Here is a 228,279-nt window from a genome sequence, read left to right as displayed (position 1 = left end):
GGCGAATGAGTCCGCGCACTCGATGGCCGTCGCGCACGAGGCCCGCTGCAATCGAACCGCCGATGAAACCGCTCGCGCCGGTGATGAAGATATTCATGTGCTTCGCTCCAGGAGATGAATCAGTGCGCACAGTATCGTCCGCTTCGACTTTCGCAAAAAGAGTGGTAGTCTCAAATAAACCTTGACTGAGAATCAATAATCCCGTGCGCCCCCATGAAAACGAATACCGATGAACTGCTCGTTTTCGTCACCGTGATCGACAGCGGTTCGATGACGGCCGCCGCCGAAACGCTGCAACAGACGGTTTCCGGCGTCAGCCGCACGCTGACACGCCTCGAGAAGAAGCTCGGTGCAACGCTCGTCCGGCGCACCACGCGCCGCCTGCAACTGACGGAGGAAGGCGAATTGTTCCTCGCCCGCGCCCGCGCGATTCTCGCCGCGATGGACGACGCCGAGGAAGCCATCTCGCGACGGCGCGAGCGGCCTGCCGGGCGGCTGCGCGTGGATGCAGCGTCGCCCTTCATGCTTCATTGCGTGGTCCCGCATGTGAGGGCGTTCGCATCGCTTTATCCGGAGATATCGCTGGAACTGACGAGCAACGAGCGTATCGTCGATTTGCTGGAGCAGCGGGTGGATATCGCGATACGAATCGGCGCGCTGCAGGATTCCACACTGCACGCGCGCGCACTCGGCAGCAGCAGGCTGCGCGTGCTTGCCAGTCCCGCCTATCTCGCGGAGCACGGCGAACCGCGCGATGTCGAAGAGCTGATGCGCGCGCGGCTCATCGGCTTTACCGCGCCGGAAAGCCTCAACGACTGGCCGCTGCGCGATGGCCGCGCGGCGTTCGTCACGATCCGGCCCGCGGTGTCGGCGTCGAGCGGCGAGACCATCCGGCAACTCGCGATCGACGGCGGCGGCGTTGCCTGTCTAGCCGATTTCATGACCGCCGCCGACGTCGAAGCCGGCCGCCTCCGCACGATCCTCGACGACGCGCTCGAAGACGTCCGGCAACCCGTCAGCGCGGTCTATTACCAGAGCGAATCGATGGCGGCCCGCGCCCGCGCATTCCTCGATTTCCTGGCGGGCAGGCTCGCGCTCTGATCCACGAACTCTCGACTGCCAACGAAGATGACACCGATAGAAACCATCAACGCCCCCGGCCTGCCGATTCCCGCCGGCCACTACAGCCACGCGACGCGCGCCGGCAACCTCGTGTGCGTCTCCGGCCAGTTGCCGATGCGCGCCGACGGCACGCATACCGGCGACCGTCCGTTCGATGAGCAGGCCGAACAGGCCTTGCGCAACCTGCGAACCGTGCTCGAAGCCGCGGGCGGCGGCCTGAAGGACTGCATGGAGGTCACGGTATATCTCGTCGGCGTCGAGCACTGGAAGACGTTCAACGAGATATACGAGCGGCACTTCGGCGCGTGGAAACCGGCGCGCGCCGTCGTGCCCGTCGGCGCGCTGCATTACGGCTCTGCTGGAGATATCGGCGCGCGCGTGGATCGAGCGCGGCTAGGCGAGGTCGAGTGAAGCGGTGAGATCGCCGAGCGGCGCTTCGCCGTTCGCCGCGAAAGCCCGGTCACGCGCGACGACGCCATCGAGCGGTGCGAGGTCGTGCACGCGCGAGATGAAGCGCAGGATCGAATTCGTGTCGTAAACGGTGTGATCGACGTAGCCTTTTTTTGCGAGCGGCGACACGACGATTGCCGGAATGCGCGAACCCGGTCCCCAGCGATCGCCCTTCGGCGGCGCAACGTGGTCCCACCAGCCGCCGTTTTCGTCGACCGTCACGATCACGACCGTGTTTTCCCACTGCGGCCCGCGCCGGATGCGTTCGATCACGTTCGAAATATGCCGGTCGCCCGATGCGACATCCGCGTAGCCCGCGTGCATGTTCAGGTTGCCTTGCGGCTTGTAGAACGTGACGGGCGGCAGGCGGCCCGCGTCGATATCGGCGAGCAGCTTGTTCGTGGAAGGATCGTCGCCGAGGCCGGCGTCGCGCAGATGCCGTTCGCGCGCTGCCGTTCCCGGCGCGAAGTTGCGGAAGTAGTTGAACGGCTGATGGTGATACTGAAAATCGGGCACCGCGCCGGTGTCCCGATGCTCGATTGCGTATTGCCACGCGCCGCTGTACCACGCCCAGTCGATGCCCTTCCCGGACAGGCGGTCGCCGATGGTCGCGTACGTCTGCGGCGGCAGCACGTTCGCGTTCGACGTATCGGCGAAGCGCGGGTCGCCGTCCGGCGCGGGCTTGACCATGCTCGGCTGGAACGGCGCGGCCATCGTGTTGACCGCGTAGCCATCGGCGGTGAGCGAGCTGTCGCGCACGAACTTCGGCGGTCCTTCGAGCGCAGACTTCGGCGAATCGGGCGCGAGCTTCAGGCGCGAGCCGGTCGGATCGTCGCCTTCGACCACGGATATCAGTTTGGACGCGGGGCTGTTGCGCGCATCGGGATAGAACGGCGCCTGCGCGGAAATCAGGAAGATGTGATTCAGCCAGGAACCGCCGAACGCCGACATGAAGAAGTTGTCGCAGAGCGTGTATTGCTGCGCGAGTCCCCAGAGCTTCAGAGTATCCGGCGAGTTCCGGTAGTGGCCCATGACGAGACCGCCCGAGTCGCTCCACGCGGCGAACTGATTGTTGCGCCCGGCGTTGATTTGCATCTGGTTCTGATAGAAGCGATGCACGAGGTCGCGTGTGATGACGCCGGTCGGCAGAGGGTCGCCTTGCGCGTCCGCAAGCCGGAACGGGCCGTTGCGCAGCGCGGCGATCTGATTCTCCGCGATGGCGTAGCGCTTGCCGTCGAATTCCTGCGACTGCGGCACGAGACCGCCCCAGATTCTGGGCAGCGTGGGCAGCGGCGTGATGCCGTCCCGGTCGAACTGCGTGTACTGCGACGCCGACACGGCCGACAGCGGATACTGCACGCCCGGAAAGTCGCCGTAAAGGTTGGTGAAGCTGCGGTTTTCCGCGTAGATCACGACGATCTGCCGCACCTTCGCGGCGAGCGTGCGGTCCAGCGAAAGGTCGGCGGCGGTCTTGGGCGCCGACGGCTTGTGCTCGAAGAGGTTGCATCCGCCGAGCGACAGGCCGGCAAGCCCGACGCCGGCCGCGATCAGACGCCGGCGCGCGGGATCGGCGGGCGCGTCGTTGTCGGCGGGGAGGTCCTGATGCAGATGCTCGTTCTCTTTCATTGCCTGACTCCTCGTGAACCCGCAGGCCGCCGGCTTGCGCTCGCAATATCGACGGCAAGGAACGGCGCGCGTATCGCGATGTCTGTGCACCACGCCGCGCCGCCGGAATGGCTGCGCGTGTTTGAAGCGGCGCGTCAGCCGATTGACAGCGCATGATGCCGCATCGGCCGGCCGCGTGATACTCGGTCAAACGGCTAGGCCAGCGGCGGAGCTGCGATTTCGCCTATGCCATCCGGCCGACTGTGCATCGCCGGGCGCGGTGACTAGGATCAGCTCAACACGAGTTTTGCGCCGACGAGCACGAGCGTTGCGGCAAGGACGTGGCGCAGCAGCGCTTCGGGCGCTTTCGACGACAGCGCGCTGCCGATGGCGATGCCCGGAATCGACCCGACGAGCAGCGAAAGGAGCAGCGCCCAGTCGACGGAGCCGACCATCCAGTGTCCGGCGCCCGCAATCAGCGTGAGCGGGACGGCGTGCGCCACGTCGGAACCGACGATGCGCGCGGTCGCGAGACGGGGATACAGCAGCAGCAGCACGGTCACGCCGATCGCGCCCGCGCCGACCGAAGTGATGGACACCAGCACGCCGAGGATCGCGCCGGTGAGAATCGTCCACGCGGCGGTGCGCGCCGGGTTCTCGGGGCGGCTGCGTCCCTTCTGATAGGCGAGACGTGCGAGTTGCGTGCGGAAGACGAGCGAAACGGCGGTGATGAGGAGCGCGGTGCCGAGGATCAACTGGATGAGCCGCGCCGTATCGGGGGAAGTCATGCCGTGCCGGTGAAGGAAGTAGAGCGTCACGGCCGCAGCCGGCACGCTGCCCGCGGCGAGCCGCCCGGTGATGCGCCAGTCGACCGAGCCTTTCAGGCCATGCACGAGCGTGCCGGCGGTCTTGGTTGCGGCGGCGTAGAGCAGGTCGGTGCCGACGGCCGTCGCTGGATGAATGCCGAACAGGAGGACGAGCAGCGGCGTCATCAGGGAGCCGCCGCCCACGCCAGTCAGGCCGACGAGGAATCCGACCGCGAGCCCGGAGGCGGAATAGAGTAAATCGATATGCGGGAATGACATCGAGCGGAAGAGGACTCGTCAGGCGAGGGTGGAGTCGAAGAACCGTTGATGATAGCGGGTAAGACGCTCGGGTGCTGTGCGGGGGGAATAGAGACCTCCGCTGCCAGTTCTTTTCGGGGCCTTGTCAGTGGTTGCTTCCCGCGTGCATCACAACTGTTACAGACTCACGCGAAATTTAGGACGTTTCTGACGATTGGACGTTAGCAAACATCACATACTGTGTTGCACCGTCATGGTGGCTCGTCAGCCTGACGAAATGCGGCTTGGTTTCATCGGCGGTGAAGTCGCATACCTCGATCCACGAAGTACGCACAGTAGTAGTCCCCTGCGCACGCAACACAGACAACAGCAGCGGATTCCGCAGGCGGTGCCAATCTCAACTTTCCCTCGAGCGTCGAACCGCACATCTGATGGACCCCCGCCTGCTTCCGCTCTACGACCGCGAACGCCTCTACATGCAGGCGTTGGGCGGTGAGTTCGCCCTTGGGCATCCCAAGATCGCAAGACGCCTTCTGATGCTCGGCTCCGAGACGGGCGATTCTTTCGTCAATCGCCTGATCCAGTCGTCGTCGTTCGTGAACGCACGCATGCAGATGCGTTTCGACGACGAGTTCCCGCTGCTCACGCAGGCTTTGCTGTCGTCGGTCTATCCGGGTTACCTGTCGCCTACGCCGTCCATCGCAGTGGCGCGTTTCTACGCGGGTGGAAAGGCCGCAGGTTTCGTCTCGGGCCACACGGTTGAGCGTGGTGCGGAGCTCACGTCGCTGCGGTTGCCCGATGGCGAGAAGACGGCCTGCACCTTTAGCACGACCCAGGACGTTGCGCTGTTCCCGATCCAATTGGTTGATGGCCGGCTGACCCACGTTCCGCCCGATGTTCAGGGGCAAGATCGCTATGTACCGCCGCACCGGCGGGTGCGCGGCGCCTTGCGTCTGCGTTTGCGCACGCTCGAGGGCATACCGTTCTCCTCGCTACAAGGACTGGACCGCCTGCAGATATACCTCGCTGGGGATGAACGCGTCGCGTCACACCTCCATGAATTGATCCATACCGGCGCTGTCGTCTCGCTTGTGGGCGAGCCGGGACGATTCAGCGAGGCGGGCTATGTGCCGCATGTGGTTGCATCCGATCCTGTCGTCCACGACGGCCTCACCGCCGACGAAGCGGTGCTGCCGCTCGCCGCGCCGAAGTTCATCGGCCACAACCTCGTGAACGAGTATTTCTCCTGTCCGAGCCGATTCTATTTCTTCACGCTGACGGGATTGCAGGCGGGGCTTTCGCGCATCAACGGCAGCGAGGCGGAGATCATCGTGCTGCTGGACCGCTCGACGAGCGAGCTGGCCGAGCGCGTGAACGCCGACATGTTCGCGCTCTTTTGCGTGCCGGTCGTCAACCTCTTCAAGGCGCGCACGGCGGCTGTGCGGACGCAGGACCTGGGGCCCGTGATTCACCTCACGCCGTTCGGCAAGGCGGCGCTCGATCACGAGGTGCATTCCGTCGACAAGGCGATCGGCCAGGCCAGCGAAGAAGAGGACTCGGAGGAATTGCCCTTCCATTCGCTCCACGATGCGCTGCTGCATGATGAAGAAGGCCACGGACGTTATTTCACGGTGCGTCGCGAGCAGCGCCTGGCCAAGGCCAAGGGGCGCTCGTATGGCACACGTGCGCCCTACATCAACACCGAATCGTTTCTCTCGCTGGTCGGGCGAGATGGCCTGCCGTACACGCCGGGCGAGCATGACGCGCCGATCAACTACCTGTCGTTCGATGTGTGGCTCACCAACCGCGACCTGCCGGGCCTGCTCGACTGCAACGGCGTGAGCGACGTGAAGCTGCCCGGGTCCGCGCCGCTCGCCAGCGTGGGCCTCGTGCGCGCGCCGAGCCGATCGAGGCCGCCGCTAGGCGTGGGCATCAAAGCGTGGCAATTGCTCGCGCAACTGGCGATCGAACACGCGGATTTCGATGACCGCTACGACGAGCCGAATCCCGGCGAGGGCTTGCGCAGCCTCCTGCGGCTTTATCTCTCGGCGGATATGCCCGCGTTGCGGCGGCAGGTAGAGAGCCTGTCCTCGGCGACGCTCACGCCGGTCAACTGCGTCGTTCCTCATGCGATTCCGCCGATGGTGCGTGCGCTGGAATGCGCCGTGACGGTCGATGAAGAGGGCTTCGAAGGCGTGAGTCCCTATGCGTTGGGGCTGGTCCTGGAACGGTATCTCGCACGACACGCCTCCGCGCATTCGTACACCCAGGCATTGCTCGTATCGGAGCAGCGCGGGCGCATTGCGGAGTGGCCGCCTCGGCCGGGCACCCGCAGCGTGGCGTGAGGCCCGCAAAGCGGAGCAGATAAAGAGTCGAATCGAATTCCTGCACGGCAAGCACCGTGACCTAATCAAAATAATCAGGGAGCAGTATCAGATGTTCAATCCGCTGCAAAGCCGCACGCTGAAGATCGAGTGCCAGGCGCTGCCCACCTGGGGCGGCGCCGGCATCCTCATCCCTCAGCGCGTCAAGGGTGTCGAGGCGCTCGGGGAGCTCTTCGAATACGAGGTCGATTTCGCCTCGGTCGACAGCCCGACGTTCCGCATCTGGAATGCGCGCGACCTCGTCAAACCCGATGAACTGATCGGCAAACCGATCGAAATACAAGTCGAATTCGAGGGCAAGGGAACCTTCGTTCCGGGCCTGCCCGGCAATCTGGGTGCAGGCAACGTCGGCGCAGGCGTGCGCAGGATCAACGGCCTCATCACTGAAGTGCAGCAGACCGGCAGTGATGAGCGGCGCGTCTATTACCGGTTCACAGTCAGACCTTGGCTCTGGCTGGCATCGCAGAATCGAGATAATCGGGTGTTCCAGGACGTGAGCGTCCTGGACGTCACGGAGGCGGTGCTGAAGGGCTACACGTTCCCATGGGACAAGCGCCTGGCCGCCGTCGCGCTGAACAACAACGTCTTTCCGAAGCGCGACTTCATCAGACAGTTCTGGCAAAGCGACTACGAATTTCTAAAGCAACTGTGGACCGAGTGGGGGCTGTATTACTACTTCGATGGCATGAAACTCATGCTGTGCGATTCGCCCGGCTCGCACAAGAAGCACGGCAATGCGTATGACTCGGTACTGTATCACTCGCCCGAGGGCAAGCGCATTGACGAGGAGCACATCCATAGTCTGAAGGTGCTGCGTGTCAACGCCGACTGAAACCTGACCCACATTTCTGGGTTTCGCCGAAGTAAATGTGACCCACCCGGGTCGTTGATCACGCGGCTACTTTCGTGCTGGCCCGCGTGCCTGTTTGTCCCGCCTTTCTTTTGTCCTTTAGTCGATAGCTCTCGCCGCTGATTTGCACGATATGAGCGTGATGCAGGAGCCGGTCGAGCATTGCAGCCGTCAGCGTCTGGTCATCGGCGAATGCTGTCGCCCACTGTGTGAACGGCAGGTTGCTGGTCAATACGATTGAGCCGCGCTCGTAGCGTTTCGCCACGACATTGAAGAATAGGTTCGCCTCCTCCCGTCCAAATGGCAGATAGCCGATTTCGTCGATAACCAGCAGCCGGGGTCCAATGACCGCGCGATTGAAGAACTCCCGCAGGCGGTTCTGCTGCCGGGCAGCGGCCAGTTGCATCATCAGGTCAGCGGCGGTGATGAACCGCGTCTTGATGCCGGCCTGCGCAGCGCGGTAAGCAAGCGAGGTCGCGATATGCGTCTTACCCACCCCGGATGGTCCGAGCAGCACGATGTTCTCGGCCCGTTCGACGAACGCCAGACTTGCCAGTTCCTGAATCTGCGCACGTGGCGCGCCGCTGGCGAAGCTGAAGTCGTATTGCTCAAGCGTCTTGATGCCAGGCAACGCTGCCAGCTTCGTGAGCACCTGACGCTTGCGCTGCTCGCGCGCGCCAAGTTCCGCTTGCAGAAGTTGTTCAAGGAAGTCGGCCATACTCGAATCGGTCGTTGCATTGCGTTGTGCAAGCGGCGCCCAATCGGTCGCGACGCAGTCCAGCTTCAGTTGTGCGCATAGCGCGCCAATCCGTTCATGTTGCAGATTCATGCTGCGACCTCCAGCAATGCGTCGTAGACCGCTAGCGGATGCTGCAGGCTCTCGCGTGGCAGCACCCGTCGGTTGTCTGGCGCTGCGAGCGCTGGCGCCTGGGTTGGTAACGGCAGGAGCGCCGCCTGCTCCGAACAAAGCAGGACCGCCGGACGCTCACCTGTCGTCGCGTGGCGGCGTACATTGGCAACTTCTGATAGCCAACGGCCAATTTGCGCATTGGCGGCCTCAACATCAAGCTTCAACCCCGAGGACCTGAGCGTCGCGGCAAGCGGCACAACGAAGCTCTCCTTGAGATAGCGGTTGAAGCGTTCCACCTTACCCTTGGTCTTCGCGCGATACGGACGACACACCTTCGGCGTGAAGCCGTAGGTCTCAGCCAGCGCAAGCAGCTGTGGGTTCCAGCGATGCTCGCCTTCGCCGAATGCATCGCGTTCGATGACCACCGACTTCGCGTTGTCGAACAGCACATGTTCTGGCGTGCCACCGAAATAGACGAGTGCTTCACGTAGGCATTCGCATAGCGTCGCGGCGTCCTCACGCGAGGTGAAACGCACGAAACTCGCACGGCTGTAACCCATCGTCGCGACCAGCGCGAGCAATGGCTCGCGCCCTCGTCGAATAACGGTGAAATCGGCCTGCAACTGCTTGCCCGGCGCGGTTTCGAAGCGCACCACCGGTTCAGCTTCGGGACGCTTGTAGGGCATCAGAAATGCCTTGAGTTGACTGATGCCGCCTTCGTACCCAGCTTCCTGCAGTTCGCGAAGCAGGACCGTTGCCGGAATCCAGTGCGGCCGCGCGGCGGCGACGCGCTCCAGCAGATAGTCCTTAAACGGGTCGAGCTTCGTGGCTCGCGGCTCACGCTGGCTGTAACGGCTCGCCTGCTCATCCCTCAAATATCGGCGCACAGTGTTGCGTGATAAACCCGTTTGCCTTGCTATCTCACGTACCGCCGTCCCGCGCCGGGCCAATACCTTGATTTCCAATGTTTGCTCCTGAGTCAGCATCGGCGGCAAAAGCCGCCATCGTCTCCCAGGTGGGTCATGTTTACTTCGGCGCCAGGGTCATTTTTACATCGGCGCTAACAGCTGCGGCAGATCGACGTCCATCGACATCCAGAATCCGGATGAACTCACCGCCACGCCCGGTAGCGATGCACAGTATCACTGCGTGACAGAGATGGTGCTCCAGCCGGCCGATGTGTTCTTCAAGCTGATGCCGATGGAGAAGCCGCGCGCGCACCCGGAGACGGCGGTGGTCGTCGGGCCGGAGAAGCAGCCGCTGTGGCTCGATGGCTACGCGCGCGTGCGTATCCAGTTCAAGTGGGACCGGCTCGGTCAGATGGACCAGAATTCGAGTTGCTGGGTGCGCGTGTCGCTGCCCTGGCATGGCGGGCCGCATAATCACCACGCTGCAGGACGAATCACGGGTGTTGTTGCGATTTGCCGATCCGCAGGTTTTCATGCATCTGCTCTGGATTCTGCCGCTCAAGGCGCTGGCATCGATTTGCGAAGCCACGACCCGGTGGTCGGTTCCGTTCCTAGGCGGATGGTATGAAATTCAGTTCAATCAAAGGCCCGAAGCAGAATGGCAGCCGCTTGATGAACCGCGTTCAGTGGCGCTATTCAATGTCCCTCTGATCAACCGAGTTCTGACCGCTGGCCCCTTCGATGGGCCGGACGCGTACTGGCGCGATGCCACGGAAGCCAACGAATGGCTACGTGTCGCACAGGACCGGTTCGCGTTGACGAATGGCGACGATTGCGTGTCATTCGCTCAACACGCGATGAAATTCGGTGGCAAGTTCGCGACGCACGGAACCATTGCGTCGTATCTGACAGAAGCTCGGTCGCAGCCCGGAGCCTACGCATCCAGGACTAACGCCATGTCGACGCGTGAGTGGAATAGCCTGGTGGCTAATACTTAACCTACAAGTAGGAAAAACATCTTGACCAGTTCAGAAAATAATTCCGGCAGCCTTGCGAAGACCAATGCACAGACTTTGCATCTGCAGTCTCTGCCGGACCCTCTGCCGCCATTTGAACCTTCACCGGCGAACCCCTTGGACAAGGCGCGCCAAGCCGCAACGGGTACCTGCGAGTTCTGCGATAAGCATGGCTTGGCGATTTTTCCTGTTCGTCCCGGAGTCATGCATTTGGACTCCGGGGCGCCAGAGCTGCCCGCAGGTTTTCGGCCGACAGCGAACGACGGGGCGACGTTGCCCGTCGGCGGGCCTTCGCAATACACCGCGAGAACGCTTCGCGGTGGTTATTTGTACGTCTATGACGAACGCGGTTTCTGGGAATGGTACTGGGTGACGAAATTGGGGTATCTGATGAAGCTGCCCCGACCCGGCGTGCCGATGAATCCAGCCTACGCGGTAGGGCGCGAGCCGTGCGACAAGATGGGGCACAAGGAGATCGCGTCCTGTATCACTGTGAAGGACCCGTCCAATGCGAAGCGCATTTGGGTAGCATTTTCGGATGCGGAATGGACGCCTCGTGTGCTCGGGCTGCATCAGGACGAGGCGTATCGAAAGCGTCATATGCGGGAGTTCGATGTGAAGGCGTGGCTGTCCCTACAGCGCGCCGCGCACGCTAAGCCGATCACTGTGGTGAACACGCTGGTCGCTGAGTACTGTGGCAAGACGAAAGTCCAGATGTTCGCCTTCTCCCCTTTCGGGTTCAAGTCGCGCGCATCCACTTACGATGCACTGCTCGGAGCAGTGAAGTCCTGTGGTTCCGCTCCGGGCGCGGTGCTGATGCTCAACGATCCCGTTGCAGTCGCCTCGGAAGTTGCATCTCGCCTGACCGAGTTGCGCCATGAGTTCATGAGCCAAAATGATCGTGAACGCAAGCTCAGCGCGTCGACGGCTATTCTCGGTTTGCAAGCGGCGACGTCGGACAAGTCAGAGTACGACTCCCTGGATGGAAGAGATTGGTTCGACGAGGACAACCACTGGACCGTCGATGGAACAGGTCGGCCGAGGTACAACATGAAGGCGGCGACGCTGCCGGAAGTGAGTAAAGAAGAGTTGAAGACGGCAGCAAAAAATTCTTGGACTAAATATCTGGGCGACTACGACGAACAGGCGCGCGCCGCGTGGCATAAACAGTTTAAGGCGGACTATGACGCTTACCTTAGCAAAACCTTGCTGCCGCTGGCCACAGCACATGCGGCGTGGATGAAAAGCAGCCAGATGGCGCATTCTCGAGACGGTAGATCGATGGTTTGTGGAACGTGGAAACTTAAACTTCGGCTGTTTGCTTTGCATTACTGCAATGCTCGCTTTTCTCGTCATGATGTTGGTTCTAGTCATCACTCTTGGGTTCAATCGCGTTTTTTCAACAAATGACTGGTTGGTGGAAGGACTAGCGATTTCGGCTTATGTAACTTTATGGACTGTCCTGATCTGGGGCCTGACAAGAGAATCTTTCCGTTGGACACATTTTCCCATCCGCTTCAACTACCGCAATCGCATGGTGTATGTTTTCTGCCTCGATGGTGTCGTCCGGTCTGCGAAGTGGGACGACTTGTTCTTTACACTTGGCAGAGGTCAAAGGATGCCGTCCGGCCGGTACGTATGGGACATTCGAGGCCATGCTCTTAAAGCGGATCGCGAGACGGTCGAGTGGACATTCGCCTTACGGGGCGATAGCCTGGATCCGCAACAACTCAAGCATGTGTGGGAATTTGTACGGCGCTACATGGAGGAGGGGCCTGCCTCAGTCTATCGAGACGTTTTATGGTGCCACGATATCGCGACGAAGAAAGAGACCTTCCGTGCTGGCCTCAATGTACTGTTTCTGATGTTCAACGGATTGCCGATTCTCCAATGGATCTCCGCGCCGATGCTTTGGCTTACTGCAGTGGGCCGGTGGTTTGCGATGAAAACTAGCAAGATACCTCGATGGCCCGCTGACGTAGAGGCAAAGTGTTCAGTCGATGCGTTTGATCCATATAGACGCACGGCTGCTCAGAACCCGGCGAAGATCCCGACGGAGCCGGGCAGCGTTGCATGGAAGCGGATCGGTTCGTGATCGTTTTTTAGCGTTCGAGCTATGGCCAGAAGGAGGCGAGATGTGCGAACGAAGAGTTCGATCGGTATCCGGTGCATCTGCGCAGAGGCCAGATAGGATTTCTATAGATCGGTTCATGCTGCATGAAACCGGGCGGGCTCCTGATCTCGTGCTGAACAGCGCGGCTAAGAAGAGAAAGCAGAAAATGCTGAGAGATGCGAACAAGAACATATTTCCGTACATGGGTGCAATCGTTGCTCCTTCTGGGTCTCATTTATATAATGAGCCGACGAATGCACAAGTGTCGGGTGCAAAAGTCGAGTCTCTTGCGTCATTCGATCAAGGGTCGCCCCTTGCTATGGCGCCGGGGTTAGAGAGTCCTCGCGGGAACAGTATCGAACGGGCTTTGCGGAAAGTAGCGCTGCTCGACTGCGAACGCCGTACTGACCTGGTCTCCACTTGTACGGCTGAAATTTGGATGAAACTAGATGTATCAATGCCAGTGCCGAGATCTAGCCCGCCCAATATGTCGAGGGTGACTCTGGACCACGTCTATCGTGATGGCGCGTGGCATGTAGCGGATGAGGAGCGCGATTGGGCCGGGGGATTGATTGTGGACAAGTTAATGCGTGGTGAACTGTATGCCGATTAGCGGTTTGCTGCTAAGTCATATCTTCGAACATGAGCGCTTTGGTCAGAAACTATGAGTCTTCCAGTTATCTGCGTCGGTGACCGAACGGACCACGGCGGCAAGGTGATCACCGGTTCATCGACGCATAAGATTAGCGGGCGTAGTGTTGCGCGCTTGAATGATCTTGTCGACTGTCCGCAAACGTATCCCGACGGGCGTCCACATGGCATCAACAAGATCATCGAGGCGCATCCGACCTTTATAGTCGGCGGGCAGCGAGTTGCCTTGCACGGACACCATAGCGAATGCGGGTGTACGCTGATCGGTAGCACGAGCGCAACCATTGGCGATTAGTTTTTATGCAAGCGCATTCAACGACTGCACTGATGCCGGGTTAGCAGCGATGGCCGGTGGACCCAGTTTTCTGGCATCGTGAGGTTTGGTTGATGGATCGGATATTGCCCCAAATGCTGCTGCCGCAAGAGTGGCCCTCGGCACTGCAAATCGTATACTTGCAACTAGAGGCCTGGCGTTACGGCTTTTCGCCGCTTCTGCGCCGTGTAGCCGCAACTGGCAAGCGCGGCTGATGTCCGGATCGGGCCGGGCAGTAGATACTGCCCGTTCGAATGCGCGAGCGGTCATCGCTGAGACGCGCAGGAAGAAAAATCGCCGAGGGCGTACGGTGTGCGCGCCACGACGAAATGGGCTGCGCAAGTCAGTAAGAGATGCTGTGCACCAAACGGCTGGTTCGGGTGCACGAGGCGGTATACCGTCACGACGCTGAACGTCTGGGAAGCGAGTTCACGAATTCCAAGACAGACAACAGTTCCGCTCCAAGCGAAAGTGGCTTCTCAAGTATCTGGCGCAACCTACCCGCAACCACTGCCCCCGCCGGGCAGCACCGCCGCCAGCGGAGCCACCGGCCTCCCCATCAAACCGCCACGCTCCCCACATAGTTCTCCGCCAGCGCCGTAGCCGCCGCGCGCGACGTCGTCACATGCTCCAGCTCCGCCACCTGCAATCGCTGTTCGAACGGCGAGGTGTCATCGAGCTTATGCAGCATGCGCGTCATCCACCACGAGAAATGCTCCGCGCGCCAGATGCGCTTGAGCGCCGTCTCGGTGTATCGCGCGAGCTTGTCGGCGCTGCCATCCTGATAGAAACCGACAAGCCCCGCAGTCAGCACGCGCACGTCCGACACCGCCAGATTCAGCCCCTTCGCCCCCGTCGGCGGCACGATATGCGCGGCGTCGCCGGCGAGGAAGAGCTTGCCCGACTGCATCGGCGTGGAAACGAAGCTGCGCATCCCGACGATGTTCTTCTGAAAAATCCTGCCCTCGGTGATCTGCCAGCCGTCCGCGGTATCGACGCGTGCGTGCAGTTCCGCCCAGATGCGGTCGTCGGACCAGGCATCGACGGAATCCTTCGGGTCGCACTGGAAGTACATGCGCTGCACGCCCGGCGAACGCGTGCTGATCAGCGCAAAGCCGCGATCGTGCCGCGCGTAGATCAGCTCGTCCGACGAAGGCGGCGCCTCCACCAGAATGCCGAACCAGCCGAACGGGTACACGCGCTGATAATCCTGCCGAATCGCTTCCGGAATCGATTGGCGCGACACCCCCTGGGAACCGTCGCAACCGATGATGAAATCGCACTCCAGCTCTTCGTCCCGTCCTTCGTGGCGATACTTGATGCGCGGGCTCCGATCGCTGTTCTCCGCGAAATCGTGAAGCGAGACATTCGACACGTTGAACTTCAGCGCGCCGTTCGCCGCCACGCGCGCCGCGACGAGATCCTTGATGACTTCGTGCTGCGCATAGACCGTGATCGAGTGACCGGTCAGTTCGGTCAGCGCGATGCGCCGGCGCTGCCCTTCGAACGCCAGCTCGAAGCCATGATGCAGCGCGCCTTCCGCCTGCATGCGCGCGCCGAGACCGGCTTCGTTGAGCAGGTCCATCGTGCCTTGTTCGAGCACGCCCGCGCGAATGGTCGATTCGATGTCCTGCCGGCTGCGCGCTTCCAGCACGACCGATTCGATACCGCGCTGATGCAGGAGATGAGAGAGCAGGAGCCCGGCCGGGCCCGCGCCGACAATGCCGACTTGAGTACGCATGAATGTCTCCGTTGCGTCGTGATGTTGTGCGTACAGTGTCGGCAACGCGGCCTTATGCCGCAACGCGATACGGTGGATAGCGCCTATCGGCAATCAGGATAAAGGCCGGAAAAGCGCTTGAAATCGGGTCCGGTGCTTGCTGAATGAGGGTTTATCCCGACTCTTCATCAGCGAGGACACCCATGAACACCAATGCTTATCCCACGCCGCCTTTCGCGGAGCAGCAGCAGGACCGCACGCCCGGTCTCACCGCACCGATGGACCCGAAGCCCGATCACGGCGAGCAAAGCTACAAGGGCAGCGGCAGGCTGGCAGGAAAAGCGGCGCTCATCACCGGCGCGGACAGCGGCATCGGGCGCGCAGTGGCGATCGCTTATGCGCGGGAAGGCGCGGACGTCGCCATCGCCTATCTGGACGAACACGACGACGCAAAGGAAACCGCGCGCTGGGTCGAGGAAGCAGGGCGCAAGGCCTTGCTGCTGCCGGGCGATATCACCGACCGCGAGTTCTGCAAGGAACTGGTCGCGAAGACCGTCGACGCCTTCGGACGTATCGACGTGCTCGTGAACAATGCGGCCTATCAGATGACCTACGACAGCCTCGAGGAAATCAGCGACGACGAATGGGACAAGACCTATTCGACGAACATCGGCGCGATGTTCCGCATCACGAAGGCGGCGCTCGCGCACATGAAGGAGGGCGGGGCGATCGTCAATACGACGTCCGTCAACGCCGACAATCCGAATCCCGGGCTGATCGCCTACGCGAGCACGAAGGGCGCGATCCAGAACTTCACCGGCGGCCTCGCGCAATTGCTGGCCGAGCGCGGCATCCGCGTGAACTGCGTGGCGCCGGGGCCGATCTGGACACCGCTGATTCCATCGACGATGCCGCCCGAGAAGGTCAAGAACTTCGGCTCGCAGGTGCCGATGAAGCGCGCCGGCCAGCCTGCCGAACTCGCCGCCGCGTACGTGATGCTCGCATCCGACGAGGCCAGCTACGTCTCCGGCGCGACCATTGCGGTAACGGGCGGCAAGCCGATTATCTGACCGGCCTGCCTCGAGCGACGAAACTTACTCGCCCGCCGCTTCCTTCAACTGGTTGCGGCGGTATTCGCCTTGCCGCGTGAGCATCCAGCCTGGGTACTCGGACGGCAACTGGCTGACTTCGTCGAGGGCGGCGAGTTCGTCGCTGTCGAGCTTCACGCTCGTCGCCGCGATGTTGTCATCGAGCTGTTCCACGCGCTTCGCGCCCACGATCACGCTCGTCACCACCTGCTGATGCAGCAGCCACGCGAGCGCGATCTGCGCGACCGACACCCCCTTGCTCTCCGCGATACGCCGCATCACGTCGATGCAGTCGTACGCACGTTCGACGTTCACCGGCGGGAAATCGAACTTCGTGCGGCGGCTGCCTTCTTCCTTGCCGCCTTCGCGCGTGTACTTGCCCGACAGCAAGCCGCCCGCGAGCGGACTCCACACCATCAGGCCGACGTTCTCGCTTTGCAGGAGCGGCACGAGCTCGCGTTCGAGATCGCGGCCGGCGACCGTGTAATACGCCTGCAGTGACTCGAAGCGCGCAAGCCCGAGCCGCTCGGAGATGCCGAGCGCCTTCATGATCTGCCAGGCCGCCCAGTTCGACACGCCGATGTAGCGCACGTGACCGTGCTGCACGAGCGTATCGAGGGCGCGCAGCGTTTCCTCGATCGGCGTCGCGGGATCGAATCCGTGAATCTGGTACAGGTCGACGTGATCGAGTTGCAGACGCCTGAGGCTTTCCTTCACGCCATCGATGATGTGAAACCGCGACGCGCCGCGCGAGTTCACGCCCTTGGTGCCCGCTTCGCCGAGAATTTTCGTCGCGACGACGACGTTCTCGCGCGGCACTTTCAGGTTCTTCAACGCCTGACCGGTGATGATTTCCGAGCGGCCATCGGCGTAGACGTCGGCGGTATCGATGAAATTGATGCCCGCATCGAGCGAACGGCCGACGAGCTTGTCGGCATCGGCTTGCTGAAGCTGGCCGATGTTGTCCCAGATGCCGCCGGTGCCGCCGCCGAAGGTCATCGTGCCGAGGCACAGCTCCGAGACGAACAGGCCGGTGTTGCCGAATTTCTTGTAGCGCATGATGGGCTCCTGTGTGAAAGGTGGGCGAAACCGTCGAAAGGCGCCTTCGCGAAAATTGACGAGCGTTCGCCAGCCCGTGCAGTATCGTCCGTCAACGCGGGCCGTTCATAGCCTGATCCTGTCGGATCATTGCCTTTTCCTGCAAACGCGGGGCCGCCGCGCGCGCACGATCGCGCCCGCGCGAGTAAGCTATCGACACTCTTCCACGCTTCTCTCCCCGCGGACACCATGGCGCTGAACGACATGCCCGGCCTCGCCGGTAAAGATGCTCACGATTCACCTCCCGACACCCGCCGCAACGGGCCGCTCGACGCCGCGCTCGATCAGGCGCGCGTCGACCTGGTCTCGCTGCTCGACCGCTTCACGGCCGGATGCGAGGGCTCGCTGGAAACGCCGGTGCCGGGCGTGTTCCTGCATCGCATCACGAATCCCGGCGGGCCGAAGCCCGGCATGCAGACGCCCGCGCTGGCGCTGATCGCGCAAGGCAGCAAGCGCGTGATGGTCGGCGACGATGTCTACGTCTACGACCCGATGCACTATCTCGTCTCGTCGGTCGATCTGCCGGTGATCGGGCAGGTCACGGCCGCGAGCGAAACCGAGCCGTATCTCGGCATGAGGCTCGATCTCGACGTCGAGGAAATCACCTCGCTCATTCAGGATCAGAACCTTCCGCCCGCGACCCAGGCCGATGCCTCGCGCGGCCTTTACGTGAACCGTCTCGGCACTTCGATGCTCGATGCCGTGCTGCGGCTGCTGCGGCTCATCGATACCCCCGAGGACGTGCCGATCGTCGCGCCGCTCGTGAAGCGCGAGATTCTGTATCGCTTGCTGATGAACGGCTCGGGCGCGCGCCTGCGCCAGATCGCGCTGCAGGACAGCCAGACGCAGCGAATCGCGAAGGCCATTTCGCTGCTGCGCCGGCACTTCGACCAGCCATTGCGCGTGGAGGACATCGCAAAGGATGTGCATATGAGCGTGTCGTCGCTGCATCATCACTTCAAGGCGGTGACCGCGATGAGCCCGCTGCAGTATCAGAAGCAGTTGCGCCTGCAGGAAGCCCGCCGGCTGATGCTGCTCGATATCGCCGATGCCGCGACGGCGGCGCATCGCGTGGGATACGAAAGCGCATCGCAGTTCAGCCGCGAGTACAGCCGGCTTTTCGGCGCGCCGCCGCTGCGCGACACGCGGCGCTGGCGCGACGCCGCAGCCGGCGCGTGACGGCATGAGCGGGCGCGGATTTATTTCATCGCTTGTGGAATAGACCGGCCGCGCCGGACGTTCCACGAACACTCCACCGTAGCGCGACGTAAAGGAAGATGAGATGAACAGGCAAATCGGGTTGGCGCTGGCCGCTGTCGCGGCCGTCGGCTGCATCGCGTCGGAAGCGTTCGCGGCGGCGCCGAAGGAATCCAACGGCGTCTTCGTCGACGAAAACGGCATGACGCTCTATACCTTCGACAAGGACACCAAGGGCAGCCCGAGCGCATGCACCGGCGGTTGCGCGCAGGCGTGGCCGGCGGCGATGGCGGCCGGCTCGGATCAGCCGAGCGGCAAATGGACGCTCGAGTCCGCCGACGGCGGCAAGCAGTGGGCGTATGACGGCAAGCGCGTGTACCGCTTCGCGAAGGACACGAAGCCCGGCGACAAGAACGGCGACAACTTCCGCGACGTGTGGCACGCGGTCAAGCCCTGAGCGTCGCGACGCCCGCGCGGGACGGCTCGGCATCGCCGCGATGAGCTTCGAGAGCGATCTCCTCGCGCACCTTCCGCAGTTGCGCCGTTATGCCCGCGCGCTGACGGGCGATCGCGCGTGGGCCGACGACCTCGTTCAGGACGCGACGGAACGCGCATTGAATCGCGCGAGCGCTTTTCGCTCGGGCACGAACCTGCGCGCGTGGCTGTTCACCATCATGCGCAATCTCTATATCGATCAATTGCGCGGACGCCGCGACATCGCTGTCGACGATGAAACCGCGCCCTGGCGGCAGATGGCCGCGCCGCGCGGCGAGGTCGACGGACTCGTGCTGCGCGACGTGCAGCGCGCGCTCTATTGCCTGCCCGTCGAGCAGCGCGAAGTCATGTTGCTCGTATGCGTCGAAGAGATGAGTTATCAGGAGGCTTCGCAGGTGTTGAACGTGCCAGCGGGCACGATCATGTCGCGTCTTTCGCGGGCACGCGAGCACATGCGCGTGCTGCTCGGGGAAGAAGCGGGACGCAAGGCGTCGTCGCTCAAGGTAGTGAGCCGGTCATGACGAATCACGAGCACGCATCTCACGGCAACGAGCGCGACCTTCAGGCGCTGTCCGCGTATATCGACGGCGAACTGAGCCACGAGGAACGGGCCGCCGTCACCGATCGCATCGCGAGCGATCCCGCCAGCGCAGCGACGGTCGGCGCCTATCGCGCGCAGGACGACGCATTGCGCGCGCTCTTCGCCGCCGATGAGCCGCAACCGCAAGTCATCGTGATGCGCCCGCGTGCACGCGGGCGTTATCTGCTCGCGGCGAGCTTTCTCGTCGTCGGGATCGCATGCGGGTATCTCGCTCATCTGCTGCTGCCGAATCTCGGCGACGCGCGCCCGCGGTTCGCCGAACGCGCGGATATCGCTTATGCGGTGTATGCGCCCGAGCAGCGTCATGCGGTGGAAGTGGCGGCGTCGCAGCGGGACCATCTCGTGACATGGCTATCGAAGCGCCTGAACCGTTCGCTCACGATACCGTCGCTCGCCGAATACGGCTTTCAACTCGTCGGAGGGCGCCTGTTGCCGGGCGAGAACGGACCGGCCGCGCAGATCATGTATCAGAACGCGGCGGGCGAACGCCTCACGCTCTATACCACGTCGGTCGCGCGCAAGGACGCGAAGATCCGCTCGTTGCGCGACGGCCCCCGCACCACTTACTACTGGACATACGACAGCGTGGGCTATGCGCTTTCAGGGCAGATCGGTGAGACGAAGCTGCAGGCGATCGCCTACGACACGTGCAAGGAACTCGGCGGCGATCCTGCGAATTGGTAACGCAGTATCGAAAAAAACCGCAGCGGACGCTGCCCGCTGCGGCTTGAGCATCAACGATGCGCCGGTTCCATGTGACGCGGATGATGACGTTCCCACTCGGTACGCGCCCAATAGCGGTGACCGTCCCAGTAACGCTCGCCGTGCCAGCCGACCTTGACTGCATGATGCGGTTCGTGATGCACCGCCGCCGATGCGGCGTGCACGAGGCCGAGTCCGAGCGACGCGGCAACCGATGCGATCAGCAGGCTCTTCTTCGTCTTGTCGAACATCATCGTTCTCCTTTTGAGTTCATGGCTACGTTCGATCCGCGTCTTAGCGGTAGTAGTCGCGATGGTGGTGATAACCGCCGCCATCACCCGGCAGAATGATGCAGCCCGACAACGTGCTTCCCAGCACAACGCTCAGTACTGCAAGGATCGCCAGCTTCTTCATGGGTTTCTCCGTGTGAATCCATGAAGCGAAATTTAGCCGCTCGCCAAATGACAAGCCGTGATCGTTTGTAAGCAAACGTGTAACGTGAAATATTTACGAAGGCGGCTGCGACCGGCGAGGCGCACATGTGGACACCGCCCACATGTGAAGCGGGCGGAGCAGGACGCGCTATCGAGCGATCGGCTCGTTAGCGGACGATCTTCGGCTTGAGATTCGGCGTGAGCGCCACACCGACGACATGACCATCGCGCACGCCGCACCGGCTGTCGACGCGCGTCCATTGCGCCTTGCCGCGTGCTTTCGCGAACGCGCGCATCACGATGACCTGATCGACGGGAATCGGATTGCCGGCATCGAAGATCGGCGTCCGGCTGTCGATCTTCGCGGACAGCACGCGCCGGTCGGGGACGATCAGCTTGTCGTACTTGGGTGCGTCCTCGACCCAGCGGTCGAACGCCGCGACGCATTGCACGACGGTATCCGGAACATGCAGCCGGGCGAGATACGAATAGTCTTCCGATGCGTCGGGCGTCTCTTGCGCCTGAACGAGCTGGAACGCGGAAGCCGAAAGCAAAAGCGCGGCGAGCGCCGAAGCGAAAGAGAGTTTCATGCGATGACGATGAGAATGGCGGCAGACAGCGCGACGGCGCGAGGCGCATCGCGGCGCAAGAGCGATGGCGATGGCTGGCCCACGAAGCCATGCGCTTTTTCGAGATGATGCAAAGTATACCGTGCGATGTTTTTATGCGTCGAGCGAATCGTGCATTCTGAATGCAAACCGTAAGCTCGCTCGCCGCAGCTTCGGAGTGCACGTTGTATGCTTTCCTGCCGATGACGCAAACCGAGGTCTTCCATGAAAGCGGTGCGATGGTCGCAGCAGGACGGGGCAGGGCTGGAGCATCTGCTGTTCGATGCGCGGCCCGATGGCGTCGTCGCGGAGAGTGCGGTCGTGGGCGAAGACGAGGGGCAGACTTTCGGGCTGATGTATCGCATCGAATGCAACATGCAATGGCAGGTCACGCGTCTCGCGGCGCGTCTTGCGGGCGGTCCCACGCTCGACCTGCGGCGTCAGGTGGACGATACCGGCGTCCTTCAGGCATGGACCGACGCGGCGGGCGCGCCGCAACGGATGCTCGGCGACTGCATCGACGTGGACATCACGGCGACGCCCTTCACCAACACGCTGCCCATACGCCGCCTGCAGTTGCAGCCCGGCAAGCGGCGTGTGATTCGCGTCGTGTATGTGCGTGTTCCGTCGATGACCGTGAGCGTTGTCGAGCATGCCTATACGTGTCTCGAAGCGGATCGGCGGTATCGCTTCGAAGGGCTCGACACGGGCTTCGTAGCGGATATCGCGACCGACGGCGATGGGCTCGTCATCGACTATCCCGGCCTTTTCAGGCGCGTCCGGTAAAAGACGCCCGAAGCCGCGAGCGGCGATAATGCATGCACTGAACGAACTTTCCGCAAGACATACACGATGACCATCACGCACGAAACCACGAACGCCCCGCGACTCACGAGCCTTTCGCATGGCGGCGGCTGCGGCTGCAAGATCGCCCCCGGCGTGCTTGCGGAACTGCTCAAGCGCACGACGCCGATGGCCGCGTTCCCCGATCTTCTCGTCGGCAACGACACCGCCGACGACGCCGCCGTCTACCGGCTCAACGACGAGCAGGCCATCGTCGCGACGACGGACTTCTTCATGCCGATCGTCGACGATCCTTTCGACTTCGGCCGCATCGCGGCGACCAACGCGCTCTCCGATGTGTACGCGATGGGCGGCAAGCCGATTCTTGCGCTCGCGCTGGTCGGCATGCCGATCAACGTGCTGCCGCATGAGGTGATCGCGCAAGTGCTGAAGGGCGGCGAGGCCGTTTGCGCAGAGGCGGGCATTCCGGTCGCGGGCGGTCATTCGATCGATTCCGTCGAGCCGATATACGGGCTGGCCGCGCTTGGCATCGTGCATCCGTCGCGCGTGAAGCGTAATGCAGCGGCGCGCGCGGGCGATGTGCTCGTCCTCGGCAAGCCGCTCGGCGTCGGCGTGCTGTCGGCGGCGCTGAAGAAAGACCGGCTCGATGCGGCCGGCTATGCCGCGATGATCGCCGCGACGACGAAGCTGAATCGTCCGGGCGCGGACCTCGCGCAACTCGATGGCGTTCATGCGCTGACCGATGTAACCGGCTTCGGCCTGCTCGGTCATACGCTGGAACTGGCGCGCGGCGCGGGCCTCACGGCGCGCATCCGTTATGCCGACTTGCCGTGGCTGCCGCAGGTGCGGGACTTCGTGAGCGAGGGCATTTTCACGGGCGCGTCGGGGCGCAACTGGACGGCGTACGGCGCGGAGGTATCGCTTGCCGAGTCGATCGATGGTTCGCTGGAAGCGGCCCGCGCCTTGCTTACGGATCCGCAAACATCCGGCGGGCTGCTCGTCTCGTGCGCGCCCGAATCCGTCGACGACGTGCTCGCGATTTTCCGTGCCGATGGCTTCGACCAAGCAGCGGTAATCGGCGAGATGAGTGACGGAGCGGGCCGTGTCGAGGTGCGCTGAGCCGCCAATACCGACGACAAGGTGGACATGAAGGAAGAATCGCCGAAAGCCATTTTCTACGCGCTCGCCGCGAATCTGGGCATTGCCGTTTGCAAGTATGGCGCGGCTGCGTTCACGGGTTCCGGCTCGATGTTCGCCGAAGCCATCCATTCCACCGCCGATTGCGGCAATCAGTTGCTGCTGCTTCTGGGCCTGAAGCGTTCGCAGGCGCCGGCTAATGCGTTGCATCCGCTCGGCTCCGGGCGCGAGGTCTATTTTTACTCGCTGATCGTTGCGCTGCTGCTGTTCTTTGTCGGCGGGGCGTTTTCGGTGTATGAGGGCGCGCATCGCCTGCTGCATCACGAGCCTTTGTCGAATCCGATCGTCGCGTTGGTGATATTGGGCGTATCGGTCGTGCTGGAGGCGTTTTCTCTCGCGGGCGCATTGCGTGAGATTCGCAAGGGCGCGCCGAACAAGACTTTATGGCGATGGTTCCGCGAGACGCGCGAGTCGGAATTGCTGGTCGTAGCGGGTGAAGACGTGGCGGCGCTTGCGGGTCTGGCGATAGCGTTCGCGGCGGTTTTGATGACGATGCTGACGGGCAATGCGGCTTACGATGCGGCGGGTTCGATCGGCGTGGGCGTCTTGCTGATGGTGATTGCATTCTTGGTGGCGCGTGAAGTGAAGTCGATGATCGTGGGGGAATCGGCGAGCCCGGAGGTGCGCAAGGCGATTGATGCACATTTGAGAGACCGGCCGGAGGTGACGCGCATCATTAGCTTGATTACGTTGCAGTGGGGCAAGCACATAGTGGTGGCGGTGCAGGCGGAGATGATCGATTTCGCGAGTGGCCGCGCGATGATTGATGCGATCAACGTCATCGAGGAGGACTTGCAGAATGCGTTTCCGCAGGTACGTTGGGTATTTTTCGAGCCGGATGTAGGACGTGAAGCGAGCGAGCGCGCGGCAGCATGACTCCTAACCACCCGTTGGTGTGAACGAGCCAAAGGGCTCGGAGGACGTGAGTAGTCAGTGGGCGTGGAAGGTGATTCAGGGCTGTGTCAAACTGAGTGCCACCGATGTTCTACGAAGTGGACACACGGTTTGCGTTGCGGGCCGAAAAGCTGCTCTCTTTGGTTGCCTTCTTTGCATGGGACCAGAGTAAGGCGCTGAAGCGCCAACTCTGGTCGACAGCCAAGAAAGGGGTGCACTAATAGACCGCCGCGAAATCAAGCTTCATAGAAGACAAGAGAAGAGAGAGAAAAGCGCCCAGGTTCACAACGTGCTACATCCCCAACAGCACGAATTCGAAGTAACGCCACGGCAGACCGAAAAGACCCCGCGTTAGCCCATAACGCAAAAAGCACCCCGCATCGAGTCCCCGAACTTTCCGAGATCTTCATCGACCCATGCGTAGATTATTTCTAGCTTTCTATCTGATCGTAGCGACGATCATCGTAAATAACGCCGAAGCGGCGACATCGCAACCGGCGTCGGCCCCAGCGGTAGCACTGACCCCGCAACAAGCCCGCGATGCGCTATCGGTCCTTAACGATCCTCAACGCCGGGCGCAAGTCGCCGACACGCTAAGAGCCGTAGCCGCAGCCGGCGCATTGGCCGCCCCTGCAAGCGCGACGCAAGCCGCATCGGCAGCAGCGCCGGCATCGGAAGCATCCGGCGTGCTTGCCAATTCACTGACCGCGAACGGCCTCGCATCGCAACTATCGCGACAGGCGGGTAACTGGCTGGTCCAGTTCGGCACAGGCTTGCGGCACTCCGCGGCCGCGTTGCTCAACATACGCTCCGTGGTGTACTGGTGGCGCGACCGCATCAACACCGAGCAGGAACGCACGCTTTTGCTGCACGTCGTGGGAACGGTCCTGCTCTCGCTACTGCCGGCGTTGCTGATCGAATACTTCGCATCGAAACTCCTGCGCAGACCGCGCGAGAAGGTCGCGGCACGCGGCATCGCGGATACGGAAGCGAACGAGCCGCAACTGGTGCAAGAGCAACGCGCCGCCGAGCGTGCCGAAGACACGGCGCAGCGCACCGGCGATGAAGTCGCGATGCATGTCGCCGAGCGCAAGGCCGATGCCGCGCGCGGAAAGCGCCACGCCGCGCATCACTGGACCTTGCTGCAACGACTGCCGAACGCACTGCTTTACCTGCTGTACAACCTGATCCCGCTCGGCGTCTTCATGGGCGCGGTGACGATCCTGATGTCCATCTTCATCGATGACAACACGACGGAAGCCCACGTCGCGGGCGCGCTCATCGACGTCTATCTCGTCTGTCGCGCCGTGATGATTCTCTGCGCATTCTTCGTCGCACCGCGCGCCAGGGGACTGCGCCTGATCCAGATGCGCGACCAGTACGCGATCTACACGACGCGCTGGCTGCGGCGCATCGTGATCGTCGGCGGGGCGGGCATCGCGCTCGCGAACGGCTGCGAGCCGCTCGGGCTGTCCGAACCGGCGCATATCGCGATCCTCAAGGTCGTCACGCTCGTCGTGCATCTGATGATCGCGTGGGTGATCTTCGAATCGCGCAATGTCGTGGGCGAGCGCATCCGTCAGCGCATGACGGCGCATCGCTCGGTCGCGCTCGTCGGCAGCTGGGTGGCCGACGTCTGGGCGGGCGTCGCCATCTTCTTCGTCATGGCGATGTGGTTCGTCTGGGCGCTCGGCGTGCAGAACGGCTACGCGACGCTCTTCCATCTCGGCGGCGTATCGCTGCTGGTCCTGGTCGGATCGCGCGTCGCGGCGATCGTCGCGTTCGGCGCGCTCGGCCGCGTCTTCCGCGATAACGACGAGGAGGACTTCGCGAGCAAGTCGATCGCGCATCGGCACGCTTACCGCTATTACCCGGCGCTGCGCCGCATCGTGCAGACGGTGATCGGCGTGGCGACCGTGATCGCGCTGCTCGAAGTGTGGGGCGTGCACATCCTGCGGTTCTTCACGTCGGGCGGCGTCGGCAACCGGCTCGCGTCTGCACTGCTGACTATCGCGGTCGCCGCCGTGTTCGCGGTCATCGTGTGGGAATCGGCGAATGTGTTCGTCGAACGACGCCTCGAGCAATGGAACGCGACCGGCGATCGCGTGCGCGCGGCGCGCTTGCGCACGCTCCTGCCGATGATGCGTACCGGCCTCTTCATCGTCATCGCGATGGTCGTCGTGCTGACCGGTCTTTCGGAGATCGGCGTGAACACGGCGCCGCTGCTCGCGAGCGCGAGTATCTTCGGCGTCGCGCTCGGTTTCGGCTCGCAAAAGCTCGTGCAGGACTTCATCACGGGCATCTTCCTGTTGATGGAAAACGCGATGCAGGTCGGCGACTGGGTGACGGTGTCGGGCGTTTCGGGAACGGTGGAGTATCTGTCGATTCGCACCGTGCGCCTGCGCGGCGGTGACGGCTCGCTCTATACGGTGCCGTTCAGTTCGGTGACGACGGTGAACAACACGAATCGCGGCATCGGCAATGCGGCCGTGCGCGTGTCGATTGCGCTGGGCCAGGACGTCGATCTGGCGATCTCGACGCTCAAGGAAATCGGCGCGGCCCTGCGCAACGACGAGGCGTTCCGCGACGGCATCCTGTCCGACTTCAGCTTCTGGGGCGTCGATGCCGTCGACGGTTCGACCGTCACGCTCGCCGGCCAGATCCAGTGCCGTGACAGTTCCCGCTGGCCGGTGCAACGCGAATTCAATCGCCGCATCCTGAACGAGTTCACCGCGCGCGGCATCGAGATCGCGAATCCGCAGCGCAACTTCGTCATCGTCAACGGCAGCGCGCAGGATTCCTCGCAAGACATGCAGGACGATAGTGACAAGGCCGGCGCGGATCAGCGCGCGGAGCCGTCGAGGGCGGCGCAGCATCCGACCAACGAAGCGGCCGCCGGCAACGATGCGGCATCGAGCGCGCCGCCGCCGCGCGGAGCGCAAAGCGGAACGTAAGCCGATGAACGCGCCGTTCGACGAAACGGCGCGCTTTCACGCAGCATTCGAAGCCGTCGCGGCGTTGTGCAGGCCCTCTACACGCTCACGCGCTTGCCGGTATCGCGGCCGGGTCGATGCTGAATGCTGCGCGTCGATCCGGCAGCGGACGTTTCGGGCGATGCACGTCCCGCCGAGGTACTGATCGTCACCCGGTTCGAGGCGAGGGCGCACGCCTGGACCGTGGCGGAGGGGCGGCCTACAGGGACTGCCGGCGACTATCCCGACGTGCATTGCAATGTCGACGACATCCGCGTTGCGACAAACGGAATGGGTCTGCTCGACTGCGCCGCGCAAGAGGACTTGCGCCTGCCACCGAGCATGTGTAACTAGCGGGCGGTCCGCTCGTTCGCGAAATCGTCTCACACTCGGATGGGCGGAGAATCCGCGTGAGAACGCGTCGAAACTGGCGAAGCAATCGGCTTCAGCGGCGCGTAACTCGCGAAGCGCAAAAATTACTCCATCACGCTTGATTCGGTAAAACCGGTTTTGCCGACTTCTTTACCGCATTACACCGTCTTCGTCCCTCTCAAAAATACCCTTCAAAGCTGTCAACCGACGCCCGCAAGTCCCCGTTCTTGCTGGCGTCGCGCGATTATTACTACCAAAACCCACCCCGCGACCTGGCAACCGATTCAGCGGTCGATCGGACAAAACGACACGGTCACTTTTGCTTACCCCAAACTTACCGGCGCAAAGTGTTGTTTGAAACAAAATATTATTGAGATGGTCTTGCGTTCGGGTAAGGGCGTACTTAGAATCCGTTTCACAGAGTTGTTACGAGTTGTAACGGCCTGTATCAAAGTACGTAGCCGGTCGAAACCGGCACGGCGAGGGAATAAAAAAGATAGCGGCAGCAAGCCGGCGGGAAATTCGGGGATTTACTGGAAGCAGCAACCATGAACGGTCGCGAAACGCTGGAATCGATCCGGGAAATCAACTTGTCTTACATCATGCTCGCTCAGCGTCTGCTGCGCGAGGACCGGGCCATCGGGATGTTCCGGCTCGGGCTGTCGAAGGAACTGGCTGACTTGCTGTCCGGGCTCACGCTCGCACAGGTCGTCAAGCTCGCGCAATCCGACAATCTGCTGTGCGCTTTCCGCTTCAACGATCACACGATGCTGTCGGCACTGACGCAACCGGCGAAGAACGCCGACATCGCGCCGACGCACGCGGCAATCCTGCTGGCTGGCCAGCCGGCTGAACAGTTCGCTTAAGTGAAGACGGAGCGAGCCATGCTGAAGAAGAGCCTCACGGAAGACGCCCAGGAAGTGTTTCGCGCCATCGCGCTGATCGAGCTTGGCGCGCGCATGCAAGTGCTGGAGAGCGAACTGACGCTTTCGCGCGACCGCATGATCCGTCTGTATCGCGAAGTGAAGGGTGTATCGCCGCCCAAGGGCATGTTGCCGTTTTCGGCGGACTGGTACATGACGTGGCTCGCCAACATTCATGCATCGCTGTTTTACAACACCTATACGTTCCTCAAGAACGAAGCCGGTTGTTCGCATCTCGATGCGTTGACCAAAGGGTATCGGCTGTATCTCGAGCACTGCAAGCATAGCGGCGCCGAGGCGGTACTCGATCTTACGCGGGCCTGGACTCTTGTGCGCTTCTTCGACGCGGGCATGCTGCAGATGACGCCCTGCTGCCGCTGTACCGGGAAGTTCGTCGCACACAAACATGATTTGCAGAACAACGTGGTGTGCGGGGCCTGCCAGCCGCCGTCACGCGCGGGGAAGACCAAGAAAGCGGCGGCGGCCCGACAGGCCGTACAAGAAGCCGCTCTGGAGGTAGTGTCCGTCAATCACGAAGTGCCGCAAGCGCCGGGTCATCCGGAGCGGATTGCACTCGAGAACGTTGCGGCGATGCAGTCGCAGCGTGCAAGCCTGGTCGCACAGGCTGCTTAGGCGGTAGCGGCGCCGGTCGCCCAGCGAGGGCCATCCGCTGGATGGTGGACGACCGGCATGCCGCTGCCGTGTTTTACTTTTCTCGGCGCCGTCCGTGCGTCGCGCAGCGTCCATCAGGCCCCAAGTAAAATGCTTCGACAGCACGCGCTATCGAAGGATTCGCCTTGGTTCAGGCATCGCAGACATCAAAGCAAGGCTTCTTGCTGACGCGTCATTGGCGCGATACGGCAACCGGCACGGAGGTCGAGTTCTGGCTCGCCACCGATGACGGCCCGCGCAAGATCCGCATTGCTCCGCAAACCCCCGTCGCATTCATTCGCGCCGAAGACCGCGTTCGAGCCGAGCCGTTCGTTCGTGCTGTGCGCGATGCACGATTGCGTGAATTGCCGCTCCGGGACTTTCGCCAAAAGCCTGTGCTCGGGCTTTATTGCCCGCAGTATCGGCAGTTGCTCGGGCTCGAAAAAACGCTCAGGAATGCAGGCGTCGATGTCTTCGAAGCCGATATCCGCCCGACCGAGCGCTATCTGATGGAGCGCTTCATCACCGCGCCTGTTTCGTTCGATGGCGAGACGAGCGGCGATGTAACTCATAGCGAACTGAAGCCGGCAGCAGACTATCGTCCGTCGTTGAAGCTCGTCTCGCTGGACATTGAAACCAGCGCGAAGGGCGCGCTCTATTCGATTGCGCTCGAAGGCTGCGGCGCGCGCCAGGTCTTCATGCTCGGCCCGCCAAACGGCGACGCAACAGCCCCGCTGGACTTCGATCTCGACTATTGCGCGAGCCGCGCCGAGATGCTGCAGCGTTTCAATGCATGGATCGCACAACATGACCCGGACGCGATCATCGGCTGGAACGTCGTGCAGTTCGATCTGCGCGTGCTGCAGAAACATGCCGACGACTATGGCGTGCCGCTTGCACTGGGGCGCGATGGCAGCGCGGTCGAATGGCGCGAGCACGGCATGAAGCGCAATCATTTCTTCGTGTCGATTGCGGGACGTCTCGTGATCGACGGCATCGAGGCCCTGCGTTCCGCGACGTGGAACTTTCCGTCGTTCAGCCTCGAATACGTGTCGCAATCCTTGCTCGGCGAAGGCAAGGCGATTGATAGCCCCTATGCCCGCATGGATGAAATCGAGCGGCGCTTTCAGGAGGACAAGCCCGCGCTCGCGCACTACAACCTGACCGACTGCGAACTCGTGACAAAGGTCTTCGAAAAGACCGAACTGCTGCCGTTCTTGCTGGAGCGCGCGACCGTTACGGGACTGGCCGTCGATCGCAGCGGGGGATCGGTGGCGGCGTTCACGCATCTGTACATGCCGCGTATGCATCGGCTGGGCTATGTCGCGCCGAATCTCGGCGACGTGCCGGAAGAAGCGAGCCCCGGCGGCTTCGTCATGGACTCGCGGCCCGGCCTCTATGACTCGGTGCTCGTGCTCGACTACAAGAGCCTTTATCCGTCGATCATCCGCACGTTCCTGATCGATCCCGTTGGCCTCGCGCAAGGCATGAGCGAAACGGACGCGACGCGCACCGTGCCCGGCTTTCGCGGCGCGTTGTTCTCGCGCGACAAGCATTGTCTGCCGGCAATCGTCGAGCAGGTCTGGCAAGGCCGCGAGGCCGCGAAGCGTCAGCGCAACAAGCCGCTTTCGCAGGCGCTCAAGATCATCATGAACTCGTTCTATGGCGTGTTGGGATCGAGCGGATGCCGCTTCTTCGATCCACGTCTCGCATCGTCGATCACGATGCGCGGCCACGAGATCATGCATCGCACGCGCGAACTGATCGAAGCGCGCGGTTACAGCGTCATCTACGGCGATACCGACTCGACCTTCGTCTGGCTGCGCCGTGCACGCGATGACGACGACGCCGCGCGCATCGGCCGCGCGCTCGTCGATTACGTGAACGAATACTGGCGCGAGCATCTGCATGAAGCGTTCGGACTCGAAAGCGCGCTCGAACTGCAGTTCGAAACGCACTTCAGGCGCTTTCTCATGCCGACGATCCGTGGCGCCGAAGAAGGCAGCAAGAAGCGTTACGCCGGACTCACGCAACGTGCGGACGGCAGCGAAGAAATCATCTATAAAGGGCTTGAGACGGTACGCACCGACTGGACCCCGCTCGCACAGCGTTTTCAGCAAGAGCTTTACATGCGCATCTTCAAGGGCAAGCCGTATGCGGACTACGTGCGCGATTACGTCGAACGCACGCGGCGCGGCGAACTGGATGCGTTGCTGATCTATCGCAAGCGCCTGCGCCGCAGCCTCGATGAGTATCAGCGCAACGTGCCGCCGCATGTCCGCGCCGCGCGCACCGCCGACGAATTCAACGCGCGGCAGGGACGTCCGTTGCAATATCAGAACGGCGGATGGATCAGCTATGTCATGACGCTCGGCGGACCGGAGCCGGTCGAGGCGCGGTCCGCACCGATCGACTACGAGCACTACGTGAGCAGGCAGCTTCAGCCCGTGGCGGATGGCATCCTGCCTTTCATGCGCGACGATTTCGCCGCGCTGATGTCCGGGCAGCAAGCGTTGTTCTGAGCGTTGCCGTGGCGGGTTGCGATGCGCGGGCGCGGCATTTGCTGCCGCATCCCACGTTGTCCGCATCGGGAAATCGACAATGGAAGCATGCACATGATGACTGCGTCCACGGAAATCAGCCGCTCGCAACTGCGCAACCGCATCGTGAGCGATCTTGCGCAGGCGATCTGGAAGTTTCGCCTGCAAACGCTCGCCGCGGTCACGCTGATGATCGCGTCGCGTCTTGCGGTCGTGTCCGTGCCGCTGATGCTGAAGCATGTGATCGACGAATTCAGCCGGCCGACGGCCAACGCCGTCTTCCCGGTGTTCGTCATCCTGACCTACGTGCTGATGCGCTATCTCGGCGATGTGCTCAACGAAGCGCGCGACATCATCTTCAGCATCGTGACGCAGCGCACGGTTGCATCGTTCACCGAACGTACGTTCTCGCATCTGCACGGCATGGGGGCGCGTTTTCATGCGCAGCGCGAAACGGGAGGCGTCGTGCGCGACGTGCAGAAGGGCGCGGACGGCATCGGCTTCCTGCTGGGCGTCGCGATCTTCACCATCGTGCCGACGTTGATCGAGATCGGCACTGTCGTCGCGATCATGATGAGCCAGTACGCGCGCACATTCACCATTGCAATCGGCGTGACCTTCGTGTGCTATGCGGTCTATACGCTGATTTTCACGCGCTATCGCATGCGCTTTCAGCGCGCCGTGAACCGGCTCGAAGCGCAGTCGGACAGCCGGCTCGTCGACAGTCTGCTCAACTACGAAACGGTCAAGCTCTTCGCGAGCGAGGACGTCGAGCGCAAGCGCCTTTCGACCGTGCTGGACAAATGGGTGACGGCGCGCACCGCCAACCAGCGCGCATTGACCATCCTTCATGTGGGGCAAAGCACGGTCATTGCGATCGGCATTGCAGCGGTGATGCTCCTCGCCGCGCAGAACGTGGTGGCCGGCACGATGAGCGTCGGCGACCTCGTGCTGGTGAATGCATACATCGTGCAGGTCTGCGCGCCGCTCAATACGCTTGGGTTCGTGTTTCGCGAGACCAACGATGCCATTGTCAACGTCGAACGCATGTTCGAAATACTGCTTGCGCGCGGGCGTCGCGGTGAAGACGTCGACGAAATCGACGCCAAGCCGCTCGACGTGACCGCGGGCGAGATCGAATTCCAGCACGTCGATTTCGGCTATGATCCCGCGCGTCAGATCTTGCGCGATATCGATTTTCGCGCGCATCCCGGCAAGAAACTCGCGGTCGTCGGCGGCAGCGGCTCGGGCAAGTCCACACTGATGAAGCTGCTCTTCAGGCTCTATCAGCCGACGGCCGGCGTCGTCACCATAGACGGCCAGGACATTCGGCACGTCACCCAACAGAGCCTCCGCGAAGCCATCGGCATCGTGCCGCAGGACACCGTGCTCTTCAACGATACGATCGCCTACAACATCGCGTACGGGCGTCCGTCGGCCACGCGCGCCGATGTGGTCCGCGCGGCGCGTGCGGCGCAACTGGATACGTTCATCGAACGCCTGCCTGATCACTACGACACGCGCGTCGGCGAGCGCGGCGTGCGGCTTTCGGGCGGCGAACGGCAACGCATCGCGATTGCGCGCGCCATTCTCAAGGACCCGCGCATCATCGTGTTCGACGAAGCCACTTCCGCGCTCGATACACGCTCCGAACGCGCGATTCAGAGCGAGCTCGACAGGCTGGCACAGGGGCGCACATCGATTGTGATCGCGCATCGGCTATCGACTGTCGTCAATGCGGACTGGATTCTCGTGATGGAGCACGGGCGTATCGTCGAGCAGGGGCAGCATGCGGAACTGATCGAACGCGGCGGTGTTTATGCGCGAATGTGGTCGCTGCAGTCGCAACAGGGCGAGCTCGCGCAAGTGCAGCGCAAGGTATCGGCGCAACCGGTTCATCTGGGCGCGCTGATCGCGGGCGTGGTCGATGGCTTGCATGAGGAAATCGTCGAACATGGCGTGCAGCTTTACACGATGTTGCCCGAGGACGATCTGCGCGTGACGGGCGACCCCGGCGTGCTGCAGCTCGTGATCGCGGACCTGTGCCGCACCGAGATCGATGCTGCGGATCGCGGCGAACGCGTGGAATTGCGCGTGGAGCGCGAAGCGAATCAGGTGCGCGTCTGCGTGCTCGGCCGTCGCGCGCAGCCGGCGCCGCTATCGCAAGAGCAGGGCCGCAGGCTCGAAGAAGCGCTGAGCGAAACAGGCGGCACGTTCACCGTGAGTTATGTGGACGGCCACCTCGCCTATGTGGCGATGATGCCGCTGCGCCCCGTCGTCGATGCCGACGGCCAGGCGAGCCCGCAAGCCGATGTCACCGGCAATCTCGAGGGTCTCTGCGTGATGGTGCTGGACGATCAGGAAGCCGCACGCGAAGCATTGGGCGCGGTGCTTGAAACGACCGGCGCAGGCGTGCGCCTCGCGGCATCGGGCAAGGAAGCACTCGAATGGCTCGCACACACGCCGACCGAACAATGGCCGGATGCGTTGCTATGCGACATCGTGCTCGGCGAGGAGAATGGTTATCAGGTGCTGCGTCGCGTGCGCGAACTGGAGGCGAGCCGGCGCGTGTCGCTCGATCGACGCATGCCTGCAATCGCGCTGACGGGGCACACGCAGACGGAAGACCGCTTGCGTGCGCAGATGGCGGGCTTCCAGATGCACATGATGAAGCCCGTGCCCGCCGAGCGGCTCATCGCGGCGATCCGACAAGTCGCCGTGCGTACGGAAGCGTGAGGGAGCATCGCATGGACGAGCAGGCATTCGCACGCATCGATGAACTGAGGCCGACGCAAGGTGCACTCGGCATGGAGCATGTACGCGAGAAGATGCGCCTCACGAGCGAGCAGGCCGACGGCGAGCGTGCGGCTTTCATGCAGGAACATGCGCTGTGCCTCGTGCGCGGGCCGGGCGGCACGCTGCACGTGATCGACCATCATCACTGGGCGCGCGCGTGGCATGAACTCGGCGTCGAAGTCGTGCCGGTGAAGATCGCACGCGACTTCAGCGACCGCGATCACGACGCGTTCCTTGCGGCCATGCGCGAAGAAGGCTGGCTTCATCCGTTCGATGCTCAGGGTAACGAAACATCGGTGGAGGCGTTGCCGCCGACATTAGGCGCCATGCCCGACGACCCTTATCTGAGCCTCGCCGCCTTCGCGCGCATGGCGGGTGTCTTCGAGGATTCGCCGGAGTTCAACGCCAAATTCGCCTGGGCCGATTACTTCCGCGAGCGCATAGACGGCGATTTCACGACGACTTCGGGTTTCGCCAAGGCGCTCGCGCAGGCAGTCGCCGCTTCGCGCGAAGACGAAGCGCGCGAACTGCCGGGCTTCAAAGCGTAGCCATCGCCGCGCGCGTTTCCTGCGCTTCGATGATCTGACGGAAGTAGGCCGCCGTGCGCCGCAGGCCTTCGTCGAGCACGGTGACGGGCTGCCAGTCCAGCAGCGCGCGCGCCTGCGTGATATCCGGCTGACGATGCCACGGATCGTCCATCGGCAACGGACGGAACACGATCTCCGACTTCGATCCCGTCAGCGCAACGATACGCTGTGCAATCTCCAGCATCGACAGTTCGTGCGGATTGCCGAGATTCACCGGCCCCGTGACTTCATCCGGCGTGTTCATCAGGCGGATGAAAGCATCCACCATGTCGTCGACATAGCAGAACGAACGCGTCTGCGTGCCTTCGCCATACACGGTGATCGGCTCGCCGGCGAGCGCCTGCATCATGAAGTTCGACACCACGCGGCCATCGCTCGGATGCATGCGCGGACCATATGTGTTGAAGATGCGCGCGATCTTGATGTTGAGCCCATGCTGACGGCGATAGTCCATGAAAAGCGTCTCCGCGCAGCGCTTGCCTTCGTCGTAGCACGAACGCGGACCGATCGGATTCACGTTGCCCCAATACGCTTCCTGCTGCGGATGCACGCGCGCATCGCCATAGACTTCGCTCGTCAACGCCTGGAAAATCTTGGCTTTTACGCGCTTGGCGAGACCCAGCATGTTGATCGCGCCGTGCACGCTCGTCTTCGTCGTCTGCACCGGGTCATGCTGATAGTGAACCGGCGACGCGGGACACGCGAGGTTATAGATTTCGTCGACCTCCACGTACAGCGGGAACGTGACGTCATGGCGCATCAGCTCGAAGTTCGGGCTGTCGAGCAGATGCGCGATGTTGTCTTTCGTGCCGGTATAGAAGTTGTCGACGCATAACACGTCGTGCCCTTGCGCGAGCAGGCGCTCGCAAAGATGCGAGCCCAGAAAACCCGCTCCCCCTGTCACCAGAATGCGCTTGCGAAATGCTTCTTTCATGACGATTCCCTTTGATGTGAGTGCATCCTGATGCGCTAATTGCAGACGTGCCGCAGCGTCGCTTCCCATTCGGCGGCGAAACGGTCGATATGGAAACGCTCGAGCGCGAGGCGTCGTGCGCCTTCGCCCATGCGTCGCGCTTCGGCGGGATCGCGAAGCAACTGCTGCATGGCATCGACGAGCGCGTTCGTATCCGTGTGAACGAAGCCGCTCTCGCCATTGCGGATGACGGTAGCAAGTTCGGTCGTCGCAAGACCGACGATCGGCATGCCGATGGTCATTGCCTCTACGATTGCAAGACCGAGACTGGTCCAGCGAATCGGATTGAAAAAGAAGCGATATTGCGCGGTGAATGCGGCCAGATCCAGATTGCCCACTTCACCGAGCCCGCCCGCCGATTCCGCGTCCATGCCGACGAGGTCGAGCGGCACGCGTTGCGCCGCATCCGCGAACACGTCGTTGCCGAGCCTTCGTCCGCGCTGCCGCAAGTGATTGATGACGACGATGCCGCGCTCCTTCTCGCCGCTATAACGCACGCCTTCGGGCACGACGACGCCGTGTTCGATTACGCGTGTCGGCGTCTCGCCGCTGTCCCACATCAGGCGATTGAAGTGCGTCACGTGCACGAGCAGAGTGTCGGGATCGTTCACCCAGTGGCGCTGTTCGAACGGATTTTCTTGCGGCGGGTCATGCTCGATATAAACGCGCGGCAAGCGCCGCTGCGCATCGGAGAGCAGGTTGACGCGATCGTCGTCCCAATGCGTGCGATGCTGAAACAGCACCACGTCGAACTGTTGCGAAGCCACTTGATCCGCAGCGACTTCATGCACGTTGTCGCCCCACGGCAGCACGCCGACCTTGCCCGCGTAGCCGGGTGGATGACCGGGCTTCGTCACGAGATAGAAGTCGTGCTTCGCCTGGCTCAGGTAATACATGTAGTTGCCGTGGACATGCCACGTGAGCACGCGCAGGCGTCGTTGATTAGCAGTGGGCATCGGTTTCCAGTTTTTCTGCGGGCAACTGAGTTCGCGCAGCATCCAGCACTTGCGCGACGCTGATATTGAGTGCGCACGGATGCCCGTACGGACATTCGCGAAACGCACAGGGGCGGCACGGCGGATAGTCCGCGAGCACGCGATGACGTTCACGATCGAGCGGCGCCCAGCGCCGCGTATCGCTGCCGGATGCGATGACGACGCTCTTCGTGCGCATCGCCGCCGCGACGTGAGAGAGACCGGTGTCGTTGCATACGACGAGCCGCGCGCGCGCAACGAGCGCAGCCAGTGCACCGAGCGATGTCTTGCCGGTGAGATCGATGGCATCGACGCCGGGCGTATCGGCGATCCTTGCTGCGATGTCCGCTTCGCCAGCGCTGCCCGTCAACGCGACTTGCCAGCCATCGGCTGCGAGCGCGGCTGCGACTTGCGCGAATCGTTCGGCAGGCCAGCGCCGCGAGGGCAATTGCGAACCTGCATGTACGAGCACGAGACGAGAAGCATCGAGCGCATGGTGTTCGATCAGCGCGTCGCATTCGCGCGTGTCCTGCTGCGTCAGCGGAATCTCGAGTTGCGTATCGCTTGCATCGATGCCGAGCGCATCCATGAGCGCGTTGTAACGTGCAATCTCCTGCAGTTCATCGGGCCACGGAATGAAGACACCTTCGCGCGTGGCTTCATCCGGCTTGAGAAAGCCCGCGTCGGTGCACGCATGCATCTGCCCGACGATATCGTTGGCCACGCCGCCGCTGCCGTGCAACTGGATCGCGAGATCGAAGCGGCGCGCACGCATCGCATCGTAGAAGGCGGGCAAGTGCGCATCGGTCTCCTCCTGCTCCGGAAAGCCGATAGCGCCGGGAAAGACGATCAGTTCGTCGAGCAGATGCGCGTAACGCTCGACGAAGCTGTGCGCCCAGGGCAGGCCGATCAACGCGATATGCGCTTCAGGATACGCACGGCGCAACGCGCGCAATGCAGGCACGGCGCACAGCATGTCGCCGAGCTGGAGCGCCCTGAAAATGGCGATGCGCTCTACGTTGGCGGGCTTCATACGAACAGCACGCGGAATTTAACCGCGCCGTAGAGCCGCCAATAGATCGAAAGGAAGGGAATCCATAGGGACGTCCAGGCCATTTCGAGTATATGAGCGCGGGTCAGCGCCGTCGTTCTTAGGCGCTTGATGCAGAACCACGCGCTCAAGGCAATCCAGATTTCGATGCCCAGTAGCCCTAGCGTGGCGTTGCCGTTGGCGAATGCAAGCAAGGCAATCACCACCACCGCGAGTATCGCGTAGTAGAGCAAAGGGGGCGTGCTTCTGATGCGCTCCTTGAAGAGCGTGCGATGCTTCTTGTAGAGCAACGCATCGAACTGGCTTTTCTTCTGCTGCGAAAGACTCACGCCCCAGCGCGCGGGACGCACCGGATGCAGCACGATCGCGTGCTCGGAGCGGACGATATCCGCGCCCGATCGCATGAGCTTGAACTGAAGATCCGAGTCCTCGCGCCATGCCGATGTAAAGCGGGCATCGAAGCCGCCGACGCGCTTCAACGCGGCACGCGTGACGAACGTATTGGCCGTCGCGAACTCCGTATGCGCAAGGCCCGCGGCGTCCTGTTCGTAGTCGGTCGGTCGCGGGCCGAGCGGCACCACGATACGGCCGGATACCGCATCGGCGCCGGCTCGCAACTCTTCGACGCCATTCGCGAGCCAGCGCGGATCGGGGATCGTATCGTCATCGGTGAACGCGATCCATGCAGCACCCGATGCGCGCCATCCCGCGTTGCGTGCGCCGGCCGGTCCCTGCGTCGCCGTCACGGGCACATAGCGGATGCGCGGACCCGCATCGAATTCGCGTGCAAGCGATGCGACGCGCGAACGCGTGGCGTCGTCGGGACCGTCGTCGCATACGATGATCTCGAATCGCGTCTTGTCAAAGTCCTGCGCGACGATCGCGCGCAGGCAACGCTCGAGCATGTCGGGCCGCTGATACGTCGGCACGACGACGGACACATCGAACGCGTCACCCGTCGCAGTGCTCGCATCGTGCGCTGCGGCGTCGCGCGCGGGATCGCTTGCGCCGTCGTAGGGGAACGAGCCTGCGATGGCGCTCATGCAGGCACCCCCGGCTTCTCGATCAGGAACGGGCCGATGACGAGCGCATCGAGCGGCGAGGTCCAGAACGATTCGACCGCATCGCGCGGCGAATTGACCATCGGCTCGCCACGCGTATTGAACGACGTGTTGACCAGAACCGGCACGCCGGTGCGCGCCTTGAACGCGGCGAGCAGATCGTAGTAAAGCGGATGTTGCGAGCGGTTCACGGTCTGCACGCGTGCAGTGCCGTCGATATGCGTGACCGCCGGAATGCGCGCTTTCATGTCCTCGCGCACATCGAACACGAAGAGCATGAAGGGCGCGACGCGTGCGTCGACGAACCAGTCGGCCGCGTGCTCTTCCATTACGACCGGTGCGACAGGACGAAAGTCCTCGCGATCCTTGATTTCGTTCAGGCGCGCCTGCATCGACGGATCGATCGGCGATGCGAGAATCGAGCGGGCGCCCAGCGCGCGCGGCCCGAACTCCGTGCGTCCCTGGTACCAGCCGATCACACGGTTCGACGCCAGAATATCGGCTGTTTCAGCGGCGATATCGTTGAGCCGGCGATACGGCGTCTTCGACCACTTCAGGAAAGATTCGATGTCCTCTTCGCTATAGCACGGCCCGAGGTATGCATGATTCATGTGCCAGCGGCGGCTGCGATCGCCTTCCTTCACGCGCTCCTGATAGTCGGTCCAGAGCGCAGCGCCGAGCGCAGTGCCGGCGTCGCCCGCAGCAGGTTGCACCCAGATATCTTCGAACGGGCCGCGATCGCGCAGCCGTGCGTTCATCACGCAATTCAGCGCGACGCCGCCGGCCATCGCGAGATGCTTGAGGCCGGTGCGTTCATGCAGCCAGCGCGCGAGTTCCAGCGCGGTCTCTTCGAGCACGAACTGCAGCGAATGAGCGATATCGTAATGATGCTGCGTCAGCGGGCCGCCGCGCTCCCGTCGCGGACCGAAGCGTTCGACGAGACGCGGCGCATCGACGGTATAGCTGCCGTCATTGCGATACTTCACGATCTCGCGGAATTGATCGACATACACAGGCTTGCCGAAGGAAGCCAGCGCCATGACCTTGTACTCGTCGGACGAGTGCAGGAAGCCGAGATAGTCCGTCACTGCTTCATAGAGCAGCCCGAGCGAATGCGGCAGTTCCACTTGCTTGACACGCCGATACTCGCCATCGACGAACTGACCGAGACTGGTCGTCACGCCTTCGCCGCGGCCATCCATGGTCAGGACCGCGGTGTTTTCATACGGGGCGGCAAGGAACGCGCTCGCTTCATGCGAGAGATGGTGGTCAACGTTATGCCATTCGAAGCGCGGCGCACGCCCGCCGCTCAAGAAACGCTTCTTCAGGTGATGCGGCGCGCCGTCGAGAAGCTGGCCGCGCGCATTGGCGATATAGCTGAGAAAGAGCGGGTCCCACGGCGATTCCGAGGGATTCGTGCTCACGTGCTCCGACGGCATGAACGGCAGCGTGATGGTCGCCTTCGCCTGCTTCGGCATGCCCGAGAACAGCTGCGGATCATACGAGTAAGCGATGTGATCCACGTCCGCGAGTTCGATGCCCGCTTCCTTCAGGCAATAGTCGATGGCGTCGAACGGAAGCTGCCACGTCGAGAAGGGCACGGGACGCTTGGCGTGCTTCACATGCGTAAAGCGCTCGTCTTCGGCCGCCGCGATCACGACGCCGTCGTGAACCAGCGCCGCGGCGCTGTCGTGATAGACCGCATTGATTCCGAGTGTGTACATAAGGCGCGTCTCTCAGGGTAATGTCAGATGAGCAGGTTGGTGTTCGGTGCGGGCATCGAGCAGGGACATCGCGGCGTCAACGACTTCGTCGACGCTCACGCCGAGCAGACACTGGTGATGCCCTTCGGGACACACGCTGCGATAGCACCAGCGGCAGGGCACATCGCGATAGAGCACGCGGTGCGGCGTTTGCCACGGCATGTGCTGCGGATTCGTGAGCGCATACAGGTCGACGACGGGCGTTCCGAGCGCCGACGCGATATGCACGGGACCACTGTTGTTCGAAATCAGCACGCGCGCCTGCCTGATGAGCGCCGCGAGTTCGCCGAGTTCCAGCGTGCCCGCGAGATCGACGATGCGTGCATCGCCTGCGCTGACGGACTCGCACAATGCGGCTTCGCCCGCGGAGCCGGTGACGAGCACGGGCCATCCGGTGCGCGTGGCCAGCACGCGTGCGGCTTGCGAGAAACGTTCCGGCGGATAGCGGCGCGATGCAGCAGTCGCGCCTGGATGCATGACGAAGCAGGGCGCGTCGGCATCGATGCCGCGATCGGCGAGCTTGCGAGCGAGCGAGGCTTCGTCTGCCGCGCGCAAGTCGAAGCGCATGCGCGTATCGCTGGCATGTGCGCCGACGCTTGCAACGAGTGCAAGCTGACGCTCCACTTCATGCCGCGTGCCGTGCTGCGGCTCGGATTCCGCCACCCAATCCGTCAGCAGGCCGTATGGATTTTCGCGGCAATGCGCAAGCCTTCGCGGGATATTCGACAGATGGCACAGCATCGCTGCAGGCAGCGGATTCTGGCTGTAGACGCTGAAGATCACGGCGGCGTCGAAGCCGAGCGATGCAAGACGTTCGCGCATCGCGAGATCGGCGGCGGGGTCGATCGGTTGGTCGTGCTTGACCCACGGCGCGTGATATTCGATCACGTCGTCGATGTCGTCGATGAAACGCGCCGCCTGCGCGCCGGAACCCGACGCGAGCAAGGTCAGATGCCGTCCGGGATACGCATGCTTCAACGCATGAATCGCGGGCGTGGTCATCAATACATCGCCGAGATTGTCGGGACGAATGCACAGAATGCGTCGCACGTCCTCGCCCCAGACGCGCTGGACGGCAGTGGCCGGTGCGCGTGCATGGGCGGTGACGGGCTGCAGCGTGAGCGGAATCTCGCGCTTCATGTCGAGAGCTCCGTCTCATGCCACGCCCGTTCGATGATGCGCGCGGCTTCGCTCATGTCCTTTGCAATTGCATCCGGCTCGCGCAGCGGGCCGCGCTGCCATACGGTTTCGTTGCCGTTGTCGATGAGCACCGCGCGGCAGCCCGCACGATGGCCCGCTTCGATATCGTCGAGAATGTCGCCGACGAACCAGCTTCGTTCGGGATCGAGACCGAGTTCACGCGCGGCACGCCGGATCATGCCGGACGCAGGCTTGCGGCAATCACACGCGAGCGCGTAACGCGCGACCGTCCCCTGCGGATGATGCGGACACCAGTACACGCCTGCGAGCTTCACGCCGGCAGTGGCTGCGAGCGCATGCAGTTTCTGTTCGACATGAACGAGCGCGGCTTCATCGAACTTGCCGAGGGCGACGCCGCTTTGATTGCTGATGACCACGACCGGCACGTTCATGCGCGCGAACGTCGCCAGTGCATCGAACGCGCCGCGCGCAAGACGCATCTTGTCGGGATCGACGTTATAGGGCACGTCATCGAGCAACGTGCCGTCCTTGTCGAGAAAGACAGCGGGCTTCATGCGCTCGCGCCGCCGTATGCCGCGCGGCGAGTGCGATCATCGCTTGCCATGTCAACATCGGCCACGCGCGCATAGACGCGCTCGAGCGATTGCGCCACGCTCGCCCACGTGAACATCGCGCGTGCGCGTTCGAGTCCCGCCGCGCCCATGCGTTCGGCGAGCGCGGCATCGCGCTTGAGGGTGGCGAGCGCATCGGCCAGTGCGGCGGGGTCTTTCGGCGGCACCAGCAGGCCCGTCTCGCGATGCGCGACCGAATAGCGAATGCCGCCCACGTCCGCGCCGATCACAGGCCGGCCGCACGCCATCGCTTCGAGCGGCGTGATGCCGAACGGCTCATACCACGGTGTCGTGACGAACACGTCGGCGGCGTTATAGAAGACCTTCAGGCGTTGCCGTCCATGACGGCCGAGGAAGTTGACCTTGTCCGCCACGCCGCATTCCCGTGCGATGCCACGCAGGCGGCCGATCTCCGGCGTCGCGATCTCGTTGGCTTCGTCCGAGTTGCCGCCGATCACATACAGGTGCGCCTCTTCGTTGAGCTTACGATTGCAGAGGCCGATGCCGCGCACCACGTTGTCGATGCCCTTGCGCGGCACCATGCGGCCCAGCTGCAATACGATGAAGCGGTCCTGCGGCCAGCCGAGGCGTTCGCGCGCTTCGGACTTCTTCATCGGATGAAACTCGGTGCTGTCGAAGCCGCATGGCACGAGATCGATACGCGAGGCATCCGCGTGATACAGCGAGAGCAGATCGGCTTCATCCTGCGGGCATTCCGCGATCACCGAGTCCGATTCGCGCACGAGCGCGTCCTCGATATCGAAGCGCTCGTCGGGAAAGCCGTCGCCTGCGCCCTGATGAATGCGGCGCACGCGGCCGAGCGCGTGAAACGTCGTGACGAGCGGCGTGCCGAGCGCTTCCCTGATGCGCATGCCGACAAGCCCGGACATGAAGAAGTTCGCATGCACGACGTGATAGGGCGTCGCCTGCTTCCTGAAGTAGCCGATCATGAAGCGGGCGAACTCGTCCATGTGCGGCAGAAGCTGTTCTTTCGGCAACTGCACCGGCGGGCCTGCCGGCACATTGATGACGCGTATGTTCTGGATGCCTTCGAAGCGCGACACGAGCGGCAGCAGCGAACGGTCGCGGCGTGTGAAGACATCGACTTCATGGCCATTGCGCGCAAGGTGCCGCGCCACATGCGCGACGTAGATGTTCTGCCCGCCGCTGTCGACGCCGCCCGCCACCGCAAGAGGCGACGCATGCTCACTGATAAGTGCGATCTTCACGTGATGGCCCCTTGATCCGCGTTGTATGAGATGGCCCCGGAAGCGCTCGCGGCCCAAGGATTGCGAGCGCGCTTCGAAACACGCTGGCGGTTGAGCATTCGTTGTGCCACGCCTGCAAAAATGCGCAGAATCGTTTGTTCGTTGGGAGACGAAAGCAATTTCGTTAAAACGCTTCTCAACCAGGGACACGCTTTTACACGCTGCTTGTAGTTATGAGTAATTTCGTGAGTTCGCGCGCGCCGCGCTTATCGTGCTTCTCGACGGCGATCGTCATCACGAACGATCGCACGCATCATCTGGACGTGGCGGCCTATCACACGACGCCGCGTCAGCGCCCAGGGAAGGCCGCGCAGCAGTTGCAGCGCATCGCGCGGCAAGGTGCGCTCGCGACGCATGACGCTGAGCGCACGCAGGCTCGCGCCGATCGCTTCACGCAAAGGCAGCCGAAGCCATGCGACCCACGCCGCGTTGCGGGCAAGAAGACGGCGACGCAACGCGCTGTCGCGTATCGGCGACGGATGATGATGAAGCACGAGTTCATCGGCATAAACGAGTGCGTGGCCATGATCGAGCATGTCGAGCGCAAGCAGCGATTCTTCACCGCCGATGAAAAGGCGCGGTTCATAGCCGCCCATCGCCTTGAATACGTTCGTGCGAAACACGCTCGCGCCTGCCATATAACCGACGAGCGATGGCCCGGGCAAGCCGCGCGCACCGAGCGGACTCACGCGCATGCGTTCGCATGTTTCATCGGCGGCGCCGTCTTCACCGACGACCACGCGCGCACTGAGCACTGCGACGCGCGGAGCGGCATCGAGGATATCGACGGCGCGTGATAAGGAGCCTGCGCTCCACCAGGTATCGTCATCGCAGAAGGCGACGTATTCGGTGCTCACGCGGTCGACGCCGAGATTGCGGCCCGCCGCGCCCATGTTCGACGGCGCGACGACGAGCTCGACGAACGGAAACGCTTGGGCGATGCGCTCGGCCGTGTCATCGGTGGATGCATTGTCAACCACGACGATCTCGATGCGATCGGGCAATGCAGCAAGCCTTGCGAGCGTATCGAGCACCTGCTCGGCGCGGTTATACGTAAGCACGACAACGCTGATGCGAGCGGCGCGGTCGTCATGTGGATGCGTCGATGCTTGCGGCACGGCGCTCATCGACGGTCCTTCGCAGGCGCGAGCTGCCAGTACCGCTCGGGCATGAAGACGTCGTCGTAGCCATCGTCGCCGAACGCCTTCAACTGGCTTGCATAGGCACTGACGGCTTCGTGCTTCAGTGCATGGCGCCGCTGCAGTTCCGCTGGCGCGGGAAGCGGCGGATTGAACGGCGTCGCCTCGATGCCGCGTTCGAGCAGATCGGCCATGCGCTGCTGCACAGCGCCACTCATGCGGCGATATAGCCCTTCCTCATACCCGTAGCACGTCACGCCGGGACGCTTCTGCCACGCATCGCAAGCCGCTTCGTGCACGAGGATATGGTCGGAATGAAAGAGTCCGAGCGGAATCAGGAGCGCATCCGGGCGATGCTCGTCGATGGCGTCGGTCAACGCATGCGCAATCGATTCGCGTGTCGGCTTCGCGGACTGCGCCGCATCGGGAACGTATTGCGAATCGAGAAAGCCCAAATGAAAGGGCGCCGCGCCGAGTATGCCGAGCGCCCGCTTGTCCTCTTCGATGCGCGCGGCCATCGCTTGCAGTGCGCTCGTGAAGCCGCATTGCGCGTCCCAGTCGGTATGAAGGTCTTGCGCCGGACAGCCGGTAAAGACCGTGCAGACGCGCGGATGTGACGCGCCCGCGAGCGATGCGCCGCAGCCGAACACGGCGTCATCGAGATGCGGAGAAATCACCAGAAGTCTGGGCGTGGTTTCGAACATAGGGCGGGCATCCGTGCTGGGAACGGCTCGTCCGCGTGCAAGTAACGGGCCACGTCCCGTTGCCTGCGCAAGCCGGCGCGCTAGAAGCGCATGCCGACGCCCGCCTCGATGATGTCCGCGTCGCGGTCGTAACGCGTCACCATGCGGTTCCACGTGAGGCGCGCGAGCCAGCGGTTCGTGAAGCGATAACTCGCCGACAGCGAAACGAGCCCGGAGAAGCGTCCGTCGCCGGTGCGGTTTTGCGGGAGATCGTCGTTCTGCGTGATGGACAGATACGGGCCCGCGCCGACGCCCAGCGTGAGGCGGTCATCGAAGAAGGCGCGTGTCGCCCAGAGTTGCGCGGCGACGCCGTCGCGACGCGACTGCACATGCCCGCCTTCATGCAGGTACGACGCGGTGAAATCGACATAACGCCACAGCCCGCGCCGATATTCGATGCCCGCCGCGAGCTTCGTCTCCGAGTCGAGGCTGTTCAGCACGGTGGTGCCGAGCATGACGGTGACTTCGTTGCCGGTGACGTTGGTCGTGCGCGAAGGCGCGCTATCACGCGGACCGTGGCCGTTCGGTGCATCCAGCTGATAGCCGATGCCGAAGAGGAGGGCGGTCGTATCCGGACCGCCGAAAGCCTGCACCCGGTTGAGCTTCAGTTGCGCGATCCATCGATTGTCGAAGTAGTACGCGGCGCGCAGCGTCAGCATCGCGCCCCAGCCGTGCGTGTTCGAATAGTCGCCGCCCGCTTGCGCCTCGCTGGTATCGAAGTATCGATACGGCCCCGCTCCCGCCGACAACTCGAGCCGGTTGTTCATCAGCGGCAGCCGGCCCCACAACTGCACCGACTGACCATCCCGATGATGATTCGGAATGTGGCCTTCGTTGAGCCAGGAGAAACTCCACGCGGCATAGGGGCCGAGCCCCTCGCGATAGTTCGCTTCCCATGAGTACGTGTTCTGACTGCCGCTCTTCAGCGGGCCGGCGAGCACCGAGAATTCCTGGGCGTGCGCGCTCGAGCCGATGAGCGCCGCAGCGGCGCAGGCAATTGCCCAGCCGGTGCTTTTGAGTTTCAGTTGCGGTCGAATTGGTGTCATCGAAGAGGGCTTGGATTGCGGTCGTCAGCCGTCCTCGTCCTGGACGGCACGTCGAGCATACCGGCTAAACGCGAATCATGCACAAACGGGGCCAAGGCGGTCGCGGCAAATGTTCGTCGACGAACGTGCAGATTCGCCGATCGGCGATACAAATGACGCATGCGGGCCCGCTTCGCGACATCACGCAGGCGAGCTTCTTCCGACGCGCGGTCTTTGGGTGAATCGACTGCATCGTCCGGCCAAATCAATCGTAGCGAGGTCAGCAATGGACTCCATTCCAGTCAACTATCAGGGCTGTGAGTTGTCGGCGGTCGTCGTGCATGCGGCGGGCGAATTCGTATCGACGGTGCTGATCGAGCGGCCGGGAGGCGTGCGGCGGGCGGTCGGACCGTTTCGGCCGTTCGACACGGCGCGGGCGGCAGCGCAGTTCGCCATTCAGTATGGGAAGGACGAACTCGATGGCCGGCACGCGCCCGGCGCGATGCACATGGCGGCGGGGTAAGCGCGGCTTTCATCTGGAGGCTGCATGCGCGCTGTCGAGCCACGCCGTCAGCGCCGCAGCCGAGCATTCGCTGCTTCTGAAGCCGATATGTCCATCGGGCCGAACGGCCCAGATCATGCCGCTGCGCGCGCCGAACGCGGCGGCGAATTCTCCAGCCGAATCGGTCAGCGCGCGATATGTCGCGCCTGCGCGGCTTGTGGCCCCGGGCGCGGCGATCCGCACCGCGTTCGCTGCGTCCCCGAGCGCAGCGCGCCAGGCATCGACGGTGGCGGCGAAGGAAGTGTCGTCGGTGCAGTAGCCGATGAGCGTGTGTCTCCCGTGGCCGATATGCGCGGCGATCCGCTGCCGATGACCGATGAAGTCCTCCGACAAGCCGCCGATCTCCGGCACGCGGTCGCCCGGCGAGGGCCACGCTGGCGCGAGGTTATCGCACGCATCCGCGACGATCGGGCTGCCGCGATATCCGATAAGCAACTGCGTCTCGCGCATCGCCGGCCTCACTTCGCCATGCGCCAACACGGTGTCGAGCGCGCGGCTCGTCGATTCCACCACGTCGAGCCCGACCGGACGCCGCTCCGCCTCGTAGCTCTCGAGCAGCGACGACCCCGCGAGTCCTCGCGCGGCGAGCGTCAGCTTCCACGCCAGGTTGTGCGCGTCCTGCAAGCCCGTGTTCATGCCCTGACCGCCGACCGGCGGATGGATATGCGCGGCGTCGCCGGCGAGGAAGACGCGGCCGCATGCGTAACGCGCCGCGATCCGGTGACTCACGCGATACACCGACGACCAGCGCATCGACGACAGCCGCGTGCCGTCCGGCAGGACCGGCAGCATGATGCGCTCAATTTCCGCGAACTCCGGCGCGGAGATGGAAGCGAGGCGGGCGGCGTCGTCGGGCGCGAGAACCATCGACAGGCGGTATCGGCGCGGCGATCCGCGCACCGGCACCGCTGCGAGCGTCGCCGGGCCGCGGCCCTCGCCGGTCGCCGAGTGACTGATGCGAATCATCGGGCCGCGCGGCAGATGCCAGTCGACATCGACGTCGGCGAGCATGAACGTCTGCGGATATTGGTCGCCTTCGAACGGCACATTCAGATGCCTGCGCACGGTGCTGCGCGCGCCGTCGCAACCGACAAGCCATCGGCAGCGCAGTTCGCGTGCATCGCCCGCAGCGGTTCGCACGGTGCATGACACGCCGTCCGCATCCGCTTTGAAATCCACGAGCGTGGCGCCGTATTCGACGCGCCCGCCGTGTCGCGCCAGCGCGCGCTCGAGGATGCGCTCGGTTTCATGCTGCGCGAGCGACAACGCACCATACGGCAGCCCTTCGCGCGGCACCGGCGTGCTCGATGCCAGCGCGCCGTCACGATAGGCGTCGGCCCCGGTCAGCCAGACGCCCGCATCGATCGCCTCGTGAACGACGCCGAGGTCGTCGAAGAGTTCGAGCGTGCGCGCCGTCACGCCCAGCGCCTTCACGAAGAACGAGCGCCCCGCTTGAGCGTCGATCACGCGGACATCGACCCCGTCGCGGCGCAATTCGGCGCCGAGCATCAGGCCGACCGGGCCTGCGCCTGCAATCAGCACGTCGGTCGTTTCGGGCATGTGCGGACTCCTGTCGAAGAACGGCGTGCATGGTGCAGCGAGGGCTCGCGTCCGTTACCATGCGTGCGCCGAGATCGGCGTCATCGCCATGAATCGACGAACGAACATGAAAAACGATACACAACACGACACGAAACACCCAATAGACCAGCCGGTGCAGCGCGTCAATTACTGGGCGGTGGTTTCCGTGCTGCTCGGCACGTTTCTCGGCAATCTCGATTCGTCGATCGCAAACGTCGCGTTGCCGACGATCGCGCACAACCTCTCTCGCTCCGCCGCCGATACCGTGTGGGTCGTGACCGCGTATCAACTGGCCGTCGCGGTGTCCGTGCTGCCGCTCGCCGCACTTGGCGAAATGCTCGGCTTCAAGCGCGTTTTCCTGTGGGGCGTCGTGCTGTTCACGCTTGCATCGGTGGCCTGCGCGGCGGCTCCGACGCTGCCGCTGCTCATCGCTGCGCGCGCGTTGCAGGGCGTCGGCGGGGCGTGCATGTCGACCATCGTTCCCGCGCTGTTGCGGCAGGTCTATCCGCCGAAGCTCGTCGGGCGCGGCATCGCGTTGCTCGGGCTGACCGTCGCGCTGTCCGCCGCGCTCGGGCCGACGGTCGCGGCCGGCATCCTGTCGGTGGCGGGCTGGCGATGGCTCTTCGCGGTCAACGTGCCGCTCGGCATCTTCGGCCTGTGCCTCGCCAGCACCATGCTGCCCGCCGGCATGCCCGGCGCGCCGCGCCGCTTCGACTTCGCCGGTGCGGGCTTGAGCGCAATCGCGATTGCGCTCTTCATTCTCGGCATCGGCGGGCTCGGTGGCGGCGAGGGCGATCCGGGCGGCCGTGCGCAGTTGCACGCGCTGCCGGTCGTCGAAATCGTTCTTGCGTGCGTGGCGGGCTTCGCATTGATCCGGCACCAGCGCGGACGGCCCGCGCCGCTCGTGCCGCTCGATCTGCTGCGCATCCCGATTCTTTCTCTTTCCTCGGTGACGTCGATCTGCTCGTATGTCGCGCAGACGCTCGCGTATCTCGCGTTGCCGTTCATGTTGCAGCATCAGTTCGCGCGCAGTGCAACCATGACCGGCCTGCTCGTCACGCCGTGGCCGCTCGTGATCGTATTCGTCGCGCCGCTCGCGGGACGCTTGTCCGATCGTCACGCGCCCGGACTGATCGGCGGCATCGGACTCGCGATCATGACCATCGGGCTATGCCTCCTGATCGGCTTGCCAGCTGCGCCGTCGAATGCCGATATCGCGTGGCGCGTCGCAGTTTGCGGCATCGGCTTCGGACTCTTTCAGACGCCGAACAATCGCATCATGCTGACATCCGCGCCGCACGAACGCAGCGGCGCGGCAGGCGGTCTCATGACGATGGCGCGCATGATCGGCCTGTCGCTCGGGGCGGCGCTCGCCGCGGCCGCGTTCGGCCTGTTCGGGCAGAGCGGGGCGCTGGTGGCGCTGATCGGCGGAGCGGTGTCGGCGGCGCTGGGCGTCGCGGCGGGTGTGGTTCGTGTGATCAAGACATGACGACGACGCCATGCGGGCCGCCGCGCGTCCTACAATTCAGTGCGGGATAGCTGCGCCGCTCACTGCCAATGCTTCGAATGACGCAATAATTTGCAAGTCGGTCAGCGCTGACGGATATGCTAGGTCCCCTTCGCGCGGCGCGTAAGTCCGTGCCTCATGCCTTCGCACATTCGACTCAAAATCGACATGGTCACACTTCATAGCTGTTTCTCCGACCGTCACGCGATTTTTTCGCGAGACAATCACGCGGAGTATTGCCGCAGAACACACACGGCGCACGTCAACGAATGCCTCTCGAGCAGCGTCGATTCGCCCGAACTCGGCGTGCTGTTCAAGTATCAGATGATCAGCGACCGTCTCGCGCAAGCCGCGGACGGCGAGATTCTGATCTTCGCGACCGAGAATGCGCTCTTCATTCGATTCGAGCACTTCGAGCGCATCATGGAAGGGCGCGACAGTCTCGTGACGAAAGGGCACTTCGGCGTGAACACGGAATTATTCGTCATCCGAAGCAATGAGGAAACACGGCGCATTGCGCGTGGCATGGCCGCGCGATGCCGCCAGTTCTTCGACTTCGGCAAGTTCGTGACCGAAGAGGAACTCCTGGAAGCGTTTCCCAGCGTGCCGGACTGGGATCTTCTCAATGGCGTCACTCCTATTGCATCGATGTGGTCGGGCCAGCATCCGGATCTTCGCGGCATGCCGGTTGTCGCGGTGTCGCTGGTCTTCACGCCCCGGCTCTATAGCAAGTACGGCCCGCGCTGGCGCGCTGTCTTCGCTCGTCATGTCAACGATTGCCACGCAGCCGGCGATCGCCTGGTCTTCGACATGCCTGAGCCGGAACCTGTCACCAATGAGCCGGTCACCGTGTATCAGCCGGGCAGGCCAATCGCGGTCGTGATGCTGTACACGCCGAACATCGCCAGATACGCACGCTATGGAGAAGCCAGCCTGCGCGCTTATTGCGAACGCCGCGGCTACACGCTCTATCAACACCGCGATGTTCCCGTCGATTTCCCACGCGAAGCGTGCGGCAACTGGTCGAAGCCATTCTTGCTGGGGAAGTATCTGCCGCACCACGAGTGGGTGTTCTGGGTGGACGCAGAAATTCTCGTGATGGACCCGACGGTCGGGCTGGAACGGTTCACGGAAGGCCGCGATCGCGTGTTGACCGCCGATATCGCCGGCTGGCGGTTCAACTCGGGCTTGATGGGCTTTCGTCGCACCGAAGCGAATGCAGCCGTCCTCCAAAGCATTCTCGCGCGCGTGCTCGAAATCGAGGACGTCAAGCACACGTTTTCCAGCAACGGCGACCAAATGGTCTTCCTGGAACAAATGATTTCACACGGACTGTGCCCGGAGCCGGATTCACCTGAACTCGTCGGTTTCAATGAGCTGAATACGCCGTGGTACTTCGCCAAACCGGACACGTTCACCTGTCACTTTCACGGACTCAGCACCGAATTGCGCATGCTGTTCATGTCGATGAACGCGGTGCCCGAAGGCGGCTTCGAGTCGATCGAGGACGGCAGGCGGTAGCGACGGGACCGTGGCTTGCTGCGTCGCCAGGCGAACTGCTGTTTCTAACCGATGGAGGTCAGCATGACTCAGACGCCAGGCGAGACGCCCGTGCCCCGCACGACCGCCGACGATATGGACGAACCGCTCAGCGAAGCGACTCCCGCTAGCGATACGCGTCAGGAAAGCCTCGACGCACAGGAGCAGCGCAAGCACGAAGCAAGCGAGAATGCGCTGCCGTCATCGCAGGACAAGAATCCGGTCCCGCCGGACTCGACGCATCCTTAACGAGGAGCCGTTCATGAGCGATTACATCGACTGCATCGCCAAGCTCGATCGCTGCGCGGCGGCCTGCCACAACTGCGCGTCGGCGTGCATCGCGGAAGGGCGCCTCCCGGAGATGGAGAAGTGCATCCGCCTCGATCTCGATTGCGCCGCGCTTTGCCGCTTCACCTCCGAATCGCTCGCACGCGACACGCAATTCATGCGCGATTTCTGCGATTTGTGCGCGCGCATTTGCGATGCATGCGCCGACGAATGCAGCCGGCATCCCGCCGATCATTGTCAGGCGTGCAGCGACGCCTGCCGCCAGTGCGCGGAAGCCTGCCGCGCACTGTAGCGTTTCACGCCGCAGCCGTGCTTGCGCGCGCTTGCGGCATCTCCTGGAGCGCGGCATCCGCCGAGCCCTTGAACGCGTGGCTGCGTGCGCGCACGCGCCTGGCCGGCCGCACGCTCTGACGCTTGCGCACGAGCGTCCGAACCGCGCGAGCGAGGGCGAGATCGATCGCGCCTCGCCAGTCGCGTGCGATCGACGTCGCGACGACCTTGTGCTCCCGATTCACCTGCAATTCGACCTGACAGCGCTTGTCAACGCCACCGCGCGGCCCGTTGATATCGGACAGGCTGACCGTCGCCCGCGAAATCAGCCAGGCAAGCCGGCGGAATACGAATTCGCTGCGCGCCCTTGCAAGCTCGTGCATCGAAATGGCTTCGGGTTCGCGCGATTTGAACAAGAGTTTCATGGATGTCTCCGTGTTGAACGTGAGTCCAGCGTAAGGGCGCGAGGCAATCGGAAAAAGCAGAAGCATTCGAAGACGAACTTCGAGAAAACCGATGTTATGCATTCACGCCGGCGAGCACGCGTTGCGTGAGCGGATGATGCCGTCCGCGACGCGACACGATGGCGTGCACCTCTTCCTTCACGTCCGGCGAGCGGCCGAGCCAGCGCAGGCCGCGTAACAGCGGGACATCGCCCGCGCCGAACTCCGCGAGCGGAAAAACGCCGAGGCCACGCGCACCGAAGACCGCCATCAGCGCGCTGTCTTCGAACTCGCCGACGACGCGCGGCGCGATGCGCTGCGTCTCGAGCCATCGATCGAGCCGCGAGCGCAGCGACGAATGCCCGGTCGGCATCAGGATCGGGAGCGAGGCGAGGCTCTTGGGGAAGTGATCGATGGCGCTCTTGCGCACGATCGACGCGGGCCCATACCAGTCCACCGGCGAGGCAACGAGCCTTTCACTCGTGAGCCGCATGTTCTGGTTATGCGGAGCGGGCTGACTGGCCAACACGAGATCGAGACGATGCAGCGCGAGTTCGCCGAGCAGTTCGTCCGTCTCGCCTTCGTGACACAACAGACGCAGCGAGGGATCACCCAGCACGGGCGCGAGCAGCGCCTGCGCCGCCAGTTTGGATATGCCATCCGACAGCCCGACAGCGAAGCGCGCCAGCGTGCCGCTCGCCGCTTCGCGCACTTCGTCGTGAATCAGCTGGCCGATCTCGAAGATTTCTTCCGCGCGCGCGAAGGCAGCCTGTCCTGCTTCGGTCATCGTCACGCCGCGTCCCGCCGGCTTGAGCAATTGGTGCCCCAGCGACTTTTCCAGCTCGCGCACTTGCGCGCTGATGGTCTGCACGGCCATGTCGAGCCGCTCGGCCGCGCGGGCGAAGCCGCCTTCCTTCACGACGACCCAGTAGTAGTGCAGATGCCGATAGTTGAGCATCGCTGTGCTCCTTCCCGTTTCCGTTCGGTTCGGATAAACCGAACTGTCGATTCGATTATCGCTGATTTTTCCGGCCTCACGCCATGACGATGATCGTGGTTCAGCGAACATCGTATCGACCAATCAACCATCATGGACTATCTTCTTTCGCTTGCCGCCGATCCCGCCGTCTGGGCCGCCCTCGTCACGCTGATCGCGATGGAAGTGGTGCTCGGTATCGACAACCTCGTGTTCATCTCCATCCTGACCAACAAGCTCCCGCCGAAGCATCGCGCACGCACGCAGCGCCTCGGCATCATGCTCGCGCTCGTCATGCGGCTTGCATTGCTTGGCACCGTCGCATGGATCGCGCGTTTGACGCAGCCCGTGTTTTCCGTCTTCGATCATGCGTTCTCCTGGCGCGACGTGATTCTGCTTGCGGGCGGACTGTTCCTCGTGTGGAAAGCGACGATAGAAATGCATCATCACGTGCGCAAGGATTTCGAAGCGCCCGGCGTCGTCCCGAGTGCGGGCACGATCACCGCGTGGGCTGCCATCGGCCAGATACTGATGCTCGATCTCGTGTTCTCCGTCGATAGCATCATCACCGCAGTCGGGATGACGGAGCATCTGCCGATCATGTATATCGCCGTCATCTTCGCCGTCGCGACGATGCTGTTCGCCGCGCAACCGCTCGCGCGCTTCATCGAACGCAATCCGACCGTCGTGACGCTGGCCTTGAGTTTCCTTCTGGTGATCGCGATGATGCTGATCGCGGAGGGCTTCGGCACGCATGTACCGAAGGGCTACATCTACGCCGCGATGGGCTTTGCAGGTTTTGTCGAGGGCCTGAACCTGCTGGCGCGCAACAGGCGTTCCGGCGCGAAAGAGGTCTCATTGGAGGGCGAACTATCCACAGTTTCGGTGAACAAGCCTGTGGACAAACCGGGGACCCGCACGCTATCCGCTTGAACGGACAGCGAATCTTCGACGCGCACGCCAATGCGCGCCGGCACACTGACGGTGTCCTCGTTTGCTGTTAGATTCGCAGGCTTCGCCGAACCGATCGCATTGAAGGAGCAGGGATGAGAAGCAAATCGTCGGGCGTGGCAGTGGTCGCGGTGCTCGTCGGCGTCGCCGTCGCGGTGACGCTTTTCATTGCGGGCATGGGGAAGTCGTCGCGACATGCCGACGTATCGCCTGCTCATGGCGAAGCAGTCGCCGCACAAGATCTGTCCGCGAGCGACGCCGCGTTCCGCGCCACGACGATGCAGCCCGCTTCCGGCAGCGATGAACGAACTGCTGCGCGTTAGTGCCGCAGTATTATCCATCACGGGAATAGGCCTTGCTTGACCGCTTGCCAAAGTCAAGCCGGAGCAAGCCACGATGGGCCACCCGTCTCAGCAAGTTTCACTCGCCGCGCTGCCTGTCGATGCACGCGGTGTGATCGGTAACATGAAGACGGCTGCGCTTGTTTCGCTGCGCGGTGCGATCGATTTCATGTGTTACCCGCGCATTGATTCCCCTACGGTTTTCGCGTCGCTGCTCGATCACGAGCACGGCGGGGCGTTTTCTATCGCTCCACGAGAAGCCGGCGCGAACGTCAAGCAGATGTATCTGCCGGAGACGAACGTGCTGCTCACGCGCTTCATGACGGGGGAAGGCGTGTGCGAACTGCTCGATGTGATGCCGGTCCCGTCGTCCGAGGCGCGCGTGGACGATGTGCCGAACTGCGTGATGCGCATCGTGCGGATCGTGTATGGACGCATGACGCTCGACGTGCGATGCGATCCTCGATTCGACTACGCGCGTGCGAAGCACACGGCGCATGCGGTGGAGAAGGGCGTCGAATTCAGACGCGCCGATGACGCACCGCCGTTGCAGTTGCGTGCGAGCGTGCCGCTATCGATAGTTGAAAGCGGCGCACGCGCGACGCTGGAAATGCGCGAAGGCGATTCGGCATGCTTCGCACTCGGCGCCGCCGACGAACTGTCGAAGCTCGACTCGAAGGAAAAGTTCGACGGCATGCTGCAGGAGACCATCGACTTCTGGAAGGCGTGGTCGTCGCGATCGACGTATCGCGGGCGGTATCGCGAAGTCGTGCTGCGATCGGCGCTTACGCTCAAGCTCCTCAGCTCGGACGAGTACGGCGCGATTGTCGCGGCGCCGACGTTCGGTTTGCCAGAAGCGCAGGACGGCTCGCGACGCTGGGATTATCGCTTCACATGGATACGGGACGCCGCGTTTTCCGTCTATGCGTTGTTGCGGCTCGGCTATACGGGCGAGGCTGAACGGTTCATGCGATGGATCGCCGAGCGCAATCGCGATTGCGGTTCGGACGGCTCGCTCAGCGTGATGTACGCAGTGGACGGTGAACAGGCGATGGAGGAAGCGGAGCTGTCGAGTCTCGAACCGTCGTTACCCGGCAAGGTATTCATCGGCAACGGCGCGCGCGATCAGACGCAGCTCGATGTCTACGGCGCGCTGCTTGATTCGGTGTATCTGTACAACAAGTACGGCGCGGCTATCTCTTATAAGGGATGGCAGCATGTGACGCGTACCGTCGATTACGTCGTCGCGCATTGGCGCGAAGCGGATCATGGCATCTGGGAGTTTCGTAACGGCACGAGGCCGCTCTTGCATTCGAGGCTGATGTGCTGGGTGACGGTGGATCGTGCGCTGCGGCTGGCGCAGAAGCGTTCGCTTCCCGCGCCGCTCGCGACATGGTTCCAGACGCGTGACGATATTCATCGCGACATACACGAGCGATTTTTCAACGAGGAGTTGCAGGCGTTCGTGCAGACGCCGGGGTCATCGACGCTCGATGCATCGGCGCTGATGATGCCGCTCGTGCGCTTCATCGGCCCGAAGGATCCGCGCTGGACCGGCACGCTGGATGCGATCGGCCGCGACTTGCGCGTCGATCCGTTGATTTTCAGGTACACGCGCGGCGATACGCTCGACGGCTTGCCCGGCATGGAAGGCGGTTTCAGCGCGTGTTCGTTCTGGTATGCGGAGGCGCTTGCGCGCGCGGGCCGTGTCGATGAGGGGCGGCTCGTGTTCGAAAAGATGCTGGCTTATGCGAATCATGTCGGGCTTTTTTCGGAGGAAGTCTCGACGAGTGGCGAGGCGCTCGGTAATTTTCCGCAGGCGCTGACGCATCTGGCGTTGATCAGCGCGGCGTATCAGCTCGACAGGGATCTGGATCGCACGCATGTGGCTTGGACGTGAGGGGGGTCGCCGGATACGATCCGGTCGATCTCACAGTTTACATAACATAAATTAGCGACATTTTAATAAATGCTCCATACGTCGCCGTAGAGAGTCTGGGGAACCTGTCACCAGACTCCTTGCCACGCTCTAAGCCTTCTTCAGCGGAACAGCCGGCGCACGAACCGCGATAACCGGTTGCGTCACTGGCACGTTCGTCTCCTTGCTGACGCTCTCACACAACGCAATGATCTGCGCGGAGCTTGCGGGATTGAAAAGCGAATGATCGACATCCGAAAACGTCAGCACGCGCACGCTCCTGTAACGCGCGAGGCGCGTGCCGAGCTTGCCGCAATGCGCCGCGAGCACATCCAGACCTGCATCGTAGCTGCCGTAGACGAGGACCGTCCTGACGCCCTTAGCGTCGAGCGCACGAGCGATGGACTGAGGCGTCGTCGCCTGCTCGGGCGGCGTATGCGTAAGGCTGTCGAGCCTGAACGCATCGGCAATACGGGAACGCGCACGCGTCGTCACATAGCTGCCGATGAAACCAAGCACGCGCAGAAGATTCTTGTCGCCGCGCAGAATCGCTTTCCACTTGTTCAACTCGAACATCGACGCTGCGTAACCCGCCATCGAGTTGCGCGTCGATTCACGCATCCCTTCGGCCGTCTTGTCTTCCGGCTGCTTGAACGTCGGAATATTCACGGCGACCACGCCCGTAATAGCCGTTTCGATCACCGCGGCCTTGAGTGCGTGATAACCGCCCGAGCAAATGCCGAACGACAGGATCGACTTATAGCCCTGGCGCGACAGCCAACGGGCCGCAGCAGCCGTGTCTTGCGTCGCCACGGGGTTGTAGATGCGGTTATAAGGCGTGTCCGAATGCGCGATACCCGGCACAGCCGGACTATCGCCACGGCCACGCGCATCGAATCGCAACGAAGCGATGCCGCGCCTCGCGAGATCCCGCGCGATACGCACGGAGAGTCTGCTGTCGCCGACCCGCGAACTCGATGACGTATTCGCAAGCAGGTACACCGCACCCCGCGACGCTGCAAGGCGCGGCTCACACAGAATGCCGAAGATCCCCTCCTCGCCGATGCAAACGGGCCGCTCGATCGCTTCCGGCGTTTCGATGCGCAAGTCTTCTTCAGGCCACGGCGAAAATGATTTGACCGCTTGTCGAGGCTGATCCCCCGCGATCCATTCGACGACCTTCGCAAAGGCCGCATTCGGCGTCACAGTGAACGCGGATTCCTGAATGAAGCCGGTCATGTCTTCGAAAGCCTGCGACTGAGCGTCGACGCCGACTTCGACGAGTGCATCGCGTAGCGGGTCTTTGGAGCCGACACGTCCGTGCATCAGCAACGCGCGGCGCGCAGGCGCAACGCCCGCGCGCTTGACACTTGCGGCCAGATCGATGCATTCGAGATCACGTTTCAGATCGTCGCCATAAACCTGCCCGAGCACGTTGAACGGCCCGTCCTGCGGCTGTATCTCGCGCAGCGGCGCGGCAAGCTGATCGAACCATGTCTTGCGCGTCACACTGAGCTCACGCATATAAGTGCGCCCGCTTACGACGGGCGCCAGCAATACGAGATCATCGACAGGACGGCGCAGCGCCGCCTGCACCGCGAATGCCGTGCCGACGCGAAAGCCGCACAGCGTCACATGCTGGATGCCTGTTTGCGCCTTGAGAAAGTCGACGGCCGCGCCGATGTCATCTATCGACGATTCGAACTGCCCGGGCGCCGCATCTTCTCCGGATGAGTCCCCCGTGCCGCGATAGTCGAAACGCAAGACCCAGACGCCCTGTGCCGCAAGCGCTTCCGCGAGCACACGCATACCGCTATAGGTCCATACGTATTCGTGACCGTATGTGTTGCACAGCACGACGCCGCGCTTGCTGGCGCCTGCATGCAGCCATCCGAAACGGCTGCCGAATACCACCGGTTTCATTGTTATGTCCTCGTCTCTGGCGGCGTACAAAGTAAGGGATGCCCCCGCTCCCTGTGCCTTGACTTTGCGCGCAATCACGCATGCTTGAATGCATGTGCGACGCCTGACCTGCCCTCGAAATAAACGCGACGGGCGGGCCATTCCGTGCAATTGTAGAAATCAGGACGGCTTCGCTAAGTCGCCTTTCCAACATTTCTGCCTAAGCGACCATTGATTTGCTGCTCGAAAGCCAGCTTGCATAGACTGATTCGTGCAATGCAAATCAAAATGCGTGCGCTTGCATGAGCGTATGTACGCTCGCCAACGCGCAGCGCTTCAACGCATGAGTGAATTGGTCGCAGATGGATGGAAAGCGAGATGAGTGCCGGAAACGACAATTCGAAGGAAGGCCTCGGCAGTCGGCCGAGGCCCTTATGCCCGTCACGCAGCGATGACGGACTTTGCAGGCTCTTCGTCGGCTGCGCGGGCGTGCGCGTAGACGCGAGCACGCTCGCTCGCCACGAGGGCCTTCTTGCGGGCGAGTGTCTGCCGTTGATATTTTGGATCGCCCATCGTCTGGATGTATTCGCTATGACGATAGCGAAGATAACGCTGGAAAAACTCTGTGCCGGGCAGTCCGCTATCTAACGCAAGAAGTACCCCATAATCTATGTCGCGCAAGTCGCCTAGCGCTTGCACGGCAGACTCCAGTGCAGCATAACGTTGTACCAGTGGCACCCCCTTGTCACATAATGAATGAAAACGCTGATACGTCAGCAATTGCCGATGAGACGCGCAGCGCCGCAATGCTTTAGCAAGCCGTTGGCTCAGTTCCGTTTCCACGTTTCCTCCGCAAAGTCTCCGGATGACAAGCACAAAGCTTCCTCGCGTCATTCAATTCGAATGACGTCACTGTATGTGGATGGCACCTGCAATAAGCCAGGATTAATTGCGGTCCGACCGTGCGTCGCCGCTGATAGATTCCGTGCGACGTATTCGGTGGACGTGTCGTATCGCAACGCACGTTGGTGCATTGCATTTCTAGAAGCATTCTTTCTTGAGAGAGGCGTTCGGTCGGAAGGGCATGAGTTGCTGACTTCTGCCGAGGCGGGGAATCGTTTGCGCGCGACTCTCTGTGTACATGCTAGCAAACATGCAGCATCAAACCAAGAAATGTTTGCTGTCTTTTCTTCGCCCTGCTTTGATGCATTTGTTTAAGCGGAATTTATTGCTGGCAGGCGATATCTGTCTTGCCCGGGCAAATTCGGTGACTGCCCTGACGAGACAACGTTAACTCGCGAAGGTCACTCGCCGAAGCCTTCTGATTGAAACGGCGGGGGATTGGAATCGCACCAATGCGGGCGGTGCATCGCTTAAGGCTGGTTTAAGCGGCAAGGACTAAAACATCTTAGGCGGTTGTTTCAATTATTAAGTTTCCACGCGGATGATCACACCGGGCAACGTCGCCGGCGCACGCAACGGCGTCGGGGACGCGGGGCTATGATCATCCCATTTGGGCCCGGCATACGTGCCGGGCCTCTTTTTTGGAACCTACTGATCACCGCAAAAACTCGAGAGCCCTCAATGACCGAAATAGACGGACTGATTGTTTGAATTCATCGGCCGCAACGCGCGCATCCCGGCTGCCGACCTTCCGCTATTCGCGCCACCGTATTCGCTCTGATTACCCGACATGGCGCCGTCCTGCTGAGAGACGCGGCGCTCAGCGGCCTGTACATCGCTCGGATACGTGGTGCGGTCCGACTGCCCGGGGTTATAACCCGCAGCTTCCACTTGCCGCAGATCCTGCTGGACCTGGCTGCGCGTCATCGAAGAATTGTCCTGGGCGAAGCAAAGCGCCGGCGCGACCAGGACGGCAGCAGCGGCCACAGCTTTAACGAATGACTTCATGGCGAACCTCCGGTTTGTAAGGCAGCACAATTCGCTATGTGCTTGCCCCAAACATTGAGCATAGCCTGTGCCCGCGCTAGTCCTTGCTGCGCTCGCCCTCGAGCAGCTTGACCAGCACGTGCAGCATGCGATTCGCGGGCGTCGGCACGCCTAATGCCTCGCCACGCCGCACGATCAATCCATTCAGATGATCGATTTCGCTGCGTTTGCCGCGCGCCATGTCCTGGGCAGTCGAGGAAAATTGATTGGGCATTGTCTCTGCGATACCGCGCACCGATGCGCCGACGTCGCCGGGTATGGCGACGTTATCCGCTTTAGCGACGGCAAGGCATTCGTCGACCACATCGCGCATGGCCCGCGTGACGCCCTCACCTTGCACGAGGCGTCCGTAGGGCGTCTGCGCAATTGCCGACAGCGCGTTGTAAGCGCAATTGAGTACGAGCTTGGCCCAGAGCGCACCGCGCACGTTGTCCGAGATTTGAGTGGGCACCGATGCAGCGGACAGCGTACGTGCAAGCTCCTCGCTTACGGTCGATGGCTCGATTACCAGTTCGCCACGGCCATGATGGCGAATATGCCCCAGCCCTGCCATTTCGGCCGCGACATAGACGACGGCCGCCGCGACTTCCTGCGGCAGCAGTTCACGCAAGCGTTCCGCGTTTTCTACGCCGTTTTGCATCGACACGACGAGCGTGCGTTCGCTCAGATACGGCTCGAGCGCAATTGCAGCGCTGTCGGTATCCGTCAACTTGACGCAGAAGAGCACGACCTCCGCGCCGTCAGCCGCGCTCGCCTCGGTGCTTGCTGAAACACACACGTGTTCATCGAAAGACCTGGTGTCCAGACGGAGCCCGTTCCGCTGAATCGCTTCGACGTGTTGCGGCCGTGCGATCAATACGACCTCGTGACCGGCACGCGCGAGCATGCCGCCGTAATAGCAGCCCACGGCGCCCGCGCCCATTACTGCGAATTTCATATCCTTTTCCTCGTAGCTCCACGACCGCATCGCCGCATCGATGATGCTTGCGACAAGAAAATAGCATAAAGCGCTGTCCACTAATTGTTGAGCGGCCTCAAAGCGCAAACGCTTGCGCACTGGAACGATGCCATTGCTTTGTGGGCGGACGCACCATAGTCAGTCGAATTCGCGGTGAACCATATTGTTAAACCGTAGCGCGGGACGATACGCTTGCTTCAGCGGATCGACGGGTGGTTTCAAACAATGGCCGACCGCTATGGGGTATGTGCTGCGCCGGTCCGCAATCCGCAATGAGGATTGGAACCGCGACCGCGGCACACGGGAGACCGACTCACGGCGCACCGAGGCGTCACATCAGCACGAGCAAAAAATGCGGCAGCGGCCTCTCAAAGGGCATCGCGCAGCCGAAGCGTGGGCGTTTTCACGAGAACAAAAATATGAACCATGGATATGAAGCATCGCTCGTCAAGCGCGTGGTCAATCAGCTTGTCGCGAGCATCGTCAACGGAGAATACAAAGACAATGTCCTGCCGCCACAAGTAATTCTTTCGAAGAAGCATGGCGTCTCGCGGACCATCATGCGGGAAGCGCTGAGCGTGCTCATCTCGCGACGCATGCTCGACGTACGTCCGAAGACCGGCACCCGCATCAGGCCGGCGAACGAGTGGCTCATCATCGATGCCGAAGTCGCGGAGTGGCGCCTGCGCGCCGTGCCCGACCCCGACTGCATGCGCCGGCTCATCCACTTCCGCTCACTGGTCGATCCCCCCGCCGCTGCCCTGGCCGCCACGCGCGCGAACCGGCATCAACGCATCGGAATCAATGCAGCTTTTCAGCGGCTCGTGCATGCCTCGCCGTCCGAGGACTTGCAGTCGCAGGCAGAGGATGCATTGCTGACGACCATTATCGATGCAAGCGGCGACGAAGTGTTGCGGCAAATGGGAAGCGTCGTGCGCGTGGGCCTGAGGGCAATGAAAGCGTCCTTGCGCGTGCAGCCGCATGCGCTTGCACGCGTCTCCGAATCGCAATTGAGCGACTACGGCCGTGTCGTGCGTGCAATCGATACGGCAGACGGCGGCGGCGCTCGTCTCGCGATGTCCCAAGTGCTCGGGCGAGCGTCGATGTGGGTCGAAGAACCGGTTTGAGTGCGTCAGCACGCCGACGGCAATCAATGACTACAATGATCGAGTGCCCTCACTGGCCGTAACGCGCTTTGCAACGCAATGACGGAGGCAACGATGGCGGAGCTCGACAAGGAAGAGGTCGTTGGCGTCTTGAACCGGATTCTGGAATCCGAACTCGCTGGCGTCGTGCGCTATACGCACTATTCGTTTCTGGTGTTCGGCTTCGGCCGCATTCCGATCGTAGCGTGGCTGCGCGCACAGGCGGACGAATCGCTGACGCACGCGCATCTGGCCGGCGAATGGATCACGACGCTAGGCGCTTATCCGTCGCTCGAAATCGGCCCGCTTCTCGACAATCACACATTCGATATCGCGACGATTCTGCGCGAATCGCTGCAGGCGGAGAATGTTGCGCTAGACCTTTATCGCCAGTTGCTGAAGCTCGTGGAAGATCGGTCGGTGGCGCTAGAGGAATACGCCCGGCAAATGATTCATACCGAAGAGTTGCATGCCGGCGAGGTCGACAAGATGCTGCGCCGTCCCGGCGAAGTCGAGACGTCGCCCGAAAGACGGACCGGGCATGTATGAAAAACGCGCCGTCCCGAGAAGGACAGCGCGTTTTCAGCAACACAACGAGATCACTTGGGCTGCGCCACCGTGCGCAGATAAGGCTTCAGCGTCCTGAAGCCTTCCGGGTATTTCTTCTTTGCGTCTTCGTCCGAGACCGACGTCGGAATGATCACGTCCTCACCCGGTTTCCAGTTCACCGGCGTCGCAACCGTATGTTTCGCGTTAAGTTGCAGCGCATCCAGCAAGCGGAGCACCTCGTCGAAGTTGCGGCCCGCGCTCATCGGGTAAGTGAACGTCGCCTTGATCTTCTTGTCCGGTCCAACGATAAACACCGCACGAATGGTCGCATTGTCGACCGCCGTTCGCGGGCCGCCGCCGCTCGCGTTGGGATGGATCATGTCGTAGAGCTTGGCCACGTTCAGGTCCGCATCGCCGATCATCGGATAGTTCACGGCTGCGCCCTGCGTTTCCTCGATGTCCTTTGCCCATTTGGAATGGTTATCCACGGGATCGATGGACAGCCCGATGATCTTCGTATTGCGCTTGTCGAACTCCGGCTTGAGCTTGGCCATATAGCCGAGTTCCGTGGTGCAGACGGGCGTGAAGTCCTTCGGGTGCGAGAAAAGAATCGCCCACTGGTCGCCAATCCATTCATGAAAACGAATCTGGCCTTGCGTGGTCTCTGCGGTGAAATCGGGGGCTTCGTCACCAATACGGATGGACATATTTGATCTCCACGTTAAAGAGTAGTCGGAGAGCGTTTCGCGCCGATGCGAAACGGATTCCGGATGTGAGAGCGCAACAGACAAGCCGATTATAGTGCCGCGCGCAGGCGCGGCGGACCGGCGCGCGAATTCCCGCGCTGACGACAGGGTCAGGGGCATAAGAAATGCTAAGGCGAACGGGCGTTCACGGCAGACGCCTCTGGCAAGCTCGTATTCCTTAGGGAAATCTGCTATCACGGAACAGCATTCATCTCGACGGCCGGCTGGCTGTCCCACAGGAGGCGATTGTGACCGTCATGCGAAAGAAAGCCGTTGCTGCGCTGCAAAGCGAGGCGGCAGAAACCGATGAGATGCTTCAGGAAACGCATGGCGGCCATGCATTGAAACGTTCGCTGTCGTCGCTCGATGTCGTGTTGCTCGGCATCGGCTGCATCATCGGCGCGGGCATTTTCGTGCTGACGGGTCACGCGGCCGCGACGAATGCGGGCCCAGCAATCAGCATTTCATTCGTCCTCGGCGCAATCGTATGCGCGCTCGCCGGGCTCTGCTACGCGGAAATGGCGTCGACGGTGCCCGTCTCGGGCAGCGCATACACCTATGCGTATGCGACGATGGGCGAGTTGATAGCGTGGCTCATCGGCTGGGATCTCATACTCGAATATGCCGTTGGCGCAACGACGGTCGCGATCGGGTGGTCAGGCTATGTCGTGAGCTTTCTGCATTCCTTGCATATCGATATACCCGCGCAACTCTCTCAGGCGCCCTTCGCTTACGAGCCGGGCAAGGGATGGAGCCATGCTGGCGCGATCCTGAACGTTCCTGCCATGGTGATCGTCGGGCTCATCACGCTTTTGCTTGTCATCGGCATTCGCGAATCGGCGCGCGTCAATAGCATTATCGTCGTCATCAAGGTGCTGATCGTGCTTGCGTTCATCGCGGCGGGCATCGCGTATGTCGATACGAGTCATTGGGTGACGCCGAACAACCCGACCGGCGCTTTCATCCCGCCGAATACCGGCGAGTCCGGCGTGTTCGGCATGAGCGGCGTCTTGCGCGGCGCAGCGGTGGTCTTCTTCGCGTATATCGGTTTCGATTCGGTCTCGTGCGTGGCGCAGGAAACGCGCAATCCAAGACGCGACATGCCTATCGGGCTGCTCGGCTCGCTTACCGTCTGCACCATCCTGTATGTGCTCGTCTCGTACGTGCTGACAGGCATCGTGTCCTATGACAAGCTCAACGTGGCGGACCCCATTGCGGTCGGCGTCGATGCGATCGGCATGCGCTGGCTGTCGCCCATCGTCAAGCTCGGGGCGATTTTCGGCCTGACGTCGGTCATTCTCGTCCTGTTGCTTAGCCAGCCACGCATCTTCTATTCGATGGCAAGAGACGGCTTGCTCCCGCCCTTTGCTTCAAAGATTCATCCGCGTTTCCACACCCCGTACATCACGACGATCGTGACCGGACTCATCGTGATGGTTCTCGCCGGCTTGCTGCCGATCGGTCTCGTCGGCGAACTCGTGAGCATCGGCACGCTGTTCGCATTTGCAGTCGTGTGTATCGGCGTGCTGGTCTTGCGCATCACGCAACCGGAGCTCAAGCGCGCGTTCAAGACGCCCGCGGTTTTCATCGTTGCTCCGCTAGGCGCAATTTCATCGGTCTTCCTGATGACGGGACTGCCCGCCGATACGTGGATACGTCTCATCGTCTGGATGGGCATTGGCATCGTCATTTACTTCGTCTACGGCATCCGCCATAGCAGGCTGCGCCGCGCGGAACAAACGCCGCCCGCGCACACTGCCAGGAATTGACGACAGCTTCAGGAACCGCGTCGTGTACCGTGCTCGCGCGCTTCTTGCGCGCTCTCATAGATATACGGCGCGACGCCCCGCTGTTTGAGCGCATCGCCGAGCTTCATTCGCAGGAAACTGCTCGTGGTATAGCGCGTGACGCCGTCGTAAAGGCCGCTGACGAGTCCCGTGACCATCTCCGAATACGCATCGAGCATCTCGGGACGGATGGAGAAGTTGTCGTAGTTGACGATGACGTGCGGCTTCGTCGTTACGCCCGCGAGCTGCTTTTCCACTTCGCGGCGTATGTCTTCGACGTCCTTCAGACTGGCCACTTCATGCCCTTCGAAGTTGATGAAGAAAAGATTCTTCTCTGCGTCATAGCTGAAGCGTTCGGACAAGCCCAGCCCTAGAAGCGTCTCGCGCAGGCCCATCGGCGTGTCGCGAAAAATGCAGTCATTCATCAGGCGCGGCGCCGACTTCATCACGGGCCTGAAGCCCATTTGCGCGACGATATCGCGCTCGATATCGATCCCCGGCGCGACTTCGGTCAACGCGAGCCCTTCTTCGGTCAGCTCGAACACACAGCGTTCCGTGACATAAAGCACCGTCTGGCCGCGCTCCACCGCGTGACGGCCACTGAAGGTACGATGCTCGACCGCATCGACGAACTTGCGGGAATCGCCTTCGCGGCGAATATGCAGCTTGCCGGCGTCGATTGCTATGTCGAGCTTGCCTGCGTTGAACGTGCCAACGAACACCACTTTCTTGGCCGACTGACTGATGTTGATGAAACCGCCAGCACCCGCGAGCTTGGGCCCGAACTTACTGACATTCAGATTGCCTTCTCGATCGGCTTGCGCAAGACCCAGGAAAGCAATGTCGAGGCCGCCGCCATCATAGAAATCGAACTGATAGGGCTGATCGATGATGGCCTGCGTATTCGTGGCGGCACCGAAATTGAGTCCGCCCGCGGGAATGCCGCCGATCACGCCAGGCTCGGTCGTCATCGTGAACAGGTCGATGACCTGCTCCTCGTTCGCGACGCTTGCAATGCCTTCCGGCATGCCGATGCCGAGATTCACGACGCTATTGGCCATCAACTCGAATGCGGCGCGGCGCGCGATCACCTTGCGCTCATTGAGCGGCATGGGTTGCACGGAACTCGCGGCGACACGCAGTTCGCTGGAGAACGCGGCGCTGTATTGCTCGCCGAACGTTTGCCAATGATTCTCCGGCCGTGCGACGACGACGCAATCGACCATTACGCCGGGAATCTTCACTTGCCTCGAATTGAGCGTGTTGGATTCGGCAAGCCGCTCCACTTGCGCGATCACGATGCCGCCCGAATTGCGCGCGGCCATCGCAATGGAAAGCGCTTCGAGCGTAAGCGCCTCTTTCTCCATTGTGATATTGCCGTTGAGATCGGCAGTCGTGCCTCTCACGATCGCGACATCGATTGGGAATGCCTTGTAGTACAGGTATTCGACGCCGTCGATTTGCATGAGGCGCACGATGTCCTCGGTCGTGCGCGCATTCAGCTTGCCGCCGCCATTGCGCGGATCGACGAACGTGCCGAGTCCCACGCTTGAAAGTTGTCCGGGCCGATGCGCGGCAATGTCGCGAAAGAGTTGGGAAATCACGCCTTGAGGCAGGTTATATGCCTCGATGCGATTCTCTATGGCGAGCTTTTGCAAGCCGGGAACCAGTCCCCAATGTCCGCCGATGACTCGCTTGACCAGCCCTTCATGCGCGAAATGGTTCAGACCTTTGGTGCGGCCATCGCCCTGACCTGCAGCATAAACAATCGTCAGGTCCTTGATCGGCTCTTGCGCTTCGGAAGGGGCTTGCTCATTGCTCTCGAGAAAGCGTGCTTCAAGCGCAATGGCCACCTCCTCCGCGAAGCCCACACCGACGAAGCCGCTCGTCGCGATGGTATCCCCCGAGCGAATCAACCGCACCGCCTCGCGCGCGGAGACGATCTTTCCGCGTTCCACGAGGCGCGTTGACGACGGGAACGGGTGACGAGGCGTGGCGGTCATGGTGTCTCCTTTATCCGATGCTCGTGCTAATCACTCTCACGATGCTTCGCATCACGGTATCACCGATTCTCAATCAATGGCTCGCCCCGAGATATGCCGCCTTGACGGAAGGATCGTTGCGCAACTGCTCCGCTGGCCCATGCGTGGCAACACGGCCGTTTTCGAGGACGTAACCGTAATCCGCGACGTTGAGCGCAGCAGCGGCGAACTGCTCCACGAGCAGCATCGTCACCCCGTCCTGCTTGAGACGCTCGATGATACGAAAGACCTCTTCGACGAGAATCGGCGCAAGGCCCATGGACGGCTCGTCGAGCAGCACGAGATCGGGATTCAGCATGATGGCGCGCGCCATTGCAAGCATTTGCTGTTCGCCGCCGCTCAGCGTTCCTGCGAGCTGGTGCCGGCGCTCCTTCAGTCGCGGAAACAACTCGATCGCCCGTTCGAGGTCCGCTGCCACATCGCCTTTTGGACGCGCCCAGGTCAGGCGTGGAAATGCGCCTAGCAACAGATTGTCGGTGACAGACATCGTCGCGAACACGCGTCTTCCTTCCGGCGAATGCGCCAGGCCGAGGCGCGCGATCTTATGCGAGTCCATTGCGTCGATACGCTTTGCGGCATTGCCGACGCCCATGGTAATTTCGCCGTCCGTCGGCCTGATCATGCCGGAGATTGCGCGCATGGTCGTTGTCTTGCCCGCGCCGTTCGAGCCTATCAGCGTGACCACTTTGGCCTTGGGTACGTCAAGCGAGATGCCGTGCAGCACTTTCACCTTGCCATAGCCCGCGTGGAGGTTCTTGATCGTTAGCATCGGTGATCCTCAGGCTGCTTGCGCGGCTTTGCCGCCCAGGTAGGCTTCAATGACTTTCTCGTTAGCCTGAATATCGGCAGGCTTGCCTTCAGCGATCTTCTGCCCGAAGTCGAGTACCGACACGGTATCGCACACGCTCATGACGACATCCATGTGATGCTCGATCAGCACGAGCGTAATGCCGTGATTGCGCACCTTGCGAATGATCGCGACAAGCTCGCGAATATCCGGCGCGGTAAGGCCCGCAGCGGGTTCGTCGAGCAGGAGCAATTGCGGATCGAGCGCAAGCGCTCGCGCAATCTCGAGCAGGCGCTGCTTGCCATAAGGAAGATTGCGCGCCTCTTCGCTCGCCACATGCTCGAGCCCCACGAAACGCAGCATGTTGAACGCGCGCTCACGTGCCGCCTGCTCCTCTCGCCGATAACGACGGCTCATCACGCCGACATCCGCGAAGTTCGAGCGGAAAGTATGGTGCAGGCCGACGAGCACATTCTCGAGCGCCGTCATCTCGCCGAACAGCTGCACGTTCTGGAAAGTGCGCGCGATGCCCGAGAGCGCGATCTTCGACGAAGTACGCCCGCCTAACGATTGTCCCTGGTATTGAATCACGCCCGACGTAGGCACATAGATGCCCGTCAGGACATTCATCATCGTGCTCTTGCCCGATCCGTTTGGTCCGATCAGGCCATGAATCGTGCCGCGTCTGACCGTCAGGCTGACGTCGTTGAGTGCTTTGAGCCCGCTGAACTGCATCAGCACGCCGCGTACGTCGAGAATGGCATCCGCCCCTTCTCGTGCGACGGCGGCTACTGCATCGTCTTCGCGTGTATCGCTTGCAAGGGCGTCGGTATCGACCTTCGTGACGCGCACACGTCCGAGACGAAGCGTCTTTCGCACGAAGCCGACGATGCCGTCCTGCAAGTAATAAACGACGAGCAGGATCATCAGGCCGAATATCGTCAGACGCCAGTCGGTCAGTGCATCGATCCAGAACGAGAATGCGGCGAGGCCCGCAGTGCCGATCATCGGGATCGCCACGCGTTGCGGCGTGGTCGTCTTGCGTGCGAGTGCGAGCGCCGCGCCCGCAACGACGAGCACGGCGAGTGCGGTAGCAACGACCCGAAAGTTCGCGATATCGTCGAGCAGTTTGGGCAGCAACACGATGACCGTCGAACCGATGATCGCACCGGTGCGGGTCTTGCGTCCGCCCATGATGATTGCAAGCAGGAAAAGAATCGTGAGTTCGAAGTTATAGGTATTGGGCGAAATGTATTGCTCGGAATACGAATAGAGACAGCCTGCCAGCCCGGCAAAACCCGCGCTGATGACGAACGCATAGACCTTGTAGCGATAAACCGACACACCCATGCAGTCCGATGCAATGGGGCTATCCCGCAAGGCTTCGAACGCACGTCCGAGATGCGACTTCAGCACGCGATGCACCACGATCAGCGAGGCCACCAGAAGCGCGGCAACGAGCCAGTAATATTCGACCTCGTCCAGCCTGTGCGCGCCGAATGTCGGCTTGGGAATCTTGAGTCCCATGGGGCCGTTCGTTAAGAAATCCATCTCGTTGATGAGGATCTGAATGATGGTGCCGAATGCGAGCGTGACCATCGCGAGATAGGGACCGGACACACGCAGCGCGGGCAAGGCGAGTATCGCGCCGAATGCGGCAGTGACAGCGATTGCGAGCGGTGCGGTCACGTAGAACGGCATGCCGAGCTTGGCGAAGAGCACGCCTGCCGTATATGCGCCGACGCCGAAGAGGCCAGCATGACCCAACGATACCTGGCCCGTATAGCCCACCACGATATCGAGCCCGAACAGCAGGATCGCATAAATCATGATGGTTTCGACGAGATGGATGTAATACGGATTGCCCGATACGACCGGGAATATTGCAAGCGCCGCAAGGCCGATCAGGGCCGCAATCCAGTTCTTTGCTTTCGTCATGGCCGCCTCAGACTTTCTTGATTGCCGTCTTGCCGAAAAGACCCGCAGGCTTGACCGCCAGCACGATCAGGAGCAACACGAGGCCAGGCACATCCTTGTAGCCGGTGGAGAGATAAAAGCCGGTCGTCGTCTCGGCGATACCGAGAATCATGCCGCCGACGATGATGCCCATCCCGCTCGACAAGCCGCCGATGATCGCCACGGCGAACGCTTTCAGCCCGAGCACGGCGCCCATCGTTGCACCCGTCAGTGTAAGCGGCGCGATCAGGACGCCGGCGAATGAAGCGGTCAGCGACGACAGCGCATACGAGAACGTGATGACGAGTCCCGTATTGATACCCATCAGCGCAGCGGCATCCCTGTCGTTCGCCGTCGCTACGACCGCCTTGCCGAAGATCGTCTTGCGGTTGAAGAATTCCACCGCGAGCATCATGACGAGCGCGCCCGCCACGACGAGCAATTCCATCGGCAATACATTTGCGCCGAAGACCTGAAGCGGCGCTTCGGGCAATGGCGAGGGAAAGCGCAGGTCGTCGCGTCCCCATACGTTTTCCGCGACGTTCTTGAAGATGATGCCAAGCGCAATCGTCGACATGATCCAGCCGAATTCGGACTTGATCTTGATAGCGGGCCGCACGCCGATTCGCTCGACGAACGAACCTTGCAAGAGACCGAACAGGCACACGAGCGGAATCATCAGCCAGTAGTTGACGCCGGCGGAAACGAGCGTCAGCCCCACGAGTGCGCCGAGCATGAGCGCATCGCCCTGACCGAAATTGAGCGTGCCGGACGTCGCGAATGTGAGCTGATAGCCGAATGCGATCACCGCGTAGATCATGCCGAGCGCGATGCCGCTATAAATGAGCTGAAGAAGAATCATCGTCTGGACGCCTCTGGATCGAAACACCAAGCGCATACGTCAAGCCGCGCCCACCACAGCGGCGGGCGCGGCTCTTACCCTCGGAATGGAACTCGTGCGTCAGTTCGAAGCGGTCGTCGTCTGCTTGGTGCGCAGCGTACTGCCGCCTTTCTTGTCCGCGTCGTAAGCGTAGATGACCCGCCCGCCCTTCACTTCGCCGATGACCGGCACGTTGGGGCTGATCGCTTCGTGATCTGCCTTCGTGAATGGCTTGTCGTAAGACATCACCACGCCGTTGACCTTGGTGTTGAGACTTTCCAGCGCTTCCTTCACCTTGGGACCATCGGTCGAGCCCGCCTGCTTGATGGCCGCCGCAAGCAGATAAATCGAGTCATAGCCTTGCGCCGCCGAGACGGGCGAATCGATACGATCGTTCTTCGGCTTGAATTCCTTGAGATACGCTTCGATGAACGCTTTGCGCTTCGGCGTGTTCGCATCCTGAATGAAGGTCTGCGGCATGCGAGCGCCTTCGCCATTCGTTCCGGCATTGTCGATATAGTTCGCCATGGAAAGTGTCCAGCTGCCGATCAGAGGCACTTTCCAGCCGAGCTTGGCCATGCCGTTCGCAATCTGCGCGAGCTCTGGCCCGATGCCGTAAGTCAGGACGGCTTCTGCGCCCGCCGCCTTTGCCTTGAGCAATTGAGCGGTCATGTCGACGTCCTTGATGTTGAATTTCTCGACTGCTACCGGCTTGACGCCTTTGGACGCCAGTGCCTTTTCGAGGTCTTCCCGGCCAAGCTGGCCATAGTTGGTCGAATCTGCAAGGATCGCGACTTTCTTGAAGCCGCGCTTGGTGATGGCTTCCTCGACGATCATCGGCGCCTGAATGCGGTCGGCGGCAGCATTGCGGAAGACATAGTTGTCGGGTTGATCGTCGAATTGCTTAGTGACGACCGACCCTGTCGCGACATTGTTGAAGACGGGAATCTTTGCTTCCTGAAAGAAGCGCTGAGACGCAAGCGCAACGCCGGTGTTGATATAACCGACGACTGCGACCACTTTCTCCTTGTTGATGAGTTCCTGTGCGATCTGCACGCCGCGCTCGTTCTTGGCTTCGTCGTCGCGTTCGACGAGAACGATTTGCCGCCCGAGCACGCCGCCCGACTTGTTGATTTCCGCAGTCGCGAGCCGCACGCCGTCGCGCATGCTGACGCCCATCGACGACGAGCCGCCCGTGAAAGGGCCATCGACGCCGATCTTGATCGGATCAGCCGCATAGGCCGACGAAAAAACGCCGAACGCGAGCATCCCCGCGATAAGCTTCATCTGCATTCCCATTTCTGTCTCCGTCGCTTGAACCGCTTTGTGAAAGCCTGCCCGCCCGCTTTTTATCGTTGTCGCTTTAATTAGGCGCTTGGTGAGCGAGTTTAGAAAAATGTAAGGATCAGACCATATTCGGACATACCCGAACGGCACGAGCGTTAGCGCACATCGAAACGGAAAAACGGCGGCATCCCGAAGCGGCCGCTTCGGGATGCAAAGAAAGAGCCTTGAGCGCAATGCACCGCTTTAGCGCGGCGCGCCGTGCTCGATGGCCTGCGTGAACTGCCGCAACACCGCGCTGGACGCGTCCGTCACGGCCCAGAACGTCATGCCGTCGTGGTGCCAGCGGGCCAGCGCGTAGCCGTCGTCGGACTGCGTAACGACGGACTGTCCATCCTTTAGGAGAGGCTTCTCGGGGAAAACATAGACGTCGATGGGATGCTTCAGATAGCGATAGACGACCACGGCAACCGGCCGATGCCCGACGTAATCGAGCCTTCCTCCGACGAGAGCGAAGCCCGGTCCTGCCGGATCGACCACAGGCGGCGCATAGTCGATACGGCCGTTGAACCACGGCTTGACCGTGTGTTTGTCGCTGGACAATACGTCGATGGCCCGGTCCGACATCAACGCGCGCACATGGCTCGACACGATCTCTTGCGCGATAGGCGCATCGCTCGCAAGACGCGGCGCGGTCTGGAACCACAGGATTGCGCCTAAAACCATCGCGCTCAGCGTCGCGCCCGTGAATGCACCGCCGAAGAACGGCCACGGCGAGGCGAGCGCAAGACGCCAATGACGGCGATTCCGGCTTTGCCCGGTCTTCTGCGCGCGACGACTTTCCTCGCGCACACGCGCCAGCACTTGAGCGCGCAAGTGCACCGGCGCGCGCTGATACAGCGAGCCATCGTTCAGCCTCGTTTGGAGCGAAGCGGTTTCGTTATTGTCCATTGCCCGACTCCTCGGAATGACCCGGCTCCGACTTGCGCACGAGCCGCACGCTCGGTCTGTCGCATTGCGCCGCGCGCACCGCCCCCGCCAGCATCTTGCGGCCACGCGCAAGGCGCGACATCACTGTTCCTATCGGCACGCCCGTGATTGCCGCGACTTCCTTGTAACTCATGTCTTCGAGTTCGCGCAGCACCAGCACTTCGCGAAAGGCAAGCGGCAAGGCTTCCAATGCGCGGTGCACGAGATGTATTTCGTCCTTGCGCACGGCAAGCGTCTCGGGATTCACGCCCGCTTCGTCGGACCAGCCGGGCAAGGCTTCATCGCCGCCGATGTCTTCATCGTAGGGCGTCCCATCGGCTATTTGCACGCGCTTGCGCCACTCCGTGAACCACGTATTGCGCACGATAGCCAGAAGCCACGCGCGCGCATTCGCGTTTTCACCGCCTTCGAAGCCGCTAAAGAAACGGAAAGCGCGCAAATAGGCTTCCTGCACGACATCGTCTGCGTCGCTGGCACTGCCGGATAGCCAGCGCGCAAGGTTATATGCGGCGTCGATGTGCGGCATCACGGTCGCCTCGAAGCGCGCATGCGGGGAATTCTCTCTCGACCTGCTGTGCCACATCGCGCGGGTCTCCTCAAGGCGAATCAACGCACGCTTGATGTCACGCGTGCACGTCTTCCATTACTTCTCCGGGGACCGCTTTATTCCCTCTCTCCGAGAAAATCTTCAAGGAATATCGCGCCGCGTCTGCCGGTTCGATGGACGGATGCCCGCTGCGTCATTCAGAGCCTCTTACATCACTCGCAAAGGAACCGTCATGAACACCGAATCCAGGGATTTGCCGCCCGCGTCCGAACTGGACGATCACGGCAAGCGCCGGCGCACCGCTCTCTCCTGCATGGCGTGGGCGGGTGCGGGCGTGTTATGGACGATCAGTGGCGGAGTGCCGCGCTCGCGCCTGATTTCCTCGGCTTATGCTGAGGAAAGCGCGCAGTCCTTCAGTTTCGTGCAGATCAGCGATAGCCATATCGGTTTCAACAAGGACCCGAACACGGAACCGACGAGTACGCTCGAAGCAGCTATCGGCCAGGTGCGCAAAATGCCCCAGCGCCCCGCCTTCATGATTCATACCGGCGACATTACGCATCTCTCCGCGCCCGCACAGTTCGATGCTGCGACGCAAATCATCGGCAATGCCGGCATGCCGGTGCATTACGTCCCCGGTGAACATGACGTACTAGTCGATAACGGCGCCCCGTTCTTCACGCGCTTTTCCGGCCAGTATGGACGCGGCAGCACGCGTCACTGGTATAGCTTCGACGAGGGCGGCGTTCATTTCATCGGCTTGACGAACGTAATCGACCTCAAGGGCGGGGGCCTCGGCTTTCTAGGCAATGAACAACTCGCATGGCTCAAGCAGGACCTGCAAGGAAGGACGAGCAGCACGCCCATCGTGGCATTCGCGCATATCCCGCTATGGGCGCTTTATCCCGCGTGGGGCTGGGGTACCGACGACAGCGCGCAAGCCCTTGCCTTGCTGAAGCGTTTCGGCTCGGTAACGGTACTGAACGGACATGTGCATCAGGTCGCGCAGAAAGTGGAAGGCAACATGCGGTTTTACTCGGCCATGTCGACCGCGTTTCCCCAACCCGCGCCCGGCGCCGCCGCGGGACCCGGACCGATGAAAGTCGGTGCGGACCGCTTGCGATCGATGCTCGGCCTGCGCGCCGTGACGCACGTCACAGGACGCGAGCAACTCGCTATCGTCGATACATCGCTTGCGGAGGCATGAGCATGAACACCACGCTCATTCGACAATGCGCCCGCCAGCTTGCAATCGCGCTCGCGGTCAAGGGTCTCATCGGCGCAATGCCCTTCGCTTGCGCCGAGGAACCCGCGCAGCAGGTTGCGGCAATCGGCGCGCCGGTCGTGTCCATCGACAATTTCGCGTTCAATAAGGACACGCTGACGGTCCCTGTCGGCACGAAGGTGACATGGATGAATCACGACGACATGCTGCATACGATCGTCGACGAAGGCAAGTCATTCAAGTCCGACCCGCTCGACAATGGCGATAGCTTCTCGCATGTTTTCGACAAGCCGGGAACCTATAAGTATTTCTGTTCGCTGCATCCGCACATGACGGGGACCATCATCGTGCGATGAACGCGTGACGCCACGGCATCCCTTCAGCTTCGCGCCCTGGCGATTGCATCGAGGTTGCCTTCGCCGAACCCGTGATGCCCGCGCCGTTCGACGATCTCGAAGAACATATCGCCGGGTTCGCGTTCGATGAAGGTCTGCAAGAAGAGTTGCGGCGTGCCGTCGGGCAGGATTTCGCCATCGACGAGAATGCCGCGCGTGCGCAGCTTGTCGATATCGAGGCCGTGACCAGGCAGGCGGGCGTCGATCTCATCGTAATAGCGCTGCGGGGGCATCAGGAAACGCACGCCCCGGGCGCTAAGCGCATCGACGGAAGCAAAGATATCGGCGGATGCGAGGGCGATATGCTGAACGCCCTCGCCTTCATGATCGGGCAAATATTGCTGCATGAGGCCCGTGCGATACGTGCCTTCCTCATAGACGGTGATGCGAATCGAGCCGCACGGCGAGATCGTGACGGCGGAATCCTGCGACACGTGCCAGTCCGGATGCACTTGATGAATCTCGCGGAAGTGCAGCACGTCGTCGTAAAAATCGAGCCATTCGCGGATGCGGCCAGCGCCGACCGTCTGCGTGAAGTGATCGACTTCGAGCAGGCCCGCGCCTTTCGTATCGGCGCTTGCATCGGGAATTGCACGGAAATCGATGTCGTATATCGATGCTTCGCCGCTATTCTTGCCCGGCCACTGGTCGACGAAATACATATGGGAATCGCCGATGCCTTGAATAGCCGGTATTGCCAGTTCGTTAGGGCCAATCTTCTCGCCCTCGAAATCCCATGCGCCGTAATCGACGGCCCGCTCATGCGCCGTTTGTGCATCCATCACGCGAATGCCGATGGCGGCAATGCCCACGCCATGCGTTTGCGCGAACCGCGTCGCGAATGAATCCGGCTCCGAGTTCAAAAGAAAATTCATGCTGCCCTGACGATACAGCGTGACCGCCTTGCTGACATGCTGCGCAACGGGCGTGAAGCCTAGCCGCCCGAATAACCCGGCGAGTCCCTGTGGATCGGGACTCGAAAACTCTACGAACTCCAGCCCCGCAATGCCGAGCGGATTGCCGCCGATTCGAGAGTCGGCGGCCGCGCTGGCGGACGGCGGAAAGTCAGCGGAGTCGGACTGGGTCATCGGCAATACCTCGGTCTGTACGAACTGGTTCACGGATGCGAAACCTACCATGACTACCGCATCGTGTGCCACGGTCACGTTTGCGCATCGCATCTTCCCAGCTAGAGTAGCGGCAGCCTGTCGTCCGTGTCAAAGCCGCGCCCTCGGGCCTCAGGCCGCGAGCCGTGCTGCGCTCATCGAGGGACGCCTTACCTGCGGCGGAAATACATTCCAGCTGCCGTCGTCGTGCCGGAAGAAGAGGATCGCGATGACGCCGCCTGCATGCCATGCCTCGATGCAGACGAAGCGCATGCCCGTGACAGGCGAACGGCACAGCCGCACGACGCGTGCCGGATGCGCCGGCGAAGGTGCGAGCCACTTGTCAACGGCCCAGTGAAGCGAATTTTCGGGGATGTCCATGATTGGTCTCCTCACATGACTAAAGACGTATCCATTCCGCTATTTGCAAACGCACTGCGCCTGCCGCGCCGTTCGGCCCAGAGATAAGTCTTGAGCAGTCCCCTGAGCGCATCGAGCGCGACGCCCGGATGAACGAGGCACGCGCGCACCTGACTGCTGCGGGCTTCGCCGAACAGGCACCAGGAAACGAAGTGCTCGCAGTTGTTCGTCAAGAGGCGATAACGGTCTTCGCCGAGCCTGCTGCGTGCGCGCCGCACCGCTTCCTTGCCGGTGAAACGGGCGGCAGCATTCGGGCGCATCGTCACGGCATAGCCGCCCGCAAACTGCGCGAGAGTCACTTCCTCGATCGGGCCGCGATGAAGCGATTTCGCAAAGCCGGCATAGTGGATAACCATGCCGTTGCCCGCATATATTCCGTGATGTTCATATCCGGAGCGGCGCGTGACGACCTCTGCGCCGAGCGAAAAGCCGTAGTCGACGGCTTCTTCTTCGATCGATCCGGACGGTTCGCTGCATGACATGGCTCGCTCCGCTTCGATTTTCTTAGGCTGGCGCCAAGTGTTTGTGCGGCGCCTCGTTGCGGTGTCTTTTGCAGCTTTCTTGCCAGTTTTATAATCCCTTGATTTTTATGGCATTAGCGATTCATCGTGCGTGCCTGGCAGCGTGTGGTGTCTGCGTTGAACAAACGACGCCTGATCGATTCTGTTGGCCGCGAGCCGTCCTTTCATGCGAGTCAGGCGTGTCGGTCATGGACTGACGCGTGCATTGTGAAAGTCGGTCCCAAACCAACGCCAGGTGTCGCGGACCCGCCCGCGGCGGACCCTCAGCGCGATTCTCTGCGTCGGCATACGACTTGCATTGGCTCGTGCGTCTCGAGAGCTTTGCGGAGAACTGATATGAGCGCCCTTTTCGTTGCCGACCTCGAATGCGATCGCGAACTCAGCCGTGCCGATATGGCGTTCATCAGGGGCGGCGGCGGCGCACCGTGGGTCTACGGCTGGATCACGCCGTATATATCGGGGCGGCAGGAAGGGTTCGGGGGTGTCGTCAACATCTACGAAATCACGAACAACTTCACGGCGGACCAGATGATCAATCAGTTCCAGTCGGTCGATGTTCATAATTCCGGCAATGGCGCCAGCTTGAACGTCAGCCCGAACGCAAACTCGGCGAACAGCGTGAGTTAGCGGCTGGCGCCTTTAGCGCGGAGAATGTTAGGCGCACAATCGGCGGATCGCTTGCTTGCTTCGAACCAAGGGAGGTTGTCGTGACCTTCACCGCTGACTTCGTATGGACATCGGCTGCCCGGTCCGATGTCGGATGCATTCGGCAAATCAACGAAGACGCCCTGCTCGACTCGCCCGAGCGCGGCCTATGGGCCGTCGCCGATGGCATGGGCGGGCACGCCGTAGGCGATCTCGCGAGCCGCATGGTCATCGAGAGCCTGTCGGCTATCTCTTCGGATGGCGGGCTCGCCAGCGTCATTGCTGATGCGCGCGAACGCCTCATCGACGTGAACGAGAAATTGCGCGTGGAGGCTGCCCGGCGGCTGGTATCGCGGATAGGCAGCACGGTCGTGGTGCTTGCCGCTCGCGACGGCGCATGTGCGTGTCTGTGGGCTGGCGACAGCCGGATCTATCTCTTCAGAAATGGACGGCTCGTGCAATTGACCCGCGATCATAGCCACGTCGAAGACCTCAAAGCGCGCGGACAGTTGACCGCCGAAGAAGCGTTGCATCATCCGGCGCAGCATTTGATCACGCGTGCAGTGGGCGCGCTCGACGTGCTCGATCTCGATGAAAGCACCGTCCCGCTAAACGATGGCGATACCTTTCTCTTATGCAGCGATGGTTTGTCGAACGAACTGAGCGAAGCGGAGATGGCGAGCGAACTCACGGCCGGAGATTGCGAACTCGCGGCGCAAAGACTCCTTGAAAAAGCACTCGAACGCGGCGGGCGAGACAACATCTCGCTAGTCGTCGCGCATGCCGAAGATGTGATGGCAATGGACAGAACGCAGGTCAATCCGTCGATTTAGCTTCTTTTGCCTTCTGCGCGGCAAGCCGGAAGTCCTTCGAATGCAGCCCATGCTTCTTCAACAGCATTTGCAGGTGCGAACGGTTCATTTCATAGCGCCGGGCAAGTTCCGCAACCGTTCCGCCCACTTCCTGCAAGCCGCGCTCCAGAAATGCCCGCTCCGCTTCATCGCTTGCAACGCGCTTGGCCTCACTCAGAGAACTTGCCGTGGCAATGCGATTGCCATTGGCCGATGCCCCGCCGATCGCGAGCGAAAGCGGCGATTTGGGCCGTATGTCCAGCGGAAGATGCTCGATATCCGCCATCTCTCCCGCGAGACAAGCAAGCCGGTACACCACGTTGCGCAGTTCGCGGATATTGCCGGGATAGTCGTAATTGCGCAAAAAATCACGCAGGCGCGGCGACATTCTTACAGGGCGGCGCTTGAGCGTGGCCGCAGCTTCATCGCCGAAGTAGGCGAGCAGGAGCGGTATCTCGTCGCGACGCTCGCGCAGCGCCGGCAACGTCACGTGAATGACGCTCAGGCGATAGAACAAGTCCTCGCGAAAACGCCCTTCGTCGCAAAAACGCCGTAAATTGCGGTTCGTTGCCGCGACGATGCGCGTGTCGACCGCTATCGGTTCGTCCGACCCTACGCGCTGAATCTCATGCGCTTCGAGCACGCGAAGCAATTTGACTTGCCCTGAAAGCGGCAGCTCGCCGATCTCGTCGAGAAAGATGGTCCCCGTATGCGCACTCTCGAATTTTCCTTTGCGGTCGTTCGTCGCGCCGGTGAAAGCGCCCTTCCGATGCCCGAACAGTTCGGATTCCAGCAGATTCTCCGGAATGGCGCCGCAGTTGACTGAAATATAGGGCTTGTCCGCCCGAGAGCCGTTGGCGTGAATGACCTTGGCCATCAACTCCTTGCCGGTGCCGCTTTCGCCATCGATCAGAACGGGCAGATCCGTCGGTGCAGCTTTTTCCGCTATTTCCAGTGCTTCCAGCAGTTTTGGATTGTCACCGAACGTGCCTTCGAATACGAAGCTGCGTTCGATCAGTGCCTGCCGTCGCGCGCCGGCCGACAGCTCACGCTTGGGCTCTGCAGCTGCGGCTTGCACGAAGCGCTCCTTGTGCGAAAGCTGCATGACTTCGTCGCGCAAGGCGCTTGCCTGACGCAACAGCTTTTCGATCTCCGGGCGCTCGAGCCGGGATGTCCATCGCAGCGTCGAGCGCAATATCTCGATCTTTTCGATGATTCCCGCATACGAGATCGCCGATGCAGGCGCGCCGCTGTCGCTTTCGGGTTGGTCGAGTATCTTCATGCTGCGCTCAATTGCTTCTGCACGAGTTGGTAATACATGCCTTTTCCCGCGACGAGTTCGTCGTGCTTGCCCTGCTCGACGATCCCGCCTTCATAGAGCACGAGAATCTTGTCGGCGCGCATGATCGTCGAAAGGCGATGCGCGATGATGACTGCGGTGCGTCCCTTCAGGATCTCCTGCATGTTGCCGAGAATATTGCTTTCCGATTGCGTGTCGAGTGCGGACGTAGCTTCGTCGAACACGAGCAGGCGCGGATCGTGATAGAGCGCGCGGGCGATGCATAGCCGCTGGATCTGCCCGCCCGACAGCCCGACGCCCCGCTCGCCGACCACTTGTTCATAGCCGAGCGGCATGCGCGTGATGAACGCGTGGGCATCGGCCATCTTCGCGACTTCCTCGATGCGCCTCCGGTCCGGCGCTTCATCGCCGCTCGCTATGTTGTCGGCAATCGTGCCGGAGAAGAGCAGATTGCTTTGCATTACATAGCCGATTTGCGCGCGATAAAAGCCTTTGTCGATCACGTTGATGTCATAGCCATCGACCGTCATCTTGCCTTCGCTCGGCGCATAGAAGCCGACCAGCAGTTTGGCAAGCGTCGTCTTGCCCGACCCGCTGCGGCCGACTACCGCGATCAGTTCACCCGGCTTGATATCGAAGCTGATGTTCTCCAGGACATAAGGGGTGTCGCCATCGCCATAACGGAAGTACACGCCGTTGAAGCTGATATTGCCCTGAAGGTCGGGCAACATGACGCGCTGCTGCATTTCCGATGGCTTTTGCTCGGGCTCGATATCGAGTACATCGCCGAGCCGCTCCATTGCGACGCCCGCATCGTTGAGCAGGCTCCACAAGCCGATGAGTCCCATGAGCGGCGACAGCACGCTTCCCATGAATGCGTTGAACGCAATGAGTTGACCAATGGTCAGTTCCCGCGAAAGCACGAGATTGGCGCCAACCCATAGCACGGCGATGGTCGTCGCGGCGTTCAATAACTGACTGCACAGACCGACTGCAATATTGAATCGCTGCGACTTGTACTGCACTTCCAGTGACTTCGCGTATTTCTTTTCCCACTTGAGGCGCACCGCGCGCTCGATACCCATCCCCTTGACGGTTTCGACGCCGCCCAAGGCTTCCATCAGATAAGACCGGGCGTCCGTGCTGGAAGAGAACGTCTCGCGCGCATTGTGCTTGATGCGCGGCGTCGCCAGCACCGTCAGGGCCATGAGTGGAATCACGAATGCGATGAGCAACAACGTGAGCTTCACGTTGTACAGGAACATGATGGTGAAGTAGATGAACACCATCAGGAGATTCAGCACCGTCGTGACCGTGGACTCGGTGAGAAACGCGCGGATCGTATGGTTTTCCTGAAAGCGCGCGAATACGTCGCCAGTCTTGCGTTTCGCAAAGAAGATGAACGGAAGCGAGAACGTATGCTTGAAGAACTGCGACATCATGGAGAAATCCATGTTACGCACCATGAAGTTCGCGAGATAGGCGCGTATGGTGGACATCAGCTGCGAAAAGAGATTCGCAACGATGAGCCCTGCGATGAGCACATGCAGCAGCCCGACGTTTTGATGCACGATCACGCCGTCCAGTATGTTCTGGATGATGAGCGGCGGCACGACGCCCAGGACCTGAATGACAAAGGTGGCAAGGAAAAGGTGAAGCAGTATCTTGCGATAAGGCTTCAAATAGCCGACGAAGCGTATCCACGGTGAATTCGACACCGCCTTCTGCACGAGGTCGTGCGCAGGCGTGAACAGCAGACATGTGCCGCCCCAGCCGCGCTCGAACTCGCCCGCCGTCATCTTTCTGAACCCGATTGCCGGGTCCGCTACCCAGACGTTCTCCGTCGATATCCCATAGACGATGATGTAGTGGTAGCCCTCCCAATGCGCGATGAACGGCAATTCAAAGCCGCGTAGCGATTCATACGTGCATTGCATGCCGCGCGTCGTGAATCCGAGTGCCTCGCCCGCGCGCGCGAGACTGTCCAGCGTCGCGCCTTGTGTCGTCACGTTAGCGAGTTCGCGGAGTTTGCCGAGCGTCATGCCGATGCCGTAATGCCGGCATATCATGGCGAGACACGCAGCGCCGCAGTCCATTTCTTCCGCCTGCTCGACCCAGGCAAAGCGCTTGATGATGCGCTCGCCCAGTTCGGGCTTCGTTTGCAGGTCCAGCATCGCGGGCAGCTTGCGACGCTCCGCGAGCTTCCTTTGCCGCTGCAGTTCACGCTCGATGTATCGAATGCGTTCTTCAAGCACCTCGCGCAGTTTGACATTGCGTTCGATGATGAAATGAACCGTCTTCTCGGGTATGACGAGCAAGCGCGTATCGACGGTCGCAATGGCCGAAGCGATTTGCTCCTGACGCATCACGCAAGCCTTTTCGCCGAAGATCTCGCCGGGGCCGAGCGTCGCCAGCACATGCTGCTGGCCGCCTTCTTCCCGCACGATGCGCACTTCTCCCTGACGAACGACATAGAGACGCCTGTCATCACGCGAATCCTGCTTGAAGATTTCCTTGCCTTCGCCGATACGCTTGACGCCGACACTGCGCACGCATTCTTCCAGTTCCGCCTTGTTCAGCTTGCCGCGCAGATCGAACAGCTTTGCGACGAAGCCTCCCGCCGAAGCAATGGCGACATAGCTCGTGACGAAGGCAAGCGCGGCAGGATTCTTTGCAATGACCGGCTCGATGACACTGCGCGGAATGAATAGCAGTTCCGTCTTGCCAGACGAGCGCACGGACGATTCATGCCGATACTCACGCAACATTGCGATATCGGCGAACGTCTCACGCTCCTTCTTGACCCCCATGCTGATTTCTTTGCCGTGCTCCTCCGTGAAGATGCGCACAGAGCCGGCCCTGACGATAAAAAGTCCGTCTGCAGGATCACCGGCATTGCATACGGTCTCGCCGAAACCATAGCGCCGCGACTCCACGTGAGCGGCCAATTGCTCCGTCTCCTCGCGCGAGAACGGTGAAAGAATTTCGACGGCCGCAAGAAAATCGGCGGTCGAATCGAAATTGGCAGGGGCGTCCATTGGCGTGGCGATGGGGTCAGCGAGCTTCGATCACATGCTCTTGCGCACGCGCAAGCAGCCATTCTTCGCGCAACAGCCGGCGTATTTCGGCGGTCACGTCTTCATCCAGCGCCGCGGGATATTTGGCCGTGACCGCGAAGATCTCATAGGCAGAGCCATCGGCGGAAACGAAGGGGCCGAGCAAATCGCCGGGTGCGGCGTTGAAAACTTTCGCTTCGATTTCGGGTTTGAGTTGCCCGCGCATGACGCGCCCTATTACGCCACCACTTTCGCGGGTATCGGCAAGCGAGTGTTCGCGCGCCATGTCCGCGAAGCTGTCGGGATCGTCGCTTAGATAGGAAATCATTTCCTTGGCGCTTCCTTCTGTGTCTAGCACGATATGACTGACTTCGATGCTGTCGAATTTCGGCGAATTGAGCTGGAAATATTCTTCGATGGCGGGCTGCGTGCCGACCTTGTCGAGCATCTTCTCCTGATACAGCGTGTCGGTGATGAAGACTTCGAATTCGTCGAGACTCACGCTCAGCGCATCGAGATAGTTGTTCATATCGGCCGCGCGATGCAGCCCGCGTATGCGCCGGAACTGGTCGGCGCGCGTCTGGATCTCATCGGCCGTCAACTCGATCCCCGCCTTCCTGGCGGCGCGCACCGTGAGCTTGTCGCGCACCAGTTGCTCGATGAGTCCGTCGAACTGGCCATTGAGTTTCAGAAGCCGGATGAACTCGCCTACATCGACCACTTCTTCATCGATACGCACGATTGCCGTCATATCGCTCTCCGTTTGGATTAGCCAGCCACGTTGCGGAATGGATCGAGGCCCAGATCGATAAGCCGCCTTTCACGCACGACGACTTCCGCTGAGGCAGTCATGCCGTAGCGCAGCGGATAGCGCGTGCCGCCGATCTGGTAGTAATCGCGATCCAGCGTGACGCGCCCTTCGTACACCGGCTGTTTAGTGGCCGGGCTCGGCTTGGTTGCGGGCGAAATGAAGGCGAGCGTGCCATCGATCACGCCATACCGTTGATAAGGAAACGCATTGAACTTGAGCTTGACGCGCTGCCCTTCTCTCAGGAATGCGCGATCATGCTCGGCAATTTCGATCTTCAGTACTGGCCGCGCATTGGCGGGCGCAATGCCGCCGAGCGGCGTATTGGCCTGAATCTTGTCGCCGGGCTGCGTGGATGTCACGTCGGTGACGACGCCCGACACCGGCGCGAGAATCAACAGAAAATTGTCCTTGTCGATGTTCTCGAAGCGAATGCGCGCCGCTGCATCCGCGACGAGGCGCGCGGTTTGCAACTGCAGGCGCAGCTTGTCTTCCGTGCTCGCCACTTCGCGCATCGCCGCTTCGTATTGCAGCCTTAAGTTAGTGGACTCCTGACCGCTCGTTTCGAGCTGCGCCTTGGCCTGCGTAAATTCGTGGCTCAAACGGAAGTCCAGCTCGGCGAGCTTCGCCTGCTCCACGCGATACGCCCCGTCAGCTTCGAGATAGATATTGCGCTTCGCATCCACTTGCGATTCGGACACCCCACCGCCGCCCGGCAACGCGAACAGGCGAGCGAAGCGATCCAGTTCGTTCTTTGCAGCATCGCGCGCACGTCGTGCGTTTTCAAGCGTGCTGCGCTGCTCCTGCAGTTGCGCCTTCTGACCTTCTGCCAGCTTGCTCGTGCCTTCAGTCACGCGCTGCTGATGCTGATGCTCCTCGATCTCCATCTGATTCTTGAGCGCCACGATCCTGCGCTCCATGAGCAGTTTCTTTTCGGGGAACTGCTTCCATTCGCGCTCGGCGTCGTCCAGCTTGAGCTGAGCTTCGAGCGCATTCGTGGCCGCTTCGATCGCGCCGCGTGCGTTGAGACGAGCGACGACATCGTCCTTGCGAACGGGTTGTCCTTCCGCGATGTACAGATCGGCAAGCTCGCCATCGATCGGCGCATAGAAGCGTCGCACTTCCGATTCCGGTGCTAGCGTGCCCTGCGCCGTCACCATGACATCGGCATGACCGACGAAGGACCACACGAGCGCAGCGACCACGAGCGATACCATTGCATACACGAGCGCCCGCGTCAGCCTGAGCGGCTCGGCCGTCAGGATGGCGATGCCTTCCGCGCCGTGATCCTCCAGCGCTTCGGAGAAGGGCTTAAGGGGCGCGTCGCGTTTCATCGGCGCCTCCTTTCAGCAACGCGAGCTTGCTCTGCAGCAAAGCGGGTTCGAGCACCATGCGAAGGTCCTGCAGGGAACGCCGTTGCAGGTCCACTTCGTTGTCGATGTCGCCCTTCAGCGCGCTCCATTTATCCGGATCGCCGTTCACCTGTTTCAGGATGCGCATGCCACGCGATGCTGTGTCTTGCGCAGCCAACAAGAGGTGCGCCTGCGTGCGGAACGCGTCGGATACGCCCGATTCCAGCCGTTGTGATCCGCCTATGCCGCCGTTGGTCCGATACTGCGCCCAAAGCGCTTGCGCCTGATTCATCAACGATTGGGCGCGCGACGCTGCTCTGCTCTTTAGCGCAGCAATGTCGGGATCGACTGCCTTGGCGAAATAAGTGTCGCCTTGGGCATCGAGCGTTTCGTTGAAGGACAGCACTGCATCTTCATACTGTTTCGAGCCGCGCGCTTTTTGCAACTCTGCGAACTGGGCGGCCACCGATTGTTTATGCGCGATTTCCTTTTGCACGGTCGGCGACCACGTTCCTTGCGGCAGCCTTCTCAGCGCATCGATGGCGCTTGCGCTATTTCCATTCGCCCAGGCAGCCGACACTGCCGCATATTGGGCGCGCACATCCGGCGAAGGTAACTGGCTTGCGTTCAGGAGCGCAAGTCGCTCCCTGAACGGCGGTGTCGAGAAGTCCGCCTTGTTCAAAGCCGTAATCAGAGGCGCAAGGCTCGGCTCGCTCATTGCGCGCTTGACGTTCGCATAGCCGCTTGCATCGGCACGAATGCGATCCAGACCGCTCAGGCGCGGGTACTTCTCCGCGTATTCCTTGAGGACCGCGTCGATGGCGTCGAGGTCGTCATCGGCAAGACTCTTTGCAACGCTCGCATTCAGCCGGTCGATGGCCGCCAGATATGCCGAATCGTCACTCTGCAGCTTGCGCAAGTGGCTTAGCGCCAGTGCATACGGATCGCGAAACTCGGGTACATATCCCGCGATGCGATCCAGATCGCGCTGATGGCCGGAAGCGTCCGCTTCCCAATGCCTGAGGATGTCCGCGATGCTGGCCTCATCCGCGTAGATGCGAATGGGCGCATCCGGTCCACCGCGCCCCATGACGAAGCGTTCGAGCTTGCCTATCCAGCCGAGTTCATCGAGCATCGAACGCACGTCGGTATTGTGTGCCGAGAGCGTTTTCATTTGCGTGAGGATGGCATCTGCGTCGGCGTGCTTCCCAGCACGCAAGGCGTCGAGCCAGCGCGGCACGCCGGACTTCAGCACGGCCTCCGTGTTCATCGCCGTAAAGCGCATGTCGTTCGCATGTGCTTGCAGATACTCGTCGCTGAAGGCGGCGGCTCGCGCGTAGTCGCCGCTTGCCATCAGCGACTTTGCATGACGCTCCGGGAAGCCTCCATGAAAGAGCGCGACGCCGACCCCGATCAATGCGACGACAGCGCATGCCGCCACGATGCGTGCGCGTCTCGCGGCGCGAATGTCCTCGGCGGCGAATGCCTTGCGCAGTTCCGTCATGAAGAGCGCGACTTTTCCACGCTTGCCCGCATGAGTCGAAGCGGATGCGTCCTTGAGGGCGGCGTGCGCGTCCTCGTTCACTTCGTCGTCGGCGGGCGCGGACTGATCGATGCAAAAGATATCGAGGAACGAGTGTGCGGAACCGACGAAGGTCGTTTTGTCGCTATCGTGTTCAGCGTCGATTTTCCGATTGGGCTCCGATGGCACGGCCATCTCGGTAAGCGTAGACTCGCCCTCCTCGTCATGAAGATGCACGCGATAGGCGAAGTGTGTCCCGCCGAACGCCAGCGTGTCGCCATTCTTGAGTTCGACGGCGTGATCGCTCATTCGCTGTCCGTTGACGAACGTGCCATTGGTGCTGCCGAGGTCCTCGACGAAAGGCGCACCGCCCCGGAGGAACACGTGTGCATGGCGGCGCGATACGTAGTTCACCTGATGCGGGTAGTCGTTGCGATAACGCGCGAACGTCTCATCGGTTTTGCTCACCAGAAACGGGAACTTCGTCAGCTCTATGGGCGACAGGCCGCGATCGTCGTGTTGCGGGTCGAGCGTCAACGCGAGCGGCTTGGGCGCATGCGTGCGCCGTCTGCGCGGCACGAACTGAACGCGATACGCAAGCCGGTTCCCAAAGGCAATCTCGTCGCCATTTGCGAGGCGCATGGGTACGTCACGCACGGGCGTGCCATTCAGCGCCGTGCCGTTCTTGCTGGCGAGGTCCGCGATATATGCGTGGCCGTGCTCGATGAAAATGCGCGCGTGCCGGCGCGACAGCTGGGTGACGGCATCGGGCGGGCTTTCGTCGAACGGCGGTTCTGCGCGTCCGATTGCGAAGAGATTTTCATCGATGCGTATTTCGCTGAGCGGATCGTCCAGACCGCCGCGCGATACGGGCTTGAGAACGATGTCGAACGCCTCGCCCACGCTTGGCTGCTGTTCCGCTATCGGATCGCCTGGAGCCATGTTCACGTCGCAAGGTTCGTCCAGCCGCCATCGAAATAGACGCCATGCGGCGGCTGTCTTGAGTTTAAGTCACGCATCGTCTTAGTCAATTAGCAGCGCTTTGCGCGTCGACCGTGGACCATCCGCCGCCGAGCGCCTTGTAGAGCGTCACCGTGTCGGAGAGCATCTGCTGATGGTTGGCGAGCAACGCAAGCTGCGCGGCCAGAAGCGTACGCTCGGTCTCGAATACTTCGAGCTGCGAAATCACGCCTTCCTTGAGTTGCGCATCGATTTGCGCCGCAACGACGGTCAGATGCGCGACTTCTTGCTGCAACTCGCCGCGCTGCTTCGTATGCGCATCGAGATTGACGAGCGCGTTCTCCACTTCCTCGAAAGCGCTCATGACCGTGCTGCGGTATTGCTGTTCGGCGACCGTGGTTTGCGCCTGAGTGGTCTTGACGCGAGCGCGGACAGCCGGATCGAGAATCGGGATGTTGATGCTCGGCAAGAAGCTGAACGTGAAGGACTTCAGTAAATCCGTTAGCGCGAAGCTCGCTGTTCCGCCGCGCCCCGTCAGGCTGATCGTCGGCAATTGCGCGAGCTTCGCCTGGCCGACGAGATCGTACGATTCGAGCACACGGTATTCGGCGGCAATGAGATCGGGCCGACGCGACAGCAATTGCGACGGCAAGCCCGCCGGCACGGGCGGAATCTGCACGCGCTTTTGCAACTGGCCATCCGGCACTCTGAATTCGCCAGCGGGAACGCCCATTAGCGTTGCAAGTGCGTTGTTCGCAAGATCGCGCGAGCGGCGCAACTCCAGCAGATCGCGCGTCAGACGATTCAGTTCCGCGCGCTGCGTCAGCACTTGCGTATGCGGCACGAGGCCATTTCTTTCCATTCCTTCGAATATCGTGAGGATTTGCTGATTCGTCGTGATGGTCTGTTTTTGCTGCGCGATCTGATCATCGAACTGAAGAATCTGAAAGTACGTCGTCGACACGCCTGCCACGAGTTGCAGATAGCCCGCGCGCCAGTCTGCCTCAGTCGCGTGAAACTCGGCCTTCTGAGCCTGGACGCCCTTCTCCACGGCTCCCCAGATATCGATGTCCCAGTTGACCTGCGTGCCGAGGTTGTATTGCCTGGAGAACGGCTGACCCGTCGTTTTTTCGAAGCTCGCCCCCGCGCCGACATCCATCGTAGGCAGCGCGCCCGCTCGCGCCTCGCCGATCTGCGCGCCTGCAACCTGTATGCGTGCGGCGAGTACCTTGATATCGAAGTTGCCCTGAATGGCCTTGTCGACGAGCGCATCGAGATAGGGATCGCGGAACTGCTTCCACCAGTCCGGCTGAATGGTGTCGGCGGCGGCGACCTTCGAGGAATCGAACGTCGTAAAGGCGGTTTTCTCAGGAGTGTCGGGACGCTTGTACGCCGGGACTTTCACATCGATACACCCCGTCAGCAGCACGCAAGCGCAGAGACTCGCGCATCCGATGGTCCGGCACAACGATGACAACAGAGCTCGCACGATTGACTCCCGCGCTAACGCCGATAGTGGGAATTCGCGCGCCAGTGACACAACGCGCGCACGATGCGGATCGATCGCCGTCTCGGGAACGACGGTCGATCCGCGCCGCCGTTAAAGGCAGTTGAAGCAGCGGAGCTCCCCGTACTCCGGTTTTGCTACAGCCGCGCGCTGCGGGGCTTCATGCAGACACGGTTACATCGCGTACGGCGTGAACACATTGATGTTGCTGTCGTTGCGCGCCTTCTGCTGCGGCTCGACCCTGGACTTGATGTCATGCGCGAAAGCGTCGTTCACGCCGTTGACGTTGAACGTCTGCTGCGCCTGATCGGCGAGTTGCTGCGTGTTCGCGCTCAGGTTATAGCTCGAGTTGTAGCTCGGGAAAAACAGGCTCATGCCGCCGCGCACGGCGGACATGTCAGCGCCGTTCATTTCGGCGTGATGGGCGAGATCGTGAATGCTCAAGGTGGACATGATTTCAGGCTCCTGGCTAAGCGTAGGCGGTTTTGGCAAGCAAGCAGGCCGCTTAGCGGACCATGAAGCCCGAACCGATGTTGATGTTGCTGGTGTTGTGCGCTTCCTGCTTCGGCTTTACGTTCGAGGTGATGTCCTCGCCGAACGCGACATTCACACCGTTATGGCTCTCGGTGCTTTGCTTCTGGTCGATGAGCTGTTGCGTGTTGAACGTCAGGTCGTACTTGGAGACATAGCCCGGGAAGTAGAACGAACTGCCTCCGCGCACGGCCGACATCGCGCGGCGATCGAGTTGTTCGGTCACGGGAAGGTCCTGGATGGTCAGCGTCTTCATGGTGAGTCTCCTTGGTGCGCGTCGCGCGTTGGGTGGGTTCGAGCAAGCTGTCTGCTCGGGCCACTTAAACGCATGAGGCGTGCCATCTTTCGCGCTTTTAGCCGCTTCGCTTGCTGCGCAAGCCTGACAGCGAATGACTGCATGCGTTCACCGATACCGCACTGACTCTTCATCACCGACACTTCGTAGTCCAACTGTTTCCTCGGCACCAACATCGTTCACTTGACGTAGATCGTGATCTTCTTCGAATAGATCGGCGGGTTATGCGGGATATGCCGGTCATCGCCCATCAGGAGCTGAAGCGTGTGCTTGCCTGGCGGAAGCTCGATCATCGCTTCGGTCTCGCCCGCCCCGTAGTGCAGATGATTGCGGTCCGACGGAATCTCCTGATCGAGCGGCGGCAAGTCGGTATCGATCAAAAGATGGTGATGGCCGGTGTTCGGAAACTTCACGCCGCGCGGCGCGACGCCCATGAACCGCAAGCCGAACCACACGCGAAACGGCTTTCCCGCAGGCATCGTCTGTCCGTTGTTCGGATAGCCGATGTATGCATAAGCGTTGGCCGGCGCGGGCGTCGGCCCGCCTTCCGCCAGGCTCGTGTGGAACGGCGCCGCGAGCATCGCGACGAGCAGGATCGAACGGCAGCGCGCAAGCGCGCCAGTCTTAAGCGATGTCATGTCGTTTGCCCTCGGCGAGTACGCGTGCAAAGCCTGTCGTTCAGGCGCGAGAATCACGCCCGCCTCACGTCACCGTGATCGTGATCTTCTTGGAATAGACGGGCGGATCGTGCGGCACATGGTTGTAATCGCCCATCAAGAGTTGCAGCGTATGTTTTCCAGGCGGCAATTCGAGGCGCGCATCCGTTTCTCCCGCGCCGTAGTGCAGATGATTGCGGTCCGACGGGATCTCCTGATCGAGCGGCGGCAAGTCCGTGTCGATCAGAAGATGGTGATGGCCGACGTTCACCATGTCGATGCCCTTTGGACAGACGCCCATGTTGCGCAAGCCCATGCGTACCCATAGCTTACCGCCGCTTATCACTGCGCCGTCCGACGGCCAGATGATGTAAGCCTCCGCATTCGCCGGCGCGGGCGTGCGGCCACGGCCTGCGGAGAAAGACGAGTCGGCGGCTAAAGCGGCAAGCGAAGCCAATGCACCCAGCACGGTTCTTCTCAGCATGTCGTGATTGCCTCTTCAGAAAGCCAGCAGAAAATCGGCAGCCGCGCGTGATTCGCGATGAGACGCACGTCCGTGCTCGACATGCCGCGTGGAGTTCGCTTCCAGATTAGGACGTAACGTTTTAAAAAGATACGTGCGTCGGAAGGGACACGCATGCCGCATTCGCATACCTTCTTATAGGGGATTAAACGCAGAAAGACAGCGTGCTATCGTTGTTGGGTAGGCCAGCGATGCACCGGCAAGACGTCCGGCGTACTTGCGCTCATTCCAGCCGAACGGACAGGGTATGAAGATGTGGCGAATTCTATTGATCGCGGGCATGTTCATCACGATCGGCGCGGCATTCGCGCGGTCTGCGTCGCCGCCCTCTCCGCCTGAGTTGCACAAGGTTGCACTCGTCATCGGTAATGCAGACTATGCGGAGCGTGCGTTGCCAGGCGCGCAGCATGATGCCGACGACATCAGCGCCGCGCTCTCATCGCTAGGCTTTGGCGTGACACGGCTGACCAACGTTGGCGCAGACGCAATGCAGCATGAGATAGATTCATTCGTCGATCGTCTCGGCCCACGCGATACCGCGCTCGTTTATTTCGCGGGACACGGCATTCAGGTGGCCGGCGACGCGATGATGTTGCCCATCGACGCCCTCGGCAATGCGCCGCCTGACGTGTTGGCCAAAGGTATTGCGGTGAGAGACGTCGTCGCGCGAATGACTCATCGAAGGCCGCTTGCGAATAACGTGATCGTGCTCGATATGTGCCTTGGCGATCCCTTCGGCAAGTTCCCCGCCCGCGCGCTGGATTTGCCGCCGCGCACGCTCGTTGCGTTCGCTGCATCGCAGGATGCGCTGGCATCCGAAGGCGAACGCAACGGCGTGTTCACCGCCGCGATTCTTCGGCAACTGCGCATACGGAAGCACGCATCGTCCGCATCGTTCGATGCTGCCGCTGTAAACGTCGCTCAGAGAACGCACGGGGCGCAGAGACCGTGGATCGCATCGACTCTAAGCAGTGCAGTTTCGCTGGGCCGGCAAGCATCCATCGTGCAAATGGCGGCGAGCGATGAAACGCCCTTGCGGACACGCGGCATCCTTCCTAAAGACAGCAACGAACAATACGAACTGACTTTCTGGGAGTCGATCAAGGACAGCACTTATCCAAGCGACTACGAAGCCTATCTCAAGGCTTATCCCAACGGGCGCTTTGCGGCGCTCGCTAAAGCGCGCATAGACCGGCTCCGTGCCAGCGCAAATGCAAAACCGGCGGCGCCGCCGCCTGCCAAGCCCGCATCGCCTTCCGTTGCGACAGAAAAGCCTCGCCAGGACGCAGCCGTGGCGACGAAACCCGCGACCAACACGAACACGACCACTAGAGCCGCCGCCAGCGAAATCAAGGACTGCCCTGCTTGCCCGTTGCTGATTCCGATTGCGCCTGGCAGCTTCACGATGGGCAGCAACAACGACGATCCCGCCGAGAAGCCGCCGCATCATGTGACGATTGCGCGGCCCTTCGCCATCGGCAAATACGAAGTGACCGTCGAGCAATGGAACGCCTGTGCGGATGCGGGCGCGTGCACGCGCATCACATCGGATACCGGCGCCGCTGCGCCCGTCGCCAATTCGCCGATGCGCAATGTCAGTTGGGACGACGCACAGGTCTACGTGAAATGGCTGAGCAAGGTGGGCGGCAAGCCGTATCGCCTGCCGACGGAAGCCGAGTGGGAATTCGCCGCGCGCGGCGGCACGCAAAGCACTTACTGGTGGGGCGAGCAGATGAAGAAAGGCACCGCCGATTGCAAGGATTGCGGCGAGCCCTATCGCGCCGAGGCTCCGACGCCAGCCGGATCGTTCGCCGCCAATCCCTTCGGCTTATACGACACCAACGGCAGCGTATGGGAATGGGTCGCGGATTGCTGGCATAGTTCGTACAGGAACGCTCCCGCCGATGGCCGCGCATGGGACGACCCTTCATGTTCGGTGCGCGTGATTCGCGGCGGATCGTGGCGCGAAGGCGCGGCCTACATGCAATCCGCGACGCGCTTCAAATACAGCGCAAGCGTGCGTCAATCGCAGAACGGCTTTCGCGTCGCACGCGATGTGCAATGAAGCGGCTCATCGTCGGGATGCCTTGACGATGATCTGCGCTTGCGTATCGCGCTCTATTTTCTTGAGCACGGGCAGCGCCGCCTGAAAATCATCCGGCGAACAGACCTGCTTGCCGAAACGCGCCTCGAGCCTGCGCGATACCTGGATCGTGTTGCTCGACGGATCGAATACATAGCGCGAACGATAGTCGAAGAAGGCGCTCGTCAGGTCGACATCGTCCGGAACCTCGACGACCTGCATCGCTTTCGGAAGCGCGATCTGCGCGACTTCGTCAAAAGCGCCGCCGACACACAGATACGGCTGCGTGCGCGTGCGTTCGGCCAGCCAGTTGCGCGTCTGACTCGCGATGCCGCCCGACAAGCTCGTCAACGCGGGCAACGCGGTCGTGCCGGTCGGCCATACGATCTCGTCGAGCGTGCCGCGCAGCGTGGTGGCGAAGGGGCCGCTGGTGGCGTCGACATCGCTCGTGGTCAGCGCGCCCGCGCCACGCAGATTGGTGTATCGCAGGCGGTCTGCCGCAATCTGGTCGCGCCGCTGGCTGCTCGCGAGCCGAAGGTTCATCCGTTCGATCTCCGCGCTCCATCCCGCATCCTCGACCCAGTAGGCGAAGCTCGCGACGCCCTCGGGGGCGACATCGATCTGCAGGCGCGCCGTGCGGGAAAGCGGCTGCGTCGGCGGCGTGCGCGACACCACGCCCGATTCGACGAGCACCGTCGGCCGGTCCATGTCGGCGAGAGGCAAGAAGCCGAACTCGACGCTCGAGGCCGTGCTGTCCGCATAGATTCCGAGATCGGGGAGATACGTGATGACGTGATTGATCGCGCCCGATCCGTAACCCGGCGCCGATGGCAACGCGTACACCGAGCCGAGCCCGATCAGCGCCGCTTCGTTGCGCACGCCGACGGCATCGAGCAGTGCGCCGTACAGCGCAACGTGGTCCTTGCAATCGCCATAACGGTTCGCGAGCACTTCCGTCACGCGATGCGGCGCGGCCGGACTCTGGCCGATGAACATCGCCACGTAGCGGATGTTGCGGCGCACCCAGTCGTAGAGCGTCTTCGCCTTCGCACGGGCATCGGCGTCGCGGGCGGTCAGCGATTCGGCGAGCGCGCGGATCGCCGGATCGGTTGCGGTGGCGTCGACGGCCGGTCCGCGATAGCTCGCCGCAAACGCCGCGTAGTCCGCAAACGTGGAGACCATCAGCCGATCGCCGTACTGCGCATAGCCGACCGAGCCGCTCTCGATTCGTGCAATCCGCTCCCGGCGATAACGAAACGCATAGCGCGTGCGGCCATTCGCGGTTTGAGGCGGATCGGCGAAGAAACCGCGGGCATCGGCATGAAGCGGTTTGCCCGCAGGCAGATCGAACACGAGGCGCTGTTCGAGCACGGGCCGCTGCCCCGGCTCGACAAAATAGTTGAATTGCCCGGCGATGACGGGGCTTGCCTGACTTTTCCTGAAATGCAGATGCACCGTGGAGCCGACGCCGACTGCCGGAAAAATCACCGCACGCAGTTTCGCGTCCTGAAACGTCGGCGCGCCCGCCGAGCGCGGCTCCTGAATGTCGCGAATCTGATCGGGCGATACGTCGTGGCGCGCGCCGTTCGCATCGACGGAATAGGCCTCGACGATCTCCACCTTCGACACGCTGCGGTCGTACCAGACATAGCGCTGCGCGATCTCGTCGATGCCCGCCGGCGTGTTCGCGCGCAGCACGGTTTCGTCGTCCTCGGTGACGGAGCCGTCGTCCGCGACGATGAACTCGTGCACGTCGCTCACGATGGTCGAAGGATCGTCGCCGCCCGGCGTCCCGGGCGTCGCGGCGAACGCCGGAAGCGCGGCCACCAGCCACGCAAGCGCATGCGGGAATCGCATCATGGGTATCGACGGAAGGCAACGAGGCGAGCGTTCATCGTACAGGAACGAAACCGGGTGCGACGATTTGTATCATATTGAGATATAATTTCACGCTTTGGCGCGCACCGCCCGGCGCCGCCGTTCCCATTCGCCATCTCCACTTCACGATCAAGCAACGTGTCGCGCCCCGCTTTGCTCCGCTGGTTACACGGCTTCCTTCCCGCTCCGGTCACGCTCCGCTGGACCGAACGCCTGCGCGCGGGCGTCGGCGCGCTCATCGGCATTGCGCTGACGGGCGGCATCGCGCATCTGCTGGTCGGTGATGCATCGGCGATACCGTTTCTGATCGCACCGATGGGCGCGTCGGCCGTGCTGCTGTTCGCGGTCCCCGCGAGCCCGCTCGCGCAGCCGTGGTCGATCATCGGCGGCAATCTGGTCTCCGCGATCGTCGGCGTGACGTGCGCCGCGCTGATCCACGATCCGGTCGATGCCGCCGCGCTCGCCATTGCGCTCGCGATCTGCGCGATGTTCGCGCTGCGCTGCGTGCATCCGCCGTCGGGCGCGGTCGCGTTGACGGCGGTGCTCGGCGGGCCGTCGATCCACGCGCTCGGCTACGGCTTCGTGCTCGCGCCGGTCGCGATCCAGTCGTTCGCGCTGCTGGGCTCGGCGATCGTGTTCCATGCGCTGACGGGGCACCGGTATCCGCACGTCGCGCAGGTTGCGCCGAAGACGCCCGATGCCGCGTCTTTCCTGCGCGCCGATCTCGAAGCCGTGCTGGCGCGGCGCAGCGAAATGCTCGACATCGATCCGGACGATCTCGAAGCGCTGCTGCGCGAAACGCAATTGCAGGCCTATGCGCGCCGCTTCACCGAGTTCGCGTGCGCGGACATCATGTCGCGCGGGGTCGTCGCCGTGTCGCCGGAAACGACGGCACAGGAGGCGCTGTCGCTGCTGCTCAAGCATCGCGTGAAGGCGCTGCCCGTCATCGATGCGACGCGCCGTGTGATCGGCATCGTCACGCGCGCGGACATTGCGCCCGCCCTCCGCGCGACGCCCCGCAGCGGGTTTGCGCGCGCTGTCGAGCGGATCATGCGCGACGCATCGGCGACGCCGCCGCGCATCGCCGCATTGATGACGACCGACGTGTGCACCGTGGACGCGCGCACGGCCATCGCCGAGCTCGTGCCGATGTTCGCGGACTTCGGCCACCATCACATTCCGGTGGTGGATGGCCACGAGCGGCTCGTCGGCATGATCACCGAAACCGACCTGATATCGGGGCTGTACCGGCAGAGCTTCGCCGGCGAGCGCAAGAGCGCGTGAACGATCGATGAAACCCCCGCGCACGCTCGCCAAGCCCGACTTCGAACAGCTATCCGAATTCCGCTATCAGATGCGGCGGTTCGAGCGATTCTCCGAGCGCGCGGCGCAGGAGGAAGGCATCACGCCGCTGCAATACCTGTTGCTGCTGCATATCAAGGGCTACCCGGGCCGCGCATGGGCGACCGTCGGCGAGCTGGCCGAACGGCTGCAATCGCAGCATCACGGCGTGGTCGCGCTGGTCACGCGATGCGAGGCGCTCGGGCTCGTGCGACGCGAACCCAGCGCGGAGGACCGGCGGCAGGTTCAGGTCCATCTCGAAGCGCGCGGCGAACAGGTGCTCGCGCGGCTGGCGGCACTGCATCGCGCGGAGCTGAAGTCGCTGCAAGGCGCGTTTCGCGTGCCGCAGATCGACCTTTGAGTCATCCGCAGTTTTCTGGTTCTGGAGCGAAAGCATGAATCATCACAAACGCGACTTCTCCGTCAACGACAGGCTGCTGCGCATCTGCGGACTCGCGGCGATCATCGGGGGCATCAGCACGCTCGCGGCGGCCGTGCTGCTCGCGCTCATCCACCTGTTCACCAATCTGTTCTTTTTCGGGGCTTTCTCCATCGCGGACCGCTCGCCTGCGCTCAACACGCTCGGCGCGTGGGTCATCGCAATACCGGTGATCGGCGGATTGATCGTCGGCATGATGGCGCGATTCGGCTCCGAGAAGATTCGCGGCCACGGCATCCCCGAAGCGATCGAGGCCATTCTGTTCGGCAAGAGCCGCATGTCGCCGAAAGTGGCGGTGCTGAAGCCGCTGTCGTCGGGCATCGTCATCGGCAGCGGCGGGCCGTTCGGCGCGGAAGGCCCGATCATCATGACGGGCGGCGCGCTCGGTTCGCTGATCGCGCAGTGCATCGACGTGACGGCGGCCGAGCGCAAGACGCTGCTCGTCGCGGGCGCGGCGGCGGGCATGACCGCCGTGTTCGGCACGCCGGTCGCGGCCGTGCTGCTCGCGGTCGAACTGCTGCTCTTTGAATGGCGGCCGCGCAGCTTTCTGCCGGTGGCGCTCGCCTGCGCGGTGGCCGGCTTCGCGCGCGCGATGGTTTTCGGCACCGGCGCGCTTTTCCCGATGCAGACCGAGCCGCCGGAGATGCTGTCGCTGCTGTCCTGCCTCGTCGCGGGCTTGCTGTCGGGTGCGCTGGCCTCGGGGCTGTCCGCGGCGCTCTACAAGCTCGAGGATGCGTTCGGCAAGCTGCCGCTGCACTGGATGTGGTGGCCGGCGATCGGCGGGCTGGTGGTCGGCATCGGCGGATTCATCGAGCCGCGCGCGCTGGGCGTGGGCTATGACGTGATCGGCGATCTGCTGCATCAGCACATTGCGATTCAGGTTGCGCTCGCGATCCTCGCCGTCAAGGCGGTGATCTGGGTCGTCGCGCTGGCGTCGGGCACCTCGGGCGGCGTGCTCGCGCCGCTCCTGATGCTGGGCGCGGGACTCGGCACCGTACTCGGCGCGGTGCTGCCCGGCCACGACGCCGCGCTATGGCCGCTCGTCTGCATGGCTGCGACGCTGGGCGCCACACTGGGCGCGCCGCTGACCGCGATCGTGTTCGCGTTCGGCCTCACGCACGACAGCAATGCGCTGTTGCCGCTGCTCGCGGCCACGCTCGTCGCCCACGGTTTCGCGACGGTCGTCATGCGCCGCTCGATCATGACCGAGAAAATCGCGCGGCGCGGGTATCACATCTATCGCGAATACGGCGTGGATCCGCTCGAGCGTCATCATGTCGACGAAGTGATGACGCGCGATGTCCGCACGATCGACGCCGCCACGCCGATCGACGATGTCCTCGCGCAGCATTTCGGGCCGCAGCAGGCGCATCGGGCGTATCCGGTGGTGCGCGACGGCGCGCTCGTCGGCATGCTGGATCGCGCGGCCCTGCTCGATGCCTCCGATGCCACGACTGCCGGCGAAGCGCTGTCGCGCCGCGCGGATGCCGCGCCGGTGGTCGCGTTTCCCGGCGAGCCCTGCCGCCTGGCCGCGACGCGTCTCGCGGTGCATGAACTGGAGCGCCTGCCGGTGGTCACGGACGCGACGTCGATGACGCTCGTGGGCATCGTGTCGCGCAGCGATCTGGTGAAGCCGGCGCGCGCGCACTTCGACGAGGAGCATCGGCGGGAACGTTTCCGGACGTTCCGGCGCGCCGCGGCCCTGAAAAAGCCCTAAGCGCGTCTCGTGGCCGCCAACTGCGCCAGATCCGCCCGCATATCGGCAAGCGGCGCCGACCAGTCGCCCAGCTGCTCCTGGCGATAAAGCCGCATCGACGGATACCACGGCGTATAACGCCGGCAGTCGTACCAGCGGTGATCGCAGGCCTGCGCGAGCAGCATCCACACCGGACGATCCAGCGCGCCCGCCAGATGCGCGGCGCCGGTATCGATGGAAATGACGAGATCGAGTTGCTCGTACGCGCGGCCCGTGTCGCCGAAGCTGTGCACGTGCGGCGCGAGGTCGGCGACATCGTGTGCGCGCATCATGGCGCGCTCGGCATCGCTCAGATCGCCCACTTGCAGCGAATAGAAGCGGCAACCCGGAACGGCGAGCACGTCGGCCAGTTGCGTCAGCTGAATCGAGCGATACGGCTCATGCCGCACGCCGCTCGTGCTGCGCCACACGAGACCTACTTTCAGCCGCGACTCTCCCTCGGCGAGCATCGCGCGGATTTCGGCCGGCAAAGGCCGCGCGGTGTCGAGCGAGATCAGCGCGGCGGGATTGTGCTGGGGGAAATACGGCGAAGCCTGATAGCGCGGCCAAAGATGGAACGCGGTGGCGATACGGTCGCACCCATGCGATTCGGCGATGCGAGCTTCGTGCGTCGGTTCGGCGGTGCGCACGCCGGGGCGCCGACGGATGACATCGGTCCAGAAGTCGAACGCCTCTATCACCACTTCGCGCGCGCCGTCGTTCAACAGGGCGTCGATGTATCGCGAGAACAGGACCAGATCGCCGAAGCCGCCCTCCGTGAACAGCAGGATCGACTTGCCGGCGACGGGTTCGTCGAAGCCGAGCAACTTGGGCTTCATCAGATCGATCCACGACTGATCGCCGTTGAATAGCGTGGAGAGCAGCCATTCGGCGCGCGGCAGATCGCGGTTCATGCGGTAAAGCGCATGCGCCTCATGGTATTTGCCCCGCGCGTACAACAGCATGAGCAATTCCTCGGTGAGTTGATAGCGGACGAGGTCGCTCAGCGAATCGCAGAGGCTGCGTTTGAGCAGCGATTCCGCTTCGGCGTGCATGCCGAGGCAATGCATATCGACGCCCAGCTGCCCCGTCCACACGCCGCCCTGGTCCGGCAATGCCGCGAGCTGGCGGATCATCGCCTGCGCCTCGGACGCGCGGCCCGCCAGGCGCAAGGCGCGAACGTTGTCGATGGTGATACGCAGGGTGGAGCTCATTTGGGGCGGTCCGGCAAGGCTTAGGCTCAGTTGGACGATATGGTAATGCGGCGCGCTGACGCGGATGCAAAGAAAGGTTGAAACGTGCTCGCATCGCACCGGATTGCACCGCGTCCCGGTTTGCAATCCGGTGCGCTTGCTGATATGGTCGCTGCACCGTAATGTCGGCGTTTCTTTACGGCTTGCTTGTATTGCTCTGCGTGCGCAGAGATAGACCATCTGGAAGTTCAGAGATGATGTAGGTTAATCATTGCTCCTCCGCTCTGCGGAGACCTTAGAGGAGTTTCAGTCCGGCTGAAACTCCTCTTTCTGCCCGATACCGTTATCCCGAAGCTGTCGTCTTTTAGTACGCGGGGAACGGCTAAATCCCGAGAAGGTCCCAGGCATTTCGCGTCTTTTTGGCAGCGTTGTTCGAGAGACATATTCTTCTCGTCAATCGACTTCGCTCATTCACTGCGCAAAGGACGCTGTTCCCCCGATTACCCGCTAGTAAATAGGAAATATCTAGTTCATTTCAGTGGGCAACTCTCTATACGATCTTCAACACGAACTCTGGCAGTTCCGAGGTATCCCACTTCTCTAAAAAAATCGTATTCGAGGCAAGAAATGAAAAACAAAAGTTTCTGTACCCGGTGCAGCACGGACGGAGCCGAATCGCCCGCCAAGCGATGGAAAGGCAAAAAACGCGGCAGCGTACTTGCAGAGCGACATCGGAATTCGCCACCGCCTGTTCGACTAGCCGCATTCCTCCGTGCTCTGGTGCTGTTCAGTCTTGTTTTTCTGACTCATATTGCACTGTCCCATCACGTCGATGTGACGATTATCGCGAGCATTGCCCGGTAAGCGTCAACGAAATGTTGCTCCATAATGCCATGCCACCGTGCTACAGTCTCGCCCCGCCAGTGGACCAGCAACATCGATTCATCATGGAATACCTGCGTCAACGTGCGCCAATCATCGCGAGCACAGCCGCGCTCTTTCTCGTGACGCTCGTCGCGAATGAGTTGCTCTTTCCGGCTTCGGAGTATGTGCGAGGCGCGAACTGGATCTATCTGCCAGCAGGCATGCGGCTCTTATGCACGCTCCTCTTCGGCGATGCAGGCGCAATCGGCATGTTATGCGCCGCGTGGGTCAGTTGCATTTTCCTGTATTTCCCCGACGACCCGGTGCGCTCATTCATGTACGGCACCATCTCGGCGCTCGCGCCGTACCTGATTTATCTTTTCGCGACGCGCGTGCTCGGCTTGCGTACGTCACTGTCGAATCTCACGGCGCGCAGGCTGCTTTTGCTCATCGTGCTCTACGCAATCGCGAGTCCGTTGCTGCATCAGCTCTGGCTTGCAATGCGCGGTGAAATCGCAGGCGCCGACAAGCGCTTCATGGTGATGGTGGTGGGCGATTTATCCGGCAGTCTGATTATCATCTATACGATCAAGCTGACCTTGTGGGCGATAATGACGCTCGCGCCATTGCGACGCCGCCCAGGCGATTAGCACGATGAACCACGCGACAAAGCGCGAGCCCATAAAAAAATGCCGCCTCGCACGAAACGAGGCGGCGCGGCACACCACTTTTCTCTTGTTCTCTCAGGTTCTCGCGTAGACGATGACGTATGTCCATCATCGCCAACCCGATGACTGCATGATAGCAGTCGCTTATCAGTTTGATAAGTTACTTTCTGTCGGCGCGCGACCGAGTATGATGAACCGCACACCGAAGCAACTCAACGCAGCGCCGAAGGAAGCGCATCATCATGGCCAATAAACACCTCGTCGACGCTTATTTCCGATTCCTGAATCTCGCGCAGGCGGTTCAGGCGTTGCCATCCGTGCCGAAACTGGATGCCGCCGAGGAACGGCTGCTGGAAGCGCTCACGGCCGCGTGGCATACCGGCCGCGCGCTGACCGTGACCGAGACGATGGCGCTGTCGATGGCGGGCGCGCCGGCCACCGTGCATCGCAAGCTCACGCGGCTCAAGGAGCAAGGCCTCGTCAGGCTGGACGAAACGGGCGCCGATCTGCGCACGAAGTCGGTCGTGCCCACGGGCAAGGCGCTCGCTTATTTCGAGCAACTCGCCGCTTGCCTGGAAGAAGCGAAGAAGAAGTAGCGCGCGCCCGGTCCGACGGGGCGGGTTATGCTGGGGCTCGAACGCGAAGGAACATCACGCCATGAGCCGCGCCCTGAAACCGACCGCTCCCAACAGCATCGTCACCGCCCGGCGAGACTTTCTGCGCGCCGCAACGGCCGTTGCGCTCTATGCGCAAGCCGGGGACGTATCGACTGCCGGATCAGCCGAATTTTCGCCGATGCTCAAGCGCCCCATTCCATCGACGGGAGAAGCGTTGCCTATCGTCGGATGCGGCACCTGGCGCACATTCGATGTCGGCGACGATCCCGCCCGCGGCGCCGAACTCGCCGCCGTGCTGCGGGTGCTCTTCGCGGCCGGCGGCTCGGTCATCGATTCCTCGCCGATGTACGGCACATCCGAAGCCGTCGCCGGCGCGCTGCTCACGGAACTCCACGCCCGCGACAAGGCGTTCATCGCCACCAAAGTCTGGACGGAGGGCCGCGCGGAAGGCGTCGCGCAGATGCGGCAGTCGATGCACCGCCTCGCCGCCCCGCGCATCGACCTGATGCAGATTCACAATCTGCTCGACTGGCGCACGCAGCTCGCCACGCTGCGCGACTGGAAGGCGGCGGGACGCATCCGTTACATCGGCGTGACGCATTACACGTCCAGTGCGTTTCCCCAGGTCGAAGCGGTCTTGCGCTCGGAGCGCGTCGACTTCGTGCAGATCAACTATGCCGCCAACGACCGCGACGCCGAAGCGCGCCTGCTTCCGCTCGCGGCGGAACGCGGCGTCGCGGTCATCGTGAATCAGCCGTTCGGCGGCGGATCGCTGCTGTCGGGGCTGCGCGGCCGGCCCTTGCCGCCGTTCGCGTCCGAACTCGGCTGCACGAGCTGGGCACAGCTTCTGCTCAAGTTCGTGCTGGGCCATCCGGCCGTGACGTGCGTGATTCCCGGCACGGGACGGCGCGAATACATGATCGACAACGTGCGCGCAGGCATCGGCGCCTATCCGGATGCGGCGCTGCGGGAGCGCATCGCGCAAGCCGTAGCCTGAGCGCATTCACGCACGCGACGGGAGACGCGCGATGAGCGATCCGTTTCACCTTCAACGCTTCGTCGATGCGCAAGCCGGCGTCATCGACGACGTGCGCGCCGAGCTGAGCGCAGGCCGCAAGCGCACGCACTGGATGTGGTTCGTGTTCCCGCAGATCGCGGGGCTCGGACATAGCCAGATGGCGCAGCATTATGCGATTCAGTCGCGCGCCGAAGCCGAGGCGTATCTCGCGCATCCGGTGCTGGGCGCGCGGCTCGTCGAATTGACGGGCATCGTCAACGGCATGCGGGATCGCGGCATCGAAGAGATTTTCGGCTATCCGGACGACATGAAGTTTCATTCGTCGATGACGCTCTTCGCCCGCTGCGCGCCCGACCCCGCCGTGTTCGATGAAGCCTTGCGCCGCTACTTCGGCGGCCGCCCCGACGACGCGACGCTTGCGCGGCTGCGCTGACGGGCATGGCCGTTGCGCGGGCCGCGGGCGTTGCGATCATCCGAGGATAACGTCATGAGTCACAGCCTGAAACTGCACGACCACGTGAGCTGGAACACGCCGCAAGGCGAAACGACCGGCCGCATCGTGCGGGTGATTTCCGAGCGCACGAAGCTCGACGGTCATACGGTCAATGCGTCGCACGACGATCCGCACTACGAAGTGGAAAGCGACAAGAGCGGCAAACGCGCCGTGCACAAGGGCGATGCGCTGAAGCGAATCTCCCGCTGAGCGCGGCCGCCGCGCGTGATGCGACGCGTCACGATTCCTGCAGAAGCCACGGTAAACGGTCACACTGCTACCGCGCTACACGGTTCCTTCGTCGATGAAGCGCCGACGAAGCCTGTGCGTGTCAAGTCGAGAAACGTCTGCCAAATCTTTTGAGGAGCATCGAATGAACTTGAAACTCGTGGCATCGCTCATCGCTTCGTCGGCCATTGGGCTCGTGTCCGCTCAGTCGTTCGCGCAGGTCGCGGGCGCGCAGCCGCTCGGCGTGTCGGTCGAAGTGTCGACCGCGATCATCGACGGATGGAGTGTCAGGAAGTCCATTCTCAACAAACCTGTTGTCAATGACCAGGGCGCGCGCGTCGGCGTGATCCACGACATCATCGTCGCGCCCGACCGTTCGGTTTCTTTCGCGATCATCTCGGCGAACCAGTTCCTCGGCGTGTCGCGTCACGATGTCGCCATTCCCGTCGAGCAACTCGACTTCAAGAACGGCAAGCTCGTGCTCGCGGGCGCGACGAAGGACGCGATCAAGGCGCTGCCGGAATTCCAGTACACGAAGGTGAAGGCGACGCCGGTTGCGCGCGCGGATTTCGAGCATCATTGATTCGCGCAGGATGTGTCCGGGCAGCGGCGCGGGTTGCCGCTGCTTGTCCCAATCGCCAACTGGAACGCTCATGTTCAACGCCCTCTTGCTCGACAAACAGGAAGATCGCACCGTCGCGTCCATTCAGTCGATCGACGAATCCCGGCTGGAAACGGGCGAGGTGCTCGTGCGTATCGACTATTCGACGCTCAATTACAAGGACGCGCTCGCGATCACCGGGAAGGCGCCGGTCGTGCGCAAGTTTCCGATGGTGCCGGGCATCGACTTCGCGGGCATCGTCGAGGAAAGCACGCATGCGGATTACAAGCCGGGCGACGCGGTCGTGCTGAACGGCTGGGGCGCGGGCGAAACGCATTGGGGCGGGCTCGCTCAGAAAGCGCGGGTCTCGGGCGATCATCTGATCCCGCTGCCCGGCGGCCTGACGGCGCGTCAGGCGATGGCCGTCGGCACTGCGGGCTATACGGCGATGCTGTGCGTGCAGGCGCTCGAGAAGCACGGCGTCGCGCCGCAGGATGGCGACGTGCTCGTGACGGGCGCAAACGGCGGGGTCGGCAGCTTTGCGGTGGCGATTCTTGCGAAGCGTGGGTATCGCGTGGTGGCATCGACGGGACGGCCGGAGGAAGCCGCGCGGCTGCGTGAGCTGGGCGCAGCGGATATCGTCGATCGGGCGACGCTTTCCGAGCCCGGCAAGCCGCTTCAGAAGGAGCGCTTTGCGGCGGCGGTCGATTGCGTCGGCAGCCATACGCTTGCGAACGTCTGCGCGAGCTTGCGCTACGGCGGCGCGGTCGCGGCGTGCGGCCTTGCACAAGGGATGGATTTTCCGGCGACGGTCGCGCCGTTTATTCTTCGCGGTGTTGCGTTGTTGGGAGTCGATAGCGTTTATGTACCGCGTGGACGGCGGATCGCTGCCTGGAATGCGATCGCCGATGAGTTGCCTGCGGCGATCATCGAAGGGGTTGCGGCGACGGTTGGGCTTTCTCAGGCCGTGGAAGTCGCTGGGCAGTTGTTGCGCGGGGAGGTCAAGGGGCGGGTTGTCGTGGATGTGAATGGGTGAACGAGCGGGTTTGACGTCTCGTTTTAAGGGCTGCGGTTTGTCACTCACCGTCCGAGTAAGGTCGACGTCGCGCCGCCTTTATGCCGTCCGAAGCCGCAGCCACGAGTACCGAAGGGAAACAAACGGCAAAGAACGAGCTGCCCGGACGGCTGACCATGCCAGAAAGATAGACACAGCGCCGCGCAAGAGCCGTCGCAGGCGTCCCGCCGATTCCTCGTGCAAGCAGCTTCCCAGGTTTTCTTTTGACCAGAAGAACCGGATGGTCCTTGCTTTGCCGGAATCTGGCTAGACGCCCGGGAACGCAATAAGTCGCCATCTTTCAGTCCGTGCGTGAAGCGTCGCTATCACCGCCGCAGGACAATACTCACCGAGCATGTCTGGATGAAGCAGTGCATCCGCTTCGTCCAGACAGACCGACAGACTGCAGCCTCAAACCGCAAACACCCTCACCACCTCCTCCAGCCTGCGCCCCTGATCCTCCAGCGCCTGCGATGCCGCCGCCGCTTCCTCCACCAGCGCCGCGTTCTGCTGCGTCACCTGATCCATCTGCGTGATCGCCTGATTGATCTGCTCGATGCCGCGTCCCTGCTCCGCCGACGCCGCCGCGATCTCTTCCATGATGTCCGTCACGCGCGCGATCGCCTGTGTCACTTCGGTCATCGTCGTGCCCGCTTCGCCCGCCAGCGCCGAGCCGCCGCGCACCTGGTCCACCGAACCCGCGATCAGCTCGCGAATCTCCTTCGCCGCCGTCGATGAACGCTGCGCCAGACTGCGCACCTCGCTCGCGACCACCGCAAAGCCGCGTCCCTGCTCGCCCGCCCGCGCCGCCTCCACCGCCGCGTTGAGCGCCAGAATGTTCGTCTGGAACGCGATGCCTTCGATCATCCCCGTGATCTCCGCAATCTTCGTCGAACTGTTGCTGATGCCCTGCATCGTCGAAACCACGCGCCCCACCACGTCGCTCCCCTTTCTCGCCACCTCCGACGCGTTCGACGCCAGCGCGCTCGCCTGCTGCGCATTCTCCGCGTTCTGCCGCACGGTAGACGTCAGTTGCTCCATGCTCGCCGCCGTCTCCTCCAGCGACGCCGCCTGCTCCTCCGTGCGCTGGCTCAGGTTCGTATTGCCGCTCGCCAGTTCCTTCGCCGCGCCGCCCACGGCGCCGCTGCTCTCGCGCACGCGGCCGACGGTCTCGGTCAGGCGGGCATTCATCTCGGCCAGCGCGCGCAACAGGTCGCCCGTTTCGTCCTTCCTCGTCGCATCGATACGGCTGCGCAGATCGCCGCGCGCGACCGTCCGGGCGACATCCACCGCAACGCCGATCGGCGCAGTGATCGAACGCGTGATCGCGATCCCGGCCAGCACCGCGAACAGCGCGCCGATCGTGCACATCGCGACCAGCAGATTGCGCTGCATCCGATAGTTCGCCTCATACGCACGCACCATCTCGTCGCGGCGATGATTCGTGTAAGTCATGTAGTCGTCCGTGGCCTTGACCAGTTGCGCGAGCAGCGGACGGCACGCTTCGTCGAGCTTGACGATGGCCTCTTCGCGATGCCCGCCGAGCGCGAGACCCGCGATGTCCGTGGCCACCGGCCCGTAGAGCGCCTCGACGCGCTTCATTTCGGCGACGAGCGCGCGTGCGTGCTCGCTCGTATCGGCCGCGGCGGCGATCATGTCGTCGAGTTGCCTGAGTCGCGCCTTCACGTCGTCGTGCGCGCGGAGCGCTTCGGCCTCTTCGAGATCGATGTCGGCTGGCTTCGTGACGAGCACGAGATTGCGCGCCGCGATCGCACGGCGGTCAACGGCCGTGCGGACCTGAGCGGCCACATCGGCGCGGGCGTTGATCCCGTGGACGTAGTGGGTGAAGTCATCGGTGGCGACCGACAGCGCGCGCAGCGACACGCCCGCGACGACCATGACGAGGACGGCGAGCACGCCGAAGCCGGCAATGAGCTTGTTCTTGATCGTGATGTTATGGAGATTCACTTGTGGCCTTTTCCCTGGATGGGTCGGAATGACTGGCGCCTGTCGTCCGCACATGCACGAAACCGCACTCGGTAACGTTTGCCTGCACGAGAACGCGGGACGCTCTTCTTGCCTCTATTTACGGCGCGTTCCCGCCGCTCTTAAGGCTTCACCCGTACGAATCGTCGGACATTCGTCCATGCGGGCTGCCCGGCGCGTCGGAAATTCGGAGATTCGGCGATACTGAGCGACTCCCGCTTCCAGACGACACCTCATGTCCGATCTGCTCGACCTCCGCACGCCCGAATTCAAAGCCGCAATCGCCACGCTGCCGCCGACGCCCGCGCTCGGCGTCGACGAAAACTACTGGGACGCCGTGCGCGGGCTGTATCGACAGTCGGACGCGCTAATCAATCTGGAGAACGGCTACTGGGGCCCCATGACCGAGCCGGTCAAATCGATGTTCCATTACTGGACCGATCGCGTGAACTACGAGACGACCACGCTCGTGCGCGCGCACTGGCCGGCAGTTCACGATGGCCTGCGCGAGCGCGTGGCGACGGCGATGGGCTGCGGCATCGACGAAATCGAACTGACGCGCAACGCGACCGAAGCGCTGCTCGCGCTCATCAGCGGCTATCACCGCCTCGCACCCGGCGACACGGTGCTCTACAGCGACCTCGATTACCCCTGCGGCAAGGACGCGATGGAGTGGCTACGCGAGCGGCGTGGCGTCACGCCCGTGCGGATCACGATTCCCGAGCCGGGCGCGTCGCAGGACGCATTCCGCCAGCGCGTGATCGAGACGTATGCGGCGGCGCTGCGGGCGCATCCGCGCACGCGGCTCGTACTGGTCTCGCATGTGTGCTTTGCGACCGGGCTCATCATGCCCGTGACCCAAATCTCGGCGATGGCGAAGGATGCCGGCGCGGACGTCATCGCCGATGCCGCGCACTCCTGGGGCATGCTCGATTTCGACGTGCCGTCGCTCGATGCGCCCTTCGTCGCGCTCAATCTGCACAAGTGGATCGGCGCGCCGCTCGGCTGCGGAGCGATGTTCATTCGAAAGGGACATGTTGGCGCGATCGATCCGTATCTCGGCGACCGCACCTGGCCCGCCGATGACATCCGCGCGCGCGTGCATACCGGATCGCCGAACTTCGCGGCATGGCTCACGCTGCCATCCGCGCTGGAACTGCATCGCCGGATCGGGGCGCATGCCAAGGAAACGCGTCTGCGCGCGTTGCGCGATGCCTGGGTCCGACCGGCGCGCGAGCTGCCGGGCGTGCAGGTCATGACGCCGGATGGACCGTCGATGACAGCGGGCATCAGCGCGTTCCGGCTGCACGGGCAGTCGCCCAAAGCCACGAGCGATGCGCTGCGCGAGCGCTTCGGCGTCTTCACGGTGACGCGGCCGGGACCGGACGCCGGCGAAGTCGTGCGCGTCACGCCGGCGCTGTTCACGCGCATGTCCGACGTGCAAAGGCTCGTCGACGCGCTGACGGTGCTCGCCCGCGAAGCAGCCTAGCGCACGGCCGAGGCGCGCTCGTCGAGCCGGTCGATCAGCTCGTTGAGCGCATCGGAGCAAGGCGCTTCGACCTTCAGCGCGAGCAGCGCATCCGCTCGCGTCTTGCCGATGTTGATCGCCGCGATCGGCTTGCCGCTCTTCGCCGCCCATTCGCAGAACCGGAAGCCCGAATACACCATCAGCGACGAGCCGATGACGAGCATCGCGTCCGCCGCATCGAGCGCGCTCGCCGCGTCGTGAACCAGTTCGCGCGGCACGCTCTCGCCGAAAAAAACGACATCGGGTTTCAGCATGCCGCCGCAATGCGTGCAGCCCGGGACATCGAAAGCAGCGAAGTCGAGGTCTTCGATCAGCGCGTCGCCGTCCGGCACCGCAGGCGCGGTATGGCCGATGAAATCCGGGTTCGCCGCTTCGAGCAGCCGCTGCACCGCCGCGCGTTCGTGCCGCGCGCCGCACGTCATGCAGCGCACCCGCCCGATGTTCCCATGCAGTTCGATCACGTCGGGATTGCCGGCGCGCGTATGCAGTCCATCGACATTCTGCGTCACCAGCCGATGCACCCGCGAACGCGCCGCCAGCGCCCGCACCGCATGATGCGCGGCGTTCGGCTTCGCATTCGCGACCACCGGCCAGCCGATCATGCTGCGCGCCCAGTATCGGCGGCGCGCGTAGTCGGAATCGAGAAAGTCCTTGAGCATGATCGGCGCGCGGCCGGTGCGCTGGCCATCGCGGTCGCGATAACACGGAATGCCGGACTCGGTGCTGATGCCCGCGCCCGAAAGCACGAAGAGCCGCGGATGCCGCTCGACGAAGTCATGAAGTGAAAGCACGTGCCGTCTCTTGAGCCGAAGTATCGTGGAAATATACGGGCAAACGCGCGGGCGCGCTCGGCGGCGCGGTTCAAAAGTGGCCTTACCACTTGTGTAGGGTGAATAACTGGCTTGACCAAACGCCGTCACATCGATAGATTGATGCGCTTCCCTGCCCTCACCTAGAACGAGACCCACGATGCTGACCGTCATCTGCGAAACTCCCGGAACCCTGAAGGCCGAACAGCGCGAGAAACCGCAGCGCGGCGACAACGAAGTGCTGCTGCGCGTGAAGCGCGTCGGCGTGTGCGGCACGGACCTGCACATCTTCACCGGCAACCAGCCGTATCTGTCGTATCCGCGCGTGATGGGCCACGAGCTTTCCGGAGTGATCGAGGAAGCGGACGCGTCGAGCGGCCTCAAGGCGGGCGACACCGTCTACGTGATGCCGTATCTGTCGTGCGGCAAGTGCGTCGCGTGCCGTCAGGGCAAGACCAACTGCTGCGTGAATATCCAGGTGCTCGGCGTGCATCGCGACGGCGCGTTCACCGAATACCTGAACCTGCCCGCGCAGTTCGTCCACAAGGCGGAAGGCGTGACGCTCGATCAGGCCGCGATGATCGAATTTCTCGCGATCGGCGCACACGCCGTGCGGCGCGCGGACGTGCAGCCGGGGCAACGCGTGCTGGTCGTCGGCACGGGGCCCATCGGCATGGCGGCCATCACGTTCTCGCGGCTGCGCGGCGCGAACGTGACAGCGCTCGACACGCGGGAGGACCGGCTGGCGTTCTGCCGGCGCGAGCTGGGCGTCGATTCGACCGTGCAGATCGGCGAGCGCGACAAGGAAGAACTGTCGCAACTGACGAACGGCGAGTTCTTCGATGTGGTCTTCGATGCGACCGGCAATCCGCGCGCGATGGAGCGCGGCTTCGAGTTCATCGCGCACGGCGGGAAGTACGTGCTCGTGTCGATCGTGCCGGATCGTCTCTCGTTCGCCGATCCCGAATTCCACAAGCGCGAAGCGACGCTGCTCGCGAGCCGCAACGCGACGCCGGAAGACTTCGAAACCGTGCTCGCCGCGATGCGCGCGGGCAAGGTTCCGACCGATGCGCTCAACACGCACCGCCTGGCGCTCAACGACGTGCCCGAAAAGTTTTCGACGCTGCTCGACCCAAAGGCCGGCGTGGTGAAGGCGATCGTCGAATGCTGAAGCGGCGTTAGTCGGGGCGGCTGCGCGGATAACGCGGCCGCCCTCGAGCGTCGTGCCACGGCTCGGCCGTCTTGCACCAGATCTCGTAGGCGGGCGGATAAAGGCCGGGTTCATCGAAGATGCCGGCCGGCACTTCGATTTCCGGCACGCCGTCGAAGGCGAGAAAGACGGGCGAACCGCATGTCGGGCAATGATGACGGCGGCCCGTCAACGAGCTTTGCCAGGCGATGGTGTCGCCCGAGACCTGAACGGCATCGCGTTCGAAGATCGCATAGACGGCGAACGGCGCGCCGTGGATGCGGCGGCATGTCATGCAATGGCACAGATTCACGTCCTTCGGCTTAGCGAGGACGCTCACGCTGACTGCGCCGCATGCGCAGTGTCCCTGGTGGATCGGAGTTCGGTTCATGCGTGGCTCCCGATGTGGCCGCCCTCGCAGGATACCGCGACCCTATCGCACGAAATACCCTTTGCCCTGCATGCAGTCGCTATAGGCGCGCCAGTAGCGGGCCATCGGTGGTTCCGGTGGCGGCAGCGGCGGCATTTTCATATCGCCGCCGAGGATCGCATCCGAAGCGCCCGAGGGCATCGCCACCTCAGACGCCGGCATCGCAGCCGATGCGCCCGCCGCCACTGTCGCCGAAGCCCCCGACGCCGCGACCGCGCCCGAAGCACCGGATGCGGCGAGCGCGCCCGACGGCACCGCCGGCAGCGGCGGCTCGACGGGACGCGGCGAAATCAGCGTGCGCGTCTGGGTCTCGCTGTGCTTCGGCGGCGTTTGCGATTCACGCGCCATGTTGACCTTCGTGGTCTGATTGGCGAAGGCGTAGCAGGCTGCCGTATCGACGGACTGTTGCCACGTGCTTTGACTGCGGCCGGGCAACGTCATCGGCTGCTGTGCGAGCGCGGTGCAGGACACCGCGAGCAACGCGAATCCCGCGTAAGTGGAAGGTTTCATTGGCGTGCGTTTCCCCGATGCGGTGTTTTTAGTCGTTGCAGTCTCGCGCCCTTCGCGCCTCTCCGTTGGCTGCGCGTCGTTCGGCAAAGGGCCGCGAGTCTGCGCCGGGCCTGCTGTCAAGGATACCGCGCGCGTCATTGCGCGCACCACGCCAGAAGCACCGGCTTCTTCCGCCAAATTCGTGTTACCGGGGAAGCGCGTGCATCAGAACTTCATGCCGACGCCCAGACCGAGCACCCACGGATCGATCTTGAGCGACCCGAGATCGGCGCCGCCTGCCGACGCGCTCGTACGCATCCATATCTTCTTGACGTCCGCATTGACGAAGAGCGTCTTCGTCACCTGCACGTCAACGCCGGCCTGCAGCGCGGGGCCGAAGCTGCTCCGCCTGATGGCGACGGGGGTATCCCCGGCCTTGAGCTTGTCGTTATAGAAGTACGTGTAGTTGAGGCCCGCGCCGACGTATGGGCGCACGCGTCCCTGATGATTGAAGTGATACTGCAGCAGCACGGTCGGCGGCAGCACGCCGACGCCGCCGAGCCCGCCGATATCGGACGTCACCTGATGCCGCGACGTCGCGAGAATGAGCTCGACGCCGATGTCATCGCGAATCATGTATGTGAAGTCGAGTTCGGGAACGATCGCGTTGTTCACGTCGACGCCGAGCGAGCCGAGCGCGCCGCCCGCGCTGACCTGCGGCTGAATGCTGATGGCGCGAAGCCGCACGAGGACATCGCCGGCGTGGATGCCGCTCGTCGTATCGCCCGTCGATACCGCAGGGTCCGCATGCGCCGCACCGGCGAACAGCGACGCACAGGCCAGGACCATTGCTCCGAGACTTCTTCCCATTTGCTTTCCCCATTGAAAGCCTGATTGTCTCGGGGGCGAATGCACGAGCGTTTGATGGCCGACAAGCCACCGTTTCGGCCGATGCGCGCGCCACGCGCAACCTTGCGCGACGACAAACAATGAGCGCGGCAGGACCGGTGTTTGCTTCGACAGAACAAACCGCAGAACATACGGAGGACGAGATGAGACCCACTTCGAAGATACTCGGCGGCGTCGCGGCGATGCTCATCGGCGGCACGATTGCGATGACCGCGAACGCGCAGAATCCGACGGCCACGCCCACGCCGAAGCCATCCGGGCAACAGGAAACCCAACCGAACTCGCCGAAACCCAGCCGGCTGGATAACGACAGCACGCCGGCTTACCAAGAGCGCAACGTGACGCCGCCGGGCCACGCGGCCACTGCCGCGAGCGGCGCGTTGAAAACGGACTCGGGCAAGACATCGGCGGGAAAACAGCCGCCGCCGAAAAGGCCGAACGGCATCGGCTTCGACACCGATGCGGGCAGCATGGGCAAGAAGCCCTGACGCTTGATTGGTGCGAGCGGCATGTCGCCGCTTGCGCTTACTTCTTGTTCGGCCAGGGCCACGTCGCGTAACGCGACGGCTCCTTCTTCGCGCTGACTTCCTTTCTGGTGCTGGCCTCGACGGGCTTTGTCGGCGCGACGCTTTCCTTCTTCGTTTCGCGCGCCGGCACCGGCTCGGATTCAGGCTCAGCCACTGCCGGATGCGCTGGCGCCGCGCTCTGAGCGACTTCGGGGACGTCCTCGCCGAACCAGGCCACTTCCGCGCGCCGCTCGTCAACATAGGCGCGCCAGCCGGCCGCGTTGTCGTCGAAGAGATCGGATTTGACGGTGCTCGCGAGCATGGGACGATTGAGCGACGCGTCGAGCAGCGCCTTCGGCCAGATGAAGAATGCGCCCGACGCACGACGAATGAAGTCGCGCGGCGTCATGCGCTGATCGACGAAGCCGAGCAGCGTGAAGCTCGCGAGCGCATCGTTGCCGCGCACCGCATCGCCGATGCTCGCGTAGTCGTCGGCGCATTGGCTCAGGCAAAAGACCGTCTCCAGCACATCGCCGAGATGCAGCAGCAGTGCGCGTCGTTCATAGGGTTCTTGCGTGGCGGCCTCTTTCGTCATTCGCTCTTCCGTTCGGTAAAGGGTGAATTAAGGGCGAGCGCCGGTGGTGCTCGAGCGCCGCGTTCATGTCGATTCTATCGAACCTGAAGCCGCTCACCATGCGGCGTGTTTTCATCGGCAGATTCGATACGGGCCCATGTCCACATGGAAATGCGTTCGATGCAGCGCGTTGTAGTCGGGGCCGAGCGTCGTATCGAAAGAACGGCACGCGCCGTCGTGGACGCGGCGCAGGAAATCCGCATCGAGCGAGCCGGCGTCGTTCCAGTCATTGAGCGTGATGCGCTTTCCATCGGCAAGCACGAAGCCCGTCAGGTCGATGGCGTTCGCGCTCGCATGCTGGCTCAGCGCCGCGTCTTTCTGATGATTCACGTTGCGGCACGCATAGCTGCCCACATGCTCGATGCGCGCAACGCGCTTCCCGAACACTTCGACGGCTGCGGGCTGGAGATACTGCGCTTCGAAGAACGCCATGCCGACGGCGAGCGGGCATGTTGCGAGAAACGGCGCGCTGAAGCGCACGTCTTCCGACTGCGAGACGCGCACCACGTCTTTCAGCTCGCAGCCGCCTGCGCCCGTCGTGTCGGCCATCGGCTTATAGACGAAGCCGGACTTTGCGAGCGCGGCGTCGCAGAGCTTCGGGTCATGCGTTGCGCGCCAGAGCTTGTACGCGGTGAGCGGACCGCGCGGGGCGCGGACATCCAGCGGCGCGAACGGATCGTATCGCTCGGGCACGGCGATGCGCCGCGAATACACCGCATAGCCCAACGCGAGCGCCGCCACGAACCCAAGCAGCAACAGCCATCCGGCGATGCGCGCGATCATCGCCGGCACCGCGCCTTATTCGGCGGCACTGGCCTGCACGCGCTCGGCGAGCTTCGCGTCGTAACTCGAATGGACGTGCACGCGTTTCTTGTCGGGATACGCATACGCATAGGCTCGGCGCAAAGCAAGCGATGCCTCATGAAAGCCCGACAGAATGAGCTTTTGCTTGTTCGGATACTGCGCGATATCGCCAACCGCGAAGATGCCCGGCCGCGACGATTCGTAATTCGAAGTATCCACTTCGATGCGCCCGCCGCGCACGTCGAGGTTCCACTGCGCGATCGGCCCGAGGTCCGCGACGAGACCGTACAGCACGAGCAGCTTGTCGGCGGCGATATCCGTCGTGCCCTCGATGTGCTTGATTCGCACGGCGCGCAGCGCATCGTCGGGCGCGTCGAGCGAATCGATCATGCCGACGACGAAATTCATCGCGCCCGCTTCGACCTTGCTCTTCATCGCCGCGACCGACGCCGCTGCCGCCGAGAAGCCGTTGCGCCGATGCACGAGCGTCAGCTTGCGCGCGACGCCGCATAGGGCGAGCGCCCAGTCGAGCGCGGAATCGCCGCCGCCCGCGATCACGACGTCGCGATCGCGCAAATCGTCGATGCGCGGCACGCTGTAGAGCACGTCGCGATCTTCGAGCGCATCGGCTTGCGGCACTTGCAGACGCTGCGGCACGAATGCGCCGTTGCCGGCCGCGATCAGGATGGCGGCCACATCGAAGGTCAGGCCCTGTTCCGTCTGCACCGTCCAGCGATGATCGTCCCGCTGTACGACCGTCTGCACGCGCTGCGACAGATGAATGGGGACGTCGAACGGGCGAATCTGCGTCATCAGGCGATCGACGAGTTCGCGCGCCGTGCATGACGGAATCGCGGGAATATCGTAGATCGGCTTGTCGGGATAAAGCTCGATGCATTGTCCGCCGATCCGCCCGAGCGCATCGACGATATGGCATGAAAGCCCGATGACGCCCGCCTCGAACGCCGCGAAAAGCCCGACGGGGCCCGCGCCGATGATCAACACGTCGGTGCGGATCGGACTGCTGTGTGGTTCCATGTGATCGTTTTCCGTGAGTGCGGCTGTGCGTGCTTCTCGCCTGTCGCACAGCATTCTTCGGTCCACGATACAGAAAGCGTCGGCACGGAGCAACGAAGCCCCTGCCCTTCGAGCGGCGATTGTCTAGCCTCGCGCGTTGAACGCGTCGTCGAAGGAGACGATGCCCGCGGGCATCGCGCCGCGGAACTTCAGCGCCTGGAAATACGGCGCGGGAACGCCGGGCAACACGAGCGCGGGAGTCGCGCTGAAGCCGAAGCGGCCGTAATACGCGGGATCGCCGAGCACGACGCAGCCTGCCGCGCCGGACGCCTCCAGCCGCCCGAGCGCGTGTGCGGCGAGCGCGCTGCCGATGCCTTGCCGCTGCCGCACCGGTGCGACGGCGAGCGGTCCGAGGCCGAACCATTCCTGGTCGCGTCCATCGATCAGAACGGGCGACAGCGCCACATGCCCGATCACGCTGCCGCCCTCCACCGCCACCAGCGACACCGACAAGCGCCCGGCTTCCCGAAGCGCGTCAACGATGAAGTGCTCGGTGTGACTCGAGTGCGGCGCATCGAGAAACGCAGCCGCCGTCAACGCAGCGATGGCCGCGATGTCGGACGGCCGCTCGCATCGAATATCGAACGTGATGCTCACTGCCTGTTCAGCTCCCGCGCATAGTAGTTGGAAGCCGCGTCGATTTCTTCGGGCGTCATGTTGCGCGCGACGTTGCGCATGACTTCGTTGATGTCGTTGGTGCGCGTGCCGTTGGCGAAGGCGATCAGCTGCGACTTCGTATAGGCCGCCGGAAGACCATCGATCCACGGGCTGCCCGCCTTGTTGTCGATGCCGCCATGACACGCCGCGCACGGCGCGATATTGCGCATCGGCGCACCGTGGGACACGATCGTCGGCGCGAGCGCATCGCTCACCTTGCGCTGCGCGGGCGGCCTCGGCAGATTCGCGTAGTACGCGGCGAGATCGCGCATGTCCTGATCGCTCAGGTTGACGGCCATCGGCGACATCACCGCGTTGTTGCGCGCGCCCGTCTGAAAATCGATCAGTTGCTTGTAGATGACCGACGCATACTGCCCCGCGAGATTCGGCGAATTCGCTTCGCTCATGCCGCGTTCGCCGTGGCACATCGTGCATCGGAGGGCGAGCGTCGCGCCGCGTCCGATGGAGTTCGCGCTTGCGTTGGCGAGCAGTTGCGGCGTCACTTCGACGGCGCTGAGCTTCTTTTTCGGCTCTACATTCGTATCGCCCGAATACCAGTTGCGCGGCACGCCCGCCGCGCTGCAGATCGCATTCCAGATGCCGGTGAACGACGCACCGCGCTGAACGGACGGCAGCCACACGAAGCCGATCACCGCCGATACCGCCGCGATGCCGATCGTCCCTAATACGCTGGTCGCGAACCAGCGATTGCGGAAAGTGAAGAGGCGCTCGTCGTTCATCGCTGCGCTCCGATGGGAACAGCGGGCACCGATGTATCCGAGCGCGCGAGAAGCTGCGCGATCGGATAGCCGTAGTTGACGAGCGTGAGGCCGATCATCAGCGCGAGCCACAGCGCGAAGCTATTCAGCGCGACCGGAATCGTGCGCGGCTCATGCACCGCGCGGCTGAACGTGTATTGCTCGACGCTCACTCGCTGCGCGCGATGCCCGCGTATCAGCACGACGAAGAACAGCACCGCCGACACGACCAGAATGAAGCCGCCGATGACCGACATGATGACGGACGCGGCCTGATGCGCGATCTGCGGATCGCCGTAGTCGTAGAACGCCATGCGTCGCGGCATGCCGAGAATGCCGGTGTAATGCCACGGGAACGTCAGCACGATCATGCCGATGAACCACAGCCACAGTTGCCAGCGCATGAGGCGGATGCTCTGCAGCGCGCGGCCCGTGAGATGCGGCCAGAGGTCATAGGCGATCGCGAAGTACATGATGACGATCGCGCCCGCGAAAATCAGATGGAAGTGGCCCGTCACCCATTGCGTGTTGTGAACGGTCGAGTCGAGCTGATAACTCATGTTGATGAGGCCGCCCGCGCCGCCGAAGCCGAGCATCACGAACGAGAACGCGACGGCCAGCATCATCGGATTGCTCCACGGCAGCGCCTTGACCCAGCCGAACGCGCCCTTGCCGCCGCGCAGCCGCGCCGCGATCTCAACCGATGCGCAGATGGTGAACACGGTCAGCAGCGTGGGCACGGCGACGAGCGCGGTGAACACCGAATGCATGAACTTGAAGCCCGAGCCCACTTGCGGATCGGCGAACAGGTGGTGAATGCCGATGGGCATCGAGACCACGAGGAACAGGATGAACGAGATGCGCGCCATCGCATCGCTATAGAGGCGTCCGCCGATGGCGCGCGGAATGATCGTGTAATACGCGATATACGCGGGCATCAGCCAGAAATAGACGATCGCGTGCAGCGTCCACGAGAAGAACACGCGCGCGAGGCCGGCATCGATCGTGGACTTCCAGCCGAGCGCCACCGGCAGGATCATGAACAGGACTTCGATGGCCGCGCCTACCGCCGTCCAGCCCCACAGATACGCGCCCGCGACGGTGGCGAACATCGGCAGCGGCACGGTCCTGCCGCGATTGTCGCGCTTCCAGGCGTGCAGATTCACCGACATCAGCGCGACCCAGATCCACGATCCCACTACGACGAGCACCACGCCGAGGTAATAGAACGCGCTGCCGATCATCGGCGGATAGAACGTGTAGAGCACGGAGGCGAGGCCCATCGCGACCGGGATCATCGCCATGACGGAGCCGACCGCGACGAGCCAGAAGCCGATCCACGCCCAGCGCACGCCCACGAGCGTGCGCTTGAGCGATAGTTCCGTGACCGCGTAGCCGAAGCCCATCGCGATGAGCGTCGGGAACACGTAGCCCATCGCGGAGCCGTGAGCCGTCACCGAGCGATAGTAGATCTCGGGATTCTGCAGCCCGGCGAAGAGCGGGCTGCGCGCGAACATCTGCCACGCGCCGAGCACGAGCGCGACGCCGAACGCGATGAACGCAAGCCAGAAGTGCGCGAGGATGAGGCGCTTGCTATTTAACACAGGACAGTCTCCGCGAATCGGCCGGCAGCTTGTCGGCCATCTGCATGAACTCGTTGCGATCGATCACCTTCACATGCGCCCACATGCCGTGATGGCCGACGCCGCAGAACTCGTGGCACGGCATCAGATGGTCGCCGGGTTCGTCGAACGTGGTCTTGAAGGTCGAGACATAGCCCGGCTCCAGCATCGAATTGATGTTCGTCTTGGTGATGAGAAAGCCGTGCACGACATCCGAACTCGTCGCGCGGAACGTGACCGGCACGCCTGCGGGTACGACGATGCACTGCGGCGTGAACGAGTACTGCTGGGCCACGACGCGCACCGTCACCGAGCCGTCGCTTTCGGGCGCGGTGCCGAGATTGCTTTCGATGAATTCGCCCGACACGTGCAGCGTTTCGGGCCGCACGGTCTCGACGCGCGAAGGCGGCATCATCGCCCAGTGCAGGCCGGTGTAGACGACCATCGCGACGAGCACGACGACGATCGCGATGACGAGCATCGCCCAGCGTTTTTCGACGCGTTCGGCGACTTCGTGTGAATGCGGATTGATGGCCATAGGTTCACTGAATGACGCCGCGCGGCAAGAACACGGCGAAGTAGAAGACGAACCAGCTTCCGATGACGATGGCCGTCGCGACGCCCGCGACGGCGAGCGCACCGCCGGGGCCGCTTCTCACGATTTCATCGACGTTCGCGTCTTCGTTGGGATCTTCGTTCATGGTGTCGTCGATGCTCAATAAAGTGGTGCGGAGCGCAGTTCGTTCACTTCCTTCACCGATACCGGCGCGCCGCGATTGCCCCACGCCGTGCGGATATACGTGACCACCGCCGCGACCTCGACATCCGACAGCGATTGCGCGAACGGCGGCATGCCGTAAGGCTTCGGATTCTTGAACGTGCCGGGCGGATAGCCGCCGTTCAGCACCATGCGGATCGGGTTCACGGCGGAACTCATCACGATGGACTGGTTGTTCGCGAGCGGCGGAAAATCGGGCGGCTTGCCCTGTCCCTGCGCGGCATGGCATTCGGCGCATTGCGCGTCATAAATCTTCTTGCCGAGCGGCGAGAGGCTCGTGCGCTGCTCCGTGACGGCCTGGCTCGGCGGTTCGGACTTGTCGCCGGCGCGCGCGGGCAGCGCCTTCAGATAGACGGCCATCGCGCGCACGTCTTCTTCGCTCAGATATTGCAGGCTGTCGTAGACGACCTCGGCCATCGGCCCATATACCGCGCCGCGATTGCTCACGCCCGCATGCAGCAGGCCGACGATTTCGTCGATGCTCCAGTCGCCCAGCCCCGCCTCGCGGTTCGACGTAAGCGAAGGCGCATACCAGTTCTGGATCGGGATCAGCCCGCCCTCGAACGCCTTCGACGACACATTGCCGCCGAGCGCGTTGATCGCGGTATGGCACATCGAGCAATGCCCGAGCCCTTCGACGAGATACGCGCCGCGATTCCATTCGACCGACTGCTTCGGGTCCGGCTGATACTCGCCCTGCTTGAAAAACAGCGACCGCCAGCCGAGCAGCAGTTCACGCCGGTTGAACGGAAAGCGCAGTTCATGCTGACGGTTCGGCTGATGCACGGGCGGCGTGGACATCAGGAACGCGTAGATGGCGTCGGAGTCGGCGCGCGTGACCTTCGTATAGGAGGTGAACGGCATCGCCGGATAAAGCAGCGAGCCGTCGCGCGAGCGGCCCGTGTGCATCATGTTGTAGAACTCGTCGGCGGTCCATTGACCGAGTCCCGTCTCCTTGTCCGATGAGATGTTCGGCGTGAAGAGCGTGCCGAACGGCGTCTCCATCGGGCGGCCGCCGCCGAAGGTCTTGCCCGCCGGCAACGTGTGACACGCGATGCAATCGCCCGCACGCGCCAGATACTCGCCGCGCTTGACGGTGGCGGCGTCATAAGTCCTGGCTTGCGCGGCCGCGTCCTTGACAGGCCCGATCCACGCAGCGATCAGGACCGCGATCAGGACCGTTATGGCAAGCGCCCCAAGTTGTCGGAAACGAAGCACGTCGGGTCCTCTTCAGTTGTGAACGCTGCCGCAGGCGAGCGGCATCTTCAATGATCCGGCCGCGACCGGCGCCGGATTGGCCGGCGCGGGGAGCGAAGCGAGATAGGCGGAAATCGCGGTGATGTCGCGCTCGCTCAGAAGTTGCGAAACCTGGCGCATGCAGTCGGGCGCGAAGGTCGTTCGCGTGCCGTAGCGCCATGCACCGAGCTGCGCGCTGATGTAGTCCGCGTGCAGGCCGAGCAGGCCGGGAATCGCGGGCTCCATGCCGCTCATCGACGCGCCGTGACAGCTCACGCACGCCGGCACCTTGCGCGACGGATCGCCCTTCATGACGAGCGTCTTGCCGAGATCGAGCGTTTTGGCGTCAACGGTGACGGGGCCGGGCTGCGGGAACGGCGGACGTTCGACGGCGAAGTAATCGGCGATCTGCTTGAGGTAGGCATCGGGCAGATACGCGAGCAGGTAGTTCATCGGCGGGTACTTGCGGCGCCCGTCGCGAAACGCGAGCAACTGGTTGTAGAGATAGCCTGCGGGCTTGCCGGCCAGGCGCGGGAAGTAATCGTTGTCGGTGCCCTCGCCGTGCGCGCCGTGGCAGGAGGCGCATCCCATCACGCGAGCCTGCATCGTGTCCGGTGCGCGTTCGAGCGGCGCGCCCGCGGCGCTCGCCGTCGGCGCGTCTGCGGCGAACGCCGCGATACTGCAAAACGCGAAGAGCGCGGAGAACACCATCCGGGCGCTGCGCTGAGCCGCGTGTCCGGCATTTGCGACGTTTGCCACGTTTCCCACGTATCCCCCGTGTCGAGTTGCCGTTCTTGACGCGCCGCGAAGGTTCGATCCCACGTTCGATCCATGCCGGCGCGCTTCTTCAAAGCACTGCAAAGGTCTTGCCGATGACGGGTTGTGCCTGGCTTCTCGAATGTTAGGAGGAAGTCCCCGTTTTCTCCAGCCCGGAGATTGTCTCAATACTTGTTATCGATACGCGTGACAAGAAGACACGTTTCTTTGCGTTTGGACAAAGAGACGCATTATTTTGGGATGTTCAACTGAGCGGTAGATCGCATGAGACGCGCGCCGGTGCTGCGCCGTCGGCGTGCGACGACCATTTTCGAGACGCCGCCCGACGCGTCACTTGAGACCGAGCCGGCGTGCGAGCCGATTCAGGTTCGCGCGGTCGATGCCCAGCTCCCGCGCGGTCGATGCCCAGTTCTGACCGTTGCGCGCGAGCGAATCGAGGATCAGCGTGCGCTCGTAGGCGGTCACGGCTTCGCGGAAATCCGCGCCCGGCGCAGTCGATACCGGCGCGGGCGGCGATGCGGCGTTCGCGGTATCGGCGATGCCGAAGTCGCCGGCCGTCAGCGTGAGAATGCGCGGCCGCTCCCGATGCGCCGCGAGCGCCTTCAGCGCGCTGCGTCCGATCAGATGCTCGAGCTCGCGCACGTTCCCGGGCCAGCGATAGGCCAGCAGCGCGGCCTGCGCGTCGGCCGACAGCCGCAAGCTCAGCAGGCCGAGCCGCGAACGGTTCTCTTCCAGGAAGTAGCCCGCGAGCAGCAAGACATCGCGGCCCCGCTCGCGCAGCGGCGGCACCACGAGCGGATAGACCGACAGCCGGTGATACAGGTCAGCCCGGAAACGCCCGGCGCGCACTTCGTCGGCGAGATCGCGATTGGTGGCGGCGATCAGCCGCACATCCACCCGATGCTCGCTGTCCGATCCGATCCGCTGCAACTGACCGTTCTGCAAGACGCGCAGCAGCTTCGCCTGAATGGCGAGCGGCAACTCGCCGACTTCGTCGAGAAAGAGCGTGCCGCCGTCCGCGAGTTCGAACTTCCCGCGCCTGTCCGCCGATGCACCCGAGAACGCCCCGCGCACATGCCCGAAGAGTTCGCTCTCGACGAGCGTGTCCGGCAGCGCGGCGCAATTGAGGCTCACGAGCGGCTTGTCCGCGCGCGGCGACAGCGCGTGAATCTCACTCGCGACGAGTTCCTTGCCGACGCCCGTTTCGCCCGTCACGAGCACGGTGAGATCGCTCGACGCGACAATCGCGATCTCGTCCATCAGATGCCTGTGACTCGCGCTGCTGCCGATCATCTCCTTGCGGCGCGGGCCGCTCGCCTGCCGATACACCTCCGCGCGCTGGCGTTCGGCCTCGCTTGTCCGCGCGAGCCTGTCGATGCGCTCCGCGACGCTCACGGTCGCCGCCGCGAGACTCAGAAACGCCTGCAACGAAGCCATGTCGATGCCGTCGAAGCGCGCGGGATCGAGCGCATCGAGTGTCAGCAATCCCCACGGTCGCCCGTCAACGAAAAGCGGGCTGCCGAGGCAGTCGTGGACTTCGAGGCTCGCGCCCGCGTGCTTGACGAGGCCGTCGTAGGGATCGGGAAGCTCGGAGTTGGCGGGAAAGCGCGTCGGTTCCGGGCGGGCGAGGATTCGCGCGAAGCGGGGATGCTCGCCAACGCGGAAGCGCCGGCCGAGCGTATCGCTCGCGAGGCCGTCGATGGCCAGCGGCACGAGCGTATCGCCGTCGAGGCGCAACAACGCTGCGGCATCGCCGGGAAAGAGTGCACGCAGTGTGCTGAGCAAACGCCGGTAGCGTTCGGTGTCCGGCATGTCGCGCGACAGGTCTTCAATGAGCGGCACCAGCGCGTCGAGCAGGACGCGCGAGGTCATTGCGACTACGTCGGCAGTCCGTTTGACCAGTGTTGTATCGACCATGGCGCGAGTTAAGCAGTTGATTATGTGGAGATTCTATACTGGCACAGAATCTGTATAAGATTCGGCCGAACGCGAAGCACACCCTTTGCCATTGTCACGAGGACTACAACCATGCTGTCAGCAGAACACCGCGCCATCGTCAAAGCTACTGTTCCGCTGCTGGAAAGCGGCGGCGAGGCGCTCACCCGCCACTTCTACGCGATGATGCTCAACGAGTATCCGGAAGTGCGGCCGATGTTCAATCAGGCACACCAGGCCAGCGGCGCGCAGCAGCGCGCGCTGGCCAACGGCGTGCTGATGTACGCGCGTCACATCGATGAACTCGAAAAGCTCGGCGGCCTCGTCGGGCAGATCATCAACAAGCACGTCGCGCTCGACATTCAGGCGGAGCATTATCCGATCGTCGGAAAGTGCCTGTTGCGCGCCATCCGCGAAGTGCTCGGCGAAGAGATCGCCACCGATGCCGTCATCGAGGCATGGGCCGCGGCGTATCAGCAACTGGCCGACTTGCTGATCGGCCTCGAAGAAGGCATCTACAGCGAGCGGGAGAAGGCGCCGGGCGGATGGCGCGGCACGCGGCGTTTCGTTGTCGCGCGCAAGGTCGCCGAGAGCGACGAGATCGCGTCGTTCTATCTCGTGCCCGAGGACGGCGGCGCCCTGCTCGACTTTCATCCGGGCCAGTACATCGGGCTGCGCATGGTCATCGACGGGGAAGAAGTGCGCCGCAATTACTCGCTGTCCGCCGCGCCGAACGGACGCGAATACCGCATCAGCGTGAAACGCGAGCCGGAGGGCAAGGTCTCGAACTTCCTGCACGACCGGGTGCACGAACGCGACACGCTCGAACTCTATCCGCCCGCCGGCGACTTCAGGCTCGACCATAGCGAAAAGCCGCTGGTGCTGATCAGCGGCGGCGTCGGCATCACCCCGACGCTCGCGATGCTGCAAGCCGCGCTCACGGCGACCACGCGGCCGATCCACTTCATCCACGCAGCGCGGCATGGCGGCGTGCATGCGTTCCGCGCGGTCATCGAGGATCTCGCGGCGCGTCATCCGCAACTGAAGCACTTCTACTGCTATGAGCAACAGCGCGACGGCGATCGCGAAGCGCACGGTTTCGGCTTCGTCACCGAGGCGCTGCTCGACAAATGGCTGCCGAAGAACCGCGACGTGGACGCGTATTTCCTCGGCCCGAAGTCGTTCATGAAGGCGGTGAAGAAGCATCTGAAGGCGCTGGGCGTGCCGGAGTCGCAGAGCCGGTATGAATTCTTCGGGCCGGCTTCGTCGCTCGAATAACGTCGTCCTCTTGGAGCGAGGCGTGGCCGGGCAACGACGCGCGGCCACGCCTCCCCCTGCCGCCCGACTGGTCACCTGAAATCCTCCGAAACCGGTCATGTCACCGCGCCAGCAACGCGCCTAATCTGTCGATGTGACAGCGCGCTGCGCACGTCTCATAACCGATAAAGGAGCTATTCATGCAACCCCGTCTCGACTTCTACAAAGCCAGCCCCGCCGCAATCAAGGCGCTGATCGGCGTCGAAGAGCGCATCGGCAAGTCATCGATCGAGAAGTCGCTCGCCGAACTCGTGCGGCTGCGCGCGTCGCAGATCAACGGCTGCGCGTTCTGCGTCAACATGCACACGACCGACGCGCGCAAGGGCGGCGAAACGGACCGGCGTCTCGCGACGGTCGTCACGTGGCGCGAAACGCCCTTCTTCACCGACCGCGAACGCGCCGCGCTCGAATGGACCGAGGCCCTCACGCTGATCGCGCAGGACCACGTGCCGGACGCCGTATGGGAAGCCGTCAAGCCGCATTTCAGCGACGAGGAGATCGCCGACCTCACCTTGCTCGTCTCCGCGATCAACAGCTGGAATCGCTTTGCGATCGCGTTCCGCAAGATGCCCGAGTGAGGAGCACGCGCCATGAGCATTCGTCGAATTGTCGCAGCGGCGCTGGCCATCGCAGTGTCGGGCGCATGGGCGCACGGCGGCGATGAGGAAAGCGTCACGCCGCTGATGAAGCAGGCGTTGCCCGAAGCGCCGGGCAAGAACGTCCTGATGGCGACAGTCGCGTTCGAGCCGGGGCAGGCGTCGCAGGCGCATCGGCATCCCGGATCGATCTTCGTGTATGTGCTCGAAGGGCATGTCGTGTCGCAACTGGAAGGATCGGCGGCGAAGACGCATGGGCCGGGCGAATCGTGGTATGAGCCGCCCGGCGCGCATCACATCGTGGCGAAGAACGCGAGCGGGACGGAGCGCGCCGTGTTGCTCGTATTCGCGATCGCCGGGGAAGGCGATCCCGTCAAGTCGCCGATTCCGCATTGACTCATGTAGCGAGGACAGAATGAAGACCCCTGAAGCCGCACCGATATTCGTCGCCGCACCGCGCGGGCGCGGCTCCGGGAATCCATCGCGCTTCGCCTTGTTCAATCTCGGCTTCCGGCCGCTGTATCTCGGCGGCGCGGCATTTTCGGCCGTCGCGCTCGTCGTCTGGCTGTTGGTCTTGCGTGGCGTGCCGCTTTTCGGAGGCTATCTGCTGCGCGCCGACCCGATCGGCTGGCACGCGCACGAGATGGTCTTCGGTTTCGCGGGGGCGATCGTCGCGGGCTTTCTGCTGACGGCCGTGCGCGCGTGGACCGGACGCGATACCGCGAAAGGCGGACTGCTCGCCGCGCTCGTCGCGTTGTGGCTCGCGGCGCGCGTGCTGGTGTGGAGCGGGCCTGCCCTGCCCGCTGCGATCGTCAACAGCGCGTTTTTGCCGCTCGTCGCGCTCGCGCTGTTGCGCGTGCTCGTGAAGGCCGGCAACCGGCGCAATTATTTCGTCGTGCCCATGCTGCTGGCGTTCGGCGGACTGAACGCCATGTCCCACGGTTTCACGCTGGCCGCGCGTCCTGATCTGGCGATGGCGTGCATCGAGGCGGCGGCGGGCATCGTCGTCATGCTGGTGAGCGTCATCGGCGGACGCGTGATTCCGATGTTCACCGCCAACGCGATTCCCGGCTTCGTCACGCGTCGATGGCGCGTCGTCGAGATCGCCGCCGCGCCGCTCACCCTCGCGGCCCTGCTCGCCGATGCCTTCGCGCCCGGCCGCGCGTTCGTCGCGGTCCTCGCCCTCTTCGCGTGCGGCGTGCATCTGGCGCGGCTCGCCGGCTGGCGCGCTCACGCGGTGCGCGGACGGCCCATCGTCATGATTCTGCATCTCGCGTATGCGTGGCTGCCGATCGGCTTTGCGCTGCTCGCGCTGAGCACGGCGGGGTCGCCACGCGTGCCGCATACGCTTGCGATGCACGCGTTCACGGCGGGCGTCGTCGGCGGCGCGATCATCGCAATGATCACGCGCACCGCGCGCGGTCACACCGGCTTGCTGCTGGTGGCGGATCGATGGGACATCGCTTGTTATGCGCTCGTGATGTCGGCAAGCGCGCTGCGTGTGTTCGGGCCGATAGCGGCGCCATCGGCGCAGGGGTGGTGGATCATCGGCGCGGGATCGTGCTGGATTCTCGCCTTCGCGATCTATGTGACGGCGTACGCGTCACGGCTCGTTCGCCCGCGTGCGGATGGCAAACCCGGCTGACGACGGTTTTTGACAGTGGCGCGCGCCGCGTCGGGGACAATGCGCGCGATCGTCAGAAACCTGCTTGTCGCCATGAAACGCCTTCGCATTGTCGCCGTACTCATCGTCGCATCGCTCATGCTCGGCGGATGCGGACTCTTCGGCTGTTCAGGCTGGGCCACCAACGGCGGCGGCTTCGGCGGATGCAGCGTCGGCACCCGGTTCTGAGGCGCCCGCTTCTCGCCTCAGCCTGTCCACATCCACGTTTTCAAGATAGCGCCGGATGTTTCCCCACACCGGATGAAAGCCGTAGCCGCCGTTCAGCAGTTCGTCTTCCGCCTGCCCCTTGGTCCATCCCTGATACACCACGCGATACAGCGCCGACACGAGCCCCGTGCGATCCGCGCCGTGCTGGCAGTGGATGAGAACGGGGCCGTCGCGGTCCACGTGGCGTAGCGCCTGGAGCGCGGCGATCATGTCCTCGTCGCGAATGTTCCAGGTGTTGATGCGGATGCGCTGCAGCGCGATGCCGCTTCCCGCCAGCAACCCGTCATCGGAATGAAACGAGCGGAAACTGATGATCTTGCGGATGCCGAGCGCGCGCAAACGCGGCAGATCGTCCGCGGTGATTTGCGCGCTCCGATACAGCGACGGCGTAATGCGATGCAGGTTGTCAACGTGCGTATAGACCATCGGCTCCGCCCAGTTCAGCGGCCGGGCGGCGACGGGCATCGCATGCGGATTGCCCGCGTGCGTGACGAGCGGCGCGGCCTTGAGCATCGACGCAACCGCGAACACTGCCGCCGCGACGCCCGCGCCATAGAACGCGACGGACACGATCCTACGCACGACGCGATTCCTTCTTCGCCGACAGGAAGAACAGCACGCACGCGGCGGCGGTCATCGTCCAGTAATCGGTCGGCGCAAATGCGATCCAGTGCTTGTGCCACGGCACGTGATGCGGATCGAACCGCGCGATGCCGTAGGCCGGATTCAGCACGAACCACAGGAAATCCTCGACGAGCCAGAATGTCATGATGCACGCGACGATGCGCGCCTCGATACGCCACGACCATCGCGCAAAGAAGACGGCCGGCAGATGAAAGAACAGCGCGACGAACGGGAACACCCACGCGTGATAGCCGGTCATGGGCCGGCCGCCCCAGAAGATGTCGAGCAGCCAGTGATGTTCGATGCGCCACGTCGGCAGATTCGCAGCCCATCCCGCGCTGCCTTCGATCTGAATCTCGACGTTGGCGAAGAAGAACCCGAGCAGCACGACCCACGCGATCAGCGCAACGAGATGACATGCACGGCGGCTCATGCTGCTGTCCCCAGCACGGTGTCGAGCACGACACGCGCCGCGTGCGGACGCGCGATCGGCGCGATGCGGCCGCGCATCGCGTCGAGTTGCGCCCAATCGTTCAGCAGCGCGCGGATGCGATATTCGAGCGCGGCGGCATCGACGGCTTTCAGCGCGACGCCCCGTTCGAGCAGGAAATCGGCGTTGCGTTCTTCCTGGCCGGGAATCGGTGAATTGACGATCATCGGCACGCCCATCGCGAGGCATTCGGATGTGGTGAGTCCGCCGGGCTTCGTGATGACGAGATCGGCGCACGCCATCAGCCGTTCGACTTGCGATGTGAAGCCCATCGGCAGCAATCGGCCCGGATGACGGCGCGCGACTTCGCGCAATGCGTTCAGCAGCGCTTCGTTGCGGCCCGCGAGCGCGATCAGCTGAAAATCCGCGTCCATCGACAACAAGCGCGCGGCGAGCGTATCGAGCCCGCCGAGCCCTGCGCCGCCGGACATCATCAGGAACGTCGGGCGATGCGGATCCAGACCGAACTGCGCCGCGCACGCTGCGCGATCGTGCTGCTCCGCGAAGGCGGGCATCACCGGGATGCCGCTGACGTGAACGGATTCTGCCGGCAGACCGCGTTCGCGCATGCGGCAGGCGATTTCATCGTTGGCGGCGAAATAGCCTTGCATGTGCGGCACGACCCACAATCGATGCAGGTCGAAGTCCGTCACCTGCACCCACACCGGCGTCTGCAGATTGCCCTTGCGACGCTCGCGCGACAGCAATTCGGCCGGCAGAAAGTGCGTGCAGACGATGGCATCGGCGTGATGACGTGCGATTTCTGCTTTCAGCGCGCGGCAGTTGAGCCGCTCGACGGCGCGTCGCACACGCTCGCCGAAGGATCGCGGGGAGGCGTTGTCGGTCCTCTGATAGAGGTAGCTCCAAAGCGCCGGCTGATGCGTGACCAGCTTGACGTAGAAGTCCGCGTAGAGCGCACGGAAGCTCGCCGGGACGAAGTCCATGACGTCGAGGTGCACGGCTTCGACGCCGGAAGGATGAAGCGCGGCGTGGGCGCGAAGCGCCTCGGCGGCGCGTGCGTGACCCGCGCCGGCGCTCACGCTGAGAAGGAGAAGTTTTGACATGCGAAGCAAATGAGCGGAAACCGTCCGCGCGACGCACGCCGCGCGGACGGGCTGGATCATAGCCGCCCTTGCTTCAGTTCAACCGCGATTGCATGGATTTTCACAGTCGCGGGTATGGCTCACGCGTTCGTTCTCACTCCTTCACAGCCGGCGAATACCCCATATCGACGCCCGCATCCCTCGCATGCTTCTGCGTGTGCGCGCTGCGCATCGGCTTCAGCACGAAGAGCGCGAGCAGCGCCGCGATGGCGGCCATCCCCGCTGCCAGCATGAAGACCGAGTGCCAGCTTCCGGTCGCCTTCGTGATCACGCTCGAGAACGGCACCAGCAGCGCGGCCGTGCCCTTCGCCGTGTACAGCAGGCCCGCGTTGGTCGCCGCGAACTTCGGTCCGAAGGTGTCGCCGCACGTCGCCGGGAACAGGCTATAGATCTCGCCCCAGGCGAAGAACACGATGCCCGTCAGCACGACGAACGCCACCGGGTTATGCCCGAACTTCGACAGCGCGACGATGCCGACCGCCTCGATGGCGAACGCGACGAACATCGTGTTCTCGCGTCCGATCTTGTCGGATACCCAGCCGAAAAACGGCCGCGTCAGGCCATTGAGCACTCGGTCGATGGTCAGCGCGAACGTCAGCGCGGGCAGCGTCAGGCCGAGTATCGACACGGGCGAATCCTGCAGGCCGAAGTCCTTCGCGATGGGACCGAGCTGCGCGGTCGCCATCAGACCACCGGCGGCCATCATCACGAACATCAGGTACATCACCCAGAAGATCGGCGACGCCAGCACCTGCTTCGGACTCGCGTTGTACACCGCGCGCTTCAACGTCGTCTTCACCGCCGCGAGCATGTGCGCGGGCGGCGCGTAGAGCGCCATGCCGAGCAGGAACACGACGAGGCCCTGCCCCAGCCCGAACCACAGGAAGGTCGCTTCGTAACCGCTCGACTTGATCATGTGGGCGATCGGCACCACGGTCGCCGCCGATCCCATGCCGAAGCCCGCCGCCGTAATGCCCGCCGCGAGCCCGCGCCGCGTGGGGAACCACTTCAGCGCATTGCCGACGCACGTGCCGTACACCGCGCCCGCGCCGACGCCGCCGATCGCGGCCGCCAGATACAGGAGCGGCAAGGACGACGCCACGGAGTTCATCGCCCAGGCGATCGCACACAGCAATCCACCGCCGACGACCACCGGACGCGGCCCGTACTTGTCAACCAGATAGCCTTCCACCGGCACGAGCCATGTTTCGGTGACGACGAAGATCGTGAACGCCACCTGAATCGCGGCGCGGCCCCAGTGATATTTCTCGTCGATCGGATTGACGAAGAGTGTCCATCCGTACTGCATGTTGGCGATCATCGCCATACAGATCACGCCGAACACCAATTGCACCCACGGCGACGCTAGACGCGACGCCCCCTCCTGGCGATTCATCTGGTCCATGCCTGTCTCCTTGGCACTGCTGCCTTTGTGTAATCGGACGTCGAGCGACGCCTCTTACGATGCCGCCGATACGGCGTCATCGCATATACACAGTATGTGATATATCAAGTAAGTCAAGCGAAAGAAACGCCGGGGTTTTCACTTAGGACAGCGCTTTTCGTAAGTTGCTGAAAGGCATGTCGCAGCGCGGCGCAGCGCAAAAAAAAAGCCCGGCAGGAATAAAGCCTGCCGGGCGATGAGCGTGGGCGAGACATGGCAATCCGCTGCACGCCCTCACGTTATAGATGAAAGTTAAACGTAATGTAAAGGTCGGAATTTGTAGGGTTTACGCCATCCGAATTCAAGCATCGCACGTCAGAAAACGTTGAACGAACGTTCACCATCAGGCGATACACGTTGCTCGTGCCATCCGGGTAAAACTCGCTGCCGTGATGATGCATGTAGTAGAACTTGATCGACGTGTTCTTGAACCTGCCGTCGGGGACCGTGTAGCCGGGAATGATGCCGAATTCGTAATGCGAACCGTGCAAGGGCCGGCCGTTCACGACGTAGCTGGCCGCATTGGCCGTGCCGCTGTTGGCCATCGCGCTGCCATCGGCGCCCCAGCCGTATGCGCCCCACATCGTTACCTTCATTCCCGGCACGCCGTAGTCCTTCATGTTCAGCGAATACGAGAGACTCACCGACTTCTCATGCGGCTGGTTGTAATCCACGTCGAGCGAGTTCGACAGATAATCGCCGCCCGACTGGCCCATGTAGTCGAACATCTGATCGCCGAGAATCTGCTGGAACGCGAACTGGAGCGTATGCGCGCCGTGCGTGCCGGCCAGCGCGAGGCTGTACGCGTTGTTGTTGATCGGCCCTTGCCGTTTGTCGCCGATCGCGCCCGTGTAGTAGTAGTTCAGCGCGCCGGTCCAGCGGACGGTCTTCGAATCGCCGATGCTCTGCGTCGCCGAGAGGTAGTACTGCTGCCACACGTTGTTCGCCACGCTTCCGTACAGCGAGACCGCGGTGTCGTCGCCGTGCGTCCAGTCGCCGCCGAAATACGTGAACTGCGACACATGCGTGCCGCCGTATTCCGTCTTCAGTCCCGTCACGGTGGTCATGCCGCGCGCGATCACGCCATCCACCGTGCCGGCCTTCAGCGTGAGATTCCTGAACTCTTCGCTAGCGAGCGAGAAGCCGCGATACGTCGGCGGCAGCGCGCGGTTGTCGTGCGGCACGAGGAACGGGTTATCGAAGAGTTGCTGACCGTATTTCAGCACGGTGTTCGACGCACGCGCCTTCACGTCCCACACGCCCGGATACGCCCATGCAAGCTGATGCGACCCGCCGCCGTCCGTGCCGACGTGCACACGATTGCCCGCGCCATCGCCGCCATTGAGCTTCAACGCGCCGAAGAGCGATACATCCGCGCCCAGCCCGATGAGCCCGCGCGTATAACCCGACTCGAAAACGGCCTGCGCGCCGAGCACCCAGGCGTCCTTCTTGCCGGCGCCCTTGAATTCATCGTGCTCCGTAAAAGACCGCCCGAGCAGGTTGAATGTGAATCCTCGATGAAGCCTTTTGCTTTCGCCTGATTGCTGATCGGCGCGTCGGCTTCGGTATTGGGCGGGGAATTCGGAACGGCTTCCGTGTGGCGCGAGGGCGGCTCGGTATCGGCTTCCTCGCCATATGCGGCAACGTTCGCGGCCATGAAGCCGCTGAACAGCAAAATCGAAAGGGCAACTGATGCTTTTTGTTTTTTCATGAAACGTATCTCCAGACTCCTGACTCAACCTGCTAACGACAAAACAACGGGATGCAACGAGCCACGCCCGGCGACCGGAAGAGTCGGCGGACGACAACGTGCTTTGGCTTATATGAGGGCGGGCGATGCGTGGACTTAGCGTTCTCTAAGACGGCTGACTGACTCCGTATCGGATTAGTTAGGATATCGATTCACTACGCAAAATGACACGCAGCGGAAGCACCAGGAGTCAACGCACGTAACGCGGGCACTTCCTGTGCGCAGCGCGCCTGCGCCATCGGGCAGCGCGTATGGAACACGCATCCGGCAGGCGGATCGATGGGGCTCGGAATATCGCCCGAAAGAATCTGCACGACCTTGCCGCGTTCGATCGCCGGATCGGGCACCGGCACCGCCGACAGCAACGCGCGCGTGTAGGGATGGCGCGGCGTGTCATAGAGCGCCTCCTTGTCGGCTAGCTCCATCACGCGGCCGAGATACATCACCATCACGCGATCCGAAATGTGCCGCACGACGGCCAGATCGTGCGCGATGAAGATCAGCGACAGCTTGAACTCGGCCTGCAATGTCTTCAGCAGATTGACGATCTGCGCCTGAATCGACACATCGAGCGCGGACACCGGCTCGTCGCAGATAACGAGCTTCGGCTCGACGATCAGCGCCCGCGCAATACCGACGCGCTGACATTGCCCGCCCGAGAATTCATGCGGATAGCGGTTGATCATCTGTTCGCGCAGGCCGACCCTCGTCATCATCGCGCGCACGCGAGTGTCGATTTCCTGCCGGCTCATGCCCGGCCGATGCTCCGTCAACGGCTCCGCGATGATCTGCCCGATCGTCATGCGCGGATCCAGCGAGGCCAGCGGGTCCTGGAAGATCATCTGCACATCGGCGCGGACCGCGTGCCATTCGCGCGCCGATGCCCGCGTCAGCTTCGCGCCCATCCATACGATGTCGCCGTGCGTCGCGGGAATGAGATTGAGGATCGCGCGCGAGAGCGTGGACTTGCCGCAGCCCGATTCGCCGACGACGCCGAGCGTTTCGCCGGCGCGCAGGTCGAAGCTCACGCCGTCAACCGCCTTCAGCGTGCGCGAAGGCGCCCACGGCAGACGGCTCTTTGCCTTCACCTGGAAATGCACGCGCATGTCGCGCACCGAAAGGATCGTTGCGTCAGACATGGCTCGACTCCTGGTAACGCGTGGTCATTGCATCGACGGGGCGGTGACACGCGCGCAGCCAGCGCGGGCCGGCGTGCGCGAGCGCAGGCGCGTGCATGGCGCATTCGGCGGTTGCATCGGCGCAGCGTTCATGGAAAGGGCAACCCGCGGGCGGATGCGCCATGTTCGGCGGATTGCCAGGGATGCCCGCGAGTTCGCCGCCCTGCTGATCGAGCCGCGGCAGCGCGCGCAGCAAGCCGATGGTGTACGGATGCGACGGCTTCGCGAACAGCGTGGCGGCGTCGCACTGCTCCATCACGCGGCCGCCGTACATCACCATGACCTTTTCGCACAGCCCGGCGACGACGCCCAGATCGTGCGTGATCAGCACGATGGACGTGCCGAAGTCCCGCTGCAGGTCGCGCAGGAGTTGCAGCACCTGCGCCTGCACGGTCACGTCGAGCGCGGTGGTCGGCTCGTCGGCGAAGAGCACTTCCGGCTCGCAGAGCAGCGCCATCGCGATCATCACGCGCTGCCGCATGCCGCCCGACAACTCGTGCGGATACTGTCCGATGCGATGCGCGGCCTCCGGAATCCGCACGGCTTCGAGCATGGAGATGGCGCGCTTTCTCGCTTCGCGGCGCGTCAGGTTCTTGTGCAGCTCCAGCACTTCCGTCATCTGCCGCTCGACGGTCAGATACGGATTGAGCGAGCTCATCGGGTCCTGAAAAATCATCGAGAGACGATTGCCGCGAATGCGGTTGAGCGCCTTCGCGGACATCCCGAGCAGGTGCTCGCCGCGATACAGCGCCTCGCCTGTCGCGCGTCCGTTCGATGCGAGCAGCCCCAGCATGGCGAGCACGCTCTGGCTCTTGCCCGAGCCGGACTCGCCGACGATGCCGAGCGTCTCGCCCTCTTCCAGCGTGAAGCTCACGCCGTTGACGGCGCGCACGGCGGCGTCGTGCGTCCTGAATTCGACCTGCAGGCCGTTGACTTCCAGTAGCGGCATGGCTCACCTGTCCTTCGGATCGAGCGCGTCGCGCAGCCCGTCGCCGACAAAGTTGATGCAATAGAGCGTGACGGAGAGCATTGCGGCCGGGAACAGCAGAATCCACGGCGCGGATTCCATGACGCCGACGCCGTCCTGAATCAGCACGCCCCAGCTCGTCATCGGTTCCTGCACGCCGAGACCGAGAAACGACAACACCGATTCCGTGAGAATCACGCCCGGCACGGTGACGGTCGTGTAGATCGCGACGATGCCCAGCAGGTTCGGCACGACATGCCGCACGATGATGCGCCGCGTCGGCACGCCGATGGCCCGCGCCGCTTCGACGTACTCTTTCGAGCGGATCGACAGCGTCTGGCCGCGCACGACGCGCGCCATGTCCATCCACGAAAACACGGTGATGGTCAGCACCACGAGATAAAACTCGCGGCCGAGCAGCGTCACCATGAGAATGGCGATCAGCAGGTACGGAATGGCGTACATCATGTCAACGAAGCGCATCATCGCGTTGTCAACGCGCCCGCCGATGAACCCCGCCACCGCGCCCCAGACGATGCCGAGCGTGACCGACGTGAGCGTGGCGAGCGCGCCGATCATCAGCGAGACGCGGCCGCCGACCAGACAGCGCACGAACAGGTCGCGGCCGGTTTCGTCGGTGCCGAAGAGATGCCAGTTGGCGAACGTGGGCGGCACGCTCATCGCGTTCCAGTCGGCGGAATCGAACTGATTCGGCAACAGCCAAGGACCGGCGATGCACGCGAGCGTGATCGCCGCGAGCAGCGCGAGGCTCACGACCGCCGCCTTGTTGCGCACAAAGCGCGTGCGGGCGTCTTGCCACGGACTGCGGCCCGCGACCGCTTTTTCGAGCGTGGCGCCCAGAGAAGCTGATTTCATCGCGCGCCCTCTCAGTAGCGGATCTTCGGATCGAGCCACGCGTAAGCGAGGTCAACCAGCAGGTTGAGCAGCACGGCCACGACCGTGACGAGCACGACCAGGCCGAGCACGAGCGTGTAATCGCGATTGGCCGCGCCATTCACGATCAGCTTGCCGATGCCCGGCAGCGAGAACACGGACTCCGTGACGACCGCCGCCGTGATCGACTGGATCGCGAGCGGGCCGATCACCGAGACGACCGGAATCAGCGTCGGCTTCAGCGCATGACGCAGCACGATCGTCCGCATCGCCAGGCCTTTCGCGCGCGCGGTGCGGATATACGGCGTGTTCATCACTTCGATGAGACTCACGCGCGTCACGCGTCCGACCGTCGCGACGTTGATCATTACCAGCAGCGCGACGGGCAACACCATGTAGCGCGCATCGAAGTTGTTCCAGCCGCCCGCCGGGAGCCACTTCAACGCGATGGCGAACACGAGGATCAGCACCGGCCCGATCACGAACGACGGAAACGCGTTGCCCGCATTGCTGACGAGCATCAGCGCGTAATCGGCGATGCTGTTGCGGCGCAGCGCCGCCGCGACGCCGAGCAGCACGCCGACGACGATCGCCAGCGCCATCGACACCCCGCCGATCGCAAGCGACACCGGCAGCGCGCGCAGCACGAGCTCGTTGACGCTCCAGTCGGCGTAACGGAACGACGCGCCCAGATCGCCGTGCACGAGGCCGTCGAGATAGAGCAGATACTGCTTCCACAACGGCTCGCCGAGGTGGTACTTGGCCTGCAGATTCGCAAGCACTTCGGCGGACACCTTGCGCTCGCCGTCGAACGGGCCGCCCGGCGTTGCGTGCAGAAGGAGGTAGCAGACCGTCACGACGATCAGCAATGTCGGCAGCGTGAGCAACACGCGCCGCAGCGTATAGGACCACATGCGAACGGCTCCTGTGCGTCAGTGCTTGACGATGTAGAGATCCTTGCTGGCGTAATGATCCATCGGGTTCTTCAGCGAATAGCCGCCCACGTAGCTCCTGACGAGGCGCGGCAGGCCGTATTGCAGCAGCGGGAGCATCGGGTAGTCGTCCATCACGAGCTTCGCGGCTTCGGTCAGCAGTTGCTTGCGCTTCGCCTGGTCAGTCGTTTCGCTGGCCTGCGCGATCAGCGCGTCGGCCTTCGGATTGCAGTTGAAGTTGTCGTTCTGCGTCAACTTGCACTGCACGAGTTGCAGGAAGGTCGTGGCGTCGTTGTAGTCGGCCACCCAGCCGTTGCGCGCAATCTGATAGTCGCCGTCATGGCGCTTCTTGAGCAGCACCTTGAATTCCATCGATTCGATATCGGTGGCGAGGCCCAGCTTCGTCTTCCATTCGGACGCCGCGAAGATCGCCATCTTCTTGTTGTAGTCGCTCGTGTTCATCGCGAAACGCAGCTTCGTGCCCGGCTTCACGCCCGCCTGCTCGAGCAGCTTCTTCGCTTCTTCGACGCGCTTGTTCATCGGCCACGAGGCCCACTCGTAGCTGGACACGTCCGCGCCGCTCACGCCCTTCGGCATCAGGCCGTACATCGGCGTCTGGCCGTCGGCGGTCACGCGCTGCGCGAGCAGGTCGCGGTCGATGACCATCGAGAGCGCCTTGCGCACGCGCACGTCCTTCAGCAGCGGATCGCGGTTGTTGAAGCTGTAGTATCGCGTGCCGAGAATCAGCGAGTTGCGCGTGTCGTTCGGAAACTGCTGGCGATACTTCGCATAGCTGCCCGTGGGCATCTGATACGTCATGTCGTTGTCGCCCGACTGGAAGAGCTTGACGTCGGTGTTTTCGTCCTCGACCGGGAGATACGTCACCTGCGTCAGTTGCACGTGGTCCTTGTCCCAGTAATTCGGGTTCTTCGTCAGCACGAGCTTGCTGTTGACCTGCCAGTCCTTCAACTGGAACGGACCGTTGCTGACGAGATTGCCCGGCTTCGTCCAGTCGCGCCCATACTTTTCGACGGTCGCGCGATGCACCGGCCCGAGATTGGGATTCGACATCAGTTCGGGCAGGAACGGCACCGGGCCGGCGGTTTTGACTTCGAGCGTGAGCGCGTCGATGGCGCGCACGCCGAGCGCGCTCACCGGCTTCTTGCCCGCGACGATCTCCGCGCCGTTCAGCAGGAACGGACCGAACACGTTGCCGTAAGGCGACGCCATTTTCGGGTCGATGAAGCGCTGGCATCCGTAGACGAAGTCGTTCGCCGTCACGTTCTGCCCGTTGGACCAGCGCGCGTTCTTGCGCAGATGAAATACCCACGTGACCGGGTCCTTCTGCTCCCACTTCTCGGCGACGCCGGGCATCACGGCGCCGTCGCCGTTGGTGACCGTCAGGCCTTCGAACAAGTCGCGTCCGAGATTCGCCGCGCCGACGGATTCGACGAGCGCCGGGTCGAGCGTCTCGACCTCGGAGCCGTTGTTGCGCACGAGTTCCTGCTTCGCGGCAAGCACGACGCCCTGCGGCACGATGGCGGCCACGGCCGGCAGCGACAGCGCGCCGAGCGCGAACGCCATGCCGGCGGCGGCCAGCGCCGTGCGATTGAAAGTGAGAGCGGCGAATGACTTCATCGGGTTCCTCCTGTTTGTCTCGTTCTTTTGCTTGTTGTGGATGCTTCACGCGTCGCCTGGCTTATCGCGCGCAGGCGAAGCGGACTGCACCAACCGTTAGGTTGCCTAACCAGGCGTGATTCGAATCACCGTCCGGAAGTGTCCCTGACGGCTTCGAAGTGTCTCGCGGCTGGGCGCGAGTATTTCGCATCAATAAGGCGGATGCCACCTACCTGAGCCGAAACATGACCAAATTTTGCGAATTTTCGTCCGCCCGGGCGATACGGATGGCTGTCGGCGCGCAGAGGCCGGCGCGGTCGTGATCGCGCCGGCCGGATGATTTCAATGCCGATGCGTCACGCCCCGTTGCCGAACAGCCGCTCGGCGCGCGCGCGCAGTTCTTCCGGCGATACGTCCTCCTTGTGCGTCGCGATCCACCACATGTGGCCGAACGGATCGCGCAGCTTGCCGCCGCGGTCGCCATAGAACTGGTCTTCGACCGGACGGACGATGGTCGCGCCTTCGTCGAGCGCGCGCTGCACGACGGCATCGACGTCATCGACATACAGATGCAGCATCACCGGCGTGCCGCCGACCGCGAGCGGGCCTTTCACGTCCATCTCCGGATACTCGTCGCTCAGATAAAAAGGATTGCCGCCGATCAGCAGTTCCGCATGGCCGATGCGCCCGCCCGGATCCTGCATGCTGAACACTTCGGTGGCGCCGAAGGCCTTCTTGTAAAAGTCGATGGCCGTGACGCCGCCCGCGACCGCGATGTACGGAATGACGCCGTGACGGCCTTCGGGGATGGGATCGACCTGTGCATTCATGTGTGCCTCCTGATTCTGGCGAAGGGTTGGGCGCGCAGACGACGGTTCATCGCGCGGCAATCGTCATGGTGCCGCTTTTGGCCGGGCGTGGCAAAGCGCCGGTTTGCCTCATACTGCGGGTTCGCAGCACCCATTTACATCCTTCGACCACGGAGCACACATGCACGATCTGAAAGGTAAATCGGTTCTCATCACCGGCGCGAGCACCGGCATCGGCGCTGCGGCGGCGCGCGCGTTCGGGCAATACGGCGCGAATGTCGCGGTGCACTACAACAGCTCGAAGGACCAAGCCGAAGAAGTCGCGAAGGACGTGCGCGCGCTCGGCGTTTCGGCGATCACCGTCGGCGCGGACGTTCGCGATTCGAAAGCCATCGACGCCGCCGTCGCCGCCACCGTCGAGGCGTTCGGCAAGATCGACGTGCTCATCAACAACGCGGGCAGTCTCGTGAAGCGCGAGCCGATCGCGTCCGTCACCGACGAGCTTTTCGACGAGATCATGCACATCAATGCGCGTTCGGTCGTGGCGTTCACGCGTGCGGCGTTGCCGTCGCTGCGCGAGGGCGGCGGCGGTTCGATCATCAACGTGACCTCTGTTGCGGCGCGCAACGGCGGCGGGCCGGGCGCGCTGCTCTATGCCGCGTCGAAGGGCTTCGTCAGCACGATCACCAAGGGCATGGCGAAGGAACTGGTCGCGGATCGCATTCGCGTGAACGCGGTCGCGCCGGGTGTCATCGAAACGCCGTTTCATGAGCGATTCACGACGCCGGAGCAACTGGACGCGTTCCGCAAAGCCATTCCGATGGGCTTCGTCGGCGAGCCGGACGATTGCAGCGGCGCGTTCCTCTATCTCGCGTCGGAGGCGATGTCGCGGTACGTGACGGGGCAAATCATCGACGTGAACGGCGGCCAGTTGATGCCCTAATCGTGTTATAAGCGCTAACCCATTGTCGAGGAAGGAGAACGCAGGAGATGCCGTTGAACCAGCAACATCGCTTTCGATCCCTCGCGCTCACGGCCATGGCCGCCGCCGCGTTCAGCGTGGCCGGCTTCGTCGAGAGCACGCCCGCTCATGCCCGCGCGCCGCAAGCGCAGCCACAGGTACTGACCGCCTCGGCGGTGGCCGTCGCCGACAAATATGCCGCCGATACCGCCGCCCAGATATTCCGCCAGGGCGGCAATGCCGTCGATGCGGCCGTGGCGATCGCGTTCTCGCTGGCGGTCACCTATCCGGAGGCGGGCAACATCGGCGGCGGCGGCTTCATGACGCTGTACGTCGACCATCGTCCGTACTTCCTCGACTACCGCGAACGCGCGCCCATCGCCGCCACGCGCAACATGTATCTCGACGACAAGGGCGAAGTCATCAAGGGCATGAGCCTCTACGGGCACCGCGCGGTGGGCGTGCCGGGCACCGTCAACGGCATGTGGGAAGCGCAGAAGCGCTTCGGCAAGCTCAAGTGGAAGCAGGTGCTCGCACCGGCCATCAAGTACGCGGCAGATGGCTTCGTCGTCAACGATCAGCTTGTCGAGCGGCGCGACCGCGCATCGAAGGAATTCGCCGGCAAGACGAACTTCGATCTCTATTTCGGCAGCATGAAGGCGGGCCAGGTGTTCAGGCAGCCCGATCTGGCCGACACGTTGCAGCGCATCGCCGACAAGGGCTCGAAGGGCTTCTACCAGGGCAAGACCGCCGAACTGATCGCCACGTCGATGACCGGCCACGGCCTCATCACCGAGCGGGACCTGAAGGAGTACAAGGCGGTATGGCGGCAGCCGGTGGTGGCGAGCTGGAACGGCTATCGCGTGATCACCGCGCCGCCGCCGAGCTCCGGCGGCATCGGCCTCGTGCAGTTGCTGAAGATGAAAGCGGACCTGAAGGACAAGTTCGAAGGCGTGCCGCTCGACTCCGCGCAGTACATTCATCTCGTCGCGGAAATCGAAAAGCGCGTGTTCGCCGACCGCGCGCAATATCTCGGCGACCCGGACTTTTACAAGGTGCCGGTCGCGCAACTGACCGACGACGACTACATCCTCAAGCGTGCGCAGGAGGTCAATCCCGATGCGCCGTCGGATACGAAGAGCGTCCAGCCGGGCCTCGGCACGTCCATGCCGGAGAAGGCCGAGACGACGCACTTCTCGGTCGTCAACAAGTGGGGCAACGCGGTGTCGAACACGTACACGATCAACGGCTACTTCGGTTCGGGCGTGATCGCGGAAGGCACGGGCATCGTGCTGAACGACGAGATGGACGACTTCTCCGCGAAGCCGGGCGTCGCGAACATGTTCGGCGTGGTCGGCAGCGACGCGAACGCCATCGCGCCGCGCAAGCGCCCGCTCTCGTCGATGACGCCGACCATTCTCACGAAGGACGACAAGGTCGCGATGGTGATCGGCACGCCGGGCGGCTCGCGCATCTTTACGTCGATCTTTCAGGTGCTGTCGAACGTCTACGACTTCAGGATGCCGCTCGCCGACGCAGTGGGCGCCACGCGCTTTCACCATCAACTGCTGCCGCCGAACACGATCTACCAGGAGCCGTATCATCAGCTCGACGCGGATGTCGTGAAAGAGCTCGAAGCAAAGGGCTATACATTCACGATGCAGGGCTTCAATGGCGACATTCAGGCCATCCGCATCGACGATACGACGCCTGAGCCGATGTCGGATCCGCGTGGACGCGGCGTATCGCAGGTCATCCGCTAACCCGTCTTGCCGGACTAGGCGTTTGCCCTAGTCCGGCCTTTGCTTCGACTGTTCACACGTCCGTTTTGCGTGGGTTTTCAGAAATATAAGAATGTTCGCATGGGCGGAATGTTTTTCTCGGGATTGGACCGCGTATCCCGTTCACCTAGTCTTTGCCTGACCGAGTGCAGCCTTCCGGCGATGCATGCGGCCCACATCAAGAAAATCATACGAGACGACCCTGACGACGGAGCTGCCGTGCGCGCACGGACATCCGTTTCAGCGTGCTGATAAAGGAGCAGCTCATCATGTTGGAATCCCCCGCCCGGCAGCTTGGCGACATCCCTTCCGCTGATCAGACAGACGAGATTCAGACGGCGCGCGACGGCTTCATCGACCGCTATTTCGGTATCTCGCGATCCGGCAGCACGCAGAAGCGCGAGGTCGTCGCCGGTGTGACGACGTTTCTCGCGATGGTCTATTCGGTGTTCGTCGTGCCCGGCATGCTCGGCAAGGCGGGTTTCGATACGAGCGCCGTGTTCGTCGCCGTGTGCCTGACGACGGCGTTCGGCTCGCTCCTGATGGGCGTGTGGGCGCGCTTGCCGATCGCCATCGGCTGCGCGATTTCGCTGACGGCGTTCACGGCATTCGGCCTCGTGCTCGGCAAGGGCTTGTCGCCCGCTGTCGCGCTGGGCGCGGTGTTCCTGATGGGCGTCGTTTTCACCGCGATCTCCATCACGGGCGTGCGCTCGTGGATTCTTCGCAACCTGCCGACGGGCGTCGCGCATGGGACGGGCATCGGCATCGGCTTGTTTCTGTTGCTGATCGCATCGAACGATGTGGGGCTGATCGTCAAGAATCCGGCGCCCGGCATGCCGGTTTCGCTCGGCCACATCACGGCCTTCCCGGTGCTGATGTCGGTGCTGGGCCTCGCCGCGATCTTCGGTCTGGAGCGCCGGCGCGTGCCGGGCGGCATCCTGCTGGTGGTCGTCGGCTTGTCGGCGATCGGTCTGGCGTTCGATCCGTCGGTGCGCTTTCATGGCGTGTTCGCGCTGCCTTCGCTGTCCGCGCCGGGCCATGCGTCGCTGATCGGCGCGATGGACATCAAGGGCGCGCTGTCGATGGCCGTGCTGCCGAGCGTCCTCGCGCTGGTGATGACCGCCGTGTTCGACGCCACCGGCACGATCCGCGCCGTTGCGGGCCAGGCTGGCCAGATCGACGCGAACGGGCGCATCGTGAACGGCGGCCGCGCGCTGACGGCGGATTCGCTGAGTTCGATCTTCTCGGCGTGCTTCGGCGGTGCGCCGGCGGCGGCGTATATCGAGTCGTCGGTCGGCGTGGCGGCGGGCGCGAAGACGGGGCTCGCGGCGAGCGTCGTCGGCGTGCTCTTTCTGGCGGTGATGTTCCTGTCGCCGCTCGCGGGCCTCGTGCCTTCCTACGCGACCGCGCCCGCGCTGATGTACGTCGGGCTGCTGATGCTCGGCAATGTCGCCAAACTGCATATGGACGATACCGTCAACACGATGTCGGGCCTCGTGTGCGCCGTCTTCATCGTGCTCACGGCGAACATCGTGACCGGGATCATGCTGGGTTTCTGCACGCTGGTGATCGGGCGGATCGTGGCCGGGGAATTCCGCAAGCTGAATGTGGGAACGGTGGCGATCGCGGTGGTGCTCGCGGTATTTTATTTGGGCGGCTGGGCGATCTGACGGGTTTGAATGTGAGAACGGCGCGCTTTGAGAAAAGCGCGCCGTTTGTTATTTCACGGACTTGCAGCGGAAGTGGTCAGGCGTTCTTTTGAAGATTCGCGATCTGCCGAATGCTTCTATCGACACGGAACATCACGAGCATCAGCACCAGCGTAATGAAAGAAGCGATGGCGCCGCCAATGATGCTAAGCGCCTTGAGTCCTTCCATATTCTTTGCGGTCGCCGCCTCTTGCGCTTTCGCCTTGTCTGCGGCGATGCGGTCCTTTTCTTTCTGATATTCGACGACGAACTGGCTAAAAACACCACCCGTCACATCGTAGAACTCGGCCTCGGAACCTTTGATGCGCTTGGCGACATCAGGCCGTGACAGCACTTCGTCCATGAATTTCGTTTGCGCCTTTACGAATTCCACGCCGTATTCTTCGCTTGCGGCCCAGCTATCGACCGCACTGCGCACCGATTCCATATGAGTTTCGTGTTCGGCGCCTACCAATTTCTTGCCGTGCGAATCTAGGACTCGAAACAACTCGTCAGCCAGTTTGGCGTTTTCACTGTTGTCGGAGCTTTTCTCTGCGGCAGACGATTCTTGACTCGAAGCGGATTCAGCGCTATCCAGGCGAAACGCCGATCCGCTGATGGTTTTAGCCTCACTGATTTCAGCCGGTTGCGCTCGGATATTCAGCCAGGCGGGTACGGCCAGCACGACGGCGTAAATCAGCGAAATGGTCGCCAATACCAGAAAGACAATGCGGAGAAGCTATTCTCGATTTTTCCCACGCAATTCACTTCCAAACCTCTTTTGATTTTTATGATTGCCTCACGGTCCGGCATGTGAGGCCGAACGCAAAACGAAAACGGCCGTCGATGCGGCCAGCGTCGATTTTCCCTTACGCGAAGACCAATGAGCGAAGGATTGTGTAATTTTTGATAGACCGAACGGAAGCGCGTTAATCGACATTTACGGAGCGAAAACAACAAAGCCCCCGAAAGCATGCGCTTTCGGGGGCTTTGTCCAATACTGCTCGATACTGCCTGAAACTCTGTGACCGGACGTATGGCGCGTCTTACTTGCGGCGATACGATTCAACGAGGATTTCGCAGTTTTGCAGATGCAGTTGCAAAGCACGATTCCACTCGCGAAGCACCGCAGCCTTCGCTGCGCGCACCCACGAACCGAACGAAACGAGCACAGATTGTTGAGCGGTGGTCTTCATGAGCGTCTCTCAGGGTAAGTAGCTAGGGGATAACCCTAACTATACGCCTTTCATGCTGCATTGCAACCAATTGTCAAAAAAAGCTACAACGTTCGCTGAAAAGTCGCCGGTCATTTTTCCTCTCAATCACGGCACCAGCAGGTCGCCTTCCCGCGCTGCCCCCTCACCCGCGATCCGCGCGACGAGCATGCCTGCCGTCGCAAAACGCGTCCAATGTCGCGCGTAGAGCACGCCGTCCGTCTGCGCGACGAGCGGCACGAGCCTGTCGTCCAGCGGGTCGAGAATTTCGGCGACGACATCGCCTGCGCGGACGGTATCGCCCACGTCGCAGGCATGCAGAATCACGCCGGATGACGGCGAATGCACGTAATCGCAGCCAGCGAGCGGCGTCGCGGGACGGCGCAGCGCGGGCGGCTCGGGCGCGTCGCCGTCGATGAAGCCGGCATGCGTCAGGTAATCGACAATCGCCTGAGCGTCGCGGGCGGCAGTGTCGTGCGATACGTCGCGCACGCCGCGCAGTTCCAGCGTGACGGGCGTGACGCCCGCCGGTATGGGAAACCGGCCGCCGAACGCGCCCCGCAGATAACGCCACGCGGACGCGCACGCCTCGTCGAAGGGCTCGCCGCCCGAGACATCCGCGAGCAGCTGCGCCTCGCTGCCGAGGTAACGCGCGAGCGGCTCGATCGACGGCCACGCTTCCGGCGTCGTGTAGAGATGCGGGACGGCTTCCCAGTCGCAATGCAGATCGATGACGACATCCGCATCGCAGGCAAGGCGCATCAGCGCGATACGTTGAGACTCCAGTTCGGTCGCGCCCGTCTGCGCCGCCAGATGCGCGCGCAGCGCCGCGCGAATCAGCCGCGCGTTGTGGTCGAGGTCGCCGGTCAGACGGCCGTCGAGTTGCATCGCGAGCGCGGGGCCGGGATCGGGAAAGCGCCGGTTGAAGTCATGCCCCGAGCGCATGTCGAAGCGCCCCATCTGCGCGCCGAACCAGTGCTGGTTCAGCCCCGCCGGATTGGCGACCGGCACGAGCACGATGCGCGCGTGCAGCCTGCCCGCTGCCTCAAGGTCGGCGAACCGCCGCCTGAGCAGCCACGCGACGACGATGCCCGGCAACTCGTCCGCGTGCAGCGACGCCTGAATATAGACCTTGGGCGCCTCGTAGCCCTGCGGCCCGAACCGATAGCTCGTGATCGCCCGCTCGGTGCCGGGCGACGCGCCGGCGAGCGGATGGCTGTGTACCTGCATCGGCGGAAATCCTTCAGAAAGCCGCGTGAGAAAAAAGAAAGGCACCGCGAGCGATGCCTTTTCGTGCTTGCGCCGGTGCGATCGAGCGCTTACTGGATGGACACGTCGGTCTCGAAGTACTTCGCCATGATGCGCTTGAACGTGCCGTTCTTCTGCAACTCGGCGAACGCCTGATTCAGGCCCTTCTGCAAGTCCGCGTCGCCCTTGCGCAAGCCGATGGCCGTGCCCGGACCGATGATCGCCTTGTCTTCGACGATCGACCCGACGAGTGCGAACGGCTTGCCCTGCGGCTTCTTCAGAAAGCCGATGGCGGCTTGCGCGGCGTCGGTGAACATCGCGTCGATGCGGCCCGCGACGAGGTCCGACTCCACCTGCTCCTGATCGCCGTACGCGACGACCTGCACGCCCTGCGGCTCCCACTTCGCCTTCGCGTAGCGTTCCTGCACCGTGCCCTGCTCCACGCCGACGCGCTTGCCCTTCAGCGCCTGCGCCGTCGGCAGAATCCCGGAGCCGGCGCGCGCCACGAGTTGCGCGTGGGTGTCATAGAGCGGAACCGTGAAGTCGATCTGCTTCAGACGCTCTTCGGTGATGCCCATGTCGGACAGCACGGCGTCGAACTTGCGGGCTTTCAGGCCGGGAATCATGCCGTCGAAATTGTTCTCGACCCACACGCATTTAACCTTCATCTGCGCGCAAAGGGCGTTGCCCAGGTCGATATCGAAACCGACGAGCTTGCCGTCCGCCTGTTTCGACTCGAACGGCGGATACGACGGATCGACGGCGAAGCGGATCTGCGTGATGTCCCTGGCGTGAGCGGCGAACGACGTGACGGCGACGGCGGCGAGCACCGCCCGCAGGGCGAACGATGCGGTCTTGCTGGCGAACTTCTTGTGCGACATTCCAATCCTTCGAGACATGCGGTAAATGCTGGCGCGCCGAGCCGGCAGCGGGCGCGCGATAGAGCCCTTGCGGGAAAACCCTGAAGTGTAACAAATCGGCACGCCGGCGAAGAGCACTTGAGCCCGCGTCATGGCACCACGGAGAGGAACAGGAACGCCGCGAAAATCACCAGATGCACGACGCCCTGCAGCACCGTCAACCGCCCGGTGCCGAGCGTGATGACCGATACGAGGAGCGTGAGCGCGAGCATCGTGATTTCCTTCGGCGCGAGGCCGAGGGCGATCGGCTGACCGATGGCGATCGACACGACGGCCACCGTCGGTATCGTCAGGCCGATGCTCGCCAGCGCCGAACCCAGTGCGAGATTCAGGCTCGTCTGGATGCGGTCGAGCCGCGCCGCCCGCACCGCCGCCAGTCCTTCGGGCAGCAGCACGAGCGCTGCGATCACGACGCCGACCACGGCCTCCGGCGCGCCCGCCGCTTCGACGGCTGCCTCGACCGCCGGCGAAAGCAGCTTGGCGAGTCCCACGACCGCCACGAGCGAAACCAGCAGGAGCGCGAGCGCGAACCACGCTTCGGCGTTGGTCGGCGGCGGCGCGTGCGGGGCGTCGTCCTCGGCGACGGCCGTTTTCGCGGCGGTGGGGAGAAAGTAATCGCGGTGACGGATCGTCTGCACGAACACGAAGACCACATACAGCACGAGCGAGATGACGCCCACGAAAACCAGTTGCGAGGTCAACAACGCCGGCCCGACGACCGTGCTCGTGAAGTTCGGCAGCACGAGCGTCATCACGGATAACGCGCAAAGAATGGCAAGCGCCGCGCTCGCGCCCTGCAACTGGAAATCCTGCTCGTGATGCCGCAAGCCGCCCACGAGCAGACACAGGCCGACGATTCCGCAACTGCAGATCATGATCGCGGCGAACACGGTATCGCGCGGCAGGCCGGCTTTTTCCGGGCCGCCGGAGAGCATCACCGAGACGATCAGCGCGACTTCGATCACCGTCACGGCGATGGCCAGCACCAGTGTGCCGAACGGCTCCCCGACGCGATGCGCGACCACTTCCGCGTGATGCACGGCGGCGAACACCGCGAGCGCCAGCGCAACGGCCGACAGGCCCGTCATCAGCGCGTTGTGGACGAACGCGGCGGCGGCGAGCACGACAATCGCCGCGATCGGCGCGAGGATGGTCCAGTTCAGCTTGTGTTTCATCGGCGCTCCGGTGGATGGGTAAAGGGAATCGTCGTTTCAGGACTTGCGCGATACGGCGAGGTAATCCGACCGGCCCGCGCTGCAAGCGTGCCATGAGAGCGCTGCGCCAGACAGCCGCATGTCTCGGGCATGATAGCCGCCGGAAACGGCCGGCGCGCGGCATCGCGGTTGGATTCTCGACAATCCGACCGCAGATTTCGTATTTGCCGGACAATATGTTCACTTGCATCGATCATCGCGCAACCCTGCAGGAGGAACAGGAGACTTCATGCTCGTCGCCCCGAAACCCGAGAACGAATCGACCCGCCTTGCCACGCTGCGCACGCTGCGTATCCTCGACACCCCGCCCGAAGAACGCTTCGACCGGCTTACACGCCTCGCGCGGCATCTGTTCGATGTGCCCATCGCGCTCGTAAGCCTCATCGACGAAAATCGCCAGTGGTTCAAGTCCTGCACAGGACTCGAAGCGCGCGAGACGCCGCGTGATGTGTCGTTCTGCTCGCACGCCATCCTGCAGGACGACCTGCTGATGATTCCCGACGCCCGCGCCGATAACCGCTTCCGCGACAATCCGCTCGTCGTCGGGGAGCCGCACATTCGCTTCTATGCAGGCCAGCCGCTCACCGTGCCCAACGGCGCGCGGCTCGGTACGCTGTGCCTCATCGACCGGCGTCCGCGCACGCTCGACGCCGCGCAGCGCGGGCTGCTGCTCGATCTTGCGCATATCGCGGAACAGGAACTGGCGGCGATCGAGCTCGCCACCGTCGACGACCTCACGCTCATCCCGAACCGTCGCGGCTTCGAAGCGCTCGCGCAACATGCGCTGAACGTGTGCCGGCGCATGGGGCGCCGCGCATCGCTGCTGTTCTTCGATCTCGACGGCTTCAAGCAGATCAACGATACGTACGGCCACGTCGAAGGCGACCGCGCGCTCGCGACCTTCGCCGCCGCGCTGCGCACTTCGTTCCGGCAGACCGATGTGATCGGCCGGCTGGGCGGCGACGAATTCGTCGCGCTTCTGACCGATGCCGGCGACGATGAAACGTCCCGCGCGCTCGATCGCCTGCGGGTGACGCTCGACGGCCACGAAGCGACAGCCGAGCGCGGCTACGACATCCGCTTCAGCGTGGGACAGACGCAGTACGATCCCGCGCGCCATGCGACGGTCATCGACCTGCTCGCGGCCAGCGACAGCCGGATGTACGCGCACAAGATGGCGCAAAAAAACGGCCTGCGGCATTGATGCGCGCAGGCCGTCGCGGGAAACGCGGGCGAAACGGTCCGGGTCAGGACTCCAGTTCCGCGTTCAACGTGATCTTGGCGTTCCCGGCGAACAGCTTCGAGACCGGGCAGCCCTCCTTCGCGGCCTGCGCAGCCTTGTCGAACGCGGCCTTGTCGGCGCCGGGAATCTTCGCCTTCAAATCGAGCTGACACGAGGTGATCGTGAAGCCTTCGCCGTCCTTCTCGAGCGTGACCGTCGACTTCGTCTCGAGGCTTTCGGCCTTCATGCCCGCTTGCTCGAGTTGCAGCGAAAGCGCCATCGTGAAGCAGCCCGCGTGCGCGGCGCCGATCAGTTCTTCGGGATTGGTGCCCGGCCCTTCTTCGAAGCGCGACTTGAATCCGTACGGCGCGTCATTGAGCACGCCGGTCTGTGTCGAGATGAATCCCTTGCCATCCTTGATGCCGCCGCTCCATTTCGCCGATGCAGTCTTTTGCACGAGAGTTCTCCATGAAAGATGGGATTGCGATGACCGGCCCTTGCCGGCCGGGCTACTGCGTCAGCAGCGCGGATTGATTGCACGCGATGTGCCCGAGGTCGCCGACGCGATGCCTCGCGCTCATCGTAGCGGATACCACCCGGCGATGCAGCGCCCGCGTCGCGGAGCGGCGCCGCGAATTTTTTGCGCCGATGGCCAAAGCGCGCCGATTCCCTTAGCATCCTCGCCGGATGATCGACCGTGGACGAAGGAACACATGACACGCACTGCAAGCAAAGAGGCCGCATAAGATGGGGCCGCCAACCGACCGCATCGCGGAAGACCGAGCGTTGCCCGACAGCGTCGACGTGGTCGTCGTCGGGGGCGGCGTCATCGGGATCAGCACGGCGCGCTTTCTCGCGGAGAAAGGATTGTCTGTCGCCGTCTGCGAGAAAGGACACATCGCGGGCGAGCAGTCGAGCCGCAACTGGGGCTGGTGCCGGGCGACGCATCGCGATTTGCGCGAGCTCGAGCTGAGCCTCGAAAGCCTGAAGCTGTGGCGGCGCATGGACACCGATCTCGGCATCGATAGCGGCTATCGCGAATGCGGCATCCTCTACGCCGCCGACGACAGCCGGGCGCTCGCTGATCACGAATCGTGGCTCGCGCGCGCCGTCGCAAAAGTGGGCCGCGACGCGATCGATTCGCGCATTGTCTCGCCCGACGAAACCGCCGCGCTGATGCCCGGCTCCGCGCGCCGATTCGCGGGCGGCATCTATACGCCGAGCGATGGCCGCGCCGAACCGCAACGCGCCGTGCCCGCGATGGCCGCGGCGCTGCGCCAGCGCGGCGTCAAGATCGCAATGCCCTGCGCGGTGCGCGGCGTCGAAACGAGCGGCGGCGCGGTGAGCGGCGTCGTGACCGAGCATGGACGCATACGCTGTCAGAGCGTGGTCGTCGCGGGCGGCGCATGGACGCGTCTTTTCGCGGGGAACCTCGACGTCGACGTGCCGCAACTCATGGTGCGCTCGTCGGTGGTCCGCACCGCTGCGCTACCCGGCGGGCCGGAAGTCAGCGCATGCAATCAGGCGCTCGGATACCGCAAGCGCATCGACGGCGGCTATACCATCGCCAATGCGTTTCGCAGCTACAGCGACATCACGCCCGACAGCTTCCGGCTATTCGCGAAGTTTCTTCCCGCGCTCAAGAGCCAGTTCGGCTCGATCAAGCTCGGTTTCAACGCACGCTTTTTCGAAGAACTGCGCCGTCCGCGCCGCTGGCCGCTCGATCGGCCGACCGTCTTCGAATCCGTACGCACGCTCGATCCCGCGCCCGTCGACGCCTTCAACGCGACCGCGCTCGCCGAGTTCCGGGCGATCTTTCCGTCGCTCGCACATCTCACGGTCGAACAGGCCTGGGCCGGCTATATCGACGTGACGCCGGACGCGGTGCCCGTGATCTCCGGTGTCGAACGCACGCCCGGGCTTTTCATCGCGACGGGATTCTCGGGGCACGGCTTCGGCATCGGGCCGGGCGCGGGCAAGCTGATGGCCGACATCGTCGCCAACGATGCACCGCTCGTCGATCCGCACGCGTTCCGTCTTTCGCGCTTCTTCGACGGCAGCCGTATCGAGCTGGACGGCGGTTTCTGAGCGCGCCTGCCGATCCGACGCGGCGCAGCACGGCGCGCTAACATACCGGTTTTGCGGCCGGCGCATTGCGCGCTGGCCGCCGCACCTTTTGCTTGAGGCTTTCATGGCATCCACGCCCCTTTTATTCGTTGATGTTTGGTCCGATTTCGTGTGTCCTTTCTGCTATCTGGAAACGCCGGTGCTCGACCAGTTGCGCAACGCGTACGGGGATGCCGTCGAGATTCGCTGGCATGCGTTCGAGCTTCGCCCCGAACCCGCGCCGCTGCTCGATCCGAATAGCGATTACATCCTGGATTCGTGGGAAAAATCGGTGCGTCCGCTCGCCGAAGAACGCGGCCTTCTGATGCGCCTGCCGCCGGTCGCACCGCGCAGCCGCAAGGCGTTCGAAACGGCGCTGTTCGCGCGTGAGTCTGGCCGCTACGACGTCGTTCATCGCGCGATCTTCAAGGCGTACTTCGAGGAAGGCATCGACATCGGCGATCCCGACGCGCTCATCGATATCGCCGCGACCTGCGGCATCGATCCGGAACTGCTGGAAGAATCGCTCGATGACGGCACGTACACCGATCTCGTCGTCGAAGACGAAGAGTTCGCAAAGAAGCTCGGCGTGAGCGGCGTGCCGTTCGCCGTGCTGTCGCGCGAACCCGCGCCGGGCCAGGAACCGCCGCCCCCGATCGCTCTGCGCGGCGCCGCGCCGATCCAGCATTACGAGGCGGCGATCGAGCGGCTGTTTCCCGACGGCTTTCCCGGAAGCTGATTCGGAAGGCGGCGGGCGCAGCCGCGGTTAGCTGTGCTCGGCCATGAACGACTTCAACGCGATGCGCTGCGAGGGATCGAGCGCTTCGAATTCGAGCCCGTACGCCGCGCCCGGCGCACCGGATTCCGCCGTGCCGACGTGGCGCACGATCGCGGTCGTGTCGATCTGGACATCGACGCCATCGGTGCTGAAGCGGAACGAAAGCCTCAGGCGATCACCGGCGCTGGCGGTCGCCGTGGGCACTGACAGCGACATGCCATACGGGCTGATATCCGCGACGCGGCCTAGTTGCGGAATCGCATTCGCGGCCGCTTCGTTCGAGAAGCGCGCGCCGAGCCGAGTCGGCAATCGTGCGAACTTGCGTGCTCGCAGACGGCGAATCGCACCCGGCGCCGATAACACCACGTAGTTGAACGGCTCGCGGCTGGTCGCATCGACGGTGCAGGCAAAGCGGAACACGCCGCGTCCCGTCAGCGCGACCAGATCGACCTGTTCGCCGCGCGTCAGTTCGAGCGGCGCGACACCGGTCATCACCGGCTGCGTCACGAAAAGCGATCGCTCGCCGTTGCGGCGCGGGTTTGAGAAGCCGATCACGCGGCTTGCGTACATTGCCGACCCGGAGATACTGCCGCCGCGCAGGCCGACGCGCCCGCCTATCGCGAGGCCGATGTCCTCGAGTGTCGGCGGGCCGTCGGCGTTTGCGTCGAGGGAGGCCGGAGCCAGCGCCGTCTCCCGCGATGGACGATGCGGCTCGAAATGGCGGTAAAGGAAAGCGCGGGCGGTTTCGTCGGGAACGACGGTGCCGCTGTCGAAGAGCACCGCGCCGTCGGGCGCGAGGATCGGCCATTGGAGCGGCGCTTTCAGCGGAATGTCGGCTGCATGAAGACGGACGAGAGCCGGTCGTTTCTCAAGGACGGGTTCTGCGAGCATTTGGTCGGATTATTCTTAAGTGTTTGTTGCAATCCTCCTAGGTGCGCGCGACGCCGTCAAGCGTTTTTCGGCAAGCATTACATAGCGGGACGAAACGCCCTGTAACTTCGGTTATTCGTACCGCTTCGCGATCGCCAAGAAACCAGTGTTATGCGCATAAAAACGCACGTCGCCAAATAAGTTCAGAGCGTTTGCGCCGAGTACGTGTCGCATTGGCGGATGTCGCCGGTCGATAACCCTCGCCGCAACCATCGCTGCCGCTGCGCGCTCGTTCCGTGCGTGAATGCTTCGGGCACCACCCGCCCTTGGGACTGCTGCTGCAAGCGGTCATCGCCGATGGCGCCCGCCGCGTTCAGCCCCTGCTCGAAGTCGCCCGGCTCGATCAGCTTCGCGTTTTGCTGTTGCGCGACCGCCGCCCAGACGCCCGCGAAGCAGTCGGCCTGCAACTCCACTCGCACCGACAACGCATTCGCCTGCTCACGCGACATCCGCGAGCGCGCGCGGTCGACCTTGTCCGAGACGCCAAGCACGTTCTGCACGTGATGCCCGACCTCGTGCGCGATCACATACGCCTGCGCGAAGTCGCCGCTTGCACCGAAGCGATCCCGCAGTTCGCGATAGAACGAAAGGTCGATATACACGTTGCGATCCGCCGGGCAATAGAACGGCCCCATCGCCGCCTGCCCCATGCCGCAGGCCGTCTGCGTGCCGCCCGTGAAAAGCACCAGCTTCGGCGCCGGATAGTCCTGGTTGAACTGCGTTCGGAAGATGTGCTGCCACGTGCGCTCCGTGTTGCCGAGCACACGGCGCACGAACACGGCGCCGGCATCGTGAGCCGGTTCCGCGTTGTTAGGCGCGGCCTGACGTTGCGGCGCGTTGCCCTGAAGCACTTGCGCGCCGTTGATGATCGTCATTGGATTGATGCCGAAAAAGTACGACGCAGCCAGCGCCAGGACGATCGTGCCGATGCCGACCGTTCCCCCGCCGATGCCGAAGCCGCCCGATCCCCGCCGGTCTTCGACGTTCCGACTTTCGCTTTCATCATCGAGGCGCATGTTGGTTCTCCTTTTGTTCGCGCGTCACGCGCTTTTCGAAAGCCAATATCGTACCCGGGCGCCACGGCGCTTCCGCGCAGCGCAGACGTGAAACTTCTTCGCCGATTCCGCCGAAACGCGTGTGATGCAGTGCGGTCGATTGTCGCGAGAAGCGCGCCGCGTGCACCACCGGACACGTACGCCGATCATCTCGAAAAACAAGCAATATCAATTGGATACAGGTGCTAAGCCCTTGAAACTGCGGCATTTCCGCGCAATGCGACATCTCTGACGCAGCGCAACAGTCGTGCATTTTCGGCGCTAAGCTGCGGCCGTGATCCGAGGCAATCGTCCCGACACACGGCCGGCCCGGTCTCACCCACGGGCGCGCGTGAATTTCAAAACACAAGTCATCATGCACTCGACTCCTGAAGCAATCGATCTGGCGCGGATACAGTTCGCGTTCACCGTATCGTTTCACATCATCTTTCCTGCGCTGAGCATCGGGCTCGCGAGCTTCATCGCCGTGCTCGAAGGCGCCTGGCTCAGAACGGGCAAGCCCGTCTACAAGGAACTGTGCCTCTTCTGGTCGAAGGTTTTCGCCGTGGCGTTCGGAATGGGCGTGGTGTCGGGCGTCGTGATGGCGTACGAATTCGGCACCAACTGGGGCGGCTTCTCCACCTTCGCCGGTCCGATCACCGGGCCGCTGTTGACCTACGAAGTGATGACCGCGTTCTTCCTCGAAGCGGGCTTCCTCGGCATCATGCTGTTCGGCTGGAACAAGGTCGGTCCGAAGGCGCACTTCGGCGCGACGCTGATGGTCGCCATCGGCACACTCATTTCGACCTTCTGGATCCTGGCTTCGAATAGCTGGATGCAGACGCCGCAAGGCTTTCGCATCGAGGGCGATCACGTCGTTCCGGTCGACTGGTTCGCGATCATCTTCAATCCCTCGTTCCCGTATCGGCTCGCGCACATGGCGATCGCCGCGTTCATCGTCGCCGCGCTGGTGGTGGCCGCGACCGGCGCGTGGCATCTGCTGAAGGGCCGGCGCGATCCGGCGATCAAGAAGACATTCTCGATGGCGCTCTGGCTGCTGCTCGCGCTGACCCCGATCCAGGCGCTCGTCGGCGACGCGCACGGCATCAACACCCGCGAGCATCAGCCGGCGAAGATCGCGGCGATCGAAGGCATCTGGGAGACCGAGAAAGGCGGCACGGCGCTGAACCTGTTCGGCATCCCCGACATGGAAGCCGAAACGACGAAGTACGCGGTGCAGGTGCCGCACCTCGGCAGCCTGATCCTCACGCATAGCTGGGACGGCGAAATCCGCGGCCTCAAGTCGTTTCCGAAGAACGAGCGCCCGAACTCGACGATCGTGTTCTGGAGCTTTCGCGTGATGGTCGGCCTCGGTGTGCTGATGATCGCGATGTCGGTGGCGTCGTGGCTGCTGCATCGCAGGCGCCGGTTGTTCGAAGCGCGCTGGTTTCATCGTTTCGTACTGTGGATGGGCCCGACCGGTTTCATCACGCTGCTCGCCGGCTGGGTGACGACGGAGGCCGGGCGTCAGCCGTGGGTCGTGTACGGCGTGATGCGTACGGCAGATGCGGTGTCGCCGGTCACCGCGCAGCAAGTGGGCGTGTCGCTGCTGGCGTTCGTGATCGTGTACACGATCGTCTTCGGCACGGGCATCTACTATCTGCTGAAGCTGCTGCGCCAGGGCCCCGCGCTGCCGGGACAGACGCCGCACGAGCCTTTACCGGAAGGCACCGCGCGCCGTCCGCTTTCCTTGCCTACTCAGTCCATCGAAGGAGCGTAAGAACATGGACCTGACCATTGCCTGGGCCGCGATCATCGCGTTGGGCCTCTTCATGTACGTGGTGCTCGACGGCTTCGACCTCGGCATCGGCATTCTCTTCCCGTTCTTTCCGGACCAGCACGACCGCGACGTGATGATGAACACCGTCGCGCCGGTCTGGGACGGCAACGAAACGTGGCTCGTGCTTGGCGGCGCGGGGCTTTTCGCCGCGTTCCCGATGGTCTACTCGACCGTGCTTTCGGCGCTCTATCTGCCGCTCGTGCTGATGCTCGTGTGCCTGATTTTCCGGGGTGTGTCGTTCGAGATTCGATCCAAGGCGACACGCACCCGGCACATGTGGGATCTTGCGTTCATCGGCGGATCGGCGGGTGCGACGTTCTTTCAGGGCGTGGCGCTCGGCGCGTTCCTCGAAGGCATCCCGGTGGCGGACGGACGCTTTTCGGGCGATGCCTTCGGCTGGTTCACGCCGTTTTCCATGTTCACCGGCGGCGCGCTCGTCGTCACGTATGCGCTGCTGGGCGCGTGCTGGCTCATCGCGAAGACCGAAGGCGATCTGCAGCGGCGGATGTATCGCGTCGTGTGGCCGCTGACGCTCTTGCAGCTTGCGACGATCGCCGTCGTCAGCGTATGGACGCCGTTGCTCGATGCGGACATCGCGTCGCGCTGGTTCGATTCGCCGCTGTTCTATCGGATGCTGCCCGTGCCGGTGCTCGTCGCGGCTTGCGCATGGGCGATGCGACGGTCCATCGATTCGCGTCATGAGAAGCGGCCGTTCGCGATGGCGCTCGGGTTCGTGTTGCTCGGCTATGCCGGGCTTGTGGCGAGCATCTCGCCGCACGATATTTTTCCCGGCGTCTCGATCTGGGATGCGGCGGCGCCGCGGTCCAGCCAGCTATTCACCATCGTTGGTGCGGCTGTGATCTTGCCGGTGATCGTCGCTTATACGACGTTGGGGTATTGGGTCTTCAGAGGGAAGGTGCGGCATGGCGAACATCACTATCACTGAGCGCATGCGCGGGGTTTTCTGGTTTCTTGCGCTCTGGATTGCCGGGGTCGGCGGGACGATGTTGCTCGCCCTGCCGTTCAAATTGCTCATCAAGTGGGGGGCTTCGGCGGGGTTTTAGTCGCCGTGGCATCTTCAGGCAAGTACGCGTGGTTCATGCAGTAGCCGCCTCCCCGACGGGGGGTAACTTTCTTGGCTGTCGACCAGAGTTGGCGCTTCAGCGCCTTACTCTTGTCCCATACAACGGTAGTCACCAAAGAAAGCAGCTTTTCTCCGAACCGCACGATGCACGAACTTGCGTGTTCACTTCGTAGAACATCAGCGGCACTCAGCTTGTAAGGAGCCTTGAATTACCTTGCGCGCCCGCTGACCCCTCGCGTCCTCCGAGCTCCTTGGCTCGATTCGAACCATCGGTCTGCTGACCGGATTGCCGTTCCCGATGCCTAGAACAACCACCCCGCCACCACGCCGCCCGCGATCCCGAACCCAACCACCGATACCGCCACGAACACCAGCACCTTGCGCGGGAACGACTTGCCCAGCATCACCAGCGACGGCACGCTCACCGGCGGCAGCGTCATCAGCAACGCGCCCGCCGGGCCCGTCGCCATGCCGAGCGACAGCATCGCCTGGATAATCGGCACCTCGCCCGCCGTCGGAATCACGAACAGCGTGCCCGCCACCGCGAACGCGACGATCCACAGCACCGCATTGCCGATATCCGGCCCGATGTGCGGAAAGAGCCACGCGCGCGCCGCACCGAGCAACAACACCAGCACGATGTACTCCGGCACGAGGCGCAACGTCATGCGGCCCAGAATCTTCAGCCAGCGCGTGAACGCCGTGCCCGGATCGTCCTCCTGAATCAGCTTCGACAACGCCTCGCGCGATGCCGCCGCCTGCGCCGGCGTCACCATGCGATTCACCGCACAGCCGAGGCCGAACACCATCAGGACGCCAAGCACCAGGCGCAAGCCCGTCCACTGCCAGCCAAGCACGAAGCCCATGAAAACCAGCGCCGCCGGATTCAGCACCGTGTTGCCCAGCCAGAACGCAATGGCCGCGCCCGGCGCCGCCTGGCGCGCCCGCAAGCCCGCGACGACCGGCGCCGCGCAGCACGTGCACATCATGCCCGGCAAGGACATCAGCCCGCCATTCACGACGCTGCCGAAGTTGTGCTCGCCAAGCGCGCGCGCCACCCAGCGCGGCGGAATCAGCGCCTGGACCGCCGATCCGAGCAGCAGGCCCAGGACCATCGCCTGCCAGATCGCCCGGCCGTAGGCCATCGCGTAGTCGAGCGCGGCCTGCCAGGACGGCTCGGGCGCGCTTGCGGACGTGCCCATCAGAATCGACTTGCCGATCGAATGCTGGCTCGCCGCGACGAACGCGCGGTTGTAGTAGGGGAACCATTTGACATAGAAAAGGCCCGCGACGGCGATCAGCAGGAACACCATCCAGCCGAGCGCGACGCGAGGTTGTCGAAGCGTAGTCATATTTCTTGTTTCTTGAGTGGACAAAGAGGATCAGCCGAGCACCGGCGACGTCTCGGACAACTGCGCGAGCAGCGCCTTCGCCTGATCGAGACTGTCGGCGTCGTTCGGCCGGAACAGCATGTGCGCCGCGTGCGGCAACTCCGTGTACAGCGCGCGGCTGCTGCGGCCATAGGCGGGATCGTAATGACGGTCGATCAGTTCGGCGAACAGCTCGGCGCGCGCATTGTCATCGATCAGCCGATGCCACTGCTCGACCCGCTCGCGGCTATGCAGCGCAACGAGCTTGGACAATTGCGCCTTGAAGAACGCGGGATCATCGAAAAGATGCGCGTAGTCCTGCAACAGGAACGCGATACGGTCCTCGCGGCGCGCTTCGACTTCGACACAGGCGGCGGCGTGCAGGCTGTCGAGCAGCGCATCGGGCATCGTGACCGCGCCGATGCGCCGCCCTTCCGCCTCGATGAACACGGGCCGCGCCGGATCGAAGCCGCGCAGCGTCGCGACGAGCGCCGAATCGAACGCTTTTTGCGTCGGCTGCTCGCGGCCGGGCAGCGCGCCGAGCAGCGAGCCGCGATGCGCCGCCATCCCTTCCAGGTCCAGCACCTGCGCGCCCGCCTGCCCGAGCGCCTGCAAGAGCCGCGTCTTGCCGCTGCCCGTATGGCCGATCAGCGCGACATAACGGAAGCGCCCCGGCAGCGTCGTCAGGCGGTCGAGCACGTCGCGCCGATAACTCTTGTAGCCGCCGTCGAGCTGCCGCGCCTGCCAGCCGATCATGTTGAGCCACGTCGTCATCGAGCCGGAACGCTTGCCGCCGCGCCAGCAATAGATGAGCGGCCGCCAGTTGCGCGGGCGGTCGGCGAAAAGCGTATCGAGATGACGCGCGATATTGCGCGCGACCATCGCCGCACCGACGCGCGTCGCCTCGAACGGCGAAACCTGCTTGTACATCGTGCCGACGATCACCCGCTCCTCATTTTCGAGGACGGGCGCGTTGATGGCGCCAGGAATGTGATCCTCGGCGAATTCGAGCGGCGTGCGGACATCGACGATTTCGTCGAAATCGCCGAGGCGATCGATGGAAACGAGCAGGTTTTTCACTGGAAAATCAACGCAAAAGAGGCGGCGGCGAAGCCCGAAATTATCGCACGGCTCGCCAATTCGCTTCAGCGCGCGATTTTTGTCGCGCTTCTTGCAGGCGATGCAATGCGGTTACAGTGACAGCATCATCGGTTCGGGACCAGGCGATGAGCTACCACGAGACGATCGGCGCACGCCGATACCGCTTCGACGACCTGAAAACGCTGCTCGCCCGCGCCAGCCCGCGGCGCTCCGGCGACGAGCTCGCGGGGGTCGCGGCGGCGTCGGAGGAAGAGCGTGTCGCGGCGAAACTCGCGCTCGCGCAGGTGCCGTTGCGCACGTTGCTCGACGAGCCGCTGATCCCGTACGAGCACGACGAAGTCACGCGCCTGATCGTCGATAGCCACGACGCCGAAGCCTTCGCGCCTGTTGCGCATCTGACCGTGGGCGAGTTCCGCGAGTGGCTGCTTTCAGATAGCGTCGATACCGCCGCGCTCGAACGCATCAAGATGGGCGTGACACCCGAAATGGCCGCTGCCGTTTCGAAGCTCATGCGCAATCAGGATCTGATTCTCGCCGCAAAGAAGCGCCCGGTCGTCACGCGCTTCCGGACGACGATCGGCCTGCCCGGGCGGCTCTCGGTGCGCCTGCAGCCGAATCATCCGACCGACGATCCCAAAGGCATCGCCGCCTCCATGCTCGACGGCCTCTTCTACGGCTGCGGCGATGCGGTCATCGGCGTCAATCCGGCCTCCGATTCGCCCGCCGCCATCGCCGCGCTGCTCAGGATGATGGACGACTTCCGGCGGCGCTTCGACGTGCCGATGCAATCCTGCGTGCTCACGCACGTCACCAACACCATCACCGCGATAGAGCACGGCGCGCCCGTCGATCTCGTGTTTCAGTCGGTCGCGGGCACCGAGCGCGCGAACGCCAGCTTCGGCGTATCGCTTGCGCTGTTGCAGGAAGCGCAGGATGCCGCGAAGTCGCTCGGGCGCGGGACCGTCGGCGATAACGTCATGTACTTCGAAACCGGCCAGGGCAGCGCGTTGTCGGCCAACGCGCATCACGGCGTCGATCAGCAAACGTGCGAGGCGCGGGCGTATGCGGTCGCGCGCCGCTTCGATCCGTTGCTGACGAACACGGTCGTCGGCTTCATCGGCCCGGAATATCTCTACGATGGACGGCAGATCGTCCGCGCGGGACTCGAAGACCACTTCTGCGGCAAGCTGCTCGGCGTGCCGATGGGCTGCGACATCTGCTACACGAATCATGCCGAAGCCGATCAGGACGATATGGACACGCTTCTGACGCTGCTCGGCGTCGCGGGCGTGAACTTCATCATGGGCGTGCCCGGCGCGGACGACGTGATGCTCAACTATCAAAGCACCTCGTTCCACGACGCGCTGTACATCCGCCGCGCGCTCGACCTCGAGCGCGCGCCGGAATTCGAAGCGTGGCTCGAGAGAATGCGCGTCACGGATACGCGCGGCGGACTGCTTCCCGCGCAAGGCCAACCGCTGCTCGACTGGATCGAACCATGAGCATCGAAGCGAACCCGTGGGACGCGCTGCGCCGCTTCACGAACGCGCGCATTGCGCTCGGGCGCGCGGGCAGCAGCTTGCCGACCGCGCCTCTGCTCGCATTCCAGCTCGCGCATGCGCAGGCGCGGGACGCAGTGCATCATCCGCTCGACACGGCCGCCCTCGCCGATGCGATCCACGCCGCCGGCTTCGATACGCTTCAGGCCGCGAGCGCCGCGCCGGATCGCGATCACTTTCTGCGTCGGCCCGATCTCGGCCGCATGCTCGACGATGCCAGCGCGGCGCGCCTCGCCGCGCGTGCGTCGGGTTGCGACATCGTGTTCGTCGCCGCCGATGGCCTTTCGGCAATCGCGACGCAGCGCCACGTCGCGCCGCTGCTGTCCAGAATGCGCGCGCTGCTCGACGGCTGGTCGGTCGGCCCGGTTGTCATCGCGACACAGGCGCGCGTTGCACTCGGCGATCCTGTCGGCGAGCTAATGCGGGCAGCGATTGTCGTGGTGATGATCGGCGAGCGGCCCGGCCTCAGTTCGCCCGACAGCCTCGGCCTCTATGTCACGTACGCGCCGCGCGCCGGACGAAGCGACGCGGAGCGCAACTGCATCTCGAACGTGCGGCCAGAAGGACTTGACTACGACGCCGCCGCGTTCAAGCTGCACTGGCTGCTGAACGAGGCGCGCCGGCTGAAACTCACGGGTGTGGCGCTGAAGGACCACAGCGGCGCACTGCCGCCGCCGTCCTTCGCCGAGGCGAAGCGGCTGGAAGGAAGCGCCTGAGCCGGCAACCTGCGCACGCGCCGCCGTCACCGCGCTCGCGGCGATATCGGCGATATCGGCGAGCGTGGCGCTCAGGCAGAGCGGCGGTGCATCGTCGAAATCGTGCGGAACATCGATGCGTATCTGCGGGCCGCGTTCATCGAACATCGCTGCAAGTTCCGCGAATGCAGCGCCTCCATCCCAACGCCTGGGACTCAACCTCATTCGGTCACGACGCGAGCGCTCGCCACTCGCGCACGCGGCTTCCCTTGCAACAGGAAGTGCGACAGCGCGGGGATCAGCACCAGCGCGCCGATCATGTTCCAGACGAACATGAACGTGAGCAGCACGCCCATGTCGGCCTGAAACTTGATGGGCGACCACGCCCACGTGACGACCGACACCGCCAGCGTCACGCCGATCAGCGCGATCACCTTGCCGGTGAACGCCAGCGCGCCACGGTAGGCCTCCGCGAGCGGTGCGCCGTGCCGCTGCAACGACAATTGCACGCTGACGAGATACAGCGCATAGTCCACGCCGATGCCCACGCCGAGCGCGGTGACGGGCAGCGTCGCGACCTTCACGCCGATGCCGAGCATCACCATGAGCGCCTCGCACAGCAGGGACGTGACGACGAGCGGCGCGACGGCCACCACCACCGCGCGCCAGCTCCGGAAGGTCAGGAAGCACAGCACGGTCACGGCGGCGTAGACGAGCAGCAGCATCGTGCGGTTCGCCTTTTCCACGGCGATGTTCGTGGCCGCCTCGATGCCCGCGCTGCCCGCCGCCGGCAGAAACTGGCGTGAAGACGTGTCGTGCTGCGCGCCGAATGCCTCGACGGCCTTCACCATGCCTTCGAGCGTTTTCGCCTTGTGGTCGCTCAGGAACGCGATCACCGGCGCAACCGTGCGCGCCCCGTTGACCAGTTCGGGATTGGTGACATAAGCTCCGTTGACCGCCGCCGCGGTGATGGCCGGATCGCGGCTGATCGTCATCCAGCGCGGATCGCCTTCGAAGCTTCCCGCCGTGACGCGACGGCTCACGCCGCTCAGCGACATCGTCGTCTGCACGCCCTCGACGCCGCGCAGCACCTGCTCGAGGTTATCCATCTCCATGAGCGTGCTGTAATCGGCGATGCCGCCCGGCGGCGTCTTGACGATCACCGCGAACTGGTCGGTGGACAGCCGGTAGTGGCTCGTCACATACGCGTTGTCGCGGTTGTAGCGCGAGTCCGCGCGCAGTTCGGGCGCGCCCGGATCGAGATCGCCGATCTTCAGCCCCTGCCCGATCACGACCGCGCCGACGCAGAGAATCGCCGCGCACAGCACGGCGGCACATGCGGGGCCGCGCCGCGTGAACGGCACGAGTGCGCGGGCCAGCGGATGGTGCGCTTGCGCGCGCAGGCTGCGCGCCGCCGCCGACGCGCTCACGCCCGTGTACGACAGCATCACTGGCAGAAACACGAGATTCGTGAAGATGAGCACCGCCACGCCGACGCTCGCGGACAGCGCGGGTCCGCGGATCACGGGTATGTCGATCAGCATCAGGACGGCGAAGCCGACCGCGTCCGCAAGCAGCGCCGTGAGGCCCGCGAGGAAGAGACGCCGGAACGTGTAGCGCGCGGCCACGTAGCGATGGATGCCGCGCCCGATGTCCTGCATGATGCCGTTCATTTTCTGGGCGCCGTGCGACACGCCGATCGCGAAAATGAGAAACGGCCAGAGGATCGAATAAGGATCGAGGTCGATGCCGAGCATATGCACGATGCCGAGCTGCCACACGACCGCGCCCAGCGAACAGCCGACCACGAGCGCCGTGCTGCGCAGGCAGCGCGTGTAGGCATAGATCACGGCGGCGGCGATCGCGGCGGCGGCGGCGAAATAAAACGCGACTTGCAAGCCCTGGATCAGGTCGCCGACCAGCTGGGCGAACCCGATCACACGAATGTCGATGCCGTCGCGCGCAAAGTCGCGGCGAACTTGCTCGATGGAAGCCTGCAGCGCGCGCGCGTCGAGCGGCTTGCCGGTGTCGGGATAATGATCGAGCAGCGGAACGAAGATCGTGCTCGAACGCAAATCGTCGCCGACGAGCGAACCGACGATGCCCGCGCGCCCGACGTTCTGGCGCAGGCGGTCGATGCTCGCGGCCGAGCCGTCGTAGTCGTCGGGCATGACGGGGCCGCCCTGGAAGCCGCTTTCCGTCACTTCCGTCCAGCGCACGACGGGCATCCACAGCGACTTCACGAACGCGCGATCCACACCGGGCAGCAGATAGATGCGATCGTTCACCTCACGCAGCGTCTTCAGATAGCGCGGGTCGTAGACGCTGCCGTTGCGCGTCTCGACGACCACGCGCAGCGAATTGCCGAGCGAGCGCAAGGAATCGATATTGGCGAGGTAATTGCGGATGAACGGGCTCGACTGCGGCATCATGCGCTCGTAGCTCGCGCTGACATTCGACTTGCTCGCCGCGAAGCCGAGCACCGCGGTCAGCACCGCGCACACGGTCACGATCCACAGCCGATGATTGAAGATCAGCCGTTCCAGCCAGGACCCCGAATTTGCTTCGAAATCCTCTTTGTTTCGCACGACCTCGTTCGGGTCGGCACGATCTGAATTGAGGTGCATGCGGGTGGTCTCTCTGGCGTGCAACTGCGTTAGCGGATGGAACGGATCGACGCGATCACGGGGCCCGTGAGCGAGGTGATCGCGAGCTTGTCGCCGGGCAAGACCAGCACGCCCGTCAGCATGGCCGTGCGCGGGATGGCAATCGGCATGAAGCGGTTCTCGCGGGCGTCGTAGAAACTCGCTTCGCCGCTCGCGCTGACGAACGCGAACCCTTCGTGCGACGGCACCGGCGCCGCGCCCGTCACCGCGCCATGCAGCGGGCTCGATGCCGTGCTCCACGTCGCGCCGTGGTCCGTGCTCTTGAAGATCGTCCCGCGCAGGCCGAATGCGTACAGTGCCTTTCCGTCTCCCGTCACGCCGAAGAAACTGCCTGCATAGCCCGTCCTGACCGCAACGAACTTGCCGCTCGCGGCATCGAGCCGGAAAACGGCGCCCTGCTCCGCCGCCACGTAAATCTCGCCGCCTTGCCCGAAGACGCCATTCAGATGCAGGAACTGCGGATTGTCGAAGCGATCGAGAATGGGCTCCCAGCGGTTGCCGCCGTCTTCGGTGGCGATCGCCATGCCGAACGGGCCGACCGCGAGGCCATGTTGCTCGTCGCGGAACCACACGCTCAGCAGCGGCAACGACGCGCCGTTCCGGTAATTGAGCGTCAACTGGTCGAGAAACGGCTGCACGGACGTGTCGCCGCGCGCGATCCGCGCCTTGTAGTACGCAGGTAGCGAAGTTGCCGCGATGCGCCCGTCGATCTGGCGCGTCCACGACTCGCCGCCGTCCGCGCTATGCAGCACGACGCCGTCGTGTCCCACGGCCCAGCCTTGCCGCGCGCTCGGAAACGACAGCGCGAGCAGATCGCTGCGCACCGGCACGGCCGCCTGCTTCCAGGTCTTGCCCTCGTCGTCGGACATGACGATCAGCCCGCGCATCCCCGCCGCGACGAGACGCTTGCCGGCGCGTGCAACGGCCATCGCCGGCTGTCCTGCCACGCGCGTCTGCGGCAGCGCGGGGGCATCGAGCGGATCGACGAACGGGTCTTTCGACGCCGCCGATGCCGCCGGACCCGCCGCCGATGCAACCGACGCCGCCGCCATCAGCGCGAAACATGCAACGCTGCGGCGCACCCATTCCCCAACGCAATTGCTGTCGGACATCTTCACCTCAATCTGGGCAATGTAACGAGCCCGCGCCGTCGCGCCGGCGTGTCGCCGGACTGACTGCGGGCTCTTTCCTCGAGCTATGCGCCGCGCATCAACGCAGCCCCGTCCCCGCCATTCCCGCCTGCGTGAAAATATTGGGATTGGTCAGGCTGTCGGACACGCGCAGCAACGGCGCGCCGTTTGCGCCTGTCGCGTAAGTGAGGAAGTAGTTGCCCTTCGCGAGATCGTAAAAGCCGAAGGTGAACGCGTACACGCCGCCGCCGTCATAGAGCGGGAAGTGATAGTTGAGACCGACGCGCCGCATCTTGCCGTCGTGAACCGTAGCCGTCTGCCTCGACGATGGTCCAGCCGTCCTCGTCCACGTAGAAGGTGCGCTTCGAATAGGCGTGGCGTGCATCCGATTTGAGCGTCGCCTCGACCACCCACACGCGATGGCGCTCCCAGCGGACCGCATCCGGATTGATGTGCTTCGCGCCGAAGACATCGTCAGTCGGAAGCTGCGAGAGACGATAGTTGTTATACGGAACGATGAGTTCCTTCTTGCCCGTCAGCTTGAAGTCGAAACGGTCCATGCGGCCCTGGAACATGTTGCCTTCGTCCCAGAAAAGCGCGCCGCCGTACGCTGCCGCCGGGGTGTCGTACTTGTAGTCGGGCGCCATGCGGGTGCGGCGCTGCGCCGGGAAATAGGCCCAGCTCACCTGGTCCGCTTCGGAATAGTTGCTCGAATAGTCGACGAGCGCGGTCTGCCCGGCGAGCGTCGGCGGCGTCAGGATCTGGATCCACGCGCGGTCATACGAACCCGAGAAGTTCATCGTACCGGACCATTCGCCGGAGACGAGGCGCGGCAGATAGCGGCGCTTCTGCGCTTCGCTGCCGGCCATCAGCAGCGCTTCGATCGCGCCGTCGGTAAGCGACGGACACGTCGCCAACGAGAGATTCGCCCCGGACTGCATTTCGAGGCACGCCGCGCCGACGAGTTTCGGCAAGCCCTGCCCGCCATACTCCACGGGATGTGCAAGCCCTTGCCATCCGCCTTCCGCGAACCGGCGGAACGCATCGCTGAATCCTGGCGAGGCGCTGACCGCGCCATCGCGCCATTGCGCCGGCTGCCGGTCGCCGACGGCGTTCAGCGGCGCCCACACCGCGCCGAAGAACCGGGCGGCTTCGTCGAGCACGGACTCCACCGTGGATGCCGTGGCGTCTTCGAAGCCCGGTAAAGCGGCTACGTCGTCGAGACCGGCGAGTTCCTTCATGGCAAACAGCATGTCGCTGATGGGCGCGCGATAGCTCATCTTGTTGTTCTCCGGGAAAGCGTGTGAGGGCGCGCGCGAATGGGACATCGCCTCGCGCGCGCCGTGAAACGATCAATTGAGCTTCATTTCAGCAGGCTGTCCGGACGGCGGCCCCTATCCGGAAGAGAGGGAGACGCGGTGCATTCCGCGCCCTTTCCAAACGACGGGTGACGGCGCTGCCGACGCGGCCAGGGAGGAAGCGTCGGCCTTCACGATGAGTAGAGATGCGCGGCGATCAACGACGAGCGCAGTAGCGACATGAGCCGCGCGCCGGGCTGCCGACGCAAGCCGGGCGTGTCCCGTGTCCGATGGCGGGGTTTTTCGCGCTTGCACATGGACGCGCGCCGGGGTATTTTTCGGGCGCGCCAAAAATTTGACCGTTAGTTGCCTACTTGTGACGAAAAAAACAGCACGCTCAGGTGCTGCTTCTTTCCCCCGGATTAGCGTACTGCCTGACTGTCCGCCGTCGCGACTGGCGCCGTCGCCGGGACAGGCCGCCGGGCACGGAGCCACTCCGCGACCGGCTGATGCAGTCGCGGCACCGACAACAGCGCAAGAATGGCGATGGCATCGGCAGCAAGACCCGCTGGCACATTGATGAGGCCGTCGGTCATCGTGAAGAGAATCGAATCGACGACGAGCGAGATCACCGTTCCCGCGACGAAGCACACCATCCCGTCGCGCCCGACCGCCCCGACCCACGGCAAACGCCGCGCAATGGCCTTCACGACGCCGTAGCGCGCCAGATTCGTCGCGATCCATGCGATCGCCAGAAAATTGACGACGCGCGCGCCCGCCAGATCGCGCTTGAAGGCGCTGTCGAGCACGGGCGGAAGCACGAGCAGCTTGTAATACGCCATGCCCGCGATGAGCGCGAGCGCCGCCGCGCTGATCGTCCAGCCGAAGCGATGCGACGCGATCCGCTGATACACCGGCTGGCAGCGCGCCAGCACGCCCAGCATGAACATCAGTTGCCACGCGGCGGGGTTGAAGTCCCAGAGGGTGTCGTGGACGGAAGGCATGTATTCGCCGATCTGCGGCGCGCACGCCCACAGCACGAGACTCAGGCCGAGCAGCAGCCACGGCTTGCTGCGTGCAAGCGGCAGCGCGAGCGGCACGGACAGCGCGAAGAGCGCGTACATCGGCAGAACGGCGGCGAGATACGGCTGGCGCTCGAACGTCAGAATCTGCCCAATCGACGACAACGGCGCCGCGGTCAGGCTGTCGAGGTCGTGGAGCGCCAGGTTCGGCGCGTGACCGTAGAGCGGCCGCAGAAGGAACGTCGCCACGAGCATCAACACGGCGGTGACGACGAAAGCGCGATAGATTTCGAACGCGCGCTTGATGAAGCGCATGCGCGCCGCGCTTTCAGAGCGGCGTTCGGCGAGCGACACATACGCCGTCGCGGTGGCGAATCCGCCGAGGAAGACGAAGACTTCGGCGGCGTCGTTCAGCGCGAACGCATGCAGCGTGAAGCGCGAAAGCATGCTTCCGCCGATATGATCGACGACGATGATCAGCAGGACGAGTCCACGAAAGAAGTCCAGCTCGACGAGGCGTTGCGATTTTCCGGACATGCGGCGTATGGTGGATTCCTGCGCGGCTCGCAGGCGGTTGAAAAGCGGGCCGCGCGACGCGGCATCGAAGCATAGGAGTTTACCCGTAAATGCGGCGGCGCATCATCGGAACAGACGGAGTTTTCTGTTTCAAATTCGACATTTGTCGCTTTTTGAGATGCGTACGAACTTTCGACGGCCGCATGTCTTGAAAAGTTTTCAACTTGCTTTCATCATGCGGGCGGGGCACGCTAAGATCACGCCCTCTTTCTCACATTCACTACACGCTCGCATGGACTATTTCGCCGCCCTCGTCACCGATCCCGCGGCCTGGGCCGCCCTCGCGACTCTTGTCGTGATGGAGGTCGTGCTCGGCATCGACAATCTGATTTTCATCTCGATCCTCACGAACAAGCTGCCCGCCGCGCATCGGGCGCGCACGCAGCGTATCGGCATCGGGCTTGCGCTGGTGATGCGACTCGGCCTGCTCGGCACCGTGGCGCTGATCGTGCGGCTCACCACGCCGATCTTCGAAGCATTCGGCCACGGCTTCTCGTGGCGTGACCTTATCCTGATCGCGGGCGGCGTCTTCCTCGTCTGGAAAGCGACGACGGAGATTCACCACCACGTTTCGCACGACGATGAACACGCCGGCCCCGCGACGGGCGGCACGCTCACGCCCTTGTCCGCAATCGGGCAGATTCTCGTCCTCGACCTCGTGTTTTCTATCGACAGCATCGTGACGGCCGTGGGCATGACGGAACACATTCCGATCATGTTCGTCGCGGTGATCGCGGCGGTTACGGTCATGCTGTTTGCAGCCGGACCGCTGTCGCGGTTCATCGAGCGCAATCCGACCATCGTGATGCTCGCGCTCGGCTTCCTGCTCGTGATCGGCATGACGCTGATCGCCGAAGGTTTCGGCTCGCACGTGCCGAAGGGCTATATCTATGCGGCGATGGCGTTCTCCGCGCTGGTCGAAGGGCTCAACATGCTGGCGCGCAAGGCGAGCAAGCGCCGGAGTCAGGCGCCGCACGAAGCGAAGCATTGAGCGCCCGGCCAGCGATGCGGCTAGAACGGCAATTCGCGCTGCGGGTTGTCGTTCGCATCGGCATCGGGCGCATGCGCTAAGGACTGCGCACGCAGCCATCGCCCGATTGCGTCGACGACATGCCGGCGCTCCGCCTCGTCGAGCGCCTTGCCCGCCGCGATGCCGTGCCATTTGGCGAGGCACGTCCTGCAGCACGTCGCCGTCGCATGCTGAGCGATGAAGACCGGATGCCCGCGAAACGGCGTCTGCTTGCCGTCGTTCAGCGGCGCTTCCGGGGCGAGGCGCTTGCCGATCAGTTCATGCGCCTGCGCGAGCACCGTTTCGATTCCGCGCTCGCGCACGTACCGCCCTTCCCGCACGCCCAACGCAAAACGCCGGCGAAACGCCGATTTCGCGAGCGCTTCGAAGACGGCGTCGAGGTCGCGCATGCCGGTTCAGTCCTTGGCGTAGAGGGTGGAATCGGCGAAACCGTGCGCGTCCAGCACGCGCCCGACGATGATCATCGCGGTGCGCTCCATGCCCGCTGCGCGCACCTTCTGCGCGATATCCACGAGCGTGCCCTTCACGCGCTCCTCGTCCGGCCAGCTCGCGCGGAACACCACCGCGACCGGACAGTCCTCGCCATAATGCGGCACGAGATCGGCGACGATCCGCTCGATGTGACGCACGCCCAAGTGAATGGCCAAAGTCGCGCGATGACGCGCCAGGTCCGCGAGCGATTCTCCGGGCGGCATCGACGTCTTCGTGGCATAGCGCGTGAGAATGACCGTTTGCGAGATGCCGGGCAGCGTGAGTTCGCAACCGAGCGCCGCCGCCGATGCCGCCGTCGCCGTCACACCCGGCACGATTTCATAAGGAATCCCGAGTGGTTCGATGCGGCGAATCTGCTCGCCGATCGCGCCGTAAAGCGATGGATCGCCGGAATGCACGCGCGCCACGTCTTCGCCTTTTTCATGCGCGTCTTGCAGAAGCGCAACGATGGCGTCGAGATCGAGCTCGGCCGTGTTGACCACACGCGTTGCGCGATGCCCCGTCAGGACGGCATCGGGCACCAGCGATCCGGCATAGAGAATGACCGGACACGTGCGAATCAGCCTTTGCCCCTTGACGGTGATGAGTTCGGGATCGCCCGGCCCTGCGCCGATGAAGTAGACGGTCATTTCATGTGGGTATCGAAAGCGAGCAGCGCATCGAGCGCGCTCGCGGGGTCGTCGAATTCACGCTCGGCGGCGGGCAGCGCGGGACGCGCGAGCATCACGACGGGCAAGCTTCTTTCGCGCGCCACGGCGAGCTTGGCTTCCGTCGCGTTGCCGCCGCTGTTCTTGCTGACGATCACGTCGACGCGCGCCGCATCGAAAAGCGCACGTTCGCCGGCCATATCGAACGGACCGCGCGCATCGACGATATCGGCGTGCGCGTTGCCTTCATGCGGATCGAGACAGCGGATGGTCCAGTGCTGCGACGCGGGGATCGCATCGAGATGCGCAAGCGGTTCACGCCCGAGCGTGAACAGGGGCCGACGAAACGCCGCTATCTGCTCGACGATGCCGCGCCAGTCCGCCGCCTCGCGCCAGTCGTCGCCGGGCTGCGGCTGCCAGGCGGGACGCCTCAGGGCCCACAGCGGAATTCCGGCGGCCGTGCACGCGTCGCGCGCGTGACGGCTCATTTGCGCGGCATAGGGATGCGTCGCATCGACGACGAGCGCGATGTCGCTCGCACGCAGATAGCCGATCAGTCCCGCCACGCCGCCGAATCCGCCGACGCGTACTTCGCATGCAAGATCGGCAGGCACGCGCGCGAGGCCCGCGATGCTGTAGACATGCGGTTTCGCCAGCCGTCGCGCGATGGCGAGCGCGTCGCCCGTTCCGCCAAGGAGCAATAGGCGCTTCATGCCGCGCTTCCCACGATCGCCCCTTGCCTGTCGATGGCGAACGTCTCCACGACGATGCCTCGCGGCGCCACATCGCGTGCGACGTCACGCGCCCGCGCACAGACCACATCGCCCAGTTCGATACCCTCGGCACGCGCCAGCTTCAACGCTTCCTGGCTCGTATTCGCCGCGCGAATCGCGCATTGCAGCGAATCGCCTGCGCCCGCATCGGCGGCCCACACTGCGAGCAGGGCCAGGTCGATGCTCGAACTGCGGCTATGCAGATCCATATGTCCGGCCGCGAGCTTGCTCAGCTTTCCGAAGCCACCACAGAGACTGAGCTTTTCGACGGGCGCGCGCCGCATATGCTTCAGTACCGCGCCGGCGAAATCCCCCATCTCGATCAACGCGATGTCGGGCAGGCCGTAGCGCGCGCGCATCGCGTCTTCGCTCTGATTGCCCGTGCACGCCGCGATATGCCGCACACCGTTGGCCCGTGCCACGTCGATGCCCTGATGAATCGACGCGATATACGCCGAACAGGAAAACGGTCTGACGATGCCCGTCGTGCCGAGAATCGACAAGCCGCCGGCGATACCGAGCCGCGGGTTCATCGTTTTCAGCGCGAGCGCAGCGCCATTTTCGACACCAATGCTCACGTCGAAGCCGCCTGCATAGCCTGCGATGGCCGCGAGGTCTTCGAGGTGCCGCGTCATCATCTGGCGCGGCACCGGGTTGATCGCCGGTTCGCCGATCGCAAGCGCGAGTCCCGCGCGCGTCACGGTGCCGACGCCCGGTCCCGCATGAAAGCGCACGCCTGCAACCGCCGATAGTTGCACGCGCGCAAATACGAGCGCACCATGCGTGACGTCGGGATCATCGCCCGCATCCTTGATGACGCCGGCTTCCGCGACATCGCGCATGTTCTCGACGCGGCGGCAAAATTCCAGCTTCATCGTGACACGCTGCCCTCTTGGCAGCACGATCTCGGCGCGTTCGCCGGCTTCGCCCGTCAGCAAGAGACGCGCGGCCGCGAGACTCGTCACGGTCGCACAGCTTCCGGTGGTATAGCCGCTTCTCAGCGGCGCGGGGGTGTCGGGCGTTTCGTCGCGCATGCGTCGGATGAAGCCATATAGTTAGGAACGCTCACGACTTCGTCGCTTGCAACATCGTGATCGGCAACGCCTGCCGCCATGTATCGAAGCTACCGAGCGGTTCCGCCTGCGCCACCCCGATTCGCGTCAGTTCGCCGCCATGCCGCGCGCGCCACTCGACGAGCGCCGCTTCGCTCTGCAAGGTCACCGCGTTGACGATGAGCCGCCCGCCCTGGCGCAGCCGCGTCCAGCAGGTATCGAGCACGCCGGGTGCAGTCGCCCCTCCGCCGACGAACACGGCATCCGGCGCGGGCAGGCCATCGAGCGCGGCAGGCGCTTCGCCTCTCACGAGCCTGAGTGTCGGCACGCCGAGCGCATCGCGGTTGTGCTCGATGAGACGCTGCCGCCCTTCGTTGGCTTCGATGGCAATCGCGCGGCAAGCCGGATGCGCGCGCATCCATTCGATACCGATGGAGCCGCAGCCCGCGCCCACGTCCCATAGCAATTCGCCGGGTTGCGGCGCAAGACGCGCGAGGGTAATCGCACGGACATCGCGCTTCGTGAGCTGGCCGTCGTGACGGTACGCGTCGTCGGGCAAGCCGGGCGTGAGCGGCGGACCCGCGTGGCCCGCGTGCGTCCTGCACTCGATCGCAACGAGATTGAGCGCGGCGACGTGAGCCTCGCGCCAATCGTCCGCACGTTCGTCAATGCGCCGCTCATCGACGCCGCCCAACTGCTCGAATACGCTGATGCGGCTCGCGCCGAAGCCGTGCGCGGTCAGCAACGATGCGATGGCCGCGGGCGTCGAGCCATCCGCGCTCAAGACGAGAAGACGCGCACCGCGAAACGTATGCGCGAGCAGTTCAGCGGCCGGACGCCCGACGAGCGACACGCATCGAACATCCTGCAACGCCCAGTGCAGACGGGCCGCCGCGAGCGACAGCGACGAAGGCGCAGGAATGACGCGCATTTCATCGGGCGAAAGCTCGCGCGCGAGCGTGGCGCCGACGCCGAAATGCATCGGATCGCCGCTCGCCAGCACGCAGATGCGCGCGCCGCTCGCGCGCTCGGCAAGCACGGCATCGATGGAAAACGGCTTGGGCCACGGCACGCGGCGGGCTGCGATACGCGCGGGAAGAAGCGCGAGGTGCCGCTCGCCGCCGTGGATCGAACCAGCTTCGACGAGCGCGCGACGTGCCGCGCGACTAAGGCCGTGCCATCCGTCCTCGCCGATGCCCACCACGGTCAGCCAGGTCGACATGCGCCGTTCCCTCCTTGCGGTTCGCTACGCGCATCGCGAGAAAACGGCATGCACGAAGCGGTCTGATGGTCGATAAAACCGGGCATAATACAACGTCCGTCGGCGCCTGCGAGGGTCGAACCTCGAGGGCCTAACAGGGAACACAGCAAAACTGTGGCTGCCCCCGCAATTGTACGCAGCGAGTCCGCGCTCCACTGCCACTGGTTTATACCGGGAAGGCCGGCGCGGATGGCGACCTGCCAGCCAAGAGACCTGCCGACGCCAGAATCAACGCTTATTTCGCGCGAGCCGTCCGGGCGGGGTGTACCGGGCAGTTCATGGCGCGATACCGCATCCGTCACGCATTTGAACGCACATTCTTCAGTATCGCGGCCATCGGCCTGTCCGGGCCTCATGCGCATCGTGCCGGCACGAGACGGCGGCCTCGCGCGCTTGCGTCTGACGGGCGGCGAACTCGGCGCACCGGCGGCGCATGCCGTTGCGCGCGCCGCCATGCGCTGCGGCTCGGGCGTCATCGACGTGACCAACCGGGCCAACCTGCAATTGCGCGGCATTCGCGACGATGCCCATGCGGAACTCGTCGAAATCGCAATGAACGCCGGCCTCGGTCCGCAAGCCGCAGGCGGCGACGATATCCGCAACGTGATGCTGAGCCCGCTCGCGAACGCCTCGCTGCGCTCGCTCGCCGCCGGCATCACCGCCGCGATGCAGAGCGACGCCGCGCTGCACGCGTTATCGCCCAAATTCTCGCTGCAGCTCGACGGCGGCGAACGGCTCGCAATGCTCGATCACGCACACGATGTGTGGCTCTCCGCACTCGATGGCGGCGCGCGTTTCGCGTTCGGTTTCGCAGGGTCGATGCCGCATCGCGTCGATCATGCGCCCGCGCTCGGCAGCGTTGCGCGCGATGCCGTCGTGCCTTTCGTCGTCGCGGTGCTTCATGCGTTTCTCGCGCAAGCAACGCCGGAAGAGCATCGCATGCGTGAGTTTCTCGCACGAGTCGGCGTCGCGCGCTTTCTCCATGCGCTCACATTCGACGCCGTATCCACGACATGGCGTCGCGCACCGTCCGATGCATCGCTGCGCCTGGGCGCACATGCCATGCCGGATGACAACGCATGCTATGTCGGAGCGCAACCGCCGCTCGGCCGTCTCGATGCCGCCACACTGGGCGCCCTCGCCGATCTCGCCACATCGCATGGGGAGGGCCGCCTTATCGTGACGCCGTGGCAAAGCATCATCGTGCCGGGCGTCGTGCTGCAAGACACACAAAGCGTGATCGACCGCCTCGATGCGCTCGGCCTCGTGACGGACTCGCGCCATCCGCTTGCGCGACTTATCGCGTGTACCGGTTCGAGCGGCTGCGCGAAAAGTCATGCCGACACCAAAGCCGATGCTTACCGCCTCGCGCCGCTGTTGCCGCCCGATACGCACGTGCATCTGAGCGGTTGCGATCGTTCGTGCGCGGCGGCGCATCCCGTCGCGGTGACGCTGTTCGCTGTCGAAGCCGACCGCTACGACGTGCATTGGCACCCGCGTCGCGTCGCACGAAATCTATCCATCGAAGAGGCGGCCGCATGGCTCGCCCGGAGCCATGCCGATGCTTGACTACATTCGCGACGGCGCAGAAATCTATCGTCAGTCGTTTGCGACGATACGCGCCGAAGCCGACCTGAGCGCCATTCCATCCGACGTCGAGAAGCTCGCCGTGCGTTTGATCCATGCGTGCGGCATGATCGATATCGTTGACGACCTGCGTTTCTCTCCCGGCGCGGGCGATGCGGGCCGCGCAGCGCTTGCTGCCGGCGCACCGATTCTCTGCGATGCGCGCATGGTCGCCGAAGGCATCACGCGTGCACGCCTTCCTGCCGACAACCGCGTCGTCTGCACGCTCGGCGATCCGTGCGTGCCCGAACGCGCACGCATGATGAACAACACCCGGTCCGCCGCCGCACTCGAGTTGTGGCGGCCGCACCTTGCGGGCGCGGTCGTCGCGATCGGCAACGCACCGACCGCCCTCTTTCATCTCCTCGACATGATCGATGCCGGCGCACCGGAACCGGCGCTCATTCTGGGCTTTCCAGTGGGCTTCATCGGCGCGGCGGAATCCAAAGCGCTGCTTGCGGCCGACAGCCGCGGGGTGCCGTACGTCACCCTGCTCGGACGGCGCGGCGGAAGCGCGATGACCGCCGCCGCCGTGAACGCGCTTGCTTCGGAGACCGAATGATGAGCGGACGGCTCTACGGCCTGGGCGTCGGTCCCGGCGATCCCGAACTCATCACCGTGAAGGCGTTGCGGCTTCTCAAGTCCGCGCCGGTCGTCGCCTACTTCGTTGCAAAGGGAAAGAGGGGCAACGCATTCGGCATCATCGAATCGCATCTCGACGCGGCGCAGACGCGGCTGCCGCTCGTCTATCCGGTCACGACCGAAGCGCTCGAACCGCCGCTTTGCTACGAAACCATCATCAGCGCGTTCTACGACGAAGCGGCGCTCGCCATCGCCGATCATCTTGAAGCCGGGCGTGATGTCGCGGTGATCTGCGAAGGAGACCCCTTCTTTTACGGCTCATACATGTATCTGCACGATCGCCTCGCCGGACGCTTCGACGCGCACGTGGTTCCCGGCGTGTGCTCGATGCTCGGCGGCGTATCGGTGCTAGGCGCGCCGCTCGTCTATCGCAATCAGAGTCTCAGCGTGCTATCGGGCGTGTTGTCCGAAGACGAACTTCGGCGCAAGCTCGAATCATCGGATGCGGCGGTGGTCATGAAGCTCGGGCGCAACTTCGAGAAAGTGCGCCGGGTGCTGATCGATCTCGGGCTCGACAAGCGCGCGCTTTACGTCGAACGCGCGACGATGGCGAATCAACGCATCGTGCCGCTCGATGAAGTCGATCCGATGGCGTCGCCGTATTTCTCGCTGCTCGTCGTGCCGGGGAAGAAATGGCAGGCATGATCACGCGCCCGACCGTCGCGATCGTCGTGCTCGGCGAAAGCGCGATGCCCACTGCCCGACGCATTCAGGCCCGCTACGCCGGGTCGCTCGTGCATGGTCTTGCGAGCCGCGTCGCCGCTGACGTTGCATACGACGATTTCGGCGCGTACTTGCGTACGCTCTATGCAGCGCATACCCCCATCGTCGCGCTGTGTTCCGCAGGGATCGTGATTCGCGCACTCGCGCCCTGCCTGACCGACAAGCAAGCCGAACCGCCGGTCCTCGCCGTCGCGCAGGACGGCAGCGCAGTCGTGCCGCTCGTCGGCGGGATGAGCGGCGTCAACGTGCTTGCAAGAGAAATCGCCGCGGCGCTCGACGTTCAGCCCGCGATCACGACAAGCGGCGAATTGCGCTTCGGCACATGTCTGCTTGCGCCGCCGGAAGGTTATGCGCTGGCCGATATCGAACGCGGCAAGCGCTTCGTCTCCGACTTGCTCGCGGGCGAAACGACGCGCATCGAAGGGCATGCACCGTGGCTCGATGACGCCGATCTCCCGCGCAATGCCGATGCGCGCCTCGCCGTGCGCGTCACGCCGCATATCGATGCACGCGAAGATGACCTCGTGATTCATCCACGCTGCGTGGTGGCCTGGGTGCACGACATCGGCGGTGCTGTCGCTGAACGCGTGCGCGACGCGTTGCGCGAGCACCGCTTGTCGCCGCTCGCGCTTGCTGCACTCGTCGCGCCGATGCACGCAATGAAAAGCGAGGCATTCACGAGTGCCGCGCAAGCGCTCAACGTGCCGCTGCGTTTCAGCGATGCCATGCCTTCGCAAGACATAAGCATCACTGTCGCCGACAAACCAATCGATATCCTAACTATCGGCCGCGCGCGCGGCGCCCTGACGGTGATCGGTCTCGGTCCGGGCAACGCCGAATCGATGACGCCGGCATCGAAGGCAGCGCTCGCCGCCGCAGAAGACGTGCTCGGCTATGAGACATATCTGCGCATGGCAGGGCCTTATCGCGCCGGTCAACGCGTGCACATGACCGACAACCGCGAGGAGTTGCAACGCGCGCGGCATGCGTTCGAACTCGCAAGCGCCGGGCGCAACGTGGTCGTCGTTTCATCGGGAGACCCCGGCGTGTTCGCGATGGCCGCCGCCGTGCTCGAAGCACTGGACGAAGGCCGCGCAACGCATCCGGAATGGAACGCGGTCAAGCTGACGATCCTGCCGGGCGTATCCGCATCGCTTGCAACGGCTGCGCGCGCGGGCGCACCGCTCGGCCACGACTTCTGCGTACTGTCGCTATCGGACAACCTCAAGCCGTGGGACATGATCGAGAAGCGCATCATGCATGCGTGTGAAGCCGATCTCGTGATGGCCTTCTATAACCCGCTGTCGAAGGCGCGACCCTCTCAGTTCGATCGCGCGACGAATCTCGTGCGGCAGCACCGCGATGCAGCGACGCCCGTGGTGCTCGGCCGCGACGTCGGGCGTCCCGGTGAAACGATGCGCATTGTCACGCTCAGCGAACTGCATGGCGGACTCGTCAACATGCGCACGATGGTGATCGTCGGTTCATCGCGAACGCGCGCGTTCGGCGACTGGGTTTATACGCCGCGCTGGTATTGAAGCAGCGCATCCGCCGATACGCATTGCGCCCGCCACGACAGCGCCAACGCCTTAGCCCCGCCGACGCGCACCGGCCCATCATCGAAATCGACCACGACGATTCGATCCGCAAGCGCGGGTGCGGCGGGCCGCTCATTCACGCGGCCATCGGTCAGCAGCCATAGCCAGCGGCGCTGGCTGGGCCTGCGTCGCGCAGCGCGTGCCAGCACCGTTGCCGCGCTCGATATGCCTAGCGTGAGCGGCGATCCGCCACCGCCGCCAATCGGCGCGATCCATCGCTCGTTGAACCAATGCGCCGCGCCCGGTTGACGGAGCACTTGCGCGCGACCGCCGCCGAAGCATACGAGCGCGACTTCGGCGCGCTCCCGATACACGCGGTCGAACAGCGCGATCAACATGCCTTTCGCGCGTGCCAGACGCTCGCCGCCGACCATCGAAGCGGAGCAATCGAGCACGAAGCAATGCAGCGTGCTCGCATCGCCATCGGTGCGGCGAAAGCGCAGGTGGTTCGCATCGAACGGCAAGGCGCGCTTCGCTCGCAACGTCGCCATCCAGTCGATGCGCGCGCTCTTCGCGCCATCGCGTGCAACGTAGCGGCCTCTTGAACGCGCGTCCTGCCATCGAAGACGATGCGCTTGCGCATCGGCGTCGAGCCTTCGATGGCTCAGGCTTTTTTTGCGGCGAGCGGCCTGACTTGCTTGACCTTCGTCACGCCGACCGGCTCTGGCGGCACGTAGCCCCATTCGCCATCTTGCGCGCTCGCTCCGTCCGAACCGTTGGTGCCGTTCGTGCCCTTCGTGCCGTTCGCCCGGCGAGGCGGCGTTTCATGCGGCGGCGCTTCCTGCTCCCGGCGTCGATGACGCAACACGGCCTCGGCCACGCATTCGACGTGCTTCGTCTCGACGCGATGCGCGCCTTCGAGCGCCGCGAGCGCACGCGCCGCGCGCAGCATCACGAGGTCCGCGCGCAGGCCATCGACTTGTGCGGCGATGCAAAGCTCACTGACGCGCGCATGGACGGCATCGTCGAAATCGAAGTCTCTCAGCGCCGCGCGCGCCACATCGATACGCTCGCCGAGCGCCGCCTGATTGTCCGCGTGAAGTTCTCGGAACGATTCGGGATCCGTATCGAATGCGAGGCGCGACCTGACGATTCGCTGCCGCACGCTCGCATCGAAGCAATTGTCGAGTTCGACCGCAAGCCCGAAGCGGTCCAGCAATTGCGGACGCAGCTCACCTTCTTCCGGGTTCATCGTCCCGATCAGGACGAAGCGCGCATCATGGCGATGCGAGATTCCGTCGCGTTCGATGATGTTCACGCCGCTCGCCGCCACATCGAGCAGCTGATCGACGAGCGGATTGGGCAACAGGTTGACTTCGTTGAACATACAACACACCACGATGCGCTCTCGCCAGAAGACCCGGCGAGAAGTTCACGCCGCCGTCACGCAATGCGCTCTGAATGTCGAGCGTGCCGATCAACTGTTCTTCGCTTGCGCCCAACGGCAAGGTCACGAGGCGTCCTTCGGGCAGGAGTTCTGCAAGCGCGCGGGCGGCAGTCGATTTCGCTGTGCCGCGCGGCCCGCTGACCAGCACGCCGCCCAGAGAAGGATCAACGGCCGCTAGCAGCAGAGCCTGCTGCAACGGCGCCTGACCGACGAGCGCGGTGAAAGGAAACACTGGAAATGAAGAGGTTTCGTTCAAGTCTGTCGGCTCTCGAGTTGCTGCTCGACATCGAGCAGATGCTGCGTCACCGCCTCGCGATAGTCGCCCGGCTCTTGCCACAGGCCGCGCTCCATCGCTTCGAGCAAACGCTCGCAGATCGACTGCAACGCGTGCGGATTGTGCCGGGCGATGAAGTCGCGCGTGCCGGCATCGTTCACATAGGCATCGGTGACGAGCGCATATTGGTGATCGGATACGACGCGCGCAGTGGCGTCATAGCCGAAAAGATAATCGACTGTCGCAGCCAGTTCGGATGCGCCCTTGTAACCGTGGCGCTTGACGCCATCGATCCATTTCGGATTGACGACGCGCGCACGCACCACCCGCGAAATCTCTTCGTTCAACGTACGAACGCGTGGCGCTGCGGGGTTGCTGTGATCGGCGTTGTACGCCTGCGGTTGCACGCCCGACAGATGACGCACCGCCGCCACCATGCCGCCTTGGAACTGGTGGTAGTCGTTCGAATCGAGAATGTCGTGCTCGCGATTGTCCTGATTCTGCAAGATCACGTCGAGCGATGAAAGACGCGCGCCGAAGCTCGCGCGCGCTTCGACGCCGTCGCCACCTTGCGAATACGCGTAGCCGCCTGTGCTTTGATAGGCCTCTGATAAATCGGCGTCGGTTTGCCACTGACGCGCATCGATCAGTTCCTGCAAGCCCGCTCCGTATGCACCGGGCTTCGTGCTGAAGACACGCCAGCCCGCACGGCGACGCGCTTCGGTTGTATCGACACCGCGGCCGATGAGTTCATCGCGCTCGCGCAAGATCCGCGCGCGAATCGGGTTCACGTCGTCGGGCTCGTCGTCGAGTTCGGCAACGGCTTGCACGGCCGCGTCGAACAGATGCATGAGATTGGCGAACGCATCGCGAAAGAAGCCCGATACACGCAGCGTGACGTCGACGCGCGGACGATTGAAGATGGTGATGGGCAGAATCTCGAAGTCCGTCACGCGATGACTGCCCGCCGCCCATTTGGGCCGCACGCCGATGAGCGCGAACGCCTGCGCGATGTCGTCGCCCCCCGTGCGCATCGTCGCGGTGCCCCACACCGACAAGCCGATGGCACGCGGATAGTCGCCGTGGTCCTGCACGTGTCGTTCAACCAGCATGTTCGCGGACTTGAGCCCGAGCGACCATGCGGCTTGCGTCGGCAAGGCACGCGTATCGACCGAATAGAAATTGCGACCTGTAGGCAGGACGTCGGGCCTGCCGCGCGATGGCGAGCCGCTCGGTCCCGGCGGCACGAAGCGCCCTTCGAGACCGCGTTTGAGTTGCATGAGTTCTTGTGGTCCGCACGAATCCAGGCGCGGCAGAACATCGCCTTTCAGCCGTTCGAGCACCAGCCTCGTTTGTGGACCGGGCACTTGCGCATCGTCTTCGAGCAGTTGCATCGCGAGACATTCGAGGCGCTCGCGCGTGTCTCCCTCATGACGCCACGGTGCAGTACTCACCGCTTGTAATGCTTCAGGGCGGGGGCCGCTCCATGATGCGGACCAGTCGGCGTCGAGCGGATCGAAGGTATCGCCCAATTGCAGATCGCGTGCGAGCGCGGTGATGAGGCCCGCGTTCGCACCTTGCCCGTCGCCTGCCGGAAAGCGTCCTAACGCAAGCAACGTATCGCGGCGCTGCGCGCCTTGTGGCGATACCCCGAACACATGCAGGCCGTCGCGAATCTGCGCTTCCTTGAGTTCGCAAAGATAGGCATCGGCCCGCGTGAGCAAGGCATCTTCGCCGGCGATGTCACGCGGCGCATCGAGGCCGAGTTCTTCATGCAGCCTGTGTTCGACGATGCTTTCGAGTATCGACTTGCGCAACAGCTTTGCACGGCGCGCATCGACCATCAACGCTTCGTAGTATTCGTCGACTTGACGTTCGAGGTCCTGCAATGGCCCGTAGTTCTCGGCACGCGTGAGCGGCGGCATCAGATGATCGATGATGACCGCCTGCGCGCGCCGCTTCGCCTGACTGCCCTCGCCCGGATCGTTGACGATGAACGGATAGAGATGCGGCATCGGGCCGAGAATCAGGTCGGGCCAGCACAATGCGGACAATGCCACGCTCTTGCCCGGTAGCCATTCGAGATTGCCGTGCTTTCCGACATGCACGATGGCATCGACACTGAAACGCAAGCGCAGCCAGAAATAGAACGCCAGATACGAATGCGGCGGGACGAGGTCGGCGTCGTGATAGCTCGCGTAGTCGCTTCGTTCACGCGAACGCGAAGGCTGAATGCCGACGAAAACTTCGCCGCAACGAAAGCCTGCGATCATGAAGCGGCCGCGTCTTATCGTCGGGTCGTCTTCGGGTGCTCCCCATGTCGCTTCCAGCGCCGCGCGCGCATCGGCGGGCAGCGCGTCATACGCTGCGCGATATTCTTCGAGCGACAGGCTTTGCAGCGCGGGCCGGAGATCGCGCACGACGGGATCGTTCGTGACACCTTGCGTCAACGCTGCGATGAGCGCATCGCCGTTCTCGGGGATATTGCCGACGCGATAGCCTTCGCGCGCGAGCATCGACAGAATATTGATGGCCGATGCCGGCGTATCGAGACCCACACCATTGCCAATGCGCCCTTCGCTCGCCGGATAATTCGCTAGCACGAGCGCGATGCGTTTGGCCGCATTGGGTTTGTGCCGCAGCGCGCACCAGCGCCGACTGAGTTCCGCGACGAAGCGCACGCGCTCTGCATCGGCTTGATAGCGCACAACGTCCACTTGCGTATGCGGACAGTGATACGCGAGCCCTTTGAAACTTACTGCGCGCGTGATGATGCGGCCATCGACTTCGGGCAAGGCGATATGCATTGCGACATCGCGTGAATTAAGGCCCTGATTGTCCTTTAGCCAGTCGTCGCGATTGCCCCCGCTCAGAATTACCTGCAGCACGGGCGCATCGCCCGCAACTTCGAATGCTTCGCTTTCGCCGATGACGCCTGCAGCGAACGCCGTGGTATTCAGCACGAGCGACGCATGATGCTCCGCACACAAGCGTGCAACCACTTCACGGCTGACGCTTTCCTTAAGCGATGAAATGGCAATCGGCAGCGGATTAAGGCCTTCTTTCTCGAGCGATTCGACTAGCGCATCGAATACTGCAGTATTTCCCGCCTGCAGATGCGCGCGATAAAACAGCACCGCGACGACGGGCGCGCCTTCGGTCCATCGCGCGCGCCAGTCGTCGATCACGGCGATATCGCGCTCGGGATGATAGATCGCGACAGGAGGCAATGGACACGGCGGCTGCGGCTCGCGTCCGAAGCCGAGCGCATGAAGAGCGATCGCGCGCAAAAATGCCTCTGCGTTGCGCGCACCGCCTTCCCGCAAATAACGCGACAACACACGGCAGAACGCGGCATCGGCCGTGCTCTTGGCGATCAGATTCGGGTCTTCGGTGAGATCGCCCGAGAACATTGCGAGCACTTGCTTCTCGCTTCTCGCAAGCGTTACCAGCCGCTCGATCCCATAAGGCCAGTACGATTCGCCGCCCAGGTGATCGACGATGACCACTTTCGCATGACGCACGACATCGTCGATATAAAAGTCGACCGATGCGGGCTGGCGCAAGAACGACTGATTAGCGAGCCGCACTTCGGGAAAGCCGGCTTCAAGGCGCGGAAACACGCTGGCCAGCAGCGCGAGCGTCGTGTCAGCGGAACTCAGAACGACGATCGGCGCGCGCGTCTGTTCGATGCGTATGACGCCCGCGGCATCGTCGACGAAGCCGCCGGGCGTCGTGCGTAGCAGATGCATCGTGTCAGGCCTGCACGAGCGAATTACCGAGCGCGGCGTCGAACGCGGCCTGAAGCGCCTGCTGATCGAGGTCTTCGCCGATCAGCACGAAACGGCTCGCCGCTTCGCCTTCGGACCAGCGTCGATCGAAGTAACTGTCGAAACGACGCCCCACGCCTTGCACGACGAGACGCATCGCAGCGCCGGGGAGTGCCGCAAAGCCCTTTACACGATAAATGGTATGTTGCTCGACGAGCGTCTGCAACGCAGCGATCGCCTGCTCGCGCGACTCGATGCGCGCTTTAACCACGACAGAATCGAACTCGTCATGGTGATGATCCGCGTGGCCTTCGTCATCGACTGAGCCATGGTGATCGTTCCGCAGATGAATCGACTCTTCCGATGCCGATTGCAAGCCAAGCAATGCATGCAGATCGAGCCGGCCCATTTGTGCAGGGACGATCTTCACTTGCGGCGGAATCTCGGGACGTATGAGTGTTTCGACTTTGTGGAACGCATCAGCGTCCATCAGGTCCGTCTTGTTCACGATCACCAGATCGGCCGATGAAAGCTGATCCTCGAACAATTCATGCAGTGGCGATTCATGGTCCAGATTCGGATCGGCCTTGCGCTGTGCATCGACTGCAGCGGGATTCGCCGCGAACTGTCCGCTTGCAGCAGCGGGACCATCGACGACGGTGATGACGGCATCGACGGTAAACGCATTCTTGATGGACGGCCAGTTGAACGCCTGCACGAGTGGCTTCGGCAACGCAAGACCGGACGTTTCGATCAGCACATGGTCGATGCGGTCTCGCCGTTCCAGCAATTGCTCCATCACGGGGTAGAACTCTTCCTGCACCGTGCAGCACAAACAACCGTTCGCAAGCTCATAGAGATTGCGGTCGGCAGACGCCGCTTCGTCATCGCAACCGATGCCGCAGCCTTTCAGAATCTCGCCGTCGATACCGAGCTCGCCGAACTCATTGACGATCACCGCCAGGCGCAAGCCCTGCGCATTCGACATGATATGGCGCATCAAGGTAGTCTTGCCGCTGCCGAGAAAGCCGGTCACGACGGTGACGGGAATCTTGCGGGTTTGCATTGTTGCTCCGTGGCGTGTGTGCGTGCGCGGCGCCGCTCGAGGCATCGAATGCGGATGGAACGGGAAAGGCGCACGGCTTCGTGATCATGAACCGAGCCGCATCCCCGCGGCATGGGTCCTGGCGAAAGTCTGGCCGGTATCCGGGCTTGCGACTCATTACGCCGCCTTCCTGCCGTTGGCAGTGGCGTTTAGCGCAATGCGCGGTATCGTCAATACCGATACCGCCAGTCGCTTACCGTTGCGGGGGCAGCGCAGGTTGGCGCACGCCATACGCATGAAATGGCTAAGCGCTCCCTGCTTCCCGTTTGACTGTGCGCGAAAAGAAGCTCGCGCACGAGCACCAGACTGCGTGAAAGTCTAGGCTTAGCGGACACGAGCGTCAAGGAAACACGCGCCTTAAAGAAGCGCCTATGGTATCTTTGGCCCGCGACTGGTGCTCGCGCGTTCGAACGCAACGCGCAGTTAAACGGGAAACAGGAAGCCGTGTTTCTGGACGAATCACGCGCCAGCCTGTGCTGTCCCCGCAACGGTACGCGACCGGCGGCTTGTGCCATGCAATGCCGCGCACGGTGCTCAAATGCCACTGCCGCGCAGGCGGGAAGGCCGCACGATGAGGTCGCAAGCCCGGATACCGGCCAGCGCAGGGGACGAAGCGCATTGCGTGATTTCATGCGGCGCGCTTCGCCGAACGCCGCGCATCCGCGAGGGACGCATGCACGGCGCAAGCCGCCATTTTCTTTTCGATGATGACCATTAGCGCGACCCGGCGCCATCTTGCAGTCGGCATCGGTTGCAGGCGAGGCGCGAGCGCAGACGCCATCGAGCATGCCGTACGCACGGCGCTCGACGAAGCCGCGCTTTCATTCGATGAAATCGCCTTGGCCGCAAGCATCGACGCTAAAGAATGCGAAGCTGGCCTGCTGGCGTTTTGCGAGCGTCATCGTTTGGCTTTGCATTTTTTTAACGCGGAAGAAATTGCTATAGCGCCGGTGAATTACTCTCGCCAAGCCGCCAGGCACATGAATGTCGACGGCGTGTGCGAGCCTTGCGCCATATTGGCGAGCGGCGGCGGACGGCTCGCACTCGGAAAGACCATCGTCGGCGGCGTGACCGTCGCGATCGCAATGAAGAACGCGCCATCAGACAAGAACGCCCCATGAAAACCGACACCGAATCGCATTTGCGGATGACGCAGCGTCGCAAGGAAGGCCATGAAAAGAAGCAGGCCGCCGCCGATCACGAGAAGGGCCTGTTGATCGTGAATACCGGCAATGGCAAGGGCAAGACCACAGCCGCGTTCGGCATGGCGGTGCGCGTGCTCGGCCACGGCATGAAGCTCGGCGTCGTGCAGTTCATCAAGGGCGCGTTGCATACGTCCGAACGGGATTTTCTCGGCGCGGCAGCGAACTGCGATTTCGTCACGATGGGCGATGGCTATACGTGGAACACCCAGAATCGCGAAGCCGATATGGCGACCGCGCGCAAGGGATGGAACGAAGCGCGCCGCATGATCGAAAGCGGTGAATATCAGATGGTTGTGCTGGATGAACTCAACACCGTGCTCAAGTACGAGTATCTTCCGCTCGATGAAGTGCTCGATGCTCTGAAGGGCCGACCCGCGATGCTTCATGTGGTCGTAACAGGCCGTCATGCGCCGGAGGCGCTCGTCGACATTGCCGATCTCGTCACCGAAATGCGGCTCGTGAAGCATCCATACCGTGAGCAAGGCGTCAAAGCGCAACGGGGCGTCGAATTCTGATGGCGCGCTGCCCTGCACTTTTCATCGGCGCAAGCGCCTCGCATCAGGGCAAGACCACCGTGACGGCTGCGCTTGCCCGTCATCATGCGCGGCAAGGCCGGCGCGTGCGCGTCTTCAAGACGGGGCCTGATTTTCTCGATCCGATGATTCTCGAACGGGCATGCGGTTCGCCCGTTTATTCGCTGCATCTGTCGATGGTCGGCCTCGATGCATGCCGCGCGATGCTTGCACAAGCGGCGCGTGAAGCCGATCTTATTCTTATCGAAGGCGTGATGGGCCTGTTTGATGGCACGCCCAGCAGCGCCGATCTTGCCGCCGCGTTCAACGTGCCCGTGCTGGCCGTGATCGGCGCACATGGCATGGCGCAGACTTTCGGCGCGGTGGCGCTCGGGCTTGCGCGTTATCGCACGGATGTGCCGTTTCATGGCGTGCTCGCCAATCGCGTGGCATCGGCGCGTCATGCGCAAATGTTGTCGGAAGCCATTCCCGAAGGACTGCACTATTGCGGGCATCTTTCCAACGCCGAAGACATCGGGCTGCCTGAGCGTCATCTCGGCCTGACGCAGGCGCAGGAAATCGCGAACCTCGATGCGCGCCTCGACCGCGCTGCCGATGCCATCGCATCAACGGCGCTTCGCGATCTGCCACCGCATGTGGCGTTCGAAGATGCGACGCTTGCGGCGCCGCCGCGTTTGCTCGAAGGCATACGCATCGCGATTGCGCGCGATACCGCGTTTTCTTTCGTCTATCCGGCGAACATCGACTTGCTGATCGCGATGGGCGCGACTGTCGTCACGTTTTCGCCGCTCGCCGACGAACCCTTGCCCGCCGATACCGATGCGCTCTATCTTCCCGGCGGCTACCCCGAACTGCACGCAGCCGCGCTGGCATCGAATGCACGCACGCAAGCATCGATCAGGGAACACGTCGCGCGCGAGCGCCCCGTCTTGGCGGAATGCGGCGGCATGCTTTATCTGCTCGACACGCTAACCGATATCGATGGCAAGCAGCACGCGATGCTCGGCTTGCTGCCCGGCGATGCTTCCATGCAGCGGCGCCTATCGCGCCTTGCGATGCAGCGTCTCGACACCGCACACGGCGCACTCACCGGCCATACGTTCCACTACTCCACGCTCGATACCGCGATGCAGCCGCAACTCATCGCGGCACACGCAACGACGGGCGCGACGGGCGAAGCGGTATATCGGCACGGCCGCATCACGGCAACTTACATGCACGCTTATTGGCCGTCGAACCCGGCGGCAACCGCCGCGATTTTTCGCGGCGAAACACTATGACGACGACATTGGACCTCGCATTCACGATCGAACGCGCGAAAGCGCAAGAACCCATTGGTTCGCCTTGCACCGGCGTATGCAAAATCGATCCCGCACACGGACTGTGCGCGGGATGCTTCAGAAGCCGCGAAGAAATCAAAGCCTTCAGAGCAATGGACGATGCCGCGAAACTGGCGCTTCTCGACGAATTGCCCAACAGACGTGCATCGATGTCGGCGTGAGAATCTCTCAGGCCGCAGCCATTCTTCGCAGCGCGGGACGTTCCAGTTCACGCGCGGCAAGTGCGCCGAAGACCAGACCGAGCGCCGTCCAGATGATCGCCTGAATGCCGATAGCGGCAAGCCGGAAATTCCATAGCAGCGATGCGGAGAAACCGGCGGGTACTTCATCGACGCGAGGAAGGACGAATTGCGCAAGCACCATCAACGCGATATATGCAGCACCGGCGATGACCGTCGCGTTCCAGTTGCCCTGACTCTTATGCAGGCGCCTTTGCAGCCACACCGCGAATACCGCCGCTGCAATGGAGATCGCTAGCATGCCGAAGAACAATGCAGTGCGCGCCCCAATGGTTTCCGGATTGCCGACGGCGGGCGGATTCGGCGGATACATCAGAAACGGCGTGATAGTCACGCTCACGAAACCGAACGTCGCAAGCAATGCCGCCAAGCCGCGCGCGTGAAAAGCGCCGAGCCGCCCGTAGGCCACCGCAAAGACAAGCGAGAAAATGCCGCCGAGCGCCGTGGCGAATACCGCGATGCCGGTCAGCAAACCCAGGCCTGCCTGAGTCTCTCGGCTAACGATTTCTTCGCCGCCTTCGTGTTCATGTGCATGCGCCGCGCTTTCATGCCCTTCATGCCCTTCATGCGCGTGCTCGTGCTGTGCTTCGAAAGCGATGGCCCGCTCGACCGATGCTTCACCGACCGTCTTTGCAAAGGCGAAGCCGAGCAGGCCCGCGACGAGTCCCGCGATCATGCCGCGTATCAACAGACTGCGAATCATGGTGCGTCCTCAGTGGCACGGAAAGCCAAGCAAATGCCGGCCGTCGTGAACGAACTCGTGGACGTAGGTGCCCGACAGAATCGATGTGGCGCCCTGCTCGGCACCGACGAAGTAAATGGCGATCAGCAGAATGAGGCCGATAAACACGGCCCAGGGCAGGACTTCGCGCACCGGAATGGGAGCAGGCGCATCGATAGCCGGCAGAGAAGGGGCAGCGGAACAGGCCGTTGCGTTGGAAGCGTTCATTGATGGTTTCTCCAGGGAAAAGCGCGTCCCGATAGACGAAGAGCATGCAGCGGGGTCTGACTCGCGGCTGTCGGTTGAGACAAGCCGCTTACAGTGGCGCGACCGTGCCGGGCTTGCACCGGCTTCCTCGCATTGCAAGCTTGCCATTCTATGACGATTGCCGGCAAAGTAAAGCAACCATCTCAAGAGCCATTCATTCACGTGAACGTGATTCTGCTTTGCCACGCCGCTACGCACGCCATGAAAGCCGCGCGCTTTCCGACTGGCGACGAACCCGCCGAGCATGACCAACTCATGCATTTGCAATTTCCTCGCGGCTATCCTGTCATGTCGAGTCCCGCCGCCGCGGCGCGTCAGACCGCTGCATGGATCACGAGTCAGTTCACGACCGACCCCGCCTTCGACGACATCGACTATGGGCGTTGGCGCGGCCATGCCGTTCGCGAGATCGCCCAGCAGGAACCGGAAAACGTCGCCGCATGGTTATCGGATGTGAATGCGCGTTCGCATGGCGGCGAGAGCATCGCCGTGCTGGCCGAACGCGTCGGGCAGGCGCTCGAGCGTATCGCCAACGATGCGTCGCATGAATGCTGTGTCGTGGTCACGCATGCAATCGTCGTCAAGGCGGCGCTTGCGCTCGTGCGTGGGGAACCGTTAGCGTCATTGCTAAAGATGGATCTGACGCCGTTGTCGTCGATATGGCTCGACTACGATGCAGCGCAAGGTACTTGGTCCACGCGAAACTTCGATGCCAGCGTGAGGCTCAAACGCATCGACAGCGCGTGACGCTGCCGCACACTCAAGGAGACTCACATGGCGCACTACGTTGACGGTTTCGTCGTACCCGTGCCAATCCAAAAGATTGATGCATATCGGGCCATGGCCGAGGAAGCCGGGAAAATCTGGCTCGAATATGGCGCGCTGCAGTTCGTCGAAACCATCGCCGATGACGTCAAAGCAGGCGAAGTGACCTCGTTCCCCCAAAGCGTCCAGCTAAAGGAAGGCGAAACGGTTGCGTTCTCGTGGATACTCTACGACTCGCGAGAGCAACGCGATGCGGTCAATGAGAAAGTTATGAACGACCCTCGCCTGAAGGCCATGATGGAGAACGCCGAGCCGCCGTTCGACCCGAAGCGCATGTTCTTCGGGGGATTCAAGACGCTCGTCGAACTGGGAAGTGCCTAGAACTCGCTTAGCGCAATTCGCAAAGGACAAGCATCGAAATGTTTATCGCCATGAATCGCTTCAAGATCGTCCCGGGCGCAGAAGCCGACTTCGAACGCCTTTGGACCAGCCGTGACTCTTACCTGAACGAAGTGCCCGGCTTTGTGGAGTTTCATCTGCTGAAAGGCCCGGGCAAGGACGACCATGTACTCTATTCGAGCCATACGGTCTGGGCGAATCGTGCGGCGTTCGAAGACTGGACGCGTTCAGACGCGTTCCGCGCCGCGCATCGCAACGCAGGCGGCGAAACCCGGCAGCTTTACTTGGGCCATCCGGAATTCGAGGGCTTCGAAGTCATTCAGACGATCCGCTGACACGCGCGTTTTACACGCTCATGAAAAAACGCACTAAGTCAGCCGCGAATTAGCTTAAGCCTTGGCGCCGCGCGCCATGCGCTGCAACGTCGAGGAATCGATCGCGGCAGCGCAGATGCGCACGGCTTCTTTCAATGTCCTGGGCCGTCCTTCGCCGAATTGCGATTCGAGCATGGCGACGGCCCTCACTCGCTCGTCGTTCCCTAGCTTCTCGCCTGTCGCAAGCTCCAGTACGGAAATAAAGTAAGCGGCGGGCGGAGTTGCGCGTCCTGCTGGATTGCGGTGCCCTCCGCCGACAACATGCGTCTCGCCGCTTTGGTCGCGGTGGCCATCAAACGCAGTCCGGCGCACGGCCGGCCATGCCGCCCATTCGGTGTCGTTTCGACTAGTCATTGATCTGATCTTCGCTGAAGTGCGGTGCGCCTCGAGCGCATCGCCATTAGTAAATCAGACAGCAAAGAACGTTCCACACCGTTTATGCGTCAGGCTTTTGATCCGACAGAACCGCCCTCGCCACGCGGCATGCAGCAAGATCCCAGGCTGCGCATCCGACTGATTTGAAAACCACGGGACGCCCCGACGCATTGCGCGCACTGAGCGCCGATGAAAGCGGAGTCACAGCGTTCCAGTCGACGCCCGCCAAAATGTAGTCGCCTGCTTCATGGCGGGCACCCGCCAAGTCATCGACATAAAGCTCGCTCGCATGAATGACGGACGACGCGATTTCCGCCGCGTCCGAAGTAAATGCGCCAACACCGATGACAAGGCGAGCCGGGTTCGCCGGCTGCCCGTAGACCGGCGTCTTGCTCGTGGTCGCGGTAATCACGACATCGACCGCATCGGGAACAGAGCCGTGCTCGACCGGCTCCATGTTCGCGCACAGGCCCGCGTTCTCCTCGAAGAACACGCCGGCGCGACCCGGCCGCGAGCCGAGAATATGGATGCGTGCTTCGGGATAAAGGCTTGCAAGCGCCTCGACATGATGCAAGGCCTGCTTGCCGGTACCGATCACGAGCACGGCGCGAGGCGCATGAACGGCAAGCGTGCGTATTGCAAGCATGGATACCGCGGCAGTGCGGCGGCCTGTGACGGTCGGACCATCCAGCATGAATTGCAGCGCGCCCGTCCTGGCATCGAATGCGCTGACCTGGCCGTGTATCGTCGGCAAGCCCAAAGCGCCATTGCCGGCACATACGTTGACGAGCTTATGCATTGCGATATCGGCGGCGGTCGCGGGCATCGACAACATCACGCCGCCGTGGGCAAGCGGCACGACCATGCGCTCGGGACTGAGGATACGCCCCGCCGCGTAGTCGAGCATGGTCGCGGCAAGCGTGTCGACGAGGCGATCGTAAGGCAATAGGCGCGCGGTTTGCATTGCATCGAACGTATCGGTCATCGTGATCGCCTCTGTGAGTTTTAGCGCCAAGCGCCCGGACATTCTAACGGCGCACGAACGCGTGTCAGAAAGCGCGAGCGTTTCTACAATGAACGAATCGTTGCGGCGTCATGTGGCTGCAACGAGACGCGGTCATAATCGGCGGTCCCGCGCCGCGTTCAGCAACGACCGCGCGATCCAAACGCATTCCGGAGCCCGACATGACCATGACGGACAAGCAGCGCCGTTTTCACGCCGATCTGATCGACAGCTACGACGAAGAATTCGAAATGGAGATCGACGACTGTTTGCTGGACGGTGAAGCAGCGTTCTCCGATGAAGAACGAGCGATTCGCAAGACGTATTTCCGCGAACTCTTTCGCCTGCAAGGCAAACTCGTGAAGCTGCAGGATTGGGTCGTGCACACGGGGCACAGGCTCGTCGTGATATTCGAGGGACGCGACGCAGCCGGCAAGGGCGGCGCGATCAAGCGCATCACGCAGCGGCTCAATCCGCGCGTATGCCGCGTGGCCGCCCTGCCCGCGCCGAACAATCGCGAACGCACGCAGTGGTATTTCCAGCGCTACGTGTCGCATCTACCCGCTGGCGGCGAGATCGTCTTGTTCGATCGCAGCTGGTACAACCGCGCGGGCGTCGAACGCGTGATGCACTTCTGCACCGACGACGAATACGAGGAGTTCTTTCGCTCCGTGCCCGAGTTCGAGAAGATGCTGGTGCGCAGCGGCATCCAGATCATCAAGTACTGGTTTTCGATTACCGATGACGAACAGGAAGTGCGCTTTCAGGCGCGCATCGAAGACCCGCTCAAGCAATGGAAGCTGAGTCCGATGGACCTTGAAAGCCGTCGCCGATGGGAAGCGTACACGGCCGCCAAGGAAGTCATGCTGCAGCGCTCGCATATACCGGAAGCGCCGTGGTGGGTGGTGCAGGCCGTTGACAAGAAGCGCGCGCGCCTGAACTGCATTCATCACCTGTTGAGCCAGGTGCCTTATCACGAGATCGAGCATTCTTCGATACAACTGCCGGAACGCGTATTCAATCCCGATTATTTGCGCCAGCCCGTACCACAGGAAATGTACGTTCCCGAAGTCTATTAATGAGCCTTAGCAGCAGTGACGGCAGCCGATACGTTCGATCGCCTGCCCGCGCTGGCGATGCACCGCCTGACGCGCGACGAACTGATAAGCGTGCTGCGAATCCTTTAGCAGCATCACGAACATGACTTGCGCGAGATTGAAGTCGAGCGTGACCATGAGCCGCATGAGCACTAGCAGAGGCAGCACGACGGCGGGTTGATAGATTTGTCTGGCGATCAAGGCTTTCATTGGCGGCTCCCATTCCCATGACTTCGATTCTATGGATAGGAGCGATGGCGATAAATGGCCCGCAAGTGAAGACATATGTTCCTTCACGCGAACAATCGACGCCTCGAAAAAAAAGCCCCGCGTCAAGCGGGGCCAAACACCGGCATCAGTTCTTTGCGAGACTCGATTCGGGAACCGGCGTGGGCATCGCATCGCCCCATCCGCCGCCGAGCGCGCGTATCAGGTTCACCGTCGATACGGCCTGCGTTCCCGCAAGCTGAACCGCCGCCCGCTGCGATTGCAATACGGTGCGCTCGGCGTCGATCACATCGAGGTAATTCACTGCGCCTTCGGTGTACTGCTTGCGCGAAAGCTGCGCGGCGCGCACCGATGCGTTGACCGCATCGGCCTGCGTCGTGGTCTGCGTTTCGAGGATGCGCAAGTCCGACAAGTTGTCTTCCACTTCGCGGAACGCAACGAGCACTTGCTGACGATAATTCGCCACGTCCTCTTCATAGACGGCGCGCGCATTCGCGAGATTGCCCTTGCGACGGCCGCCATCGAAGATGGGCAGATTGAGCATTGTGCCCGCGAACGGCCCGAGCAGGAACGTGCGGCTCGACCAGTTGAAGAGATCGCCGAGCGTTGCGGATTCGAAGCCGCCCGATCCCGTCAACGTCAAGGACGGAAAGAACGCCGCCTTGGCTACGCCGATGCGCGCATTCGCTGCGGCCATCGCCCGCTCCGCTGCCGCGATATCCGGACGACGTTCGAGCAGCGACGAAGGCAGGCCGGGCGGCAAGCGCACCGTTACCGGCTTGAGCGGATTGGCCGCCATCGTGAATTGCGCGGGCGTCTTGCCGAGCAGCACCGCAAGACCATGTTCCGATGCCGCGCGCAAGCGTTGCACCGTCATCGCATCGGAACGGGCGGTGGCCAGTTCGGACCGTGCGCGCGCGACATCGAGTTCGCTGATGTCGCCCTCCGCGAAACGTCGCTGCACGAGCTTCAGTGCTTCTTCGCGCAAGGTCACGGTCCGCGTGAATACATCGGCTTCCGCATCCAGCTCGCGCAGATTGAAGTAGTTCTGCGCGACATCGGCCTGCAACGCGAGCTGCACCGAACGGAACAGCGCTTCGCTTTGCTGCGTGTCGGCGCTGGCCGCCTGCACCGAGTTCGATACGCGACCGAACAAATCGACTTCATACGACACGCTCGCCTGCGCGCGCCATAACGTCTGCGCAGGAACATTCGCGTTGGGCGGCAGAAATTGCGAGGCCGGCGAGAACTTCTCGCGTGTCGGACCGAAGCCGGCATCGAGCGTCGGGAAAAGCCCTGCACGCGCCGTCTGGTTGATTGCTCGCGCTTCCTTCACGCGGGCCGCCGCAGCCTTCAGGTTCTGGTTGGCCTCTTGCGCCTGACGTTCCAGATCGTTGAGCGTGGCGTCGTCGAACACGGTCCACCACTCGCCGCGCAGCATCTCTTCCGAGGGCTGCGCAGTCTTCCACGTACCCGCTTCCGACGGCGACAGCGTCGGCGTTTCCTTATACGCGGCCGGTGCGTTCACATCCGGCTTCTCATAGGTCGGCGCAAGCGAGCACCCTGCAACCAAAAGCAGCGACGCCATCAAAGCGGGCAAGCCCGACCATCGTTTCATTAGCGACTTATTCATCTTCCACCTCATTGCGCTTCGTACGAAGCACCGATACCGCGCATCTGCGGATGCGTGCCATGCTTGTCCGTCACGTGTTCCGTGCGGCTCAGCTTGCGCAGGATCACGTAGAACACCGGCGTCAGCATGAGACCGAAGAGGGTCACGCCCAGCATGCCGAAGAACACGGCGACACCCATTGCGTGACGCATCTCCGAACCCGCGCCCGACGACAATACGAGCGGCACCACGCCCATGATGAAGGCGATCGATGTCATCAGAATCGGACGCAGACGCAGGCGGCTCGCTTCGATCGCAGCCTGCACGATCGACCGTCCCTGCATTTCCAGCTCGCGTGCGAACTCCACGATGAGAATTGCGTTCTTCGCCGACAAGCCCACGAGCACCATCAAGCCGATCTGCGTGAAGATGTTGTTGTCGCCATCCGTGAGCCATACGCCGACGAGTGCGGACAGAATGCTCATCGGCACGATGAGGATCACCGCGAGCGGCAACGTCAGGCTTTCATACAGCGCAGCGAGCACGAGGAACACGAGCAGCACGCTGATCGGGAACACCCACAGCGCAGCATTGCCCGCGAGGATCTGCTGATACGTGAGGTCCGTCCATTCGAACTTGATTCCGCGCGGCAGCACTTCAGCCGCAATGCGTTCCGCAGCCGCCTGTGCCTGGCCGGACGAATAACCCGGCGCGGGACCACCGTTGATATCGGCCGCGGTGTAGCCGTTGTAGCGCACCACCATTTCCGGGCCATACGTCGGCGATACCTTCACGAGCGATGAAAGCGGCACCATGTCCCCGTTCGCGTTACGCGTCTTCAGCAAGCCGATGTCTTCGGGGTTCGCACGGAACGGCGCATCGGCCTGCACGCGCACCTGATACACGCGCCCGAAGCGGTTGAAGTCGTTGACATAGAGCGAGCCGAGATAGACCTGCATCGTGTCGAAGACATCCGTCACCGAGACGCCCAGTTGCTTGGCTTTCACGCGATCCAGATCCACGTTCAGTTGCGGCACGTTGATCTGATAGCTCGAGAACGTGGGTCCGAGTTCCGGCGTCTGCGATGCGCGCTTGATGAAGGCTTGCGTGGCATCGGCGAGCGCCGCATAGCCGAGCGCGCCGCGATCTTCGAGTTGCATCTTGAAGCCGCCGAGCGTGCCGAGGCCGAGCACCGGCGGCGGAGGAAACACGGCGATGAACGAACCCTTGATACCCGCATACTTCTGATTCAACGCTCCGGCAATTGCATTGGCGGACAGGGACTTGTCATGCACCCGGTCCTTGAACGGCTTGAGCGTGACGAAGACGATGCCTGCGCTCGATGAGTTCGTGAAGCCGTTCACCGACAGGCCCGGAAACTCCACTGCGCTTTCCACGCCCGGCTGCTTCAGCGCGATGTCGCTCATCTGGCGAATCACGCCTTCCGTGCGATCCAGCGATGCGCCATTCGGCAACTGCGCGAAGCTGATCAGATACTCCTTGTCCTGCGCGGGCACGAAGCCGCCGGGCACGATCTTGCCCATCAGCACCGCACCGCCGAGCAGCACCGCATACACGACCATCATCATCGCCTTGCGGTTGATGACGTTCGCCACGCCCTTGCCGTAGGCATCCGATCCGCGATGAAACACCTTGTTGAAGCGGCGGAAGAAGCCGCCGAACACGCGATCCATTCCACGCGTGAGCCAGTCCTTCGGCTCGTCGTGGCCCTTCAGCAGAAGCGCGGCGAGCGCCGGCGACAGCGTCAGCGAGTTGAACGCGGAGATCACCGTCGAGATCGCAATGGTCATCGCGAACTGCTTGTAGAACTGCCCCGTCAGACCGGACATGAACGCGAGCGGCACGAACACGGCAACCAGTGTCAACGCAATGGCGATGATCGGCCCGCTCACTTCGCGCATTGCCTGATACGTCGCATCTCTCGCCGATAAGCCTGCTTCGATGTTCCGCTCGACGTTCTCGACGACGACGATCGCATCGTCGACCACGATACCGATTGCGAGCACCATGCCGAACAGCGACAGCGCGTTGATCGAGAAGCCGAACGCAAGCAACAGCGAGAACGTCCCCACGATCGAAACAGGCACGGCAAGCAGCGGGATGATGGAGGCACGCCAGGTCTGCAGGAACACGATCACCACCAGCACGACGAGCGCGATGGCCTCGATGAGCGTGTGAATCACCGCTTCGATACTGGAGCGCACGAATTGCGTCGGGTCATACACGATCTGATATTCGAGGCCCGCGGGCATGTCGGCCTGCAGTTCCTTCATCGTCTTGCGCACTTCATCGGAAATCTGCAGTGAGTTCGCGCCCGGTTGCTGATTGATCGCGATTGCCACAGCCGACTTGTTGTCGAGCAGCGAGCGCAGGCCGTATTCGGATGCTGCAAGCTCGACGCGCGCGACATCGCTCAGATGCGTGACCGCGCCATCGGGCGACGTCTTCAGCACGATGTCGCGAAACTCCGACTCGTTCTGCAAGCGGCCGCGCGCATTCACGTTCAGTTGCAGCGGCACGTTGGGCAGCGTCGGAGAACCGCCGATCACGCCCGCCGCAACCTGCACGTTCTGCTCGCGAATCGCGTTGACGACATCGGTTGCCGTCATGCCGCGCTGCGCGACCTTTTGCGGATCGAGCCAGACGCGCATCGAATAATCGCCCGAGCCCCACAACTGCACTTCGCCCACGCCGGCGATACGTTCGAGCCGGTCCTTGACGTTGATGAGCGCGTAATTGCGCAGATACGTCATGTCGTAACGGCCGTTCGGCGAGTTCAGGTGAACGACCATCGTAAGTGTGGGCGATGACTTGATCGTCGTCACGCCGAGACGCTGCACGTCCTGCGGCAAGCGCGGCAGCGCCTGATTCACGCGGTTCTGCACGAGCTGCGTGTTCTTGTCGGGATCGGTGCCGAGCTTGAACGTCACAGTCGTCGTGAGGTTGCCGTCGCTGTTCGCCTGCGATTGCATGTACAGCATGTCCTCGACGCCGTTGATCTGCTCTTCGAGCGGCGAAGCCACGGTCTCCGCGATCACCTTCGGATTCGCGCCGGGATACTGCGCATGCACGACGACCGATGGCGGCACGACTTCCGGATACTCGGAGATCGGCAGCTTGAACATGGCGATGATGCCCGCCAGCAGCACGACCACCGATAACACGCCCGCAAAGATCGGGCGGTCGATGAAGAATTTGGATATGTTCATGACGAGTTCTTTCCGTTGGCGATCACGCGCTTCACTGCGCCGATGCGGTCTTTACGACGGGCGCATCGCCGCTGTTGTTCATCGCGACGCCGTTGGCTTTCACCACGTCGTTCGGACGCACGCGCTGCAATCCGTTCACGACGATGCGTTCGCCCGGTTCCAGTCCCTTCGTGATGACGCGCAGGCCGTCGTGCGTCTGACCGAGCGTGACTTCGCGATACTGCACGCGGTTGTCCTTGTCGACGACCATCACGTACTTCTTGTCCTGATCGGTGCCGATGGCGGCATCGTCGACGAGCACGGCCGGATGAGGCGTGCCGCCGCCGACCTTGATGCGCGCATAGAGGCCGGGCACGAGCGAGCCGTCCGGATTGTTGAAGCGTGCCCGCACGCGGATCGTGCCGGATGTCGTGTCGAGGCGGTTATCGACCGAATCGACGACGCCTTCGCGCGAGTAGCCGTCTTCGTTGGCAAGCCCGAGCGACACCGGCACCGTGCTGCCCGCGTCGCGGCCGAGATAGCGCAGATACGTTTGTTCGTCGACATCGAATGAGGCATAGATCGGCGATACCGACACGAGCGTCGTCAGCAACGGCGCATTGCCACCCGTCGATACGATATTGCCTACCGTGAGTTCCGCGCGCGACACGCGCCCCGAAACGGGCGCGGTGATGCGCGTGTAGGCAAGATTGATCTTCGCGGTCTCTACCGCCGCTTGTGCGGCCTTCAGGTTGGCGACGGCTTCGCGAGCGGCGTTCTGCTTCTCGTCGTAATCGCGCCTGGCGATGGCGTTATCGGCAAGCAGACGCTCGGCGCGCGCGGCGTCCGTCGATGTATAGCCGTTGCGCGCCTGCGCTGCGGCGAGTTGCGCTTGCGCGCGATCCACTTCGGCTTCGTAGGGACGCGGATCGATCGTGAAGAGCGGATCGCCCTTCTTCACGAGCGCGCCGTCCCTGAAATGCACCGCGACGATCGTGCCGGGCACGAGCGGGCGAATATCGACGTGATTCACCGCTTCGAGCCTGCCGGAATAGCTTTGCCAATCGGTGATGGTCTTCGAAATGACGGTCGCGACATCCACTTCGGTGGCAGTCGGGCTATGCGCTGCGGCTTTGGCTTCGTTGATCGCCGCGTCGCCGTGGCCGCGCCAGGCGGTATAGCCGCCCGCGCCTGCGATGACCAACGCAGCGCCTAGCGCGGCGTAGATGCGTTTTCGAGTGAAGAACATGATGAAAGGCTCCGGTTGCGTTGAGATTGTTTTTTTATGGTGCTGAGCTAGCGCTTATTTGGTGCGCGCCAGCCGTTTCCTGAAGAATGCGACGACATCGGCCAATGCATCGGGATGTGCCGCAAGCGCGTGATGCGATGCCTTGCAATGCCGCGTGACTTCAGTAGGTACGCCCGCGGAAATGAGTTCCGCTGCGTATTTTTCGGCTTCGATATGCAAGAGGTCGTGCTCCGCGCTCGCAATCAATGCAGGAGGCAAGCCAGCAAGACGACGCGACTCGAGCGGCGCCGCATAAGGATGCAAACGTTGCGACGGGTTGGGCAGATACGCGCGATAACAGCGCGCGCATTCGCTCAGTTCGAGATCGGGGCACAGCACCTTGCGTTCATCGGCGACGCGCGTCATGCTCGGATCGAGCAGCGGCGCCAGAAGCACTTGCGCGGACATGCGGATGTCGCCGCGATCCCGTGCGATGGCGGCCACACAGGTCGCGAGATTGCCGCCCGCATCGTGCCCCGCCACGCCCACGCGCTGCGGGTCGGCCCGTTGCGCGCGCGCATGGGCCACGGCCCATTGCGCCGCGCGATAGGCATCTTCAGGCGCTGCAGGAAACGGATACTGCGGCGCGAGCGAATAGCCGACCGACACGACCCATGCGGGCGTATCGCGTGCGATGGTCGCGGCGGCGGTGTCGGCGTCGTCGAGTGTCCCGCTTGTAAAACCACCGCCATGAAAATAGAGGACGATGGGCAGGACCGTGCCGCCCGAGGCGGGGCGATAGCTGCGCAGCATGATGGGCTGCACATGGCCCGCAATGCGCACCTCTTCGATGCACAGTCTCGGTCCTTGCTCCAAATCCAGCAGTGATGCCATGGTTATTTCCGTGCACGGCCCTGCTTGCAAGGCCGTCACGCATAAGTTGCGATGGTGCGAATTCTGGAGTCCCCGCCTTTTTTAATAAATGCCTATAATCCGGCAACACAATTCGGTCGCCCCGAACAATCATCGCTTAAGCTCCCGGCGATTTTCTTAGCCAGCCGCTTAATTCCCTGCCTCTATAAGCTTCGAAGGTACGAACATGGATCGGCTACAAGCAATGCAGGTCTTTACTCGCGTCGTCGACACCAACAGCTTTTCGCGTGCAGCGGATACGCTGAATCTGCCGCGTGCATCGGTCACGACGATCATTCAAAACCTCGAAGCCTTCCTCAATGTGCGGCTGCTTCAGCGGACCACGCGCCGGCTCAATCTCACGCCCGACGGCGCCGCCTATTACGAGCGATGCGTGCGCATCCTCGCGGACATCGAGGAAGCCGAGATTACGTTCTCGAACAACGGCAAGGGACCGCATGGCAAATTGCGCGTGGATATGCCGGGCGCAATCGGGCGGCTCATCGTCATGCCTCAGCTATGCGATTTCCACACGCGCTATCCGGACATCGAATTGATGATGGGCTTCGGCGACAAGCCGGTCGATCTCATTCAGGAAGGCGTGGATTGCGTGATCCGCGTCGGCACGCTGCAGGATTCGAGTCTGGTTGCACGGCGCATCGGCGTGTTTCAGGGCGTCACGGTGGCGAGCGCTCAATATCTGGAACGCAACGGTACGCCGAAGACGCTCGACGATCTGCAGAACCATACGGCCGTCAATTACTTCTCGAGCCGCACGGGCCGCATCATGGACATGGATTTCGTCGTGGACGGCGAGACCATCGAAGTGAAGATGCGCGGCATGATCGCGGTGAACGATGCCGAAGCGTATCTGAGCTGCGGGCTCAAGGGCGTGGGCATCGTCCAGGTGCCGCGTTTCATGGCGCTGCCGTATCTGCGTTCGGGCGAACTCGTCGAACTGCTGCCGCAATGGAGTCCGATGCCGATGCCCATTTCAGCGGTATATCCGCATAACCGGCATCTGTCGCCGAAGGTGCGCGTGTTCGTCGACTGGGTCGCGGAACTGTTCGAACGATGCCCGCTGCTGCAAGGCCAGAAGGAAGCGGAAGAGCGTTGCCTGCCGACGAGCACCGCATCGCCGATGGTTGTTCGTCACGGCACGCCCGAAGTGGCGGGCACCGCGGACGTCGTGGTCTAAGCGTCAAGATTATTCGCCGCAATCGATAAATCTATTCGCCAATCGGCCATTTATCCGCCGCACCGACGCGACTACATTTCGTCCTGCCACGGCGCATCGTTATCGTTCATCGACACGATGCGCCGTATCCCGATGGATCGAATGGAGTCGCATCATGAAACGCTATCTGCTTACGAGCCTCTCGCTCGCCGCTGTTTCCGCCGTGATTTCGAGCACCGCTTTTGCGGAAGGCGGTCAGGGAATTGGCCGCGCGGGAACGTATCTCACGCCCGCGCAAACCACGGCAAACGCAAGCGAAGCGCCTAAAACACGGGCGCAAGTGCGCGCCGAACTCGCCGCTGCCTATTCGAACGGCTCTTTGCCGGCGCTCAATCGCAATACCTATCCTTCCCGAAGCATGTGGGGCGATGCCGTCGCCGCACAAGCCGAAGCGCGCAACCGTGCGATCGTCGATTACGCCAACGGCGCGCCGGCGCAAACGGATCTGAGCTCACGCTGATTCGTTCGCCACCCTAACTATTAAAAGGCCAGCATCATGTTCGATATCGACACCACGCTCGAACAATTCTCCCTGCTCGATGATTTTTCGACCGACGCGCCTGTGTGGCGTCCCTTCTCACCGGCTCAAGCGCAAGAGCACCTGGACGCGGAAGAAGTCTAGGACGCCGCCCCCACCGCACTCAAAGCCCGCTCGATCACGCCCGCCAGCTTCGCGAAGGCGGGCGCGATTTCAGCGTGCGGCACACACGCATAGCCCAGCATCAATCCTTTGCGCGCGTCTTCCTGATTCATGTAGTAGTGAGCGAGCGGGCGGGTCACGACGCCGCTCGCAAACGCATCGTCGGTAATGGCGCGATCGCTCGCGTGGGCGGGCAATTCGAGCACGAAATGCAAGCCCGCTTCGTCGCCGCGCACGGCGAGGGTTTCGCCGAAATGCGCGCGGACTGCGTCGATGAGCAACTGGCGCCGCTCGTCGTAAAGGCCGCGCATGCGCCGCACATGCGACGTCAGATGCCCATCCAGAATGAATTCCGTCAGCACGGCTTGCTGCATCAACTGGCCTTCGCGGTATAGCTCCGCGACACCGGTGCGGAACGTATCGACGAGATTTTCCGGCACGACCATATAGCCCATGCGCAAGCCGGGGAACATCATCTTGCCGAGACTGCCGACATAGATGACCTGCCCCGCGTCGTCGAGGCCCTGCAGCGACGAGAGCGGCCGGGTGCGATAACGAAACTCGCTGTCGTAATCGTCCTCGATGATCCACACGCCATGCTGCCGCGCGAATTCGAGCAGCGCACGGCGCCTCGCGAGACTCATCACCATGCCGAGCGGATACTGATGCGACGGCGTCACGAGCGCGATGCTTGGCGGCGCGGCCATGTCGCGCGCACCGGGGTTCAGACCTTCGTCATCCACCGGCACGGGCACGAGCGTCAGCCCCGACGCCTGCAGCACGCTGCGCACGCCCCAGTAGCACGGCTCCTCGACCCACGCGCGATCGCCGCTATCAGTCAGAAGACGCACGGCGAGATCGATCGATTGGTGAATGCCCGTCGTGATGATGATCTGATCCGGCGTGCATTTCACCGAGCGTGCGACGCGCAGATAGTCCGACAACGCGCGCCGCAGCGGCCGATACCCGCCGCCCGGCGCATACGTGAGCAGTTCCGGGCTCGCGCGCTTCCAGAGCCGCGACTGCAGGCGGCTCCAGGTCTGCGACGGAAATTCGGCCACGTCCGGCACGCCCGGCATGAACGCGCCCCACTGCTTCGGCGCGACGCCCGCGTGCGCAATCAGCCGCGCGCCCCGCTTCGAAATGATGCATGGCTTGCGCGGCGCTTCGTCCGCCGGCTCCTGCTTCTTGCGCACGGCCGCACGGTCGTTCGGGGCGGTGTCGGCGACGTAGGTGCCGCTGCCGGTCGTCGACGTGACGTAGCCCTCCGCCGTCAACTGCTCGTACACGTGCAGCACCGTATTGCGCGCGATGCCGAGATCGCCCGCGAGCATGCGCGAGCTCGGCAGCTTCGCGCCCGACGCGAGCTGACCGGTCAAAATGGCCTGCTGCATCGATTCGAGCAACTGCCGGTAAATCGGCACGTCGCGCGCGCGATCGAGCCGCGCATTCAGCCAGTCGGCAAGGAGGATCGTGTTCACGCCGTTTCCCCGGAACGGGAGGCCACGCCGGAAGTGGCTCCCCGGTGAATATTGAAATGGTTCCCCATTGTAGAACCGTCACAGGCTATAGTTAGCGCAAGTAGTGGAAAAAATTTCCGGAGCCGCCCGCCACCCGCCGTCCGCCGTTGGGTTGCGGCGTTGGCAGCCGAAACCCGCATTCAGCTTTCCGAAGGAGACACGGAAGATGAAATCCGATCAGGTGATCGTCAGCTTTCGCGGCGTCCGAAAGACTTACGACGGCGAAACGCTCGTCGTGAAGTCTCTCGATCTCGACATCTATCAGGGGGAATTCCTCACGCTGCTCGGGCCGTCGGGCTCGGGCAAGACCACTTGCCTCATGATGCTCGCCGGCTTCGAATTCCCTACGGGCGGCGAGATCTGGCTCGACGGCAAGCTGCTCAACAAGGTGCCGCCGCACAAGCGCGACATCGGCATGGTGTTTCAGAACTACGCGCTCTTTCCGCATCTGTCGGTGCAGCAGAACGTCGAATATCCGCTGACCGTGCGCAAGATGTCCGCCGAAGAACGTGCTCACCGGGTCAACAACGCGCTGAAGATGGTGCGCATGGACAGCTTCGCGAAGCGTTATCCGGCGCAGTTGTCGGGCGGCCAACAGCAGCGCATCGCGCTGGCTCGCGCGCTCGTCTTCGAGCCGAAGCTCGTGCTGATGGACGAGCCGCTCGGCGCGCTCGACAAACAGTTGCGCGAACACATGCAGTACGAACTCAAGTCGCTGCACGAAAAGCTCGGCGTGACCTTCGTCTACGTCACGCACGACCAGGGCGAGGCGCTGACCATGAGCGACCGCGTCGCCGTGTTCGACAAGGGCATCGTGCAGCAGCTCGATACCGTCGATCACCTCTACGAAGCGCCGTGCAACGAGTTCGTCGCCAACTTCATCGGCGACAGTAACCGGCTGCGGGGCACGATCGAACATACGCATGGCGAGTATTGCGAGATACGGCTCGCGGACGGCACGCGGCTGTCGGGCCTGAACGTCGCGAAGGCGAACGCGGGCGCGGCCGCGGTGGCGTGCATCCGGCCCGAGCGCATGAAGCTCGCGGCGAGCGCGAACGGACACATGAACGGCCACATGAACGGCCACACGAATAGCCACCTGAACGGCCACAAGAACGCGCTCGCGGGCGAAGCAAAAAGCCTCATCTACTTCGGCGATCACGTCCGCATGCGCTGCGGCGTGCGCGATCAGGACGAGTGTTTCGTCAAGGTGCCGCTCGGCACCGAAGCACTCGAAGGCTTCACGCCCGGCGCGCCCATCGCGCTGGAATTCGCGCCCGAGCATTTGCGCGTGTTCGCGTGACACGTTGTCCGGCGTGCCGGCGAGCATGCCCTTCACTCGCAGTTCATCGATAAAACCAAGGCAGGGAGGAAACCATCATGAGGAAGTTCGCACTGTGTTCCAAGGCGGCAGCCGCGCTCATGTGCGCGACGGGCGTATCGGTCGCGTTCGCGGCGGACATCACCGTCGTCAACTTCGGCGGGGCGAACGGCGACGCGCAGAAGGTCGCGTTCAATCAGCCGTTCGAGAAATCGACCAACAACAAGGTGACCGCGGTCGAGTACAACGGCGAGCAGGCCAAGGTCAAGGCGATGGTGGAAGCCAAGCACGTGAACTGGGACGTCGTCGAAGTGGAATCGGGCGATCTCGGCCGTGGCTGCGACGAAGGTCTTTACGAAAAGCTCGACTGGTCGAAGATCGCGAAGAAATCCGAACTGGTGCCCGAATCGCCGCAAACGTGCGGCGTCGGCTTCTTCGTCTGGTCGACTGCGCTTGCCTATAACGCCGACAAGCTCAAGAGCGCGCCGGCCGGCTGGGCGGACTTCTGGGACACGAAGAAATTCCCCGGCAAGCGCGGCATGCGCAAGGGCGCGCGCTATAACCTCGAATTCGCGCTGATGGCCGATGGCGTCGCGCCGAAGGATGTCTACAAGGTTCTCGGCACCAAGGCCGGCGCGGATCGCGCGTTCAGGAAGCTGGAGGAGCTGAAGCCGAGCATCCAGTGGTGGGAAGCCGGCGCACAGCCGCCGCAGTTCCTGGTCGCGGGCGATGTCGTGATGTCGACCGCCTACAACGGCCGTATCGATGCCGCGCGCAAGGAAGGCAAGAACCTGAAGGTCGTGTGGAACGGCAGCATCTACGACCTCGACTACTGGGCCATCCCGAAGGGCTCGCCGAACAAGGACGTGGCGACGCAGTACATCGCGTATTCGGTGTCGCAAAAGCCGCAGCAGGTGTACGCGCAGCATATCGCCTATGGTCCGGTGAACAAGGCCGCGATCACGGCGCTCGACGCGAAGACACAGGCCGACATGCCGAACTCGCCGGCGAACGCGAAGAACGCGGTTTTGCAGGACATGGCGTTCTGGACCGATCACGGCGATGAACTGGAACAGCGCTTCTCGGCGTGGGCATCCAAGTAAGCGGTTGACCGCGGTGCGACGGTCGCGCTTCCCCGAGGCGCGGCCGCGTCACCGCCAAGTTGCAGGGGAGACACCAGCGTGAACACCATCACGATCGCCGCGGACGAGTCGGGCGAATCCACCGCGCGCCTGAAAAAAGAGCTGAAGCTCGCCGACGCCAAGAAACGAGCGATGGCGCTCGCGTTGATCGCGCCGCTCGCCATTTTTCTGTTCCTGATCTTCGTGGTGCCGATCGGCGCGCTGCTCACGCGCGCCATCGAGAATCCCGAAGTGGCGAACGCGTTGCCGCACACCGGCGCGGCGCTCGCCGGCTGGGATCGCAAGGCCGCGCCGCCGGATGCCGCTTATGCCGCGCTCGCGCAGGACCTGACCGCGATCCGGGACGGCGATTCGATGGGCGCCCTCGCCCGCCGCCTGAACACGGAGATTGCGGGCTATCGCTCGCTCGTCGCGAAGACCGCGCGCGCAATGCCCCTCGCCGATGACGACGGCAAGCCGCTTGCGCCGCCGCAGTTGCGCGCGAAGATCATCGACATCGACGAACGCTGGAACGATCCGGTCTACTGGCAGGCCATCGCGAAGAACGCGGGCCGGCTGTCGCCGTTCTACCTGCTCGCGTCGCTCGATCACAAGCAGGACGGCTTCGGTGACATCGTTCACGCCGATCCCGACCAGTCCATCTATCTCAACGTGTTCGGGCGGACCTTCGTCATCGGCTTCGCGGTGACGCTTTTCGCGCTCTTGCTCGGCTATCCGCTCGCCTACTGGATCTCGACGCTGCCGGCGCGCCGCGCGAATCTCGTCATGGTCCTCGTACTGATTCCGTTCTGGACCTCGGTGCTCGTGCGCGTCGCCGCGTGGATCGTGCTGCTGCAAAGCGAAGGGCTCATCAACAAGGCGCTGATCGGCAGCGGACTCATCGGCTCGCCGCTCGCGCTGCTCTTTAATCGCGTCGGCGTCTACATCTCGCTGACGCACATTCTGCTGCCCTTCATGATCCTGCCGCTCTACAGCGTGATGAAATCCGTGCCGCCGACCTATCAGCGCGCGGCGGTATCGCTCGGCAGCCATCCGTTCGCCGCGTTCTGGCGCGTGTATGTGCCGCAGACGTATCCGGGCATCGGCGCGGGCGTGCTGCTCGTGTTCATTCTGGCGATCGGCTACTACATCACGCCCGCGCTGCTCGGCGGGCCGAACGACCAGATGGTGAGCTACTACATCGCCTATTTCACGAACGTGACCATCAACTGGGGCATGGCGTGCGCCCTCGGCGCGCTGCTGCTCGCCGCGACGCTCGTGCTGTACGTCGTCTACGGGCGTTTCACGCGCTCGAACGTGAGTCTGGGGTAACGAACATGAAACTCGCCAAACCGCTGTTCGCGCCGCACACGTCCGCCATCGAGCGCATCTGGTACTTCGCCCTGCGCATTCTGTGCGTGCTGACGCTGCTTTATCTGATCCTTCCGGTGCTGGCCATCGTGCCGCTCTCGTTTTCATCGAGCACCTTCCTCGTCTATCCGATTCCCGGCTTCTCGATGCGCTGGTATCACAACCTCGTCATGTCCGACGAGTGGCGCATGGCCGCGAAGAACAGCTTCATCGTGGCGCCGTCCGCGACGCTGGTGGCGACGATCCTCGGCACGCTCGCCGCAGTCGGGCTGACGAAAGCCAACTTCGCAGGCAAGGGCCTGCTGATGGCCGTGCTCATTTCGCCGATGATCGTGCCGGTGATCGTCGTGGGCGTCGGCATGTACCTGTTCTTCGCGCCGCTCGGCATCGCGAATACTTACTTCGGGCTGATTCTCGCGCATGCGGCGCTCGGCGTGCCCTTCGTGGTAACGACCGTCGGCGCGACGCTGCAGAACTTCAACACGAACCTCGTGCGCGCGAGCCAGTCGCTCGGCGCGAATCCGCTGACGACGTTCTTTCGCGTGACGCTGCCGGTGATCGCGCCGGGCGTGATTTCGGGTGCGCTGTTCGCGTTCGCGACATCGTTCGATGAAGTCGTCGTCACGCTCTTTCTCGCCGGCGCGGAACAGACGACGCTGCCGCGTCAGATGTTCACCGGCATCCGGGAGAACATCAGTCCGACGATCGCCGCGCTGGCGACCATTCTCATCGTCTTTTCGACGAGTCTGCTGCTCGCGCTAGAGTGGTTGCGCGGGCGGGCGGCTGCGCGAGCCGTGGCCGGCTGATTGCCGATCGGGCTGCCTGGCGCGCGCGCCTCGCAGCCCGATGCAATGGTTATTGTCCAAACCGCGAGTCGTTCTGTTCAAAACGCCTGCTTATTCATTTCTATCTCCTTTCAAACAAGGCTGGCCGGTTTGCTTATCGGTCGCTATGAGCGAATCCTGGACAGCCCGCAAAGCCTTGCCAGTCAGGCGTCGGCTGGCTTTCAAACGCGCAGTGTGAAAGCAGATCGGGATTATTCGCGTGAACGGGACAGTGTTTTCACCGATGCCGTATTTATCGGAATATGCTTAATGACGTACGTTCTAGGTCGAGCCAAAGCCTGGAACAATGCCATGACAGCACTTTCGAAACGAGCCGATCCGTGGTCACAAACGGTTCATCAGCTCGAAACGATACCCGCCGATACCGGCCGCACCGCTCCATCGCAACGAACCGCACGCGCCGAGAGCGCCTTCGTCGAACGCCTGACGCGCGACTGGAATCGGGCCCACCCGCAGCCGTCGAACGAGCGGCTGCCCTATCCGCAGGCCATCGTGCGCGTGATCGAGCGCCCGAGCAGCGCGACCGCGCTCGTGTACTGGTCCGATCCCGGCACTTGCCATTACGGCTATCAGGGCTGGCGCGCCACGACGGCGACGGCGGAAGGCGTCTGTTCGCTGTCGGGGATGCCGATCCATCGCGGCGATCAGGTGTATCGCCCGTCGCAGCGCGATCCGAAGCCGCAAAACGCATCGGCGATGATCCTCGCGGCCGCCATGCCGCAGGACGAAGAAGTCGAAGCCGACGTTCACGGCTGATTCAATATCCGACCGTGAAGCGTTGCCTGACGGATTCGCCGCGCTCGAACGCGTCGAGGAAGGCGATGGCGAAATCGTCGAAGCTGATCCAGCTCCTGCCGCTGCCGTCGACGAGCAGCTCGTCGACGCCCAGCCGGAATCTGCGCGTGCGCGGGCCGCTCACGAACTCCGCCGACGGCGACACGAAGGTCCACAGGACATCGCGCTCGCGCCGCAGCGCGTCGAGAAACGCTGCGCCCGCGGTCGCTTCCTCGCGATACGCCGGCGGAAAGCCGGGCGCATCGAGCACGCGCCGCCCCGGCGCGACGTAGAGACTGCCCGCGCCGCCGACAACCATCAGACGCGCGACGCCCGCGCGCTTCACCGCACCGACGATCGCGCTTTCCGGCACGGATGCGAATCGCGTCGCGCTGAACACCGCGTCGTGACCGGCGATGGCGTCGGCAAGCGCGGCTGTGTCCGTGGCGTCGACGTTGCGCGTGCCGAGGCCTTCGCGCGCCTCGAGGGTCGAAGTATCGCGGGCCAGCGCCGTCACCATGTGTCCCCGGCGCAACGCTTCTTCCAGCAATCGGCTGCCGGCATTGCCCGTCGCGCCGATGATCGCGACCTTGCTCATATCCGTTCTCCCGGCTTTGGCGACGCAGACGTGCCGCTCCGGGCGTCGGTAATTCTTCCGCACGGAGAGCGAAAACACAGCGGCGCCGCGTCGAATGACCCGATTCCGTTTCGATGAATTGATGGATGCGAGAATCGTTTTGGCATCGCCGCCGGCGTCGAACTCCGGCGACCGGTTCCGAGAACGCAATTTCCGAGCCGGTTTTAAGCGCCAACGGCAATATGAGAAGCGCGCGGCTATAATCCGGCGCACACCATGAAGCGATGCAGACGCCGTTAAACTAGAGGCCCCGCACTCCTGCCGAAACGCGTCAAACGGCGATTCCCGGCGCGCCGAACGCAGTTCGTTTCGTGAAGAGTTCCAATGGACGTCGTCAATTTGACATGACACTGGTTTATCTTGCAGGTCCTCGCCGCTCCATTACCGGAAGGAGTTAATCGTGAAGAATCCGCAATTGCAGGGTGCCATCGAAGGACGCGACAATCCGGCAGGCGAAACCGCCTATGAGCCGATTCCGGTTGGCGTCGCGCCGGCGGAATCGGCCGATGAAGCCGACTACGCCGATTCGCTGGAGATCCCGCTCAATTACGGCATCGTGATGGACGCTGTCAGGGACGCGGTGCGCGCGAATCCCTGAGCGTTTGAGTCTTTGAACAAAGCGCCCCCTCGGGGCGCTTTTTTTTTCGCCGGCGTATTCACGGCGTTTCCGCGGCATTACATCGCGCTGTCATCATTATTATCAGACGAAATATCGACTGCACTGGAATGCGAGTTCCTTTCAGCCGCCTGTGATCCGCAAAAGTCAAGCGGAATAAAAGCGTGAATATTCGTTACCGTACTGTATTAACACAATGGTACACTTCGCCGTCCGCCAGATGCGGGCTCGCGCCCGAGACTAAGGTGCGGCTGCTGTCCAAAGTTCGTCCACGTGACGACGCCTGAATACCCGAATAGATGCCGTTTAACAGCGGTGTTTCGCATTACCTGCTAATCGTCCTGGGTTTATCGTTTATTGCAGCGAAGGCTCGTCGGGCCAAACGCGTGTCTTAAGCAGGCAGACAAGCGACGGTAAGAATCAACGAACAAACCGCACGCAATGCGCGCGCATTCGAACCAACAAAAATGGCCGCACCTCTCGATTACCTGCTCGACCGTCAGATATCCCGGCAATGGCGCGGCTTGCTGTCCGCGCTCGCGGATGAGTTCGAAACGCAGATCGGCGGGGCGGAGTTGCGGCAACTGATGCATCGCGTCGGCAGCCGTTTCGCGGATGCGTCGCCCTTGCCGCCTTGCGCATCGACGGCCGAACTCGCCGATGCGCTCAACGCGGTGTGGCGCGAAGCCGACTGGGGCTTCGTCGAGCTGTCCGACGCGCGCGACCATCTGCGCCTCGTTCACTACTGCGCGCCGCTTCGCGCATTCGGCGACAGCGCGCTCGCGTGGACGCCCGCGTATCTCGAAGGCGCGTATCAGCACTGGCTCTCGACGATGGGCGCGGACGGCCTCGCCCTTCGGCAGCACGGCGACATCGGCCAGACCGGCGACGGCGCCGCCATCGAATTCCGGCTCGCGCGCGGCGCGGCCTGAGCATCGCTTTCGAGGAAGGGCCGCATCGTCGGCGGCATCGACCGTTCAGGATCGGACGGCGAAAAAAATGCAGCACGCAGCACTGGCCAGGTTTCAAGCAGGGCATCACGAGGATGCGGCATCCATGAATACTTCGCGCGACATCGAGAAGCTGTTCGATCACTTCGGCGGCAATGCAGGGGAATATCAGGAAATCGGCCGGGAAAACGAGGCCAGGAGCGCCCGTACCCGCTGGCCGCTGCTCGCCACGCTCGACTTCGCGCAGCCGGCCATTCCCGAGATCGCCGCGCGCCGTGAATCGCGCGCGCAGCCGGATGCCGCGCCGGCATCGGCGCCGACGCCTATTCATCGCGGCAAGCCGCCGTTGTTTGCGCGCTCGCACCGCCGGGCGATTCCGCCGGTGATTTCCCCCGCCCCGCGCGATTCGCTGAGCGCCGCGCGATTTTCCTCGCCGGACGACGCTGCGCAGGCGGCGCTTCCCGCGACGCGCAACGCGCCGGCAGCGCCGCCGCGCGTCGAGAAGGCCGCGTCCAGCCCGTCTCCGTCGATACTCGGCAAGCTGTTCCGGTCGGCGCCCGCCGCCCAAGCCGCATCCGACGACTCCCTCGCCGGGCTTTTCCACCGCCTGCGCAACGGCGGCCCACGCCCATGAAAGTCATCACGGTCGTATCCGCGAAGGGCGGCGTCGGCAAGACGACACTCGCCGCCAATCTCGCCTCGGTGCTTGCCTCGCGCAATCGTCGCGTGATCGTGCTCGATCTCGATCCGCAAAACGCGCTGCGCCTGCACTTCGGCATCCCGCTCGACAGCATCGACGGCATCTCGCGCGCCACGCTCAGCCACAGCCCGTGGCAAACGGTGATGTTCGACGGCATCGACGGCGTCACCGTGCTGCCTTATGGCGCGCTCCTCGAAGACGATCGCCGCCGTTTCGAAACGCTCGTCGATGGCGATCCCGCGTGGCTCGCGCGCTCGCTCCATTCGCTCGCGCTCGACGCAGACGATATCGTGATCGTCGATACCCCGCCCGGCTCCTCCGTCTACACGCGCACCGCGCTGACAGCGGCGAACTTCGCGCTGAACGTGGTGCTCGCGGACGCAGCCTCCTACGCCGCGATCCCCGGCATGGAGCGCATGATCGACGCCTACGCCGCGCCGCGCCCGGACTTCGCCGCTCAGGGCTATGTCGTGAATCAGGTCGACCAGTCGCGCCAGCTGAGCAAGGACGTGCTCAAGGTGCTGCGCGACATGCTCGGCGCGAAACTCTTTCCGGGCGTGATCCATCAGGACGAAGGCATCGCGGAATCGCTTGCGTGCGACACGACCCTCATTCACTACGATCCGCTCTCGCAGGCCGCCGCCGATCTGCGCGCGTGCGGCGACTGGCTGCTCGCCGCCATCGATTCGATCGCGCCATCGAGGAACGTCGCATGAGTTCGGCGAAAATCCCGTCGCAGGAAACGGAGGTCAGCGTCGCGACTTCGCGTCTCGAACGCATCGTCGATGCGGGCATCTGGAGCAGCCGCATCGTCGTGATTGTGCTGACGCTGTTCGCCGCGTTCGCGCTGTACTTCGTCGTCACCGTGCCGCTCGCGTTCGGCCAGCAACTTGCGTTCGCGACCATCTGCTTCGTCTGCGCGCTCGGCTTCCGCCGGCTGCAAGGGCAATACGCGACGCTCGTGATGATCATGCTGTCGGTGACGGCCTCGGGCCGCTACATGTTCTGGCGGCTCACCGAAACGACGTACTGGGAGCGTCCGCTCGACGCCGCATGGGGACTGCTTCTCGTCGCCGCCGAAGTCTATGCGGCGCTCGTGCTGATGCTCGGCTACTTCCAGACCGCGTGGCCGCTCAAGCGCAAGCCGCTGCCCTTGCCCGCCGACCGCGGCGCGTGGCCGACCGTCGACGTCTTCATCCCGACCTACAACGAGCCGCTTTCCGTCGTGAAGCCGACGATCTACGCGGCGCTTGCGCTCGACTATCCGACCGACAAGCTCGCGATCCACGTGCTCGACGACGGCCGCCGTCCCGAGTTCAAGGCGTTCTGCGAGGAAGTCGGCGTCAACTGGACGATCCGCACGCACAACCGCCATGCGAAGGCGGGCAACATCAACGAGGCGCTGAAGGTCACGAAGGGCGAGTACCTCGCCATCTTCGACTGCGATCACATCCCGACGCGCTCGTTCCTGCAAATCTGCCTCGGCTGGTTCCTGCGCGACAAGCTGCTTTCGATGCTGCAGACGCCGCATCATTTCTTCTCCCCCGATCCGTTCGAGCGCAATCTCGGCACGTTCCGCAAAGTGCCGAACGAAGGTGAACTGTTCTACGGACTCGTGCAGGACGGCAACGACCTCTGGAACGCGACGTTCTTCTGCGGCTCGTGCGCGGTGCTGCGGCGCTCGATGGTCGAAGAGATCGGCGGCATCGCGGTGGAAACCGTCACCGAGGACGCGCATACCGCGCTGAAGCTGCATCGGCTCGGCTATACGACTGCGTATCTCGCGATCCCGCAAGCCGCCGGCCTCGCGACCGAGAGCCTGTCGGGGCATATCGGCCAGCGCATCCGCTGGGCGCGCGGCATGACGCAGATTTTCCGCATCGACAATCCGCTCACGGGCAAGGGCCTCAGGCTCGGCCAGCGGCTGTGCTATCTGAACGGCATGCTGCACTTCTTCTATGGCGTGCCGCGTCTCGTCTTTCTGACGGCGCCGCTGTCGTATCTGTTCTTCGGCGCGCACGTGATCGAAGCGGCGGCGAGCACCATCGCCATCTTCGCGCTGCCGCACATGATGCACGCGAGCATCACGAATTCGCGCATGCAGCGCTCGTTCCGCCATTCGTTCTGGGCCGAAGTGTACGAGTCGGTACTGGCGTCGTACATCACCGCGCCGACGCTGCTCGCGGTCATCAACCCGAAGCTCGGCAAGTTCAACGTGACGGCGAAGGGCGGGCAGATTGCAAAGGCTTATTTCGACTGGTCGATTTCGCGCCCGTATCTGTTCCTGCTGCTGCTGAACCTGCTCGGCTTCATCGCGGGGGCGGTGCATATCGGCATGAACTGGCACGTTCGCAGCGAGGTGCAGACGACCGTGCTCAACCTCTGCTGGACCGTCTACAACATGCTGATACTCGGCGCGTCGGTCGCGGCGGCGAGCGAGCGCCGGCAAGTGCGCTCGACGCATCGCGTGACCATGAAAATGCCCGTCATGCTCAAGTTCGCGACGGGGCGCACGCTCGCCTGCGAGACCATCGACTATTCGGAAGGCGGCGTCGGCGTGAAGCTGCCCAACGGCATCGCCGTGCCGATGCACGAGCGCGTGACCGTCTCGCTCTTTCGCGGCGACGAGGAATTCGCGTTTCCCGCGACCGTGGGCTTCAGCGAGCCGGGGCGCGTCGGCTTGCGCTTCCTGCAACTCACGCGCGAGCAGGAATACGACTTCGTCAAGACCACTTTTGCGCGGGCGGATGCCTGGACCGGCTGGTCCGAAGGCCGCCTCGCCGATACGCCGCTGCGCGGCCTGTCGCACGTGCTGCTCGTCGGCACGCGCGGCATCGCCGGCCTTTTCGAGCACCTGTACAGCGACCTTCGGACCTGGATGAGCAAGACGCCGGCCGACACGAAGAAGCTGACGACAAAAGATCAATGATGGGTAAAGGATTATCGAGGCCGCGTCGCTGCGGCGTAGTGGCATGCGCGTTTGCATCGGTCATGGCGATGGCCGCCTCGCTCGCGGCGGCGGCCGATGCCGCGCCCGGCCCGGCCGTCGTTTATAACCCCAACACCATCGCGCAGCCCGCGCTCGCGGCGCCCGTCCCCGCGTTTTCCGGCAAGCCCGCGAAGCCGCTCGCCTCACGCGTGCCGACGACCGCCGATCCCGGCATGCTCGTGCCGGGAGGACGCCGCCAGACGCTGACGTTCGCCGACTACGGCGCGCTCGATCCGCTGCAGTTGCGCGGCACGGACGGGCAGAACGGCATCGCGTTCTCGGTGCGCGGCGATGAAGTCGTGACCGGCGCGGTGCTGCATCTCATCTACAGCTATTCGCCGTCGCTGTTGCCTTCGATCTCGCAACTGAAGGTGCTCGTGAACGGCGAAGTCGCCGCGACGCTGCCGGTGCCGCGCGAGCAGGCCGGCACGCTCGTCGCGCGCGACGTGGCGATCGATCCGCGCTTCATCGCCGAGTTCAATCACCTGAACGTGCAGTTGATCGGGCATTACACGCAGCAGTGCGAAGACCCGTCGAATTCGACGCTCTGGGCGACCGTCAGCAATGCGAGTTCGCTCGATCTCACGTATGCGTCGATTGCGAGCAAGCCCGATCTCGCCGCGTTGCCGCAGCCATTCTTCGACCGTCGCGACGTGCGCCGGCTCGAGCTGCCCTTCGTGTTCGCGGGCAAGCCGGGCCTCGGGGAACTCGAGGCGGCGGGCATGGTGGCGTCGTATTTCGGCTCGCTCGCGGGCTATCGCGGCGCGGTCTTTCCCGCGCAGACAGATGCCGTGCCGCTCGCGGGCAACGCCGTCGTGTTCGCCATCGGCGATGCGAAGCTGCCGGGCGTCGAGATTCCGCCGGTCTCCGGTCCGACGATCGCCGTCGTCGAACGCGATGCCGCCGCGCGCGGCCGGCTGCTGCTCGTGCTCGGCCGCGACGACAAGGAGCTGAAGACCGCCGCCAAGGCGCTGGGCGTCGGGCAGAACACGCTGTCGGGCGCGAGCGCGACGATCACGCAGTTCAACGACCTGCAGCCGCGCCGCCCTTACGACGCCCCGAACTGGCTGCGCACCGACCGTCCCGTGCGATTCGGGGAGCTGGCCGAAGCGCGCGACCTCACCGCCAACGGCTACGACGCCGACGCCGTGCGCGTGAACCTGCGCGTGCCGCCGGATCTCTTCATGTGGCAGACCAAGGGCGTGCCGATCGACCTCGCTTACCGCTACACGGTGCGGCCCGCGCCGGATCGCTCGTCGCTCAACATCAGCGTGAACGACGGCTTCGTGCAATCGCTACGGATTCCGGCCGTGTCGGCATCGACGTTCGATCTCGCGCATTACTTCAGCCGCGTGCTGCCCGACCGGACCGCCGCCGCGCGCCGCCAGATCTACTTGCCGCCGCTCCTCATCACGCCGCGCGCGCAATTGCGCCTGCACTTCTATTACGACATCCCGAAGACCGGCGAATGCCAGGGCCGCGTGCTCGATAACGTCGTCGGCGCGATCGATCCGAATTCGACCATCGACCTGTCCGGCTTTCCGCATTACATGGCGCTGCCCGATCTGGCCGCATTCGCCAACGGCGGCTTCCCGTTCACGCGGCTCGCCGATCTGTCGCAGACGGCGGTCGTGCTGCCGAACGATCCGAACTCCGCCGACTACAGCCTGTATCTGCTGGAGATGGGCCGCATGGGGGCATCGACGGGTTATCCGGTGACGGGCGTCACCGTCACTCACGCGAACGACGTGGACCGCTTCGCCGACAAGGACCTGCTGATTCTCGGCGCGCCGGGCCGCCAGCCGCTCTTGCAACGCTGGGCGAAGCACATGCCGTTTTCCGGCGACGGCGACGCGCGCACCTTCCAGTTGAGCGACGTGGCGTTCAAGGTCGTCGACTGGTGGCATGGCGAAGACGGGCCGGAGCGCTCGCCCGCGCGCGCGGACCTGTCGCTCGTCAGCGCGAACGGCGATGCGCTCCTGACCGGCTTCGAATCGCCGCTGCAAAGCGGGCGCAGCGCAGTGGCGCTCATCAGCGCGGCCGGACAATCCGATGCGGACCTGTCCGCCGCGCTGCTCGACAACGACCTGCTGCCGTCCATTCAGGGCGCGATGGCGGTCATCCACGGCCGCACGGTCACGGTGACGTCGAATGGCGAGGCGTATTACGTCGGCCATCTTTCGCCGATGCATTACATGCGCTGGGCGCTGTCCGCGCATCCGCTGCTGCTCGTGCTGTCCGCGGTGATCGCCGCGCTGATCATCGCCGCCTTGTTCTACCGCGCGCTGCGTTCGCTCGCGGCGCGGCGTCTGAGGGATTGATATGCGTGAGGTTATCGTCCGACTCGCGGCGGGCGCGGTCGTCGCCATTGCCGCAGCGTCGCATGCCAGCGCGGCGCAGTCATGCGACTGGCCGGCTTATCGCCAGTTCATCGAGCGCGTCGTGCAGGCCGATGGCCGCGTGATCGACCGCTCCACCGAGGCGCAGCAGACCACGTCCGAGGGCCAGTCCTACGGCATGTTCTTCGCGCTCGTGGCGAACGACCGCGCGAGCTTCGACCGCATGCTCGGCTGGACGCGCGCGAATCTCGCCGGCGGTAAGTTCGATGCCGGCGACGTCCGTTTGCCCGCGTGGCAATGGGGCCGCAAGGCCGACGGTTCCTTCGGCGTGATGGACGCGAACGCAGCCTCGGACGCCGATCTGTGGATCGCCTATGACCTGCTGCAAGCCGGCCGCCTGTGGAACGAGCCCGCGTACACGCGGCTCGGCCGGGCGCTCGCGGCGCAGGTCGTGAAGGAGGAAGTCGTCGATCTCCCCGGTCTCGGACCGATGCTGCTGCCGGGGCCGCAGGGCTTCAACGCGGGCGGCGTGACGCGGCTGAATCCGAGCTATCTGCCCCTGCCGCTGTTGCGCGGCCTGGCGCACGAGATGCCCGACGGCCCCTGGACGAAGCTCGCGCAGAATGCCGCGCGCCTCGTCAAGGTCACGTCGCCGCGAGGCTACGCGCCGGACTGGGCGGCGTATCGCAATGGCCAGTTCGTCGTCGATCCGAAGAACGGCGACATCGGCAGCTACGATGCGATTCGCGTCTACCTGTGGGCCGGCCTCGCCGCAAGCGCCGACCCGCTCGCGCGGCCGTGGCTCGACGCGCTGCCCGGCATGCGCCAGAGCGTCGCGAAGGCGGGCTTCCCGCCCGAGAAAGTCGCCGCGACGACCGGCGCGGCCAGCGGCGAAGGCCCGCTGTCGTACTGGGGTGCGCTCGCGCCGTATTTCAAGTCGCTGAACGACGAGCGAAGCCTCGGCCTCGCCCGCGCCCATCTGGACGCGCTGAACGGCTCGCAGGATGCGGTCTACTACGACCGCGTGCTCGGACTTTTTGGCGGCGGTTTCATCGACGGACGATACCGCTTCGATGAAAACGGACGCCTCGTGCCGAACTGGAGAAGCGCATGCTGATCCGGGCAAAGAAGCGCGCCATCGCGGCGATGCTTTGCGCGGCGCCCGCATGGGCCTTCGCGCAGGCGAGCGCCGATCCGCTGACGGTGCTCGTCGATCAGGGCAAGTACTGGCAGGCGCACAAGCGCGGCGATCTCGCGGAGCAGGCGTGGCAGAAGGTGCTCCGGATCGATCCGAAGCAGCCCGACGCGCTCTTCGGCATGGGCATGGTGCTCGCGGATCGCAAGGACGGCAGCGGCGCGCAGCAGTATCTCGCGCAATTGCGGCAAGTCGCGCCGAACTATCCGAGCATCGACGAGCTCGGCGCGCGGCTCGGCCAGTCCAGCCCGCGCGATCAGACCGTCAACGACGCGCGCCGTCTCGCGCAAAGCGGACAAAGCGCGTCGGCGGTGCAGGAATACCGGCGCGCGATCGACGGCAAGCCCGCGACGCCCGCGCTCCAGCTCGAGTATTACCAGGCGCTCGCCGCGACGCCGCAGGGCTGGGACGAGGCGCGTCGCGGCCTCGATCAGCTCGCGCGCCAGAACACCGGCGACCCGCGCTACCCCCTCGCCTACGCGCAGCATCTGACCTATCGCGATACCACGCGCCGCGACGGCATCGCGCGGCTTGCGAAGCTGGCGGGCGATAACGCCGTCGGCGCCCAAGCGAAAACGAGCTGGCGGCAGGCGCTGTTGTGGCTCGGCGCGCGGGCATCGGATGCACCGCTCTTTCAGGCGTATCTGCAAACCGCGCCCGATGACGCCGCCGTGAAAGCCCGCTTCGAAGCGATGGTCCAGCAGGACAAGGCCGCCCGCGACCGCGCAGAAGCGGACGCCGCCGTCGATGCGCGCGGCCGCGCCGTCGCCGATGGCTTCGCGGCGCTCGACCGCGGCGATCTCGTCGCGGCGCAGGCGCGCTTCTCGTCGGTGCTCGCGGGCAATCCGAACGACGCGGACGCGCTCGGCGGCCTCGGCGTCGTCGCGCTGAAGCAGGAGCGGTTCGCACAAGCGCGCACGTATCTCGAACGCGCCACGCGGGCGGGCAACGCGGCGCGCTGGAAGGACGCGCTCACCAGCGCGACGTACTGGACTTATACGAGCGATGGCATCGGCGCGCGCAGCAACGGCGAGATCGCGAAGGCGAAGGCGTTGTTCGAGCGCGCGATCGCCGTGAATCCGTCGGATGTCACCGCGCAAACGCTGCTCGGCGACATGCTGCTCAACAACGGCGATCCGCGTGGCGCGGAAGCGGCGTTTCGCATGGCGCTGCGCCGTCAGGCCGACAATCCCGATGCGATTCGCGGGCTCGTCGGCGCGCTCGCCGCGCAAGGACGCGGCGACGAGGCGCTCGAATTCGCGAACCGGCTGAACGCGGAGCAGCAGGCGAAAGCGGGCGGCATCAACACGCTGCGCGGCGAAGCACAGGCGGCTCAGGCACGCACCGCCGAAGCGCGCGGCGACCTGGGCGCGGCCCGCAGCCTCTTCGAAGACGCGCTGCTCAACCTGCCCGACGATCCGTGGCTGCGCCTCGACCTCGCGCGCATCTACGTGCGGCAAGGCGCGGTCGGCAATGCGCGCAGCATGATGGACGGCCTCGTCGCGACTCATCCCGACATGACCGATGCGCTGTACGCCAGCGCTTTGCTCGCCGCCGAAACGCAGGACTGGACGGCGGGCCTCGCGCAGCTCGAGCGCGTCCCGGCCGCGCAGCGCACGCCCGCGATGACGGCGTTGCAGCATCGCCTGTGGGTGCATCAACAGGCGGAACTCGCCACGCGCGCCGCCAGCGCGGGCCAGCGCGCGCAGGCCATTGCGATTCTGCAGCGCGCCGAGCCGGTTGCGGCGGGCAGCGCGGAACTGACCGGGGCGGTGGCGTCGGCGTATCTGAAGGCGGGCGATGCATCGCGCGGACTCGCGCTCGTGCGCGGGGCAATAGCGACTGCGCCCAACGACGCCGGCTTGCTGCTGCAATACGCGGGCATCCTGTCATCGATGCAGCAGAGCGCCGAACTCGGTTCGGTGATGCGCCGTCTTCAGTCGATGCCGCTGACCACCCAGCAACGCGCCGATTTCAACGATCTGAACGTGGGCATCGTGATCGCCCGGGCGGATGCGGTACGCACGCGCGGCGATCTGGCGGGCGCATACGACGTGATCGCGCCCTGGCTCGCCGCGATGCCCGACAACGCGGACCTGCAGGCGGCGCTCGGCCGCATGTACACCGCAGCAGGCGACGACCGCAATGCCCTCGCGTGCTATCGCGCGGCGCTTGCACGCCGTCCGGACGATACCGGTTTGCAGGGCGCCGCGATATCGGCGGCGGCGGGCGTGCGCGATTTCCGGCTGGCGGAATCGATTGCGAAAGACGCTATCGCCGCTGCGCCGAACGATCCGGCGCTGCTTGCCGCCATCGGGCGGATGTATCGCGCGCAAGGCAAGCTGGACCTCGCCGCGCAGTTCCTGCAACGGTCGCTCGTCGCGGCGAACGCGTCGGTTGCGGCCGGATCTGCGCGACGCGATAACGTGCCGCGCGACTGGCAGGCCGCGATGAACCGCATCGGGTCGACGCCGCTTCCGGGGACCAATCCGTTCGAAGGCAAAACGGCCGTGGGAGCGGCGTCGTCGGGGAATCCGCAAGCCAGTTTCAACTCGTTGAATCCGTCTTCTTCGTCTTCTTCGTCTTCTTCGTCTTATTCGTCACCCGTGCCGACCTATCTGCCGCCTCCGCAGCCTGCGCCGTATTCCGTGCCTTACGTGGCCCCACAGCCTTACGAAGCGCCGCGCCCGGCGGCCAGCGGCGGGTACGGGCCGGATGCTTACGGGTCGGCGCAGTCGGGCGGGCCGCGTGCTGCGCCGGGCGGCGGCTACGGAGCCGATCCTTACGGCCCCGCGCAACCGGCTGCGCCGCTGCAGCCGTATCCGGGTCAGGAGCCGGGCGCTTATCCGGCGCAGGCCTATCCGCAGCAGCAAGCCGCCTACGGCGCGGCGGACCCCTACGCCACGTCGCCCTGGCCGATGTCGCCTGCGGCGCGCCAGGCGCAAACGGGCGGATATCCGGCCGCCACGGCTTCCGCTTCGAAGCGGGCGGCGTCGCGCAAGCCGGCAACGGCAGCAGCCTATCCGGCTCAGGCGCCGTATGGGCAACCGCAATACGCGCCGCCGCCGGCCGGATACGCGCAGCCTTATCCGCAGCAGTACGTCGCGCAGCAGTACGTTCCGCAGCCGTACGTTCCGCAGCCGTATCCGCAGCAGTACGCGCAGCAGCCGTATGTCCCGCAGCCGCCAGCGGGCTATGCACAGCCTTACTACCCGGCGCAGGCGGAACGCGCCGCTTCAGCCGCGACGACGAGCGCAGGCGGTGCTGCGAGCATCGCCGGTTCACAGACGGCCGGCGTCGCCGAAGAACTCGCCGCGATCAACCGCGAGCAGGCGAGCACGATTTCGGGCGGCATCGTCTTCCGCAATCGGAATGGCGAGGACGGCCTGTCGAATCTCACCGATATCGAAGCGCCCATCGAGGGCCGCATCAAGGCGGGCAACGGACACGTGATCGTGCGCGCGACGCCCGTCACGCTCGATGCCGGCACCGCCGCCGGCAACCAGCAGACGCTCGCGCGCTTCGGCTCGGGACAGGGCGCGACGACGACGCCCATCGCCAACAATTACGGCTCGCAGACGGCGACGGGCGTCGGCCTGTCGGTCGGCTACGAGAACCGCCACTTCAAGGGCGATATCGGCACGACGCCGCTCGGCTTTCGCGAGACGAACATCGTCGGCGGGGTGCAGTATCAGAACGCGATCAGCGACAAGGTCTCGTATTCGCTCGCCGTCGCGCGCCGCGCCGTCACCGACAGCCTGCTCTCCTACGCCGGCGCACGCGACGCCGCCGCCGGCCTCGAATGGGGCGGCGTGACTTCGAGCGGCGCGCGCGCGGACCTCGGCTGGGACGACGGCACGAGCGGCGTCTACGTCAACGCGGCGTTCCAGTATCTCGATGGCCGGCATGTCGCGTCGAACACGGCGGCGAAAGGCGGCGGCGGCGTCTACACGCGGCTCTTGAAGGACCCGGACCAGACGCTGACGGTCGGCGCGAACACGACGCTCATGCACTACGACAAGAATCTGTCGTATTTCACGTACGGCCAGGGCGGTTACTTCAGTCCGCAGCAGTACGTGATCCTCAATTTCCCGGTCGAATACATGGGACGCGCGGGGCTTTTCACCTACGATGTAAAGGGGTCCGTCGGCGTGCAGCATTACCGGCAGGATGCATCGAATTACTTTCCGATCGATAGCCAGCGTCAGCAGAACGCGGCGGGTTCATCGTCGGTGCCGGATGCGGGCGCGGTGTACCCGGGCCAGAGCAAGACGGGCGTGTCGTATTCGCTGAGCGCGACCGGCGAATATCAGCTCGCGCCGCAACTGGCGTTCGGTGCGACGGCTTCGTTCGGCAACGCGTACCAGTATCGCGAATGGCTCGCGGCCGTGTACGTGCGATACAGCTTCAATCGGCAAGGGAACGTGCAGCCGCTGTTTCCGCCGCAGGCGTTCAGCTCGCCGTATATGTCTCTGGCGAACTGATCGCGCGTTCTTTTGCGGCCGTGGCGGCCGCTGTCCCTGCATGGCGGGAACGCGCGATTGCGCGCACACTGCCGGAAGCGGCGCGCCCGCCGCTCGTGGGCTTGCGGGCGCGTGTTCCAGCGCATGCGAGGACGCATCGAATGACCTCGACCTTCACCGATCGACGCGACGCAGGCCGCCAGCTCGCCGCGCTTGTTTCCGCCTACGCTGACCGCGAGGACGTCATCGTGCTCGGTTTGCCGCGCGGCGGCGTGCCGGTGGCGTTCGAAGTCGCGAGCGCGCTCGATGCCGCACTCGATGTGCTCGTCGTGCGCAAGCTCGGCGTGCCGTGGCAGCCCGAACTGGCGATGGGCGCGATCGCATCCGGCGACGCGTTCTATCTCGATGAGCGCATCGTCGGATATGCGGGCGTGACCCGTTCCGCGCTCGATGGCGTCATTGCCAGCGAGCGCGCGGAACTGGAACGGCGCGAGCGGCTTTATCGCGGTTCGCGGCCGCCGCTGAACTTATCGGGCAGGGTCGCGATCATCGTCGATGACGGCATGGCGACCGGCGCCACGATGAAAGTCGCTGCCATGTCGTTGCGCAATGGCGATGCGCCGCCCGCGACGATCGTCGCCGCCGTGCCGGTTGCGCCGCTCGATTCGGAGACGCGCGTCGCGCATGTCGTCGATGAGTTCGTGTGCGTGCTGAGGCCGCATCAGTACTTCGGCGTCGGGCAGTTTTATCTCGACTTCGATCAGACTCGTGACGAGGAAGTGCGGGCGTTGCTCGGCGTGCGAGATTAGCGCAGCCACGGCGCGTCGCGCTCGGCTTTCCCGTTCCCCACGTCATTGCGCACATGAGCATCTCGTCCATCGCTGACAATTGCCAAGGATCACTGAGCATTTTGACGAAATGCGATACACCGAAGAATATAAAGGCGATACCGTAGGAGCTTGTTCGTAGTCCGGTAAGGCCCATGTAACATGCCTGTGCAATGCACCTTCACACTCAACAATCGCGCTACCTCCACGCTTGTTTGTTCGGGCTACGGAACGGTCGAGGCCTTCTCCGGACAAAAGCGCGGACGCGACAATCCCGCTGAAGTTGCTACGAGGCGGATCGGCCCCATCCCGCGCGGCACCTATTACATCGTCGATCGCCAATCGGGCGGCCTGCTCGGTAGCCTCCGCGACAGCTTCTCGCCGCTCGTCGGTTCGACTGACCGGAGAAAGTGGTTCATGCTCTGGAATCCGAAAACCGGCGACATGACGAACATCGACGGCGTGATGCGCGGCAACTTCCGCATTCATCCGGAAGGCGAGCGCGCGTTGAGCGAAGGCTGCATCACGCTCGTCAATCCTGCGGAGTTCGAATTGTTGCAGCGTTTCATCAGGCGATCGCCCCCCTCACTTCCGGTCCCGGGTTCAGTGCTGAAAGCGTACGGAACGGTCACGGTCACGGTCACGGTCACGGTCAAATGAGGCGAAATACCTTGTCGAAGTTCGCGCTCGTGGGCTTGTGGGCCGTCGTCTCGTTCCTGATGGGTGCGGCCATCACCCGGTTCATCAACCTTCGCGCCGGGGCAATTCCCGACTGGATGGCCGACTCGGTTCGCACGACGCTCGATGCGCTGGGCTATCAGGCAATCGGCGTCGAGAGCATCATCGACGGGAGCCTTCTCGGCACGATCGGCGTCTGCTGGTTGTTGGCCGCCGTCATGCTGTGGACCAGCCTCCGTCTTGCTGGCAACTTCTTTCGACGCCGGCCATCGCATCTGGCGTGCGTCCTCGCAATATTCGCTGCTGCCTACGCAATCGCGCATCGCATACATGAAGCTGTGACCGCAACGGGTGGTCCGCGCTGGCTGCATGATCGCCTGACGACTCCGTTCGACGGTGAGCCGGACCCGCTTCAGGCGGTGTACCTCTTGTTCTTGTTCATCGCCTGCTGGCTAGGCGTGCTTCTCGTCGTCATGGCCGTTCGTGCGGTTTGCAGAAATCGCGCATGTTCGCGCCGCGATGTCGGCCATTCTTGAAGGTCAGACTCATGTCGTCCGATATTCTGTTGCAGATCAAAGGCATCACTGGAGAATCGCAGGATGTATCGCTCGAAGGTGCGATCGAAGTGATCCATTGGGAGTTGTGCATCGAGCAGCAGTCATCGATGCTTTCCGGTTCGGGCGGCGGCGCAGGCAAAGCCTCCGTTTCCGATCTCACGTTCCGTCACGAGCTGGACCGGGCGTCACCCAACCTTGCCGTATATGCCGCTCAAGGCAAGCGCATATCCGAGGCGAAGCTCATCATGCGAAAGTCCGGCGGACTACCGTTGGAGTACTATCGAATCACGCTATACGACGTGCTCGTCACGAAGGTATGGCCGTCTGTGGATGGCGCCAGTTCCATCGAAACCGTGTCTCTCTCTTTCGCCCGCATGAAGCAGGAGTACGTTCTGCAGAGCAAGCGGGGAGCAAGCGCTGGCACGATAACCGGCATCATCGACGTCAAACAGAATAGAGCCGCGTGAGTGCGGGCGTTGCCTGGCGTGCGAGATTAGCGCATCCACGGCGCGTCGCGCTCCCATGCATCCCGCCCATACTTCCTGCGCGCCTGCCCGAGCACCTCCCGCGCGACTCCGCCTTCATCCACAAGCGCCTTGAGCGCCGCCAGAACGATCGCCACGCGATCCACCTCGAAGAACGCGCGCAACGATTGCCGCGTATCGCTGCGGCCGAAGCCATCGGTGCCGAGGGTCACGTAACGGCGCGGTACGTGAGCGCGGATCAGCTCCGGCACCGCGCGCACATAGTCCGTCGCTGCGATCACCGGCCCGCGCGTTCGTCCCAGCGCGCGCGTGACATAAGGCATCGCGTCTTCATCCGATAAACGCGAGCGACGCTCGCACGCCGCGCCATCGCGATGCAGTTCCGCATAACTCGTCACGCTCCACACGGCGGCATCGATGTTCCAGTCGGCGAGAAGCATCGCGCGCGCGGCGATCGCTTCGTTCAGAATCGCGCCGGAGCCGAGCAACTGCACTTGCGCGTCCGACTTGGAATCCGCATCCCCGATCCGGTAAATGCCACGCAGAATGCCTTCGCGCGTGGCGGCATCGAGCGTCTTGCCGGGCGCGGACGGCTGCGCGTAGTTCTCGTTGCCCACGGTGATGTAATAGAACACATCCTCCTGACGCTGCATCATCGCCTGCATGCCTTCATCGACGATGGCCGCGACTTCATAAGCGAACGCGGGATCGTAAGCGCGGCAGTTCGGAATCGTCGATGCCGTCAGATGGCTCGTCCCGTCCTGATGCTGCAGACCCTCCCCGCCGAGCGTCGTGCGCCCCGCCGTCGCGCCGATGAGAAAGCCGCGCGAGCGCTGATCGGCGGCGGCGAAAATGAGATCGCCGATGCGCTGAAAGCCGAACATCGAGTAGTAGATGTAGAACGGGAGCATCGGCAGATCGTGAACGCTGTAAGACGTCGCCGCCGCAATCCACGATGAAATCGCGCCCGCCTCGGAAATGCCCTCCTCCAGAATCTGCCCGCGCGTGTCCTCGCGATAGTAGAGCATCGAGCCCATGTCCTCCGGCTCATACAACTGGCCGAGCGGCGAATAGATGCCCACCTGCCTGAAAAGGTTAGCCATGCCAAACGTGCGCGCCTCGTCCGCGACGACCGGCACGATGCGCGCACCGAGCGTCGCATCCTTCATCAGGCTGCCGAGCATGCGGACGAACGCCATCGTCGTAGACATCTCCTTGCCGGCGGTATCCATGGCGAACTGCGCCCACGTGCCGGGCGCAGGCGGCACGATCGATTGCGATGCGCGCGCGCGACGGCGCGGCAGATAACCACCCAGCGCCGCGCGCCGCTCGTGCAGATAGCGCATCTCGGGCGCATCGTCGGCTGGCTTGTAGAACCGGAGCTGCTCGACGTCGC

The 228,279-nt window shown here is 63.3% G+C and carries 213 protein-coding genes, 3 pseudogenes and 4 riboswitches (2 of these 220 running past the window's edge); of the genes and pseudogenes, 102 read left to right on the top strand and 114 right to left on the bottom strand.

The genetic code is table 11. The annotated features are described in order from the left end of the window. On the bottom strand, nt 1-97 hold the start of the coding sequence (locus P9255_RS06645) for an NAD-dependent epimerase/dehydratase family protein (RefSeq protein WP_309766153.1). It extends 800 nt beyond the left edge of the window; 97 of the gene's 897 nt are visible here — the first part of the coding sequence; it begins with the start codon at nt 95-97; its stop codon lies beyond the left edge, outside the window. 116 nt (nt 98-213) lie between these two features. Between P9255_RS06645 and P9255_RS06640 the strand changes: the two genes are divergently transcribed. Together P9255_RS06640 and P9255_RS06635 are read left to right on the top strand one after the other, a co-directional pair. Then, nucleotides 214-1,101, top strand: coding sequence for a LysR family transcriptional regulator (locus P9255_RS06640; RefSeq protein WP_309766152.1), 888 nt, complete (start codon nt 214-216; stop codon nt 1,099-1,101). Nucleotides 1,102-1,128: 27 nt separating this feature from the next. Beyond that, on the top strand, nt 1,129-1,533 hold the full coding sequence (locus P9255_RS06635) for a Rid family hydrolase (protein WP_309766151.1): 405 nt from the start codon (nt 1,129-1,131) through the stop codon (nt 1,531-1,533). On the opposite strand, the gene P9255_RS06630 is transcribed toward P9255_RS06635, so the two are convergent. Together P9255_RS06630 and P9255_RS06625 are read right to left on the bottom strand one after the other, a co-directional pair. Further along, complete coding sequence (locus tag P9255_RS06630; RefSeq protein ID WP_309766150.1) at nt 1,516-3,198, bottom strand: acid phosphatase; 1,683 nt, start codon at nt 3,196-3,198, stop codon at nt 1,516-1,518. The genes P9255_RS06635 and P9255_RS06630 overlap by 18 nt on opposite strands. Before the next feature lie 269 nt (nt 3,199-3,467). Further along, entirely contained in the window at nt 3,468-4,262 is a 795-nt protein-coding gene (locus P9255_RS06625) for a sulfite exporter TauE/SafE family protein (protein ID WP_309766149.1), read from the bottom strand. Nucleotides 4,263-4,672: 410 nt separating this feature from the next. Here P9255_RS06625 and tssF point away from each other — a divergent pair, with 410 nt between their 5' ends. Together tssF and P9255_RS06615 are read left to right on the top strand one after the other, a co-directional pair. Next, nucleotides 4,673-6,586 carry a type VI secretion system baseplate subunit TssF gene (tssF, locus tag P9255_RS06620; RefSeq protein WP_309766148.1) on the top strand — a complete coding sequence of 638 codons (1,914 nt, stop codon included), beginning with the start codon at nt 4,673-4,675 and terminating at the stop codon, nt 6,584-6,586. A 91-nt stretch (nt 6,587-6,677) separates the two neighbouring features. Continuing rightward, nucleotides 6,678-7,457, top strand: a complete 780-nt coding sequence (locus P9255_RS06615) for a phage late control D family protein (protein ID WP_309766147.1) — start codon at nt 6,678-6,680, stop codon at nt 7,455-7,457. A 58-nt stretch (nt 7,458-7,515) separates the two neighbouring features. Here P9255_RS06615 and istB read toward each other — a convergent pair whose 3' ends face one another. Together istB and istA are read right to left on the bottom strand one after the other, a co-directional pair. Next, entirely contained in the window at nt 7,516-8,304 is a 789-nt protein-coding gene (istB, locus tag P9255_RS06610) for an IS21-like element helper ATPase IstB (protein ID WP_309766146.1), read from the bottom strand. Next, nucleotides 8,301-9,311, bottom strand: coding sequence for an IS21 family transposase (gene istA, locus P9255_RS06605; RefSeq protein ID WP_309764579.1), 1,011 nt, complete (start codon nt 9,309-9,311; stop codon nt 8,301-8,303). The genes istB and istA overlap by 4 nt, the downstream gene beginning before the upstream one ends. 380 nt (nt 9,312-9,691) lie before the next feature. Between istA and P9255_RS06600 the strand changes: the two genes are divergently transcribed. From P9255_RS06600 to P9255_RS06580, 5 genes are all read left to right on the top strand, one after another. Continuing rightward, entirely contained in the window at nt 9,692-10,231 is a 540-nt protein-coding gene (locus tag P9255_RS06600; protein ID WP_309789268.1) for a hypothetical protein, read from the top strand. Between the two features lie 21 nt (nt 10,232-10,252). Further along, on the top strand, nt 10,253-11,659 hold the full coding sequence (locus tag P9255_RS06595; RefSeq protein ID WP_309766144.1) for a T6SS effector BTH_I2691 family protein: 1,407 nt from the start codon (nt 10,253-10,255) through the stop codon (nt 11,657-11,659). Beyond that, the gene (locus P9255_RS06590; protein ID WP_309766143.1) at nt 11,586-12,344 is read left to right on the top strand and encodes a DUF6708 domain-containing protein; all 759 of its coding nucleotides are present in this window, start codon (nt 11,586-11,588) and stop codon (nt 12,342-12,344) included. Before P9255_RS06595 ends, P9255_RS06590 begins: the two co-directional genes overlap by 74 nt. A 115-nt stretch (nt 12,345-12,459) precedes the next feature. After that, nucleotides 12,460-12,975: a hypothetical protein gene (locus tag P9255_RS06585; protein ID WP_309766142.1), complete on the top strand. Its 516-nt coding sequence runs from the start codon at nt 12,460-12,462 to the stop codon at nt 12,973-12,975. A 51-nt stretch (nt 12,976-13,026) separates the two neighbouring features. Further along, nucleotides 13,027-13,308, top strand: a complete 282-nt coding sequence (locus P9255_RS06580; RefSeq protein ID WP_309766141.1) for a PAAR domain-containing protein — start codon at nt 13,027-13,029, stop codon at nt 13,306-13,308. Between the two features lie 577 nt (nt 13,309-13,885). On the opposite strand, the gene P9255_RS06575 is transcribed toward P9255_RS06580, so the two are convergent. After that, complete coding sequence (locus P9255_RS06575) at nt 13,886-15,067, bottom strand: 4-hydroxybenzoate 3-monooxygenase (RefSeq protein WP_309766140.1); 1,182 nt, start codon at nt 15,065-15,067, stop codon at nt 13,886-13,888. A 182-nt stretch (nt 15,068-15,249) separates the two neighbouring features. On the opposite strand from P9255_RS06575, the gene P9255_RS06570 reads away from it, so the two are divergent. Then, nucleotides 15,250-16,116: an SDR family oxidoreductase gene (locus P9255_RS06570; protein WP_309766139.1), complete on the top strand. Its 867-nt coding sequence runs from the start codon at nt 15,250-15,252 to the stop codon at nt 16,114-16,116. Nucleotides 16,117-16,140: 24 nt separating this feature from the next. Here P9255_RS06570 and P9255_RS06565 read toward each other — a convergent pair whose 3' ends face one another. Beyond that, nucleotides 16,141-17,193, bottom strand: coding sequence for an aldo/keto reductase (locus P9255_RS06565; RefSeq protein WP_309766138.1), 1,053 nt, complete (start codon nt 17,191-17,193; stop codon nt 16,141-16,143). 228 nt (nt 17,194-17,421) lie between these two features. On the opposite strand from P9255_RS06565, the gene P9255_RS06560 reads away from it, so the two are divergent. The 4 genes from P9255_RS06560 to P9255_RS06545 all read left to right on the top strand — a co-directional run bounded on the left by P9255_RS06560 (nt 17,422) and on the right by P9255_RS06545 (nt 20,209). Next, on the top strand, nt 17,422-18,411 hold the full coding sequence (locus tag P9255_RS06560) for an AraC family transcriptional regulator (protein ID WP_309766137.1): 990 nt from the start codon (nt 17,422-17,424) through the stop codon (nt 18,409-18,411). A gap of 103 nt (nt 18,412-18,514) precedes the next feature. Further along, nucleotides 18,515-18,886 (top strand): hypothetical protein, encoded by a 372-nt coding sequence (locus tag P9255_RS06555; RefSeq protein ID WP_309766136.1) that lies wholly within the window; start codon nt 18,515-18,517, stop codon nt 18,884-18,886. Between the two features lie 40 nt (nt 18,887-18,926). Continuing rightward, on the top strand, nt 18,927-19,445 hold the full coding sequence (locus tag P9255_RS06550; RefSeq protein WP_309766135.1) for an RNA polymerase sigma factor: 519 nt from the start codon (nt 18,927-18,929) through the stop codon (nt 19,443-19,445). After that, nucleotides 19,442-20,209 (top strand): anti-sigma factor, encoded by a 768-nt coding sequence (locus P9255_RS06545; protein WP_309766134.1) that lies wholly within the window; start codon nt 19,442-19,444, stop codon nt 20,207-20,209. The genes P9255_RS06550 and P9255_RS06545 overlap by 4 nt, the downstream gene beginning before the upstream one ends. Nucleotides 20,210-20,259: 50 nt before the next feature. On the opposite strand, the gene P9255_RS06540 is transcribed toward P9255_RS06545, so the two are convergent. Together P9255_RS06540 and P9255_RS06535 are read right to left on the bottom strand one after the other, a co-directional pair. Next, nucleotides 20,260-20,481, bottom strand: a complete 222-nt coding sequence (locus tag P9255_RS06540) for a hypothetical protein (RefSeq protein WP_309766133.1) — start codon at nt 20,479-20,481, stop codon at nt 20,260-20,262. A 347-nt stretch (nt 20,482-20,828) separates the two neighbouring features. Further along, the gene (locus tag P9255_RS06535) at nt 20,829-21,251 is read right to left on the bottom strand and encodes a BspC domain-containing protein (protein WP_309766132.1); all 423 of its coding nucleotides are present in this window, start codon (nt 21,249-21,251) and stop codon (nt 20,829-20,831) included. Nucleotides 21,252-21,494: 243 nt separating this feature from the next. Here P9255_RS06535 and P9255_RS06530 point away from each other — a divergent pair, with 243 nt between their 5' ends. From P9255_RS06530 to P9255_RS06480, 11 genes are all read left to right on the top strand, one after another. Continuing rightward, on the top strand, nt 21,495-22,055 hold the full coding sequence (locus tag P9255_RS06530; protein WP_309766131.1) for a putative glycolipid-binding domain-containing protein: 561 nt from the start codon (nt 21,495-21,497) through the stop codon (nt 22,053-22,055). 66 nt (nt 22,056-22,121) lie between these two features. Then, nucleotides 22,122-23,192, top strand: coding sequence for a selenide, water dikinase SelD (gene selD, locus P9255_RS06525; RefSeq protein ID WP_309766130.1), 1,071 nt, complete (start codon nt 22,122-22,124; stop codon nt 23,190-23,192). Between the two features lie 27 nt (nt 23,193-23,219). Continuing rightward, nucleotides 23,220-24,146, top strand: a complete 927-nt coding sequence (locus tag P9255_RS06520; protein ID WP_309766129.1) for a cation diffusion facilitator family transporter — start codon at nt 23,220-23,222, stop codon at nt 24,144-24,146. 104 nt (nt 24,147-24,250) lie between these two features. Continuing rightward, entirely contained in the window at nt 24,251-24,385 is a 135-nt protein-coding gene (locus tag P9255_RS06515) for a hypothetical protein (protein ID WP_309789267.1), read from the top strand. A 195-nt stretch (nt 24,386-24,580) separates the two neighbouring features. Further along, a complete protein-coding gene (locus P9255_RS06510) occupies nt 24,581-27,118 on the top strand; it encodes a mechanosensitive ion channel domain-containing protein (RefSeq protein WP_309766128.1) in 2,538 nt (845 codons plus the stop codon). Between the two features lie 123 nt (nt 27,119-27,241). Beyond that, nucleotides 27,242-27,490, top strand: coding sequence for a hypothetical protein (locus P9255_RS06505; protein ID WP_309766127.1), 249 nt, complete (start codon nt 27,242-27,244; stop codon nt 27,488-27,490). A 566-nt stretch (nt 27,491-28,056) separates the two neighbouring features. Next, nucleotides 28,057-28,374 carry a flagellar transcriptional regulator FlhD gene (flhD, locus tag P9255_RS06500; RefSeq protein ID WP_035963774.1) on the top strand — a complete coding sequence of 106 codons (318 nt, stop codon included), beginning with the start codon at nt 28,057-28,059 and terminating at the stop codon, nt 28,372-28,374. An 18-nt stretch (nt 28,375-28,392) separates the two neighbouring features. Continuing rightward, nucleotides 28,393-29,064, top strand: a complete 672-nt coding sequence (flhC, locus tag P9255_RS06495) for a flagellar transcriptional regulator FlhC (protein WP_309766126.1) — start codon at nt 28,393-28,395, stop codon at nt 29,062-29,064. A 164-nt stretch (nt 29,065-29,228) separates the two neighbouring features. After that, nucleotides 29,229-31,604 carry a DNA polymerase II gene (locus tag P9255_RS06490; protein WP_309766125.1) on the top strand — a complete coding sequence of 792 codons (2,376 nt, stop codon included), beginning with the start codon at nt 29,229-29,231 and terminating at the stop codon, nt 31,602-31,604. Between the two features lie 96 nt (nt 31,605-31,700). Continuing rightward, complete coding sequence (locus P9255_RS06485; protein ID WP_309766801.1) at nt 31,701-34,358, top strand: ATP-binding cassette domain-containing protein; 2,658 nt, start codon at nt 31,701-31,703, stop codon at nt 34,356-34,358. 11 nt (nt 34,359-34,369) lie between these two features. Continuing rightward, a complete protein-coding gene (locus tag P9255_RS06480) occupies nt 34,370-34,966 on the top strand; it encodes a ParB/Srx family N-terminal domain-containing protein (RefSeq protein WP_309766124.1) in 597 nt (198 codons plus the stop codon). On the opposite strand, the gene P9255_RS06475 is transcribed toward P9255_RS06480, so the two are convergent. The 11 genes from P9255_RS06475 to P9255_RS06425 all read right to left on the bottom strand — a co-directional run bounded on the left by P9255_RS06475 (nt 34,956) and on the right by P9255_RS06425 (nt 46,795). Next, nucleotides 34,956-35,939 carry an SDR family oxidoreductase gene (locus P9255_RS06475; protein ID WP_309789266.1) on the bottom strand — a complete coding sequence of 328 codons (984 nt, stop codon included), beginning with the start codon at nt 35,937-35,939 and terminating at the stop codon, nt 34,956-34,958. The two genes, P9255_RS06480 and P9255_RS06475, sit on opposite strands and share 11 nt — an antisense overlap. A 35-nt stretch (nt 35,940-35,974) precedes the next feature. Next, complete coding sequence (locus P9255_RS06470; RefSeq protein ID WP_309766122.1) at nt 35,975-36,934, bottom strand: glycosyltransferase family 4 protein; 960 nt, start codon at nt 36,932-36,934, stop codon at nt 35,975-35,977. Continuing rightward, the gene (locus P9255_RS06465) at nt 36,921-37,985 is read right to left on the bottom strand and encodes a glycosyltransferase family 9 protein (protein WP_309766121.1); all 1,065 of its coding nucleotides are present in this window, start codon (nt 37,983-37,985) and stop codon (nt 36,921-36,923) included. Before P9255_RS06465 ends, P9255_RS06470 begins: the two co-directional genes overlap by 14 nt. Then, nucleotides 37,982-39,046 (bottom strand): glycosyltransferase, encoded by a 1,065-nt coding sequence (locus P9255_RS06460; protein ID WP_309766120.1) that lies wholly within the window; start codon nt 39,044-39,046, stop codon nt 37,982-37,984. The genes P9255_RS06465 and P9255_RS06460 overlap by 4 nt, the downstream gene beginning before the upstream one ends. Further along, entirely contained in the window at nt 39,043-40,788 is a 1,746-nt protein-coding gene (locus P9255_RS06455) for a carbamoyltransferase C-terminal domain-containing protein (RefSeq protein WP_309766119.1), read from the bottom strand. Before P9255_RS06455 ends, P9255_RS06460 begins: the two co-directional genes overlap by 4 nt. Before the next feature lie 12 nt (nt 40,789-40,800). Next, nucleotides 40,801-41,967, bottom strand: coding sequence for a lipopolysaccharide heptosyltransferase II (gene waaF, locus P9255_RS06450; RefSeq protein WP_309766118.1), 1,167 nt, complete (start codon nt 41,965-41,967; stop codon nt 40,801-40,803). Further along, entirely contained in the window at nt 41,964-42,542 is a 579-nt protein-coding gene (locus tag P9255_RS06445) for an HAD family hydrolase (protein WP_309766117.1), read from the bottom strand. Before P9255_RS06445 ends, waaF begins: the two co-directional genes overlap by 4 nt. Beyond that, nucleotides 42,539-43,828 (bottom strand): glycosyltransferase family 1 protein, encoded by a 1,290-nt coding sequence (locus tag P9255_RS06440; protein WP_309766116.1) that lies wholly within the window; start codon nt 43,826-43,828, stop codon nt 42,539-42,541. The genes P9255_RS06445 and P9255_RS06440 overlap by 4 nt, the downstream gene beginning before the upstream one ends. 245 nt (nt 43,829-44,073) lie before the next feature. Continuing rightward, entirely contained in the window at nt 44,074-44,994 is a 921-nt protein-coding gene (locus P9255_RS06435; protein ID WP_309766115.1) for a glycosyltransferase, read from the bottom strand. Further along, nucleotides 44,991-45,710 (bottom strand): PIG-L family deacetylase, encoded by a 720-nt coding sequence (locus P9255_RS06430; protein WP_309766114.1) that lies wholly within the window; start codon nt 45,708-45,710, stop codon nt 44,991-44,993. Before P9255_RS06430 ends, P9255_RS06435 begins: the two co-directional genes overlap by 4 nt. An 80-nt stretch (nt 45,711-45,790) precedes the next feature. Next, entirely contained in the window at nt 45,791-46,795 is a 1,005-nt protein-coding gene (locus P9255_RS06425; RefSeq protein ID WP_309766113.1) for a hypothetical protein, read from the bottom strand. Between the two features lie 265 nt (nt 46,796-47,060). On the opposite strand from P9255_RS06425, the gene P9255_RS06420 reads away from it, so the two are divergent. Next, entirely contained in the window at nt 47,061-47,297 is a 237-nt protein-coding gene (locus P9255_RS06420) for a hypothetical protein (protein WP_309789265.1), read from the top strand. Nucleotides 47,298-47,306: 9 nt separating this feature from the next. Here the strand turns inward: P9255_RS06420 and P9255_RS06415 are convergent, their stop codons facing one another. After that, a complete protein-coding gene (locus tag P9255_RS06415; RefSeq protein WP_309766111.1) occupies nt 47,307-48,896 on the bottom strand; it encodes an FAD-dependent monooxygenase in 1,590 nt (529 codons plus the stop codon). Between the two features lie 106 nt (nt 48,897-49,002). On the opposite strand from P9255_RS06415, the gene P9255_RS06410 reads away from it, so the two are divergent. From P9255_RS06410 to P9255_RS06395, 4 genes are all read left to right on the top strand, one after another. Then, on the top strand, nt 49,003-50,406 hold the full coding sequence (locus tag P9255_RS06410; RefSeq protein ID WP_309789264.1) for an MFS transporter: 1,404 nt from the start codon (nt 49,003-49,005) through the stop codon (nt 50,404-50,406). A gap of 186 nt (nt 50,407-50,592) precedes the next feature. Continuing rightward, nucleotides 50,593-51,945 carry a hypothetical protein gene (locus P9255_RS06405; RefSeq protein WP_309789262.1) on the top strand — a complete coding sequence of 451 codons (1,353 nt, stop codon included), beginning with the start codon at nt 50,593-50,595 and terminating at the stop codon, nt 51,943-51,945. A gap of 63 nt (nt 51,946-52,008) precedes the next feature. Then, the gene (locus tag P9255_RS06400) at nt 52,009-52,212 is read left to right on the top strand and encodes a hypothetical protein (RefSeq protein WP_309766108.1); all 204 of its coding nucleotides are present in this window, start codon (nt 52,009-52,011) and stop codon (nt 52,210-52,212) included. A 13-nt stretch (nt 52,213-52,225) separates the two neighbouring features. Continuing rightward, complete coding sequence (locus P9255_RS06395) at nt 52,226-52,543, top strand: four-helix bundle copper-binding protein (protein WP_309766107.1); 318 nt, start codon at nt 52,226-52,228, stop codon at nt 52,541-52,543. A gap of 4 nt (nt 52,544-52,547) precedes the next feature. Here the strand turns inward: P9255_RS06395 and P9255_RS06390 are convergent, their stop codons facing one another. Together P9255_RS06390 and P9255_RS06385 are read right to left on the bottom strand one after the other, a co-directional pair. Then, nucleotides 52,548-52,946, bottom strand: coding sequence for an HPF/RaiA family ribosome-associated protein (locus P9255_RS06390; RefSeq protein WP_309766106.1), 399 nt, complete (start codon nt 52,944-52,946; stop codon nt 52,548-52,550). A gap of 94 nt (nt 52,947-53,040) precedes the next feature. After that, nucleotides 53,041-53,922, bottom strand: coding sequence for a LysR family transcriptional regulator (locus P9255_RS06385; RefSeq protein ID WP_309766105.1), 882 nt, complete (start codon nt 53,920-53,922; stop codon nt 53,041-53,043). Between the two features lie 132 nt (nt 53,923-54,054). On the opposite strand from P9255_RS06385, the gene P9255_RS06380 reads away from it, so the two are divergent. From P9255_RS06380 to P9255_RS06370, 3 genes are all read left to right on the top strand, one after another. Beyond that, the gene (locus tag P9255_RS06380; RefSeq protein WP_309766104.1) at nt 54,055-54,873 is read left to right on the top strand and encodes a TerC family protein; all 819 of its coding nucleotides are present in this window, start codon (nt 54,055-54,057) and stop codon (nt 54,871-54,873) included. Nucleotides 54,874-54,986: 113 nt separating this feature from the next. Beyond that, complete coding sequence (locus P9255_RS06375; protein WP_309766103.1) at nt 54,987-55,214, top strand: hypothetical protein; 228 nt, start codon at nt 54,987-54,989, stop codon at nt 55,212-55,214. A 73-nt stretch (nt 55,215-55,287) separates the two neighbouring features. Beyond that, nucleotides 55,288-57,132: a glycoside hydrolase family 15 protein gene (locus tag P9255_RS06370; RefSeq protein WP_309766102.1), complete on the top strand. Its 1,845-nt coding sequence runs from the start codon at nt 55,288-55,290 to the stop codon at nt 57,130-57,132. Nucleotides 57,133-57,261: 129 nt separating this feature from the next. Here the strand turns inward: P9255_RS06370 and P9255_RS06365 are convergent, their stop codons facing one another. The 4 genes from P9255_RS06365 to P9255_RS06350 form a co-directional block, all read right to left on the bottom strand. Continuing rightward, entirely contained in the window at nt 57,262-59,073 is a 1,812-nt protein-coding gene (locus P9255_RS06365) for an alpha/beta fold hydrolase (protein WP_309766081.1), read from the bottom strand. A 420-nt stretch (nt 59,074-59,493) separates the two neighbouring features. Next, nucleotides 59,494-59,895: a hypothetical protein gene (locus P9255_RS06360; protein WP_309766080.1), complete on the bottom strand. Its 402-nt coding sequence runs from the start codon at nt 59,893-59,895 to the stop codon at nt 59,494-59,496. A 738-nt stretch (nt 59,896-60,633) separates the two neighbouring features. Continuing rightward, entirely contained in the window at nt 60,634-60,963 is a 330-nt protein-coding gene (locus P9255_RS06355) for a DUF4148 domain-containing protein (protein ID WP_309766079.1), read from the bottom strand. 76 nt (nt 60,964-61,039) lie between these two features. Further along, nucleotides 61,040-61,939, bottom strand: coding sequence for a ketopantoate reductase family protein (locus P9255_RS06350; RefSeq protein ID WP_309789261.1), 900 nt, complete (start codon nt 61,937-61,939; stop codon nt 61,040-61,042). A gap of 440 nt (nt 61,940-62,379) precedes the next feature. Here P9255_RS06350 and P9255_RS06345 point away from each other — a divergent pair, with 440 nt between their 5' ends. Both P9255_RS06345 and P9255_RS06340 read left to right on the top strand, forming a co-directional pair. Further along, complete coding sequence (locus P9255_RS06345) at nt 62,380-63,087, top strand: FCD domain-containing protein (RefSeq protein ID WP_309766077.1); 708 nt, start codon at nt 62,380-62,382, stop codon at nt 63,085-63,087. Nucleotides 63,088-63,180: 93 nt separating this feature from the next. Next, nucleotides 63,181-63,654: a ferritin-like domain-containing protein gene (locus P9255_RS06340; protein ID WP_309766076.1), complete on the top strand. Its 474-nt coding sequence runs from the start codon at nt 63,181-63,183 to the stop codon at nt 63,652-63,654. Nucleotides 63,655-63,704: 50 nt separating this feature from the next. On the opposite strand, the gene P9255_RS06335 is transcribed toward P9255_RS06340, so the two are convergent. Further along, nucleotides 63,705-64,361, bottom strand: coding sequence for a peroxiredoxin (locus tag P9255_RS06335; protein WP_309766799.1), 657 nt, complete (start codon nt 64,359-64,361; stop codon nt 63,705-63,707). Between the two features lie 296 nt (nt 64,362-64,657). Between P9255_RS06335 and P9255_RS06330 the strand changes: the two genes are divergently transcribed. Further along, entirely contained in the window at nt 64,658-66,169 is a 1,512-nt protein-coding gene (locus P9255_RS06330; protein ID WP_309766797.1) for an amino acid permease, read from the top strand. Nucleotides 66,170-66,177: 8 nt separating this feature from the next. On the opposite strand, the gene P9255_RS06325 is transcribed toward P9255_RS06330, so the two are convergent. The 7 genes from P9255_RS06325 to P9255_RS06295 form a co-directional block, all read right to left on the bottom strand. Continuing rightward, complete coding sequence (locus P9255_RS06325) at nt 66,178-68,190, bottom strand: acyl CoA:acetate/3-ketoacid CoA transferase (protein WP_309789260.1); 2,013 nt, start codon at nt 68,188-68,190, stop codon at nt 66,178-66,180. 73 nt (nt 68,191-68,263) lie between these two features. Next, the gene (locus P9255_RS06320) at nt 68,264-68,998 is read right to left on the bottom strand and encodes an ABC transporter ATP-binding protein (protein ID WP_309766074.1); all 735 of its coding nucleotides are present in this window, start codon (nt 68,996-68,998) and stop codon (nt 68,264-68,266) included. 9 nt (nt 68,999-69,007) lie between these two features. Continuing rightward, the gene (locus P9255_RS06315) at nt 69,008-70,954 is read right to left on the bottom strand and encodes a branched-chain amino acid ABC transporter ATP-binding protein/permease (protein ID WP_309766073.1); all 1,947 of its coding nucleotides are present in this window, start codon (nt 70,952-70,954) and stop codon (nt 69,008-69,010) included. A 7-nt stretch (nt 70,955-70,961) separates the two neighbouring features. Further along, nucleotides 70,962-71,834, bottom strand: coding sequence for a branched-chain amino acid ABC transporter permease (locus tag P9255_RS06310; RefSeq protein WP_309766072.1), 873 nt, complete (start codon nt 71,832-71,834; stop codon nt 70,962-70,964). 99 nt (nt 71,835-71,933) lie between these two features. Then, a complete protein-coding gene (locus P9255_RS06305) occupies nt 71,934-73,145 on the bottom strand; it encodes an ABC transporter substrate-binding protein (protein WP_404980267.1) in 1,212 nt (403 codons plus the stop codon). Between the two features lie 237 nt (nt 73,146-73,382). Continuing rightward, nucleotides 73,383-74,087 (bottom strand): anti-sigma factor, encoded by a 705-nt coding sequence (locus P9255_RS06300; RefSeq protein ID WP_309766070.1) that lies wholly within the window; start codon nt 74,085-74,087, stop codon nt 73,383-73,385. Further along, nucleotides 74,077-74,709, bottom strand: coding sequence for an RNA polymerase sigma factor (locus tag P9255_RS06295; RefSeq protein ID WP_309766069.1), 633 nt, complete (start codon nt 74,707-74,709; stop codon nt 74,077-74,079). Before P9255_RS06295 ends, P9255_RS06300 begins: the two co-directional genes overlap by 11 nt. Before the next feature lie 196 nt (nt 74,710-74,905). Here P9255_RS06295 and P9255_RS06290 point away from each other — a divergent pair, with 196 nt between their 5' ends. Both P9255_RS06290 and P9255_RS06285 read left to right on the top strand, forming a co-directional pair. Beyond that, complete coding sequence (locus P9255_RS06290) at nt 74,906-75,880, top strand: metallophosphoesterase (RefSeq protein ID WP_309766068.1); 975 nt, start codon at nt 74,906-74,908, stop codon at nt 75,878-75,880. Nucleotides 75,881-75,882: 2 nt separating this feature from the next. Further along, nucleotides 75,883-76,254, top strand: coding sequence for a cupredoxin family copper-binding protein (locus tag P9255_RS06285; protein ID WP_309766066.1), 372 nt, complete (start codon nt 75,883-75,885; stop codon nt 76,252-76,254). A 23-nt stretch (nt 76,255-76,277) separates the two neighbouring features. Here the strand turns inward: P9255_RS06285 and P9255_RS06280 are convergent, their stop codons facing one another. The 3 genes from P9255_RS06280 to P9255_RS06270 form a co-directional block, all read right to left on the bottom strand. After that, nucleotides 76,278-77,381 carry a VOC family protein gene (locus tag P9255_RS06280; protein WP_309766065.1) on the bottom strand — a complete coding sequence of 368 codons (1,104 nt, stop codon included), beginning with the start codon at nt 77,379-77,381 and terminating at the stop codon, nt 76,278-76,280. Between the two features lie 150 nt (nt 77,382-77,531). Continuing rightward, on the bottom strand, nt 77,532-77,780 hold the full coding sequence (locus P9255_RS06275; protein WP_309766064.1) for a hypothetical protein: 249 nt from the start codon (nt 77,778-77,780) through the stop codon (nt 77,532-77,534). An 11-nt stretch (nt 77,781-77,791) separates the two neighbouring features. Beyond that, the gene (locus P9255_RS06270) at nt 77,792-78,301 is read right to left on the bottom strand and encodes a lecithin retinol acyltransferase family protein (protein WP_309766063.1); all 510 of its coding nucleotides are present in this window, start codon (nt 78,299-78,301) and stop codon (nt 77,792-77,794) included. 375 nt (nt 78,302-78,676) lie between these two features. Between P9255_RS06270 and P9255_RS06265 the strand changes: the two genes are divergently transcribed. Both P9255_RS06265 and P9255_RS06260 read left to right on the top strand, forming a co-directional pair. Beyond that, nucleotides 78,677-78,967 (top strand): hypothetical protein, encoded by a 291-nt coding sequence (locus P9255_RS06265; RefSeq protein ID WP_309766062.1) that lies wholly within the window; start codon nt 78,677-78,679, stop codon nt 78,965-78,967. 80 nt (nt 78,968-79,047) lie between these two features. Next, the gene (locus tag P9255_RS06260; protein WP_309766061.1) at nt 79,048-79,818 is read left to right on the top strand and encodes a protein phosphatase 2C domain-containing protein; all 771 of its coding nucleotides are present in this window, start codon (nt 79,048-79,050) and stop codon (nt 79,816-79,818) included. Here the strand turns inward: P9255_RS06260 and P9255_RS06255 are convergent. The 10 genes from P9255_RS06255 to P9255_RS06210 all read right to left on the bottom strand — a co-directional run bounded on the left by P9255_RS06255 (nt 79,802) and on the right by P9255_RS06210 (nt 92,307). Next, on the bottom strand, nt 79,802-81,118 hold the full coding sequence (locus P9255_RS06255; RefSeq protein WP_309766060.1) for a sigma-54 dependent transcriptional regulator: 1,317 nt from the start codon (nt 81,116-81,118) through the stop codon (nt 79,802-79,804). The genes P9255_RS06260 and P9255_RS06255 overlap by 17 nt on opposite strands. Next, entirely contained in the window at nt 81,115-84,174 is a 3,060-nt protein-coding gene (locus tag P9255_RS06250; protein ID WP_309789258.1) for a peptidase domain-containing ABC transporter, read from the bottom strand. The genes P9255_RS06255 and P9255_RS06250 overlap by 4 nt, the downstream gene beginning before the upstream one ends. 16 nt (nt 84,175-84,190) lie before the next feature. After that, nucleotides 84,191-84,943: a peptidylprolyl isomerase gene (locus P9255_RS06245; protein WP_309766058.1), complete on the bottom strand. Its 753-nt coding sequence runs from the start codon at nt 84,941-84,943 to the stop codon at nt 84,191-84,193. A gap of 17 nt (nt 84,944-84,960) precedes the next feature. Next, complete coding sequence (locus P9255_RS06240; protein ID WP_309766057.1) at nt 84,961-86,334, bottom strand: HlyD family efflux transporter periplasmic adaptor subunit; 1,374 nt, start codon at nt 86,332-86,334, stop codon at nt 84,961-84,963. Continuing rightward, nucleotides 86,312-88,816, bottom strand: a complete 2,505-nt coding sequence (locus tag P9255_RS06235) for an FHA domain-containing protein (RefSeq protein WP_309789354.1) — start codon at nt 88,814-88,816, stop codon at nt 86,312-86,314. The genes P9255_RS06240 and P9255_RS06235 overlap by 23 nt, the downstream gene beginning before the upstream one ends. A gap of 85 nt (nt 88,817-88,901) precedes the next feature. Continuing rightward, the gene (locus P9255_RS06230) at nt 88,902-90,314 is read right to left on the bottom strand and encodes an efflux transporter outer membrane subunit (protein ID WP_309789352.1); all 1,413 of its coding nucleotides are present in this window, start codon (nt 90,312-90,314) and stop codon (nt 88,902-88,904) included. A 201-nt stretch (nt 90,315-90,515) separates the two neighbouring features. Continuing rightward, nucleotides 90,516-90,794 carry a hypothetical protein gene (locus tag P9255_RS06225; RefSeq protein ID WP_309766056.1) on the bottom strand — a complete coding sequence of 93 codons (279 nt, stop codon included), beginning with the start codon at nt 90,792-90,794 and terminating at the stop codon, nt 90,516-90,518. A 52-nt stretch (nt 90,795-90,846) separates the two neighbouring features. Further along, entirely contained in the window at nt 90,847-91,128 is a 282-nt protein-coding gene (locus P9255_RS06220) for a hypothetical protein (protein ID WP_309766054.1), read from the bottom strand. 218 nt (nt 91,129-91,346) lie between these two features. Continuing rightward, nucleotides 91,347-91,748 (bottom strand): DUF4399 domain-containing protein, encoded by a 402-nt coding sequence (locus P9255_RS06215; protein ID WP_309766791.1) that lies wholly within the window; start codon nt 91,746-91,748, stop codon nt 91,347-91,349. A gap of 121 nt (nt 91,749-91,869) precedes the next feature. Further along, the gene (locus P9255_RS06210; RefSeq protein ID WP_309766053.1) at nt 91,870-92,307 is read right to left on the bottom strand and encodes a DUF4399 domain-containing protein; all 438 of its coding nucleotides are present in this window, start codon (nt 92,305-92,307) and stop codon (nt 91,870-91,872) included. 292 nt (nt 92,308-92,599) lie between these two features. Here P9255_RS06210 and P9255_RS06205 point away from each other — a divergent pair, with 292 nt between their 5' ends. Beyond that, nucleotides 92,600-94,411, top strand: a complete 1,812-nt coding sequence (locus P9255_RS06205) for an SUMF1/EgtB/PvdO family nonheme iron enzyme (RefSeq protein WP_404980292.1) — start codon at nt 92,600-92,602, stop codon at nt 94,409-94,411. 6 nt (nt 94,412-94,417) lie between these two features. On the opposite strand, the gene P9255_RS06200 is transcribed toward P9255_RS06205, so the two are convergent. Next, nucleotides 94,418-96,289 carry a DUF3857 and transglutaminase domain-containing protein gene (locus P9255_RS06200; RefSeq protein WP_309789257.1) on the bottom strand — a complete coding sequence of 624 codons (1,872 nt, stop codon included), beginning with the start codon at nt 96,287-96,289 and terminating at the stop codon, nt 94,418-94,420. A 156-nt stretch (nt 96,290-96,445) separates the two neighbouring features. Here P9255_RS06200 and P9255_RS06195 point away from each other — a divergent pair, with 156 nt between their 5' ends. From P9255_RS06195 to P9255_RS06185, 3 genes are read left to right on the top strand one after another with little or no spacing between them, the layout of a single operon-like run. Continuing rightward, a complete protein-coding gene (locus P9255_RS06195) occupies nt 96,446-97,591 on the top strand; it encodes an HPP family protein (protein WP_309766049.1) in 1,146 nt (381 codons plus the stop codon). 7 nt (nt 97,592-97,598) lie between these two features. After that, entirely contained in the window at nt 97,599-98,009 is a 411-nt protein-coding gene (locus P9255_RS06190; protein WP_309766048.1) for a MarR family transcriptional regulator, read from the top strand. Between the two features lie 34 nt (nt 98,010-98,043). After that, nucleotides 98,044-99,804, top strand: coding sequence for a chloride channel protein (locus tag P9255_RS06185; RefSeq protein WP_309766047.1), 1,761 nt, complete (start codon nt 98,044-98,046; stop codon nt 99,802-99,804). Here P9255_RS06185 and P9255_RS06180 read toward each other — a convergent pair. After that, nucleotides 99,801-101,036: a hypothetical protein gene (locus P9255_RS06180; RefSeq protein WP_309766046.1), complete on the bottom strand. Its 1,236-nt coding sequence runs from the start codon at nt 101,034-101,036 to the stop codon at nt 99,801-99,803. The two genes, P9255_RS06185 and P9255_RS06180, sit on opposite strands and share 4 nt — an antisense overlap. Nucleotides 101,037-101,962: 926 nt before the next feature. On the opposite strand from P9255_RS06180, the gene P9255_RS06175 reads away from it, so the two are divergent. From P9255_RS06175 to P9255_RS06145, 7 genes are all read left to right on the top strand, one after another. Then, on the top strand, nt 101,963-102,529 hold the full coding sequence (locus P9255_RS06175; protein WP_309766045.1) for a hypothetical protein: 567 nt from the start codon (nt 101,963-101,965) through the stop codon (nt 102,527-102,529). 260 nt (nt 102,530-102,789) lie between these two features. Continuing rightward, nucleotides 102,790-103,143: a winged helix-turn-helix domain-containing protein gene (locus P9255_RS06170; protein ID WP_309766044.1), complete on the top strand. Its 354-nt coding sequence runs from the start codon at nt 102,790-102,792 to the stop codon at nt 103,141-103,143. A 61-nt stretch (nt 103,144-103,204) separates the two neighbouring features. After that, a complete protein-coding gene (locus P9255_RS06165) occupies nt 103,205-104,161 on the top strand; it encodes an aldo/keto reductase (RefSeq protein WP_309789256.1) in 957 nt (318 codons plus the stop codon). Between the two features lie 31 nt (nt 104,162-104,192). Further along, nucleotides 104,193-104,615 carry a DUF1810 domain-containing protein gene (locus P9255_RS06160; protein ID WP_309766042.1) on the top strand — a complete coding sequence of 141 codons (423 nt, stop codon included), beginning with the start codon at nt 104,193-104,195 and terminating at the stop codon, nt 104,613-104,615. A gap of 54 nt (nt 104,616-104,669) precedes the next feature. Then, entirely contained in the window at nt 104,670-104,885 is a 216-nt protein-coding gene (locus P9255_RS06155; protein ID WP_309766041.1) for a DUF2945 domain-containing protein, read from the top strand. A gap of 163 nt (nt 104,886-105,048) precedes the next feature. After that, entirely contained in the window at nt 105,049-105,486 is a 438-nt protein-coding gene (locus P9255_RS06150; protein ID WP_309766040.1) for a PRC-barrel domain-containing protein, read from the top strand. Nucleotides 105,487-105,556: 70 nt separating this feature from the next. Next, the gene (locus P9255_RS06145; RefSeq protein ID WP_309766039.1) at nt 105,557-106,540 is read left to right on the top strand and encodes an MDR family oxidoreductase; all 984 of its coding nucleotides are present in this window, start codon (nt 105,557-105,559) and stop codon (nt 106,538-106,540) included. Nucleotides 106,541-106,969: 429 nt separating this feature from the next. Here P9255_RS06145 and P9255_RS06140 read toward each other — a convergent pair whose 3' ends face one another. Then, a complete protein-coding gene (locus tag P9255_RS06140; protein ID WP_309766038.1) occupies nt 106,970-108,526 on the bottom strand; it encodes a methyl-accepting chemotaxis protein in 1,557 nt (518 codons plus the stop codon). 253 nt (nt 108,527-108,779) lie between these two features. Between P9255_RS06140 and P9255_RS06135 the strand changes: the two genes are divergently transcribed. Beyond that, complete coding sequence (locus P9255_RS06135; RefSeq protein ID WP_309789255.1) at nt 108,780-110,033, top strand: aminotransferase class V-fold PLP-dependent enzyme; 1,254 nt, start codon at nt 108,780-108,782, stop codon at nt 110,031-110,033. Here P9255_RS06135 and P9255_RS06130 read toward each other — a convergent pair. Beyond that, complete coding sequence (locus tag P9255_RS06130; RefSeq protein WP_404980266.1) at nt 110,030-110,863, bottom strand: NAD-dependent protein deacetylase; 834 nt, start codon at nt 110,861-110,863, stop codon at nt 110,030-110,032. The genes P9255_RS06135 and P9255_RS06130 overlap by 4 nt on opposite strands. 178 nt (nt 110,864-111,041) lie before the next feature. Between P9255_RS06130 and P9255_RS06125 the strand changes: the two genes are divergently transcribed. Then, the gene (locus tag P9255_RS06125; protein WP_309766036.1) at nt 111,042-112,052 is read left to right on the top strand and encodes a zinc-binding alcohol dehydrogenase family protein; all 1,011 of its coding nucleotides are present in this window, start codon (nt 111,042-111,044) and stop codon (nt 112,050-112,052) included. A 7-nt stretch (nt 112,053-112,059) separates the two neighbouring features. On the opposite strand, the gene P9255_RS06120 is transcribed toward P9255_RS06125, so the two are convergent. From P9255_RS06120 to P9255_RS06110, 3 genes are all read right to left on the bottom strand, one after another. Next, entirely contained in the window at nt 112,060-112,461 is a 402-nt protein-coding gene (locus P9255_RS06120; protein ID WP_309789254.1) for a GFA family protein, read from the bottom strand. A gap of 42 nt (nt 112,462-112,503) precedes the next feature. After that, the gene (locus P9255_RS06115; protein ID WP_309766034.1) at nt 112,504-113,010 is read right to left on the bottom strand and encodes a hypothetical protein; all 507 of its coding nucleotides are present in this window, start codon (nt 113,008-113,010) and stop codon (nt 112,504-112,506) included. Nucleotides 113,011-113,214: 204 nt separating this feature from the next. Beyond that, the gene (locus P9255_RS06110; RefSeq protein WP_404980265.1) at nt 113,215-113,838 is read right to left on the bottom strand and encodes an OmpW/AlkL family protein; all 624 of its coding nucleotides are present in this window, start codon (nt 113,836-113,838) and stop codon (nt 113,215-113,217) included. Nucleotides 113,839-114,041: 203 nt separating this feature from the next. Here P9255_RS06110 and P9255_RS06105 point away from each other — a divergent pair, with 203 nt between their 5' ends. Next, complete coding sequence (locus P9255_RS06105) at nt 114,042-114,386, top strand: hypothetical protein (RefSeq protein WP_309766033.1); 345 nt, start codon at nt 114,042-114,044, stop codon at nt 114,384-114,386. 37 nt (nt 114,387-114,423) lie between these two features. Here P9255_RS06105 and P9255_RS06100 read toward each other — a convergent pair whose 3' ends face one another. The 11 genes from P9255_RS06100 to norR form a co-directional block, all read right to left on the bottom strand. Then, nucleotides 114,424-114,999, bottom strand: coding sequence for a hypothetical protein (locus P9255_RS06100; RefSeq protein ID WP_309789253.1), 576 nt, complete (start codon nt 114,997-114,999; stop codon nt 114,424-114,426). Nucleotides 115,000-115,110: 111 nt separating this feature from the next. Beyond that, nucleotides 115,111-115,821, bottom strand: a complete 711-nt coding sequence (locus P9255_RS06095; RefSeq protein ID WP_309766031.1) for an extensin family protein — start codon at nt 115,819-115,821, stop codon at nt 115,111-115,113. 15 nt (nt 115,822-115,836) lie between these two features. Continuing rightward, nucleotides 115,837-116,880 (bottom strand): NAD(P)/FAD-dependent oxidoreductase, encoded by a 1,044-nt coding sequence (locus tag P9255_RS06090; RefSeq protein ID WP_309766030.1) that lies wholly within the window; start codon nt 116,878-116,880, stop codon nt 115,837-115,839. 123 nt (nt 116,881-117,003) lie between these two features. Next, on the bottom strand, nt 117,004-117,510 hold the full coding sequence (locus P9255_RS06085) for an N-acetyltransferase (protein WP_309766785.1): 507 nt from the start codon (nt 117,508-117,510) through the stop codon (nt 117,004-117,006). Between the two features lie 2 nt (nt 117,511-117,512). Further along, nucleotides 117,513-118,316: a c-type cytochrome gene (locus tag P9255_RS06080; RefSeq protein WP_309766029.1), complete on the bottom strand. Its 804-nt coding sequence runs from the start codon at nt 118,314-118,316 to the stop codon at nt 117,513-117,515. After that, nucleotides 118,313-119,938, bottom strand: a complete 1,626-nt coding sequence (locus P9255_RS06075) for a b(o/a)3-type cytochrome-c oxidase subunit 1 (protein WP_309766028.1) — start codon at nt 119,936-119,938, stop codon at nt 118,313-118,315. The genes P9255_RS06080 and P9255_RS06075 overlap by 4 nt, the downstream gene beginning before the upstream one ends. Beyond that, entirely contained in the window at nt 119,928-120,494 is a 567-nt protein-coding gene (locus tag P9255_RS06070) for a cupredoxin domain-containing protein (RefSeq protein WP_309766027.1), read from the bottom strand. Before P9255_RS06070 ends, P9255_RS06075 begins: the two co-directional genes overlap by 11 nt. 4 nt (nt 120,495-120,498) lie before the next feature. Further along, the gene (locus P9255_RS06065) at nt 120,499-120,657 is read right to left on the bottom strand and encodes a hypothetical protein (RefSeq protein WP_309766026.1); all 159 of its coding nucleotides are present in this window, start codon (nt 120,655-120,657) and stop codon (nt 120,499-120,501) included. A gap of 14 nt (nt 120,658-120,671) precedes the next feature. After that, nucleotides 120,672-121,952 (bottom strand): c-type cytochrome, encoded by a 1,281-nt coding sequence (locus P9255_RS06060; protein WP_404980264.1) that lies wholly within the window; start codon nt 121,950-121,952, stop codon nt 120,672-120,674. A 12-nt stretch (nt 121,953-121,964) separates the two neighbouring features. Beyond that, a complete protein-coding gene (locus tag P9255_RS06055; protein ID WP_404980291.1) occupies nt 121,965-122,681 on the bottom strand; it encodes a c-type cytochrome in 717 nt (238 codons plus the stop codon). A 396-nt stretch (nt 122,682-123,077) separates the two neighbouring features. Further along, nucleotides 123,078-124,664 (bottom strand): nitric oxide reductase transcriptional regulator NorR, encoded by a 1,587-nt coding sequence (norR, locus tag P9255_RS06050; protein ID WP_309766025.1) that lies wholly within the window; start codon nt 124,662-124,664, stop codon nt 123,078-123,080. Between the two features lie 111 nt (nt 124,665-124,775). On the opposite strand from norR, the gene hmpA reads away from it, so the two are divergent. From hmpA to P9255_RS06030, 4 genes are all read left to right on the top strand, one after another. After that, a complete protein-coding gene (gene hmpA / locus P9255_RS06045) occupies nt 124,776-125,960 on the top strand; it encodes an NO-inducible flavohemoprotein (protein ID WP_309766024.1) in 1,185 nt (394 codons plus the stop codon). Between the two features lie 179 nt (nt 125,961-126,139). Further along, nucleotides 126,140-126,577, top strand: coding sequence for a carboxymuconolactone decarboxylase family protein (locus P9255_RS06040; RefSeq protein WP_309789252.1), 438 nt, complete (start codon nt 126,140-126,142; stop codon nt 126,575-126,577). Nucleotides 126,578-126,589: 12 nt separating this feature from the next. After that, complete coding sequence (locus P9255_RS06035; RefSeq protein WP_309766022.1) at nt 126,590-126,991, top strand: cupin domain-containing protein; 402 nt, start codon at nt 126,590-126,592, stop codon at nt 126,989-126,991. A 19-nt stretch (nt 126,992-127,010) separates the two neighbouring features. After that, nucleotides 127,011-128,240, top strand: coding sequence for an NnrS family protein (locus tag P9255_RS06030; RefSeq protein WP_309789251.1), 1,230 nt, complete (start codon nt 127,011-127,013; stop codon nt 128,238-128,240). 147 nt (nt 128,241-128,387) lie between these two features. On the opposite strand, the gene P9255_RS06025 is transcribed toward P9255_RS06030, so the two are convergent. From P9255_RS06025 to P9255_RS05970, 12 genes are all read right to left on the bottom strand, one after another. Then, entirely contained in the window at nt 128,388-129,068 is a 681-nt protein-coding gene (locus tag P9255_RS06025) for a dual specificity protein phosphatase family protein (protein WP_404980263.1), read from the bottom strand. Then, entirely contained in the window at nt 129,061-129,543 is a 483-nt protein-coding gene (locus tag P9255_RS06020; protein WP_309766020.1) for a hypothetical protein, read from the bottom strand. The genes P9255_RS06025 and P9255_RS06020 overlap by 8 nt, the downstream gene beginning before the upstream one ends. Beyond that, nucleotides 129,540-130,664, bottom strand: a complete 1,125-nt coding sequence (locus P9255_RS06015) for an MGDG synthase family glycosyltransferase (RefSeq protein WP_309766019.1) — start codon at nt 130,662-130,664, stop codon at nt 129,540-129,542. Before P9255_RS06015 ends, P9255_RS06020 begins: the two co-directional genes overlap by 4 nt. 133 nt (nt 130,665-130,797) lie before the next feature. Next, nucleotides 130,798-132,108: an oxalate/formate MFS antiporter gene (oxlT, locus tag P9255_RS06010; protein ID WP_309766018.1), complete on the bottom strand. Its 1,311-nt coding sequence runs from the start codon at nt 132,106-132,108 to the stop codon at nt 130,798-130,800. A gap of 278 nt (nt 132,109-132,386) precedes the next feature. Further along, nucleotides 132,387-133,583: an OprD family outer membrane porin gene (locus P9255_RS06005; RefSeq protein WP_309789250.1), complete on the bottom strand. Its 1,197-nt coding sequence runs from the start codon at nt 133,581-133,583 to the stop codon at nt 132,387-132,389. Continuing rightward, nucleotides 133,496-133,858, bottom strand: coding sequence for a hypothetical protein (locus P9255_RS06000; RefSeq protein WP_309789249.1), 363 nt, complete (start codon nt 133,856-133,858; stop codon nt 133,496-133,498). The genes P9255_RS06005 and P9255_RS06000 overlap by 88 nt, the downstream gene beginning before the upstream one ends. Before the next feature lie 194 nt (nt 133,859-134,052). Further along, complete coding sequence (oppF, locus tag P9255_RS05995; RefSeq protein ID WP_309766015.1) at nt 134,053-135,036, bottom strand: murein tripeptide/oligopeptide ABC transporter ATP binding protein OppF; 984 nt, start codon at nt 135,034-135,036, stop codon at nt 134,053-134,055. After that, nucleotides 135,029-136,024, bottom strand: coding sequence for an oligopeptide/dipeptide ABC transporter ATP-binding protein (locus P9255_RS05990; protein ID WP_309766014.1), 996 nt, complete (start codon nt 136,022-136,024; stop codon nt 135,029-135,031). Before P9255_RS05990 ends, oppF begins: the two co-directional genes overlap by 8 nt. A 3-nt stretch (nt 136,025-136,027) precedes the next feature. Continuing rightward, complete coding sequence (locus P9255_RS05985) at nt 136,028-136,918, bottom strand: ABC transporter permease subunit (RefSeq protein WP_309766013.1); 891 nt, start codon at nt 136,916-136,918, stop codon at nt 136,028-136,030. A gap of 11 nt (nt 136,919-136,929) precedes the next feature. Beyond that, the gene (locus P9255_RS05980) at nt 136,930-137,850 is read right to left on the bottom strand and encodes an ABC transporter permease subunit (protein ID WP_309766012.1); all 921 of its coding nucleotides are present in this window, start codon (nt 137,848-137,850) and stop codon (nt 136,930-136,932) included. Nucleotides 137,851-137,868: 18 nt separating this feature from the next. Then, nucleotides 137,869-139,506: a peptide ABC transporter substrate-binding protein gene (locus P9255_RS05975; RefSeq protein WP_309789248.1), complete on the bottom strand. Its 1,638-nt coding sequence runs from the start codon at nt 139,504-139,506 to the stop codon at nt 137,869-137,871. Between the two features lie 335 nt (nt 139,507-139,841). Then, nucleotides 139,842-140,315, bottom strand: a complete 474-nt coding sequence (locus P9255_RS05970) for a VOC family protein (RefSeq protein ID WP_309766009.1) — start codon at nt 140,313-140,315, stop codon at nt 139,842-139,844. Nucleotides 140,316-140,475: 160 nt separating this feature from the next. Between P9255_RS05970 and P9255_RS05965 the strand changes: the two genes are divergently transcribed. From P9255_RS05965 to P9255_RS05955, 3 genes are all read left to right on the top strand, one after another. After that, a complete protein-coding gene (locus P9255_RS05965) occupies nt 140,476-141,237 on the top strand; it encodes a glucose 1-dehydrogenase (RefSeq protein WP_309766008.1) in 762 nt (253 codons plus the stop codon). Nucleotides 141,238-141,290: 53 nt separating this feature from the next. Next, nucleotides 141,291-143,018: a gamma-glutamyltransferase gene (ggt, locus tag P9255_RS05960; protein WP_309789246.1), complete on the top strand. Its 1,728-nt coding sequence runs from the start codon at nt 141,291-141,293 to the stop codon at nt 143,016-143,018. A 287-nt stretch (nt 143,019-143,305) separates the two neighbouring features. Further along, nucleotides 143,306-144,706 (top strand): NCS2 family permease, encoded by a 1,401-nt coding sequence (locus P9255_RS05955; protein WP_309789245.1) that lies wholly within the window; start codon nt 143,306-143,308, stop codon nt 144,704-144,706. A gap of 76 nt (nt 144,707-144,782) precedes the next feature. Here P9255_RS05955 and P9255_RS05950 read toward each other — a convergent pair whose 3' ends face one another. The 4 genes from P9255_RS05950 to P9255_RS05935 form a co-directional block, all read right to left on the bottom strand. Continuing rightward, entirely contained in the window at nt 144,783-145,439 is a 657-nt protein-coding gene (locus P9255_RS05950) for a hypothetical protein (protein ID WP_309766004.1), read from the bottom strand. Between the two features lie 607 nt (nt 145,440-146,046). Next, complete coding sequence (locus tag P9255_RS05945) at nt 146,047-147,168, bottom strand: succinylglutamate desuccinylase/aspartoacylase family protein (RefSeq protein ID WP_309766003.1); 1,122 nt, start codon at nt 147,166-147,168, stop codon at nt 146,047-146,049. Between the two features lie 89 nt (nt 147,169-147,257). Beyond that, nucleotides 147,258-148,067 carry an ABC transporter substrate-binding protein gene (locus tag P9255_RS05940; RefSeq protein ID WP_309766002.1) on the bottom strand — a complete coding sequence of 270 codons (810 nt, stop codon included), beginning with the start codon at nt 148,065-148,067 and terminating at the stop codon, nt 147,258-147,260. Between the two features lie 128 nt (nt 148,068-148,195). Beyond that, nucleotides 148,196-149,281 carry an ionic transporter y4hA gene (locus tag P9255_RS05935; RefSeq protein WP_309789244.1) on the bottom strand — a complete coding sequence of 362 codons (1,086 nt, stop codon included), beginning with the start codon at nt 149,279-149,281 and terminating at the stop codon, nt 148,196-148,198. Between the two features lie 268 nt (nt 149,282-149,549). Here P9255_RS05935 and P9255_RS05930 point away from each other — a divergent pair, with 268 nt between their 5' ends. Beyond that, nucleotides 149,550-150,524 (top strand): sensor domain-containing diguanylate cyclase, encoded by a 975-nt coding sequence (locus P9255_RS05930; RefSeq protein WP_309766000.1) that lies wholly within the window; start codon nt 149,550-149,552, stop codon nt 150,522-150,524. 43 nt (nt 150,525-150,567) lie between these two features. Here P9255_RS05930 and P9255_RS05925 read toward each other — a convergent pair whose 3' ends face one another. After that, on the bottom strand, nt 150,568-150,999 hold the full coding sequence (locus P9255_RS05925) for an OsmC family protein (RefSeq protein ID WP_309765999.1): 432 nt from the start codon (nt 150,997-150,999) through the stop codon (nt 150,568-150,570). Between the two features lie 290 nt (nt 151,000-151,289). Between P9255_RS05925 and P9255_RS05920 the strand changes: the two genes are divergently transcribed. Then, entirely contained in the window at nt 151,290-152,630 is a 1,341-nt protein-coding gene (locus P9255_RS05920; RefSeq protein WP_309765998.1) for an FAD-binding oxidoreductase, read from the top strand. Nucleotides 152,631-152,733: 103 nt separating this feature from the next. Next, nucleotides 152,734-153,387: a DsbA family oxidoreductase gene (locus tag P9255_RS05915; protein WP_309765997.1), complete on the top strand. Its 654-nt coding sequence runs from the start codon at nt 152,734-152,736 to the stop codon at nt 153,385-153,387. A 27-nt stretch (nt 153,388-153,414) separates the two neighbouring features. On the opposite strand, the gene P9255_RS05910 is transcribed toward P9255_RS05915, so the two are convergent. Both P9255_RS05910 and P9255_RS05905 read right to left on the bottom strand, forming a co-directional pair. Next, a complete protein-coding gene (locus P9255_RS05910; RefSeq protein WP_309765996.1) occupies nt 153,415-154,317 on the bottom strand; it encodes a flagellar brake protein in 903 nt (300 codons plus the stop codon). Between the two features lie 182 nt (nt 154,318-154,499). Further along, entirely contained in the window at nt 154,500-155,372 is an 873-nt protein-coding gene (locus tag P9255_RS05905) for a neutral zinc metallopeptidase (protein WP_309765995.1), read from the bottom strand. 394 nt (nt 155,373-155,766) lie between these two features. Here P9255_RS05905 and P9255_RS05900 point away from each other — a divergent pair, with 394 nt between their 5' ends. From P9255_RS05900 to P9255_RS05890, 3 genes are read left to right on the top strand one after another with little or no spacing between them, the layout of a single operon-like run. After that, nucleotides 155,767-157,170: a cytochrome ubiquinol oxidase subunit I gene (locus tag P9255_RS05900; protein WP_309765994.1), complete on the top strand. Its 1,404-nt coding sequence runs from the start codon at nt 155,767-155,769 to the stop codon at nt 157,168-157,170. A gap of 4 nt (nt 157,171-157,174) precedes the next feature. Further along, nucleotides 157,175-158,176: a cytochrome d ubiquinol oxidase subunit II gene (gene cydB, locus P9255_RS05895; protein WP_309765993.1), complete on the top strand. Its 1,002-nt coding sequence runs from the start codon at nt 157,175-157,177 to the stop codon at nt 158,174-158,176. Continuing rightward, a complete protein-coding gene (locus P9255_RS05890; protein WP_309765992.1) occupies nt 158,154-158,294 on the top strand; it encodes a hypothetical protein in 141 nt (46 codons plus the stop codon). The genes cydB and P9255_RS05890 overlap by 23 nt, the downstream gene beginning before the upstream one ends. A gap of 322 nt (nt 158,295-158,616) precedes the next feature. Here the strand turns inward: P9255_RS05890 and P9255_RS05885 are convergent, their stop codons facing one another. Further along, a complete protein-coding gene (locus P9255_RS05885; RefSeq protein WP_309765991.1) occupies nt 158,617-159,666 on the bottom strand; it encodes a permease in 1,050 nt (349 codons plus the stop codon). 30 nt (nt 159,667-159,696) lie between these two features. Further along, entirely contained in the window at nt 159,697-160,764 is a 1,068-nt protein-coding gene (mnmH, locus tag P9255_RS05880; protein WP_309765990.1) for a tRNA 2-selenouridine(34) synthase MnmH, read from the bottom strand. A 146-nt stretch (nt 160,765-160,910) separates the two neighbouring features. On the opposite strand from mnmH, the gene P9255_RS05875 reads away from it, so the two are divergent. Beyond that, complete coding sequence (locus P9255_RS05875; protein ID WP_309765989.1) at nt 160,911-162,287, top strand: ethanolamine ammonia-lyase subunit EutB; 1,377 nt, start codon at nt 160,911-160,913, stop codon at nt 162,285-162,287. After that, nucleotides 162,284-163,060, top strand: coding sequence for an ethanolamine ammonia-lyase subunit EutC (eutC, locus tag P9255_RS05870; RefSeq protein ID WP_309765988.1), 777 nt, complete (start codon nt 162,284-162,286; stop codon nt 163,058-163,060). Before P9255_RS05875 ends, eutC begins: the two co-directional genes overlap by 4 nt. A gap of 200 nt (nt 163,061-163,260) precedes the next feature. On the opposite strand, the gene P9255_RS05865 is transcribed toward eutC, so the two are convergent. From P9255_RS05865 to P9255_RS05840, 6 genes and pseudogenes are all read right to left on the bottom strand, one after another. Continuing rightward, on the bottom strand, nt 163,261-165,666 hold the full coding sequence (locus tag P9255_RS05865; protein WP_309789243.1) for an MMPL family transporter: 2,406 nt from the start codon (nt 165,664-165,666) through the stop codon (nt 163,261-163,263). Between the two features lie 29 nt (nt 165,667-165,695). Beyond that, nucleotides 165,696-166,817, bottom strand: a complete 1,122-nt coding sequence (locus P9255_RS05860; RefSeq protein ID WP_309765986.1) for a YCF48-related protein — start codon at nt 166,815-166,817, stop codon at nt 165,696-165,698. Nucleotides 166,818-166,914: 97 nt separating this feature from the next. Continuing rightward, nucleotides 166,915-167,127 (bottom strand): hypothetical protein, encoded by a 213-nt coding sequence (locus tag P9255_RS05855; RefSeq protein ID WP_309765985.1) that lies wholly within the window; start codon nt 167,125-167,127, stop codon nt 166,915-166,917. Further along, nucleotides 167,087-167,623, bottom strand: a pseudogene (locus tag P9255_RS05850) (DUF1329 domain-containing protein); the annotation flags it as partial. The pseudogene P9255_RS05850 and the gene P9255_RS05855, both read right to left, overlap by 41 nt. Continuing rightward, nucleotides 167,624-168,115: pseudogene (locus P9255_RS05845) on the bottom strand (acyl-CoA dehydrogenase family protein); the annotation flags it as partial. 440 nt (nt 168,116-168,555) lie between these two features. Then, nucleotides 168,556-169,692, bottom strand: coding sequence for an OpgC domain-containing protein (locus P9255_RS05840; RefSeq protein WP_309789242.1), 1,137 nt, complete (start codon nt 169,690-169,692; stop codon nt 168,556-168,558). A gap of 271 nt (nt 169,693-169,963) precedes the next feature. Between P9255_RS05840 and P9255_RS05835 the strand changes: the two genes are divergently transcribed. After that, on the top strand, nt 169,964-170,722 hold the full coding sequence (locus P9255_RS05835; RefSeq protein WP_309765982.1) for a TerC family protein: 759 nt from the start codon (nt 169,964-169,966) through the stop codon (nt 170,720-170,722). A 20-nt stretch (nt 170,723-170,742) separates the two neighbouring features. On the opposite strand, the gene P9255_RS05830 is transcribed toward P9255_RS05835, so the two are convergent. The 5 genes from P9255_RS05830 to cbiE are packed head-to-tail and all read right to left on the bottom strand — an operon-like array spanning nt 170,743 to nt 174,947. Then, complete coding sequence (locus P9255_RS05830; protein WP_309765981.1) at nt 170,743-171,150, bottom strand: DUF4186 domain-containing protein; 408 nt, start codon at nt 171,148-171,150, stop codon at nt 170,743-170,745. Between the two features lie 6 nt (nt 171,151-171,156). After that, on the bottom strand, nt 171,157-171,882 hold the full coding sequence (gene cobM, locus P9255_RS05825; RefSeq protein WP_309765979.1) for a precorrin-4 C(11)-methyltransferase: 726 nt from the start codon (nt 171,880-171,882) through the stop codon (nt 171,157-171,159). Then, the gene (locus P9255_RS05820) at nt 171,879-172,613 is read right to left on the bottom strand and encodes a cobalt-precorrin-6A reductase (protein WP_309765978.1); all 735 of its coding nucleotides are present in this window, start codon (nt 172,611-172,613) and stop codon (nt 171,879-171,881) included. The genes cobM and P9255_RS05820 overlap by 4 nt, the downstream gene beginning before the upstream one ends. Next, nucleotides 172,610-173,707: a cobalt-precorrin-5B (C(1))-methyltransferase gene (locus P9255_RS05815; protein ID WP_309765977.1), complete on the bottom strand. Its 1,098-nt coding sequence runs from the start codon at nt 173,705-173,707 to the stop codon at nt 172,610-172,612. Before P9255_RS05815 ends, P9255_RS05820 begins: the two co-directional genes overlap by 4 nt. A gap of 31 nt (nt 173,708-173,738) precedes the next feature. Beyond that, complete coding sequence (cbiE, locus tag P9255_RS05810) at nt 173,739-174,947, bottom strand: precorrin-6y C5,15-methyltransferase (decarboxylating) subunit CbiE (RefSeq protein WP_309765974.1); 1,209 nt, start codon at nt 174,945-174,947, stop codon at nt 173,739-173,741. 83 nt (nt 174,948-175,030) lie between these two features. Further along, nucleotides 175,031-175,222, top strand: a riboswitch (cobalamin riboswitch). A 118-nt stretch (nt 175,223-175,340) separates the two neighbouring features. On the opposite strand from cbiE, the gene cobG reads away from it, so the two are divergent. Genes cobG through cobJ form a run of 4 tightly spaced genes read left to right on the top strand, consistent with a single transcriptional unit; the run spans nt 175,341 to nt 179,515 of the window. After that, on the top strand, nt 175,341-176,555 hold the full coding sequence (cobG, locus tag P9255_RS05805; RefSeq protein WP_309765973.1) for a precorrin-3B synthase: 1,215 nt from the start codon (nt 175,341-175,343) through the stop codon (nt 176,553-176,555). Continuing rightward, nucleotides 176,548-177,174 carry a precorrin-8X methylmutase gene (locus P9255_RS05800; RefSeq protein WP_309789241.1) on the top strand — a complete coding sequence of 209 codons (627 nt, stop codon included), beginning with the start codon at nt 176,548-176,550 and terminating at the stop codon, nt 177,172-177,174. The genes cobG and P9255_RS05800 overlap by 8 nt, the downstream gene beginning before the upstream one ends. Then, a complete protein-coding gene (locus P9255_RS05795) occupies nt 177,171-177,899 on the top strand; it encodes a precorrin-2 C(20)-methyltransferase (protein ID WP_309765971.1) in 729 nt (242 codons plus the stop codon). The genes P9255_RS05800 and P9255_RS05795 overlap by 4 nt, the downstream gene beginning before the upstream one ends. Further along, nucleotides 177,887-179,515: a precorrin-3B C(17)-methyltransferase gene (cobJ, locus tag P9255_RS05790; RefSeq protein ID WP_309789240.1), complete on the top strand. Its 1,629-nt coding sequence runs from the start codon at nt 177,887-177,889 to the stop codon at nt 179,513-179,515. The genes P9255_RS05795 and cobJ overlap by 13 nt, the downstream gene beginning before the upstream one ends. Here the strand turns inward: cobJ and P9255_RS05785 are convergent. The 4 genes and pseudogenes from P9255_RS05785 to cobW form a co-directional block, all read right to left on the bottom strand. Continuing rightward, nucleotides 179,494-180,066: a VWA domain-containing protein gene (locus P9255_RS05785; protein WP_309765969.1), complete on the bottom strand. Its 573-nt coding sequence runs from the start codon at nt 180,064-180,066 to the stop codon at nt 179,494-179,496. The genes cobJ and P9255_RS05785 overlap by 22 nt on opposite strands. A gap of 113 nt (nt 180,067-180,179) precedes the next feature. Continuing rightward, nucleotides 180,180-181,218, bottom strand: a pseudogene (locus P9255_RS05780) (ATP-binding protein). Next, entirely contained in the window at nt 181,215-184,988 is a 3,774-nt protein-coding gene (cobN, locus tag P9255_RS05775) for a cobaltochelatase subunit CobN (RefSeq protein WP_309765967.1), read from the bottom strand. Before cobN ends, P9255_RS05780 begins: the two are co-directional and overlap by 4 nt. A 4-nt stretch (nt 184,989-184,992) precedes the next feature. Beyond that, nucleotides 184,993-186,072, bottom strand: a complete 1,080-nt coding sequence (cobW, locus tag P9255_RS05770) for a cobalamin biosynthesis protein CobW (RefSeq protein WP_309765966.1) — start codon at nt 186,070-186,072, stop codon at nt 184,993-184,995. 113 nt (nt 186,073-186,185) lie between these two features. After that, nucleotides 186,186-186,432: riboswitch (cobalamin riboswitch) on the bottom strand. A 54-nt stretch (nt 186,433-186,486) separates the two neighbouring features. Then, nucleotides 186,487-186,727, top strand: a riboswitch (cobalamin riboswitch). An 88-nt stretch (nt 186,728-186,815) separates the two neighbouring features. Here cobW and P9255_RS05765 point away from each other — a divergent pair. Genes P9255_RS05765 through P9255_RS05750 form a run of 4 tightly spaced genes read left to right on the top strand, consistent with a single transcriptional unit; the run spans nt 186,816 to nt 189,350 of the window. Then, complete coding sequence (locus tag P9255_RS05765; RefSeq protein WP_309765965.1) at nt 186,816-187,232, top strand: cobalamin biosynthesis protein; 417 nt, start codon at nt 186,816-186,818, stop codon at nt 187,230-187,232. Beyond that, nucleotides 187,229-187,831, top strand: coding sequence for a cob(I)yrinic acid a,c-diamide adenosyltransferase (cobO, locus tag P9255_RS05760; RefSeq protein WP_309765964.1), 603 nt, complete (start codon nt 187,229-187,231; stop codon nt 187,829-187,831). The genes P9255_RS05765 and cobO overlap by 4 nt, the downstream gene beginning before the upstream one ends. Then, nucleotides 187,831-189,129, top strand: coding sequence for a cobyrinate a,c-diamide synthase (locus P9255_RS05755; protein ID WP_309765963.1), 1,299 nt, complete (start codon nt 187,831-187,833; stop codon nt 189,127-189,129). Before cobO ends, P9255_RS05755 begins: the two co-directional genes overlap by 1 nt. Further along, the gene (locus P9255_RS05750) at nt 189,126-189,350 is read left to right on the top strand and encodes a DUF1289 domain-containing protein (protein WP_309765962.1); all 225 of its coding nucleotides are present in this window, start codon (nt 189,126-189,128) and stop codon (nt 189,348-189,350) included. Before P9255_RS05755 ends, P9255_RS05750 begins: the two co-directional genes overlap by 4 nt. Nucleotides 189,351-189,357: 7 nt before the next feature. On the opposite strand, the gene P9255_RS05745 is transcribed toward P9255_RS05750, so the two are convergent. Together P9255_RS05745 and P9255_RS05740 are read right to left on the bottom strand one after the other, a co-directional pair. After that, entirely contained in the window at nt 189,358-190,131 is a 774-nt protein-coding gene (locus tag P9255_RS05745) for a CbtA family protein (protein ID WP_309765961.1), read from the bottom strand. 9 nt (nt 190,132-190,140) lie between these two features. Continuing rightward, entirely contained in the window at nt 190,141-190,377 is a 237-nt protein-coding gene (locus P9255_RS05740; RefSeq protein ID WP_309765960.1) for a CbtB-domain containing protein, read from the bottom strand. A 54-nt stretch (nt 190,378-190,431) separates the two neighbouring features. Beyond that, nucleotides 190,432-190,504: riboswitch (cobalamin riboswitch) on the bottom strand. A 74-nt stretch (nt 190,505-190,578) separates the two neighbouring features. On the opposite strand from P9255_RS05740, the gene P9255_RS05735 reads away from it, so the two are divergent. Genes P9255_RS05735 through P9255_RS05725 form a run of 3 tightly spaced genes read left to right on the top strand, consistent with a single transcriptional unit; the run spans nt 190,579 to nt 191,915 of the window. Then, nucleotides 190,579-191,163, top strand: a complete 585-nt coding sequence (locus P9255_RS05735; protein WP_309789239.1) for a histidine phosphatase family protein — start codon at nt 190,579-190,581, stop codon at nt 191,161-191,163. 27 nt (nt 191,164-191,190) lie between these two features. After that, on the top strand, nt 191,191-191,562 hold the full coding sequence (locus tag P9255_RS05730) for a DUF1428 domain-containing protein (RefSeq protein ID WP_309765958.1): 372 nt from the start codon (nt 191,191-191,193) through the stop codon (nt 191,560-191,562). 38 nt (nt 191,563-191,600) lie between these two features. Then, complete coding sequence (locus tag P9255_RS05725; protein ID WP_309765957.1) at nt 191,601-191,915, top strand: antibiotic biosynthesis monooxygenase; 315 nt, start codon at nt 191,601-191,603, stop codon at nt 191,913-191,915. A gap of 54 nt (nt 191,916-191,969) precedes the next feature. On the opposite strand, the gene P9255_RS05720 is transcribed toward P9255_RS05725, so the two are convergent. Both P9255_RS05720 and lhpI read right to left on the bottom strand, forming a co-directional pair. Beyond that, a complete protein-coding gene (locus tag P9255_RS05720) occupies nt 191,970-192,308 on the bottom strand; it encodes a hypothetical protein (protein WP_309765956.1) in 339 nt (112 codons plus the stop codon). Between the two features lie 82 nt (nt 192,309-192,390). Next, nucleotides 192,391-193,314, bottom strand: a complete 924-nt coding sequence (gene lhpI, locus P9255_RS05715) for a bifunctional Delta(1)-pyrroline-2-carboxylate/Delta(1)-piperideine-2-carboxylate reductase (protein ID WP_309765955.1) — start codon at nt 193,312-193,314, stop codon at nt 192,391-192,393. A gap of 200 nt (nt 193,315-193,514) precedes the next feature. Between lhpI and ppk2 the strand changes: the two genes are divergently transcribed. Next, entirely contained in the window at nt 193,515-194,411 is an 897-nt protein-coding gene (gene ppk2 / locus P9255_RS05710; protein WP_309789238.1) for a polyphosphate kinase 2, read from the top strand. A 6-nt stretch (nt 194,412-194,417) separates the two neighbouring features. On the opposite strand, the gene P9255_RS05705 is transcribed toward ppk2, so the two are convergent. The 5 genes from P9255_RS05705 to P9255_RS05685 all read right to left on the bottom strand — a co-directional run bounded on the left by P9255_RS05705 (nt 194,418) and on the right by P9255_RS05685 (nt 201,600). After that, the gene (locus tag P9255_RS05705) at nt 194,418-194,639 is read right to left on the bottom strand and encodes a hypothetical protein (protein ID WP_309789237.1); all 222 of its coding nucleotides are present in this window, start codon (nt 194,637-194,639) and stop codon (nt 194,418-194,420) included. Between the two features lie 145 nt (nt 194,640-194,784). After that, on the bottom strand, nt 194,785-196,290 hold the full coding sequence (locus tag P9255_RS05700) for an efflux transporter outer membrane subunit (protein WP_309765950.1): 1,506 nt from the start codon (nt 196,288-196,290) through the stop codon (nt 194,785-194,787). Between the two features lie 8 nt (nt 196,291-196,298). Next, nucleotides 196,299-199,499 (bottom strand): efflux RND transporter permease subunit, encoded by a 3,201-nt coding sequence (locus tag P9255_RS05695; RefSeq protein WP_309765949.1) that lies wholly within the window; start codon nt 199,497-199,499, stop codon nt 196,299-196,301. A gap of 31 nt (nt 199,500-199,530) precedes the next feature. Continuing rightward, nucleotides 199,531-200,727: an efflux RND transporter periplasmic adaptor subunit gene (locus P9255_RS05690; protein ID WP_309765948.1), complete on the bottom strand. Its 1,197-nt coding sequence runs from the start codon at nt 200,725-200,727 to the stop codon at nt 199,531-199,533. Between the two features lie 54 nt (nt 200,728-200,781). Next, a complete protein-coding gene (locus tag P9255_RS05685) occupies nt 200,782-201,600 on the bottom strand; it encodes an alpha/beta hydrolase (RefSeq protein ID WP_309765947.1) in 819 nt (272 codons plus the stop codon). A gap of 205 nt (nt 201,601-201,805) precedes the next feature. Here P9255_RS05685 and P9255_RS05680 point away from each other — a divergent pair, with 205 nt between their 5' ends. The 3 genes from P9255_RS05680 (at nt 201,806) to P9255_RS05670 (ending at nt 203,477) form a co-directional block, all read left to right on the top strand. Next, entirely contained in the window at nt 201,806-202,816 is a 1,011-nt protein-coding gene (locus P9255_RS05680; protein ID WP_404980260.1) for a LysR family transcriptional regulator, read from the top strand. Nucleotides 202,817-202,970: 154 nt separating this feature from the next. Continuing rightward, nucleotides 202,971-203,315 carry a DUF4148 domain-containing protein gene (locus P9255_RS05675; protein ID WP_309765946.1) on the top strand — a complete coding sequence of 115 codons (345 nt, stop codon included), beginning with the start codon at nt 202,971-202,973 and terminating at the stop codon, nt 203,313-203,315. A 36-nt stretch (nt 203,316-203,351) separates the two neighbouring features. Then, nucleotides 203,352-203,477 carry a hypothetical protein gene (locus tag P9255_RS05670; RefSeq protein ID WP_309789236.1) on the top strand — a complete coding sequence of 42 codons (126 nt, stop codon included), beginning with the start codon at nt 203,352-203,354 and terminating at the stop codon, nt 203,475-203,477. On the opposite strand, the gene P9255_RS05665 is transcribed toward P9255_RS05670, so the two are convergent. Continuing rightward, a complete protein-coding gene (locus P9255_RS05665) occupies nt 203,474-204,976 on the bottom strand; it encodes a PLP-dependent aminotransferase family protein (RefSeq protein ID WP_309765942.1) in 1,503 nt (500 codons plus the stop codon). The genes P9255_RS05670 and P9255_RS05665 overlap by 4 nt on opposite strands. A 205-nt stretch (nt 204,977-205,181) precedes the next feature. Here P9255_RS05665 and P9255_RS05660 point away from each other — a divergent pair, with 205 nt between their 5' ends. The 5 genes from P9255_RS05660 to P9255_RS05640 all read left to right on the top strand — a co-directional run bounded on the left by P9255_RS05660 (nt 205,182) and on the right by P9255_RS05640 (nt 210,429). After that, nucleotides 205,182-206,318: an ABC transporter ATP-binding protein gene (locus P9255_RS05660; RefSeq protein ID WP_309765941.1), complete on the top strand. Its 1,137-nt coding sequence runs from the start codon at nt 205,182-205,184 to the stop codon at nt 206,316-206,318. Between the two features lie 77 nt (nt 206,319-206,395). Beyond that, entirely contained in the window at nt 206,396-207,439 is a 1,044-nt protein-coding gene (locus P9255_RS05655) for an ABC transporter substrate-binding protein (RefSeq protein WP_404980259.1), read from the top strand. A 78-nt stretch (nt 207,440-207,517) separates the two neighbouring features. Beyond that, a complete protein-coding gene (locus P9255_RS05650; protein ID WP_309765940.1) occupies nt 207,518-208,789 on the top strand; it encodes an ABC transporter permease in 1,272 nt (423 codons plus the stop codon). Nucleotides 208,790-208,794: 5 nt separating this feature from the next. Then, nucleotides 208,795-209,634: an ABC transporter permease gene (locus P9255_RS05645; protein ID WP_309765939.1), complete on the top strand. Its 840-nt coding sequence runs from the start codon at nt 208,795-208,797 to the stop codon at nt 209,632-209,634. A gap of 330 nt (nt 209,635-209,964) precedes the next feature. Further along, nucleotides 209,965-210,429: a DUF3331 domain-containing protein gene (locus P9255_RS05640; protein WP_309765938.1), complete on the top strand. Its 465-nt coding sequence runs from the start codon at nt 209,965-209,967 to the stop codon at nt 210,427-210,429. Nucleotide 210,430: 1 nt separating this feature from the next. Here the strand turns inward: P9255_RS05640 and P9255_RS05635 are convergent, their stop codons facing one another. Next, nucleotides 210,431-211,045, bottom strand: a complete 615-nt coding sequence (locus tag P9255_RS05635; protein ID WP_309765937.1) for an NAD(P)H-binding protein — start codon at nt 211,043-211,045, stop codon at nt 210,431-210,433. 439 nt (nt 211,046-211,484) lie between these two features. On the opposite strand from P9255_RS05635, the gene P9255_RS05630 reads away from it, so the two are divergent. From P9255_RS05630 to P9255_RS05575, 12 genes are all read left to right on the top strand, one after another. Next, a complete protein-coding gene (locus tag P9255_RS05630) occupies nt 211,485-211,682 on the top strand; it encodes a hypothetical protein (RefSeq protein WP_309765935.1) in 198 nt (65 codons plus the stop codon). 485 nt (nt 211,683-212,167) lie between these two features. Continuing rightward, nucleotides 212,168-212,632, top strand: a complete 465-nt coding sequence (gene bcsD / locus P9255_RS05625) for a cellulose biosynthesis protein BcsD (RefSeq protein WP_309765933.1) — start codon at nt 212,168-212,170, stop codon at nt 212,630-212,632. A gap of 124 nt (nt 212,633-212,756) precedes the next feature. Beyond that, a complete protein-coding gene (gene bcsP, locus P9255_RS05620) occupies nt 212,757-213,284 on the top strand; it encodes a cellulose biosynthesis protein BcsP (RefSeq protein WP_309765932.1) in 528 nt (175 codons plus the stop codon). After that, nucleotides 213,281-214,066 carry a cellulose biosynthesis protein BcsQ gene (gene bcsQ / locus P9255_RS05615; protein ID WP_309765931.1) on the top strand — a complete coding sequence of 262 codons (786 nt, stop codon included), beginning with the start codon at nt 213,281-213,283 and terminating at the stop codon, nt 214,064-214,066. Before bcsP ends, bcsQ begins: the two co-directional genes overlap by 4 nt. Further along, a complete protein-coding gene (gene bcsA / locus P9255_RS05610; RefSeq protein ID WP_309765930.1) occupies nt 214,063-216,279 on the top strand; it encodes a UDP-forming cellulose synthase catalytic subunit in 2,217 nt (738 codons plus the stop codon). Before bcsQ ends, bcsA begins: the two co-directional genes overlap by 4 nt. Nucleotides 216,280-216,341: 62 nt before the next feature. Continuing rightward, entirely contained in the window at nt 216,342-218,660 is a 2,319-nt protein-coding gene (gene bcsB, locus P9255_RS05605; RefSeq protein ID WP_309765929.1) for a cellulose biosynthesis cyclic di-GMP-binding regulatory protein BcsB, read from the top strand. A gap of 1 nt (nt 218,661) precedes the next feature. Next, nucleotides 218,662-219,795: a cellulose synthase complex periplasmic endoglucanase BcsZ gene (bcsZ, locus tag P9255_RS05600; RefSeq protein WP_309765928.1), complete on the top strand. Its 1,134-nt coding sequence runs from the start codon at nt 218,662-218,664 to the stop codon at nt 219,793-219,795. Beyond that, complete coding sequence (locus P9255_RS05595) at nt 219,789-224,357, top strand: cellulose synthase subunit BcsC-related outer membrane protein (RefSeq protein ID WP_309789235.1); 4,569 nt, start codon at nt 219,789-219,791, stop codon at nt 224,355-224,357. The genes bcsZ and P9255_RS05595 overlap by 7 nt, the downstream gene beginning before the upstream one ends. A gap of 140 nt (nt 224,358-224,497) precedes the next feature. Continuing rightward, nucleotides 224,498-225,145, top strand: a complete 648-nt coding sequence (locus P9255_RS05590; protein ID WP_309765926.1) for a phosphoribosyltransferase family protein — start codon at nt 224,498-224,500, stop codon at nt 225,143-225,145. 180 nt (nt 225,146-225,325) lie between these two features. Further along, a complete protein-coding gene (locus P9255_RS05585) occupies nt 225,326-225,823 on the top strand; it encodes a DUF2778 domain-containing protein (RefSeq protein WP_309789234.1) in 498 nt (165 codons plus the stop codon). Next, complete coding sequence (locus P9255_RS05580) at nt 225,820-226,377, top strand: hypothetical protein (protein ID WP_309765924.1); 558 nt, start codon at nt 225,820-225,822, stop codon at nt 226,375-226,377. The genes P9255_RS05585 and P9255_RS05580 overlap by 4 nt, the downstream gene beginning before the upstream one ends. An 11-nt stretch (nt 226,378-226,388) precedes the next feature. Beyond that, complete coding sequence (locus P9255_RS05575; protein ID WP_309765923.1) at nt 226,389-226,865, top strand: type VI secretion system tube protein Hcp; 477 nt, start codon at nt 226,389-226,391, stop codon at nt 226,863-226,865. Nucleotides 226,866-226,891: 26 nt separating this feature from the next. On the opposite strand, the gene mdeB is transcribed toward P9255_RS05575, so the two are convergent. After that, nucleotides 226,892-228,279, bottom strand: the 3' portion of a protein-coding gene (gene mdeB / locus P9255_RS05570; RefSeq protein ID WP_309789233.1) for an alpha-ketoglutarate dehydrogenase. The gene runs 1,327 nt beyond the window's last position; 1,388 of the gene's 2,715 nt are visible here — the last part of the coding sequence; its start codon lies beyond the right edge, outside the window; the stop codon is at nt 226,892-226,894.

This window comes from Caballeronia sp. LZ019, assembly GCF_031450825.1.
Classification (GTDB): Bacteria; Pseudomonadota; Gammaproteobacteria; order Burkholderiales; family Burkholderiaceae; genus Caballeronia.
This window is presented reverse-complemented; position numbering and strand designations above follow the sequence as displayed.

Bases quoted from the DNA above. Each gene is read 5' to 3' on its own strand.
- P9255_RS06630 (WP_309766150.1), bottom strand. From the start codon at position 3,198: ATGAAAGAGAACGAGCATCTGCATCAGGACCTCCCCGCCGACAACGAC.
- P9255_RS06280 (WP_309766065.1), bottom strand. From the start codon at position 77,381: ATGACCCAGTCCGACTCCGCTGACTTTCCGCCGTCCGCCAGCGCGGCC.
- P9255_RS06105 (WP_309766033.1), top strand. From the start codon at position 114,042: ATGAGACCCACTTCGAAGATACTCGGCGGCGTCGCGGCGATGCTCATC.
- waaF (WP_309766118.1), bottom strand. From the start codon at position 41,967: ATGAAGCGCGAGATTCCGCTCACGCTGCAGCCCGTCACCGCCCATGCA.
- P9255_RS05785 (WP_309765969.1), bottom strand. From the start codon at position 180,066: ATGGCGACGTTGCGAGCGAAGCGCGCCTTGCCGTTCGATGCGAACCAC.
- P9255_RS06000 (WP_309789249.1), bottom strand. From the start codon at position 133,858: ATGAAAAAACAAAAAGCATCAGTTGCCCTTTCGATTTTGCTGTTCAGC.
- P9255_RS05915 (WP_309765997.1), top strand. From the start codon at position 152,734: ATGGCATCCACGCCCCTTTTATTCGTTGATGTTTGGTCCGATTTCGTG.
- P9255_RS06355 (WP_309766079.1), bottom strand. From the start codon at position 60,963: ATGAAGTCATTCGTTAAAGCTGTGGCCGCTGCTGCCGTCCTGGTCGCG.
- P9255_RS05990 (WP_309766014.1), bottom strand. From the start codon at position 136,024: ATGCCGCTACTGGAAGTCAACGGCCTGCAGGTCGAATTCAGGACGCAC.
- P9255_RS06265 (WP_309766062.1), top strand. From the start codon at position 78,677: ATGAGCGCCCTTTTCGTTGCCGACCTCGAATGCGATCGCGAACTCAGC.
- P9255_RS06350 (WP_309789261.1), bottom strand. From the start codon at position 61,939: ATGAAATTCGCAGTAATGGGCGCGGGCGCCGTGGGCTGCTATTACGGC.
- P9255_RS06325 (WP_309789260.1), bottom strand. From the start codon at position 68,190: ATGACCGCCACGCCTCGTCACCCGTTCCCGTCGTCAACGCGCCTCGTG.
- P9255_RS05830 (WP_309765981.1), bottom strand. From the start codon at position 171,150: ATGCGCGACCTCGACGCCGTCTTCGAAGCGCTCGCGAAATCGGCGTTT.
- P9255_RS05580 (WP_309765924.1), top strand. From the start codon at position 225,820: ATGAGGCGAAATACCTTGTCGAAGTTCGCGCTCGTGGGCTTGTGGGCC.
- P9255_RS05860 (WP_309765986.1), bottom strand. From the start codon at position 166,817: ATGTCCGACAGCAATTGCGTTGGGGAATGGGTGCGCCGCAGCGTTGCA.
- flhD (WP_035963774.1), top strand. From the start codon at position 28,057: ATGAACGGTCGCGAAACGCTGGAATCGATCCGGGAAATCAACTTGTCT.
- P9255_RS06560 (WP_309766137.1), top strand. From the start codon at position 17,422: ATGGCGCTGAACGACATGCCCGGCCTCGCCGGTAAAGATGCTCACGAT.
- lhpI (WP_309765955.1), bottom strand. From the start codon at position 193,314: ATGACCGATACGTTCGATGCAATGCAAACCGCGCGCCTATTGCCTTAC.
- bcsD (WP_309765933.1), top strand. From the start codon at position 212,168: ATGGCCGCACCTCTCGATTACCTGCTCGACCGTCAGATATCCCGGCAA.
- P9255_RS06120 (WP_309789254.1), bottom strand. From the start codon at position 112,461: ATGAACCGAACTCCGATCCACCAGGGACACTGCGCATGCGGCGCAGTC.
- bcsP (WP_309765932.1), top strand. From the start codon at position 212,757: ATGAATACTTCGCGCGACATCGAGAAGCTGTTCGATCACTTCGGCGGC.
- P9255_RS05795 (WP_309765971.1), top strand. From the start codon at position 177,171: ATGATGAGCGGACGGCTCTACGGCCTGGGCGTCGGTCCCGGCGATCCC.
- P9255_RS06470 (WP_309766122.1), bottom strand. From the start codon at position 36,934: ATGCCCACTGCTAATCAACGACGCCTGCGCGTGCTCACGTGGCATGTC.
- P9255_RS05875 (WP_309765989.1), top strand. From the start codon at position 160,911: ATGAGCTACCACGAGACGATCGGCGCACGCCGATACCGCTTCGACGAC.
- P9255_RS06570 (WP_309766139.1), top strand. From the start codon at position 15,250: ATGAACACCAATGCTTATCCCACGCCGCCTTTCGCGGAGCAGCAGCAG.
- P9255_RS06200 (WP_309789257.1), bottom strand. From the start codon at position 96,289: ATGATGCGATTCCCGCATGCGCTTGCGTGGCTGGTGGCCGCGCTTCCG.
- P9255_RS05595 (WP_309789235.1), top strand. From the start codon at position 219,789: ATGCTGATCCGGGCAAAGAAGCGCGCCATCGCGGCGATGCTTTGCGCG.
- P9255_RS06065 (WP_309766026.1), bottom strand. From the start codon at position 120,657: ATGAACGAAGATCCCAACGAAGACGCGAACGTCGATGAAATCGTGAGA.
- norR (WP_309766025.1), bottom strand. From the start codon at position 124,664: ATGGTCGATACAACACTGGTCAAACGGACTGCCGACGTAGTCGCAATG.
- P9255_RS06145 (WP_309766039.1), top strand. From the start codon at position 105,557: ATGTTCAACGCCCTCTTGCTCGACAAACAGGAAGATCGCACCGTCGCG.
- P9255_RS05815 (WP_309765977.1), bottom strand. From the start codon at position 173,707: ATGCGCGACGAAACGCCCGACACCCCCGCGCCGCTGAGAAGCGGCTAT.
- P9255_RS06410 (WP_309789264.1), top strand. From the start codon at position 49,003: ATGAAAAACGATACACAACACGACACGAAACACCCAATAGACCAGCCG.
- cobJ (WP_309789240.1), top strand. From the start codon at position 177,887: ATGGCAGGCATGATCACGCGCCCGACCGTCGCGATCGTCGTGCTCGGC.
- cobM (WP_309765979.1), bottom strand. From the start codon at position 171,882: ATGACCGTCTACTTCATCGGCGCAGGGCCGGGCGATCCCGAACTCATC.
- P9255_RS06220 (WP_309766054.1), bottom strand. From the start codon at position 91,128: ATGAAGACGCTGACCATCCAGGACCTTCCCGTGACCGAACAACTCGAT.
- P9255_RS05725 (WP_309765957.1), top strand. From the start codon at position 191,601: ATGTTTATCGCCATGAATCGCTTCAAGATCGTCCCGGGCGCAGAAGCC.
- P9255_RS06555 (WP_309766136.1), top strand. From the start codon at position 18,515: ATGAACAGGCAAATCGGGTTGGCGCTGGCCGCTGTCGCGGCCGTCGGC.
- cobN (WP_309765967.1), bottom strand. From the start codon at position 184,988: ATGCATCTGCTACGCACGACGCCCGGCGGCTTCGTCGACGATGCCGCG.
- P9255_RS06480 (WP_309766124.1), top strand. From the start codon at position 34,370: ATGGACGAGCAGGCATTCGCACGCATCGATGAACTGAGGCCGACGCAA.
- P9255_RS06135 (WP_309789255.1), top strand. From the start codon at position 108,780: ATGTCCGATCTGCTCGACCTCCGCACGCCCGAATTCAAAGCCGCAATC.
- P9255_RS06165 (WP_309789256.1), top strand. From the start codon at position 103,205: ATGAGCCGCGCCCTGAAACCGACCGCTCCCAACAGCATCGTCACCGCC.
- P9255_RS06090 (WP_309766030.1), bottom strand. From the start codon at position 116,880: ATGGAACCACACAGCAGTCCGATCCGCACCGACGTGTTGATCATCGGC.
- P9255_RS06080 (WP_309766029.1), bottom strand. From the start codon at position 118,316: ATGAACGACGAGCGCCTCTTCACTTTCCGCAATCGCTGGTTCGCGACC.
- P9255_RS06035 (WP_309766022.1), top strand. From the start codon at position 126,590: ATGAGCATTCGTCGAATTGTCGCAGCGGCGCTGGCCATCGCAGTGTCG.
- P9255_RS05660 (WP_309765941.1), top strand. From the start codon at position 205,182: ATGAAATCCGATCAGGTGATCGTCAGCTTTCGCGGCGTCCGAAAGACT.
- P9255_RS06400 (WP_309766108.1), top strand. From the start codon at position 52,009: ATGACTCAGACGCCAGGCGAGACGCCCGTGCCCCGCACGACCGCCGAC.
- P9255_RS06455 (WP_309766119.1), bottom strand. From the start codon at position 40,788: ATGTACACACTCGGAATCAATGCGGTCTATCACGACAGCGCCGCGGCG.
- P9255_RS06270 (WP_309766063.1), bottom strand. From the start codon at position 78,301: ATGTCATGCAGCGAACCGTCCGGATCGATCGAAGAAGAAGCCGTCGAC.
- cydB (WP_309765993.1), top strand. From the start codon at position 157,175: ATGGACCTGACCATTGCCTGGGCCGCGATCATCGCGTTGGGCCTCTTC.
- P9255_RS06635 (WP_309766151.1), top strand. From the start codon at position 1,129: ATGACACCGATAGAAACCATCAACGCCCCCGGCCTGCCGATTCCCGCC.
- P9255_RS05645 (WP_309765939.1), top strand. From the start codon at position 208,795: ATGAAACTCGCCAAACCGCTGTTCGCGCCGCACACGTCCGCCATCGAG.
- P9255_RS05885 (WP_309765991.1), bottom strand. From the start codon at position 159,666: ATGACTACGCTTCGACAACCTCGCGTCGCGCTCGGCTGGATGGTGTTC.
- P9255_RS05640 (WP_309765938.1), top strand. From the start codon at position 209,965: ATGACAGCACTTTCGAAACGAGCCGATCCGTGGTCACAAACGGTTCAT.
- P9255_RS06155 (WP_309766041.1), top strand. From the start codon at position 104,670: ATGAGTCACAGCCTGAAACTGCACGACCACGTGAGCTGGAACACGCCG.
- P9255_RS06375 (WP_309766103.1), top strand. From the start codon at position 54,987: ATGAGAAGCAAATCGTCGGGCGTGGCAGTGGTCGCGGTGCTCGTCGGC.
- P9255_RS05910 (WP_309765996.1), bottom strand. From the start codon at position 154,317: ATGCTCGCAGAACCCGTCCTTGAGAAACGACCGGCTCTCGTCCGTCTT.
- P9255_RS06250 (WP_309789258.1), bottom strand. From the start codon at position 84,174: ATGGACGCCCCTGCCAATTTCGATTCGACCGCCGATTTTCTTGCGGCC.
- P9255_RS05975 (WP_309789248.1), bottom strand. From the start codon at position 139,506: ATGAAGTCATTCGCCGCTCTCACTTTCAATCGCACGGCGCTGGCCGCC.
- P9255_RS05575 (WP_309765923.1), top strand. From the start codon at position 226,389: ATGTCGTCCGATATTCTGTTGCAGATCAAAGGCATCACTGGAGAATCG.
- P9255_RS05970 (WP_309766009.1), bottom strand. From the start codon at position 140,315: ATGAATGCACAGGTCGATCCCATCCCCGAAGGCCGTCACGGCGTCATT.
- P9255_RS06095 (WP_309766031.1), bottom strand. From the start codon at position 115,821: ATGATCGCGCGCATCGCCGGATGGCTGTTGCTGCTTGGGTTCGTGGCG.
- P9255_RS06100 (WP_309789253.1), bottom strand. From the start codon at position 114,999: ATGACGAAAGAGGCCGCCACGCAAGAACCCTATGAACGACGCGCACTG.
- P9255_RS05900 (WP_309765994.1), top strand. From the start codon at position 155,767: ATGCACTCGACTCCTGAAGCAATCGATCTGGCGCGGATACAGTTCGCG.
- istA (WP_309764579.1), bottom strand. From the start codon at position 9,311: ATGCTGACTCAGGAGCAAACATTGGAAATCAAGGTATTGGCCCGGCGC.
- P9255_RS06590 (WP_309766143.1), top strand. From the start codon at position 11,586: ATGCTCGCTTTTCTCGTCATGATGTTGGTTCTAGTCATCACTCTTGGG.
- P9255_RS06575 (WP_309766140.1), bottom strand. From the start codon at position 15,067: ATGCGTACTCAAGTCGGCATTGTCGGCGCGGGCCCGGCCGGGCTCCTG.
- P9255_RS06395 (WP_309766107.1), top strand. From the start codon at position 52,226: ATGAGCGATTACATCGACTGCATCGCCAAGCTCGATCGCTGCGCGGCG.
- P9255_RS06625 (WP_309766149.1), bottom strand. From the start codon at position 4,262: ATGTCATTCCCGCATATCGATTTACTCTATTCCGCCTCCGGGCTCGCG.
- P9255_RS06290 (WP_309766068.1), top strand. From the start codon at position 74,906: ATGAACACCGAATCCAGGGATTTGCCGCCCGCGTCCGAACTGGACGAT.
- P9255_RS05755 (WP_309765963.1), top strand. From the start codon at position 187,831: ATGGCGCGCTGCCCTGCACTTTTCATCGGCGCAAGCGCCTCGCATCAG.
- P9255_RS06540 (WP_309766133.1), bottom strand. From the start codon at position 20,481: ATGATGTTCGACAAGACGAAGAAGAGCCTGCTGATCGCATCGGTTGCC.
- P9255_RS05920 (WP_309765998.1), top strand. From the start codon at position 151,290: ATGGGGCCGCCAACCGACCGCATCGCGGAAGACCGAGCGTTGCCCGAC.
- P9255_RS06215 (WP_309766791.1), bottom strand. From the start codon at position 91,748: ATGCTCGCGGCGCCGTTCCACACGAGCCTGGCGGAAGGCGGGCCGACG.
- P9255_RS05855 (WP_309765985.1), bottom strand. From the start codon at position 167,127: ATGCGGCGCGTCGGTCTCAACTATCACTTCCCGCTCTATGACGGCGGC.
- P9255_RS06040 (WP_309789252.1), top strand. From the start codon at position 126,140: ATGCAACCCCGTCTCGACTTCTACAAAGCCAGCCCCGCCGCAATCAAG.
- selD (WP_309766130.1), top strand. From the start codon at position 22,122: ATGACCATCACGCACGAAACCACGAACGCCCCGCGACTCACGAGCCTT.
- P9255_RS05655 (WP_404980259.1), top strand. From the start codon at position 206,396: ATGAGGAAGTTCGCACTGTGTTCCAAGGCGGCAGCCGCGCTCATGTGC.
- P9255_RS06640 (WP_309766152.1), top strand. From the start codon at position 214: ATGAAAACGAATACCGATGAACTGCTCGTTTTCGTCACCGTGATCGAC.
- P9255_RS06150 (WP_309766040.1), top strand. From the start codon at position 105,049: ATGAACTTGAAACTCGTGGCATCGCTCATCGCTTCGTCGGCCATTGGG.
- P9255_RS05705 (WP_309789237.1), bottom strand. From the start codon at position 194,639: ATGAAAGCCTTGATCGCCAGACAAATCTATCAACCCGCCGTCGTGCTG.
- P9255_RS06430 (WP_309766114.1), bottom strand. From the start codon at position 45,710: ATGTTCGAAACCACGCCCAGACTTCTGGTGATTTCTCCGCATCTCGAT.
- P9255_RS06070 (WP_309766027.1), bottom strand. From the start codon at position 120,494: ATGGCCATCAATCCGCATTCACACGAAGTCGCCGAACGCGTCGAAAAA.
- P9255_RS06615 (WP_309766147.1), top strand. From the start codon at position 6,678: ATGTTCAATCCGCTGCAAAGCCGCACGCTGAAGATCGAGTGCCAGGCG.
- P9255_RS06420 (WP_309789265.1), top strand. From the start codon at position 47,061: ATGGACTCCATTCCAGTCAACTATCAGGGCTGTGAGTTGTCGGCGGTC.
- P9255_RS06125 (WP_309766036.1), top strand. From the start codon at position 111,042: ATGCTGACCGTCATCTGCGAAACTCCCGGAACCCTGAAGGCCGAACAG.
- P9255_RS05750 (WP_309765962.1), top strand. From the start codon at position 189,126: ATGACGACGACATTGGACCTCGCATTCACGATCGAACGCGCGAAAGCG.
- P9255_RS06435 (WP_309766115.1), bottom strand. From the start codon at position 44,994: ATGAGCGCCGTGCCGCAAGCATCGACGCATCCACATGACGACCGCGCC.
- P9255_RS06110 (WP_404980265.1), bottom strand. From the start codon at position 113,838: ATGGTCCTGGCCTGTGCGTCGCTGTTCGCCGGTGCGGCGCATGCGGAC.
- ppk2 (WP_309789238.1), top strand. From the start codon at position 193,515: ATGACCATGACGGACAAGCAGCGCCGTTTTCACGCCGATCTGATCGAC.
- P9255_RS05685 (WP_309765947.1), bottom strand. From the start codon at position 201,600: ATGGCATCACTGCTGGATTTGGAGCAAGGACCGAGACTGTGCATCGAA.
- P9255_RS05980 (WP_309766012.1), bottom strand. From the start codon at position 137,850: ATGTGGTCCTATACGCTGCGGCGCGTGTTGCTCACGCTGCCGACATTG.
- P9255_RS06020 (WP_309766020.1), bottom strand. From the start codon at position 129,543: ATGAGCCGCCGTGCATGTCATCTCGTTGCGCTGATCGCGTGGGTCGTG.
- P9255_RS06295 (WP_309766069.1), bottom strand. From the start codon at position 74,709: ATGTGGCACAGCAGGTCGAGAGAGAATTCCCCGCATGCGCGCTTCGAG.
- flhC (WP_309766126.1), top strand. From the start codon at position 28,393: ATGCTGAAGAAGAGCCTCACGGAAGACGCCCAGGAAGTGTTTCGCGCC.
- P9255_RS06205 (WP_404980292.1), top strand. From the start codon at position 92,600: ATGTGGCGAATTCTATTGATCGCGGGCATGTTCATCACGATCGGCGCG.
- P9255_RS05765 (WP_309765965.1), top strand. From the start codon at position 186,816: ATGATGACCATTAGCGCGACCCGGCGCCATCTTGCAGTCGGCATCGGT.
- P9255_RS06335 (WP_309766799.1), bottom strand. From the start codon at position 64,361: ATGTCCATCCGTATTGGTGACGAAGCCCCCGATTTCACCGCAGAGACC.
- P9255_RS06345 (WP_309766077.1), top strand. From the start codon at position 62,380: ATGAACCATGGATATGAAGCATCGCTCGTCAAGCGCGTGGTCAATCAG.
- oppF (WP_309766015.1), bottom strand. From the start codon at position 135,036: ATGTCTGACGCAACGATCCTTTCGGTGCGCGACATGCGCGTGCATTTC.
- bcsZ (WP_309765928.1), top strand. From the start codon at position 218,662: ATGCGTGAGGTTATCGTCCGACTCGCGGCGGGCGCGGTCGTCGCCATT.
- P9255_RS05720 (WP_309765956.1), bottom strand. From the start codon at position 192,308: ATGACTAGTCGAAACGACACCGAATGGGCGGCATGGCCGGCCGTGCGC.
- P9255_RS05820 (WP_309765978.1), bottom strand. From the start codon at position 172,613: ATGAAGCGCCTATTGCTCCTTGGCGGAACGGGCGACGCGCTCGCCATC.
- P9255_RS05745 (WP_309765961.1), bottom strand. From the start codon at position 190,131: ATGATTCGCAGTCTGTTGATACGCGGCATGATCGCGGGACTCGTCGCG.
- P9255_RS05730 (WP_309765958.1), top strand. From the start codon at position 191,191: ATGGCGCACTACGTTGACGGTTTCGTCGTACCCGTGCCAATCCAAAAG.
- P9255_RS06305 (WP_404980267.1), bottom strand. From the start codon at position 73,145: ATGCAGATGAAGCTTATCGCGGGGATGCTCGCGTTCGGCGTTTTTTCG.
- P9255_RS06545 (WP_309766134.1), top strand. From the start codon at position 19,442: ATGACGAATCACGAGCACGCATCTCACGGCAACGAGCGCGACCTTCAG.
- P9255_RS06210 (WP_309766053.1), bottom strand. From the start codon at position 92,307: ATGCTGAGAAGAACCGTGCTGGGTGCATTGGCTTCGCTTGCCGCTTTA.
- P9255_RS06245 (WP_309766058.1), bottom strand. From the start codon at position 84,943: ATGACGGCAATCGTGCGTATCGATGAAGAAGTGGTCGATGTAGGCGAG.
- P9255_RS06310 (WP_309766072.1), bottom strand. From the start codon at position 71,834: ATGATTCTTCTTCAGCTCATTTATAGCGGCATCGCGCTCGGCATGATC.
- oxlT (WP_309766018.1), bottom strand. From the start codon at position 132,108: ATGGACCAGATGAATCGCCAGGAGGGGGCGTCGCGTCTAGCGTCGCCG.
- P9255_RS06115 (WP_309766034.1), bottom strand. From the start codon at position 113,010: ATGAAACCTTCCACTTACGCGGGATTCGCGTTGCTCGCGGTGTCCTGC.
- P9255_RS05840 (WP_309789242.1), bottom strand. From the start codon at position 169,692: ATGTCCGGAAAATCGCAACGCCTCGTCGAGCTGGACTTCTTTCGTGGA.
- P9255_RS06315 (WP_309766073.1), bottom strand. From the start codon at position 70,954: ATGACGAAAGCAAAGAACTGGATTGCGGCCCTGATCGGCCTTGCGGCG.
- P9255_RS05695 (WP_309765949.1), bottom strand. From the start codon at position 199,499: ATGAACATATCCAAATTCTTCATCGACCGCCCGATCTTTGCGGGCGTG.
- P9255_RS05680 (WP_404980260.1), top strand. From the start codon at position 201,806: ATGGATCGGCTACAAGCAATGCAGGTCTTTACTCGCGTCGTCGACACC.
- P9255_RS06300 (WP_309766070.1), bottom strand. From the start codon at position 74,087: ATGGACAATAACGAAACCGCTTCGCTCCAAACGAGGCTGAACGATGGC.
- P9255_RS06585 (WP_309766142.1), top strand. From the start codon at position 12,460: ATGCTGCATGAAACCGGGCGGGCTCCTGATCTCGTGCTGAACAGCGCG.
- P9255_RS06415 (WP_309766111.1), bottom strand. From the start codon at position 48,896: ATGCCCGAAACGACCGACGTGCTGATTGCAGGCGCAGGCCCGGTCGGC.
- P9255_RS05940 (WP_309766002.1), bottom strand. From the start codon at position 148,067: ATGTCGCACAAGAAGTTCGCCAGCAAGACCGCATCGTTCGCCCTGCGG.
- P9255_RS05905 (WP_309765995.1), bottom strand. From the start codon at position 155,372: ATGCGCCTCGATGATGAAAGCGAAAGTCGGAACGTCGAAGACCGGCGG.
- P9255_RS06275 (WP_309766064.1), bottom strand. From the start codon at position 77,780: ATGGACATCCCCGAAAATTCGCTTCACTGGGCCGTTGACAAGTGGCTC.
- P9255_RS06535 (WP_309766132.1), bottom strand. From the start codon at position 21,251: ATGAAACTCTCTTTCGCTTCGGCGCTCGCCGCGCTTTTGCTTTCGGCT.
- P9255_RS06180 (WP_309766046.1), bottom strand. From the start codon at position 101,036: ATGAGCTCCACCCTGCGTATCACCATCGACAACGTTCGCGCCTTGCGC.
- P9255_RS06170 (WP_309766044.1), top strand. From the start codon at position 102,790: ATGGCCAATAAACACCTCGTCGACGCTTATTTCCGATTCCTGAATCTC.
- P9255_RS06580 (WP_309766141.1), top strand. From the start codon at position 13,027: ATGAGTCTTCCAGTTATCTGCGTCGGTGACCGAACGGACCACGGCGGC.
- P9255_RS06340 (WP_309766076.1), top strand. From the start codon at position 63,181: ATGGCGGAGCTCGACAAGGAAGAGGTCGTTGGCGTCTTGAACCGGATT.
- P9255_RS05890 (WP_309765992.1), top strand. From the start codon at position 158,154: ATGGCGAACATCACTATCACTGAGCGCATGCGCGGGGTTTTCTGGTTT.
- P9255_RS06365 (WP_309766081.1), bottom strand. From the start codon at position 59,073: ATGAAACCGGTGGTATTCGGCAGCCGTTTCGGATGGCTGCATGCAGGC.
- tssF (WP_309766148.1), top strand. From the start codon at position 4,673: ATGGACCCCCGCCTGCTTCCGCTCTACGACCGCGAACGCCTCTACATG.
- P9255_RS06445 (WP_309766117.1), bottom strand. From the start codon at position 42,542: ATGAAGCCCGCTGTCTTTCTCGACAAGGACGGCACGTTGCTCGATGAC.
- P9255_RS06235 (WP_309789354.1), bottom strand. From the start codon at position 88,816: ATGGCTCCAGGCGATCCGATAGCGGAACAGCAGCCAAGCGTGGGCGAG.
- P9255_RS06600 (WP_309789268.1), top strand. From the start codon at position 9,692: ATGGCGGGCCGCATAATCACCACGCTGCAGGACGAATCACGGGTGTTG.
- P9255_RS06405 (WP_309789262.1), top strand. From the start codon at position 50,593: ATGGTCACACTTCATAGCTGTTTCTCCGACCGTCACGCGATTTTTTCG.
- P9255_RS06015 (WP_309766019.1), bottom strand. From the start codon at position 130,664: ATGTCAAAACTTCTCCTTCTCAGCGTGAGCGCCGGCGCGGGTCACGCA.
- P9255_RS06320 (WP_309766074.1), bottom strand. From the start codon at position 68,998: ATGCTAACGATCAAGAACCTCCACGCGGGCTATGGCAAGGTGAAAGTG.
- cbiE (WP_309765974.1), bottom strand. From the start codon at position 174,947: ATGTCGACCTGGCTGACCGTGGTGGGCATCGGCGAGGACGGATGGCAC.
- cobG (WP_309765973.1), top strand. From the start codon at position 175,341: ATGCGCATCGTGCCGGCACGAGACGGCGGCCTCGCGCGCTTGCGTCTG.
- eutC (WP_309765988.1), top strand. From the start codon at position 162,284: ATGAGCATCGAAGCGAACCCGTGGGACGCGCTGCGCCGCTTCACGAAC.
- P9255_RS06055 (WP_404980291.1), bottom strand. From the start codon at position 122,681: ATGGTGTTCTCCGCGCTCTTCGCGTTTTGCAGTATCGCGGCGTTCGCC.
- P9255_RS06425 (WP_309766113.1), bottom strand. From the start codon at position 46,795: ATGACACCAATTCGACCGCAACTGAAACTCAAAAGCACCGGCTGGGCA.
- P9255_RS06185 (WP_309766047.1), top strand. From the start codon at position 98,044: ATGAATCATCACAAACGCGACTTCTCCGTCAACGACAGGCTGCTGCGC.
- P9255_RS05700 (WP_309765950.1), bottom strand. From the start codon at position 196,290: ATGAATAAGTCGCTAATGAAACGATGGTCGGGCTTGCCCGCTTTGATG.
- P9255_RS06550 (WP_309766135.1), top strand. From the start codon at position 18,927: ATGAGCTTCGAGAGCGATCTCCTCGCGCACCTTCCGCAGTTGCGCCGT.
- P9255_RS05865 (WP_309789243.1), bottom strand. From the start codon at position 165,666: ATGCACCTCAATTCAGATCGTGCCGACCCGAACGAGGTCGTGCGAAAC.
- P9255_RS05670 (WP_309789236.1), top strand. From the start codon at position 203,352: ATGTTCGATATCGACACCACGCTCGAACAATTCTCCCTGCTCGATGAT.
- P9255_RS06565 (WP_309766138.1), bottom strand. From the start codon at position 17,193: ATGCGCTACAAGAAATTCGGCAACACCGGCCTGTTCGTCTCGGAGCTG.
- P9255_RS06485 (WP_309766801.1), top strand. From the start codon at position 31,701: ATGACTGCGTCCACGGAAATCAGCCGCTCGCAACTGCGCAACCGCATC.
- P9255_RS05955 (WP_309789245.1), top strand. From the start codon at position 143,306: ATGTTGGAATCCCCCGCCCGGCAGCTTGGCGACATCCCTTCCGCTGAT.
- P9255_RS05585 (WP_309789234.1), top strand. From the start codon at position 225,326: ATGCCTGTGCAATGCACCTTCACACTCAACAATCGCGCTACCTCCACG.
- P9255_RS06520 (WP_309766129.1), top strand. From the start codon at position 23,220: ATGAAGGAAGAATCGCCGAAAGCCATTTTCTACGCGCTCGCCGCGAAT.
- P9255_RS05800 (WP_309789241.1), top strand. From the start codon at position 176,548: ATGCTTGACTACATTCGCGACGGCGCAGAAATCTATCGTCAGTCGTTT.
- P9255_RS06515 (WP_309789267.1), top strand. From the start codon at position 24,251: ATGTTCTACGAAGTGGACACACGGTTTGCGTTGCGGGCCGAAAAGCTG.
- P9255_RS06225 (WP_309766056.1), bottom strand. From the start codon at position 90,794: ATGTCCACCTTGAGCATTCACGATCTCGCCCATCACGCCGAAATGAAC.
- P9255_RS06370 (WP_309766102.1), top strand. From the start codon at position 55,288: ATGGGCCACCCGTCTCAGCAAGTTTCACTCGCCGCGCTGCCTGTCGAT.
- P9255_RS06380 (WP_309766104.1), top strand. From the start codon at position 54,055: ATGGACTATCTTCTTTCGCTTGCCGCCGATCCCGCCGTCTGGGCCGCC.
- P9255_RS06330 (WP_309766797.1), top strand. From the start codon at position 64,658: ATGCGAAAGAAAGCCGTTGCTGCGCTGCAAAGCGAGGCGGCAGAAACC.
- P9255_RS06475 (WP_309789266.1), bottom strand. From the start codon at position 35,939: ATGAAAGAAGCATTTCGCAAGCGCATTCTGGTGACAGGGGGAGCGGGT.
- P9255_RS05835 (WP_309765982.1), top strand. From the start codon at position 169,964: ATGGACTATTTCGCCGCCCTCGTCACCGATCCCGCGGCCTGGGCCGCC.
- bcsB (WP_309765929.1), top strand. From the start codon at position 216,342: ATGGCGATGGCCGCCTCGCTCGCGGCGGCGGCCGATGCCGCGCCCGGC.
- P9255_RS06460 (WP_309766120.1), bottom strand. From the start codon at position 39,046: ATGAGCGCCATCGCAGGCTCGTTCCCCTACGACGGCGCAAGCGATCCC.
- P9255_RS06465 (WP_309766121.1), bottom strand. From the start codon at position 37,985: ATGAAGCCCGCCAACGTAGAGCGCATCGCCATTTTCAGGGCGCTCCAG.
- P9255_RS05590 (WP_309765926.1), top strand. From the start codon at position 224,498: ATGACCTCGACCTTCACCGATCGACGCGACGCAGGCCGCCAGCTCGCC.
- P9255_RS06285 (WP_309766066.1), top strand. From the start codon at position 75,883: ATGAACACCACGCTCATTCGACAATGCGCCCGCCAGCTTGCAATCGCG.
- cobW (WP_309765966.1), bottom strand. From the start codon at position 186,072: ATGCAAACCCGCAAGATTCCCGTCACCGTCGTGACCGGCTTTCTCGGC.
- P9255_RS06385 (WP_309766105.1), bottom strand. From the start codon at position 53,922: ATGCTCAACTATCGGCATCTGCACTACTACTGGGTCGTCGTGAAGGAA.
- P9255_RS06390 (WP_309766106.1), bottom strand. From the start codon at position 52,946: ATGAAACTCTTGTTCAAATCGCGCGAACCCGAAGCCATTTCGATGCAC.
- P9255_RS05690 (WP_309765948.1), bottom strand. From the start codon at position 200,727: ATGTTCTTCACTCGAAAACGCATCTACGCCGCGCTAGGCGCTGCGTTG.
- P9255_RS05935 (WP_309789244.1), bottom strand. From the start codon at position 149,281: ATGAAACACAAGCTGAACTGGACCATCCTCGCGCCGATCGCGGCGATT.
- istB (WP_309766146.1), bottom strand. From the start codon at position 8,304: ATGAATCTGCAACATGAACGGATTGGCGCGCTATGCGCACAACTGAAG.
- P9255_RS06240 (WP_309766057.1), bottom strand. From the start codon at position 86,334: ATGAAACGCGACGCGCCCCTTAAGCCCTTCTCCGAAGCGCTGGAGGAT.
- P9255_RS05675 (WP_309765946.1), top strand. From the start codon at position 202,971: ATGAAACGCTATCTGCTTACGAGCCTCTCGCTCGCCGCTGTTTCCGCC.
- P9255_RS06510 (WP_309766128.1), top strand. From the start codon at position 24,581: ATGCGTAGATTATTTCTAGCTTTCTATCTGATCGTAGCGACGATCATC.
- bcsA (WP_309765930.1), top strand. From the start codon at position 214,063: ATGAGTTCGGCGAAAATCCCGTCGCAGGAAACGGAGGTCAGCGTCGCG.
- P9255_RS06255 (WP_309766060.1), bottom strand. From the start codon at position 81,118: ATGAAGATACTCGACCAACCCGAAAGCGACAGCGGCGCGCCTGCATCG.
- P9255_RS06190 (WP_309766048.1), top strand. From the start codon at position 97,599: ATGAAACCCCCGCGCACGCTCGCCAAGCCCGACTTCGAACAGCTATCC.
- P9255_RS05635 (WP_309765937.1), bottom strand. From the start codon at position 211,045: ATGAGCAAGGTCGCGATCATCGGCGCGACGGGCAATGCCGGCAGCCGA.
- P9255_RS06030 (WP_309789251.1), top strand. From the start codon at position 127,011: ATGAAGACCCCTGAAGCCGCACCGATATTCGTCGCCGCACCGCGCGGG.
- hmpA (WP_309766024.1), top strand. From the start codon at position 124,776: ATGCTGTCAGCAGAACACCGCGCCATCGTCAAAGCTACTGTTCCGCTG.
- P9255_RS05930 (WP_309766000.1), top strand. From the start codon at position 149,550: ATGCTCGTCGCCCCGAAACCCGAGAACGAATCGACCCGCCTTGCCACG.
- P9255_RS05965 (WP_309766008.1), top strand. From the start codon at position 140,476: ATGCACGATCTGAAAGGTAAATCGGTTCTCATCACCGGCGCGAGCACC.
- P9255_RS05740 (WP_309765960.1), bottom strand. From the start codon at position 190,377: ATGAACGCTTCCAACGCAACGGCCTGTTCCGCTGCCCCTTCTCTGCCG.
- P9255_RS06175 (WP_309766045.1), top strand. From the start codon at position 101,963: ATGGAATACCTGCGTCAACGTGCGCCAATCATCGCGAGCACAGCCGCG.
- cobO (WP_309765964.1), top strand. From the start codon at position 187,229: ATGAAAACCGACACCGAATCGCATTTGCGGATGACGCAGCGTCGCAAG.
- P9255_RS05985 (WP_309766013.1), bottom strand. From the start codon at position 136,918: ATGAAATCAGCTTCTCTGGGCGCCACGCTCGAAAAAGCGGTCGCGGGC.
- bcsQ (WP_309765931.1), top strand. From the start codon at position 213,281: ATGAAAGTCATCACGGTCGTATCCGCGAAGGGCGGCGTCGGCAAGACG.
- P9255_RS06160 (WP_309766042.1), top strand. From the start codon at position 104,193: ATGAGCGATCCGTTTCACCTTCAACGCTTCGTCGATGCGCAAGCCGGC.
- P9255_RS05945 (WP_309766003.1), bottom strand. From the start codon at position 147,168: ATGCAGGTACACAGCCATCCGCTCGCCGGCGCGTCGCCCGGCACCGAG.
- P9255_RS06505 (WP_309766127.1), top strand. From the start codon at position 27,242: ATGCTGCGCGTCGATCCGGCAGCGGACGTTTCGGGCGATGCACGTCCC.
- P9255_RS06530 (WP_309766131.1), top strand. From the start codon at position 21,495: ATGAAAGCGGTGCGATGGTCGCAGCAGGACGGGGCAGGGCTGGAGCAT.